The sequence below is a fragment of the Marinomonas pontica genome, assembly GCF_036322735.1.
Lineage (GTDB): Bacteria > Pseudomonadota > Gammaproteobacteria > Pseudomonadales > Marinomonadaceae > Marinomonas > Marinomonas pontica.
Map to the genome: position 1 here is coordinate 2431716 of NZ_AP027271.1, position 230686 is coordinate 2662401.

General features: G+C 44.9%; 219 protein-coding genes, 6 tRNA genes, 2 pseudogenes and 1 riboswitch (2 of these 228 only partly in view). Of the genes and pseudogenes, 78 read left to right on the plus strand and 149 right to left on the minus strand.

Going from position 1 to position 230686, the window contains the following annotated elements:
• Window positions 1-2579: the 5' portion of a cache domain-containing protein gene (locus AABA11_RS11405; protein ID WP_338268034.1), read on the minus strand. Its footprint begins 298 nt before the window's first position; the window shows 2579 of its 2877 coding nt (coding positions 1-2579); its start codon is at window positions 2577-2579; its stop codon lies off the left edge, out of view.
• 180 nt (window positions 2580-2759) lie between these two features.
• On the opposite strand from AABA11_RS11405, the gene AABA11_RS11410 reads away from it, so the two are divergent.
• From AABA11_RS11410 to AABA11_RS11480, 15 genes are all read left to right on the plus strand, one after another.
• Entirely contained in the window at window positions 2760-3542 is a 783-nt protein-coding gene (locus AABA11_RS11410) for an ABC transporter ATP-binding protein (RefSeq protein WP_072838382.1), read from the plus strand.
• The gene (locus AABA11_RS11415; protein ID WP_072838383.1) at window positions 3539-4252 is read left to right on the plus strand and encodes an ABC transporter ATP-binding protein; all 714 of its coding nucleotides are present in this window, start codon (window positions 3539-3541) and stop codon (window positions 4250-4252) included. Before AABA11_RS11410 ends, AABA11_RS11415 begins: the two co-directional genes overlap by 4 nt.
• 54 nt (window positions 4253-4306) lie before the next feature.
• Complete coding sequence (locus AABA11_RS11420) at window positions 4307-5509, plus strand: ABC transporter substrate-binding protein (RefSeq protein ID WP_338268041.1); 1203 nt, start codon at window positions 4307-4309, stop codon at window positions 5507-5509.
• Window positions 5510-5587: 78 nt separating this feature from the next.
• The gene (locus AABA11_RS11425; protein ID WP_338268044.1) at window positions 5588-6475 is read left to right on the plus strand and encodes a branched-chain amino acid ABC transporter permease; all 888 of its coding nucleotides are present in this window, start codon (window positions 5588-5590) and stop codon (window positions 6473-6475) included.
• Window positions 6476-6486: 11 nt separating this feature from the next.
• A complete protein-coding gene (locus AABA11_RS11430) occupies window positions 6487-7410 on the plus strand; it encodes a branched-chain amino acid ABC transporter permease (protein WP_338268047.1) in 924 nt (307 codons plus the stop codon).
• A gap of 23 nt (window positions 7411-7433) precedes the next feature.
• Window positions 7434-8282, plus strand: coding sequence for a 3-hydroxyacyl-CoA dehydrogenase NAD-binding domain-containing protein (locus AABA11_RS11435; RefSeq protein ID WP_338268049.1), 849 nt, complete (start codon window positions 7434-7436; stop codon window positions 8280-8282).
• Window position 8283: 1 nt separating this feature from the next.
• Complete coding sequence (locus AABA11_RS11440; RefSeq protein WP_338268052.1) at window positions 8284-9075, plus strand: enoyl-CoA hydratase/isomerase family protein; 792 nt, start codon at window positions 8284-8286, stop codon at window positions 9073-9075.
• Window positions 9076-9099: 24 nt separating this feature from the next.
• Entirely contained in the window at window positions 9100-10773 is a 1674-nt protein-coding gene (locus AABA11_RS11445; RefSeq protein WP_338268053.1) for an acyl-CoA synthetase, read from the plus strand.
• The gene (locus AABA11_RS11450; RefSeq protein ID WP_072838389.1) at window positions 10770-11558 is read left to right on the plus strand and encodes an electron transfer flavoprotein subunit beta/FixA family protein; all 789 of its coding nucleotides are present in this window, start codon (window positions 10770-10772) and stop codon (window positions 11556-11558) included. Before AABA11_RS11445 ends, AABA11_RS11450 begins: the two co-directional genes overlap by 4 nt.
• Window positions 11559-12494, plus strand: a complete 936-nt coding sequence (locus AABA11_RS11455) for an electron transfer flavoprotein subunit alpha/FixB family protein (RefSeq protein WP_338268054.1) — start codon at window positions 11559-11561, stop codon at window positions 12492-12494.
• 54 nt (window positions 12495-12548) lie between these two features.
• A complete protein-coding gene (locus tag AABA11_RS11460; RefSeq protein ID WP_338268056.1) occupies window positions 12549-14339 on the plus strand; it encodes an acyl-CoA dehydrogenase family protein in 1791 nt (596 codons plus the stop codon).
• 9 nt (window positions 14340-14348) lie between these two features.
• Window positions 14349-15989 (plus strand): electron transfer flavoprotein-ubiquinone oxidoreductase, encoded by a 1641-nt coding sequence (locus AABA11_RS11465; RefSeq protein WP_338268057.1) that lies wholly within the window; start codon window positions 14349-14351, stop codon window positions 15987-15989.
• A 38-nt stretch (window positions 15990-16027) separates the two neighbouring features.
• Window positions 16028-16495, plus strand: coding sequence for a PaaI family thioesterase (locus AABA11_RS11470; protein ID WP_338268059.1), 468 nt, complete (start codon window positions 16028-16030; stop codon window positions 16493-16495).
• Between the two features lie 431 nt (window positions 16496-16926).
• Window positions 16927-17274, plus strand: a complete 348-nt coding sequence (locus AABA11_RS11475) for a helix-turn-helix transcriptional regulator (RefSeq protein WP_338268060.1) — start codon at window positions 16927-16929, stop codon at window positions 17272-17274.
• A complete protein-coding gene (locus AABA11_RS11480) occupies window positions 17258-18511 on the plus strand; it encodes a type II toxin-antitoxin system HipA family toxin (protein WP_338268062.1) in 1254 nt (417 codons plus the stop codon). The genes AABA11_RS11475 and AABA11_RS11480 overlap by 17 nt, the downstream gene beginning before the upstream one ends.
• Window positions 18512-18561: 50 nt before the next feature.
• On the opposite strand, the gene AABA11_RS11485 is transcribed toward AABA11_RS11480, so the two are convergent.
• The 11 genes from AABA11_RS11485 to uvrB form a co-directional block, all read right to left on the minus strand.
• Complete coding sequence (locus AABA11_RS11485) at window positions 18562-19509, minus strand: IS30 family transposase (protein ID WP_114413812.1); 948 nt, start codon at window positions 19507-19509, stop codon at window positions 18562-18564.
• A gap of 304 nt (window positions 19510-19813) precedes the next feature.
• Window positions 19814-20257: a DUF411 domain-containing protein gene (locus AABA11_RS11490; RefSeq protein ID WP_338268063.1), complete on the minus strand. Its 444-nt coding sequence runs from the start codon at window positions 20255-20257 to the stop codon at window positions 19814-19816.
• An 84-nt stretch (window positions 20258-20341) separates the two neighbouring features.
• The gene (locus AABA11_RS11495; protein WP_024024989.1) at window positions 20342-21235 is read right to left on the minus strand and encodes a copper resistance D family protein; all 894 of its coding nucleotides are present in this window, start codon (window positions 21233-21235) and stop codon (window positions 20342-20344) included.
• Window positions 21236-21316: 81 nt separating this feature from the next.
• Complete coding sequence (locus AABA11_RS11500) at window positions 21317-21664, minus strand: copper resistance CopC family protein (RefSeq protein WP_067014165.1); 348 nt, start codon at window positions 21662-21664, stop codon at window positions 21317-21319.
• A 130-nt stretch (window positions 21665-21794) separates the two neighbouring features.
• Entirely contained in the window at window positions 21795-24914 is a 3120-nt protein-coding gene (locus AABA11_RS11505) for an efflux RND transporter permease subunit (protein ID WP_338268065.1), read from the minus strand.
• Window positions 24915-24923: 9 nt separating this feature from the next.
• Window positions 24924-26477: an efflux RND transporter periplasmic adaptor subunit gene (locus AABA11_RS11510; RefSeq protein ID WP_338268066.1), complete on the minus strand. Its 1554-nt coding sequence runs from the start codon at window positions 26475-26477 to the stop codon at window positions 24924-24926.
• Entirely contained in the window at window positions 26474-27847 is a 1374-nt protein-coding gene (locus tag AABA11_RS11515) for a TolC family protein (protein ID WP_338268069.1), read from the minus strand. The genes AABA11_RS11510 and AABA11_RS11515 overlap by 4 nt, the downstream gene beginning before the upstream one ends.
• 70 nt (window positions 27848-27917) lie before the next feature.
• Entirely contained in the window at window positions 27918-28337 is a 420-nt protein-coding gene (locus AABA11_RS11520; RefSeq protein ID WP_338268070.1) for a hypothetical protein, read from the minus strand.
• A gap of 223 nt (window positions 28338-28560) precedes the next feature.
• A tRNA-Val gene (locus tag AABA11_RS11525) sits at window positions 28561-28637 on the minus strand.
• 82 nt (window positions 28638-28719) lie between these two features.
• On the minus strand, window positions 28720-28908 hold the full coding sequence (locus AABA11_RS11530; RefSeq protein ID WP_265729552.1) for a hypothetical protein: 189 nt from the start codon (window positions 28906-28908) through the stop codon (window positions 28720-28722).
• 32 nt (window positions 28909-28940) lie between these two features.
• On the minus strand, window positions 28941-30968 hold the full coding sequence (uvrB, locus tag AABA11_RS11535) for an excinuclease ABC subunit UvrB (RefSeq protein ID WP_338268073.1): 2028 nt from the start codon (window positions 30966-30968) through the stop codon (window positions 28941-28943).
• A 247-nt stretch (window positions 30969-31215) separates the two neighbouring features.
• Between uvrB and AABA11_RS11540 the strand changes: the two genes are divergently transcribed.
• On the plus strand, window positions 31216-32943 hold the full coding sequence (locus AABA11_RS11540) for a SulP family inorganic anion transporter (protein ID WP_338268074.1): 1728 nt from the start codon (window positions 31216-31218) through the stop codon (window positions 32941-32943).
• Between the two features lie 31 nt (window positions 32944-32974).
• On the opposite strand, the gene AABA11_RS11545 is transcribed toward AABA11_RS11540, so the two are convergent.
• The 5 genes from AABA11_RS11545 to ihfB all read right to left on the minus strand — a co-directional run bounded on the left by AABA11_RS11545 (window position 32975) and on the right by ihfB (window position 36086).
• Window positions 32975-33286: a ComEA family DNA-binding protein gene (locus AABA11_RS11545; protein WP_338268075.1), complete on the minus strand. Its 312-nt coding sequence runs from the start codon at window positions 33284-33286 to the stop codon at window positions 32975-32977.
• Between the two features lie 147 nt (window positions 33287-33433).
• Window positions 33434-34141 carry an orotidine-5'-phosphate decarboxylase gene (gene pyrF / locus AABA11_RS11550; protein ID WP_265729548.1) on the minus strand — a complete coding sequence of 236 codons (708 nt, stop codon included), beginning with the start codon at window positions 34139-34141 and terminating at the stop codon, window positions 33434-33436.
• Window positions 34142-34198: 57 nt separating this feature from the next.
• Window positions 34199-35368 (minus strand): lipopolysaccharide assembly protein LapB, encoded by a 1170-nt coding sequence (lapB, locus tag AABA11_RS11555; RefSeq protein ID WP_338269678.1) that lies wholly within the window; start codon window positions 35366-35368, stop codon window positions 34199-34201.
• Window positions 35369-35382: 14 nt separating this feature from the next.
• The gene (locus AABA11_RS11560; RefSeq protein ID WP_265729547.1) at window positions 35383-35706 is read right to left on the minus strand and encodes a LapA family protein; all 324 of its coding nucleotides are present in this window, start codon (window positions 35704-35706) and stop codon (window positions 35383-35385) included.
• A gap of 74 nt (window positions 35707-35780) precedes the next feature.
• Window positions 35781-36086, minus strand: a complete 306-nt coding sequence (ihfB, locus tag AABA11_RS11565) for an integration host factor subunit beta (RefSeq protein WP_265729546.1) — start codon at window positions 36084-36086, stop codon at window positions 35781-35783.
• A gap of 208 nt (window positions 36087-36294) precedes the next feature.
• Between ihfB and ppa the strand changes: the two genes are divergently transcribed.
• A complete protein-coding gene (ppa, locus tag AABA11_RS11570) occupies window positions 36295-36825 on the plus strand; it encodes an inorganic diphosphatase (RefSeq protein ID WP_338268078.1) in 531 nt (176 codons plus the stop codon).
• Window positions 36826-36904: 79 nt separating this feature from the next.
• Here the strand turns inward: ppa and trxB are convergent, their stop codons facing one another.
• Both trxB and AABA11_RS11580 read right to left on the minus strand, forming a co-directional pair.
• Window positions 36905-37858 carry a thioredoxin-disulfide reductase gene (gene trxB / locus AABA11_RS11575; protein ID WP_338268079.1) on the minus strand — a complete coding sequence of 318 codons (954 nt, stop codon included), beginning with the start codon at window positions 37856-37858 and terminating at the stop codon, window positions 36905-36907.
• A 128-nt stretch (window positions 37859-37986) separates the two neighbouring features.
• Window positions 37987-38757: a HesA/MoeB/ThiF family protein gene (locus tag AABA11_RS11580; protein WP_338268082.1), complete on the minus strand. Its 771-nt coding sequence runs from the start codon at window positions 38755-38757 to the stop codon at window positions 37987-37989.
• 88 nt (window positions 38758-38845) lie between these two features.
• On the opposite strand from AABA11_RS11580, the gene AABA11_RS11585 reads away from it, so the two are divergent.
• Window positions 38846-40144, plus strand: a complete 1299-nt coding sequence (locus tag AABA11_RS11585; RefSeq protein WP_265729543.1) for an inosine/guanosine kinase — start codon at window positions 38846-38848, stop codon at window positions 40142-40144.
• Between the two features lie 109 nt (window positions 40145-40253).
• On the opposite strand, the gene AABA11_RS11590 is transcribed toward AABA11_RS11585, so the two are convergent.
• The 7 genes from AABA11_RS11590 to AABA11_RS11620 form a co-directional block, all read right to left on the minus strand.
• Window positions 40254-40763: a chemotaxis protein CheW gene (locus tag AABA11_RS11590; protein WP_265729542.1), complete on the minus strand. Its 510-nt coding sequence runs from the start codon at window positions 40761-40763 to the stop codon at window positions 40254-40256.
• 105 nt (window positions 40764-40868) lie between these two features.
• Window positions 40869-41738: a Tim44 domain-containing protein gene (locus AABA11_RS11595; protein WP_338268088.1), complete on the minus strand. Its 870-nt coding sequence runs from the start codon at window positions 41736-41738 to the stop codon at window positions 40869-40871.
• 11 nt (window positions 41739-41749) lie between these two features.
• Window positions 41750-42757 carry a tryptophan--tRNA ligase gene (locus tag AABA11_RS11600; RefSeq protein ID WP_338268090.1) on the minus strand — a complete coding sequence of 336 codons (1008 nt, stop codon included), beginning with the start codon at window positions 42755-42757 and terminating at the stop codon, window positions 41750-41752.
• A gap of 161 nt (window positions 42758-42918) precedes the next feature.
• Entirely contained in the window at window positions 42919-44853 is a 1935-nt protein-coding gene (recD, locus tag AABA11_RS11605; protein ID WP_338268093.1) for an exodeoxyribonuclease V subunit alpha, read from the minus strand.
• Complete coding sequence (gene recB / locus AABA11_RS11610; RefSeq protein WP_338268095.1) at window positions 44840-48517, minus strand: exodeoxyribonuclease V subunit beta; 3678 nt, start codon at window positions 48515-48517, stop codon at window positions 44840-44842. Before recB ends, recD begins: the two co-directional genes overlap by 14 nt.
• Window positions 48514-51885: an exodeoxyribonuclease V subunit gamma gene (recC, locus tag AABA11_RS11615; protein WP_338268096.1), complete on the minus strand. Its 3372-nt coding sequence runs from the start codon at window positions 51883-51885 to the stop codon at window positions 48514-48516. The genes recB and recC overlap by 4 nt, the downstream gene beginning before the upstream one ends.
• A 114-nt stretch (window positions 51886-51999) precedes the next feature.
• Window positions 52000-52075 (minus strand) — tRNA-Ala (locus tag AABA11_RS11620).
• 247 nt (window positions 52076-52322) lie between these two features.
• On the opposite strand from AABA11_RS11620, the gene AABA11_RS11625 reads away from it, so the two are divergent.
• Window positions 52323-53549 carry an EAL and HDOD domain-containing protein gene (locus AABA11_RS11625; protein ID WP_338268098.1) on the plus strand — a complete coding sequence of 409 codons (1227 nt, stop codon included), beginning with the start codon at window positions 52323-52325 and terminating at the stop codon, window positions 53547-53549.
• Between the two features lie 75 nt (window positions 53550-53624).
• Window positions 53625-53709 (plus strand) — tRNA-Leu (locus tag AABA11_RS11630).
• 59 nt (window positions 53710-53768) lie between these two features.
• Here AABA11_RS11630 and AABA11_RS11635 read toward each other — a convergent pair.
• Both AABA11_RS11635 and AABA11_RS11640 read right to left on the minus strand, forming a co-directional pair.
• Window positions 53769-54200 (minus strand): acyl-CoA thioesterase, encoded by a 432-nt coding sequence (locus tag AABA11_RS11635; RefSeq protein WP_338268099.1) that lies wholly within the window; start codon window positions 54198-54200, stop codon window positions 53769-53771.
• 104 nt (window positions 54201-54304) lie between these two features.
• Window positions 54305-54742, minus strand: coding sequence for a hypothetical protein (locus AABA11_RS11640; protein WP_338268102.1), 438 nt, complete (start codon window positions 54740-54742; stop codon window positions 54305-54307).
• Window positions 54743-54919: 177 nt separating this feature from the next.
• Between AABA11_RS11640 and AABA11_RS11645 the strand changes: the two genes are divergently transcribed.
• On the plus strand, window positions 54920-55117 hold the full coding sequence (locus AABA11_RS11645; RefSeq protein ID WP_265729533.1) for a CPXCG motif-containing cysteine-rich protein: 198 nt from the start codon (window positions 54920-54922) through the stop codon (window positions 55115-55117).
• Window positions 55118-55229: 112 nt separating this feature from the next.
• On the opposite strand, the gene AABA11_RS11650 is transcribed toward AABA11_RS11645, so the two are convergent.
• The 8 genes from AABA11_RS11650 to AABA11_RS11685 form a co-directional block, all read right to left on the minus strand.
• A tRNA-Leu gene (locus AABA11_RS11650) sits at window positions 55230-55316 on the minus strand.
• Window positions 55317-55327: 11 nt separating this feature from the next.
• A tRNA-Cys gene (locus AABA11_RS11655) sits at window positions 55328-55401 on the minus strand.
• 22 nt (window positions 55402-55423) lie between these two features.
• Window positions 55424-55498, minus strand: a tRNA-Gly gene (locus AABA11_RS11660).
• A gap of 96 nt (window positions 55499-55594) precedes the next feature.
• Window positions 55595-56155: a CDP-diacylglycerol--glycerol-3-phosphate 3-phosphatidyltransferase gene (gene pgsA / locus AABA11_RS11665; protein WP_265729532.1), complete on the minus strand. Its 561-nt coding sequence runs from the start codon at window positions 56153-56155 to the stop codon at window positions 55595-55597.
• 45 nt (window positions 56156-56200) lie between these two features.
• Window positions 56201-58024: an excinuclease ABC subunit UvrC gene (gene uvrC, locus AABA11_RS11670; protein ID WP_338268106.1), complete on the minus strand. Its 1824-nt coding sequence runs from the start codon at window positions 58022-58024 to the stop codon at window positions 56201-56203.
• Window positions 58025-58042: 18 nt separating this feature from the next.
• A complete protein-coding gene (locus tag AABA11_RS11675; protein ID WP_265729530.1) occupies window positions 58043-58684 on the minus strand; it encodes a response regulator in 642 nt (213 codons plus the stop codon).
• Window positions 58685-58804: 120 nt separating this feature from the next.
• Window positions 58805-59611 (minus strand): replication protein P, encoded by an 807-nt coding sequence (locus AABA11_RS11680; RefSeq protein WP_338268108.1) that lies wholly within the window; start codon window positions 59609-59611, stop codon window positions 58805-58807.
• Window positions 59520-60257 (minus strand): DnaT-like ssDNA-binding domain-containing protein, encoded by a 738-nt coding sequence (locus AABA11_RS11685; RefSeq protein ID WP_338268111.1) that lies wholly within the window; start codon window positions 60255-60257, stop codon window positions 59520-59522. The genes AABA11_RS11680 and AABA11_RS11685 overlap by 92 nt, the downstream gene beginning before the upstream one ends.
• 302 nt (window positions 60258-60559) lie before the next feature.
• Here AABA11_RS11685 and hpf point away from each other — a divergent pair, with 302 nt between their 5' ends.
• The 6 genes from hpf to AABA11_RS11715 all read left to right on the plus strand — a co-directional run bounded on the left by hpf (window position 60560) and on the right by AABA11_RS11715 (window position 63161).
• Window positions 60560-60877: a ribosome hibernation-promoting factor, HPF/YfiA family gene (gene hpf / locus AABA11_RS11690; protein WP_338268113.1), complete on the plus strand. Its 318-nt coding sequence runs from the start codon at window positions 60560-60562 to the stop codon at window positions 60875-60877.
• Between the two features lie 171 nt (window positions 60878-61048).
• Entirely contained in the window at window positions 61049-61702 is a 654-nt protein-coding gene (locus AABA11_RS11695; RefSeq protein WP_338268115.1) for a Bax inhibitor-1/YccA family protein, read from the plus strand.
• A 99-nt stretch (window positions 61703-61801) separates the two neighbouring features.
• On the plus strand, window positions 61802-62194 hold the full coding sequence (tusD, locus tag AABA11_RS11700) for a sulfurtransferase complex subunit TusD (protein WP_338268116.1): 393 nt from the start codon (window positions 61802-61804) through the stop codon (window positions 62192-62194).
• A gap of 3 nt (window positions 62195-62197) precedes the next feature.
• Window positions 62198-62545, plus strand: a complete 348-nt coding sequence (locus AABA11_RS11705; protein ID WP_265729524.1) for a DsrE family protein — start codon at window positions 62198-62200, stop codon at window positions 62543-62545.
• 2 nt (window positions 62546-62547) lie between these two features.
• A complete protein-coding gene (locus AABA11_RS11710; RefSeq protein WP_338268120.1) occupies window positions 62548-62835 on the plus strand; it encodes a DsrH/TusB family sulfur metabolism protein in 288 nt (95 codons plus the stop codon).
• 5 nt (window positions 62836-62840) lie between these two features.
• On the plus strand, window positions 62841-63161 hold the full coding sequence (locus AABA11_RS11715) for a TusE/DsrC/DsvC family sulfur relay protein (RefSeq protein ID WP_338268121.1): 321 nt from the start codon (window positions 62841-62843) through the stop codon (window positions 63159-63161).
• Window positions 63162-63287: 126 nt separating this feature from the next.
• Here the strand turns inward: AABA11_RS11715 and cobA are convergent, their stop codons facing one another.
• The 7 genes from cobA to AABA11_RS11750 all read right to left on the minus strand — a co-directional run bounded on the left by cobA (window position 63288) and on the right by AABA11_RS11750 (window position 71669).
• Window positions 63288-64055 carry a uroporphyrinogen-III C-methyltransferase gene (gene cobA, locus AABA11_RS11720; protein WP_338268122.1) on the minus strand — a complete coding sequence of 256 codons (768 nt, stop codon included), beginning with the start codon at window positions 64053-64055 and terminating at the stop codon, window positions 63288-63290.
• Window positions 64056-64096: 41 nt separating this feature from the next.
• Window positions 64097-65398, minus strand: coding sequence for a serine--tRNA ligase (serS, locus tag AABA11_RS11725; protein ID WP_338268124.1), 1302 nt, complete (start codon window positions 65396-65398; stop codon window positions 64097-64099).
• A 95-nt stretch (window positions 65399-65493) separates the two neighbouring features.
• On the minus strand, window positions 65494-65865 hold the full coding sequence (gene crcB, locus AABA11_RS11730; protein ID WP_338268126.1) for a fluoride efflux transporter CrcB: 372 nt from the start codon (window positions 65863-65865) through the stop codon (window positions 65494-65496).
• A gap of 27 nt (window positions 65866-65892) precedes the next feature.
• Entirely contained in the window at window positions 65893-67233 is a 1341-nt protein-coding gene (locus AABA11_RS11735; protein WP_338268129.1) for a replication-associated recombination protein A, read from the minus strand.
• Entirely contained in the window at window positions 67233-67862 is a 630-nt protein-coding gene (gene lolA / locus AABA11_RS11740) for an outer membrane lipoprotein periplasmic chaperone LolA (RefSeq protein WP_338268131.1), read from the minus strand. The genes AABA11_RS11735 and lolA overlap by 1 nt, the downstream gene beginning before the upstream one ends.
• 53 nt (window positions 67863-67915) lie before the next feature.
• The gene (locus tag AABA11_RS11745; protein ID WP_420915697.1) at window positions 67916-70633 is read right to left on the minus strand and encodes a DNA translocase FtsK; all 2718 of its coding nucleotides are present in this window, start codon (window positions 70631-70633) and stop codon (window positions 67916-67918) included.
• A 160-nt stretch (window positions 70634-70793) separates the two neighbouring features.
• Entirely contained in the window at window positions 70794-71669 is an 876-nt protein-coding gene (locus tag AABA11_RS11750; protein WP_338268134.1) for a hypothetical protein, read from the minus strand.
• A 538-nt stretch (window positions 71670-72207) separates the two neighbouring features.
• On the opposite strand from AABA11_RS11750, the gene aat reads away from it, so the two are divergent.
• Window positions 72208-72951, plus strand: a complete 744-nt coding sequence (gene aat, locus AABA11_RS11755) for a leucyl/phenylalanyl-tRNA--protein transferase (RefSeq protein WP_338268136.1) — start codon at window positions 72208-72210, stop codon at window positions 72949-72951.
• Window positions 72952-73177: 226 nt separating this feature from the next.
• Window positions 73178-73396, plus strand: a complete 219-nt coding sequence (infA, locus tag AABA11_RS11760; protein ID WP_012070936.1) for a translation initiation factor IF-1 — start codon at window positions 73178-73180, stop codon at window positions 73394-73396.
• Between the two features lie 187 nt (window positions 73397-73583).
• Here the strand turns inward: infA and clpA are convergent, their stop codons facing one another.
• Together clpA and clpS are read right to left on the minus strand one after the other, a co-directional pair.
• Window positions 73584-75839, minus strand: coding sequence for an ATP-dependent Clp protease ATP-binding subunit ClpA (gene clpA / locus AABA11_RS11765; protein WP_338268146.1), 2256 nt, complete (start codon window positions 75837-75839; stop codon window positions 73584-73586).
• Between the two features lie 20 nt (window positions 75840-75859).
• On the minus strand, window positions 75860-76210 hold the full coding sequence (clpS, locus tag AABA11_RS11770) for an ATP-dependent Clp protease adapter ClpS (protein ID WP_265728136.1): 351 nt from the start codon (window positions 76208-76210) through the stop codon (window positions 75860-75862).
• 311 nt (window positions 76211-76521) lie between these two features.
• Here clpS and AABA11_RS11775 point away from each other — a divergent pair, with 311 nt between their 5' ends.
• The 6 genes from AABA11_RS11775 to AABA11_RS11800 all read left to right on the plus strand — a co-directional run bounded on the left by AABA11_RS11775 (window position 76522) and on the right by AABA11_RS11800 (window position 82289).
• On the plus strand, window positions 76522-76776 hold the full coding sequence (locus tag AABA11_RS11775) for a cold shock domain-containing protein (protein WP_265728135.1): 255 nt from the start codon (window positions 76522-76524) through the stop codon (window positions 76774-76776).
• Window positions 76777-76899: 123 nt separating this feature from the next.
• Window positions 76900-77628, plus strand: coding sequence for a pseudouridine synthase (locus AABA11_RS11780; RefSeq protein ID WP_338268152.1), 729 nt, complete (start codon window positions 76900-76902; stop codon window positions 77626-77628).
• A complete protein-coding gene (locus tag AABA11_RS11785) occupies window positions 77564-77968 on the plus strand; it encodes an NUDIX domain-containing protein (protein WP_338268154.1) in 405 nt (134 codons plus the stop codon). Before AABA11_RS11780 ends, AABA11_RS11785 begins: the two co-directional genes overlap by 65 nt.
• Before the next feature lie 74 nt (window positions 77969-78042).
• A complete protein-coding gene (gene mnmA / locus AABA11_RS11790; RefSeq protein ID WP_338268156.1) occupies window positions 78043-79164 on the plus strand; it encodes a tRNA 2-thiouridine(34) synthase MnmA in 1122 nt (373 codons plus the stop codon).
• A 17-nt stretch (window positions 79165-79181) separates the two neighbouring features.
• Window positions 79182-79811: a high frequency lysogenization protein HflD gene (hflD, locus tag AABA11_RS11795; protein ID WP_338268158.1), complete on the plus strand. Its 630-nt coding sequence runs from the start codon at window positions 79182-79184 to the stop codon at window positions 79809-79811.
• A 255-nt stretch (window positions 79812-80066) separates the two neighbouring features.
• A complete protein-coding gene (locus AABA11_RS11800; RefSeq protein WP_338268160.1) occupies window positions 80067-82289 on the plus strand; it encodes an NADP-dependent isocitrate dehydrogenase in 2223 nt (740 codons plus the stop codon).
• A 150-nt stretch (window positions 82290-82439) separates the two neighbouring features.
• Here AABA11_RS11800 and AABA11_RS11805 read toward each other — a convergent pair whose 3' ends face one another.
• A complete protein-coding gene (locus AABA11_RS11805; protein ID WP_338268161.1) occupies window positions 82440-84041 on the minus strand; it encodes a methyl-accepting chemotaxis protein in 1602 nt (533 codons plus the stop codon).
• A 314-nt stretch (window positions 84042-84355) separates the two neighbouring features.
• Here AABA11_RS11805 and purB point away from each other — a divergent pair, with 314 nt between their 5' ends.
• The 3 genes from purB (at window position 84356) to AABA11_RS11820 (ending at window position 87489) form a co-directional block, all read left to right on the plus strand.
• The gene (purB, locus tag AABA11_RS11810) at window positions 84356-85729 is read left to right on the plus strand and encodes an adenylosuccinate lyase (protein WP_338268164.1); all 1374 of its coding nucleotides are present in this window, start codon (window positions 84356-84358) and stop codon (window positions 85727-85729) included.
• Between the two features lie 115 nt (window positions 85730-85844).
• The gene (locus tag AABA11_RS11815; RefSeq protein ID WP_338268166.1) at window positions 85845-87047 is read left to right on the plus strand and encodes a cupin domain-containing protein; all 1203 of its coding nucleotides are present in this window, start codon (window positions 85845-85847) and stop codon (window positions 87045-87047) included.
• A 25-nt stretch (window positions 87048-87072) separates the two neighbouring features.
• Complete coding sequence (locus AABA11_RS11820) at window positions 87073-87489, plus strand: GNAT family N-acetyltransferase (RefSeq protein ID WP_338268169.1); 417 nt, start codon at window positions 87073-87075, stop codon at window positions 87487-87489.
• Between the two features lie 90 nt (window positions 87490-87579).
• Here the strand turns inward: AABA11_RS11820 and AABA11_RS11825 are convergent, their stop codons facing one another.
• The gene (locus AABA11_RS11825; protein WP_265728125.1) at window positions 87580-88200 is read right to left on the minus strand and encodes a BamJ family beta-barrel-assembly machinery protein; all 621 of its coding nucleotides are present in this window, start codon (window positions 88198-88200) and stop codon (window positions 87580-87582) included.
• Between the two features lie 188 nt (window positions 88201-88388).
• Between AABA11_RS11825 and AABA11_RS11830 the strand changes: the two genes are divergently transcribed.
• The 3 genes from AABA11_RS11830 (at window position 88389) to AABA11_RS11840 (ending at window position 91214) form a co-directional block, all read left to right on the plus strand.
• Window positions 88389-88601 (plus strand): hypothetical protein, encoded by a 213-nt coding sequence (locus tag AABA11_RS11830; RefSeq protein ID WP_265728124.1) that lies wholly within the window; start codon window positions 88389-88391, stop codon window positions 88599-88601.
• A gap of 44 nt (window positions 88602-88645) precedes the next feature.
• Window positions 88646-89128 carry a universal stress protein gene (locus AABA11_RS11835; RefSeq protein ID WP_338268175.1) on the plus strand — a complete coding sequence of 161 codons (483 nt, stop codon included), beginning with the start codon at window positions 88646-88648 and terminating at the stop codon, window positions 89126-89128.
• An 88-nt stretch (window positions 89129-89216) separates the two neighbouring features.
• Window positions 89217-91214, plus strand: a complete 1998-nt coding sequence (locus AABA11_RS11840) for a DNA topoisomerase III (protein WP_338268178.1) — start codon at window positions 89217-89219, stop codon at window positions 91212-91214.
• A 15-nt stretch (window positions 91215-91229) separates the two neighbouring features.
• Here AABA11_RS11840 and AABA11_RS11845 read toward each other — a convergent pair whose 3' ends face one another.
• Entirely contained in the window at window positions 91230-91850 is a 621-nt protein-coding gene (locus AABA11_RS11845) for a LysE family translocator (protein ID WP_338268180.1), read from the minus strand.
• Window positions 91851-91978: 128 nt separating this feature from the next.
• Window positions 91979-92227, minus strand: coding sequence for a hypothetical protein (locus AABA11_RS11850; protein WP_338268183.1), 249 nt, complete (start codon window positions 92225-92227; stop codon window positions 91979-91981).
• Between the two features lie 173 nt (window positions 92228-92400).
• Between AABA11_RS11850 and AABA11_RS11855 the strand changes: the two are divergent.
• The 4 genes and pseudogenes from AABA11_RS11855 to AABA11_RS11870 all read left to right on the plus strand — a co-directional run.
• A pseudogene (locus AABA11_RS11855) lies at window positions 92401-93129 on the plus strand (IS30 family transposase); the annotation flags it as partial.
• A gap of 81 nt (window positions 93130-93210) precedes the next feature.
• A complete protein-coding gene (gene tnpB / locus AABA11_RS11860; protein WP_338264837.1) occupies window positions 93211-93573 on the plus strand; it encodes an IS66 family insertion sequence element accessory protein TnpB in 363 nt (120 codons plus the stop codon).
• 26 nt (window positions 93574-93599) lie between these two features.
• A complete protein-coding gene (tnpC, locus tag AABA11_RS11865; protein ID WP_338264682.1) occupies window positions 93600-95150 on the plus strand; it encodes an IS66 family transposase in 1551 nt (516 codons plus the stop codon).
• A 204-nt stretch (window positions 95151-95354) separates the two neighbouring features.
• Window positions 95355-95582, plus strand: a pseudogene (locus AABA11_RS11870) (IS30 family transposase); the annotation flags it as partial.
• Here AABA11_RS11870 and AABA11_RS11875 read toward each other — a convergent pair.
• The 5 genes from AABA11_RS11875 to exaC form a co-directional block, all read right to left on the minus strand.
• A complete protein-coding gene (locus AABA11_RS11875) occupies window positions 95557-96081 on the minus strand; it encodes a hypothetical protein (RefSeq protein ID WP_338268185.1) in 525 nt (174 codons plus the stop codon). The pseudogene AABA11_RS11870 and the gene AABA11_RS11875 sit on opposite strands and share 26 nt — an antisense overlap.
• An 88-nt stretch (window positions 96082-96169) precedes the next feature.
• Window positions 96170-96871: a hypothetical protein gene (locus tag AABA11_RS11880; RefSeq protein WP_338268187.1), complete on the minus strand. Its 702-nt coding sequence runs from the start codon at window positions 96869-96871 to the stop codon at window positions 96170-96172.
• Window positions 96872-97011: 140 nt separating this feature from the next.
• Entirely contained in the window at window positions 97012-98583 is a 1572-nt protein-coding gene (locus AABA11_RS11885) for an inorganic phosphate transporter (protein WP_338268189.1), read from the minus strand.
• A gap of 302 nt (window positions 98584-98885) precedes the next feature.
• Window positions 98886-100268 carry an L-serine ammonia-lyase gene (locus AABA11_RS11890; RefSeq protein ID WP_265728117.1) on the minus strand — a complete coding sequence of 461 codons (1383 nt, stop codon included), beginning with the start codon at window positions 100266-100268 and terminating at the stop codon, window positions 98886-98888.
• A gap of 289 nt (window positions 100269-100557) precedes the next feature.
• The gene (exaC, locus tag AABA11_RS11895; protein ID WP_338268192.1) at window positions 100558-102075 is read right to left on the minus strand and encodes an acetaldehyde dehydrogenase ExaC; all 1518 of its coding nucleotides are present in this window, start codon (window positions 102073-102075) and stop codon (window positions 100558-100560) included.
• 218 nt (window positions 102076-102293) lie between these two features.
• On the opposite strand from exaC, the gene AABA11_RS11900 reads away from it, so the two are divergent.
• Window positions 102294-103217: an AraC family transcriptional regulator gene (locus AABA11_RS11900; protein WP_265728115.1), complete on the plus strand. Its 924-nt coding sequence runs from the start codon at window positions 102294-102296 to the stop codon at window positions 103215-103217.
• A gap of 12 nt (window positions 103218-103229) precedes the next feature.
• Here the strand turns inward: AABA11_RS11900 and AABA11_RS11905 are convergent, their stop codons facing one another.
• On the minus strand, window positions 103230-104441 hold the full coding sequence (locus AABA11_RS11905; protein ID WP_338268196.1) for an MFS transporter: 1212 nt from the start codon (window positions 104439-104441) through the stop codon (window positions 103230-103232).
• Between the two features lie 236 nt (window positions 104442-104677).
• Between AABA11_RS11905 and AABA11_RS11910 the strand changes: the two genes are divergently transcribed.
• Window positions 104678-105889 (plus strand): MFS transporter, encoded by a 1212-nt coding sequence (locus tag AABA11_RS11910; protein WP_338268198.1) that lies wholly within the window; start codon window positions 104678-104680, stop codon window positions 105887-105889.
• 50 nt (window positions 105890-105939) lie between these two features.
• On the opposite strand, the gene AABA11_RS11915 is transcribed toward AABA11_RS11910, so the two are convergent.
• The 4 genes from AABA11_RS11915 to folM form a co-directional block, all read right to left on the minus strand.
• Window positions 105940-107115 carry an MFS transporter gene (locus tag AABA11_RS11915; RefSeq protein WP_338268201.1) on the minus strand — a complete coding sequence of 392 codons (1176 nt, stop codon included), beginning with the start codon at window positions 107113-107115 and terminating at the stop codon, window positions 105940-105942.
• A 66-nt stretch (window positions 107116-107181) separates the two neighbouring features.
• Window positions 107182-107457 carry a hypothetical protein gene (locus AABA11_RS11920; protein WP_338268204.1) on the minus strand — a complete coding sequence of 92 codons (276 nt, stop codon included), beginning with the start codon at window positions 107455-107457 and terminating at the stop codon, window positions 107182-107184.
• A gap of 133 nt (window positions 107458-107590) precedes the next feature.
• Window positions 107591-108274 carry a GTP cyclohydrolase I FolE gene (gene folE / locus AABA11_RS11925; protein ID WP_338268206.1) on the minus strand — a complete coding sequence of 228 codons (684 nt, stop codon included), beginning with the start codon at window positions 108272-108274 and terminating at the stop codon, window positions 107591-107593.
• 74 nt (window positions 108275-108348) lie between these two features.
• A complete protein-coding gene (gene folM, locus AABA11_RS11930; RefSeq protein ID WP_338268208.1) occupies window positions 108349-109071 on the minus strand; it encodes a dihydromonapterin reductase in 723 nt (240 codons plus the stop codon).
• A 226-nt stretch (window positions 109072-109297) separates the two neighbouring features.
• On the opposite strand from folM, the gene AABA11_RS11935 reads away from it, so the two are divergent.
• Window positions 109298-110221 carry a dienelactone hydrolase family protein gene (locus AABA11_RS11935; RefSeq protein ID WP_338268210.1) on the plus strand — a complete coding sequence of 308 codons (924 nt, stop codon included), beginning with the start codon at window positions 109298-109300 and terminating at the stop codon, window positions 110219-110221.
• A gap of 43 nt (window positions 110222-110264) precedes the next feature.
• Here the strand turns inward: AABA11_RS11935 and AABA11_RS11940 are convergent, their stop codons facing one another.
• The 9 genes from AABA11_RS11940 to AABA11_RS11980 form a co-directional block, all read right to left on the minus strand.
• Window positions 110265-111368, minus strand: coding sequence for an MJ1255/VC2487 family glycosyltransferase (locus tag AABA11_RS11940; RefSeq protein WP_338268213.1), 1104 nt, complete (start codon window positions 111366-111368; stop codon window positions 110265-110267).
• Window positions 111365-111880 (minus strand): phosphatase PAP2 family protein, encoded by a 516-nt coding sequence (locus AABA11_RS11945; RefSeq protein WP_338268215.1) that lies wholly within the window; start codon window positions 111878-111880, stop codon window positions 111365-111367. Before AABA11_RS11945 ends, AABA11_RS11940 begins: the two co-directional genes overlap by 4 nt.
• Before the next feature lie 224 nt (window positions 111881-112104).
• Window positions 112105-113082, minus strand: coding sequence for a phospholipase A (locus AABA11_RS11950; protein ID WP_338268216.1), 978 nt, complete (start codon window positions 113080-113082; stop codon window positions 112105-112107).
• 35 nt (window positions 113083-113117) lie between these two features.
• Entirely contained in the window at window positions 113118-113468 is a 351-nt protein-coding gene (locus AABA11_RS11955) for a 5-carboxymethyl-2-hydroxymuconate Delta-isomerase (RefSeq protein WP_265728104.1), read from the minus strand.
• A 57-nt stretch (window positions 113469-113525) separates the two neighbouring features.
• The gene (locus AABA11_RS11960) at window positions 113526-114461 is read right to left on the minus strand and encodes a 2-hydroxyacid dehydrogenase (protein WP_338268220.1); all 936 of its coding nucleotides are present in this window, start codon (window positions 114459-114461) and stop codon (window positions 113526-113528) included.
• The gene (locus AABA11_RS11965; RefSeq protein WP_338268223.1) at window positions 114458-114871 is read right to left on the minus strand and encodes a VOC family protein; all 414 of its coding nucleotides are present in this window, start codon (window positions 114869-114871) and stop codon (window positions 114458-114460) included. Before AABA11_RS11965 ends, AABA11_RS11960 begins: the two co-directional genes overlap by 4 nt.
• A gap of 122 nt (window positions 114872-114993) precedes the next feature.
• Complete coding sequence (locus AABA11_RS11970) at window positions 114994-116529, minus strand: FMN-binding glutamate synthase family protein (protein ID WP_420915698.1); 1536 nt, start codon at window positions 116527-116529, stop codon at window positions 114994-114996.
• Between the two features lie 96 nt (window positions 116530-116625).
• On the minus strand, window positions 116626-119016 hold the full coding sequence (locus AABA11_RS11975) for an EAL domain-containing protein (protein ID WP_338268225.1): 2391 nt from the start codon (window positions 119014-119016) through the stop codon (window positions 116626-116628).
• Between the two features lie 312 nt (window positions 119017-119328).
• Window positions 119329-121230: a PhoX family protein gene (locus AABA11_RS11980; RefSeq protein WP_338268228.1), complete on the minus strand. Its 1902-nt coding sequence runs from the start codon at window positions 121228-121230 to the stop codon at window positions 119329-119331.
• Window positions 121231-121485: 255 nt separating this feature from the next.
• On the opposite strand from AABA11_RS11980, the gene AABA11_RS11985 reads away from it, so the two are divergent.
• Window positions 121486-123123 (plus strand): methyl-accepting chemotaxis protein, encoded by a 1638-nt coding sequence (locus AABA11_RS11985; RefSeq protein WP_338268229.1) that lies wholly within the window; start codon window positions 121486-121488, stop codon window positions 123121-123123.
• 26 nt (window positions 123124-123149) lie between these two features.
• Here the strand turns inward: AABA11_RS11985 and AABA11_RS11990 are convergent, their stop codons facing one another.
• From AABA11_RS11990 to paeA, 3 genes are all read right to left on the minus strand, one after another.
• Complete coding sequence (locus AABA11_RS11990; RefSeq protein ID WP_338268231.1) at window positions 123150-123572, minus strand: MmcQ/YjbR family DNA-binding protein; 423 nt, start codon at window positions 123570-123572, stop codon at window positions 123150-123152.
• A gap of 106 nt (window positions 123573-123678) precedes the next feature.
• Window positions 123679-125262 (minus strand): ABC-F family ATPase, encoded by a 1584-nt coding sequence (locus tag AABA11_RS11995; RefSeq protein WP_338268233.1) that lies wholly within the window; start codon window positions 125260-125262, stop codon window positions 123679-123681.
• 237 nt (window positions 125263-125499) lie between these two features.
• The gene (gene paeA, locus AABA11_RS12000; RefSeq protein ID WP_338268235.1) at window positions 125500-126777 is read right to left on the minus strand and encodes a polyamine export protein PaeA; all 1278 of its coding nucleotides are present in this window, start codon (window positions 126775-126777) and stop codon (window positions 125500-125502) included.
• A 242-nt stretch (window positions 126778-127019) separates the two neighbouring features.
• Here paeA and AABA11_RS12005 point away from each other — a divergent pair, with 242 nt between their 5' ends.
• The gene (locus AABA11_RS12005; protein WP_137169322.1) at window positions 127020-127427 is read left to right on the plus strand and encodes a DUF2721 domain-containing protein; all 408 of its coding nucleotides are present in this window, start codon (window positions 127020-127022) and stop codon (window positions 127425-127427) included.
• Between the two features lie 7 nt (window positions 127428-127434).
• On the opposite strand, the gene AABA11_RS12010 is transcribed toward AABA11_RS12005, so the two are convergent.
• Complete coding sequence (locus AABA11_RS12010; protein ID WP_338268237.1) at window positions 127435-128451, minus strand: N-acetylmuramoyl-L-alanine amidase-like domain-containing protein; 1017 nt, start codon at window positions 128449-128451, stop codon at window positions 127435-127437.
• Window positions 128452-128529: 78 nt separating this feature from the next.
• On the opposite strand from AABA11_RS12010, the gene AABA11_RS12015 reads away from it, so the two are divergent.
• Window positions 128530-128796, plus strand: coding sequence for a hypothetical protein (locus AABA11_RS12015; RefSeq protein WP_265728093.1), 267 nt, complete (start codon window positions 128530-128532; stop codon window positions 128794-128796).
• Here the strand turns inward: AABA11_RS12015 and AABA11_RS12020 are convergent.
• The 5 genes from AABA11_RS12020 to AABA11_RS12040 all read right to left on the minus strand — a co-directional run bounded on the left by AABA11_RS12020 (window position 128755) and on the right by AABA11_RS12040 (window position 132333).
• A complete protein-coding gene (locus AABA11_RS12020) occupies window positions 128755-129117 on the minus strand; it encodes a thioredoxin family protein (protein WP_338268239.1) in 363 nt (120 codons plus the stop codon). The genes AABA11_RS12015 and AABA11_RS12020 overlap by 42 nt on opposite strands.
• A 27-nt stretch (window positions 129118-129144) precedes the next feature.
• Window positions 129145-129435: a YkgJ family cysteine cluster protein gene (locus AABA11_RS12025; RefSeq protein WP_265728091.1), complete on the minus strand. Its 291-nt coding sequence runs from the start codon at window positions 129433-129435 to the stop codon at window positions 129145-129147.
• A 105-nt stretch (window positions 129436-129540) separates the two neighbouring features.
• Entirely contained in the window at window positions 129541-130188 is a 648-nt protein-coding gene (gene trhA / locus AABA11_RS12030; protein WP_338268242.1) for a PAQR family membrane homeostasis protein TrhA, read from the minus strand.
• Between the two features lie 165 nt (window positions 130189-130353).
• A complete protein-coding gene (locus AABA11_RS12035; protein ID WP_338268245.1) occupies window positions 130354-131445 on the minus strand; it encodes an amidohydrolase family protein in 1092 nt (363 codons plus the stop codon).
• 123 nt (window positions 131446-131568) lie between these two features.
• Window positions 131569-132333: an undecaprenyl-diphosphate phosphatase gene (locus tag AABA11_RS12040; RefSeq protein WP_265728088.1), complete on the minus strand. Its 765-nt coding sequence runs from the start codon at window positions 132331-132333 to the stop codon at window positions 131569-131571.
• 179 nt (window positions 132334-132512) lie between these two features.
• Between AABA11_RS12040 and zntR the strand changes: the two genes are divergently transcribed.
• Entirely contained in the window at window positions 132513-132947 is a 435-nt protein-coding gene (gene zntR, locus AABA11_RS12045) for a Zn(2+)-responsive transcriptional regulator (protein WP_265728087.1), read from the plus strand.
• 29 nt (window positions 132948-132976) lie between these two features.
• Here zntR and AABA11_RS12050 read toward each other — a convergent pair whose 3' ends face one another.
• From AABA11_RS12050 to AABA11_RS12110, 13 genes are all read right to left on the minus strand, one after another.
• Window positions 132977-134116, minus strand: a complete 1140-nt coding sequence (locus AABA11_RS12050; protein WP_338268249.1) for a GGDEF domain-containing protein — start codon at window positions 134114-134116, stop codon at window positions 132977-132979.
• On the minus strand, window positions 134113-134673 hold the full coding sequence (locus AABA11_RS12055; protein ID WP_338268250.1) for a hypothetical protein: 561 nt from the start codon (window positions 134671-134673) through the stop codon (window positions 134113-134115). Before AABA11_RS12055 ends, AABA11_RS12050 begins: the two co-directional genes overlap by 4 nt.
• Before the next feature lie 158 nt (window positions 134674-134831).
• The gene (locus tag AABA11_RS12060) at window positions 134832-135608 is read right to left on the minus strand and encodes a cobalt-precorrin 5A hydrolase (RefSeq protein ID WP_338268253.1); all 777 of its coding nucleotides are present in this window, start codon (window positions 135606-135608) and stop codon (window positions 134832-134834) included.
• Window positions 135605-136345 (minus strand): precorrin-2 C(20)-methyltransferase, encoded by a 741-nt coding sequence (cobI, locus tag AABA11_RS12065; protein ID WP_338268255.1) that lies wholly within the window; start codon window positions 136343-136345, stop codon window positions 135605-135607. The genes AABA11_RS12060 and cobI overlap by 4 nt, the downstream gene beginning before the upstream one ends.
• Window positions 136342-137703, minus strand: coding sequence for a precorrin-6y C5,15-methyltransferase (decarboxylating) subunit CbiE (gene cbiE, locus AABA11_RS12070; protein ID WP_338268257.1), 1362 nt, complete (start codon window positions 137701-137703; stop codon window positions 136342-136344). Before cbiE ends, cobI begins: the two co-directional genes overlap by 4 nt.
• 276 nt (window positions 137704-137979) lie before the next feature.
• Window positions 137980-138645, minus strand: coding sequence for a precorrin-8X methylmutase (locus AABA11_RS12075; protein WP_338268258.1), 666 nt, complete (start codon window positions 138643-138645; stop codon window positions 137980-137982).
• The gene (locus AABA11_RS12080) at window positions 138642-139430 is read right to left on the minus strand and encodes a precorrin-6A/cobalt-precorrin-6A reductase (RefSeq protein WP_338268260.1); all 789 of its coding nucleotides are present in this window, start codon (window positions 139428-139430) and stop codon (window positions 138642-138644) included. Before AABA11_RS12080 ends, AABA11_RS12075 begins: the two co-directional genes overlap by 4 nt.
• Window positions 139427-140563 (minus strand): cobalt-precorrin-5B (C(1))-methyltransferase, encoded by a 1137-nt coding sequence (locus AABA11_RS12085; RefSeq protein WP_338268261.1) that lies wholly within the window; start codon window positions 140561-140563, stop codon window positions 139427-139429. The genes AABA11_RS12080 and AABA11_RS12085 overlap by 4 nt, the downstream gene beginning before the upstream one ends.
• 6 nt (window positions 140564-140569) lie before the next feature.
• On the minus strand, window positions 140570-141904 hold the full coding sequence (locus AABA11_RS12090; RefSeq protein ID WP_265728169.1) for a cobyrinic acid a,c-diamide synthase CobB: 1335 nt from the start codon (window positions 141902-141904) through the stop codon (window positions 140570-140572).
• A gap of 21 nt (window positions 141905-141925) precedes the next feature.
• On the minus strand, window positions 141926-143701 hold the full coding sequence (locus AABA11_RS12095) for an ATP-binding protein (protein WP_338268265.1): 1776 nt from the start codon (window positions 143699-143701) through the stop codon (window positions 141926-141928).
• 174 nt (window positions 143702-143875) lie between these two features.
• Window positions 143876-146572, minus strand: coding sequence for a PAS domain-containing hybrid sensor histidine kinase/response regulator (locus tag AABA11_RS12100; protein ID WP_338268266.1), 2697 nt, complete (start codon window positions 146570-146572; stop codon window positions 143876-143878).
• A gap of 49 nt (window positions 146573-146621) precedes the next feature.
• On the minus strand, window positions 146622-148406 hold the full coding sequence (locus tag AABA11_RS12105) for an EAL domain-containing response regulator (protein WP_338268269.1): 1785 nt from the start codon (window positions 148404-148406) through the stop codon (window positions 146622-146624).
• A 263-nt stretch (window positions 148407-148669) separates the two neighbouring features.
• Entirely contained in the window at window positions 148670-149275 is a 606-nt protein-coding gene (locus AABA11_RS12110) for a YitT family protein (RefSeq protein WP_265728165.1), read from the minus strand.
• A gap of 261 nt (window positions 149276-149536) precedes the next feature.
• On the opposite strand from AABA11_RS12110, the gene AABA11_RS12115 reads away from it, so the two are divergent.
• The 3 genes from AABA11_RS12115 (at window position 149537) to gloA2 (ending at window position 151898) form a co-directional block, all read left to right on the plus strand.
• Window positions 149537-150424, plus strand: a complete 888-nt coding sequence (locus AABA11_RS12115) for a LysR substrate-binding domain-containing protein (protein ID WP_338268272.1) — start codon at window positions 149537-149539, stop codon at window positions 150422-150424.
• A gap of 119 nt (window positions 150425-150543) precedes the next feature.
• Complete coding sequence (locus AABA11_RS12120; protein WP_265728162.1) at window positions 150544-151497, plus strand: LysR family transcriptional regulator; 954 nt, start codon at window positions 150544-150546, stop codon at window positions 151495-151497.
• 11 nt (window positions 151498-151508) lie between these two features.
• The gene (gloA2, locus tag AABA11_RS12125) at window positions 151509-151898 is read left to right on the plus strand and encodes an SMU1112c/YaeR family gloxylase I-like metalloprotein (protein ID WP_265728174.1); all 390 of its coding nucleotides are present in this window, start codon (window positions 151509-151511) and stop codon (window positions 151896-151898) included.
• Between the two features lie 54 nt (window positions 151899-151952).
• Here gloA2 and AABA11_RS12130 read toward each other — a convergent pair whose 3' ends face one another.
• A complete protein-coding gene (locus AABA11_RS12130; protein ID WP_265728161.1) occupies window positions 151953-152576 on the minus strand; it encodes a peroxiredoxin in 624 nt (207 codons plus the stop codon).
• Between the two features lie 89 nt (window positions 152577-152665).
• Window positions 152666-152995, minus strand: coding sequence for a Grx4 family monothiol glutaredoxin (gene grxD, locus AABA11_RS12135; protein ID WP_265728160.1), 330 nt, complete (start codon window positions 152993-152995; stop codon window positions 152666-152668).
• A 240-nt stretch (window positions 152996-153235) separates the two neighbouring features.
• On the opposite strand from grxD, the gene argF reads away from it, so the two are divergent.
• Together argF and AABA11_RS12145 are read left to right on the plus strand one after the other, a co-directional pair.
• Window positions 153236-154141 carry an ornithine carbamoyltransferase gene (argF, locus tag AABA11_RS12140; protein ID WP_338268277.1) on the plus strand — a complete coding sequence of 302 codons (906 nt, stop codon included), beginning with the start codon at window positions 153236-153238 and terminating at the stop codon, window positions 154139-154141.
• An 87-nt stretch (window positions 154142-154228) separates the two neighbouring features.
• Complete coding sequence (locus AABA11_RS12145) at window positions 154229-155155, plus strand: LysR family transcriptional regulator (protein WP_322783829.1); 927 nt, start codon at window positions 154229-154231, stop codon at window positions 155153-155155.
• 23 nt (window positions 155156-155178) lie between these two features.
• On the opposite strand, the gene AABA11_RS12150 is transcribed toward AABA11_RS12145, so the two are convergent.
• The 6 genes from AABA11_RS12150 to AABA11_RS12175 all read right to left on the minus strand — a co-directional run bounded on the left by AABA11_RS12150 (window position 155179) and on the right by AABA11_RS12175 (window position 160512).
• Window positions 155179-156696 (minus strand): ATP-binding protein, encoded by a 1518-nt coding sequence (locus AABA11_RS12150; protein WP_338268281.1) that lies wholly within the window; start codon window positions 156694-156696, stop codon window positions 155179-155181.
• Between the two features lie 4 nt (window positions 156697-156700).
• Window positions 156701-157420, minus strand: a complete 720-nt coding sequence (locus tag AABA11_RS12155) for a winged helix-turn-helix domain-containing protein (protein ID WP_338268284.1) — start codon at window positions 157418-157420, stop codon at window positions 156701-156703.
• A gap of 64 nt (window positions 157421-157484) precedes the next feature.
• Window positions 157485-157940, minus strand: coding sequence for a DUF1499 domain-containing protein (locus AABA11_RS12160; RefSeq protein ID WP_338268285.1), 456 nt, complete (start codon window positions 157938-157940; stop codon window positions 157485-157487).
• Window positions 157941-157969: 29 nt separating this feature from the next.
• Window positions 157970-158872, minus strand: coding sequence for a 23S rRNA pseudouridine(2605) synthase RluB (rluB, locus tag AABA11_RS12165; protein WP_265728155.1), 903 nt, complete (start codon window positions 158870-158872; stop codon window positions 157970-157972).
• A gap of 116 nt (window positions 158873-158988) precedes the next feature.
• Window positions 158989-159609 (minus strand): L-threonylcarbamoyladenylate synthase, encoded by a 621-nt coding sequence (locus AABA11_RS12170; protein WP_338268288.1) that lies wholly within the window; start codon window positions 159607-159609, stop codon window positions 158989-158991.
• Between the two features lie 51 nt (window positions 159610-159660).
• Entirely contained in the window at window positions 159661-160512 is an 852-nt protein-coding gene (locus AABA11_RS12175) for a PHP domain-containing protein (protein ID WP_265728154.1), read from the minus strand.
• Between the two features lie 151 nt (window positions 160513-160663).
• Here AABA11_RS12175 and AABA11_RS12180 point away from each other — a divergent pair, with 151 nt between their 5' ends.
• A complete protein-coding gene (locus AABA11_RS12180; RefSeq protein ID WP_338268290.1) occupies window positions 160664-161200 on the plus strand; it encodes a septation protein A in 537 nt (178 codons plus the stop codon).
• A gap of 2 nt (window positions 161201-161202) precedes the next feature.
• Entirely contained in the window at window positions 161203-161508 is a 306-nt protein-coding gene (locus tag AABA11_RS12185) for a YciI family protein (protein ID WP_338268291.1), read from the plus strand.
• Between the two features lie 47 nt (window positions 161509-161555).
• Here the strand turns inward: AABA11_RS12185 and AABA11_RS12190 are convergent, their stop codons facing one another.
• Window positions 161556-161837, minus strand: coding sequence for an Rdx family protein (locus AABA11_RS12190; RefSeq protein ID WP_338268293.1), 282 nt, complete (start codon window positions 161835-161837; stop codon window positions 161556-161558).
• Window positions 161838-161928: 91 nt separating this feature from the next.
• On the opposite strand from AABA11_RS12190, the gene AABA11_RS12195 reads away from it, so the two are divergent.
• Together AABA11_RS12195 and mnmC are read left to right on the plus strand one after the other, a co-directional pair.
• Window positions 161929-162480, plus strand: a complete 552-nt coding sequence (locus AABA11_RS12195; RefSeq protein ID WP_338268295.1) for a peptidylprolyl isomerase — start codon at window positions 161929-161931, stop codon at window positions 162478-162480.
• Window positions 162470-164467, plus strand: coding sequence for a bifunctional tRNA (5-methylaminomethyl-2-thiouridine)(34)-methyltransferase MnmC2/FAD-dependent 5-carboxymethylaminomethyl-2-thiouridine(34) oxidoreductase MnmC1 (gene mnmC / locus AABA11_RS12200; RefSeq protein WP_338268296.1), 1998 nt, complete (start codon window positions 162470-162472; stop codon window positions 164465-164467). Before AABA11_RS12195 ends, mnmC begins: the two co-directional genes overlap by 11 nt.
• A gap of 60 nt (window positions 164468-164527) precedes the next feature.
• Here mnmC and AABA11_RS12205 read toward each other — a convergent pair whose 3' ends face one another.
• Window positions 164528-164857, minus strand: coding sequence for a hypothetical protein (locus AABA11_RS12205; RefSeq protein ID WP_338268297.1), 330 nt, complete (start codon window positions 164855-164857; stop codon window positions 164528-164530).
• A gap of 117 nt (window positions 164858-164974) precedes the next feature.
• Here AABA11_RS12205 and cysE point away from each other — a divergent pair, with 117 nt between their 5' ends.
• Window positions 164975-165790: a serine O-acetyltransferase gene (cysE, locus tag AABA11_RS12210; RefSeq protein WP_265728172.1), complete on the plus strand. Its 816-nt coding sequence runs from the start codon at window positions 164975-164977 to the stop codon at window positions 165788-165790.
• Window positions 165791-165810: 20 nt separating this feature from the next.
• Here the strand turns inward: cysE and AABA11_RS12215 are convergent, their stop codons facing one another.
• From AABA11_RS12215 to ccmA, 12 genes are all read right to left on the minus strand, one after another.
• Window positions 165811-166047 (minus strand): YheU family protein, encoded by a 237-nt coding sequence (locus tag AABA11_RS12215; RefSeq protein ID WP_265728148.1) that lies wholly within the window; start codon window positions 166045-166047, stop codon window positions 165811-165813.
• Window positions 166048-168084 carry an NAD-dependent DNA ligase LigA gene (gene ligA / locus AABA11_RS12220; protein ID WP_338268301.1) on the minus strand — a complete coding sequence of 679 codons (2037 nt, stop codon included), beginning with the start codon at window positions 168082-168084 and terminating at the stop codon, window positions 166048-166050.
• Window positions 168085-168151: 67 nt separating this feature from the next.
• Window positions 168152-169180 (minus strand): cell division protein ZipA, encoded by a 1029-nt coding sequence (gene zipA, locus AABA11_RS12225; protein WP_265728146.1) that lies wholly within the window; start codon window positions 169178-169180, stop codon window positions 168152-168154.
• A gap of 65 nt (window positions 169181-169245) precedes the next feature.
• The gene (locus AABA11_RS12230) at window positions 169246-170436 is read right to left on the minus strand and encodes a tetratricopeptide repeat protein (protein ID WP_338268303.1); all 1191 of its coding nucleotides are present in this window, start codon (window positions 170434-170436) and stop codon (window positions 169246-169248) included.
• A complete protein-coding gene (locus AABA11_RS12235) occupies window positions 170433-170843 on the minus strand; it encodes a cytochrome c-type biogenesis protein (RefSeq protein WP_265728144.1) in 411 nt (136 codons plus the stop codon). The genes AABA11_RS12230 and AABA11_RS12235 overlap by 4 nt, the downstream gene beginning before the upstream one ends.
• Window positions 170840-171349, minus strand: coding sequence for a DsbE family thiol:disulfide interchange protein (locus tag AABA11_RS12240; RefSeq protein ID WP_338268306.1), 510 nt, complete (start codon window positions 171347-171349; stop codon window positions 170840-170842). The genes AABA11_RS12235 and AABA11_RS12240 overlap by 4 nt, the downstream gene beginning before the upstream one ends.
• A gap of 2 nt (window positions 171350-171351) precedes the next feature.
• Complete coding sequence (locus tag AABA11_RS12245) at window positions 171352-173289, minus strand: heme lyase CcmF/NrfE family subunit (protein WP_338268310.1); 1938 nt, start codon at window positions 173287-173289, stop codon at window positions 171352-171354.
• Window positions 173290-173301: 12 nt separating this feature from the next.
• On the minus strand, window positions 173302-173769 hold the full coding sequence (gene ccmE, locus AABA11_RS12250) for a cytochrome c maturation protein CcmE (protein ID WP_338268313.1): 468 nt from the start codon (window positions 173767-173769) through the stop codon (window positions 173302-173304).
• Complete coding sequence (gene ccmD, locus AABA11_RS12255) at window positions 173769-173945, minus strand: heme exporter protein CcmD (protein ID WP_265730184.1); 177 nt, start codon at window positions 173943-173945, stop codon at window positions 173769-173771. Before ccmD ends, ccmE begins: the two co-directional genes overlap by 1 nt.
• Window positions 173935-174681, minus strand: a complete 747-nt coding sequence (locus AABA11_RS12260; RefSeq protein WP_338268314.1) for a heme ABC transporter permease — start codon at window positions 174679-174681, stop codon at window positions 173935-173937. Before AABA11_RS12260 ends, ccmD begins: the two co-directional genes overlap by 11 nt.
• Window positions 174681-175343 (minus strand): heme exporter protein CcmB, encoded by a 663-nt coding sequence (gene ccmB / locus AABA11_RS12265; protein WP_265730183.1) that lies wholly within the window; start codon window positions 175341-175343, stop codon window positions 174681-174683. Before ccmB ends, AABA11_RS12260 begins: the two co-directional genes overlap by 1 nt.
• Window positions 175340-175936, minus strand: a complete 597-nt coding sequence (ccmA, locus tag AABA11_RS12270) for a cytochrome c biogenesis heme-transporting ATPase CcmA (RefSeq protein WP_338268317.1) — start codon at window positions 175934-175936, stop codon at window positions 175340-175342. The genes ccmB and ccmA overlap by 4 nt, the downstream gene beginning before the upstream one ends.
• A 131-nt stretch (window positions 175937-176067) precedes the next feature.
• On the opposite strand from ccmA, the gene fliK reads away from it, so the two are divergent.
• Both fliK and AABA11_RS12280 read left to right on the plus strand, forming a co-directional pair.
• Window positions 176068-177648 carry a flagellar hook-length control protein FliK gene (gene fliK, locus AABA11_RS12275; protein WP_338268318.1) on the plus strand — a complete coding sequence of 527 codons (1581 nt, stop codon included), beginning with the start codon at window positions 176068-176070 and terminating at the stop codon, window positions 177646-177648.
• Complete coding sequence (locus AABA11_RS12280) at window positions 177648-177896, plus strand: EscU/YscU/HrcU family type III secretion system export apparatus switch protein (RefSeq protein ID WP_265730180.1); 249 nt, start codon at window positions 177648-177650, stop codon at window positions 177894-177896. The genes fliK and AABA11_RS12280 overlap by 1 nt, the downstream gene beginning before the upstream one ends.
• On the opposite strand, the gene AABA11_RS12285 is transcribed toward AABA11_RS12280, so the two are convergent.
• From AABA11_RS12285 to AABA11_RS12325, 9 genes are all read right to left on the minus strand, one after another.
• On the minus strand, window positions 177887-178291 hold the full coding sequence (locus AABA11_RS12285; RefSeq protein WP_265730179.1) for a DUF2802 domain-containing protein: 405 nt from the start codon (window positions 178289-178291) through the stop codon (window positions 177887-177889). The two genes, AABA11_RS12280 and AABA11_RS12285, sit on opposite strands and share 10 nt — an antisense overlap.
• Window positions 178292-178310: 19 nt before the next feature.
• On the minus strand, window positions 178311-178802 hold the full coding sequence (locus AABA11_RS12290; protein WP_265730178.1) for a chemotaxis protein CheW: 492 nt from the start codon (window positions 178800-178802) through the stop codon (window positions 178311-178313).
• A 35-nt stretch (window positions 178803-178837) separates the two neighbouring features.
• Window positions 178838-179707, minus strand: a complete 870-nt coding sequence (locus tag AABA11_RS12295; RefSeq protein WP_338268324.1) for a chemotaxis protein CheW — start codon at window positions 179705-179707, stop codon at window positions 178838-178840.
• A gap of 9 nt (window positions 179708-179716) precedes the next feature.
• Entirely contained in the window at window positions 179717-180490 is a 774-nt protein-coding gene (locus tag AABA11_RS12300; RefSeq protein ID WP_265730176.1) for a ParA family protein, read from the minus strand.
• A gap of 69 nt (window positions 180491-180559) precedes the next feature.
• Window positions 180560-181339, minus strand: a complete 780-nt coding sequence (locus AABA11_RS12305; RefSeq protein ID WP_338268328.1) for an OmpA family protein — start codon at window positions 181337-181339, stop codon at window positions 180560-180562.
• Between the two features lie 28 nt (window positions 181340-181367).
• On the minus strand, window positions 181368-182105 hold the full coding sequence (locus tag AABA11_RS12310; RefSeq protein WP_338268329.1) for a flagellar motor protein: 738 nt from the start codon (window positions 182103-182105) through the stop codon (window positions 181368-181370).
• The gene (locus AABA11_RS12315; protein ID WP_338268332.1) at window positions 182105-183169 is read right to left on the minus strand and encodes a protein-glutamate methylesterase/protein-glutamine glutaminase; all 1065 of its coding nucleotides are present in this window, start codon (window positions 183167-183169) and stop codon (window positions 182105-182107) included. Before AABA11_RS12315 ends, AABA11_RS12310 begins: the two co-directional genes overlap by 1 nt.
• A 26-nt stretch (window positions 183170-183195) precedes the next feature.
• Window positions 183196-185454 (minus strand): chemotaxis protein CheA, encoded by a 2259-nt coding sequence (locus AABA11_RS12320; protein ID WP_338268334.1) that lies wholly within the window; start codon window positions 185452-185454, stop codon window positions 183196-183198.
• Between the two features lie 12 nt (window positions 185455-185466).
• The gene (locus AABA11_RS12325; RefSeq protein ID WP_338268337.1) at window positions 185467-186096 is read right to left on the minus strand and encodes a protein phosphatase CheZ; all 630 of its coding nucleotides are present in this window, start codon (window positions 186094-186096) and stop codon (window positions 185467-185469) included.
• A 180-nt stretch (window positions 186097-186276) separates the two neighbouring features.
• Here AABA11_RS12325 and AABA11_RS12330 point away from each other — a divergent pair, with 180 nt between their 5' ends.
• A complete protein-coding gene (locus tag AABA11_RS12330; protein WP_067038543.1) occupies window positions 186277-187248 on the plus strand; it encodes an IS5 family transposase in 972 nt (323 codons plus the stop codon).
• Between the two features lie 100 nt (window positions 187249-187348).
• Here AABA11_RS12330 and AABA11_RS12335 read toward each other — a convergent pair whose 3' ends face one another.
• The 7 genes from AABA11_RS12335 to bioB all read right to left on the minus strand — a co-directional run bounded on the left by AABA11_RS12335 (window position 187349) and on the right by bioB (window position 193056).
• Complete coding sequence (locus tag AABA11_RS12335) at window positions 187349-187909, minus strand: PAS domain-containing protein (RefSeq protein ID WP_338268340.1); 561 nt, start codon at window positions 187907-187909, stop codon at window positions 187349-187351.
• A complete protein-coding gene (locus AABA11_RS12340) occupies window positions 187909-188379 on the minus strand; it encodes a helix-turn-helix domain-containing protein (protein ID WP_265730150.1) in 471 nt (156 codons plus the stop codon). The genes AABA11_RS12335 and AABA11_RS12340 overlap by 1 nt, the downstream gene beginning before the upstream one ends.
• Before the next feature lie 108 nt (window positions 188380-188487).
• The gene (gene bioD / locus AABA11_RS12345; RefSeq protein WP_338268346.1) at window positions 188488-189165 is read right to left on the minus strand and encodes a dethiobiotin synthase; all 678 of its coding nucleotides are present in this window, start codon (window positions 189163-189165) and stop codon (window positions 188488-188490) included.
• Between the two features lie 20 nt (window positions 189166-189185).
• Window positions 189186-189986: a malonyl-ACP O-methyltransferase BioC gene (gene bioC, locus AABA11_RS12350; protein ID WP_338268349.1), complete on the minus strand. Its 801-nt coding sequence runs from the start codon at window positions 189984-189986 to the stop codon at window positions 189186-189188.
• Window positions 189970-190773 (minus strand): alpha/beta fold hydrolase, encoded by an 804-nt coding sequence (locus AABA11_RS12355; protein ID WP_338268350.1) that lies wholly within the window; start codon window positions 190771-190773, stop codon window positions 189970-189972. Before AABA11_RS12355 ends, bioC begins: the two co-directional genes overlap by 17 nt.
• A gap of 23 nt (window positions 190774-190796) precedes the next feature.
• On the minus strand, window positions 190797-191996 hold the full coding sequence (gene bioF, locus AABA11_RS12360) for an 8-amino-7-oxononanoate synthase (RefSeq protein WP_338268352.1): 1200 nt from the start codon (window positions 191994-191996) through the stop codon (window positions 190797-190799).
• Window positions 191980-193056, minus strand: a complete 1077-nt coding sequence (bioB, locus tag AABA11_RS12365) for a biotin synthase BioB (protein ID WP_338268355.1) — start codon at window positions 193054-193056, stop codon at window positions 191980-191982. Before bioB ends, bioF begins: the two co-directional genes overlap by 17 nt.
• A 38-nt stretch (window positions 193057-193094) precedes the next feature.
• Between bioB and AABA11_RS12370 the strand changes: the two genes are divergently transcribed.
• Window positions 193095-193847 carry a ComF family protein gene (locus AABA11_RS12370; protein ID WP_338268357.1) on the plus strand — a complete coding sequence of 251 codons (753 nt, stop codon included), beginning with the start codon at window positions 193095-193097 and terminating at the stop codon, window positions 193845-193847.
• Window positions 193848-193916: 69 nt separating this feature from the next.
• A complete protein-coding gene (gene bioA / locus AABA11_RS12375; RefSeq protein WP_338268360.1) occupies window positions 193917-195203 on the plus strand; it encodes an adenosylmethionine--8-amino-7-oxononanoate transaminase in 1287 nt (428 codons plus the stop codon).
• Window positions 195204-195318: 115 nt separating this feature from the next.
• Here bioA and AABA11_RS12380 read toward each other — a convergent pair whose 3' ends face one another.
• The 6 genes from AABA11_RS12380 to rpsF form a co-directional block, all read right to left on the minus strand.
• The gene (locus AABA11_RS12380; RefSeq protein WP_338268362.1) at window positions 195319-196872 is read right to left on the minus strand and encodes a methyl-accepting chemotaxis protein; all 1554 of its coding nucleotides are present in this window, start codon (window positions 196870-196872) and stop codon (window positions 195319-195321) included.
• Window positions 196873-196975: 103 nt separating this feature from the next.
• Window positions 196976-198352, minus strand: coding sequence for a replicative DNA helicase (dnaB, locus tag AABA11_RS12385; protein ID WP_265730141.1), 1377 nt, complete (start codon window positions 198350-198352; stop codon window positions 196976-196978).
• A 143-nt stretch (window positions 198353-198495) separates the two neighbouring features.
• Complete coding sequence (gene rplI / locus AABA11_RS12390; RefSeq protein WP_338268365.1) at window positions 198496-198939, minus strand: 50S ribosomal protein L9; 444 nt, start codon at window positions 198937-198939, stop codon at window positions 198496-198498.
• A 22-nt stretch (window positions 198940-198961) separates the two neighbouring features.
• Entirely contained in the window at window positions 198962-199822 is an 861-nt protein-coding gene (locus AABA11_RS12395; protein WP_338268367.1) for a hypothetical protein, read from the minus strand.
• Between the two features lie 21 nt (window positions 199823-199843).
• On the minus strand, window positions 199844-200074 hold the full coding sequence (gene rpsR, locus AABA11_RS12400; RefSeq protein WP_012071134.1) for a 30S ribosomal protein S18: 231 nt from the start codon (window positions 200072-200074) through the stop codon (window positions 199844-199846).
• A 23-nt stretch (window positions 200075-200097) separates the two neighbouring features.
• Window positions 200098-200499 carry a 30S ribosomal protein S6 gene (gene rpsF, locus AABA11_RS12405; protein WP_265730138.1) on the minus strand — a complete coding sequence of 134 codons (402 nt, stop codon included), beginning with the start codon at window positions 200497-200499 and terminating at the stop codon, window positions 200098-200100.
• A 353-nt stretch (window positions 200500-200852) separates the two neighbouring features.
• Between rpsF and AABA11_RS12410 the strand changes: the two genes are divergently transcribed.
• Both AABA11_RS12410 and AABA11_RS12415 read left to right on the plus strand, forming a co-directional pair.
• Window positions 200853-201749: a DMT family transporter gene (locus AABA11_RS12410; protein WP_338268376.1), complete on the plus strand. Its 897-nt coding sequence runs from the start codon at window positions 200853-200855 to the stop codon at window positions 201747-201749.
• 17 nt (window positions 201750-201766) lie between these two features.
• The gene (locus AABA11_RS12415; RefSeq protein WP_338268378.1) at window positions 201767-202654 is read left to right on the plus strand and encodes a DMT family transporter; all 888 of its coding nucleotides are present in this window, start codon (window positions 201767-201769) and stop codon (window positions 202652-202654) included.
• Between the two features lie 18 nt (window positions 202655-202672).
• Here the strand turns inward: AABA11_RS12415 and AABA11_RS12420 are convergent, their stop codons facing one another.
• The 7 genes from AABA11_RS12420 to hldE form a co-directional block, all read right to left on the minus strand.
• Window positions 202673-203539 carry a DMT family transporter gene (locus tag AABA11_RS12420; RefSeq protein ID WP_338268381.1) on the minus strand — a complete coding sequence of 289 codons (867 nt, stop codon included), beginning with the start codon at window positions 203537-203539 and terminating at the stop codon, window positions 202673-202675.
• A gap of 83 nt (window positions 203540-203622) precedes the next feature.
• Window positions 203623-204333, minus strand: a complete 711-nt coding sequence (locus AABA11_RS12425) for a thiamine ABC transporter ATP-binding protein (protein ID WP_338268382.1) — start codon at window positions 204331-204333, stop codon at window positions 203623-203625.
• Complete coding sequence (gene thiP, locus AABA11_RS12430; protein WP_338268385.1) at window positions 204320-205963, minus strand: thiamine/thiamine pyrophosphate ABC transporter permease; 1644 nt, start codon at window positions 205961-205963, stop codon at window positions 204320-204322. The genes AABA11_RS12425 and thiP overlap by 14 nt, the downstream gene beginning before the upstream one ends.
• Entirely contained in the window at window positions 205939-206952 is a 1014-nt protein-coding gene (thiB, locus tag AABA11_RS12435) for a thiamine ABC transporter substrate binding subunit (RefSeq protein WP_338268387.1), read from the minus strand. Before thiB ends, thiP begins: the two co-directional genes overlap by 25 nt.
• Window positions 206953-207030: 78 nt before the next feature.
• Window positions 207031-207150, minus strand: a riboswitch (TPP riboswitch).
• A gap of 22 nt (window positions 207151-207172) precedes the next feature.
• The gene (locus AABA11_RS12440; protein ID WP_338268390.1) at window positions 207173-208399 is read right to left on the minus strand and encodes a 3-deoxy-D-manno-octulosonic acid transferase; all 1227 of its coding nucleotides are present in this window, start codon (window positions 208397-208399) and stop codon (window positions 207173-207175) included.
• A 2-nt stretch (window positions 208400-208401) separates the two neighbouring features.
• On the minus strand, window positions 208402-210192 hold the full coding sequence (gene msbA / locus AABA11_RS12445) for a lipid A export permease/ATP-binding protein MsbA (RefSeq protein ID WP_338268392.1): 1791 nt from the start codon (window positions 210190-210192) through the stop codon (window positions 208402-208404).
• Complete coding sequence (hldE, locus tag AABA11_RS12450) at window positions 210193-211620, minus strand: bifunctional D-glycero-beta-D-manno-heptose-7-phosphate kinase/D-glycero-beta-D-manno-heptose 1-phosphate adenylyltransferase HldE (RefSeq protein WP_338268395.1); 1428 nt, start codon at window positions 211618-211620, stop codon at window positions 210193-210195. It abuts the gene before it with no gap.
• A 98-nt stretch (window positions 211621-211718) separates the two neighbouring features.
• On the opposite strand from hldE, the gene AABA11_RS12455 reads away from it, so the two are divergent.
• The 3 genes from AABA11_RS12455 (at window position 211719) to AABA11_RS12465 (ending at window position 214973) form a co-directional block, all read left to right on the plus strand.
• Entirely contained in the window at window positions 211719-212861 is a 1143-nt protein-coding gene (locus AABA11_RS12455) for an AGE family epimerase/isomerase (protein WP_338268397.1), read from the plus strand.
• A gap of 84 nt (window positions 212862-212945) precedes the next feature.
• Window positions 212946-213773 carry a glycosyltransferase family 2 protein gene (locus tag AABA11_RS12460; protein WP_338268400.1) on the plus strand — a complete coding sequence of 276 codons (828 nt, stop codon included), beginning with the start codon at window positions 212946-212948 and terminating at the stop codon, window positions 213771-213773.
• A 36-nt stretch (window positions 213774-213809) separates the two neighbouring features.
• Window positions 213810-214973: a capsular polysaccharide export protein, LipB/KpsS family gene (locus AABA11_RS12465; protein WP_338268403.1), complete on the plus strand. Its 1164-nt coding sequence runs from the start codon at window positions 213810-213812 to the stop codon at window positions 214971-214973.
• Between the two features lie 71 nt (window positions 214974-215044).
• On the opposite strand, the gene AABA11_RS12470 is transcribed toward AABA11_RS12465, so the two are convergent.
• Both AABA11_RS12470 and AABA11_RS12475 read right to left on the minus strand, forming a co-directional pair.
• Complete coding sequence (locus AABA11_RS12470; protein WP_338268405.1) at window positions 215045-216883, minus strand: DUF3413 domain-containing protein; 1839 nt, start codon at window positions 216881-216883, stop codon at window positions 215045-215047.
• A gap of 26 nt (window positions 216884-216909) precedes the next feature.
• Window positions 216910-218079, minus strand: coding sequence for a nucleotide sugar dehydrogenase (locus tag AABA11_RS12475; protein WP_265730123.1), 1170 nt, complete (start codon window positions 218077-218079; stop codon window positions 216910-216912).
• Between the two features lie 169 nt (window positions 218080-218248).
• Between AABA11_RS12475 and AABA11_RS12480 the strand changes: the two genes are divergently transcribed.
• Window positions 218249-218566 (plus strand): hypothetical protein, encoded by a 318-nt coding sequence (locus AABA11_RS12480; protein WP_265730122.1) that lies wholly within the window; start codon window positions 218249-218251, stop codon window positions 218564-218566.
• A gap of 60 nt (window positions 218567-218626) precedes the next feature.
• Here AABA11_RS12480 and AABA11_RS12485 read toward each other — a convergent pair whose 3' ends face one another.
• Window positions 218627-219466, minus strand: coding sequence for a sulfurtransferase (locus AABA11_RS12485; protein ID WP_338268409.1), 840 nt, complete (start codon window positions 219464-219466; stop codon window positions 218627-218629).
• Between the two features lie 121 nt (window positions 219467-219587).
• On the opposite strand from AABA11_RS12485, the gene AABA11_RS12490 reads away from it, so the two are divergent.
• The gene (locus AABA11_RS12490) at window positions 219588-220352 is read left to right on the plus strand and encodes a TlyA family RNA methyltransferase (protein ID WP_338268412.1); all 765 of its coding nucleotides are present in this window, start codon (window positions 219588-219590) and stop codon (window positions 220350-220352) included.
• Between the two features lie 11 nt (window positions 220353-220363).
• Here the strand turns inward: AABA11_RS12490 and AABA11_RS12495 are convergent, their stop codons facing one another.
• Both AABA11_RS12495 and lon read right to left on the minus strand, forming a co-directional pair.
• Window positions 220364-221743, minus strand: a complete 1380-nt coding sequence (locus AABA11_RS12495) for an MATE family efflux transporter (RefSeq protein ID WP_338268414.1) — start codon at window positions 221741-221743, stop codon at window positions 220364-220366.
• A 134-nt stretch (window positions 221744-221877) separates the two neighbouring features.
• The gene (lon, locus tag AABA11_RS12500) at window positions 221878-224316 is read right to left on the minus strand and encodes an endopeptidase La (protein ID WP_338268416.1); all 2439 of its coding nucleotides are present in this window, start codon (window positions 224314-224316) and stop codon (window positions 221878-221880) included.
• 277 nt (window positions 224317-224593) lie between these two features.
• On the opposite strand from lon, the gene upp reads away from it, so the two are divergent.
• Window positions 224594-225250 carry a uracil phosphoribosyltransferase gene (gene upp, locus AABA11_RS12505; RefSeq protein WP_265730118.1) on the plus strand — a complete coding sequence of 219 codons (657 nt, stop codon included), beginning with the start codon at window positions 224594-224596 and terminating at the stop codon, window positions 225248-225250.
• Window positions 225251-225351: 101 nt separating this feature from the next.
• On the opposite strand, the gene AABA11_RS12510 is transcribed toward upp, so the two are convergent.
• The 3 genes from AABA11_RS12510 to AABA11_RS12520 all read right to left on the minus strand — a co-directional run bounded on the left by AABA11_RS12510 (window position 225352) and on the right by AABA11_RS12520 (window position 228257).
• Window positions 225352-225969, minus strand: a complete 618-nt coding sequence (locus AABA11_RS12510; RefSeq protein WP_338268419.1) for a LysE family translocator — start codon at window positions 225967-225969, stop codon at window positions 225352-225354.
• Window positions 225970-225994: 25 nt separating this feature from the next.
• A complete protein-coding gene (locus AABA11_RS12515) occupies window positions 225995-226726 on the minus strand; it encodes a TetR/AcrR family transcriptional regulator (RefSeq protein WP_338268422.1) in 732 nt (243 codons plus the stop codon).
• A 376-nt stretch (window positions 226727-227102) separates the two neighbouring features.
• Window positions 227103-228257, minus strand: coding sequence for a GGDEF domain-containing protein (locus tag AABA11_RS12520; RefSeq protein ID WP_338268423.1), 1155 nt, complete (start codon window positions 228255-228257; stop codon window positions 227103-227105).
• A gap of 109 nt (window positions 228258-228366) precedes the next feature.
• Here AABA11_RS12520 and AABA11_RS12525 point away from each other — a divergent pair, with 109 nt between their 5' ends.
• The 3 genes from AABA11_RS12525 to AABA11_RS12535 form a co-directional block, all read left to right on the plus strand.
• The gene (locus AABA11_RS12525; protein WP_338268426.1) at window positions 228367-229338 is read left to right on the plus strand and encodes a glutathione S-transferase family protein; all 972 of its coding nucleotides are present in this window, start codon (window positions 228367-228369) and stop codon (window positions 229336-229338) included.
• 179 nt (window positions 229339-229517) lie between these two features.
• Window positions 229518-230375, plus strand: a complete 858-nt coding sequence (locus AABA11_RS12530) for a glucosaminidase domain-containing protein (protein ID WP_338268428.1) — start codon at window positions 229518-229520, stop codon at window positions 230373-230375.
• Between the two features lie 139 nt (window positions 230376-230514).
• Window positions 230515-230686, plus strand: partial view of a beta-ketoacyl synthase gene (locus AABA11_RS12535; RefSeq protein ID WP_338268431.1) — the 5' portion only. It continues 1745 nt past the right edge of the window; 172 of the gene's 1917 nt are visible here — the first part of the coding sequence; it begins with the start codon at window positions 230515-230517; its stop codon lies off the right edge, out of view.

A 230686-nucleotide genomic window follows, 5' to 3' on the forward strand; every position in this document is an offset into this window, starting at 1 on the left:
GCGTAGCCTAACCCCACCAGCTGCTGACGGACAACAGAGCGAACATCTTGGTTGTCTTCTATTAATAGAACCAGCGCGTCTTTACTTTCTTTTGACAAGCGTTTTGTAGTAGGCAAAATGCATAGAGAGCTGTTATTTATACCATCAGTCGCAGGTAATAAAATCTCAACACAGGCGCCAATATCGTCGTTATTCGCTACTCGCATATAACCTTTTGACTGTTTAACGAAACCAAACACCATGCTCAATCCAAGCCCAGAACCCGCACCAGATAATTTAGTGGTATAAAACGGTTCACAGGCTTTAACTAAGGCTTCCGGCGTAAAGCCCGTTCCACTGTCTTGTATCGTAAATAAAACATATTGCCCCGGTGAAATAGACTCATCAAAAGAATAATGAGTCGACAAGGTAGCGCCATTGACCTTATTAACGGCTAAGGTTAATCGTCCACCTTTTAACATGGCGTCGGCGGAGTTCAACATCAGATTTACCAATGCGTCTTCCATAAGGGCCGAATCAACATAAATAGCTGGGCAGTGATCTATAACTTGGGTTATCAAGACAATATTGTCTGGTAAAGGCGCGGAAATAAGTTCTACCACATCGCGAATAAGAGACTTAGGCTCAATATAACTAGGAGACAATGGCTGACGACGAGAAAAAGCCAATAAGCGCCGAGTTAAATCAGCACCACGACGAGTGGCTCTTATTGCTGGTACTAAGTGATAATTCCATTTTTGTGGAAACGTATCTTCAAGCTGTAATTCTAAAAGATTACCCAAAATGATGGTGAGTAAATTATTAAAATCATGGGCAAGACCACCCGATAGCTGCCCTACCGTTTTCATTTTACTGGCTTCAGCCAAGCGATTTTCAGTTTCGCGTTCTTTGGTAATATCAATCGATAATGTTAGCAAGCCCACTACCTTTTTATTATCATCATAAAAAGGCAATACCGTTCGTCGCGTTAAAATTGGTTTACCCTTGTCAATTAAAGGGTATTCATAAATAACGCGTTCACCTTGCAGCGCACGTTCAATATGTGGGCTTATTGCATCATACATTTCAGCGTTCACAACACTTGAAATAGGCTTACCAACAATACTGTCTTTGGTTTCGTTAAAAATTTCGAGGTATTCACGATTGGCAAACACAAAATGCAAATCGCTGTCTAAATAAGCGACTTGTGCTGGCAGGGCATTAAGAATGAGTCGCTGTCTTGCCTCAGCAGCCCGTAATTCAGATTGGGTTAATTCCAGTCTTTGCACAGCCCCTAACAGCTGTTGATTACTGTCTGATAAGCCTTGGGTCCGCTCTGCAACTCTAAGATTTAAGGTGGTAATATTATCCCGTAAACATGACACCATATAATCAAACGACTCAGCGAGCACGCCCAGTTCATCATTACGTTTAATGCCCGTTTTTGCCATCAAATCGCCTTTATTGATCTTTTGCGCTGTCAATGACAGCTTACGAATTGGCGAAGTAATCCATTTAGCAAATAAAAACGCCAGCAGCGCACCAACGAATAAACCCACAACGCCAATAGCCACAATACGCTGGCTCAATTGGATCGAGCTGAACATCAAATCATCAAAGTATACCGATGAACTGATGTACCAATCAAAACCAGACAAGTGTCGTGTAAGCGACAACTTTTCGTAATTGTAACGTCCTGGATCATCTGGACGATCCCATTTGTAATACAGCTCTTCACCAGTATCCGCCATCGCCATCAAATCTTTGTAAATCGGATGGCCTGTCACAGGGTTGAGCTGTGTTTTGAAGTTAATGCCATTGATATTAGCATTAGGGTGGAACAGCATGTTGCCGTTTGAGTCAAACACATACAAATAGCCGTTATTGGCAATATTAATGTCTTTTAGAACGTCAGCAATGTCTTTAATCGCTTTTTCTTTTTGTGCGGCGATCTCTTTTTCAAGGTCATCAATGTAAACACCAGCCCCAATAACAAAGCCCCATTGAGCCATGTTTTTAACAAAAGAGTATTTATCAATGATCTGCGTTTCGTTAAGCCGATTCCACTTATATTTGTAAAAGCCTTCGTTTTCTTTAAGCGCTAAATCCACCAACTTTGGAATGACAAGCTCGCCATCAACGTCAGTGTAAAGCGACAAATCAGAGTCATTAAAAAGTGGCGATGGATGGGCTAAAATTTTCGCATTGTAGTCTGTTATCCATACATACCCTTCAAAGCCAAACTTAAAATGACGCAGACTAAAAAAAATGTCCTGCCAAATTTCTTCTTCAGAACGTCCTTTCGCTCTGCCATTCACAACAGCACTTTCAATGTAGTTTTCAGTGAGTTCCACAATGGATTTTAAACGCTGCTCATGATGACTTAAGGTGCGATTAATGTAGGTATCGGAATTAAAGGAAATACTACTGGCTAAATCATAAACAACGTTTAACACCTGACGATTAGAATTGAGCTCTAATTTAAACACATTGTTTTTAATCAAAGGGACAGAAAAAAGGTAAATAGCACCGAAAATACTACTTATCAGCAGTATTAATAAGACAAACAGTCGAAGAGTAATAGCCGACATACGAAACATGATTTTCTTCTTTTTTTTATTAGAACCTAATCCTATCACAAACTTTCTTGGCGCCATCGGCTTGTTACATTTGGTTAGAATTGGAAAATAGTTTGGCAATATTTCTCATCTAGTATCAGTGCAAATATAAAAATAACAACACAAGCAGACCTGTCTGCTTATTTGCATAGAGTAAATACGATGTCTAAAACAGAAGCGGATTTTATCCTATCAACACAACACCTTAGCAAAGGCTTTAAAGGCTTTACCGCGGTAGATGATGTGAACCTCAATGTTTCTCGTGGTGATATCCATGCCTTGATTGGACCAAACGGAGCCGGTAAAACCACCGTTTTTAACTTACTGACGAAATTTCTTCCGCCCTCGTCTGGAAAAATTCTGTTCAATAATCAAGACATCACATCTCTGGATCCAGCAGCTATTGCACGCTTAGGCGTGATTCGTTCTTTTCAAATTTCCGCTGTTTTCCCTAATCTGTCTGTGCTGGAAAATGTGCGTGTTGCCTTGCAGCGTAAAGAAAAAAATAGCCTGCACTTTTGGACTTCTGAGCGTGTACTAAACAAGCTAAACGATAAAGCAATTGAGCTGCTTGCCTCTGTTGGCTTAGAAAGCTTTGCCTACAGCAAAACCACCGATTTATCGTATGGCCGAAAACGCGCACTGGAAATCGCCACAACATTGGCACTTGAACCAGAACTCATGCTGCTCGATGAACCAACTCAAGGCATGGGGCACGAAGACATTGACCTAGTCGCCGACTTAATTAAAAAAGTCTCTCAAAATCGCACTATTTTGATGGTAGAGCACAATTTACACGTAGTTTCTAAATTAGCTGACAAGATTACAGTACTGCAGCGCGGCGCGATTTTAACTGAAGGCGACTACGCTACCGTCTCCGCCAACCCTCAAGTTCGTGAAGCCTATATGGGCACAGAAACGGTTGATCAGGAGGTGTCCGCATGAGCCATAATTCTCGCGAAAAACTGCGCATTACCAATTTGCACGCCTATTACGACGAATCGCATATTCTGCACGGCATCGATTTGTCCGTAATGCAAGGCGAACTCGTCACCTTGTTAGGCCGTAACGGTTCAGGTCGATCTACTACCTTAAAAGCGATTATGAACATGGTAGGCAAACGCAGCGGTGAAATTGTTGTGAATGGCCAAAATACCATGACCATGCCTGCTCACAAAATTGCTCATCTTGGGCTGGGATTTTGTCCGGAAGAACGTGGCATTTTTGCCAGTTTAAGCGTCGAAGAAAATCTTTTGTTGCCACCACAAGTGCGATCTGATGCCATGAGTCTCGAAGAAATATATGCAATTTTTCCTAATCTTCATGAACGTCGCACCAGTCAAGGCACTCGCCTTTCGGGCGGCGAACAGCAAATGCTCGCATTAGCACGCATTTTACGCAGCGGCGCCAATATTCTTTTATTAGATGAAATCACCGAAGGCTTAGCACCAGTGATTGTGCAAAAACTCGCCGAGGTGCTAATGCTGCTTAAAAGCCGCGGCCTTACTATTTTATTGGTTGAGCAAAATTTTCGCTTTGCCGCCCCCATTGCTGACCGCCATTACATTATGGAACACGGTCATATCGTAGAAGAAATCTTAGCCGCCGAGCTAAGTTCAAAAAGCGACCTACTCAATACCTATCTAGGGGTGTAATCCCAGATAACACCAGAAGCACAATAAAAATAATCACACGCTTGGAGTATTAACATGCAATTACAGAAAAAAGTCTTATCCAACCTTATCACTGGCATCGTCGTTACGACCATCACAAGTACCGCGGCAGCAGCCACCGATGGCAAAATCAAAATTGGGGTACTGGCTGACATGGGAGGCACTTACGCCGACTTATGTGGCCCAGGCTGCGTTATTGCCACCCGTATGGCAATTGAAGACTTTGGTGGCAAAGCGTTAGGAAAAGACATTGAACTAGTTTCTGCCGACTCTCAACTTAAACCAGATATCGCCTCTTCCGTGGCGCGTAAATGGGTCGAAAACGAAGATGTTGATGTGATCGGCGGCTTAGTCTCTTCTGCTGTGACTGGCGCCGTAACACAAGTAACTAACAACAGTAAAAACATCACCTTGATCACAGGCTCTGCATCAAACGCCTTCACCACTAGCGCCTGCTCGCCCTACATCGCTCATTGGACTTACAACGTTGTAGCTTTAGCCAATGGCACCGTGAAGCAAATGGTCAACGAAGGCAAAAATAAATGGTTTTTTATTACGGCGGATTACGCCTTTGGGCATGCGCTGGAAGGCGTTTCTATGAAAGTCATTGAAGCAAACGGCGGCGAAACCGTCGGCACGGTTAGAGCGCCATTGGGCACCACCGACTTCTCTTCTTACGTACTGCAGGCTCAAGCGTCCGGCGCCAATGTTGTGGCACTGGCTAACGCTGGCAACGATACCGTTAACGCCCTAAACGCGGCGGCGGAATTTGGTTTAACCGATTACATGGACATTGCAGGCTTATTGGTCTTCACACCAAACGCCCAAGCCATGGACCCAGATACAGCCCAAGGTATGCGTTTAACCACCGGCTTTTACTGGGACATGGACGACCAAACTCGTGCTTGGAGTAAGCGTTTTGAGGCTTTACACGGTGCGATTCCTTCTATGGCACACGCCGGAGCTTACTCGGCCACTATGCATTACTTAAAAGCCGTAGACGCTGTTGGTACAGATGATTCTGATGCGGTCATGAAGCAAATGAAACTCACCAAGCCAGATGATTTTTTCGCTCGTAATGCAACATTACGAGCCGACGGTCGCATGGAGCATGACATGTTACTGGTCGAAATCAAAAAAGCGGCTGACCGTAAGAACAAAAACGACATTTATAACATTGTCGAAGTGATTCCTGGCAATAAAGCCTACAACCCGATGTTGCCAAGCTGCGCGTTCTAATCTTGGTAGTACTGAGGAAAGCCGGATCCGGCTTTCCTGATTTTCCACACGGTTTACATTCAAGGTAGTTGACACGTTATGGCAACTTTTCTCGGAATTAATTTTTTTGCGCTGTTTGGTCAACTCTTGATCGGACTGATTAACGGCTCTTTTTACGCTCTGCTCAGCCTCGGCTTAGCCATCATTTTTGGTCTTTTACGCATCATCAACTTCGCCCAAGGCGCCATGTACATGCTCGGCGCTTTTGTCGCCTTGTTGGGTTTTAAATACATGGGCATGAACTACTGGGTTGCTCTTTTAATCGTGCCAATTGTAGTAGGTGTGATTGGCGTATTAATCCAACGTTTTTTGATTCGCCCTATCGCTAATGAAGACCATTTGTACAGTCTGCTGCTGACGTTTGGTTTAGCCCTGATGATACAAGGTTTATTTACCCACTGGTTTGGCTCTTCGGGTCAATCTTATCCCGTACCCGATGCATTAAAAGGCGGGGTTCGCTTGCCATTTATGTATCTGCCTAATTATCGCGCTTGGATCATCGTTGTCTCAGTTCTGGTGTGCTTTTCAACTTGGTGGATGATCGAAAAAACCAAGCTCGGTGTGTATCTACGAGCTGGCACCGAGAACCCACAATTGCTGCAAGCCTTCGGTATTAACGTGCCTCTGATCGTGACGTTAACGTTTGGCTTTGGCGTGGGTCTAGCCGGCTTCGCTGGCGTCATGGCAGCCCCTGTGTATTCCGTTTCACCCGATATGGGGTCAAATATTTTGATCATTGTGTTTGCCATCGTGGTGATTGGTGGAATGGGGTCTATCGGTGGCGCTATTTTGACCGGACTAGGAATGGGCGTCGTAGAAGGCTTGACCAAGTACTTTTACCCAGAAGCGTCAGCTACCGTGATCTTTTTAGTCATGGTGATTGTGCTGTTGATCAAACCCTCTGGTCTATTTGGTAAAAACGCTTAGGAGTACTGTTTATGCGATCTCGTTTAGCTATTTTAGTTTTGTTGGGATTGGCACTTGCCGCTCCCTTGGTTATTTATCCGGTTTTTTTGGCCAAAGTTTTATGTTTTGCCCTTTTTGCCTGTGCGTTTAACTTGCTGTTAGGGTTTGCTGGTTTACTGTCTTTTGGGCATGCGGTTTTCCTTGGCACCGGCGGTTATGTTACTGGTTGGTTAATGATCAATAGCGGTTTAACACCAGAAATCGCCATCATCGCGGGCACCGTGGCTGGCGGTTTTCTTGGCGCTGTTTTTGGCAAATTAGCAGTGAAACGTGAAGGCATTTATTTTGCCATGGTGACATTAGCCTTGGCGCAATTGGTGTTTTTCTTATACCTGCAAACGCCCTTTACAGGCGGTGAAGATGGCCTACAAGGCGTACCACGCGGCAAGGCGTTTGGCCTAATTGACCTAGCAGATAACCAAACCATGTACTACTTCGTATTGGCTATTTTCTTAGCAGGATTCTGGCTAATCCATCGCACTGTGCATTCGCCTTTTGGGCAAATTATGAAAGCCATTCGTGAAAATGAAAGTCGAGCTACGTCACTGGGTTACGACGTAAATAAATACAAGTGGATTGCTTTTATTATTTCGGCGGCGCTGTCCGCGTTAGCCGGTTCAACGAAAACACTTGTATTCGAGTTGGCCTCTTTGACCGATGTGCATTGGCACATGTCAGGGGAAGTCATCTTGATGACGCTGGTTGGCGGCGTCGGAACCATCATCGGGCCATTAGTTGGTGCTGGCGTGGTAGTGAGTATGCAAAATTACCTCAGTGGTGGCGAGTTAGGTAACTACCTACACATCATTATGGGGGCCGTTTTCGTTGTCTGCGTACTCAGCTTTCGCAGCGGCATTGTCGGTCAATTTAATAAATTTCGTCGTAACAACTTTTAAGCTTTGGCTAAGGATTACACACCATGAGTATTCAAATCATTGGCGTTATTGGCGCTGGACAAATGGGACAGGGCATCGCACAAGTCATGGCCTGCGCGGGTTATCAAGTTCAGTTGGTCGATTCTTCTGCCTCTGCGTTAGACAAGGCGTTTGTTAGCATTCGTCACAGCATTGATAAGTTGACAAGCAGAGGCGTTCTCGACGCAGGCAACGACTATATTGCTTCTATTCAGTGTTCAACAGAGCTTACGTCGCTTGCCTCGGCGGATTTGGTTATTGAAGCTGCGACGGAATCGGAAAAAATAAAAATCGCTATTTTTCAAGAGTTGGCCACAGTTTGCCAGGACTCCACCCTTTTCGCCAGTAACACCTCGTCGTTATCGATTACCCGTTTGGCCGCCAGTATACCGAATCCAGAGCGTATGATTGGCATGCACTTTATGAACCCGGTGCCATTGATGAAACTGGTCGAAATCATTGACGGTTTGCAAACAGCCGACACTACTCGTGACGCCGTCATGGAGGTGGCAAAAAACGCTGGAAAAATAGCCATTGCAGTGAAAGACCGCGCAGGCTTTGTGCTAAATCGCATTCTATTACCGATGATCAATGAAGGCATTTTTGTGTTCGAAGAAGGCTGTGCGTCGGCGGAACAAATCGATCAGATTATGATGCTAGGCGCTGGCCATCCCATTGGCCCATTGGCGCTCGCAGACCTAATAGGCTTGGATACCTGCTTGAGCATCATGGACGTATTACATACCCAATTTGGCGACAGCAAATACCGAGCAGCGCCTCTTTTGCGCCAAATGGTAGATGCTGGGCAATTAGGAAAAAAAGGCGGCCAAGGGTTTTATCAATATGGAAACTAGCATGGCACCAACCTTTGACTGTCTTCTGCTGACGCAACCACAAGATGATGTTTGGCTAATCACCATTGATCGCCCAAAAGCATTAAACGCCTTAAACAAAGCACTGTTAACGTCATTAAGCCAAGCATTTCAATGGCTGGATGCACTGCCGACCACAAAAGTGATCCTGCTCACGGGTAACGGCGATAAAGCCTTTGTGGCGGGAGCTGATGTTGTGGCAATGCAAGCCATGACCGCTTTAGAAGCACGCGATTTTTCGCATTTAGGTATGGCTTTGATGCATCAAATAGAAGCCTGTTCTGCGCCTGTCATCGCCTTAGTAAATGGCTATTGTCTTGGCGGTGGTTGCGAGCTGGCATTGAGCTGCGACTATATTTTGGCCAGTGAAAACGCTGTATTTAGCCAGCCTGAAGTCTCGCTGGGCATTACGCCAGGCTTTGGCGGAACTCAGCGTTTAGCTCGATACATAGGCAAAGGCAACGCCATGCAGTGGATCCTAACGGGTGATCGCATTTCGGCTCAAGACGCGCTCAAACTGACTTTATGTCATCAAGTACTCAGCTCCTCTGAACTGTTGAAAGGCGGTCTAGCGCAAGCTGAGAAAATTGCCAAAAACGCACCTCAAGCAGTGCGTTTTGCAAAACAGCTGATCCATCAAGGCTTGAACCTGTCTCTGCACGACGGCTGTCAGCTTGAAACCGAACGCTTTGCGCTGAGTTTCACTACACAAGATCAAACCGAGGGAATGGCGGCTTTTGCTGAGCGTCGCCCTGCTCGCTTTTCACATCAATAACAACGACATTATGAGGTCAACAATATGAATAATACCGCCCTCGACACACATTTAAATAAAAACGTAGCGAATCACACGGCGCTAACGCCGATCTCTTTTTTAGAGCGCACCGCCACTATTTACCCTGATCGTATTGCCTCAATCAATGGTCCAATTAAACGCACTTGGCATGAAACTTATCAACGCTGTCGTCAGCTTGCCAGCGCACTACAGCGCAAAGGTATTCAAAAAGGCGACACCGTTTCTGTCATTGCGCCAAATATTTCGGAACATTTTGAAATGCATTTTGGCGTACCCATGGCGGGCGCTATTTTAAATTCCATTAATACTCGGCTCGATGCGCCTACCATTGCGTTTATCTTACAACACGCCAACAGCAAAATCGTTTTTGTGGATCGTGAATTTAGCGCCCTACTAAAAGACGCGTTAGCACTGATGCCACACCAACCCATGGTAATTGACATTGACGACAGCCAGTGGCTAGGCGGTGAACTAATTGGCACTTCAGACTATGAAGCTTTTTTAACGCAAGGCGACGAATTTTATGAATGCCCTATTCTCGAAGACGAATGGGATTCTATTACGCTCAATTACACGTCTGGCACCACAGGCGATCCAAAAGGCGTGGTGTATCACCACCGCGGCGCGTATTTAAACGCCATCAGTAACGCCATGTCGTGGGGTATGACTCAGCACCCGGTGTACTTGTGGATATTACCGATGTTTCACTGCAATGGTTGGTGTTTCCCTTGGGCGATAGCCGCCATGGCAGGCGTCAGTGTGAGCTTACGCCACGCCAAAGCAGAAGACGTATTTGACATCATCAAAAAAGAGAAAGTCGGCTATCTGTGTGCAGCACCCATTATTCTCAACATGCTCAACGCCGCCGACGACAGCGTCAAATCTGGCATCGAACACTCTGTCAATGTGATGACCGCAGGCGCAGCGCCACCCGCCGCTGTTATTCAGGCGATGGAAAGCATCGGTTTTAACATTACTCATGTGTACGGTTTAACCGAAACTTACGGGCCTTGCGTTTATTGTGCTTGGAAAGGCGAATGGGACGACCACAGCGCGGAGGAAAAAGCACGTCTAAAAGCTCGACAAGGCATCAAAGCGCCGATGCTAGAAGGCTTAATGGTCGCCGACCCAGACAGCTTAGAACCGGTGCCTCAAGACGGTAAGACCCTTGGTGAAATTTTCATGCGCGGCAATCTGGTAATGAAAGGTTACCTAAACAATCCCGCAACTACAGAAAAAGCCTTCGCAGGCGGTTGGTTCCATTCAGGGGATTTGGCCGTTTGGCACAGTGATGGCTACATCGAAATCAAGGATCGCTCAAAAGACATTATTATTTCGGGAGGCGAAAACATCTCCAGCATCGAAATTGAAGACACATTGTACCGCCACCCTATGGTTCAAGAAGCCGCCGTCGTCGCGAAATTAGACGACAAATGGGGCGAAACACCTTGTGCGTTTATCACCTTAAAAGACAGTACGCTTAAAAGTGCAAATAAAGTAAGCGAACAGGAGATTATTCAGTTCTGTCGTGAACATATGGCGCATTTCAAAGCACCAAAATACGTTGTTTTTGGCCCTTTACCCAAAACGTCCACAGGAAAAGTACAGAAGTTCTTACTCAGAGATCAAGCCAATGCGTTGTCCTTGGCAAACGTTAAGTTGGAGAACAACAAATGAACACTAATCACCTAAAGGCCATTGTCGCGATAAAGCGTGTTATCGATTACAACGTCAAAGTACGGGTTAAAGCAGACCTCAGCGATGTGGATTTAAGCAACACCAAAATGTCAATGAACCCCTTTTGCGAAATTGCTGTTGAAGAAGCTGTGCGCCTTAAAGAAGCTGGCATAGTGGACGACATTTTAGTGGTTTCAATAGGTCCTAAAAACTGCCAAGAACAAATCCGCAGCGCACTTGCTTTGGGCGCCGACCGTGGTTTACAGGTGGAGTGTGATGTCTCCGCCAGCCCTCTGGATGTCGCTAGAATTTTGCAAAAAATCCAGCAAGAAGAAGGCGCCGATATTTTTCTACTAGGCAAGCAGTCCATTGACACAGACAACAATCAAACCGGACAAATGCTTGCGGCCTTGCTCGACTGCCCGCAAGCCACCTGCGCGTCTCGTATTCAAATTGAACAAAATAAAGCCATAGTGACTCGCGAAGTTGACGGCGGCTTACTCACCGTTGAGATGCCCTTGCCCGTCGTAATCACCACAGACTTGCGTTTGAATGAGCCGCGTTTTGCGGCTTTACCTAAAATCATGCAAGCCAAGCGTAAACCCCTAGCGGTGAAAACCTTAGCCGATCTCGATATCAAGCTAACCACCGACATCGAGCTGATCTCAGTGAGTAGCCCAGCTCATCGCCAAGCCGGCATTATGCTGAACTCCGTTGACGAGCTGATTTCGACCTTGCGTAGCGATGCCCAAGTACAGATTCCCAAGCACGGTGAGGAAGCCTAAATGAAAACATTAATTATTGCAGAACATAACCAACACGCCTTAAAAGCCGCTACCTTGGTGACCCTAGGAGCAGCGCAACAACTCGGCCAACCGATCGATTTGCTTATTGCAGGCCATGAAATATCCGAACTCAGTCAAGACGCGGCGACCATTGCTGGTATCGACCGTGTTTTGACATGGGATCATGCTATGCTTGCCATCCCGTTTAGTGAAACATTGGCGCCAGTCATTGCAAATTTACGTTCGCAGTACAGCCATATTTTGTTAGCTTCTTCGTCGTTTGGCAAAGACCTCGCACCTAGAATTGCCGCGCTATGTGGTGTTAATGCGCTGTCTGATGTGATCGAAATCATCAGCCCCAACCAATACAAACGTCCGATTTACGCCGGTAACGCCATTGCCACAGTGAAAAATAGCGCTTCTTGCCAGATATTAACAATTCGTACCAGCGCGTTTTCAGCGCCAACCCATGAACCTACCGCGTCGCTTGCTCAAGTTCATGCTTTGTCCGTCGAACTCCCACATTCCCCAGTGCGCTTCGTCAAGCAAACGCTCAGTGAATCCAGTCGTCCTGAATTAAACAGCGCAGAGATCATAGTATCCGGTGGGCGTGCAGTTGGCTCAGAAGTAAACTTCTCCGTGATTTATGATTTAGCGGACAAGCTCGGCGCAGCCGTTGGCGCATCTAGAGCCGCGGTCGACGCAGGCTATATTGCTAACGACTTACAAGTCGGTCAGACCGGTCAAGTAGTGGCACCCTCTTTATACCTAGCGGTTGGCATTTCTGGCGCAATTCAGCATCTGGCCGGCATGAAGGACTCCAAGGTAATTGTGGCCATTAACAATGATCCTGAGGCACCGATTTTTTCTGTGGCCGATTACGGTCTCGTCGCCGACTTATTCGATGCGGTTCCCGCAATGACAGCACGTTTGTAGGCTCCAAATATTTTTCACGGAATAACAACTGTTTACTTTTTATCAAGGTGATTTATGAGCGTTTACATCGCACCACAGCAAGATACTATTTTTGTCCTCGATCAATTAGTGGAACTAGACAAACTCGCCGCACAATATGCATTAGACGACGTGTCTCTTGAACTCGCAGAGGTTATCGTACAAGAAGCGGGTAAACTGGCCACCGATGTGCTTTCACCACTTAATACCACAGGCGATAAACACGGCGCGGTTTTGGTCGATCAACAAGTACAGCAAAGCCCTGGCTACAAAGAAGCGTACCAGCAATACGTCGACAATGGCTGGGCAACTCTAACGGGGCCCACCGAATTTGGCGGCCAAGGTTTACCAAATGTGTTGGGTACGGCCATTAACGAGCTTTGGCACTCGGCAAACATGGCGTTTGCACTTTGCCCTATGTTGAGTCAAGGCGCGGTGGAAGCCTTAACCGCACACGGCAGCCCAGAACTGCAAAAACGCTACCTGCATAAACTCATTTCTGGTGAATGGACCGGCACCATGAATTTAACGGAGCCTAATGCCGGCTCTGATCTTGCTGCAATCGCCTGTAAAGCCAAACCAGAAGGCGATCATTATCGTATTCGCGGACAAAAGATCTACATCACCTGGGGTGATCACCAAATGACCAGCAATATCGTGCATTTAGTATTGGCACGCCTACCAGATGCTCCGGCAGGGGTAAAAGGTATTTCGTTGTTTGTGGTGCCGAAATATTTGTTGTCTGACGAAGGAGAACCAACTGAACTCAATGACGCACGCTGTATTTCTCTTGAGCACAAACTAGGCATTCACGCTAGCCCAACGTGCACCATGAGTTTTGGCGATAACGACGGCGCCATTGGCTATTTGATCGGTGAGCCAAACAAGGGGTTGAGCTACATGTTTACTATGATGAACCACGCTCGCCAGTCCGTTGGTTTACAGGGTTTGTCTATCTCTGAACGCGCCTACCAACAAGCGCGTCAATTTGCCAAAGATAGAACCCAAGGCACCACCAAGGAAGGCCAAAAAATCGCCATTATTGATTATCCCGATGTACGCCGCATGTTGATGGCGATGAAATCAGGTTGCGAAGCCATGCGCGCACTATCACTTTGTGCAGCGGCCGATATAGACAAACACCATCACGGCGACCTTGATGCCAAAGCGCGCGTAGAATTTTACACTCCTATCGTAAAAGGCTGGATGACCGAACTGTCCCAAGAACTCACCTCGCTGAACATTCAAATTCACGGTGGCATGGGCTTTGTTGAAGAAACAGGGGCGGCGCAGCACTTTCGTGATGCTCGCATTCTAACCATTTATGAAGGCACTACAGGGATTCAGGCGCTGGATTTAGTCGGTCGAAAAACCCTCAATGACGATGCGAACGCGCTAAAACAGCTACTGAACGAAGTGAGTAACACCGTATCACAGCTATCAACCAGTACGGATACAACCCTCAATCAAATAACTCCACGACTGAACCGAGCTCTACAAAAAGCCACAGCAGTAAAAGACTGGTTGCTAGCACAAGGCAAAGCAGATCGGCAGATGGCCGCCAACGTCAGCGTCGATTATTTAATGATGATGGGCTATTTATGTGGCGGCTGGTTAATGGCAAAAAGTGCCTTACGCGCTGTTGAACTAAGTGGACAAAATAACCTAAACAGTGAAGCAAACACTTACAGCGAAGATTTTTTAACGGCCAAACAAGGTACTGCGCACTTTTATGCAGAATACTATTTACCACGTGTGCACCAGCATGCTGACACTGTGTTAAGTGGTTTAAGCAGTACTTTCTCTCTTGATACTGACCAACTTTAAGGAGATAACATGGAACGCGACGTCATGTCATTTGATGTGGTCATTGTGGGCGCAGGAGCAGCGGGATTATCGGCTGCTTGCCGTTTAAAACAATTGGCACAAACACAGCAAACAGAGATCAGCGTTTGCGTGGTAGAAAAAGGCTCCGAAGTGGGCGCTCATATTGTGTCGGGCGCGGTGATTGATCCGAAAGCCCTCAACGAATTGTTTCCAGATTGGTACGACAGACAAGCGCCTTTGACCGTACCAGCGACAGAGGATCAAATACTGTGGCTGCGCAACTCAACTCAACATTGGACCATTCCAACCTGGTTAGCACCCAAAACCATGCATAATACTGGCAACTATATCGCCAGCCTAGGCAACCTATGCCGCTGGTTAGCTGATCAGGCTGAAGATTTGGGTGTGGAGATCTTTCCAGGTTTTCCCGCTGCCGAAGTTATCTATCACGAGAATGGCAGCGTCAGAGGTATTCTAACCGCAGATATGGGGTTAGACGCACAAAATACCCCCAAATCTGGCCACATGCCAGGCATGATATTAGAGGCCAAATTCACCCTTTTTTCCGAGGGTTGCCGTGGCCATCTTGGCAAAGCCTTAATCGAAAAATACGCACTGGATCAGAATAAAGACCCACAACATTACGCCATTGGCATTAAAGAATTATGGGATATTGACCCCGTCAAACATCAGCCTGGTTTGGTGATTCATGGCACGGGGTGGCCACTTCAAGGCGACACTAACGGCGGTTTCTTTCTTTATCACACAGACAATCATCAAATTGCGATGGGGCTCATTGTTGATCTTAACTACAGCAACCCTTGGGTAAGTCCATTTGATGAGTGCCAACAACTAAAGCATCATCCAGTGTTCGCCCAATATTTAGAAGGCGGCAAACGCGTCTCTTATGGCGCTCGCGCTATCGCCAAAGGCGGTTTTAACTCTTTGCCCAAAATGACTTTTCCCGGCGGACTGTTAATTGGTTGTGATGCAGGCACACTGAATGTATCTCGAATCAAGGGCACACATACCGCGATGAAATCGGGTATGCTCGCGGCCGAAGCCATTCTTGACGCTATGCAGAACCAACAAACCGAGGCGATAAGTTTTGAGTCTCACTTTCGCAATAGCTGGCTCTATGATGAACTGTTCCAATCCAAGAATTTCGGCCCAGCGTTACACAAGTTAGGGCCATTTTGGGGCGGTGCCTTTAATACTTTGGAGCAAAACCTTTTTCAGGGCCGTTTTCCTCTTAAGTTACACGACAAAAAAGCCGATCACTTACAGATTAAGCCTGCGGCGCATTGCCTTAAAATAAATTACCCAAAGCCAGATGGTTTACTGAGTTTTGATAAATTATCTTCTGTGTATTTGTCTAATACCAATCACGAAGAAGACCAGCCGTGCCATCTACATTTACATGATAATGCGCAGCCATATCGGGTTAATATTCCACTGCATAACGAGCCCGCTCAGCGTTTCTGCCCTGCCGGTGTTTATGAAGTTATCGAAGAAAGCGGCCAACCTCAGCTGCAAATCAACGCGCAAAATTGCGTGCACTGTAAAACTTGTGACATAAAAGACAGCGGCCAAAATATCCAGTGGTTACCACCAGAAGGCGGCGGCGGGCCAAACTACCCCAATATGTAGTATTACATTTTTTGAACACATCAGACGGGGACGACATCATGTCTAAACAGGCTTTTCAAGATTCCTATCCGGCAGAATTCAGCCATTGCTATGGCTGTGGTCGTGATAACCCTCACGGTTTGCAGTTAAAAAGTTATTGGCACTTATGCGCGGGCAAAGAACATACGATCGCGCATTTTACGCCTAAGCCTTACCATACTGGCGGCGTTCCTAATAACGCCTATGGAGGATTGATTGCTTCGTTACTGGATTGTCACGGTACAGCATCTGCGGCGGCCGCCGCTTATAAAGCACAGGGCCAAGACATGGGAACCGAACCTACTCTTCGCTTTGTCACAGCGTCGTTGTCAGTTGATTTTTTACGACCCACACCAATGGAAAACAAACTGACGATTCTAGGAGAAGTTATTCAATTGGAAGGTAGAAAAGCAACAGTAAAACTAAGCTTAAGCGCCAACGACCAGCTTTGTGCTACGGGCACCATGATAGCGGTAGCGTTGAAATAAAGAGCGAATTCAACGTTCAAGCGCGACACTCTTCTATGCAGCCTGAGTTAGCCTATTAAATACGACTTCAGGCTATTTATACCAGATATTTTCTTGGCCTCCACCCAAGCAAATTGAACATTGAGCCAAGATTGGTGAAATTATGAAAGTGTAGTGGCATAGACGAATAGTTTCGTAACTTACAATAATACTTCGAGATGCAAGTGATTATTCGATATCCAGAAAGCTCAGTATCAAACCACAAAAACACTAAGTTGTTAGACTCTGAGCACCCTTAAACAATCACTCTGCTGTCTAGGAAGTCCATAGACTAAAAAATGCTTCCCTATATTTCTGCACTTGTAAACGTAAAAGAAACTCTTAAGTTGTCTTACATCGAAATAGCAACTAATATGTTTCTATAAATTAAAAAGCAACTTATTAGTTTCCTTATGATGAATCTACTACAGCAAATCAAACATCGCCGTTTAACACTGAAACTCAAGCAGAATGACATGCTAATGCGTGTTGGCATTTCTAGACAGCAATACCAACGGCTTGAAGCAAAAGGCAACCCAAGACTCGATACGCTTGAACTGATTGCCAAGGGCCTAAATAGCGACGTCATGCTGATCCCAAAAGAAAAGCTGAATGCTGTTTTAGCGGTTCTTGAAAGTGATGGTAACTACACACCTTTACCGCACAAACAGCCTGATCATTCTGATGAACAAAAAAAACTATCGGATGATCCATGGAAAGGGTTATTAGAAGATGGGGACGAAGATGACAACGGAAATTAGTGTTCTTAAATTGACGTTACATGGCCATCTAGTGGGGTATTTGGCAGGGGCAAAGAATGGACGTAATGTTTTACATTTTGCTGAAAGCTTTCAATCTAATATAGCGCGCCCCACTTTTAGCTTAACCACCCATCAAAATTTTCCGCGTGCTGATAAAATGCTATCAGAGCCATGGGCGACAAACCAACGCCTGCACCCTATTTTGTCCAATCTATTGCCTGAAGGTTCTTTGCGAGAGCTGATCGCTCAAGGGCTCAAAACCCATGTAGATAATGAGTTTCATATTTTGTCTTATCTGGGCATGGATTTACCGGGCACATTAGTCGCTGAACCGATGGAGCCTGAAGATGTTCCTCTACATTTATTCTCATCTCATGGCCAAGTAAAAGCGGTTAAATTCGACAAACTCAGCCAAGAGAACAAGTTTTCCTTGGCAGGCGTTCAGATGAAGTTTTCCATGAAGGAAAAAGACGGTCGATACAATCTATCGAAAGACAATGTGCTTGGCGATTGGATTGTAAAAACACCCTCCACTAAACACAAAGAAGTGCCCGCCAATGAGTTTACTGCCATGACTCTCGCTTCTCTCATTGGCGTGGATATTCCTGAAATAAAATTGGTCGAGAGAGACCAATTAGACAACCTTCCTCAAATCAATCTTCCGGATGAAAAATTAGCTTTCGCCATAAAACGGTTTGATCGGCGTGACGACCAACGCATTCACATGGAAGACTTTGCTCAAGTTCTTGTGAAGTACCCACATGAAAAATACAGTTCTGGCAACTACGAACAAATAGCAAAAATCCTGTATCAGTTTTCTGGTAATGGTTTAAGTGATGTCCAGCAACTTGCTCGTCGTATACTCACCAACATCCTATTAGCAAACGGCGACGCCCATTTGAAAAACTGGAGCTTACTGTATACAGATCAAGTCACACCCAGACTTTCGCCTGCTTACGACATAGTCACCACCAATGTTTATATTGAAAACGAACAACACTTCGCTCTTAACCTTGCAAAGACGAAGGCTTGGTATGATGTCTCATATAAACACTTTGAAGATTGGGCAACTAAATCAGATATTCCATGGCGAGCGATCAAACCGCATCTGGACGATGCGATGGAAAAAGCCAGAAGCCTTTGGCCTGAGGCTTTAAAAAACCTACCGATGAATGAAGAGCACAAACAGCAGCTAAAAGCGCATTGGCAGAAACTTCATAAAGATTTTCGAGTTTAATACTGTATAGCAAAGTCCTGAATTCAAGTCCGAAGTGCGACACTTTCACTTCAAGCAACTAAGCACATTTCTTTAAACACTACGGCTGGTTGCTTGAACCCTAAACACTTCCTTGGACGATTATTTATTCGTCTCATTGCGAAGTGTATTCTCTCTTCTGTAACACGTCTTAAATCGGTACCTTTGGGCACATATTGCCTTAGGAGTCCGTTGCTATTTTCGTTTGCTCCACGTTCCCAAGAACTGTATGGATGAGCAAAATACACTGTCGTTTCTAATGCTTCGGCTATCTCAGCGTGATACGCGAACTCTCGACCATTATCTGCTGTGATCGTGTGAACATGATCTTTAAAAGGCAGCAATAGCTCTATGGTTGCTTGAGTCACATCTTTGGCTGATTTCGAATCCACTTTCTTTATAAGGTAAAAACGTGTCTTTCTTTCTAGCAAGGTGACAATTGAGCCTGAGCCGTGCTTACCTAAAACAGTGTCTATCTCCCAGTCTCCAAAGCGCTTTTTGGTATCAACAATCACAGGCCGATCATCAATGGATACCTTATTCTTGATCACTTCAGCTTTTGTTCTCTGGCCTTTCCGGTAGCGTTTTCTTCCTTGCCTCAAATGGCGGTAAAGTGTCCCTTTGTTTCTTTTGTCATCATGGATATATTGGTAAATCCATTGATGACTGACGGGAACACCGCAGTTTTTGAGTACGTTAGAGACTTGCTCAGGACTCCAGTCGATTTCAATTAAAATACGAATAAAATCAATTGTCTTTGATGATATGCGATATTTTGCCGCTGTCTTCCGCCTTATCAAACAGGCTCTTTGGGCTTTGTCAGGGCAATATTCTGTTACTTTTTTATTCCGCTTTAACTCACGGTAAATCGTAGCTCTATGACAATTCAGGATGAGTGCAATATTTGCCACTGATATTTCTTGCCCTAAAAGAGCGGAAATCTGGTATCTTTTGCCTTCGGTCAACTGCTGATAATTCATGTTGGTACTGCTTTATCTGTGGTAAGAAGAAGTGTATCAACTTCAGCAGTTGGCTTCTTCTACACCTGATTTGCAGTGTCGCACTTATTATCTGAATTTAGGGTCTAATAAATCCAGATTAATCATATTCTTTATAGACATATAGATAGGGATATATACCGAAGTATGAGAATTGAACGTCTATTGTACTTAGACATAAAAAGACCCCCAGTAATTGGATAGTCCAACTATTGGGGGTCACTTCATAGCTCGGCTTTTTCCTTTCAGCTTGATAACCTGTTGGATTTGATGGATTTATCGTTTATCAATATTGTTGATAAACTGTCATCGTTCCTTTTTGGCTAAACTGAATCACATTAAAATCTTTGTATTGCTGACCTTTTGCAGCCATGCCAGGAGAATACCTTGGCATTCCAGGCACAGCCAACCCTGATACATTTTCAGGTTTCTCAAGTATTAAACGTGCCACATCTTGTTCTGGCACATGCCCTTCAATTAAGTAACCGTCGATAACAGCGGTGTGACACGACTGTAGTTGCATGGGCATACCCGCATCTTTCTTTAAAGAGGACCAGTCTTCTGTGTGATGATAATTAACGGTATACCCCTCTGCCTCCATTAGCTCACCCCATTTAACACAACAACCACATGTCGGAGACTTGTAGAGATCTATTATAGGTTGTGCAAACACGCTAGCACTTACTAACGTTAAGATTGAAGTTGCAATAATTTTATTGAATACCTTCATATTTTCACCTCTTTCAAAATTAGCTATTTACTATTAATTTGGCTATCTGATACAGCCTTGAAGCATTCAGGAATAGAATTTCAATTAATGCATTGGAGGACCAACAAACGTCGTAAATATCGCCGTGACCACCAAAATAGAAGAAGCGATCATTTTTTCCATTAAAATAGATTTTTGAATAAGAAATGTATTACCGCGTTTCAGTATTAACGGCACAAGATGTAATTTATGGTATGCCGCCATCACCAGAATAACAACGACCAAAGCAAGTTTCACCAACAACCAGAAACCATAGTCTGACGAGAATAAGTCTTGCCATCCTGTCAGAACATAGCTCATCCATGCTCCACAGATAATCAAAATCAAAACAGCAACCGCTGCAAGTTCGCCAAAACGCTCTAAGATTCGATTAGATTCCTGGTGCGTGGATTTTCGCGCAACCAACCACAAAGGGAATAGCAACCCTAACCACCAAGCAGCAATCAAGATATGAGTAAAGAATATAATTTGATAATACCAAGCTTGCTCTGTCGCATGACCCGTGAATGAAAACGAATAAATCAAACTGGCTATGCCCAAGGAAGCGACCATTAATGCAAGGCGTGAAAATGGCCACAGACTGAAGGCACGATCCGACCCAAGGGTAAATGACGCTATGATCACCAAGCAATAACCAATCACATTAGCGATTAAGGTACTGCCCGCAGGCGAATCCCAATAGATAGAGACCATCATAGGGTCAAACATGAGCGATAGACCCTCTTCCATCGCCCCACCAACGAGGATAAAAAAATAAGCTATTGTCGCCACTAAACCAATCAACGCACCTCCTCGTACGTACCTTTTTATACTACTCAATAAAGCAGACTGATGACGCAACAAACAAAATGCAAATAGCCCACCTACAACGCTTGATATACCAAAATACAATAACCAACGTGTCAATAATTGCGCGATTTCCCAGTTCGTTAACATCATACAGCCCCTTTTTTATAAAATGAAAAGCCTAAAAGATATAATCTAATTAGCCAGTTGAACTAAACAGTTTAAATGTTCAAATTAATGCTGCATAAAACCATAAGAGCCTTTCATCATGTGTCCATCTTCGCCCATTGCTTTCCAATGAACTGTATAACTGTCCGGCGCCAACATTGGTAACATAGTTTGAAAATTTTTCGTTGTTGCACCGTCACGATTAAACCGAACCGACACGGGCTTACCTTTAGATCCTACTACCTTGAGACTTACAACTTTCATAGGGTTCTGGAAATTTAGCTCTACTCGTTCTGCTTGAGCCATTAGCATGGCACCGTCTTTGGGGTATGTCATTGTCATCATGCCGTGTGCATATACGTTTACAGCAGCTGTCATTGCGAATACAGAAAGCGCTAATTTGATTTTGTTCATACTATGATCCTTTAAAGTTTAATTGCTTTGAGCTTAATATTGGTTTGCACTGGCACAAAGAGGAGCCCACCTGTACCAGCATTTTGTGCGGCTCTGAAAAACCGCGTTTTACATCGATTGAAACAAACACTCATTTCAATGAAGATTTTTTCCATAGAAAATACACCGCAGGCAAAACTAATAACGTCAGTACGACCGCGCTCACCATACCGCCAACCATAGGTGCAGCGATTCGACTCATCACCTCCGATCCCGTTCCAGTACCATATAAAATTGGCAACAAGCCGATAATGATGGATACCGCCGTCATCATCACCGGACGAACTCGCATACCAGAGCCATGAAGCACCGCATGGTAAAGCGTGTCCGCGCGAGGTAAGACGCCTTTTTCAGCGCATTTTTTTTGTGTCTCTACCCAAGCTTGATTCAAATACATCAGCATAATGACGCCGATTTCCACGGCCACGCCAGCCAGCGCAATGAAGCCAACCCCCACTGCAACCGAGAAGTTGAAACCAGATAAATACATCAACCAGATACTACCCACCATAGCAAATGGCAAGGTGCCCATAATGATCGCCACCTCGGAGAAGTTACGGAAGTTGATATACAAGAGGACAATAATGATGGCCAATGTAAGCGGCACTACATAGGTCAGCTTTTCTTTTGCCCGTTGCATATACTCATATTGACCAGACCAATTTAATGAATAACCTGCTGGTAATTGCACTTGGTCTGCTACGATTTTTTGTGCGTTTTCGACATAACGGCCAATATCTACACCTTCAATGTCCACAAAGGTCCAACCGTTTAAACGCGCGTTTTCACTTTTTAATCCTGGCGGACCTTCTTCCACATAAACATCAGCAATATCCCCTAAAGCAATTCGTAAACCATTCGGAGTCACGATTGGCAAAAGGGCTAATTGCTCTGGTGAATCACGATATTCTTGTGGATAGCGAACATTAATGGGATAGCGCTCAAGCCCCTCAATAGTATTCGTGACATTCATGCCACCCACCGCCGAAGAGATAAGCTCTTGAACATCTTGAATGTTCAACCCATAACGCGATGCCTTCGCGCGATTAATGTCTATATTGACGTAACGACCACCGGCCACACGCTCAGAATAAACCGATGCCGTGCCTTCAACTGGTTTCAAGATTTTCTCTAGCTGCAAACCAATATCTTGAATCACTTTCAGATCAGGACCCGCAACCTTTATACCCACAGGGGTTTTGATGCCCGTTGCCAGCATGTCGATTCGTGTTTTGATCGGCATCACCCAAGCATTAGTAATGCCTGGGATCTTGACCAACTGATCCAGCTCTTGCTTGATCTTGTCGCTGGTCATGCCGTCTCGCCATTCAGAATGAGGCTTGAGTTGAATAAAGGTTTCTATCATGGTCAGCGGCGCGGGATCGGTCGCGGTTTCCGCACGACCAACCTTCCCAAAGACAGTTTTCACTTCTGGTAAGGTCGCAATCAGTTTATTGGTTTGCTGTAATACCTGACGTGCTTGTCCGATGGAGATCCCCGGATAGGCAGTTGGCATGTACATCAAATCACCTTCGTCTAGGTTAGGAATAAACTCACTGCCCAACTTATTTAACGGCCACATACCAATGGCAAATATAGCAATTGCCACCAAAATGGTGGTTTTCGGAAAACTCAACACGGCTTTCAGCGCTGGCATATACACCGCGATCAAAGCCCGATTAACGGGGTTTTTATGCTCAGGCAAGACTTTACCTCGCACAAAGTACCCCATCAAAACAGGTACCAGAGTGATGGCTAATGCCGCCGATGCGGCCATGGCATAGGTTTTGGTATAGGCCAACGGGCCAAACATCCGTCCTTCTTGGGATTCCAAGGTAAACACAGGCACGAAACTGACGGTGATAATAAGCAGACTAAAGAATAACGCGGGGCCGACTTCGGTAGCCGCGGCGGTCACAACCTGCCAACGGTTCTCCTTGGTCATTTCGACTTTTTCCATATGCTTATGGAGATTTTCTATCATCACGATTGCACCATCAATCATGGCGCCAATGGCAATCGCAATACCGCCAAGCGACATGATATTGGCATTAATACCCTGCAAATGCATGACGATGAAGGCGGTCAAAATACCGACAGGCAGACTGATGATGGCCACCAAAGAGGAACGCACATGAAAAAGAAACACCATACAAACCAACGCAACCACAAGGAACTCTTCCAGCAGTTTGGTCCATAAATTCTCCACGGCACGATCAATCAAACCAGAACGATCATAAACCGTCACCACCTCAACGCCTTTTGGCAAGCTAGATTTCAAGGTTTCCAATTTCGCTTTTACGCCTTCGATGGTTTTCTGTGCGTTTTCACCAAAACGCATCACCACCACGCCGCCGACAGTTTCGCCTTCACCATTGAGATCTGCTAACCCTCGACGCATTTGTGGGCCAATACCAACGTCTGCCACATCTTTGATCGTCAACGGTGTGCCACTTTCACTGACGCCAAGCGGAATCATTTCAATATCTTCGACGCTCTGTATATAACCAGACGCTCGAACCATGTATTCAGCTTCAGCCATTTCAATGACCGACGCGCCGACTTCCTGATTGCCGCGTTTTATAGCATTTTGAATGTGGCTCAATGGCATGTTTAACGCGCGCAATTTATCTGGATTCACACTTACCTGATATTGCTTCACCATGCCGCCAATGGGCGCCACTTCCGATACGCCAGGCACGGTTTGTAACTCATACTTCAAGAACCAGTCTTGCAGTGAACGCAATTGACTCAAGTCGTTTTGACCGGTTTTATCCACCAAGGCATACAAATACACCCAGCCGACGCCCGTTGCGTCTGGCCCCAATTGCGCCCTTGCGTTACTGGGCAAGGATGGCGCAACCTGACTTAAATACTCCAACACTCGGCTTCGCGCCCAGTACATATCGGTATCTTCATCAAAAATCACGTAGACATACGAATCCCCAAAGAACGAATAACCGCGCACTGTTTGAGCACCGGGCACAGACAACATCGCCGTGGTCAACGGGTACGTAACTTGATCTTCCACAACTTGTGGCGCTTGTCCTGGATAGCTGGTTTTAATGATAACTTGCACATCAGACAAGTCAGGAATGGCATCAACGGGAGTATTCTTTAACGAATACAAGCCAGCGCCCACTAAAATAAAAGTAGCCAATAACACCATGAATCGGTTGTTTATGGACCAACGAATGATCGCTTCAATCATGATATTCCCCTACTCCGTGTCAGCGTCAAAATAGTCAGTGACCATGAATTTCACACTGCTTTCCCGCGTAATCTCAAGCTGAATATCTCTACCAATTGGCAATTCATCCAGCGTCAACCAATCAGCTAACTCAAAGTCCATCGTCATCTTTGGCCATTTCCAATCAGTAATAGCATCATGATTCACATTCACCATCCGCGTTGTCGCATCAATACGATTAATGCGTGCGGCTACCCAAACATTGTTAGCAGGTTCTGCTACTGACATTTCATTGCCAGACATTGACGTGTTAGTCATTTCAGTGCCACTGGCAGGCATTGACGTCTGCTCACTGTCTATATTCATGCGTTTGAAATCCGAGCTTTTGCTGGATTCAGAGTCCAACAAAAACTGCGCCGATGTCACGACCTCATCACCCAACACCAAGCCATCTAAAATTTCCACGTAGTCATCGCCGAACGCGCCGGTTTCAACGGCAATCGATTTATAACGCCCTTCACCCAATGCCAGTACCACGCGGTTTTGCTCGCCGCCACGAATTAAAGCTTCTTTTGGAATCAAGCGTTTTTTACCTGGCTCGGTGGTTTCAATACGAACATGGGCAAACATATCTGGCTTCAGAAGTTGCTCGGGGTTATCTAAACGAATGCGAACACGCAAAGTGCGATTTTTGGCATTTAGAGTCGGATAAATAAAATCCACGTTACTGCTGAAAGTTTTCCCCGGTAGGAAATCCATAACAGCCTCAACCGGTTGCCCCACCGCGACAAGATGCGCTTGGCGCTCAAACACTTCGGCATCCAACCACACCTCACTCAAATCCGCGATCGACATCAAAGTTGTGCCTGGCTTAATATAGAAACCATCTTGAATTCCAAGGTTGTCAATAACGCCGCTTTGTGGCGCAAAAAATCGCACTGTTTGAGACACTTTGCGCTTTGTCTTTAACGCTTGGATAAAACTGCTCGACACTTGCAGAGCTTTTAGCCTTTCTTCACCCGCGTTGATCATGCGCTGGTCTTTGCGCGCTAACGCAAAGACAAATTCTTCCTGCGCATTCACTAAGGTTGGTGAATACAAATCGAACAAAGGCTGACCTTTTTCAACTGAATCACCATTGAATTTAATAAAGCTCTTTTCGATCCAACCTTCGACACGAGGGTGAATATGAACAATCTTGTCTTCGTTGTAAGCCAAATAGCCCACAGTACGAATGTCTGGTTTCAGCACGCCTTCAAACACTTTTTCTGTTCTCACACCAAGGTTATTAACCACTTCAGGCGAGATGCTTACAGTACCAGCGCCCTGATTATTGGAACCTTGGTCATCACCATAAAAAGGGATTAAATCCATTCCCATAGGAGATTGACCCGGCTTGTCACGACGGTAATTTGGGTCCATTGGCGCCACCCAATATAAAGGTGCTTTTTCATCTTTCGTGACTGATGCACCAGCATTCATTTCCCCGTTCATAGCATTAAATGCTTGAAGACCAAAGTGATAACCCGTAGCCGAAAGAACGCCACCTAGTACAAATACACCGATATACCCGATTACTTTCATTTGAGTTTCACCTCTTCACTTTGTGCCATTACATAATCCAATTCGGCTAAGCGCTTGAAGCGCTCGATACGAATATTTAATAATTCAATATGTGCATTTAATGTATCGATGCGCGCCTGAACCACATCCGAGAAAACACCATCATTGCTGGTATAAGCATTCAACATGGCTTGCGCACTTTCTCTGTAACTAGGAAGTAACTTGGTTTGATACAGACGAATTCGTTGATCTAGCAAGTTAATATCAGATGTCAGAACACGATATTTCGCCATGAGTTCATTCAGCACAAGCTGCTTTTCAGAAAGAAAAGACTCGACTTGTAAGGTCGCGGCTTTCACCTGAGCATCCTGTCGACTAGACGAAAAGATTGGCACGCTGACACTCACCGCAATCGACGCCAGATCGGCTCGATCTTTGCCGCTTAGATCATCGCCGCGATAACCGTAACCCAAGGTAACGCCCCATTCTGGTTTGTACTTTTGCTCGGCAATCGATTTATCTATCTGCGCGGTATTGGATTGAACATCGACAATGCGAACCAACGGATGCTGGCTCAGACGAGCCGCCAAGGAATTTGGTGGAAGAATACTAGACGGGGTTACCATAATGGGTTCACCCGTTGTTTTCAGAGTGATTGCTTGATCAGCTGTGTTCTGATCAACCATGGTCGGAAGAATATATTGGGACAATTTTTTCAGTGCATTTTCTTTCGCTTGACGAAGCTGAGTTAGACGATGATCTAACTTAATCAACTCCAGTTCAGAACGCACTAAATCTTGCTGTTTGGCTCGCCCGTACGCCGAGCTATAACTGCTTTCCACTACCTCATGAAGTTGTTCGAACAAGGTTCTATTTTGCTTCACGAGCTTGATGCTCTCTTCGTAACTGTATACCGTTAGCCAAAGATTCGATACCTCCATTGCTAACATCGCGCGACGATTATCTCGCATCAAGGGCATTTGATCGCCTTGCGCGGCGTACTTTTCCCCTGTTAAACGTAAGGTATCGCCAGCTGGAAACATCTGCGATACCGACACGTTAAATTGCGTCATCGCTTCTTGGTTAAAATCAAAGCTGTCGGTTGGCATATTCAATAAACCAACATTGATTTTTGGATCCGGCAACGCCGTCATACCTTGGCTTAAAGCGCGAATAGCATTCTCTTTCTGCTGGCTGGAAATCAACCAGTCATCTTGGGAGACGGCTTTTTCCACCGCTTGTTGCAGGCTTAATACTTCTGCGCTCGCAACAAGTGGCAGTAACGAAAATAGGAAAACGGAGGCAATACGATGCGTTTTACCGATTAAAAATCGACGGCAATAGACACTCTGTAATACATGACAGAATGCCAAAAAATTGTGTTTGGCCATTGGCTCGACTACTCATTTTTAAATTCATAAAATCTCAACGCGAATGAAAGCGATGAGTGAAACAGCGAATTTAAGAAATGACTATAGGGGGGAAGTAAGGCGTATTTGGATGGGTAGAAACGTAGAATTCAGACGACAGAGTCGTGTGAACAGAGGAAATATTGTCGGAATAAGAATGGTAACTGACCAGTAAGCCTGAAAAGCTACTACAATGATTGTCCATACAATTTTGGTGATTATGCTCTGATGTCAGACTGGAACATTCATCCGCCGAGGTTGAGGCACAAGAGTAAACTTCTTCAGAAGACATATGATGAACTGATAAATCAGACATGGTATGCGCTTCCATAGACATCATATTCGAGGAAGGCGACATCATACTGTTCGTTGCCATTGCCATCGAAAATAACGATAGCACAAACAGCAACAAACACACGAAACCGTGTTTTCTCGCTGATATGCTGATGTTATTTAAAACAAATGATGGCATTTATAAAACTCTCTGCTACTAATCAATAAACTATATGCAAGTAAAAAGCGTAAAGCAACTCAAACTTAAATTTTGATAATCATCATTTCAGGGAGGGGGTGCAGTGGAGAATCATTTTTTGGTAGCTATTTAGGCGGAAAGAAATAGAGCAAACTTTATAGTTTGCATATACAAAAAAGCCCCGACGCCGTGAATGATCACTAACTGTCGAGGCCTTATAATTTGGTAGGACTAAGCAGATTCGAACTGCTGACCTCATCCATGTCAAGGATGCGCTCTAACCAACTGAGCTATAGTCCTAAAAAGTGTTGGCTATTATACGCAGAGGTTTGGTTTTGACAAGCCCTCGTTGGTATTTTTTAAAGTCTTTGTTTTCACACCATTATTCGTTAACTGGAACGAGCAATTCATGGCCAATCACTTCGTCTATTAAACCATACGGCACTTTGTATTTTTTACCTTTAAACTTAACGAGCGCATAGTCATAGCACATTTCGATGACGGTGCAATTCACTATCACGCCGTTGTCGATAACGCGGACTATATTGTAATTCCGTAAAGTGATGGCCATTTTAGGCTCCTTTTTGTTTTTGAACCTAAGGCCTAGGACTCTCCAACGTCTTTTAATTTTTTCTGTAGTTGGCGAATCTGATCACGATAACCCGCCGCAAGTTCAAATTTCAGTTCTTCAGAAGCTTGAATCATTTCTTTTTGCAGTTGAATCATGGCTTTACGTACTTGTGCCACGTCTTCCATGCTTTCCACTTGGTAATCTTTGGCGGTCTCGGCGACTTTTTTCGCCTTGCTGCCACGCTTGCCAGCGCCTGGGTTGTACGCGCCTTCCATGATGTCTTCAACGGATTTGGTAATGCCTGTTGGCGTAATACCATGTTCTTCGTTGTAGGCTTTTTGTTTTTCACGGCGACGATCAGTTTCACTTATTGCACGCTCCATGGAACCGGTAATTCGGTCTGCGTATAAAATAGCTTTACCGTTTACGTTACGCGCCGCACGACCAATGGTCTGGATGAGGGATTTTTCAGACCGCAAAAAGCCTTCTTTGTCCGCATCGAGAATCGCAACCAAGCTCACTTCAGGAATGTCTAAACCTTCCCGTAATAAGTTGATCCCGACCAAGACATCAAACTCACCCAAGCGTAAATCACGAATGATCTCGACGCGCTCAACCGTATCAATATCGGAATGCAGATAGCGCACACGAATACCATGTTCACTCAAATAGTCACTCAAGTCTTCTGCCATACGCTTTGTCAGCGTTGTCACGAGCACACGTTCCCCAATGGGAACTCTCAGATTGATTTCTGACAATAAGTCATCCACTTGAGTGGCCACAGGTCGAACTTCTAGAATCGGATCGATCAAGCCTGTCGGACGGACGATTTGCTCCACTACCCAGTCTTGGTGCTCTTCTTCGTATTTACCCGGTGTGGCGGAAACGAAGATAGTTTGAGGCTTAATTTGTTCCCATTCTTCAAAGCGCATTGGACGATTATCAAGAGCCGAGGGCAAGCGGAAGCCATATTCCACTAAGTTCTCTTTACGAGACCGATCACCTTTATACATGGCGCCAATTTGCGACACAGTCACGTGAGATTCGTCGATCACCAACAATGCGTTAGGCGGCAGATAATCAAATAGCGTCGGCGGCGGTGAGCCTTCTTCACGACCGGACAAATAGCGAGAGTAGTTTTCAATCCCTGAGCAATAACCTAGCTCTTGCATCATTTCCAAATCGTATCGCGTTCTTTGATCAAGACGCTGCAATTCGACAAGTTTATTAAGGGATTTTAATTGCTCAAGTCGCTGGTCTAATTCCACCTTGATACGGTCAATTGCCCCTTCGATTGTTTCTCGTGGTGTGACGTAATGCGTCTTTGGGTATATGGTCACACGGGGCACTTTTCGCAATGTTTTATTGGTTAACGGATCAATCATCGATAAGTTTTCGACTTCATCATCAAACAATTCGATACGAATAGCCGTGTCTTCAGAGTCTGCAGGAAACACCTCTATAACGTCGCCGCGAACACGAAAATTACCGCGCTCCAATACCAAATCATTGCGGCTGTATTGCAGTTCAGCCAAACGACGCAGGACATCTCGTTGGTCTATTTTGTCACCGCGATCAAGGTGCAGCATCATTTTTAAATACGACTGAGGATCACCCAAACCGTATATCGCGGAGACGGTAGCAACAATAATAACGTCGTCGCGTTCCAGTAAGGCTTTGGTCGCAGACAACCGCATTTGCTCTATGTGTTCGTTGACCGAGGCGTCTTTTTCAATAAAGGTATCGGACGCAGCCACATAGGCTTCAGGTTGGTAATAGTCGTAGTAGGAAACAAAATACTCTACAGCGTTATGAGGGAAAAACTCTTTAAATTCGCCATATAACTGTGCTGCCAAGGTTTTGTTGTGCGCCATGACAATGGTTGGGCGTTTCACTTGCGAGATAACATTCGCAATGGTGTAGGTTTTACCCGACCCCGTCACCCCAAGCAGGGTTTGATGAGCCAAGCCAGCTTCCACCCCTCGAACCAATTTTTCAATGGCTTTAGGCTGGTCACCCGCAGGCGAATAAGATGAAACAACTTGAAACTCTTGCGACACAATTTTTTCCCTAGGCTTTACTATCGACCCCGTAGATTAACAAATTTTTTATTTAGCGTCTGATGTTTCCTCTCATATTCTTGCCCCATTGAGACAAAAAAAGACTCAAAAAAGAAAACACCCCAGATTCGACTTTACCAACCAAGTCACGCTATATAACATAAGGGGATATACTTATACCTAATAATTCAAAACGCTTATTTGTCTTTTAGGTGGCCTTTTTTCGTATCTATCCTGAGCATGCTTCATGAACAAGCTTGAAAAATACTTGCCAGCTTCGGCATGGATCAAAGAGTATTCACGATCTAAACTGCAAGCAGATACCATGGCCAGTTTTATCGCCACTATTCTGCTGATTCCACAGAGTATGGGGTATGCCTTATTAGCGGGGCTGCCTGCTGTCGTTGGTTTGTACGCGGGCATCATTCCTTCTATTTTATATTCTTTATTTGGCACCAGTCGCACTCTGGCTGTAGGGCCTGTCGCCGTTACCTCCATGATGACAGCCACTATTCTAGCGCCCTTTACAGTATCTAGCAGCGATCATTATGCCGCTATCGCTATCATGTTAGCGTTTTTATCCGGTGTTTTTTTGATACTGATGAGTCTGCTAAAAATGGGATTTTTGTCCAACTTATTAAGTCATCCGGTTATTTCTGGTTTTATCAGCGCTTCTGCTATTTTGATCGCCGTTGGGCAATTCAAACATTTAATTGGGGTACAAGCCCAAGGTAATAATCTTATTGAGTTGGGGCAAAGCATGATGCGGCATATTGAAGACATCAATATGCCGACTGTTATTTTAAGCATCATTTCCGTGCTTTCCTTAGTCCTTCTCAAACGCCACCTAACCACTACCCTAAGCAAGCTTGGATTATCGGAAAACACCGCCAATATGTTGGGTAAATCTGGGCCTGTCATCGTCGTGGTTGCTACTACCAGCTGCGTTGCTGCTTTTTCTTTAGACTCATTAGGCATCAAAATTGTCGGTAGTATTAACAACCATTTACCTACTATTCCTGTTGAATATTTCACGCTTGATACACTAATAGACCTGTTACCGGGCGCATTTTTAATCAGCATCGTTGGCTTTGTCGGCTCGGTTTCTGTTGCTCAGTCCTTTGCTGCAAAACGCAAGCAAAGCATCAACCCGAACCAAGAGCTTGTTGGGTTAGGATTAGCAAATTTAGGTGCCGCGTTTAGTGGTTCTTTTCCTGTGACAGGCGGATTCTCTCGCTCCGTGGTCAATGTCAGTGCTGGAGCAACAACGCCTATGACAGGAATATTAACAGGGCTACTCATGCTTTTTACGCTGCTGTTTTTAACGCCATTGTTTTATTACCTGCCCACTGCCGTGTTGGCAAGCTGCATTGTCACGTCAATCCTTCAACTAATTGATTTTAAGGACTTTACTCGGCTTTACCGATTTTCTAAACAAGAAGCATTGGGTCTGTTGGCCACATTTTTTGTGGTGCTGTTTATCAGCATGGAAACTGGCATCATTGTTGGTGTCTCGTTGTCATTGTTGTTCTTTCTATGGCACACCAGCCACCCACACATTGCCGTGGTTGGTCGACTGCCGGGGACAGAACATTTTCGTAACGTAAAACGCTTTGATGTGGAAACAACGCCTAATATTATGACAGTTCGTATTGATGAAAATTTGTTCTTTGCGAATGCCAGAGTACTGGAAGACTATGTCTTAACCCTCGTCTCTCAACACAAGAACACAAGACATTTAATTCTGATGTGTAACGCGGTAAACATGATTGACGCGAGTGCATTAGCGAGTTTAGAAGCCATTGATGACAGATTAAAATCCGCAGGGATTACATTGCATTTGTCAGAAATCAAAGGCCCCGTAATGGACAAATTGAAAGGCTCTAGCCTGATCGAGAACCTCAGCGGCAAGATATTCTTCACACAACATCAGGCAATAAACACGCTAACGGAACACCAAACCGAGCCTTCTTAGCTTGAGCTTGGTGCTCCTTAATAATTGCCGTTTACGGTGTTTGAGTAGCCTCTTCAACGACACGAATGAGCGCTTTGTTGCGAGTTAAAAGCCCCTCACCTATTCCTTTCACACTAGACAACTGATCGACACTTTCAAAACGGCCATTGGCTTCACGGTAGGCAACGATGGCTTCTGCTTTTTTCATACCCACACCAGACATCACAGCAGAAAACTGCGCCGCTGTAGCGGTATTAATGTCCAAGGGGGTCGCGGCAAACACGGAGAGCGGCATAAAAGCCAAAGAAACAACAAGAAGTGAACGAGCAATACAAACGCGAAAAATACGATTTACATTCGTCATAGAAACATCCTTTTTAAACTCTTTAAAAACGCAAAGACGGCATCATGCCAATAAAAAACCACTTTCCAAATCAACAATACAGTAGAAGTAGAAAGTGGTTTTAGAGTAAAAGCTTTTTTAACAAACTGCAACAGTCGACAGTGTGAATTAAACCGCCACACCCAACTCTGCATTTGCTTGAGTCAGCACAGCAATGGGATCTTGCGCTTGTGTAATGGGGCGACCTATTACCAGATAATGACTGCCTGCGGCCATGGCTTCAGCTGGTGTCATAATACGTTTTTGATCTCCCTGGTCCGAACCCGCAGGTCGAATTCCCGGAGTCACCAAGACAAAGTCTTTGCCCAAATCCGCAGACAACATACTGGACTCTTGAGCAGAACACACCACACCGTCCATACCGGAAGATTTAGCCAATGCAGCAAGACGCTTAACATGCTGCTCAGGCGTTGCGTCGATACCGATTTCAATAAGATCCGTTTGATCCATGCTGGTCAATACGGTAACGGCAATCAACAAGGTGTTGTGGTCCGTCAATTTTTGCAACGCATTCGCCGAGGCTTCCATCATCCGACGTCCACCTGAGGCATGAACATTCACCATCCACACGCCCGCTTTGGCCGCCACACTCACCGCATTTGCCACGGTATTGGGAATATCATGAAATTTTAAATCAAGAAATACATCAAAATCTAATTTATGCAGTTCATCCAAAATGGCAGGACCCGATGTGGTAAACAGCTCTTTACCGACTTTGACTCGACACTGTTTTGGGTCAAGTCGTTTCGCCATCTCAATGGATTGCGCCATGGTTGGGTAATCTAGGGCAACCACTATAGGGGATTGGCAGCTCATTCAGTGTCCTCTTTCTTCAGTTTCTATCAATAATATGTTCGTATTGGCTGGATGGAGTTATTCACCTTCCAAACCATGAATCGGCTTAACAACACCCCAATTTTTACAACTCGGGCACTGCCAATGTAATTGGTGACCAGGAAAGCCGCATTGACGGCATTGGTATTTGGGTTTGACTTGAACCAGTTGATCTATGAGTTCAAACAAAACCACTAAATGCTGCTGGTTATATCCTTGGGAATCGGCAAGTTGCAAACTGATCAACTCTTTAAATCCCTTTATAGTCGGATGCAATCTCAGCTGCTCAACCAGGAACATCTCCGCATAATCTTTATCGGTTTCCATATAATGCTGAACCAGCGCCATAATCAGAGCCGTTGACGGCTTTTTCTGGTTCTGTTCCTGCAAAAATTTGATATAACCGCCGCTCCCCCATATTTTTTGGTAACAGGCTTTTAACTGGGGGATGATAATGGAGATAAACTCTGGGTCTTGCTCTACCGCATGTTTCAATTCTTTAATAGCATCGCGGTAACGGCCTTGATGGTTCAACACATCAGCAGCACCAATACTGGCCCGTATACAGCTAGAATCGACGTCTAATGCCTGTTTGTAATGCTGAAAAGCCGATTTCCAATGCTCTTTTTTTTGCATTTCTTGCGCCATCTCACAATGAAAATGCGCTAGCCGCTTTATTTCTTTCTTACTCGGTGTTTCTTTAATCAACTCAGAGCCAATCTGAATCGCTTTATCCCAACTTTGTTCAAACTCATAAAGATCTACAAGCAACGCCAATATTTTCGGCTGAAATTCCGTTTTACGAGATGTCGAAGCCATGTTTAGCAACAAACGGCCAGCACGATCCAACAGACCTGCCGACATAAAATCACTTGCCAACTCCAGCTGCACCATACGCATTTCACGTTGTGATATTTCTGGACGAGCCAGTAAGCTTTGATGAATATTAATCGCCTTCTGAATTTCACCCTTTTTACGGAATAAATTGCCTAAGGTAAGGTGAATATCAAAGGTGTCAGAATTGACTTCTAATGAATCAACAAATGTGTCGATTGCTTCGGAGTGTTGGTCATTGAGTAAATGATTAAGACCACGAAAGTAGTCCGTTGGAATGCTTTTTTTGACTGATTTATTTTTTTTGGTCGGGCTTTTTCGGCCCATTGCCCAGCCAACAAAGAGGGCGACAAACAGAACCAAAAACAATCCCATTTCAGTCAACTCGATTACTCCTTCCCTACAGAAAGCTCTTTCGTAATAGAGGCTTTACGTAGTGCGTCGACTTCGTCACGGGCTTTTTCATATCGTCTCGTCAATACTCTGATCTGTCGTTCACTGCGCAAATACGCAACAGAACTTACCAAAAGAGCCACACAAGCCCCCACTGTAAAAGACAAGATAATATATAAGGCGACACTGAGTTCTGGCCCTTGCCAAAAGACAAGATCAAGAGGAATAAGTTGCGGATTACGGATGGCAAAAAACACACCAACGGCGAGAAAAAAAGTAACAAGAACGATGTAAATAACTCTCTTCAGCCATTTAAGCATAAAACAACCTACCAACATTAGAATGGCGATATTATGCCGTGATAGCTCAAGAATTTCGAGGCATAAGATGTAAATTAGTTAAGTTCATTAATCTCATCATCAGGCAAATTAACCAACTCACGCAACTCTTTACCTGGTTTAAAATGCGGCACGTATTTCGCACTTAGATCAACAGATTCACCTGTTTTAGGGTTTCTGCCAATTCTTGGCGCTCGATAATGCAGAGAAAAACTCCCAAAGCCTCTTATCTCAATGCGTTCACCATTCGCTAAAGAATCAGACATATGTTCTAGCATTGCCTTAATAGCTTGCTCTACATCTTTCACTGGCAAATGGGATTGCTGATCGATTAGCAGCTCTATCAGCTCAGATTTTGTCATTACTGTCCTCGCGACTATAATTTGATCACAGTGTAAGACTAGCTAAATTCAGAAAGAAAGCAATAAGTTAACGTATTTTAAGGCCGTTTTTACTTATTTTATTCCATGGAAATAGAGAATATTACGAATGGACTGCTTCCACAACTAGCATAGAAGCACTCTAGCTTTTATAATATCGCCAATATTTACCACATTGGAAGAAATTATAATGAGCTATCACAATATCCCTGCGGGCAAAGATGCGCCAAATGACATCAACGTAATCATCGAAATTCCAGCTCAAGCGAACCCAGTAAAATACGAAGTTGACCATGATATGGACGCGCTTGTTGTTGACCGTTTTATGACTGCGCCAATGTTTTACCCTGCTAACTACGGCTACGTAAACAACACGTTGGCAGACGATGGGGACCCAGTTGACGTATTGGTTATTACACCGTACCCAGTGGTTCCAGGTTCCGTCATTCGCTGCCGTCCTGTTGGCGTATTAAACATGTCTGACGAAGCTGGCATGGACGCAAAATTGGTTGCCGTTCCTCACGAAAAACTAAGCAAAGAATACGGTCACATCCAAGACGTGAACGACATTCCACAATTGCTACGTGATCAGATCGAACATTTCTTCGAAAACTACAAAACCCTTGAAAAAGGCAAGTGGGTAAAAGTAGAAGGTTGGGCGAACGCCGAAGAAGCGAAAAAAGCCATCGTTGAAGGTGTAGAAGCATACAACGCTCAGTAATTCGTTTATTCTAAACGCTTTATTGTAGGCATAAAAAAACCGATCCTGAGATCGGTTTTTTTGTTTAGAACCTTTGACCTTAGTCTTGAGAATCTAAGAAACGTTCTGCATCCAACGCAGCCATGCAACCCGTTCCAGCAGAAGTGATTGCTTGACGATAAATGTGATCAGACACATCACCCGCTGCAAACACGCCTTCGATGCTTGTTTGAGTCGCGTTTCCGTGTGAACCAGATTGAACTTTCAAATAGCCATCGTTCATCTCTAATTGACCTTGGAAAATGTCTGTATTTGGCTTGTGACCGATCGCCACAAACAACCCTGCAACTGCGATTTCTTTCATTTCGCCAGTTTGGTTGTTTTTAATTCGCACACCTGTCACACCAGCATCATCGCCCAACACTTCATCCAGTTCAGAATGCCATTCAATTTTTACATTGCCATTTTTGGCTTTTTCTAACAACTTATCAGACAGAATTTTTTCTGAGCGAAATTTATCTCGACGGTGAATGACGGTCACTGTTTTCGCGATGTTAGCAAGGTAAAGAGCTTCTTCAACAGCTGTGTTACCACCACCAATAACGGCTACATCTTGGTTACGGTAGAAAAAGCCATCACAAGTCGCACAAGCCGATACGCCCTGCCCCATGAATTTGGCTTCACTTTCCATACCAAGATATTGAGCACTGGCGCCAGTTGAAATAATCAAGGCATCACAAGTATAAACACCGCTGTCACCTTCCAAACGGAAAGGGCGGTTTTGCAAATCTACTTTATTTACGTGGTCAAAAATAATTTCCGTTTCAAAACGCTCAGCATGCTTACGCATACGCTCCATTAATTCTGGACCTTGCACGCCTTGATCATCACCTGGCCAGTTATCCACTTCGGTGGTTGTGGTCAACTGACCACCCATTTGCATGCCTGTAATCATCACAGGATTAAGGTTCGCGCGAGCGGCATAAACAGCGGCCGTATAACCAGCTGGGCCAGAACCTAAAATCATTAATTTCGCGTGTTTCACATCGCTCATGTCATTGCTCCTGTAAATGAATGCTTGCCCAACACCAAAAATGGCGGGCTAAAAATACTGTGGTGAATTCTAACGAAAATTCGCTGGAATACTTAGAGAAAAATATTAATTACTAAAATAGGGACTATCTATGAGTTTTCAAGCGTCCCATTGTTTTCAATTACGCAAGCTGAACACTCTGGGTCCTGAGTTAAACGCACTTCACGCCAACTTCCCTCAAAGCCGTCAAAAAGTCTCAAAACGCCATGTTTAACCCTTCCGCAACCACTTGCTAACTTGAGCGCCTCTAGCGCTTGATACACACCTAACAAGCCAACCACAGGCGCGACAATGCCGCTTTCATTGCAACTCAACTGATGATCAGATAAAGAAGGATACAAACACTCATAACAAGGGGTCGATTCTCGGCCATACAAAAAACTGACTAACTGCCCTTCCCAACGAATCGCAGCGGCACTGACTAACGGTTTTTTTCCTGTCATACAAGCACGATTAATCGCTTGCCTAGCCGTAAAATTGTCGGTGCAATCCAACACAACATCCGCGCGCTCCACTGCGTTTAACAGACACTCACCCGTTAAATTCTGCGCAATGGTTTCAACTTGGACGAGAGCGTTCTTACTCGCAATTTGCTTCGCTGCCGCATCAACTTTATTTACGCCGATCTGGTTTTCATCATACAGAACTTGGCGCGGCAAATTACTGCTTTCTAGTTGGTCGCCATCCGCCAAAATCAGCTGCCCCACTCCGGAAGTGGCCAAATACGTAGCCGCAATGTTTCCCAAACCTCCTAAACCAATCACCAAAATTTTTGCTTGTGAGAGGTTTAACTGTCCTTGAATATCGAAATTAGGCAATAACAACTGCCGACTGTAACGATCTAACTCTGCTTCGTTCATTTTCACCTTACTTTCTTGTTAGTTATCCTGCCCGACTGGTCAATTCTTTGCTAAACTCGCTACATTATCTTTATCCACGAGCATTACTATGAAGTTTCCCGGCAGACGCAAACTCAAACACTATTTTCCTGTATCTCAACCAAAGCCCGTTCTGCCGACATCGGAAGTTCGCCCCGATAAAGATACCTACATTGTTGGCTTGGATGAAACAATTGTCGATGTGGTTGCCAATGTCTCTGATCAATTTTTGGACACCTTCAACATCCAAAAAGGCTTATCGAATCTTGTCGATGCTGACACCGCTTCCGCTATTTATAGTGAGCTCACGGCACAAAACAGCATCTCAGACCATTTTGCTGGCGGCACCATTGGCAACACGATACACAACTACTCGGTACTGGCCGATGATAAATCTGTCTTGCTTGGCGTCATGTCGGCCAACATTACTTTAGGGTCACCAGCTTACCATTATATTTGCCATACCAGCAGCAAAGTCGATATGAATCACTTACAAGGCGTTCCCGGTGACATTGGTCGTGGCATTACTTTAATTACCCCAGATGGCGAACGCACTTTTGCTATCGCCCCAGGCGATATGGACGAGTTAGACGTTGATCACATCCCAGAAAACATCATAGCTGGCGGTGCAGCATTGGTCACTTGCGCGTACCCATTACGTCACCAAGGCAAACCCATCAAACAAGCCATGCTAAAAGCCTTGGAATATGCTCATCAGCATAACGTGCCAACGGTACTAACACTGGGTACAAAGCACCTTGTAGAAGACAACCGCGAAGAATTGCTCGAACTGATTAAAAACTACGTCAATGTTTTAGCAATGAATGAATTAGAAGCGGAAGCATTAACAGGCTTTTCAGATCCTCTGCAAGCCGCCAGTGCAATTTTAGACCATGTCGACATGGTCTTACTCACCGCCGGTCCAGATGGTATGTATTTGTGCGGTCATACTGATAACGACCTAAAACGCGAAACCACCAACCCAATTAAGTCTGGCAGCTTAGCCGATTTTAACCGCTGGGAATTCAGTCGCCCAATGTTGCGCAAAGCCTGTAAACAGCCAGTAAAGGTCTTTTCTCATATTGACCCTTATATGGGTGGGCCCGAAAAAATCCGCAATACCAACGGTGCTGGTGATGGCGCATTATCGGCTTTGCTGCATGATATTTCCGCCAATCACTTTCACAAAGAAGCGATTCCAAACTCCAGCAAACATTTAGCTTCGTTTCTTGCGTATTCTTCTTTTGCGCAAATCTGTAAATATTCCAATCGTGTGAGTTATGAAATACTGGCTCAAAATGCATCACGCTTATCGAAAGGATTGCCAGAGCGAGAAGACAGCTTAGAAGAAGCGTATTGGGAAAGATAATTATCAATAACGATTTATAAACAAATCGCAGACATAAAAAAACCATGCTCAACGGCATGGTTTATTTGAATTTGCTTTAAAAAATTGGCTTTGAAAACCGTTTTCGGGCTTAGTTCATCGCTTCTATGCCAAGCGCTTCATTACGCTCAAACATACGGTTCAGCTCAAGTAAAATAACCAATTCTTCTTCTTTCTGATAAACGCCTTGAATAAACATCAAAGCTTCATCATTACCAACACTAGGGCTTTGCTCAATCTCACCTTGATACAAGTAGAATACTTCTTGAACCGCATCAACCAACAAGCCAACTTGTTCACCGTCGTGTTCAATGATGATGATTCGAGTATCGTCTGTGATCGTACACTCAGGCAAACTAAAACGCACACGAGTGTCGACAACCGTCACGACATTACCACGTAAATTAACAATGCCTAATACATAAGATGGTGCACCAGGAACCGGAGCGATTTCGCTATATCGCAACACTTCTTTAATCTGCATGACGTTAATACCATAGGTCTCGTCAATCAGTTTAAATGTCAGGTATTGCAACAACTCACCTTTCTTCGTTTCCGACAAGGCGTTACCATTTTCTTTAATAGGCGCTAATTCAGACATGGCTCACATCCATATTCAATTTAATAAGAGTAATGTAGAACTCATCACAAGCTTTGTCTAGCTTAAACAATATGTGATGAGTCTACGAGCAAAGTTAAGTAACAATTAGTTGTCTTGTTGTATACCAACTATTGTCCAGTTTGCATTGGGCTCAGACATGTTCTTTTCCAAGTGCCAAATTTCATTGGTATCGGATGTCTGATCCCCCTCTTTAATCCAGCCAGAAAACTGCAAAGAAATGGAGGCAATAGAACCAATATATTCACCACGAACCAGTTCAACCATCAAGGAAATCACTTCGGTGCGAGGCTTGTCATCACCATGTGTTGCACGTTCTGCAACCAAGAGGTTGTAAAGTTCTGGGCTAACGTAATCCAAGATCTCATCAAAATTATTGTCATCCCATGCTTTTTGCAAAGCGATGTAATGATTTTTTGCTTCTGCGACAAAAGCTTGCTCGTTAAAACCAGGTGGTAGCTTAATCTCAGGCTCAGCACCAAACCCAGTCATACCGGACATTGGAGAAGGCTGAACGCTATCACGAGTTGATTCAGGCATTTCACGGAACATACCATTTGTGCCAGCTTGCTGAGCCGCTGCTGCAGCGCGACGTTTTGGCGCGATGAAGAACTTGTAAATCAAGAAGCCAATCACAGCAAATAACAAAATATCGCCGAAAGAAATGCCATCAAATGCACCGCTTCCTAGCAAGGCCGCAAAAATACCACCCGCCAACAAGCCACCCAACAGACCACCACCTAAACCACCAAGAAATCCCGGTTTTTTAGCGCCAGCGGCAGCATTAGTTGTGTTCGCAGTCGACGGCGTCGCACTTTTAGGTTTAGAAACAGAAAAGCTTTTACCAAAACTTTTGCCACCGCCAAACTTTGATTTTGCTTGTAAATCAGCGCTATAACCACCCGCGCCGATTGCCAAAACAAACGCCATGAACATGGCAAATACGGTTGTTCTCACAAAACTCTCCTTTATTTAAAATTAACCAAACCGACGGCACTGCGTAAGTCTGATATCATGCTACGTGCACGAGCTCGCGCTTTTTCAGCCCCAGCTTGCAGAATGTCTTCTACATGAGCAGGATTGGCCATCAACTCAAGATACTTTTCACGCGGCTCACTCAGTTGACCATTCACTAGAGCAAAAAGTTCCTTCTTCGCTTCACCCCATGCAATGCCGTCTGCAAAGTTCTGACGCATCTGCGCCGTTTGTTCAGGGGTAGCAAACGCCTTATAAATATCAAACACGGTAGAATCATCTGGGTCTTTCGCTTCACCAGGTTCTAACAAGTTTGTCTTGATCTTATTAATCCCTTTTTGCAGCTTTTTCTCAGTATCAAATAATGGAATGGTATTATTGTAACTCTTACTCATCTTACGGCCGTCTAGGCCTTTCAGAATAGAACCTTCTTCACCAACAACCGCTTCAGGTAAAACGAAGTGCTCACCAAATAAATGGTTAAAACGCCCCGCTATGTCGCGCGCCATTTCGATATGCTGAATCTGGTCACGGCCAACAGGGACTTTATGTGCGTTAAACGCCAAAATATCCGCTGCCATTAATACTGGGTAACAAAACAAGCCCATAGTAATACCAAAATCCGGATCTTGATCATTGGCAAGGTTTTCATCAACGGCGCCTTTGTAAGCATGAGCGCGGTTCATCAACCCCTTAGCAGTAACACAAGTCAGTAGCCAGTTTAATTCAGCAATTTCAGGAATGTCTGATTGACGGTAAAAAGTTGCTTTATCGGTATCTAAGCCACACGCTAGCCAGGTCGCCGCAATTTCTAAACGAGACTGTTTCACACGTTCAGGATCCTGACATTTGATCAACGCATGATAGTCCGCAAGGAAGAAGTAAGATTCCGTATTGTCTTGACGGCTTGCTTCGATCGCTGGACGAATTGCTCCCACATAATTACCTAAATGCGGAGTGCCTGTGGTGGTAACACCGGTTAAAACAATTTCTTTTGCCATTGTTGTTACTCTTTCCTACTAAACTGGATGTCTAAACTGTAAACGCCGCTTACCCTATCACAAAAAAACCATGGCAAGAATCGCACATTTCGATTATTTAGCCTGATGTTTTACAAGCTTTTTTGATGCGTTTCTCATTAGTGGAGGCGAATACATCAATATCAATCCCAAAGCGCGCTAACAAGCCCAGAATATCGCTGAATGCGTGTACTGGTTGCTGCCCGAATGAGTCCGCTCCCTCCCCACAAGGTGAACGATTTTTTCGCCCGAGTGATGCCTGTATAAAGCAACTCTTTGGTCAAGACTGGCGATGGCGTCAAAGGCAGCAACAAAGCAACTTGATCAAACTCAGAACCTTGGGATTTATGCACTGTCATTGCAAATACCACTTCAAATTCACTCAAACGACTCGGCAACAAGCCGGTAAAAGAGCCATCAGGCTGCATAAACCAGACACGAAGACGCTGAAATTCATCAGGCATACAAAGACCGATATCACCATTAAACAGCCCCAATGCCGCATCGTTTCGGGTTAGCATCACGGCTTTCCCTGGATACCAAACATGCGGGTCTTTTACTCGCCCACGCTGATAGAAGTATTGCTCTAGTTGCGCATTGATCTTCTCGACACCAAACTCGCCTTGGCGAACCGCAGTCAAAATCTGATAACGGGAAAACACCTCATAGAGCTTGGTAATGTCTAGATTCTGGCGCACCGCCTCCCAATAGTTATCGTAACCTTTAGCAAGAGTCGCAATATCAGCTTTAGTTTGCCCTTCTTCTGGTACTCGCCACTCTACATCGGCGTAATTAGATTGAAGACAACCCAATACCGCTTGGCTATCACCTGCGTTCATCGCTTTTGCCAAATGACCGATACCGCTATTCGCATCAAAGCGATAACTGGTGCGCAGCAATGTCAGCGCTCGACTTATTGGCGGTGCCGACGGATTACCAAACGGCGCCAGATTTTCCCCAGTAAGATGACTTAGTCGCTCAGCCCATTCTGGTTGAAAGTAAACCTCTTCGATGCCATAAGATAAATCCCCTAACACACTGCCCGCTTCTACCGAGGCGAGTTGATCTTTATCGCCTAATAAAATCAGTCGAGCATGAGGTGGCATGGCATCAATCAACTTCGCCATCATGGGCAAATCCACCATGGACACTTCGTCCACCAGCAACACATCCAGATGCAAAGGATTTTCTTTATTATGCTTAAATCGACTACGCCCAAAATCGCTACCCAATAAGCGATGTAAGGTGCTAGCTTGTTCAGGAATGGCACGTTTAATGTCATCGCTTAATGGCAAATCCGCTTTGGCCTTTGAGATAGACTCCGTCAATCGCGCCGCCGCTTTACCGGTTGGTGCGGCCAGCTCGATACGTAACAACTTACCTTCCGCAAATGATTGAGCCACCAGCAAGGCCAACAAGCGCGTCACAGTGGTTGTCTTGCCAGTTCCGGGACCACCGCTGATCACAGAGAAAGGCAAACTCGCCGCATTGGCAACCGCGACTTGTTGCCAATCCACTGTATCGGATTGGTTAGGGAATAGTTGCGCTAACAAATCTGCATTCACAGCATAAGGCGCAACAGAAAATTGACCTTTAAGATAATTCAGCACTTGTTGTTCATATTGAAAATAACGATACAAATACAAACGCGTGCCTGCCAATACCATAGGTCGTTCAGCTAAGCTTGTCGCAGAAGACACCAAGCGACTTGCTTGCAGAGATTCGCACCAAGCAGAAACGCTATTTACGCCGCTAGGATGTAATGCCGTTCGTAACTCGTCTAAATCAATACCTTCTGGCGGACGTTGCCAAATGGTCGCTAGATCGATACAAATATGCCCCGCACCAAGATACGCACTGCACAAAGCGCCAGCGATATAAACCGCGCTCTTATTGTCATCTGGATTGCTTTCTTTCGCATGTTGCGCCAGCTGCTCAATCCACTGGCAATCAATCGCTCTTAACACGCCCTTGGCTTGCCAAGCAGACAAACTGAATGACGTCGTAGCAGATGGACTTTCCTCAAGCGCTTTTTCATCAAGAGCGTCGAGCAAACCTAGCTGATTAGAAAAGTCCATATTGTACCGCCTCGTGATTTTCTGGCTTATCGCTTTCGCCACTAAACAGCTTGTCTAAAGCGGTAACATGCTCAAGACTTAAGCGGCTTTGGAAAACACCGTTTTTTTGTTCAGGCTGCATACCGCGGAGAAACAAATACACCACGCCACCCACGTGTTTTTCGTAATCGTAGTGTGGCAAACGCTGCTTTAACAAGCGATGCAACGCCAAGGTATAAAGCTGATATTGCAAATCGTATCTGTGCTCGGCAATGGCATGAACCAATTTCTCTGGTTCGTAATCAGCAAAGTCGTCGCCCAAATAGTTCGATTTATAATCCAACACGTAATAGCGCCCTTGGTATTCGAACAGCAAATCGATAAAGCCTTTTAGCATGCCTTTTAACGGACGATCCTGAATCATTGGCGCAACACGAGACACCTCATCGTGTTCGCGAGAAATACGATCCAATTGCAAAGCATTCATGCCAGTCACCGGAATAAAAAACTCCATCTCTTTTCGGCAAGCCGATGGCGACAAACTCCCTAAACTCATTCCCGCCATTAGCTCAGTATTCACTATGTCTGGCAGCCATTCGCTCAATACATCTTGCCATTCATCAAAACCCTGACGTTCATAAAAATCCGCCATTAACTTATGGTGACTGGTTTTTAATAAATCGTTAAAGCTCGGATTGCTCGATACATCATGAAGCGCTTTGCCTTCCAGTGTGTCATGCAAGAATGTCCCCGGCTTGGCGCCTTTGGGGAAAGTAAAGCGATTTTGCTCTGGCGCTTCTTGACTGTCTTTTACATCAACGTCTTCCGCCAATGGATCCAGCAAGCGTGTGGTTTCATCCAAGCCAGGCACACTTTCGTCGTGTTGCTCTTTGTCTTCTACCACCAGCGAGGAATAACTTCCCACCCACCAATCTCGTTCCACGCGTCCGGTAAAGGTTCTTGCATGAGGCTCGGTCAATTGCGCCTGATCCATCTTGAAGCGCGGCAAACGCGGTGGTTCCTCAGGCAATTCCAGCAAGCCCATTTGTCCATTTTGGTAGCGCTCACAAAGACGTTCGATACTTGGGTACAAGTCACCAGCTTCCAGCGGCTCGCCTTCGCTAATCAAAGCGCCAACGCCACTAAGGTGAACATCTGATACAGCGCCATGGGATTTATTCGCGCTTTTACCCACTTCCATCGAGCCAATAAAACACGCCTCTTTGGAACGCGTTAACGCCACATACGCCAAGCGAATTTCCGCTGCGTACAGTTCTTCTTTATGAAGCTCGGTTTGCGTTTCATCAGGATCAATAGCAATCCACAATTGTTGTTGCGCATCGTGATACAAAGCCGATTTTTCTTTATCTCGATATGGTGTAAACGCAAACGGCAAATACACGATGGGGTATTCCAAGCCCTTACTTTTGTGAATGGTGACAATTCGTACCAGTTCCGCATCGGTTTCAAGGCGAATCTTTTGCTCGTCACTGTTGCCATTCGGATTTTGAATCGCCAACCTGAGGTAACGTAACACCCCTTCTTTAGAATCTAACTCAAGAGATTTTTGCTGTAACTTTTCGGTTAAATGCAAAAAGTCGGTTAAGCGGCGTTCACCACCGGTATGACTTAGCATGTTCGCCGCTAAAGCCACGTCCTGCATAAACTCGCGCAACATGGGTAACAAGCCTTGTTTGTCCCAAATTTCTAGATAATCACGGAAAGCTTGCCCCCATTTTTCGTACACGACATCGTCGTGATTCAGCGTGTCCAAGTCTTCCAATGACCAATCGACCAAGCTGGTTGCCAAGGCGGAACGCAGCTTGCTTTCTTGCCCATTGGATAAAATCGCCGTCAACACGATCAGTAGTTCTCGCGCCTCAACGGTTTCAAACACGGAGCCTTTATCACTCAAGTACACGCTGGCAATACCGCGTTGGCGTAACGCGTCTTTTAGGGCATTGGCTTGGCTAAAGTTGGTTACCAACAAGGCAACGTCTTTTGGTCGCACGCCTTGGCCATCAATCAGCGCCGCGCCTTGCTGACCTTCCAGTAAGATTTCATGGAGATGCGCCGCGCAGGATTCCGCCATGGTTTGACGATACTCTTTCGACGAAACTGGCTCGTCACTGCGTTGATACAAAAACTGTAGTGCGGCTTGTGTTTGACCTTGTCGAGAAAAACCACCTTCAACACCACGGTCTTGTACTTCGACAAAGGGAATCCCTGTGACGCGAAAGGGTTCCGCTTGCGTAGTAAAAAGTCCATTAACAGACTGAATCATGGCCGCAGAAGAGCGATAATTGGTCGCCAAAGAGTACACAGCGTCTACCCGTTTTTTTGCTGCCAGATAGGTATAAATATCCGCACCACGAAAGGCATAAATTGCCTGTTTAGGGTCGCCGATCATGATCAAGCCAAGCGTATTTTGATCCACCGTCGCTGGCGCATAAATCGTCGAGAAAATCCGATATTGCACCGCATCGGTGTCTTGGAATTCATCGATCAAAGCAATGGGATAAAGGTGACGAATACGTTCCGCTAATTTACCTGCTTCGTCTTGCGTCAGCGCCACATCAAGGGAAGTAAGCAAATCGGTGAACGTCAGAGATTGTGTGCTGCGCTTCCAGCGTTTCATACGTTCTTGGGTTTGCTGCCACAACTGAGTCAGCAAGACTGCTTTTAATCGCCCCGCATCGGGAAAGCTTTCACGCAGCGCCTGCACCAAGCCAAAGAATTCGTGAGCAGGCAGGTCACCGCCTTTACTCAATCGGCTGGCATGTTCATTGGTGTCGAATTTCTCTAAACTCTTATCCAGTTCAAAACGCGTCGAGTTCGCCCATTGAGTCATGGCCTGAATGTCTTTCGACGGGTCTTTACGCCAAAAGTTGCGTTTAATGCCACTGCGCTCAAGGGCATCAATAATATCTTGCGACTGACTCAACCACATGGCGCGCACCGCCGCCATGGTTTCTTGTGCCTGACTTAACGCACTTTCCCAGTCGTAATCTGGTACAGCAATTTTGGCGTCAGGCTGATTATTCAGTAAATATAAGTCTTTCAACAAGGCGTCTGGATTCGACCAAATTGGCTGAATCAAAGCCGCTTTGGTGTCGTCCATTGGATAAAACACACTACGCCAAACGTCTTTCACTGCCATAGACAATGGCGCCAGCTCGTCGGTCTCAATGGTTTGTTGGAACAACATGCGGCTTTCAAACGCGTTCTGACTCAGCATGCGCTGACAAAAGCCATGAATGGTGAACACCGCCGCTTCGTCCATTTGCTTTTCGGCATACAGCAATTTTTCAATGGCACCAGCGCGTTGCTCCGCTGACATTTGCGCCATCCAATCCGCGAGAAATACATCGCCACTTTCGCCCTGCAATAAGGCTTTTCGCGCCACGCGTATGCGTCCACGAATACGGGCTTTTAGCTCGGCGGTGGCGGCTTCGGTAAAGGTCACCACCAAGATTTGGTCAACTGTCAGCGGTTTATCTAAATCTCCGCTCTCCCCAGATAAAGACGGCCCAGTTGGCACCAGCAAGCGCAAATACAAGTTGGCAATAGTGTAGGTTTTCCCCGTGCCTGCACTGGCTTCGATTAGACGTTTGCCAAACAATGGGAAGGTTAAGGCGTTGAGCTGCTCAGGAATGAGAGTTTGTGGCTCTGCGGAATGACTCATTCCATTACCTCCAAATGACGATGCATGGGCAACCAAATTTGCTCACACAAGGCGACAAATTGTTCCTTTTGGCGATTTAAATCAGGGAAATAACGCTGCCAATAAGCATCGTCCACTTCACTCCGAGTAAAAGCACTGCTGTTGTCTTGGTAAGGCTTCAATGCTTGCTCCCAAGCGATATCCGCGTCTTCTTGCGCTTTGCTCGAACAATAGCTTTTACACCAGGCGTCAGCACTTTTGGCCGGTAAGGCAATCGGCTGACACAAGCCTTGCTGCAATAACGCCAGCATAGTGTTGAGATAGTCTTGAGCATCCTTCGGCGGGATAACAATAAAACTGTGCTGTAGCAATTTACCCGTTTTGCTCAGATTAATAAGATGATGCTGCTTGGGCGTACCTTGCGCACACAAAGCCAAATGTTCAATCCACGCCTGCATTTTTTGATGGGCGGATAAATCGCCAATGCGATAAGACAAGCGTGTCGTCGCCGTCGGCAAATCCAACCAAGCTTGCAAAACAATACTGCCAAGGGCCAAGTTCACTTCAATCGGTTCACATTCTTCTAATGCATAACCTTGCAACACAGAAAAAAGCTGCTGACATTGACCGCGACTCTGCTGCAAAGACAATCGACCTAACGCGCCATAAGGCAACGCGCCCATTAGAGACAAACGTTCAATAAATTGATCTTCATCGCCTTTTAGCATGGCTTGCAACAAACCTTCGCGTAACTGATAACCTGCCAAGCCATCCAGTGCGAACGGCTCGTCTTCTTTCTCTTCCTCTTCTTGCAAGCTCAAATAGGCTTTTAATCGACGCTGGGTGAAGTAACGCGTCGGATGACCAATAAAGCGTGACAACTCATCAAGGGCAAGCTCTAACCTTGGCTGCTCTAAACCATCCAACGGTGAAAACTCGAAATGCTCATCATCCATAGGAACACTCAACAAAGCTGGCAACCATTGTTCGTCATAGCTGTACAAACGTTTATCAGATGCCTGCGAATTGACATCTAAAGACGGTTGAGACGAATAATACGCCGCGTTAAATGGCTGCAACGGATGTTCAAGAATCAGTTTTTCTAACAAGGCTTTCTGTGCCTCGTCTGGCGCTAATGCTTGATCGCCTTCAAACACACAACTTTGGCCGATGTATTCCAGCAATTCACTTACTAAGATAGACGGATTTTTCTCACTGTTGTCTTGAATACTGCGACCCACATAACTGATATAAAAACAATCTCGGGCAGACATTAGGGCTTCAAGGAACAAGTATTTATCGTCTTCTCGTCGGCTTCGGTCACCACTGCGATATTGCCCAACCATCAAGTCAAATCCCATCGGTGCAACACTGCGAGGGTAATCCCCTTCGTTTAAGCCCAATACACAAATCACTTTAAACGGCACAGACCGCATGGGCATCAAGGTACAAAAATTCACTCGACCTGCTAAGAAGCGCTGACCGCCTTGAGATTCTTGCAACAAAGGCGACAACAACTGGCGGATAACTTGCTGATCCAACGGGGCGTCAAAATGCGCTTGTTGCCATTGCAGGGTCAAGGCGTCAAGCTGCTTAGTCAGTAAGACCTGAAAGGCATCGTCATCTTTCAATAAGAAGAAACGCTCTGCCAAATAATACAGAGTCGAAATCCATTCTTTCGGCGCGAGGGATTTCATCAATTTCGATTGAGCATCATTAATAGCGACCAAAAACTCTGCGAGTTTACCGGCCACTGACGCTTCTAAGCCTTCCACATCACCGTAACTTAGCGTGCCTTCCCAAATATGGTCGTGACCCATGGCGTAACCCAGCAACATGCGACGCACGCCATTCAGCCAAGTATGGGATTCTTGTATTGGCAGATCATGTTGCTGCGCGGTTTTGCCATCTAGCCCCCAACGAATACCCACTTCTGTCGACCATTGGCGAATACGCTCTAATTCATCGGCGGTTAATTCAAAACGCGCCAACACCGCTGGGACTTCTAATACGCTGATCAATTCGGACAAGGTGAAACGACTTTCGCCTAAGCCAAGCAAATACAAATAGGCGTCAACAATTGGGTTTTCCATGCCGCCAGATTGGTCAATCAAGGCAAAGGGAATCTGCTTTGATCTTCCGAAAACAGCCTTAACAAACGGGCTGTAAGTATTCACATCGGGCAACATGACAATGACGTCTTTTGGCGTCAAACTCGGATCACTCTCGAACATTTGCAATAGCTGATCATGTAAGACTTCCACTTCACGCAATGGGCTGTGACAACGATGCACACGAATGCTTTGATCATCAGCAGTAATCGAATGGCGATACTCGGCATTGGTAATGCTGGCATCTCGCTCTTGTTTCGATCCATGATTTTCTAGGGTTAGCACATCTTGCTGAATCCATTGCAGCAAACCGCTCGATTGCTCACTCAGATAATCTTCAAAGACTTCCAATTCGTTGTCGGCCATTTCTTGGAGCTGAGCAATGTAGTCTCGACCTAGACGCCCCCAGCTTGCCAGTAGCGGATTGGCATCAAGATGCAAAGTATCAGTACTCAACCCTGGCTTAAGGGTTTGGCGTTTTATTTCTCGACCTAAGTAATGCTTGTCGACCACATCCCCCCAGTAAAAACGACAAGGGTTCTGCAAGAACAAATGCACATCAATCCAGCCAGCAGCGGCTAACACACGAAGAGATTCAAGGGTATTGGGTGGCAAAGAAGACACACCGAAAATAAAGATACGCTCTGGAACGCCAACAGGTCGCGCAGAGGATTGTGTCGTGTCATGCAAGGCTTCAATCAGATTGCCACGATGATAAAGCGAGGTTCCTTGCTGGCTGACATCGGCAACCAAATCACGCCAAAAAATGGCTTGCCAAGGTTGCTGCTCAAAGATCGCTTTCAGTTTAGAATCTTGTGCTTCGCCACCTTCCCAAGATTTGATCCAATCTGGGCGATACACCAGATATTGATCGTAAATATCGGCAATACTGCTGCATAACTGGAAACGACGAATTTGCGTGTCATCTTCTTCAAGATACCAGCTAAGCGCCTGAAACTCTGGCTCATTAAGGCGAGAATCCAACAAGCGCATTAAACGCCACACTAAGAAAGGCTTGTTAAATTCGCTTTGCGAAGGAATATCGTCCAAGGTTTGCGCAAAGGTTTGCCAAACAAAGGTAGAAGGCAGAGGAAACACCAAACCTGCGGCAATGGAATGCGACTCAGCCAAAAACATCTTCAGCCATTGCGCCATACCGGGGTTTTGCACCAAAATGGATTCATCATCAAAGGGGTTTTCTGGTGGTGAAACAGCTAAAATTTTGGCAAGTAACACGGCTAAATCCTCTAGACGGTTACCTGTATAAAGTTGAAACATGCACGAATCCTAGGCTTCAAAAAGGATCTTAATAAAAATACCATTAAGCCTAACCTTGGATGCAACAAAAAAGAAGAACTGAATGATTTAATTAAAGGAGAAAAGGAAGTTGATTGGTGGAGCCTAGCGGGATCGAACCGCTGACCTGTTCGCTGCCAGCGAACCGCTCTCCCAGCTGAGCTAAGGCCCCACAAAACGCTAAGCGTTGGTGGACTGAATGTCCTGAGAAGATCAAAGATTATTTGAACGCGATGAATTCTATGGATGCTTTTAACAGGTGTCAACCTTTTTGACAGGCTATGAATTATTTTTTCCCAATAATTAAAAAGCATTTCACCACATTCCTCGTTGCCATACTCCAGAGAGGTATGTTTTTATAACTGCCTGTTTTGAAGAAGCAAAACAACCACCAAAAAGGCAATTAAAAAGAGAAGTATATGATCGAATTTCCAACGGTCTTAGATGATCTAATGATGGCTCAGCAACCAATCTTGAAAAAATCAAAAGACATCTTTGGTTATGAGCTTTTATTCCGTGGAAAGGACGCCTTAAATGCCAATATTTCGGACGGAGAATCCGCGACCAGCCAAGTATTGGTAAACTTATGCATTGGCATAACCAAGCTAGAATCGCAACTAAGAAAGCCTTTTTTTGTCAATATGACAACCGATTTAATGCTGTCTGATGCCTTCTTCCCGATCGATCCAGATACCGTTTACATCGAAATCCTAGAAAGCCAACAGCTCACACCAGACTTCTTTGAGGCCTTAAAGAAATGGCGATCAGCAGGCTATCGCTTTGCCTTGGACGATTATCTGTTTGACGCAAATTACGAAGCTTTATTACCGTGGATTTCAATTGTTAAAATAGATGTATTAGCGACTCCGCCAGAAAACTTCCTGGTTCAAATCGCCGAACTAAAAGCCCGAGGCTTAATCCTGCTCGCCGAGAAAGTCGAAAACGTCGAGATGTTCGAACTCTGCAAAAAAATTGGCTTTGACTTATTTCAAGGGTATTTCTTGCAACGACCAGAACTGATCAAGGGCAAGAAAATAGACTCCGCGACTCATGGCGCGATTGAATTGGTTAATGCCCTACAAGACAAAGACATTAGCATCGAAGCCATTACCGAGCTGGTGGGTAAAAATCCAAAACTGTCCTATCAACTATTACGAATTTTAAACAGCCCAGTCTGTGGCGTGTCCAAAACCGTTGTATCTATTAAAGAAGCGGTTATATTTTTAGGTTTAGTTCAACTTAAAAAGTGGGCATTGCTCATCACGCTCACGTCTTCCACTAACCAGCCTAAAGCCCTGTTAAAAATACTCCTCACTCGGGGTCGTTGCTGCCAACTACTGGCGCAAAGCAACCAGTCAGATTTAGCCGACACAGCGTTTATGGTCGGACTTATGTCTGGCATTGACGCGGTATTCAACGTTGAGAAATCCGTCGTGCTGGAACAAATCGCCCTAGATAAACACTCTAGGGCTGCCATTATGAGCCAAACCGGAGAATTAGGCAGCTATTTAAGCCAAACACTCAATTGCGAAGAACAAAACTGGGATGATATCCAATCCATGACCCCACAAAAAAGAACAACCTTAAACAGAGCATTTTTAGACGCAATGTTATGGGCCGAGGAAGTCATGCTATCGATAAATTAAAAAAAACATTTATTTTTCACTTAAACGATTGACACTCATAGAAAAAAACATAAAATACGTTTCACCTTTTTCAAGGCCAGTGTGGTGGAATTGGTAGACACGACGGATTCAAAATCCGTTGCCTTCGGGTGTGGCGGTTCGAGTCCGCCTACTGGTACCAACATTAAAAAAGCGCTTACTTCGGTAAGCGCTTTTTTTTGCTCTCAATTTTCCTTTAGGTTAATGATCGTCAAATCCATGCAGCACATAATCTGGTAAATCTTCTTCTTTCGGAATCGGTGTCGACGCTCCAGTTTCATCAATTGCGACAAACTTAAACATACCTTCGGTTACTTTTTCACGCTGACCAATACGGCCACGTCGCACCCAAGCTTCCACAAGGATATTCATAGATGTACGACCAACGGATTCAACCCTGGTATACACCCCCAAAATGTCGCCAACTTTTACAGGACGGATAAAACTCATTCCATCCAAGGCTACCGTCACCACACGAGACTGCGCGCGCTGCCCTGCACAAATCCCTGCCGCGATATCCATTTGAGACACAACCCAACCACCAAAAATATCACCCGCAGGATTAGTATCCCCCGGCATCGCCACCGTCCTAGTCGTAAGACGACCTTTTGCCTTTTCTTCTAATCCCGACATACCACACTCTCACCCAGTTTCGATCATTTACTTAAAAATGCACAATTCAAAAAATAATATCACAAGGCCGCAAAAAACCTTATACAGTGCAGCATAAAATACCACTACTTTTCAGCTGACAACTCATAATGAATCGCCGTTCCCGTCACCTCTGCAGTTGGAAAAGAAAAGCTCGAACCAATTGATGTACCAACACCACCCGCACTGCTGACAGCAACTCCCACACCTGTGCCTAAACGCCGAAAAGACAACTGAGTCACACCATCCAATATCACGCCATTCGCACCAATCTTGGCAGCTTGCTCTTTCAACTCTTGAGTGGCTTTCTCTTTTCTCGACTCTTCCGTAAAACCACCATCACTGGACGCTCTCACCGTGCCAATCACGTCATAGTCAAACGCTGGCGCTTCTTCAAACACAGTCACCTGATCTACTTCAATCTCCGGCATCTGCTGCCCCGTCACGACGTGAGACCCAGTAGAACAGCCAAGCAACAGCACAGGTAACACCAATACAGACAAGCATTTAATAGAATTGATCATCACAGCACCTCACCTTAGAAGCTTAAATAATAACAGTCTTACACAAAGACCACGAAAGCAGATTGATAAAAGTATGAATATCCCACCAAAAGGCAAACCAATAAGCCCAGTCTCGTCTATGATCTAATCATAGAGGCCAAAAAAGCAAAGCAGCAAAAGAGAAGCAAGAGGCACACCATGAACGAAATCATCGAAAAAGACATTACTTGCCCATACTGCGGTGAGAGCATAGAAGTCATTATTGAAACTTTGGACGAAAGCCAAGAATACATAGAAGACTGCCAAGTCTGCTGCCGGCCGATCACCTTCAACATCGACACCGCTTTTGATGGATCTACCTCGGTATCGGTTCACTCAGAAAATGAGACGTTCTAAGAAGCACTAAAACAACATGGAGATATATAAAAAGAGAAAACTAAAAGGTGTTATAAATAAGTAAATCAGAAGGGATTTTATAAATTTCAGGCATAAAAAAAGGCACCATAAATGGTGCCCGGGACCGGAATCGAACCGGTACGCTCGTTAAAGCGCAAGATTTTAAGTCTTGTGTGTCTACCAATTTCACCACCCGGGCATATCTGATTTTGGAGGCCGGAGTCGGAATCGAACCGGCGTTCACGGAGTTGCAGTCCGCTGCATGACCACTCTGCCATCCGGCCTTCTATCAGATTATCTTTTGAATGGAGCGGGAAACGAGGCTCGAACTCGCGACCCCAACCTTGGCAAGGTTGTGCTCTACCACTGAGCTATTCCCGCGTCTCAAAAGACGGTGCCTATTCTATGTATTTGAGCTTTCACGTCAAGGAAAAAATCCAAATAAATAACTAACTTAGGCACTTTTTTCAAATCTGTTTAGTTTTTGTTCGACTCTTTGGACATGAGTTCTGGCCATGCGGCTTTTAGATAAATGTACATAGACCAAAGCGTTAATAAGGCCGCAGCAATTAATACCACCTCACCAATATGAGCCACCAGCGTGTCTGGACGGCTTCCTAGCAATATAAAAATCGCTAACATTTGCATGGTGGTTTTTAGCTTACCAATGTAGGACACAGCAACACTGGCTCGCTTACCCATTTCCGCCATCCATTCACGCAAGGCCGAAATAACGATCTCTCGCCCTACAATAACGGCACTGGCTAACGTCAACAACGGGTTGGCGTAACTCGCGACCAGCAAAACCAAAGCAATCGACACCATTAGCTTATCCGCCACAGGGTCAAAAAAAGCACCGAAGGCTGAGGTTTGATTTAACTTTCTTGCCAAATACCCATCCAACCAATCGGTGATAGCGGCCAAAGCAAAAATAACAGCACAAGTATGGTAACGCCCTTCCCATGGCAAATAGTAAATTACAACCAAAACAGGGATCATAAAAATCCGCACGGAAGTCAATATATTCGGTATGTTCATCTTATTCCTAATAATTACGCCAAGTGCACCAACACCCAGCCAAGCTTAACTTTTATGAAGGTAGAGATAAATTTCTTCGGCCTTTTTCGCACTAATGCCTTTCACTTTAGCAATGTTTTCCTGACTGGCCGACAGCAACTCTTGATAGCCACCAAAGGCCGTCAACAACTCTTTACGGCGATTCGGCCCAATCCCCGGTATGTCTTCCAATACTGAATGGCGACGTTTTTTATCTCGTCTACGTCTATGGCTTTTGACAGCAAAGCGATGCGCTTCATCCCGTATGTGCTGAATCAAATGCAACGCCGCAGAATCTGGTGGCAATACCACTTCGTCTTCTTTCGAACCAATGTACAAGGTTTCTAGACCCGGCTTACGAGTATCGCCTTTTGCGACCCCCAGTAAGAAAATATTCACCAACCCCAATTCTTTTAATACATTTTCCGCTTGCGTTAGCTGACCTTTACCACCGTCGATCAATAACACATCAGGCGCTTCTAACTCGCCACTTTTGACACGCTTATAACGACGCGTTAGGGCTTGTTTCATGGCACCATAGTCATCACCCGGTTCAACACCTTCGATGTTAAATGATCGATAGCGTTTTTTATCTGGTCCGTCTGGCCCGAATACCACACATGAAGCCACCGTTGCCTCACCACTGGAATGACTAATATCAAAACACTCCATGTGTTTAGGCGCTTCTGGAAAACCCAATAGTTTTTGCAGTGCTGTAATACGACTAAAATGATTGCGTTTATCAGACAAACGCGCCTGCAAACCCTGCTCCGCATTCAACTTTGCCAAATCCAGCCAACGAGCTCGCTGACCTCTGACATTGCTTAACACTTCTATTTTTTTCTGCGTGGTTTCAAAAATACCTGCCACCAGCGCATCACCGTCTTCTAGTTCATGACTAATGATAAGCGTCTTAGGTAACTCTTGAATACCACCCAGATAAAATTGCGCAATAAAAGACGATAATAACTCACCTTCACTGATTTCGATCGGCATTTTAGGGTAGTGACTTTTACTGCCAACGACTTTACCTTTGCGCACCATCATCACATGCACACACAAACCGCCGGGCTGAATAATAGACGCAAGCACATCAGCGTCTCCCGTTTGTCCGTATACATGCTGTTGTTCTTGAATGTGTTTCAGCTGAATAATTTGATCGCGTAATTCAGCGGCTCGCTCAAACTCCATGTCTGCGGCGGCCGCGCTCATTTGCGCAGTGATTTCAGCCGTCAGTTCTTGGTCTTTGCCTTGTAAAAACATGCGCGCGTGACGCACGTCCAAATCATATTGCTCGTCGCTGATCAGACCCACACAAGGCCCAGAGCAACGTTTAATCTGATACTGCAAACATGGGCGAGAACGATTCGAATAAGTGCTGTCTTCACACTGACGCACTTTAAACACCTTCTGCATGGTGTTTAAACTTTCTTTCACCGCACTGCCACTTGGAAAAGGGCCGTAAAGCGTTCCCTTATCCGTTTTATCGCCACGACGAAATAATAAGGCTGGGTGTGTGTGATTCGATAACAGAATATAAGGGTAAGATTTGTCGTCTCGTAGCAAGATATTGTACGGAGGACGATGTTGCTTTATCAGCGTTTGCTCCAAAAGCAGGGCTTCTGTTTCGCTTTTGGTTACCGCAATTTCTATGGTGTGAATACGACTTACCAAGGCCATGGTTTTAGTCGTCAATCCGGTGACGCGAAAGTAGCTCGCGACACGATTTTTAAGATTCTTTGCCTTACCCACATAAAGCAACTCGCCCTTCACGTCGTACATGCGGTAAACGCCCGGACGTGTCGTTAGGTTGCTAACAAAATGCTTTGGATCAAATTCTGAATGGCTCAAACAAACCTCGTTCTTCGCCTAACCCATACCAAGCACATTATAACGAATGGCCAAATGAATCAGCTCAACGTCACTATCAATACTTAATTTGGAAAAAATACGAGTACGATATGTACTCACTGTTTTAGGACTCACATTAAGCAACTCGGCGATTTCATTGGATTTTTTACAATCGATGATCATCTGAGCGACCTGCAACTCTCGATCGGACAACTGCCCTAGAGGCGAGCCTTCACCATCGATTGAAAATTTAGACAGCGCCATTCGCTGGGCAACGCTTTTAGAAATATAATGCTCACCTTTGGAGACAGCCTCTAATGCTTCTAAAATCTCTGAGGTTTTTGTCCCTTTTGTCAAATAACCTGATGCGCCAGCTTCAAGCAATTTCACTGGGTACAAATTGTCTTCTAACGCCGACAACGCGATGATTTTAATTCTAGGGAAGAGACGCTTAATTTCTTTTGTCGCTCCCAATCCACCAATGCCCGGCATATGGACATCCATCAACACAATATCCGGCTGCAGCGTCTTACTTTGCACTATCGCGTCTTCACCACAATGCACAACCCCAACCACATCCACGCCATTTACATCCTGTAAAACACGACTAATACCTTGGCTAACCACATCATGGTCGTCAACAATCAATACCTTTAACATAACAACCTCACCAAACTGTCCTATATATTGTGTCGACCTCACCTTAACAAGGTGAGGTCTCGCACACAGCATCCTGCTATTTACCAAATTATGTTATATAACAAACAGAAAGACACCCCATTATTCTGGCAAAGTGTCTTTGTAACCCATTTTTTGCAATGCTTGCTGACTCATTTCTCGATATCGAATACGCACACCCGTACCATGAGTCTTTTGAGTGTAATAAAGCAAAGGAACTATTTGCTCTTCTTCTACGCCTAACTCAGCCGCAATTCTGCTCGACAAGTCCTTTACGTTAAGCGTCTGCTTATCTTCGATCATAATAACCTTCGGAATCACCAAGCGTTCACCCGCAATAACGCGATCGACCACTTTTAAGTAGCTTTGCTCAAACAACGGCCAGCTAACTCGCTCTTCTTCCGATTTTAATTTGTACCAACCGGTGTCTGAACCTGCAAAAAACACCGCAGGATGACTCCATTTGTATTGCAAAGGATCCGTTCGACAAGCACAAGCTTCAAGATAGGCCGTACGCGGATCCGCTAAGCCATACGCTTTGTAGGCGGTATTAATCAATTTTAAAAAATCTGCAATGGTTGGCGGCCAAGCGTGAACTTCTTTGGTTCGCTCAACGGCGTAGGCTAGCAAAGGCTCTTGAAAGCCTTTCAGAGCAATCGCCCACTCACGTTTTGCTAATTTCACTTCATCTGTGGTGCTGTATGCCGAGGCAAATTTGTGCGTATAAATTGCTTTAAAACGAGCAAACAGCATATTTACTAAAACACGAGTTTGTTGCTCGGCCTCCGTCGGCCCCGACTCTCGCGCCGCACCATACTCACCAGTCTGTGTCGTGGATGTTGTTGAGGGCGTCGCTAACCTGTTCTCTAGAGGTTTTAGTAAATGTTGAACTGCCTGAGGTTCCTTCATATGAAGACCTATCCGATTGTTTGTATTGCCACTGACGTTTTACGTATTTAAAAAATTCGCTGTTCCAAGTTCTCACGTTTTTCCGCTGCTCTCTTATTCTGAGTAAGAACTCAGCCTGCAAAGACAACGCAAATTCACGGGCGATACCCGCTTGCCCTATTTGCTCTAATGTTGCCTCTTCAGGCTGCCACTGATCTGGCTGTCGAGCACGCTCTTTCTGTTCTAAATATAAATCGAAGTCCGTCACGCCGCGACGGTCATTCACAACCGGGGGCGAAAATGGCGCATCGTATTGTCGAGCAGGCTGTTTTGCAGGGTAACTTTTTGGCTGAGGGGTAAACTCTTCCGGTTTCTCCCGAGACGCTTTATGAAGACGATCCATCTTGCTCATTAATGAATCTTCTTTTGCCGTTATCTCTGGTGCAGGCGATACCGCTTGCGCCACTTTTTGAGAGGACGCCAATTGAATTTCGATCACTTCTTCCTGACGCTGAAAACTTAATAGCTGACTAATTTGCAAATTCGCCAATAAACGCATCAACATCGGCACTGTCCAGAACGGCAGCTGAGCACTCAGCCGGCTCATTTCCACACGCAATAGCGTTGAGTTAGCGAGGTACACCTGCTGCTTTAGAAAAGTAAGCAATACGGTTTCCTCTAAGCCTATCTGAGCCGCCATTGAAAATGATATCGGTAATGAATAGTCGTTATCCAACATAAATCTCGCTTCGCATAATTAGCACAACAGTTTATCAAAAGCCTTGCCCATAAGCACGACAACCTTCATGCAAAGCATTCATATTTGACAAGGCATCTAGGCAACTTTGACAGCATTCAAAAACCCACCTATGCTGAAACTACAGCAACATTGATTTCAATTTACCTGTCGTCTTTTTTAATTTGAACTCTGTTGTCTGCCCTGCGAACGTTACTCTGGAGGCAAGTAGTATGCACACTACCAAAATTTCTGGACACCATATCGACGTCACCCCAGCAATCAAAGACCATATTAATGAAAAGCTTGAAAAAGTATCCAAGCTGACAGACCAAATAACTTCCGTCAATGTCACCCTATTAAAAGACAGCAAATACCAAAAAGCAGAAGCCAGCCTGCATCTTCCTGGCAAAGATATTTTTGCGGCGGCGTCATCTGAAGACCGACTTTTTCACGCCATAGACGACATGGTTGACAAACTGGTACGACAAATAGACAAACATAAAACCAAACAAAGCAGCAGCGTCCACAAAACGTTGGAGCCCCATTAAACACCAAACTAAAAACACCAAACTAAACTGAGTCACAGTTTGACTAAAAAACACCGATGAATTCGGTGTTTTTTAGTATTTGGGGCTTAATACACAATCTCACTTGAAGTTTGGAACTTTCAGCCGCATATTAAGTCTATTGATAGTCTTAAACCCTAAAGGAGTTAACTCATGCGTTACACAGAAGCCCTTTCGACACATACGTCACAAGCGGCAAATAAAACGCTCCGCAATACTTACGGACTGTTGTCGCTTACCCTATTGTTCAGCGCCTTCACTGCGGGCTTGAGCATGGCTTTCAACTTACCCCATCCTGGTCTAATTATTACTCTAGTAGGCTTTTATGGTTTGCTTTTCCTAACACACAAATTTAAAAACAGCGCCGCTGGCATTCTTTGTGTATTTGCTTTGACTGGCTTCATGGGCATTACCCTTGGCCCCATCCTAAGCGCTTACATGAACATGGCAAACGGCGCGAGTTTGATCATGAGCACTCTAGGTATCACAGGTCTGTCATTCCTAGGCTTGTCTGCTTACGCATTGGTTTCAAAGAAAGACTTTAGTTTCCTTAATGGATTCATCACGGTTGGCTTCTTTGTACTTTTGTTCGCTGTAATTGCAGGAATCTTTGTCAAAATGCCTGCACTGCAAATCTTTATCTCTGCGGGTTTTGCACTTTTCTCTGCGGCAGTAATCTTGCTTCAAACCAGTGAAATCGTCCGCGGCGGTGAAACAAACTACATTATGGCGACCGTCAACTTGTATGTCTCACTGTACAATATGTTCCTAAGTGTATTATCACTTTTGGGTATGTCTCGCGACTAATCGCACCGTACCTCACTATAAAAGGCCGCTGACTGCGGCCTTTTTTGTGTGTAAACTTCACAAAATAACTTACAAAGTCCGTTCAAAGGTTAGATTGCAATGCAATACACGCTGCTCATCACAGGCTCACCTTATCAAAGCAAAGCCTGCCACTCTGCGCTTCGCTTTATAAAAGCCGCCGTCTCCAAATACCCAAATAGCATAAAAGGGGTGTTTTTTTATGAAGACGCTGTGCTTGTTGGCAGCCAAATAGCACAACCACCAAGAGACGAGATCAACCTCACTAAAGAATGGCAAGACATCGCTGAGCAGCAAAACATCCCTCTCTATTTGTGCATTGCCGCGGCCGTGAGACGCGGCATTGTTAACGAAAGTGAAAGCCGTCGTTATGCGCTGGAGCAACACACTTTGGCAAAAAACTTCCAGCTTGAAGGATTAGGAACACTTGTTGATCTAATGAACACCACCCATAAAATCATTCAGTTTAGGTAATCCATGAAACACACTCTCATTCACCTAAACGCCAGCCCTTATACAAGCTTAGCCTGCAAAGAAGGCTTAGACCTTGCCCTGGTTCTGGCCACGTTCGAGCAGCCTGTCGACTTATGCCTTTCTGGCGCGGCGGTAGCAATTTTGTCCGACAACCAACAGCCAACACCAGAACACGGTAAAAATCTACATAAGCTGTTAGCTGGTCTGGAGTTTTACGACATTGAAAACGTCTACATAGAAAAAGCCAACGCACAACTTGAATCCAATACAACTTGGCAGGGCGTGCAGCCGCTTGATGAAGTCGAGTGGCAAACGATGTTTTCACAATACCAACAGGTTTTCCGGTTTTAATTATGCGACTACACCAAATAAATCAACTCGATTACCCTGCAACACTCGAGGCAACGTGGCAAAACAGCGTGCAAGCTGGCGATCAAATACTACTTATTGAAGAAGGCTTTTTAAGAACCATTCAGCAGACTAGCGTGTTACAAACACTCATAAACGCGAAGCAAGCTGAGCTATATTATTTAAAAAGTGACGCAACAGCCTATGGCCTATCACCAAAGCTAGGCATCGCCCTCTCCGATGAAGAATGGGTCGAGTTAACCTTTAGCGCAGAATCAAACATTAGTTGGTAGTCGATATGACAGAAAGATCGTTAGTTTTAGACGAAGAAGGTTATTTGCTTAATCTGCAAAATTGGACACCAGAGCTTGCTAATCAATTGGCGCAAGAAGTTGACATTGAGTTAACGGACGCTCATTGGGAAATTATTCATTTATTACGAGAATTCTATCAAGAGTTCGAAGTTTCCCCTGCCATGCGCCCATTAGTCAAAGCGGTATCAAAAAAACTCGGCGCCGAAAAAGGTCGAAGCATATATTTAATGACGCTTTTTCCCGGTAGCCCGCCGAAATTGGCCGCCAAAATTGCAGGGCTTCCCAAGCCCGCAAATTGCTTATAAATCAGACCACAAACCATGTAGGTCGGCCTTTAGGTCGTCAAAAGCAGGATCACACCAAACCAGAACCTTTGACGCGCTAAAGCACGACCTACAACACCACCAAATGACATCCCACCACAACCACAACTAATACTTACCGTACCACTCTAATTTTTCCTGCAGCGTGACAACTTCACCAATAATCAATAAGGCAGGCGATTTGGCTTCGTTCACCACGGACACGTCATAAACATCTTGAATCGTGGAGGTAAAAACGCGCTGCTCCTTTGTCGTGCCTTTTTCAACAATAGCCACAGGCATAGACGGCTTCATACCAAAGCGAATCAAGGACTGACTAATATTTTTAAGGCCAGTTAAGCCCATGTAAATCACCAAGGTTTGTGCAGGATGAACCAACTCTTCCCAAGGCAATTCCGTCGTTCCGTCCTTCAAATGCCCCGTCAGAAAGCGCACAGATTGCGCGTAATCTCGGTGTGTTAACGGAATACCCGCGTACGCTGCGCACCCAGCGGCTGCAGTAACACCAGGAACGACCTCAAAAGGTACCCCCTCTTCAATAAGCTCTTCTAATTCTTCGCCCCCGCGACCGAATATAAATGGATCGCCCCCTTTCAGGCGCACCACCATAAGGCCTTCTTTTGCTTTGGCCGCGAGCAAACTGTTTATTTCTTCCTGTGGAAGGCTGTGCATAGACTTCGCCTTCCCTACGTACATTTTTTCTGCTGACTCAGGAATGAGCTCAATAATTTCTTTGCCAACCAAGCGATCGTATAAAACCACATCGGCCATTTTTAGCAAACGATGTGCCTTTAACGTCAACAACTCAGGATCACCTGGACCCGCGCCAATCAAATAGACCTTGCCCGTCATAATGTCAAATATCCACTCATACAAAAAAAGCCTCCTTTGAGGCTTTTTTATTAGAAAATGTAAGCTTACGCTTTTTTCAATACCGTCTTACCGCCCATATAAGGCACTAGGACATCAGGAACACGCACACTACCGTCTGCGTTTTGGTAGTTTTCAAGCACTGCCACCAATGTACGACCTACCGCCAACCCAGAACCATTCAAGGTATGTGCCAATTCTGGTCGGCCTGTTTCAGGATTACGCCAGCGAGCCTGCATACGACGAGCCTGGAAGTCCCACATATTTGAACAAGATGAGATTTCACGGTATTTGCCTTGGCCTGGTAGCCACACTTCAATATCGTAGGTCTTATGGGCAGAAAAGCCAAGATCACCGCCACACAAGATCACAGTTCGGTAAGGAAGCTCCAACTTCTTCAAAATAACTTCCGCATGACCAACAAGCTCTTCAAGCACTGCTTCAGAGCGGTCTGGACGACAAACATGCACTAGCTCAACTTTTTCAAACTGATGCTGACGAATCATGCCGCGAGTATCTCGTCCGTAGCTGCCTGCTTCACTGCGGAAACAAGGCGTATGAGCCACGAATTTTTTGTGCAAATCCGCGTCATTTAAAATCTCATCACGCACCAAATTTGTTACAGGCACTTCCGCTGTTGGGATTAAGTACAGGTCATTGTTACCGCTGTCTTTGTCCACTGGCACTTTGAACAAATCGGCTTCGAACTTAGGAAGCTGGCCTGTCCCTTTCAAAGAATGGGAGTTAACTAAATAAGGAACATACACTTCAGAATACCCATGTAAATCCACATGAGTATTAATCATAAACTGAGTTAATGCTCGGTGTAGACGAGCCAAATCAGAGTGCATCACAGCAAAGCGAGAGCCGGTAATTTTCACTGCCGCTTCAAAGTCCAACATGTCCATTTCTTCGCCAAGATCAACATGGTCTTTTGGCTCGAAATCAAACGCTTTAGGCGTTCCCCAACGACGAACTTCAACGTTATCGTCTTCTGACTTACCCTCAGGCACAGAAGCATGAGGCAAGTTTGGAATGCCTTCTAACAAGCTTTCTAGCTCTTCTTGAACTTGAGTCAACTGTGTTTTAGCCGCTTCAAGGTCATCACCCAGCGTTGCGGTTTGTGCTTTTAGCTCAGCCGCTTTGTCTTTGTCGCCAGACTTCATAGCCTGACCGATGTCTTTGGATACCGAATTTCGGGCTTGTTGCAACTGCTCAGTTTCTATTTGAATGGCTTTACGACGCTCTTCCAAGGAAGAAAAAGTCGCCACATCCAACTCATAGCCTTTCTTTTTAAGTTGAGCCGCAATGGCTTCTGGGTCAGCGCGTAATGCTTTAATGTCTAACATCGGTGCAACAATATCCTTCAAACAATGTATAAAAATAAATAAGGGCGTTTTCTGCCAGTCACTTGTACAGGTAATTCAACCAGCCGCAAAAAACATCAGAACAAACGGGTCACCGTCATACCGACTGCCAAACCTAATACCCCCAAAATGCAGCTCAATAATAAATAGCTTATGGCACTTAGCCAAGCCTGCATATTAATAAGCGCGACAATTTCTAACGAAAATGTCGAAAAAGTCGTAAATGCGCCCAAAAAACCCACCATAACCAAGGGGCGATAGGGTTCTAGTGATGGCATACGCTCACTAATCACGACGAACGCAACCCCCATTAATACGCAGCCCAGAACATTTATCAGCATCGTGGCAAATGGGAAATGGTGATGCCAATAGGAATTAATACACTTTGTCATGCCATAGCGACTTAGCGCGCCAAACGCGCCGCCCATAGCAATCATGAAATACATCATATTGTGTTCCTGTGGAGAAATAAGAAACTAGTCAGATAAAGGGTTGTAACGCTGCAACGGACTTTGATCATCCAAATCGGACAACCAAGCCAACTTATCATTAATTTTTTTCTCTAAGCCACGGTCTGTCGGCTCATAATAACGCATACTAGCCAACTCTTCTGGTAGGTAGTTTTCACCTGCGGCGTAGGCATGCGCTTCATTATGCGCATAGCGATACTCGTCGCCATGCCCCATACTTTTTGCTAGCGACGTTGGCGCATTGCGCAAATGCACTGGCACCTCATAACTTGGCTGCGCGGCCACATCCGTCATCGCCTGATTAAATGCCTTATAAACCGCATTACTTTTAGGCGCGCACGCCATATAAACAGCCGCTTGAGCAATCGCACGATTGCCCTCTCCTGGCCCAACTCGCTCAAAGACATCCCACGCGTTCAAGCCAATTTGCAACGCCCGCGGATCGGCATTGCCAATATCTTCTGAGGCAATCGCCAACAGACGACGCGCGATATACAAAGGGTCACACCCTCCGTCAAGCATTCTGGCCATCCAGTACAAAGCACCGTCTGGTGAAGAGCCACGAACCGACTTATGAAAGGCAGAAATCTGATCATAAAAAACATCGCCTTTACGATCAAAACGACGTACGCTGCCACCCAAAACATCTTCTAGTTGCTCCTGGGTTACCTTGCTATCGGGCTCTACCAAATCGGACAAAATCTCAAGGAAGTTCAGCCCTCGACGAATGTCACCATCTGCCGCTTGAGCCAATACAGACAAAAAATACTCGTCTATCTGAAAGCCATTATTCGTATCGTCAAGATTGAGCAGCGCTCGCTGCAACGCCAACATCACCTCGTCGGTGCTGGGTGTTTTTAGTCGGTACACCCGCGCTCTTGATAACAGGGCAGAATTCAATTCAAAGGCGGGATTCTCCGTCGTCGCACCAATGAATAAAAACGTACCATCTTCAATAAACGGCAAAAAAGCATCTTGTTGAGATTTATTAAAACGATGCACTTCATCAACGAATAAGACCGTCTGGACACCATTCATTTGGCGCAGATTTTTCGCCTGATCCACCGCCGCACGAATGTCTTTCACCCCCGACATAACCGCCGAAATCTCAATAAATTGCGCATCCAATGCATGAGACAACAACTGCGCAAACGTTGTTTTACCAACGCCAGGCGGCCCCCATAAGATGAAAGAGTGACAATGACCCGTTTCAACCATGCGTCTTAAAGGCTTTCCAGGGCCAACAAGATGTGACTGACCAATATAATCATCCAAACTCACAGGCCGCATTCTGGCCGCTAACGGCTGATACCCTCCTGTTGAGATGTCTGAAAACAGGTCTTTCATTACTGACCTTCTACAATAACATCGACATTGGCTGGCAAATCCAAGACAAAATTCTCTTTTGCCACGCCATCATGCGTTTCAACATTTTTAAATTCAATGACCGTGGTTTGGCCAAGCGCATCCACAATGCTCATTGCACTGATCACCTCGTCACGAAAAGACAAGGTCAAAGCTTGAAACAACTCTTGGTCTTCTTTTGGTTGCAAACGAAATTTCTCTTGCCCCAGTATCGCCACAGTATAGTGAGGTAAAACCTCGGCAGCGGGTCTGCCCAATAATGCCGCAGGAGAGTTGCCTATTGCGCCAGAAAGCGGCTTTTTGGTTGCCTGCTCTAAATCCACATCCCAGACAGTAATGTAGTTCCCGTCAGAAATAATGCGCTGTGAAAATGGTGTCACACTGTCCCAGACAAACTGATTGGGTTTCGCCAAAAGAAAAATTCCTTCACTGGCTTGAAGTTGCTTGCCTTTTTCATCGTAAGTCACCTGACGAAATTCGCCTTCAATATTGCGGTTCATTTCCAATAAACGCTCTATTGAATCCGAGGCGCTATCTTGAGCTTGCGCTGTCATTGCTTGAACACACACCATAAAACCAATAACCGCAACACCAACTATTTTTTTAACCAAAATACTTCTCCAAAAATACACAAACAAAGGCCTTAAAAATTTTACGCTAACCTTTACTCTGGAATTAAAATATCTCTTTGCCCATTGGTGCCCATTGGGCCAACCAATCCAGCCGCTTCCATGGCTTCTACGAGATTAGCCGCCCTGTTGTACCCTATTTTTAATCGGCGTTGTATAGAAGAGATAGAAGCTTTACGCGTTTCAATGACTATTTTCACCGCTTCGTCATAAAGTGCGTCTTTATCTTCGCTGTCATCACCTGACATTAAGTCTTCTGGATTCACCACAACATCGTTTATGTATTCTGGCTCCCCACGCTGCTTCCATTCTTCAACCACAGCGTGCACTTCATCATCGGAAACAAAAGCGCCATGAACCCTTATAGGAGTTGGCAAACCGGAAGGAAGGTACAACATATCCCCCATGCCCAATAACTGATCGGCTCCACCTTGATCAAGAATCGTCCTAGAGTCAATTTTAGAGGACACTTGAAACGCCATACGCGTGGGGATATTGGCTTTAATCAGACCGGTAATAACGTCCACCGATGGGCGCTGAGTCGCCAGAATCAAATGGATGCCCGCCGCTCGCGCCTTTTGTGCAATTCGAGCAATCAACTCTTCGACTTTTTTACCAACGATCATCATCATGTCAGCAAATTCGTCGACTATGATCACAATGTAAGGCAGTGGCTCTAGATGCGGAACCGTTCGAGCGACACCGTCTTCTGAAAACATCGCCATCTCAGGCTGCCACAGTGGATCCTCTATGGGTTTACCCGCATCCATCGCATCACGTACTTTTTTGTTGTAACCCGCAATGTTGCGCACACCGAGCTTCGACATCAACTTATATCGGCGCTCCATTTCATCTACCGACCAACGCAAACCGTTTGCCGCGTCTTTCATGTCTGTAATAACTGGCGTCAAAAGATGTGGAATGCCTTCATAAATCGACAATTCCAGCATTTTCGGGTCAACCATGATCATACGAACTTCGTCTGGCGTTGACTTCAATAACATGCTTAAAATCATCGCATTCACACCAACTGACTTACCAGAACCCGTTGTCCCCGCCACCAAGACATGGGGCATTTTAGCTAAGTCGACCACCACAGGCTCACCAGAAATATCATGGCCAAGAGACAAAGTTAGAGGGGATGAAGACCGATCATAGGCATCACAGTTTATGACCTCAGAAAAATACACCGTGTCCCGCACCTGATTGGGGATTTCAATGCCGATGGTGGATTTACCTGCAATGACTTCCACCACTCGCACACTCATAACGCTTAAAGAACGGGCAAGATCTTTTGCTAAATTCGTGATTCTGGATACTTTCACACCCGGTGCCGGCTGAATTTCAAAACGCGTGATAACTGGTCCTGGGTTTACCTCAACCACTTCGGCTTTTACCCCAAAGTCCTGCAAGCGTTGCTCAAGCAACTCTGATAAAGCCAACAACTCATCTTCTGAATAACCACCTTGCTTAGGTTTTGGCTTGGTGAGAACCGAGCGATCAGGCAAAGAGTAAACTTCTACTTTTTTATTACTCTCAGCTTCATCGGAATAAGGCCCAGAAAGAGAATCCAATTGCTTGGCTTCCGATAACGTTCGAAACGCTGGCTTATGAGCAGGAGGAATAACAAAAGCTGAATCCTCTTCAAACAACATGGCATCCGCTTGCTCTTTAGAAACAGTAGATGAAGGTACTTGGATCTGAGAAGGCTCTTGATCTGCAGCTGAATTTTCCGTCACTGGCGAGGCAGTATCCGCCGCAGCGGTTGGCTTGGGTTTTGGCGTATCCCAAGACTCTTCTATGTAAAGCGTATCACCAAAGTTTACCTCATCATCTAGAGACAGCTCATCCAGACCACCAAACTCAGGTTCTTCATGGACGCGATTCGACGATTCCTCCGTCACAGCATCTTTCGATGATCTGTCCTTTGATTTAGACAATAAAGACAAAAAGCCAAATCGAGACCTTTTACCTTCCTGCACATCCACATCATTGGAATCATCCAACTCAATACGGTCTGCCTCTTTCGTTTCAGCCGTGTCTTTTTTAGCTAAACGCCTTTTTCTGACGATGGCAGGTTCTTCAATAATATCGTCAACAGCCCCATCTAGATCCGCTTTTTTCTGATGTCTCAACTCTTGTCGAGCTGACCATTTTTGTCGAATATGCATAATCAACGCAAAAGCCTTTTCACCCAATCCATCCATCAGGCTTAACCAATGCAGTTGCGCCAACAAAGTAAAAGACAGCACAACCAAGGCGAGACTGACTAACGTCGCTCCGTCGTAGCCAATAAAGCCATATAACAAGACACCAAGACCGCGCCCTAAGATGCCGCCAGTGCCATATTGCAATGATGGTTCACCAACGGTATGCAAAAAACACAACACAGAGCCAAAAGATAAATACAAAATGCTGCCAATAGTACATAACAACGCATTATTAAGAGGCAACAGGGAATGTGGGTTACGCCATATAATAATGGCAACCCAAAAAAACAAAGGCGGTAAGGAATAAAACAAAGAACCAAAAAAGCCAGATGCTAAATCTGCGATAACAGCACCGATTGGCCCCATAGAGTTCTGAGTCGCTGCACCGCTACCAGAATAAAACCAACCCGCATCAGCTGGGTTGTAAGTATAGGTCGCCAACCCAAAAAAGAATAATAACAATAGGGCAGTAATAAACGCTGCCTGTTTGGCAAACATATCCCAAATTGGTGATCGTACCGACTCACTCATTTTTTCTGACAAAACACGCCTTCCTATCTTATGCCAAGCAAAACAAAATTGACTCCATATCACGGAGCGACAAGTTCGCTAAGCTTACCATAAAAAAAGCCAACCCAAAGGGTTGGCTTTCGCTTTAACTAAGAAAGACTACTTTTAAGAAAACACTTTTAAAAGTAAAGTCTTAGAAAGAAGCTTTAGCACCAATACGAGTCTCTTCTTTTAGATCATCACCAGAAAGAGCCGCTGCATAATAAGTGATATCACCAGCTGTATAGAAAGCAGCAACTTCAGTGTTGTTATCGTCTGTACCTGCAGCAGCCTCTAAGTCAGTTGAGTTCTGAATACCAAGAGTAAACGCATCAGATACTGCAAAAGTAACACCTACTGTAGTAACACCAATATCAGTATCAGTTGTACCAGTAGTTGTTGTACCACCAGCATATGAAGCTATAAATGTTGCTGGTCCAACTGGAACAGAAACACCTATTGCATAGTTAGACACTTCATCTTTAACTTTAGCAGAACTTTCACCAGCATAAGTACCAGCTGAAAGATCAAGAGAAGCCATGCCTAGATCTACGCTATAGTCTGCTGCAAAACCAACACCGTCTTGACCAGTTTTCATTTCTAGTGCAACAACCAAACCTGATCCAAGATCATAACGAACACCTAGATCAGTTTTAGAACCGTCACCGTATTCACCTTCAATTACTCGTGTTGCTTTCAAGTAAGCATCATCAGAGATAGACCCATCGAAGTCACCAAAAGATACAGCACCTTGAGTTACTGTTGCTTTAACAATAGTTGCTACATTCTCACGAAACTCAACAAGAGCCGCGACAACACCTGTATCAACATTTAAATTAAGCTCACCTTTGCTTCTCCAAGTATTGTTATTGGCAGCTGCGCCTGCAGCATCAGCATGGGTATCACCAAGTAAACGATACTCAAGACCAGCTTGACCAGAGATAACTGCCTCAGCTGCAAAAGTAGTTGTAGAAACAGCAACTGCAACAGCAGATACCGCAAACACAGAAGCAAGTTTAATCGCTTTCATTCAAGATTCCCCTTTATATTATATTATGTGGTCTTGTAGACCTTTTGACTGATTTTCGTCTAACCAAGAAACGTTGTTAAATCAACGACTCGTGTATCTTAAAACCGATCAGTTTCACTTTTGTGACAATTGCCAAAAAAGCAAATTATCTGTAGTTCCCAACACCGTATTCAATGATCTTTTCGAACTACCGTTTAGGACTGCATCGATTAAAACCAAGTTTTCTATTACTGGTCAAGCACTCCTTGCACTTTTTTTCTTTTTTTTTCATTTTACCCCCTTTTTTGAGTAAAAAACACTCAACCAGGACATCAAGGAACAAAAAAAATCGATTTTTCATGCACAATCTAACGAATTAAGCATAACATTGTGTCAACAAGTCGCAAGTCGAATACCTTTTCTTCCTTACTTTTCATATCGGTATACGGTTTTTTTTCTTTAATGTTTTCTGCAAAAATTTTCCGAGGATAGTTTTTCAGTCCAAAAAAACTATAATTAACGGACCATTTCGCGATCGCCTTAGGACAATCGACACACTATGCCTTCCCCAGCAAATAACGAGCCACATGAACTAATACTGCTCTCAGAGTCACCGTACGACACCCCTAACCCAGAAAAAGCATTACAAGACCCAGAAGGCTTGTCAGCGATTGGGGGAGATTTAAGCACAACCCGATTACTGCATCTCTACAGTAAAGGCTTTTTCCCATGGTTTAGTGATCCAGATCCTATTTTGTGGTGGCACCCAGAAGAAAGATGCGTTTTGTCACCAAACGATTTCCATACTGCTAAGTCTCTTAAAAAGGCCTTAAAGAAGCAAAGTTGGTGTTTTTCGGTGAATCAGGCGTTTGAATCTGTCATCGGGCATTGTTCAGCGCTGCGAGCCGACAAAGAAGGCACGTGGATTTCAGAGGACATTAAGAAGGCGTATACAAAATTAAACAAATTAGGCTACGCCCATTCAATAGAAGTCTGGCTAGACAATAAGCTGGTTGGCGGCTTTTATGGCGTGGCTATGGGAAATATGTTTTTTGGTGAATCTATGTTTTCGTTGGTGCCAAATGCATCAAAAATTGCGCTCAAAACTTTTTGCGACCTCAGTAAAAACAGCAACATCAAACTGATAGACTGCCAAGTGGAGTCAGACCACCTGTTAACACTTGGTGCGAAAAGCATCTCCCGCGCTCAATTCTGCGGCGCTTTAGAACAACTCATACCTAACATTAAAAAGAACGCTTACCTGATTAAGATGGGCAATAATCCAGAAAAACAGCCGATCTAGAATAAAAATAGACGCCTTAACCGTGCAACTAGGTTTGCCTTACGCTGCATTTTTAGGCAAAATACGCTCGATCAAAATTCAGACGTCGCTAAATACACAATCATCATTTAGATATTTAGCGCTCAATCGGCCAAGAAAAACCTCTTTTTTCTTCGTCTGCAGACCTTCACTGTTGCAGGTCGGCGTCTACTAAACAATAGTAAGTTAACACTATAGGACACACATTGTGGCAAAAGAAGAAGGCTTAGAAATGGAAGGCACTATCATTGATACGTTGCCTAACACCATGTTCCGCGTCGAATTAGAAAACGGGCATGTCGTGATTGCACATATCTCTGGTAAAATGCGTAAAAACTACATTCGTATTTTGACTGGCGACAAGGTAAAAGTTGAACTAACACCTTACGACCTTTCAAAAGGCCGTATTGTTTATCGAGCACGTTAATTTAAACAGCGTGATACACGCTATTTAAACGAATGACATAAAAAAACCGGACCCTGTCCGGTTTTTTTATGTCGCTAATACCTGTAGGTCGGCCTTTAGGCCGTCAAAAGACCGATAACACTAAGCCAAAAACCTTGACGCACTAAAGCACGACCCACAAGATCGACGGAGTTCGCTTTGTGACAGTTTAATGAACAACGGCCTCTTTAATCACCTCGAACTTAAGTTCATCGCTCTTTTCATCCAACGCCACTTTGACGTGTCCACCATCATGCAGGTCGCCAAATAAAATCTGGTCTGCAAGCGGTTTTTTAAGATGCTCCTGAATCACTCGAGCCATGGGGCGAGCCCCCATTTGACGATCATAGCCTTTATTCGCCAACCAGCCTCTCGCCGTATCCGACACTTCCAGTAGGACACCTTTAGGATCTAGCTGCGCCTGTAGTTCCACCAAGAACTTATCAACCACGTTAAAAATAATACGTTCATCCAGTTGCTGAAACTGAATCACAGCGTCTAAGCGGTTTCTAAACTCAGGCGTAAAGGTTCGATTAATCACCTCCATACCGTCGGTTGAGTTGTCCTGGCTAGAGAATCCAATTGAACGTCGAGCCAGTTCTTCCGCCCCAGCGTTGGATGTCATCACTAAGATCACATTACGGAAGTCCGCTTTGCGTCCGTTATTATCCGTCAAGGTACCATGATCCATCACTTGCAAAAGCAAGTTAAAGACTTCTGGGTGAGCTTTTTCTATTTCATCCAGCAGCACGACACTGTGTGGGTTTTTCGTCACAGCTTCGGTTAGCAAGCCGCCTTGATCAAAACCAACATACCCTGGTGGCGCACCAATCAATCGAGACACCGCATGACGCTCCATGTACTCAGACATATCAAAGCGAATCAACTCAAGCCCCAACTGTTTCGCAAGCTGCTTAGTGACTTCCGTCTTACCAACCCCTGTTGGGCCCGCCATGAGGAAAGAACCTATCGGTTTTTGTTCTGCCTTCAAACCAGCACGAGATAATTTAATCGCAGCAGACAAAGAATCAATGGCATTGTCTTGCCCGAACACCACCATTTTCAGGTTGCGCTCAAGATTAGACAGTACTTGTCTATCATCAGAGTTTACCGCCCTTACTGGCACTCGCGCTATTTTGGAAACGATATCTTCAATATCCGCGACCGTGATCACAGCTTTACGCTTATCTTCCGGCTGCAGCCGCTGAAACGCCCCAGCTTCATCCACAACGTCAATCGCCTTGTCTGGCATATGACGATCCGTTACATAACGCTGAGCAAGCTCTGCAGCAGCCAACAAAGCTGGCTCTTCGTATTTCACCTTATGATGTTCTTCAAACGCCCCAATGATGCCTTTCAGAATTTGATACGTATCGTCTACGCTTGGCTCATTGACATCGATTTTCTGGAAACGACGCGCCAAAGCGTGGTCTTTTTCAAACACACCGCGAAACTCTTGGAAAGTCGTTGAACCAATGCAACGCAAACCACCCGAGCTCAAGACGGGCTTAAGCAGATTAGAAGCATCCATAACGCCGCCTGATGCAGCGCCAGCCCCAATAATGGTATGAATTTCATCAATAAACAGTATCGCGTTTGGAAGCTTTTTCAGCTCACCAAGCAATTGCTTTAGACGCTTTTCAAAGTCACCACGGTATTTTGTGCCCGCCAACAAAGCGCCCAAATCTAACGAATAAACGACGCCATCCGCGATAACGTCTGGCACTTGACCGTCAACAATTCGCTTAGCCAAACCTTCAGCGATGGCCGTTTTACCTACACCCGATTCACCCACCAATAGAGGGTTATTTTTACGACGACGAGACAACGTTTGTATCACTCGCTCAACTTCGTATTCACGGCCAATCAGCTTGTCTATTTTCCCAGCTTTGGCTTCTTCATTAAGATTGGTGGCAAATTTTTGCAGTGGCGCGGTGGCAGTATCTTCTGCCTCATCCTCGTGATCCAAGTCTTGAGAGGATGCATCGCCTGTTTTGGAAATGCCGTGCGCGACGTAGTTAACAACATCAATACGCGCTACACCATGTCGTTTTAATAAGTAGACAGTCTGACTTTCTTGCTCACTAAAAATCGCCACCAGCACGTTCGCACCAGTTACTTCGCGCTTTCCAGAGGATTGCACATGAAAAACAGCACGCTGTAATACACGCTGAAACCCTAAAGTAGGTTGAACTTCACGCTCTTCATCGTCTTCAGGAATAAGAGGCGTTGTACTGTCTACAAACTCCTCGAGCTCTTTACTTAGGGTGTCCAAATTCACACCGCATGCTTTAAGGACGCTTGAAGCAGCGCCGTTTTCAATAAGAGCAAGTAGTAAATGCTCCACCGTCATGAATTCATGGCGCTTGTCTCGCGCCGCTTTGAAAGCCGTATTCAGGGTTTGTTCTAGTTCTTTATCTAACATTGCTATTCCCTCACTCTGAATCAGTCGACCTTTTGTAGGTCACACATTAAGGGGTGCTCATTTTGTTCCACGAACTGTTGTACCATTGCTACTTTCGTTTCAGCAATATCAAAGGGATAAATTCCACAAACGCCTTTCCCTTTCATATGTACTTCTAACATTACCTGATTAGCCTTCTCCCCATCCATAGAAAAAAACCTCTGTAACACAAATACGACAAAATCCATTGGCGTATAGTCATCATTAAACAGCACCACTTGATACATAGAAGGCGGTTTTAGTTCCGTTTCTTCCGGTGCAATCGCAATACTGGAATGCCCATGCTGTTCGTCATCTTCTGATACTAGTCTAATTTGTTGATCTACAATCATTCCACGCCTCTGAGGCTACAATTTTTCACGCAATCTGCCAGATAAGACACATTGCGGCGTATTTATATAACATTATGTACGTCTGCTAATGCAAAACAGATTACCACTTGGATTTTACAAATGCCAAAAGGGCTTCTACGCTCTTTATTGGGGTGAACAAATGTGCAATCAATGTTTATGAGTAAAATTCTAGCATTGATTCTTTAAAAACAATTTGCACCTATTTAGCAATCTACGCTATCCAGACTATATTTTACTTTAAACCGCCCGATACAGGGCAAACAATGTTCTGAGTGGATAAGGAGTGGCTCATGCATCATGGATCAGTGAAGTGGTTTAACAATGCGAAAGGATACGGATTTATTGTCTCTGAGGATTTTAATGAAGACTTATTTATTCATTATTCTGCTATTAATGTTGAAGGCTATAAAACCTTAAAAGCTGGGCAAGCCGTCACATTTGATGTGGAACCAGGCGAAAGAGGGTTACACGCAATTGAAATCAACCCCACCGTCTCAAATCAAGAGGATGCAACCGAAAACATTAAGAAAACTCAGCTCGCATAACCGCCAGCCACGTCGCTATCCAAGGACAAATTTGGTATCTTACTCTCTCAATTACGGGGAGTAAGATAAGCCAGCTCGGCTCTTTTTTTACTTCGTACCACATCAAAAACCTTTGCAGAACTCATGCCCTCAAATTTACTTCTCTTTAACAAGCCCTTTCGTGTACTCAGCCAGTTCTCTGCTGAAGGCGATAAAACCACTCTTGCTCAGTACATTAATGTCCCTGAGTTTTACCCCGCTGGAAGACTAGATTTTGATTCCGAAGGCCTTTTACTGCTAACGAATCAAGGCGCCTTACAACACATCATTGCCTCTCCAGATTTTAAGCTCCCCAAAACCTACTGGGTTCAGGTAGAGGGCGATATTTCTGATGAAGCATTAGCAAAACTAAGGCAAGGCGTTGAGTTAAAAGATGGTCTAACAAAACCCGCCCAAGCAGAACGTATGACAGAGCCCGAGGTATGGGATCGGGCACCCCCCGTTCGTTATAGAGAGGCCATTCCTACTAGCTGGCTGTCTCTGCAAATCCGCGAGGGTAAAAATCGACAAGTTCGCCGAATGACGGCCGCGGTTGGCTTTCCTACGTTGCGACTGATTCGCTATGCCATTGGACCCTATACTTTAGAAAATACAGCCATCGGCGAGTGGAACTACATAGAACCAACAGACACCCTACTTAAAGAGGTCACTCAGTTTGAAGAACAAAGAAAGAGAAAGGCTGCCTCACCTAACCGTCGCCGCCCTAGTGAGAAAGGTCAACAAAGACACCAAGGAAACAAAGTATCTCATGGTGAAGGAATGGCAAGACGGAAACCTAGTCCTAAACCAGCCAGCCGGCCACATCGAAAATAACGAAAGCGTTTTAGACGCGGTTGTTCGCGAAGCAAAAGAGGAGTCAGGCTGGCTAGTGAAACCTATCGGCCTGCTTGGCATGTACGCTTTCACCCCCTTCGAAGGCGCAGATACCTATCATCGCCTGTGCGTATTGTGCGAGGCCATGAACGAAACCCACGAACCGCTCGATGACGACATTGTTTCTAGCCATTGGTTAAGCTACGAAGACATCATGGCTCTCCCCCATCGCAGCCCATTAATTAAAACCTGTATTGAAGATTCATTTAATAACCCCATTATCCCTTTATCTTTTGTATCGGATCAATTTCTTCGGCCTGTGCCTAGATCAAGAAAGTGATACAATAACGGACATTTAATTTATCTGAGGCCCTGCCTCTTCGCGCGAATATAACAGTCGAGAAATCACAGCACATGAAAGAAAGTCCTATTGCGAATAACGCAAACAGCTCCAAAAAAGTCATTGTCGGTATGTCCGGCGGTGTCGACTCCTCTGTATCTGCACTTATCTTGATGCAACAGGGTTATCAGGTTGAAGGTCTTTTCATGAAAAACTGGGACGAAGACGATGGCACAGAATATTGTACTGCCAAAGACGACTTAGCCGATGCGCAAGCGGTATCCGATAAATTAGGCATCAAGCTGCACACGGCGAACTTCGCTGCAGAATACTGGGACAACGTTTTCGAACATTTTCTGGCCGAATACAAAGCGGGACGGACGCCAAACCCTGACATTTTGTGCAACAAAGAAATCAAATTTAAAGCCTTCTTAGAATACGCCATGGCGCTTAATGCCGATTACATCGCCACCGGCCACTACGTTCGTCGTGGTGAAAAAGACGGACAGCCTCTTCTTTTAAAAGGCTTGGATGGAAATAAAGACCAAAGCTATTTTTTATACGCCGTTGGCAAGGACGAAATCGCCAAAACACTGTTCCCTGTAGGTGAACTAGAAAAACCAGAAGTACGCCGTTTGGCCGAAGAGTTTGGTTTGGTCACTCACAATAAAAAAGACAGCACAGGTATTTGCTTCATCGGCGAACGTCGCTTCAAAGACTTTTTAGAGCAATATTTGCCTGCTCAACCAGGCGACATAGAAACACTACAAGGTGACAAAATTGCTCGCCACCATGGTTTGATGTACCACACTATTGGTCAGCGCCAAGGTTTAGGCATTGGCGGTCTCGCTAAATACTCAGACGATCCATGGTATGTAGTTGAAAAAGACCTAGAGCGCAATGTATTGATCGTGACGCAAGGCGGCCAACATGAATCCTTATTCAAAACTCACTTAATTGCTGACAATTTTGATTGGGTAGCGAGAGAAAAACCTGCTTTCCCACTGACGTGCAAAGCCAAATGCCGTTACCGCCAAGCGGATCAAGATTGCACTATTAATGAGCTGGCCGATGGTCGTGTTGAGGTTTCTTTTGTCGAACCACAAAGAGCCATCACACCAGGGCAGTCTGTTGTGTTTTACGTAGATGAAATATGCCTAGGTGGCGGTATCATCAACGTCGCCTTTAACAAGTAATGACTAAGAGAGAAAACGTGAGTAGCAGAGAAAAAGAGCAAACCATTGCCCTATCAGCTGTTTTCCAAGCCGCTGAGCTCGTGGCCGTCCTCGCTAAAACCGGGAAAGTTGACAATACTAGCTTACAGCCATTATTAGAGAGCCTTTTGATGGTGAATGCGGCCTCTACAGAAGATATTTACGGCGGCCAATGGGATTGTTCAAGCAACCTGGCACTGGGCAGACGAATTACCAGACAAGCATTAGGAAAAGAACGCAGCAGCGTTAACCCTGACACATTAAGATACGCTCTGAGTCTGATTCATCTAGAAAACAAGTTATCAAAAGCGCCAGAAATGCTGTCGTTGATTGGGCAGAAAATTGGGCAAATCGAGCAGAAAAAAGCGCATTATGACAGCGTTCTTCATGAAAACATGTTGGCGTCTATTTCTGGTATGTACCAAGACACCTTGAGCAAGCTATCTTTTCGCATTCAAGTTCACGGAGACAGCCGGTTTTTACAACAACCGCACGTCGCCAATCAAGTTCGGGCTATTTTAATGTCGGGGATTCGAGCCGCCATGTTATGGCGACAATTAGGTGGAAAACGCTGGCATTTGATTTTTAAACGCAAAGCATTATTGAATGCATTAGAGTCACGCAGTTAATACTTTAAAGGCCCAATATTGGGTCTTTTTTATGTTTAAAAATCACCAAAATCGGAACGCCAGCAATACAATAATTGAAATCAATTTCCACTATATCTGACAGCCAATATCTCTACCTTGGTTTTTTAGGTAGTATATCGTACAAATTTTTAACCTATGCGGGTTAACCTGTAAGAGCAGTTTTAAATTAGGGAATGGCGGCTAAAAGTCATCTTCGATTCAATAGGCTAATGCCTAAAATGTTAGGGGAATTACATGTCAACGAAACAAACCATTTACTATACATTTACTGATGAGGCACCAGCTCTGGCTACCGCGTCTCTACTTCCTATCTTTGGCGCATTCGCTAAAGAAGCAGACATCGAACTAAAACTGACAGACATTTCTTTGGCTAGTCGTGTTATTTCTGCTTTTTCAGATCGACTTCCAGCGGACAAACAAGCGGAAGACGGCTTAAAATTCCTAGGCGACCTAACAGCAAACCCAGAAGCAAACATTGTTAAGCTGCCAAACATCAGTGCATCTTTACCACAACTTAACGCTACAATTAAAGAGTTGAACGCGGAAGGTTACGGTCTACCTGAGTACCCAGAAAACCCACAAACTGACGAAGAAAAAGACGTACAAGCGCGTTACTCTAAAGTGCTTGGTAGTGCGGTAAACCCAGTTCTACGTCAGGGCAACTCTGACCGTCGTGCGCCAGCAGCGGTAAAAGGCTTCGCTCGCAAAAACCCTCATTCAATGGGCAAATGGAGCAAAACCTCTGTTTCTCACGTTGATTACATGCGTGATGGCGATTTCTACTCTTCTGAGCAGTCCGTAACAATGGATTCCGCTCAAACCGTTAATATTGAATTCGTAGGCAAAGACGGTTCTGTGGAAGTGAAAAAGTCACTTCCTCTTCTTGCTGGCGAAATCCTAGACAGCATGAACATCAGCTGCACAAAACTTCGCGCTTTCTTTGAAGCAACGTTACAAGAAGCGAAAGAAGACAACATTATGTGGTCTGTGCATTTAAAAGCCACCATGATGAAAGTGTCTCACCCAATCGTATTTGGTCACGCGGTCACGGTTTTCTATAAAGACGTATTCGAAAAATACGGCGAACTTTTCAAAGAAATCGGCGTAAACCCAAACAACGGCTTAGGCAGTGTTTACGATAAAATCAAAACGCTTCCTGAAGCAAAGCAAGAAGAAATCAAACAAGCGATTCAAGACGTTTACAAAACGCGTCCTGAGTTAGCCATGGTTGATTCAGACAAAGGCATCACCAACCTACACGTACCAAGCGACGTTATCGTTGATGCATCTATGCCTGCAATGATCCGTAACTCTGGCAAAATGTGGGGCCGTGACGGCAAGGCACACGATGCGAAAGCCGTTATTCCAGACAGCACTTACGCTCGCATCTACCAAGAAACCATCAACTTCTGTAAAACTAACGGCGCATTCAACCCTGTTACAATGGGCACAGTGCCAAACGTTGGCCTTATGGCACAGAAAGCAGAAGAGTACGGTTCTCACGACAAGACATACGAAATGAAGGCAGATGGTGTTATGCGCGTTGTAGACGCAAATGGCAACGTTCTAATGCAACACAATGTTGAGAAAGGCGACATCTGGCGCGCTTGCCAAACTAAAGATGCGGCCATTCGCGACTGGGTGAAATTAGGCGTTACTCGCGCTCGTCAGTCTGACACACCGGCTGTGTTCTGGTTAGAAGAAGCTCGTCCACACGACAACGGCCTTCGCAAAAAAGTTGAATTGTACCTAAAAGACCATGACACAACAGGTCTAGACATTCGCATCATGTCTTACAACGAAGCAATCCGTTTCTCTATGGAGCGCATTATTCGTGGTAAAGACACCATTTCTGTAACGGGCAATATTCTACGTGACTACTTGACTGACTTGTTCCCAATCTTAGAGTTGGGCACGTCTGCGAAAATGTTGTCTATCGTACCAATGCTGAATGGCGGCGGCATGTACGAGACGGGTGCGGGCGGCTCTGCTCCTAAGCACGTTCAACAGCTTATGGAAGAAAACTACCTTCGTTGGGACTCTCTAGGTGAATTCCTTGCTGTGGCCGTGTCTTTTGAAGAGCTTGGCATTAAGCACAGCAACGAGAAAGCGAAAATCCTTGCTAAGTGCCTAGATAAAGCAACAGGAAAGTTACTAGACACTAACAAGTCACCGTCTCGTAAAGTGGGTGAAATCGATAACCGTGGTAGCCATTTCTACCTAGCACTTTACTGGTCACAAGAGCTTGCAGCACAAACTGAAGATGCCGCATTAGCAGCGAAATTCGCACCACTAGCGGAACAACTTGCTGATAACGAAGATAAGATTGTTGCGGAACTGGCGGCAGTACAAGGTAAGCCTTCTGGTCTATCTGGTTACTACCACATGGATCTAAATGAAGTGGCTAAGATCATGCGTCCTAGTGCGACATTTAATACAGCATTAGCAACGCTTTAAGCTTATTGATTAAGTAAACAGCTATGAAAAAGCCCGAGTAACAGAGTTACTCGGGCTTTTCTTTGTCTATTCTGTAGAATCCGTTATGACTATTGGAGATACTCTAGTAATAGCCACCCTAAAAGACAGAACGAAGAACGAGCCTTAAAACTACACTTTAAAGCTTGAGATAAGATCAGACAACGCTTTCGATTGCCCTAATACTTGCTTAGCCGCCACATTTGACTGTTCAGCGTTAACACTGGTCAATTCCGCCTCATCGCGAATAGAGCGAATTCGCCCATCAATGTTTTCTGATGCCGCAGCTTGCTGCTCCATTGCCGATGCGATTTCAATCGCCATAGAGGAGATATTCCCCATAGAAGACGTAATCGTATACAAGGCGTCTTTTGCTTTTAATGACTGAGCAACACTTTGTTCAGCCTGCAGCTTACTTTCACCCATAACCAGCACGGCATCTTGAGAGCCTTTTTGCAATTGGGTAATCATCACCTGAATTTGTTCTGTGGAATCTTGAGTACGTTGCGCAAGCGTACGAACTTCATCAGCAACTACCGCAAATCCACGACCCTGCTCACCGGCACGCGCTGCTTCAATCGCTGCGTTTAATGCTAACAAATTGGTTTGATCCGCAATGCCACGAATCGAATCTAAAATACTACCGACATCCGTGGTTTCTTTTTCCAAGGCTTGCAGTACGCGGGATGCCTTTTCAACGCCTTCAGACAATTGCTGTATGGACACAACGCTGTTATTAACAACAGTTTCCACTTCTTTTGCGATACTGTCCGATTCCTTTGCCGCTTTCGCCGCCGCATCGGCACTGTCTGCTACATGACGAACCGTGGTTTGCATCTCTGCTACAACGCTGGCAATACCAGACGTTTCTTTTTGCAGCCCTTGCATGCCTGTTCGCGTTTTATTAGAAGCCACCAACATTTGCTCGCCCGCCACAGACAACTGAGTAGATTGTCCTTGCTGAGTAACCACCAGGTCCTGTATACCTTTAATAAAGACGTTAAAACTGTGCGCGACCGACGCCAATTCGTCTTTACCTTTGTCATCCAAGCGAACCGTTAAATCACGCGCACCAACAGAAATATTATGCAGTGACGATTCAAGCGAGTTCAGATCAGGAAGTATGCGGCGACGCAAAATCAAAATAACCCCAACAATCACCACACCAGAAAGTAAGCTGCTGATTAGCGATAAGAATTCTGAATCCTCTAACGCCGCAATCGATACCCGCTCACTTTCTGCAAATTGCGCAGTCAGTTCATCCGCAATTTTTTCCAGTGACTCAGCCAACTGAGCCGATTCTTCGTCCAGTCCACCAGGGCCCTTCATCAGGTTATTGCCGGCCTCAGTACCTTTTTGAATATAAGCGTACGCCATTTCACGGCCGACTTTGTTTACGTTATTTAATTTTTTTTCTAGCTCTAGTACACGGGCGCGATACGCTGGAATAATGTTTTCAAGCTCTTTTAAGCTTTGCATTGCGCTTTTCATGCTCGCATCGGCCTCAGGTAAAGCATCGTCTCCCCGAGTAGCGCCCATATCAGTCAAAAACTGCTGAACCTGTACAACATAGTAGCGAGCGTCTTTCATCGTTGACACCGCCTGAGATAACACAGCTTGGTGTCGGATGGCCTCTTTATTCTTATTCAAACTAAGTTGAGTAATGGCATAAAGAGAAGATAAAGCTATCAACACTATGGCAATAACCAAGTTCATTATTCGACTGATCTTCATTATAATTTTCCTAAGTAGTGATCAAAACAGCCCGCATTTAAAAAAAACACATGACCGTATTATTTATTTGCCGCATCATACAAGCGTGCAAAGAATAAGGCATCGACAAATAACAAAAATCCCGAGTCAGTAACAAAAAAACGTCTGCATTTACAAAAAGACACTAACTGTCTATTCCAACACAGCAAAAATGCGCATCAGCGGCGGAGAAAAGCCAAGCCGATCCATGCATATTTTCAGACTGGCGTAGCGGTAGAGTCCGCTTTTGCCTATAATAGCGGCTCCCTGAAAACCATGTTCGAGGCGTTATCTCAATGGAATTAACTAGCTTAAATGCAATTTCCCCTATCGACGGTCGTTACGGATCGAAAACAAACGTACTACGTCGCTCCGTGAGCGAGTATGGTTTGCTGCGTATGCGAGTCATAGTCGAAGTTCGCTGGCTACAGGCTCTTGCCAAACACCCACAAATCATCGAAGTTCCTGCATTGAGTAATGAAGCGAGTGCTCTGCTGGATCAGCTTGCTGAAAACTTCAGTGAAGCCGATGCACAAGCCATTAAAGACATTGAGAAAACCACGAACCACGATGTCAAAGCGGTTGAATATTTCATCAAGAACAAAATGGCAGACAATACAGAACTTGCTGCTATCTCTGAGTTTGTTCACTTTGCTTGTACATCAGAAGACATCAACAACCTATCTCATGCATTGATGTTGCGTGAAGCATTGGAAGAAGGCATTGTTCCAGAGCTTAAAAACGTTATCAAAGCCGTTCAAGATCTAGCCATCGAGCACGCCGAGCAATCTATGCTGTCTCGCACACACGGCCAAACCGCATCACCAACCACAGTTGGTAAAGAAATGGCCAACGTAGCAGCACGTCTTAGCCGTCAACTTAAGCAAATCGAAAACGTTGAATTTTTAGGCAAAATCAACGGTGCAGTGGGCAACTACAACGCTCACCTTTCTGCTTACCCAGATGTGGATTGGCAAGCACACGCTGAGGCGTTTGTTACGTCTTTAGGTTTGACATGGAACCCTTACACGACTCAAATCGAGCCACATGATTACATCGCTGAATTGTACGATGCGATTTGTCGCTTCAACACCATCTTGATCGATTTCGACCGCGATGTGTGGGGCTACATTTCCATGGGCTTCTTCAAGCAAAAAACCATTGCTGGCGAAATCGGCTCTTCGACCATGCCTCACAAAGTTAACCCAATCGACTTCGAAAACTCCGAAGGCAACTTGGGCATTGCAAACGCAATCATGGGTCACTTGAGCGCTAAATTGCCAATCTCTCGCTGGCAGCGCGACCTAACGGATTCCACGGTTCTTCGTAACCTTGGCGTTGGTTTGGCTCACAGCTTAATCGCTTACCAAGCAACTCTAAAAGGCATCAGCAAATTGGAAATCAATGCGCCTCGTCTTGAAGCAGACCTTAACAATGCATGGGAAGTATTGGCAGAACCAATTCAGACCGTCATGCGTCGTTACGGCATCGAATCTCCATACGAGAAGCTAAAAGAGCTAACGCGCGGCCGAGCTATCGACCAAGCAACGATCGAAGCCTTTGTTGATACGCTAGACATGCCTGAACAAGCCAAAGCTGAGCTAAAAAAGCTAACGCCTGCGACCTATATCGGTAATGCTGTGGCACAAGCAAAAGCGATCCGTAGCTAAAACAAACTCTGAATAAGCGTAATAAAAAGAGCCGATTTATCGGCTCTTTTTGCCTTTAAAACTACTAATCTTTAGCAATATCACTACTTTCTTTGTTCTTTTTAATGAGCGATTTATGACAGACCTAAATACACCGTTGGCTATTCTTGGTGGCATGACAGCCCAAATCTTTATCGACGAATATTGGCAAAAAAAGCCGCTATTGATTCGCGGTGGTCTTGTTGACTTCACTCTGCCATTGGAAGCCGATGAGCTTGCTGGCATGGCAATGGAAGGAGACATTGAATCTCGTATTGTGATCGAAAATGGGCTAAGACCATGGGAAATGCGCCAAGGGCCTTTTACCGAAGACACATTTGCCACCCTACCCGAGAAAGAATGGACCTTGTTAGTCCAAGCCGTTGATCATTGGGTACCAGAAATTCAAAACCTAAAAGAACAATTTGAGTTTCTACCCAGCTGGCGTTTAGACGATGTGATGGTCAGCTACGCAACCGAAGGTGGCAGCGTTGGCCCACATTATGACCAATACGATGTGTTTCTAGTGCAAGTATCTGGTAAACGCCGCTGGCAAGTACTCGCTCCAGACGAATACCAAGACTCAGCCATTCCAAACATTAAGCTGCACATTCTCGATAATTTTACCGTTAATCCAGACATGGACTGGGAAGTTGAAGCGGGCGACATTCTCTATTTACCCCCTAATTTTGCCCACAACGGCCGAGCACTCGATGACGAATGCATGACCTATTCCATCGGCTTTCGTGCGCCAAGCATGCAAGATGTCTTAACTGGCATCCGCGATAAAATTTGTGAAACAGACAATGTGAAAGATCGTTTTGCCGCGCCAGAAACCGCCAACCGTCAACACAGTGCGCACATCAGTAAAGATGACATTCAGTACTTACAAGATCAGTTTGCTCGCCTAGTGAATCAACCTGACCTCTTAGCAGAATGGCTGGGCGAGACCATGAGCGAAAGCAAATACCCTGAGTATCTTGCACCGCTCAACCAAGACGAACTTGACGAGGCGTTCACAAACGCAACACAAGGCCAAACCTTCCTTCGCCCAGGTGATGCGCGCATTTGTTATTATGTGCAACAAAGTGCTGACGATAACGCAAAAATTCGCGTATTTTGCAATGGCGAAAATCTGCTGGTTGATGCGGAGCTAACCGGTTTTGTTGAAGCCGTTTGCCATCAAATTGAATTCGATTTCTCTGGATTGGATTTGACACAAAACAGTGATCTAGAGCCTCTCGTGCGATTTTTAATTCGTCAGCAAGGGCTAATCGAGTTGGTCGCGTCAGAAGAATAAAAGGACAAAAAATGAAGGCATTCATATGAAGGTATTAACATCAGACTGGAACAGCAGTAAAGACCAGCTTAGTTTTGTGCGCAAGCAAGTCTTTATTCTTGAACTGGGCATTCCTGCAGAAGAAGAATGGGATGATCAAGATGAAGACGCGGTGCATTTTGTGTCTTTTGGCACCACCGCAGTCCCTACCGGAACCTGTCGATTATCGGAAGATGGCCAAATTAGCAAACTGGCCGTTTTACCCGCCTACCGCCACCAAGGGTACGGTGAAATGCTACTCATCCGTGCGATCAAAGTTGCGAGGGAAATGGGGTTCCGAAAAGTCTTTTTGAATGCCTTAGTCGATGTGCAAACCTTCTATGAAAAGCAGAACTTTTACACGGATGGAAAAGTCTTTTTAGGCGCGGGTAAATTACACATTCGCATGGAACGCGATATTTAAAGAAAGAAGACAATAAAAAACCGAGTCACTCAGGCAGAGTGACTCGGTTTATTGCGCTCAATGTTACGTTAGAGACTTTGGATTGTTTAATTAAACAATCGCAATCAACTCAACATCAAATTGCAACACAGAGAAAGGTTGAATCATCGCACCAGCGCCTTGAGCACCGTACGCCAACTCAGCAGGAATAGTAAGACGGTATTTTGCACCTTCTTTCATCAACTGTAGACCTTCAGTCCAACCAGCAATTACACCCGTTAAAGGGAACTCAATTGGCTCGCCACGAGCAATAGAGCTGTCAAATACTTGTCCGTCAATCAAACGACCTTCGTAATGAACTCGAACGGTGTTTTCGCGAACAGGAGTAGCGCCAGTACCTTCTTCCAGTACTTCAAACTGAAGACCACTTTGTGTCGTTTGCACACCTTCTTTTGCTTTGTTTGCCGCAAGAAAGTCTTCGCCTGCCTTTACGTTTTCTTCAGACGCAGCACGACCTTTTTCTTCCATTTTTTGCTGAAGCTCAGCAAAAGCTGCTTCTAGCTCTGCACCAGGGACGCGCATTTCAACGCCATTTAAAGCATCTTCGATCGCTGCAAAAAGGTGAGTCAAAGACAATTCACCTAGATCACTACCACGTAGTTGATCACCAATTTGACGACCAATGCCGTATGCAATTTTTGCTTCGTTAGAGTCGAACGACAGTTCTGACATGTTTACACTCTCTTATTCGGTTACTAAAAAATGGAAGGCACATCATAACATAGGCAAATCTTATGAGCTTGTTTTTCAAATCTCCCTTCCCTGTTACTGACATATGAAAATATATTAATCAGCACCATAGATTTATTAAATGATATTCATTATCATCTAAAGATTCCAACATCCTTCAGGAGGACGCTATGAAATCCAAAAGCTTTATCCCGTCTCCCAAGAGATACACAGATCCCAAAAAGCCAACCGATTATTGGGGAGTGTTGTTTATCAGTTTCATTTTAGTGTCGTCGATGAGCTGCTTTTTATTTGCGAATCACAGTGACAAAAACATTCACAAACTATCAGACACAGCGCAACCATTAAGCACAATGATCGTTGATCTAGATCAGAGCAGTTAAAGCGAAATGGAATATGCTATAGGAACATAAAAGAGGATCTTGCCATGTTACCTAAAATTAACACCATTGTTTATGCTTGCGATCTGGACAACCACACTCAATCAGCAATGGCACTTGTTATGAGCTTAGCAAAAACCAATGCTGCCAAAGTCATTCTAATGCACGCTATGGAGCCATTAAACGCTCAAGCATCGAACATGATTAACAACTACATCACGGAAGAAGTCAGAACGGCAATGCGCAAAGATGCCGTGGCGGAGATCAACGCGCGAGCGCAAAAAACGCTGTCTGAATTCATGGAAGCATACGCCAGTGAGCTTGATGATTTGAGCCAAGCGCCAGAGACAGTGATTGTCAATGGCGTGCCAGCTGAATCCATTCAGAAAGTAGCAAAAGAGCACAATGCCGACTTAATCGTTATGAATAGCCGAACCCACAGCCGATTAGGGCAGATGATTCTTGGCTCCACCGCAAATAAAGTCATCCATAGCAGCAGTATTCCTGTCTTAGTTGTACCTATTAAATAGAAGTTGCACTAATTAAATAGCGGTTTACGCTAGCCACTGTTGTTTCTCTTAGATACACTTACTGTATATATAAACAGTAAGTGTATCTATGATTCTCTATATTGCCGAAAAACCCAGCCTTGCTCGTGCCATTGCCGCAGCACTCCCCTCTCCTCAAAAGAAAGAAGAAGGTTGCATCTGGTTACCCAATGGAGACTGCATCAGCTGGTGCATAGGACACTTGCTTGAACAAGCCGAACCTCATCAATACAACTCAGCGTATAAAACCTGGAATCTAGACCACTTGCCGATTATCCCTGACGACTGGCAATGGCAGGAAAAAGCCAACACCAAAAGGCAACTTAGCATTCTCAAAAAACTCATCAAAAAAGCCACAACCTTGGTTCATGCCGGTGACCCGGATCGAGAAGGTCAATTGCTCGTTGATGAAGTACTGCATTACGCCAAGGTTCCCGCGCAGAAACTCAAAAACACTCAGCGACTTTTGGTCAATGACTTGACCCCCGCAGCGATTAAAAAGGCGCTCAATACTCTGCGCTCAAATACGGAATTTGCAGCCTTATCTCGTTCGGCACTGGGTCGCGCTCGGGCAGACTGGTTGTATGGTCTTAATCTCACTCGTGCTTATACCATTAAAGGCCGACAAGCGGGCTATCAGGGAGTGTTATCCATAGGTCGCGTGCAAACCCCCATATTGGGACTGGTTGCCATGCGTGACAAAGAACGAGAAAACTTTGTTCCTAAGAACTTTTATCAGGTATGGGCAAACATACAAACACCACAAGGTGAAAGTTTCCAAGCAAAATGGCTTCCAAGTGACGCATGTCGCCCTTATATGGACGAAGAAAATCGTGTACTGAGTCTACCGCTTGCACAAAATGTCGCCAATCGCATCAGCAATAAACCGGCCACAGTCATTGACGCGAACTACAAACAAAAAAAACAATCAGCACCCCTTCCATACAGCTTATCTGCATTGCAGATTGATGCAGCAAAGGCGTTTTCGCTCTCCGCACAGCAAGTGCTAGACACCTGTCAAACACTGTATGAACGCCACCAAATGATCACCTACCCAAGATCGGATTGTCGTTACTTACCCTCTCAACAGCACAAAGACGCACCAGCGATCATCGATGCGCTTGTTCGATCTGGTGGGGACATCCAGCAAGGAGCAAAGAACGCGGACGCTTCGCGAAAAAACAAAGCCTGGAATGACAAACAAGTAACCGCCCATCACGCGATCATCCCCACCACACAAGCCCATAAAGCCGCGTCTCTTTCCAAAACAGAAGCATTGGTGTTTAACCTGATCGCTCGTCAATATCTCATGCAGTTCTACCCAGATTACGACTATCTAGCGTCTTATATTAAAGTAGACATTGAAGGTGGGCTTTTCGAAGCAAAAGGAAATACGCCTATCGCACTAGGCTGGAAAGCATTACTGCCAAACAAAGGTAAGAACAAAGACACAGAAGATGAAAATCAGAACGAACTGCCAAAGCTGAACAAAAATGACGCTTTGTGGTGTGACCAAGGTCAAGTACAAGAAAAAATCACTACGCCTCCCGCGGCTTTCACAGACGCCACGTTACTGGCCGCCATGACTGGCATTAGTCGATTCGTCACCGACAAAGACATCAAGGCAATCCTCAAAGAAACGGATGGTCTTGGCACTGAAGCAACACGAGCCAGCATTATTGAACTGCTGTTCAAACGTGGTTTTTTAATAAGACAAGGCAAACAAATTCACGCCAGTCAGACTGGCCGAGCTTTTATTGACTGCTTGCCAGAACAGCTCGTCACACCAGACATGACTGCGAAATGGGAAGCCGCATTGAATGGCATTAGCCTTGGTGAAGCAAGCTACCAAGAGTTCATGACACAATTAGAAAGCAATTTAAATCACCTATTAACAGCGTCGCGTGATATGCCCATATCAGCATTACAAAATTTACCCGCGCCCACTAAAAACCCATTCGCAAAACGTAAAACGTCATCTCCTAAGAAAACACCAAGGACACGAAAAACAACGACTTCTACAACACCGTCGTCACATAAAAAAAGACGCTCAAAAGCGCCTTCTTAGCAACACAACCACGACTTAACCTGTTGCGAGCCAGACGCCAACCCCAATCATCAACGTGCCAGCAATACGGTTCATGATTCGAACATTTCCGCTTTTCATTAGAATCGATTTTAATGTTCTGCCGCCAGCAGCGTAAATAAGCAAGCAGCTTAACTCAAGCGTCAAAATAATCGAAATCAAGACAATCAATTGCGACGTTAATGGCTGATTCGCGTCTAAAAAAGGAGGCAATAAGGCCACAAAAAAAGCCCACCCTTTAGGGTTAGCAATCGCAGTGACAAAACCTTGAGACATTAAATCCAACCGAGAAGCCGGTTTAGCCCCTTCCGAGTCCATTTTAATCGCCATTTTGCCTTTCGATAGCCACATTTGTAGGCCAACAAACGCCAAATACGCCCCACCTATGTATTTCAACACCATAAAGACATTGGGATAATTTAACAACAAGGCCGCCACACCAATAGCCGATAAAATCGCCACTGTCGCCACGCCCACTAACTCCCCCAACATCATCCATAAAGCTCGTTTAACGCCAATGGTCATGCCTAAGGTCATCGCCAACGTCATGCACATGCCTGGGGTAATAGACACAAAAAAGAACGTCGGAATAAAAGCCGATAAAAGTGCCAAATTCACAGAGAGATCCTTATCAAAAATGAAGTAGTACGATGGGCAAAATTCTCATGGCGGGGCGTAACTAGCAAGCCACAAAGTGCAAAAATAATGAATAATCTATAAATTAACTAACAAGAGTGGGCAAATAATTAAAAGCGTTTTTTAGTCTGAAAAGTAGAGTCTTCGATGAACTTACTCCACTCGTCATCCAACTCTCCTTCCTCTTGGCTGTCCATACTTCGGCTTATTTCTTCTTCGGCTTTTTGCAAAGCAAGATCGTCTTCAATTTCTTGAAGTAAATCTTTTAATTTAAGGATAGTAGATTGTGCTTCAATGGACTCCTTAACCGGTGTCAGCTGCGACAGCGCCTCTTTGTACATTTCAACGGCGGTCTCCATTTGACCACTTAAAAACGCTTTACGAGCAAGATACGAATGATAATCCGCATTAATTTTATAATGGTAAAAGTCCTAAATTCAGATAATAAGTGCGACACTGCAAATCAGGTGTAGAAGAAGCCAACTGCTGAAGTTGATACACTTCTTCTTACCACAGATAAAGCAGTACCAACATGAATTATCAGCAGTTGACCGAAGGCAAAAGATACCAGATTTCCGCTCTTTTAGGGCAAGAAATATCAGTGGCAAATATTGCACTCATCCTGAATTGTCATAGAGCTACGATTTACCGTGAGTTAAAGCGGAATAAAAAAGTAACAGAATATTGCCCTGACAAAGCCCAAAGAGCCTGTTTGATAAGGCGGAAGACAGCGGCAAAATATCGCATATCATCAAAGACAATTGATTTTATTCGTATTTTAATTGAAATCGACTGGAGTCCTGAGCAAGTCTCTAACGTACTCAAAAACTGCGGTGTTCCCGTCAGTCATCAATGGATTTACCAATATATCCATGATGACAAAAGAAACAAAGGGACACTTTACCGCCATTTGAGGCAAGGAAGAAAACGCTACCGGAAAGGCCAGAGAACAAAAGCTGAAGTGATCAAGAATAAGGTATCCATTGATGATCGGCCTGTGATTGTTGATACCAAAAAGCGCTTTGGAGACTGGGAGATAGACACTGTTTTAGGTAAGCACGGCTCAGGCTCAATTGTCACCTTGCTAGAAAGAAAGACACGTTTTTACCTTATAAAGAAAGTGGATTCGAAATCAGCCAAAGATGTGACTCAAGCAACCATAGAGCTATTGCTGCCTTTTAAAGATCATGTTCACACGATCACAGCAGATAATGGTCGAGAGTTCGCGTATCACGCTGAGATAGCCGAAGCATTAGAAACGTAAGCGTCCGGCAAACCACACATTTTAATTATCTTCAAACACCTTAAAATCTGTTGTCTTTTAAATCAGAGCAACAGACTCATGTTTACCGCGTCTTCCCAGCTTAACGTTACTCTCATTTGTGGACCAACCGATATGCGTAAGGCCATTGATGGACTTTGCAATATTGTCGCCTACGATCTTAAAAAAGAACCTTGTAGTGAGCACATTTTTGTCTTTTGTGGGCGAGCTCGTGACAAGATTAAAATATTGCAATGGTCTAATAATGGTTTTTGGTTGCATTACAAACGATTGGAAAAAGGCTCTTTCCAATGGCCTGGCATTGAGGATGAACATTTATCGCGGCACATATCCCATCGACAACTTAATTGGTTGTTGGATGGTTTGCCTCTTCACTCTCAAGAGGCTCATCCGCATTTAACCTATCGATATCATGACGAATAACCCATTAGGTTGGTATAATCCAACCCATGAAAATGCTTCCAGAAAACTTACCCAATGACGTTGAGTCACTCAAGGCTATCTTGCTTGAGCAAGCTCGGCTGTTGGGTGAAAAAGACTCGCAGCTTGCACAGTGGCAATCGAAATACACGTTCATTTTAGAGCAGTGGCGTTTGGCGCAGCAAAAGCAGTTTGGCAAAAGCTCGGAAACCTCACCTGGGCAAGGTGAGTTGTTTGATGAAATGGCGGCCGAATCTGATGTCATCGACACGGAGACTGAAACGCAGACCGTCTCTTACACTCGCTCGAAACCTAAGCGTCAGCCCCTGCCAAAGGATTTACCTCGCGAAACGGTTGTACTGGATATCGCTGAGTCAGACAAAGTCTGCTCATGTTGCCAAGGTGCACTTCATCGCATAGGTGAAGACCGTTCTGAAAAGCTTGATTTTATCCCGGCTCAACTCAAGGTCATCGAAACGGTTCGCCCTAAATACGCGTGCCGTGAGTGTGAGAAAACAGGCACCCAGAATGCGATTAAGCAAGCGGTTGTGCCACCGAGCATTATCCCCAAAGGCATCGCGACCCCTAGTCTGCTGAGTCAGATTATCACGGGCAAATTCCAATACAGCTTACCACTCTATCGACAAGAAACCTTATTTAAGCAATACGGTATCGAGTTGAGCCGACGAACCATGTCAGATTGGATGAAAAAATGTGCCGATGCCTTAGAGAAGCTTTATGAACGGCTGCATCAAGAATTACTGAAACAGTCCGTTATCCAAGCGGATGAAACCACCCTCAATGTGATCAAAGAAGCTCGTTCGAAATGTTACATGTGGGTGTATTGCACAGGCAAAGATGCCCCAGACAAACGCAATCCGATCCCGAATATCGTCCTATACGATTACCAACCGACACGAAGTGGGCAATGCGCCGTCGACTTTTTACAAGGCTTCGATGGCTATCTTAATGTCGATGGCTACCAAGCGTACGAATCGACCCAAGCCAAGCTGGCTGGTTGCTGGGCACATGCACGTCGTAAGTTTATTGAAGCGGAAAAAGGCATGCCGAAAGGCAAGTCAGGAAAAGCAACGATGGCGATCAATCACATCAAAAAGCTGTACGCTATCGAGACGTTGGCCCAACAGGCTGACAATGCAGAAGCCGCCTTTAAAATCCGTCAGGAGCAAGCGCCCGAAGTCTTAGCGAACTACAAAGCCTGGCTTGAAAAATCGGCTCAACAAGTGCCACCGAAATCCTTATTGAGCAAAGCGATCCAATACAATCTCAATCAATGGGACAAACTGAGCGTTTACTTGACCGATTATCGTATCAACATCGATAACAACCGAGCGGAGCGCGCCATCAAGCCCTTCGTGATTGGACGCAAAAACTGGTTGTTCTCCAATACGGGGAATGGTGCAAAATCCAGTGCAACGCTTTACAGCATAATAGAAACAGCCAAAGCCAATGGGCTTATCCCTTATGATTACTTAGTAAGATTGTTTGAAGAGCTGCCGAGAAGAAAAGAAAACGATGACATGGAAGAATTATTGCCGTGGAATATCAAGCTGACTTAAGATTGAGAATAAAGATAAAAATCTTCCCGCTGCATCCATGCAGCCTTGAATCTTCCTGAAAAGAGACAGAGCCTCCGTCCTGGAGGCATAGGTAAATCCATTTACCCTCTGTCAAATCTTAAATTATTACAATCACGTGTCAGATACAAGTTTTATGGCAATAAAAAATTAACGCGGCCTATGTGTGGTTTACCGCACGCTTACTTAGAAACGACAGTGTATTTTGCTCATCCATATAGTTCTTGGGAACGTGGAGCAAACGAAAATAGCAACGGACTCCTAAGGCAATATGTGCCCAAAGGTACCGATTTAAGACGTGTTACAGAAGAGAGAATACACTTCGCAATGAGACGAATAAATAATCGTCCAAGGAAGTGTTTAGGGTTCAAGCAACCAGCCGTAGTGTTTAAAGAAATGTGCTTAGTTGCTTGAAGTGAAAGTGTCGCACTTCGGACTTGAATTCAGGGTTAAGCAGCTTGCTGTATCGGTGCACCACATCAGGGTCGATGGTTTTTTCTTTTTGCGATGCGATCAGGAAAGATTTGAAGGATTCGAATAAGCGTCTAATCTCAATAATCATCAGCTCATCATTCATCGGCTTTGCGCGACGTTTTTGTTTACTTTCTTGAAACTCAGCCATTTCTTCAAGCAGATGCTCTCGACGGCGAGTTAAGGTGATATCGGGTTGTAACACAAGAAGTTGATCGTAAATGGCAATCATTCTAGAGAACAACCAAAGCTTCATATCCTTAGGCTGATACTGTGGAGGCATTTCATCAAGATAACGACGTACTTGGCGCAATTGATTGTTGAGCGTCGCCACTTTTCGCAACTTCTCCAATCTCGCCTGCTCTTTTAGTTGCAAAAATATCGCGAAGGCAATAAATCCACCAATAACAAGCAACAGTACAGTAATGGTAACAGCAGTCATATGATACGTTGTTTACCTTAATATTGTTTATGGCTAAATAAGATGCCGCCAATCAATCAACAAGTGAACTAGACTTTGTGATTCCGCATTATTTCGATTCCAGTTCTGCTTTGTTCTTTTTAGCGAATAGAAGATTCTCTACATCCTGTATCATATTCTGTAAACGTACTTTCTCTCTTTTAGAGCTATTTACTGAACCGTTTCTCTCCATTACCGATAGCGCTGTCCTGTATTTTTCCAAAGCCCTATTTTTTTTATCGTTCTCCAGGTCATATCGAGCCTGTCGAACCAATAAATCTCGATACGCTAAATCATGAGCGTAGCGAATTAATACCACATGGTGTCGAATTAAGGCTCGACTAACACCAAAACTGTCAGAGATATTTCGCGCCTCTCTCACCATAGACTGAAGCGCGTTATGTATTTGCTCTAATTCTGCTTGGCTTCCCACACGATCCTTATTTAAAGTGTGATTCCCTAACTTGAGATCGGTCAACCAGCGAATTAAATCCTCTTGCTTCTCTACAATATCGGATTGGTAACCGACTTTCTTGAGTGGAGCAATGCAAAAAAGCAAATACTCTATCAAAAATATTCTTGTGTCCTTCGTTAAATATCGATCAGAGACCATTTCCAACGAAAACAGCAGACGTTCGCTACGGCCGGATAAATTAGAGAGAACTTTTTCTTTTAGCTCTTTCTGCCTTTTCTGCCAACGAAAAAAAGAGGGAAGAGAACACAAAAAAACCAAGAGTAAAATGGTAACAACGACCAACATGCTTACATTCATTGCTTACCCAATTACCTAAACCGCGACATTATCTAATTTTTGAACAACTGACCGTATTTTATATAACACAGCACAAGTATTGAAAACAAAAAAAAGACCAGTAATACTGATCTTTTTTTATTTCTATGTCTATTTGCTCATTAAGAGAGAGAGAAACCAAGCAACATATAGAAGAGTGCAGCAGAAAGCAAAGCAGAAGCCGGAACGGTAATGACCCATGCCGCTGCAATTCGCAATAGTGCAGAACGCTTCACTAATTCTTTCTTCGTTGCTTTTTTCAAGCCCTTACGTTCTGCTGATGAAATAGGCGAAGAAGCCTGAGCCGCTTTTAATTCTTTTAGAATTTCACGTTTCTCTTCAACATCTGCCATTTTAAAGCGCTTAACAAACTCTTGAGTTTGCTGGCCGTTATGACCTGCTGATTCAGAGTGAGAAATAATAGACGCCAATTTTTTCTCGTAAGATTGCTTCAAATATTCACGCAAGAAACCCACACCGAAAATACCACCAACTGCAATGTGAGTAGAGCTAACTGGCAAGCCAAGCTGAGATGCAACAATCACCGTAATGGCCGCGGCCATCGCAACACAGAAGGCGCGAGTCTTATCAAGCTCAGTAATTTCTGAACCTACAGTCTTGATCAGTTTAGGACCAAACAGAGCAAGACCCACCGCAATGCCAATACCGCCTACCATCATAATCCATAGTGGAATAGAGGCTTTGCTAGAAACCGCGCCAGTCATTAATGCATCATTAATAGCCGCTAAAGGCCCAATAGCATTGGCTACGTCGTTTGCGCCATGAGCAAAGCTCAACAATGCTGCAGACACAATCAGCGGAAGAGTAAATAAGCTATTTACCGCATCTTTGTCATTTTTCAAGGACGCTGACGCTTTATCAACGATCGGACGAACGAAGAAATACACAGTCAAAGCAATAGCAAATGCAATCAGTGCCGCCGTGATGAAATCAAACTTCCAAAGGTGCTTCAATCCTTTAAGGATAAGATAGGTTGAAAACGCCCAAACCATAAAACCAACGAGCAAAGGCACGACCTTTGTCGCCGCTTCGATCATATCATTCTTGTAAGTGATAGAGCGTTTAATGTACATCAAGAATAACGCAGCAATTACACCACCTAATACAGGAGAAATTACCCAGCTCGCTACGATAGCGATTAGCTTATCCCAGTTCGCAATATCCCAACCACCAGCGGCAATGCCAGCACCTAAGACACCACCAACAATAGAATGCGTTGTGGAAACAGGCGCACCTAGGTAAGTGGCCAAATTCAGCCAAATAGCGCCCGCCAACAGCGCCGCCATCATGACCCAGATAAAGGTTTCAGCCTCACCTATAGAGTTAGGATTAATAATGCCGTTTTTAATGGTTCCAACGACATTACCACCCGCAATCAAAGCGCCAGCCGCTTCAAAAACAGCAGCAATTAATATGGCCCCAGTCATGGAAAGTGCTTTCGAACCTACCGCAGGGCCCACGTTATTGGCAACATCGTTCGCACCGATATTAATAGCCATGTAGGCACCTATCGCGGCAGCAATCGCCAAAATAGAAAGATTTGACACTCCGACGCCATTTGATGAAGCGTAGAAGCCTGCCAACAAAACAAATGCCAGTGCAATTAATACACGAACAAACTCATGACCACTCAACAAAGTGGATTCTTCTTTCGGGTTATTTGTAAGATCCATACGGGCTCTTCTTTCTGTCGTTAATCTTTGCCAAACCACTATTCACTCAAGACGCACTTGAGTTTACAGTGACATGCTTATCCCAGCATCCGAACTTCATCTGGCACTCAATTCATCCCGTTACATTTTTATTAAATGTAAATTCCGCGCCATTCTACACTGGGAGTCTGCAGATAAAAACCCCAAAAGTTTTGCGTAGAATATGACTCGTAAAAACAAAAATAAGCGCCAATAAAGGCGCTTATGACAAAGATACTACAGAAATATGACCGTTTTATTACAGCTTGTTTTATTTAAAATAACTAACATTCAATCACGTTGACAGCCAAACCACCGCGCGATGTTTCTTTGTATTTATCATTCATGTCTCTGCCTGTGTCGCGCATGGTGCGAATTACCTTATCAAGAGACACATAGTGCGTTCCGTCACCACGTAACGCCATACTGGCAGAGTTGATGGCTTTAATAGACGCCATAGCATTTCGCTCGATACAGGGAACTTGCACTAGGCCACCAATTGGATCACACGTTAATCCCAAATTGTGCTCCATACCTATTTCTGCCGCGTTTTCAATTTGTTCGGGGGAACCGCCCGTCGCCGCCGCTAACCCCGCCGCCGCCATCGCGCAAGCCGAACCAACCTCTCCCTGACAACCCACTTCAGCGCCTGAAATTGACGCATTCTCCTTAAATAATAGACCAATTGCCGCCGCTGTTAGAAAAAAATCAATCACCCCTTCCTCACAAGAACGAGGGCAAAATTCCCAATAATAATGAAGTACAGCAGGAATAATTCCTGCGGCACCATTGGTTGGCGCGGTCACAACTCGCCCACCCGCCGCATTTTCTTCATTCACCGCCAATGCGTATAGATTCACCCAATCCATCGCCCCCAAAGACGGTGTGATCATATCCATTCGAGTCTTGCTGGTTAAATCTCTGTGCAAACTTGCGGCTCTGCGCTTCACTTTTAAACCACCAGGTAAAATCCCTTCGTTACGGATACCATGCTGAACACACGATTTCATAACAGACCAAATAGACAAAATACCTTGTTTAATTTCTTCTTCCGTTCTCCAGTGACGCTCATTTTCTAACATGATTTGAGCGATGCTTTTGTCTTCAGATCGGCAAAGCTTAATAAGCGCTTCTGCACTATGAAAAACATGAGGCAGCTCAGTAGTGTCCTCTACTAACGCAACATTCCCCTGCTCATCTTCCTGAACAATAAAACCACCGCCAACAGAGTAAAAAGTGGCCTGATGTAACGTTTTTCCATCTTCATCAAACGCCACTAGCACCATGCCATTCGCATGAAAATCCAATCGATCAATGCGGTGATAAATAAGGTCTGTCGCCACATTTATAGTAATGGGGTGTTGCGCTAGCAAATTGAGCTGTGAGGATGACTCAATACGCTCGACGCGCTCATTAACGCCGCTAGGATCAATCAAATCCGGCAGTTCGCCTTCTAAGCCCATCAGCACAGCCGTGCCCGTACCATGCCCTTTGCCCGTTGCGCCCAACGACCCATAAAGGTCTATTTTTAATCGATGCACTTTGGATATTAACTGGTGCTCTTTTAACTGATGAGCAAATTGATTCGCTGCAACCATTGGGCCAACGGTATGAGAACTGGAAGGACCGATACCCACTTTAAAAAGGTCAAATAAACTGATTGCCATCGCTTTTTCCTCTGCCGACGCTTACTTAGGTTACGGCGTAAAAATTGTAGAACACGAGATCACTTCCCGCTGAAATTATCACTTATGAGATAAAGTTTCCAATCGGAAACTTGGTTTTTTTAGCAATACAGGAAGGCTGTTAGGAAATAGGCAATTTTTTGACGCTTCAAGGCTACTGGTTTACCCGCTGAACTTTCATTCCATTAGAAAACAAAAAAGCCAGTTCAAAAATGAACTGGCTTTTGATGAACAATACTATCTAGCTTATAAACGCCAAATGCGTTTCGAATTAAAAGAAGCCCAAAGGATTCACATCGTAGCTGACCAACATATTTTTCGTTTGCTGGTAATGCTCAAGTGCAACCTTGTGCGTTTCACGGCCAACACCCGATTTCTTGTAGCCACCAAACGCAGAGTGAGCTGGATACTGGTGATAGCAATTCATCCACACTCGACCCGCTTCTAGGTTACGCCCCATGCGATAAGCAAGGTTAGTATCACGAGTCCAGACTCCGGCACCCAAGCCAAACTCACTGTCATTGGCAATGGCCAGCGCTTCCGCTTCGTCTTTGAACGTCGTCACACTCACAACGGGACCAAAAATTTCTTCTTGGAAAATACGCATCTCGTTGGAACCTTTAAATAAGGTCGGCTGAACATAGAAGCCTTTGTCCAAGCCATCAATCGACTCTACACCGCCGCCAATCAATAGCTCAGCACCTTCTTCTTTACCAATATCAATGTAGCTTAAAATCTTATCGAATTGCTGTTTGGACGCCTGCGCCCCCACTTGCACATCGGTATCCAAAGGATTACCGCGTTTGATGGTCTTAGTACGTTCAATGACCAACTTCATAAAGTCGTCGTAGATGGACTCATGAACCAACGCACGAGAAGGACAAGTACATACTTCGCCTTGGTTAAAGAACGCCAGCACCAACCCTTCAACGCATTTACTAATAAACGCTTCTTCGTGTTGCATCACATCTGCAAAGTAAATGTTTGGAGATTTGCCGCCCAACTCAACAGTAGATGGAATGATATTTTCCGCCGCACATTTCAAGATATGTGAACCCACAGGAGTAGATCCCGTAAAGGCGATTTTTGCGATACGCTTACTGGTTGCAAGAGCTTCACCGGCTTCTTTACCATAGCCATTAACAATGTTTAGTACGCCAGGTGGCAATAAATCTTGGATGACTTTAACCAGCTCTAGAATAGACGCAGGCGTTTGTTCTGCAGGTTTTAGCACCACACAGTTGCCCGCTGCAAGCGCAGGAGCCAGCTTCCAAGCCGCCATCAGGATTGGGAAGTTCCAAGGAATAATTTGCCCAACCACGCCTAACGGTTCATGAAAATGATACGCCACAGTATGCTCGTCTAGTTCCGCCGTGCTGCCTTCCTGCGCTCGTAAGCAGCCAGCAAAATAACGAAAATGATCCGCTGCTAAAGGAATATCGGCGTTTAACGTTTCACGAACGGCTTTGCCGTTATCCCATGTTTCGGCCACAGCAAGCGCTTCTAGATTTTGCTCGATACGATCCGCAATTTTTAACAAGATATTAGAACGATTTGTCACCGATGTTTTGCCCCAAGCAGCACGCGCAGCATGAGCAGCGTCCAGAGCAAGATTGATGTCTTCTTCAGTAGAGCGAGGGATACGACAAAACGCTTCGCCATTAACAGGACTGATATTGTCAAAGTATTGACCTTTCACTGGTGCGACCCATTCGCCACCAATAAAGTTGCCATACTCAGCTTCAAAAGAAATAAGGCTGCCGTTAGTACCAGGTTGAGCATAGATCATAAAATCATCTCCGTTATTGTTGTTTTTATTTCAGGTTTTTACCTTGTCTATTACTGTAGAAACAATAAATCCGAAAAACTTGCCTGTGAGTCCATGAAACTTGTCTCGCTATCCATTTCTGATTGGCTATTTTTCATTGACCCATGGACAAGCAAGAGTGATGATAAGAGCGAAGCAACACTGCCACGCCATATCATTAAAATAAAAGAGGTGGGTAAATGAGTCGTTCTATCTCGACAGAAAAAACCTTATTGAGACACAAACGCGCGCCGATACAATTGGTCGAAAACCGCGTGTGTTTTGCAGGGCCACACTCAGAACTGAGTATTTACGATACTTATGAGCAAGCACAAAAAGTCAGCCTGAAAGCCGATTCGTTACTGTACTGCGGCATGGTTACAGGCGCGAAAGTCATGCACACCAAAGACCACGACAACATCCCTTTTCTGCCACATGAATCTTTCATTTTAGCGCCTGAAGAAGAAGTCTTTATCGATTTTCCAGAAGCACAGCACCACAGCCCCACTACCTGTTTGACCATTGCAATATCCAAAGAAAGAGTCGCGCAAATTTGCGATCGGATGAATGACATCATGGTGACCTCTTTGCCATCAGGCAGCACGCTCGACCCTAATCAACATCTGCACACCTTACATACGCAAGCGACTCAACAAGTGATCGATCGTCTCACCAGTGATTTTTTGCGCAATGATCCAGACAGAGATTTATTAGTCGATTTTGGTGTGAGTGAACTGGTCACACGCATTCTTAGGCACCATGGCAGAGACGCATTGTTACGATTCACCCAACGATCCCCCGATGCCAATGGCTTAACCTGTGTCATCCAATGGATTGAACAAAACCTTGCCCAACCACTAGACATTAACTTCCTAGCCAAAACAGCTTGCATGAGTCGCAGTCGATTTTATGAAAGCTTCAAACGTCAACTCGGTTGTACACCATTAGAATACCAACACCAACGCAGAATGAGTCGGGCTTACCAACGCTTGCAAGAAAAGTGTTCCGTCACAGAAGTGAGTTATGAACTTGGCTATTTAAGCCTGAGCCACTTTAGTCGACGCTTTCACCAACATTTTGGTATTTCACCACGACAGGCTGCTCACACTAAGCTGAATTCATAACTCATCAGCGCATTAAAAAACGTGTTTCAATTTGGTTTTACAATAAATAAAAACCAATAACATCAAGAGCAACGCTGCCATCAATGCGAAGAATGGAACCAACTGACCAAGTTGATAAAGCGATGCCAAAATAACTGGGCCCAACGCCGCACCAAGCCCTTGCATAGAGGCGTTCATACTGGCCAAACGACTTTGCTGATCGTCTTTTACCAATAAAGTTTGAGCGGTCACAATACCAGGAAACAAAAATCCAAAGCCCGCACCAAATAACCCCATCGCCAGTAACACACCAACGTACGAATCCAGATAAATAAATGCCAACTGCGCCAACACACCAAGTCCCACGCCCGAAAACATTAACGTCACCACGCCAAGCTGAAACCTTGGTACCAGAATCATTTGCACCAAAATACTGAAGCAAGACATGGTCATCATTGCAAAGCCCAACTGATGAGTCGTTTGCGCAACATCCAACTGGAATCTATCTTGAATCAAAAAACTCATGATTTGTTGTACACCAGTCATCGCCAATATAGACAACGAAGACATGCACAAAAAGGGCATTACAGGTTGAACTAACCAATTGATCGCTGGCGGCTTTTCAAACTGACGCACATGCTTCGCATCCTTAACAAAAAACACCACTAACAAAGCGGCACAACCCGCCAAAAAACCAATGATATAAAACGGTGCTGTTAGCCCCAAACTACTCAACAAAGACGCAAACGCAGGTCCCAATATCATCCCGATACTGAACGATGCACCAATCATTGCAATCGTTGAACTACGGTGCTTAATATCAGTATGTGCAATAAGATACGTTTGGATTGATGGCAAAACACCAGCAATCCCCAGAGAAAACACAATGCGCAAGGCAAAAACCCAATAATAGGTCTGCTCTGCGGACAAGTGCTTCGCCAGCGCCTCTTGCAATACAAAACCGGTCAACGCGATCGTCAAGGCATAACTGCTCATACCAATAATCACGGAGCGAACGCGGCCAATGCGATTAATAATGCCGCCCCACAAAAACGCAGCAACCACAAAGGTCGCTGCCCCTGCAGTGATCAGCGTACTAATACGAACATCCGCTAAACCGATCTCGCGGCCAATGGGCGGTAATGACGTAAATATAAACGATTGCCCAATGCCTACAGCCATGAGACAAGACAGCAGCAACCAGCGAGATAATCGCTCGTTGGAGGAAGAGTTGGAGAGAGTCAATGTGTATCCTTTTTTTCTATAAAATAGCGGTTCAATCCGCGAATAAAGCGGATCTATTTAAGCAAACTAAGGGTAAAAGTTTGCCCATTTCAAAGGGCTATTTATCATCCTGATAAGCAGACAGCCAAATTACCATATTCTTTGCATGATTTCTGTTTCAATTTCATCGAGCACACACTTAAAAAGCACGTAAAATAGATCAATCTCCTCAAAACGTAAAATAAGTGAACAACACCATGCCACCTCTGTTTAAGCACCCTAATTTCGTCCATTTTTGGATTGGTCAAATAGCGTCTTCCTTTGCCTTTCAAATGCTCAGCGTTGGTATAGGCTGGCAAATGTACGACTTAACCAATAGCGCCATGGCGCTTGGATTAGTCGGACTTTTTCAGTTTCTTCCACAGTTATTACTGACCTTGGTGGTAGGACATGTCGCCGACCGCTACAACCGTCGACTGATCTGTGTGTGCACTCGATTTACCATGGCCATGACGGTTGGTATTTTGGCCTATGGAAACATTACATCGAGTATTTCCGCCAATATGATCTACCTATGCGCGGCATTGCTTGGCACCGCACGGGCATTTGAAATGCCAGCAAACCAAGCCATTCTGCCTAATTTAGTCCCCACTGAACTACTTTCTAGAGCCATCAGCGCCATAGCTTCAGCCAGAGAAATTTCTGTTATTGCGGGACCCGCCCTAGGCGGTCTAATCTATCTTTTGGGCCCCACAACGCTATACGTTTCGAGCATGAGTTGCTTTTTCGTGTCATGCATCATCATGTTCTTTTTGCATTACAACTTTACGGTGAAAAGCAAAGCACCGATCGACATGTCACACTTATTAGGTGGACTGAAGTTTATACGCGGCAACAAGGTCATACTAGGCTCAGTGTCATTGGATATGTTTGCCGTACTTTTAGGCGGAGCTACCGCCTTATTACCGATTGTGGCCAAAGACATTCTTCACACAGAAGCGTGGGGCTTGGGTTTGCTCCGTTGTGCCCCTGCGGTGGGCGCACTCCTCATGTCAATTTATTTGGCCCGCCGCCCTTTAACTCACAGCGTTGGGAAAATCATGTTTGCAGCCGTGGCTGTGTTCGGTGTGGCAACGATTCTGTTTGGGTTATCCGAAAACCTTATCCTATCCATGGTTGCCTTAGTGCTACTCGGCTCATCGGACATGATTAGCGTGGTCATTCGTTCAACGCTGGTACAATTAGAAACACCGGATGATATGCGTGGACGAGTCAGTGCGGCCAACTCTGTTTTTATTGGCAGTTCCAATCAATTAGGGGAATTTGAGTCGGGGGTAACCGCGGCGTGGTTCGGTGTGGTTCCCGCTATTATTATTGGTGGTGTTGGTACCATTGCCGTTGTCGGTATCTGGATGTACTTGTTTCCCTCTTTAGTAAAACGCAACACCTTAGAAAACGAAGCCTCTTAACCTAACGGCTTAGCAGGCTCCATAACAAGCACACTCAGATCATTCTAGGGTTATGAACCCCGCTTTAGAATGATCTGAAACAACCCAAACAACAACAGTGCATACACCAAAAATGTCACGCTCAGATAGGTCAGACCAAACTCGCCGCCAATCAAACCGCTCAAAAAAGGCAAGCTCATGGCTCCAATAACCGCGGCACTCATTTGAAAACCAATGGCGTGAATCGCGTATTTTTTTCCAACTCGCGCCACTGTTTGGGAAATCATGCAGGGGAATATAGGTGCAGCACAAAAACCCATCAACAACAGCCCAACATAGCTCGTATATGGCGTCATGTTGATCGAAAATAATACCGTGCCAACAGCCACACCCGCTAAGCACAGCCGCAACAATTGATCGACAAGAAAGCGCTCAACCAAAAGACCAAAAATAGCGCGCCCAAACGCCAATGCCCCCCAGTAAACCGCCACCCAAGTTCCGGCGCTGGCCAAGGAAATACCACGAGATTCAGTCATAATAGTAAAGGCCCATTGCCCAACACCGACTTCCACACCAGAATACAAAAAGAAAAAAGCAATTTGATAGCGAATAACTGGATTCTTCAATGCTTGAGCTTGAGTCACTGTCGCTAGGTCATCCGGCGAAGGCTCTGCTTTTTTAGGAGCGTGTTTATCACTTTCCCATAGATGCCGACTAAACAAAAACACCACCGACATAGTGAACAAAATCACCGCTAGTACTGCGTACCCTAACCGCCAATTCTGCGAAAAGCTCACCAATACCGCCGTAACAATAATAGGTCCTGTGGTAGCCCCAACGCCAAATGCGGCATGCAACCAATTCATGTGACGTGTCGAAAAGTGTTCCGCTGCATAGGCATTCATTCCGGCATCAATAGCCCCCGACCCCATTCCTATGACCAAAGAAAACGCCATAAAAATAAGAAAAGCCGGGCTAAAATAAAAGCCAAATAAACCGATGCTAACCAACAAGCTGCTTACTATCAGTAACCAGCCAACACCAAAACGCTGAATAAGATACCCAACCGAAAAGCTCGATATCAAATAGCCAACACCACCAGCAGCAATCACCAGACCCAACCATCCCATTGGAACGGAAAACTCGACTCGCACAAATGGCCAGTTAATCCCATGAGCTGCGTCTGGCAACCCTAAACTGATAAAGCCCAAATAAGCAATAAACAACAACACGCCGGACGTACGCATTTTCTATATCCTTATTGAAATTTTGCTTATTTGAACGTATCTAACTCATAAATAAAATCTTTAAATCTACTTAAACCACTTACGTTTTTCTTTTTCGATGGTCTTCCACTTCCAGTTTGGTGACTCTCCTTTCCAAACATACATCCCTATCAATGCAAGAGTACACACGCTGACCCAACCAACCCACGTCAATACGTCCACTTTTGGGTCTACCCAGAAGCTGACCAAAGCAATGCTTAACAAATAAGCCACAATAACGCCCCAGCCTTGCCATGAAGTTGGCTTCCCCCATCCCCAGCCATTTTCTTTGGCTGGAAACCACGCTGCTTTTTTATCTGTCATAATCACACCCACACATCAAATTGGCTTTATTTCCATAACACAGTGCCTGAATCTAAGGCATAAAAAAAGAGCCTTGTTTCGGCTCTTTCCATTCACATCTTACGACCAACCCTACACGACCAAGTATGACAATTTAACGGGCAAGAAATTCGCCGCGTGTTTTGTCGCTGCGTTTGAACAATCCACCCAACGCAGTCGTTTGAGTAGATGAGCTGGCATCCATGACACCACGGGCTTTCACGCAGTAATGTACCGCATTGATGCTAACGGCAACATTGTCGGTTTCCAACAACGTTTGTAGTGTCACTAAAATTTGCTGAGTTAGACGCTCTTGTACTTGTGGGCGCTGAGCAAAAAATCGCACAATACGGTTTATCTTAGACAAACCAATGATCTTATTCTTTGGCAAGTACGCCACTTTTGCTAAGCCATCAATGGTCACAAAATGATGTTCGCAAGTACTGGTAAAGCTGATATCACTCACCTTAACCATTTCATCGACTTGCATTTTGTTTTCGATCACAGTGATTTTAGGAAACAAACTGTAATCCAAACCGGAAAAAATTTCTTTCACGTACATTTTAGCGATGCGGTGTGGGGTTTCGGCCAAACTGTCATCCGTCAAATCCAGACCGAGCGTTGTTACTACATCTTCAAATGCATTTTTAATGCGCTGGTATTTTTCTTCGCCGGTTAAACCGTTATCAATCATCGGCGTTTCAAGGCCGCTTTTGACTAAAGCATCACGTACTTTTATGGCCTCGGTAGACAACACAAGGCTATTTACATTAGTTAGTTCAGCTGTATTCGCTTTCATATCTTTGTCCTAAGTTTCTTAACCCTGTCTCATGACATGGAGGCATTCAAAATAAAGAAGTCTCACTTGGCAATTCACACCAAATGTCGGCCTCCATCAAGTGACAAGGTTCGACCTGTCATGTAGTGACTGTCTAATATGTACTGTACGGCTAGTACGGCTTCTTGCTCGCCCGGCTCTTTGCGAAGCAACGATTTATTCAACGCTTTTTTTCGATATTCATCGTCATCATGTTGGTTAAAAATCAACAGAGATGGCGCGATGGCGTTGACTTTAATCCGTGGCGCAAAACGTTTTGCAAATGAAAGTGTTAAATTCGCTAAACCGGCCTTACTTGCCGCGTAAGCAATGTGTTTATCACTGCCTTTTTCCGCCACATAATCCGTCATGTGAATAATGTCTGCTTGTCCATCATGCTCAGCGCCCGCACATAATAATGCTTCGAAGGCAAGATTTATACGATAAGGCGCAAATACATGCACTTGCCACATTTTTTCCATTAACAACGACGTATCTTCACCCTCTTCCTCTGAGTCCCACTCAGACGCATTGTGAACAATGCCACCCAAAGCAGAATAATCATTTCGTATTTGGCTAATAAAAGCCTCTACGCCCGCAGCGGTTGAAAAGTCTGCTTGTATGCAAGCGATTCCCTGCGCTTCAAGTTGCGTAATTTCATCGCGCATTCGACGATAAGTAATTATCACCTGATACCCTTCAGCAAGAAGCGCTTTGGCACAAGCAAGCCCCAAACGTTGCGCGCCACCAGTAATAATAATCGGCATTTTACGCATCATTAATATCCGTTCCTACAAAGTTTTATCTACTAAACACATGAAACCAGACTATTGATAAAGAGTTATATTTTATCTTTGCTAATCTTAATACGCATTCGTCTGAAAAAAAGATCAATAAATGTCATCTCGATGCTTTTTTTCTGCGTATTCATTGAACCACTTTACCTGATTAAGTTCTAAACAATGCGTTACATACCGAGATAACAACCAGAGAGAAGGAATTGTAATGACTTTATCGACTGAAAAATCGACCGCTAGACCATTATCCACGAACCGTATTCCGCAAGAAGCCTTTGACTGGTATGACGAATACGCACACGGTGACATAGACCGTCGTACGTTTTTATCTCGCCTTGGAACACTCAGCGTCACAGGGTTAACACTTTCTGTTGTTGCTGGCGCACTCACCCCAAACTATGCGCTTGCAGAACAAGTCTCTTTTAATGACCCAGACATTACCGCGACTTACGTCGAATACGACGCGCCCCATGGACACGGTAAAGCACGAGGTTATTTGGTTATCCCGAAAAACGTCACCCCAAACAACAAAGCGGCCACAGTGCTTGTGGCTCATGAAAACAGAGGCCTTAACCCCTACATTGAAGATGTGGCTCGTCGCCTAGCCAAAGCAGGGTTCATTGCGTTTGCTCCAGACGCGTTATTCCCTTTGGGTGGTTATCCAGGCAATGACGACGAAGGTCGTGCCATGCAAAAGACATTAGATGGCAATAAAATCGAAGGTGACTTTATGGACGCGGCAACCTTGCTTAAAAACCATGAATTAAGCACCGGAAAAGTCGGTATGGTTGGATTTTGCTACGGTGGCTACTTGACCAATGCGTTGGCCGCGGCCATGCCAGATACCATTCACGCAGGCGCGCCCTTCTACGGCACCCCAGCCAAATCCAATATCGACAACATAAAAGCGCCGTTACAGCTGCATTTTGCCGAACTTGATAAACGCGTGAACGACACTTGGCCAGAATACGAAAAAGTATTGAAAGCGAACAAAGTCGATTACACAGCCTATGTGTATGCCAAAGCAAATCACGGCTTTCACAATGACTCAACCGCTCGCTACGATGAAAAGAATGCTGAACTGGCTTGGGATAGAACTGTTGCCTTTTTCAAGAAGACACTGAACGCCTAACCGTCCAGCCTGAAACTAAGAAAACAAAACGTTACGGCCAACATTAGGCCGTAACGTTTTTAATATTGGTAGGCAGTCTAGACGCAGACTTATCCAACGCTAAAGTAAAATCAATTCCACGAACGTTCGGTGTTTGCTTCCATAACGACTCGCACAAATCCTCGACACTCACATCATTCCCAGACTGCAACCACGCCACAACAGCACGAGCAACATTAGGATACGATATCTGTACCACTCGACTTGTTTCTAGCCAGTCTTGAATAATATCCGAGCTCAACACATCGCTTGTTTTCGCCACGCCCAACATCTCTAACGCGATCGCATTGGAATGCTGTTCGATCTGGCCTTTCAATGGTTTTGCTAAAATACGACGCCCTAATTGCAACGCTTCAGAATTCAATTCAAAACCGGCATTGCACAATACCGATTCACACTCACTCAAGTTCTTCTGAAACAAATCACGGCCAAATGGAAACACCTCCACATTACCGTAAACACCTGGTTCAATGTCCTTACAATGCAATTTAAAACGGTAATTCGGCACGCCTTCTAACCACTCTAACACCGCTTCACTGTTTTCGAAGGGCAAATAGACCAACACCTGCTCAGGGTCAGCGATATTCGTTAAGGGTTGCGCATGAATAAGCGGCGGTAAAATCGGGTGCCCAAAGTGGTGCCAATGCGCACCCAGCTGTGTGGTTGCAGGCGCAAAATTCGACATAATAAACTGCGCAATGGCATTCTTTTTATACCGTGGAATATCATATTTGAATGCATACTGATGCCCAAACCCCACACATGTAACGCCTTGGCGTTTGGCTGCCCAGGCGACAATAGGTTCAAAATCGGCCATCACCAAATCGTAACCGCGGGTATCCAGACTGCAAATGTCTCGGTATAACTTATAAAAATTGGCACTGCGGCACGTAGCGTATAAATCCAGTTTGCCATCTCGAGCGACAAAGCTTAGCCCTTGAAACGTTCGATAATCCCCAAACACAGCCATGTCGAAATAGTCTTCGGGTGGACGTCCAGAAAAAACGAAATCCACCTCGACACCTGCTGCGTGCATTTCAGCCGCCATGGCTCTCGCTCGCGTAATGTGTCCATTGCCCGTTCCTTGAACGCCATACAGTATTTTCATACCAACACTCCTATTGCCAACGCAGCACACGCGCTGCCTAACAAGGCACCAATCACCGTATCCGTCGGAAAATGTACGCCCAGAAAAACACGAGACAAGCCCACATTTGCGGCCCAGAAATACAGCATAATGTTCATGCTTGGAAACCATTCGGACAAACAATAGGCCATAAAAAATGCCCCTGACGTGTGCCCAGAGGGAAAGGAAAATTGATCAGATGGGATGATAAAACTGCTGAAATTATCCAGCGCATCGGCAGGACGATTTCGCTTGAAACCTTTTTTCAATACAAGATACACAAGGCGCTCGAGTAGAAACCCCACCACCATGACAAGCACCAGCACTTTGTAACCGGTGAACCAAAACAACAAAGCCGCCGCCACATACAACGGCCCATCAGCCGAAAATGAAACAGCGCGCCCAATTCGCGTTAACAAGACTCGATGTTTTCGAGCCATACACCAAGAAAAAGTCTGTACATCCACCGCGTGGATATTTTGAAGTATGTTCATACTTATCACCTCACTGGTTTTATCTTACTTTCAACATAGACCAGTAAAATGTCCGTTCCGTGGCACTGAGATGACAACTTAATGACAGACCATCTCTCACTATTTCTTGAGTTTAAATAGCGCTTTGGTGAGTTTAAAAAGAACAAAAAAAATACCCCGACACATGCGGGGTATTTTTTATGAAGTACTACGAGGTTATTTCATGCCGGTTTTTACTGGCAGAACTACAACCAGTTTGTCAGCATTATGCCAATCCCCAAAGACTGAGTTTGGTGGTTGTAATCTAATAAGGATTGCCCGTAACCATTAAAGTATTGAACATAGCCACGCGTTTTGCCCCACAGAGGAAACGTAAACCCGACCTGAACCGCACCTCTATTTCCTGACGACTTCAGATTGTTTCGAAGCATAATATCCACTGTGTAATCATCAATGACGTGAATCAGGTTGAATTCACCATAACCGTAATAGTCTTCAATATTAGGATTGTCATCGACCTTAGCGCTTTCAGGAATTCGATACCAAGGTTTAAATGAAAATGCCGTGTCGCCATGCTCAAACATGAAATCCACATAAAACCGATTCCATGAACGCGACAAATCACCCGATTGGCCATTCGATTGGTGATTAAAGCCATACGATACGTAGTTCGGTTTAATGCCTAAAAAGCCGTTTTTGGGTTTGGTAACAATAAAGGCTTCTGGCTCATGATTGGTATCACGAAATGGAGCGGAAATCGTGCCATTGTAGGCCTGCCAATAAGCTTGCTGCGTGTAGGCGAACCACAAACTGCTGTTTCGTCCCACCACATCATAGGCGACCGGAAACTTCACACTTAGCTGGAACTTAAACTCCACAGAGTCTAAAGTCTCGGAATCCGCCTGATCACCCAAGAAGGCGCGATCATTTGGATTAGACGTGTAGGCTATAGGCAAAAAATAGTTTGGCTTATGCGGCGTCAGCACAAACGGATTGCTCACTGTGGCCGTTTCTCGATTTTCTCGCTGTTGAAAAAGCCCATTTGCCTCTTTGGCGCGCTGGGCAATTGACTCAGGAACGTCAGGCTCTTCTGGCGAATACGGCGTGTCCAAATCTTCTGGTAACACCGTCGTACTCAAAGATGGCTCAGCATCACCAGTCAATTCGACTTGTGCCCACAAAAAACTTGGAACGAGTAATAACGAGCACACAATGCTTTTCATTGATATTTATCCTGGCCGGCAAGACGCGATGCCTTTTATTGAGACAAAACGACCTTTTTCACATAGGTATCGCTTTCCATTTCACACACTTCAACTGAAAAGCTAACATCCTTTAATGAAAATTGTGTTAATGCTTCTAGCACCAAATGAGAAAGCTGTTTTCTTTGCTCTAACGATCGACCAGATAGCATGCGGAGAATAACGTGCACAAACGCATCTTCCTTGCCAGCCGTCAAAAAGCTTTTGTAGGGGAAGCTGCGCAGTTTAATGTCTTCTACAGAAAAGAGTGTCGAGGCTATACACGCTTCTTTTACGGCTTCTAATAAATCCGCTGGGGGAACTTCTTGTTCTAAATTTTGACTGTATTCTACGATACAATGCGGCATATTCAGGCTCCATTTTTTAGATTTATTGGATGATTTTTTAAACACGAATCTGTTCTATTAGTAACCCAATATCGGATCCACTAACATCGGCATTTCTGCCGTCAATCGGTAATTTTCTATGTTCTTCGCCACGATAGCACTCGCGCTTTCAGGGTGTGTGGGAGCAGAAATATGCGGAAGCACACTCACCGATGGATGTGACCAATAGGGATGATCCTTGGGCAAAGGCTCATGCATAAAAACATCCAATACCGCGTGCGATAGCGCAGCGCGATCAAGTTGTAATAACAACGCATCATCGTCAATGATGGCCCCTCTGGCAAAGTTAATAAGACTCGACCCGACAGGCAAATGCGACAACGTCTCACGGTTTAACAACCCTTTTGTCTCTGGGGTTAACGGCAATAAGCAGACAATGATATCACTTTGGCTTAATAATGAGACCAATCCTTCGTCGCCACACCAGCACTCAACCCCTTCGATGTGTTTCTGATGGCGACTCCAACCCGCCACAGTAAAACCATTTTCAACCAATCGACTCGCACTGACGCGCCCAAGTTCACCTAATCCTAGGATCCCTATTCGTCGCTCCTTAGGAAGTACCATTGGCAACGGACTCCACTGATGCTGAGCTTGCTGCTTGGCATACGTTGGCATGTCCCTGTGCAAAAACAATGTCCAAGCCAATACGGCTTCTGACATAGTGCGAGCAAGATTGGGGTCAATCAACCTTACAATAGAAAAATGAGGCGAAGACAACTCATTCACCATACGTTCAACCCCAGCCCACACACTGTGAACCCATTTCAAAGCAGGCAAGGCCATTAAATCCTGAGGGTCAGGATTCGCCACAATGGCAATATCACACTGTTGTTTTTGTTCAGGAGTTAGATCGGAAAAAGGCACAATATGTTCTGATGGCATCGCTTTTGAAAGCGACTCAATCCAAACGGCCTGCTCCGTCGCGCTGCTTCGACTCACAAAAGGAATCATTTCGCATACACCTGCGCCAGATCTTTAAACCCTTTTAACTCAATAGCATTGCCACTCGGGTCTTTAAAGAACAATGTCCACTGTTCCCCTGGCAAGCCTTCGAATCGAACGCTCGGCTCAAGATCAAAGGCAACATTCGCTACGGTTAAGCGTTTGGCGACTTTTTGCCATTCTTCCAAAGCCAAAATCAAACCGAAATGCGGCATAGGCACAAGATGCTCACCCACTCGACCTGTATTTTTTGTGGGACTTGGTTCACCAAGATGCAACGACAATTGATGTCCGTAAAAGTCAAAGTCAATCCAAGTGTCCGTGCTTCTGCCTTCAGTACATCCCAAAACATTCGTGTAGAAATCACGCGTTTCTGCAAGTGAAGTAACATGAAAAGCATAGTGAAACAAAGCCGACATACGCGCCTCTAATGAAAAAAGTGGAAGCTAAAAAATACAGCACACAGAGTAAAAGTAAATATCGCCCCTTTCAATAGGGCGATATAGTTAGCATTAGACAAAGAAATGGCCAATCAAACCCATTATTGCAGGCGCTCTTCCGTGGTAATCGCTTTATCCTGAAATCCTGTCATTTTAATGTATTCGGGCCTTACATTGGGTATAGGATTCGCTTGCGAAAATAGTTGAGATCGACTTTGGTTTTCTATGATGCGAACATGAGATCGAGTCAATTCTCTCGGCTCTTTTACACCGCACGAATGCGCAATCATCCCTATCCCATGCAACAGCTCAGCGGCGTAGTTCGCTACTCGCTCTGACTTTTCTGTCGCTACCAGACCCCGTTGCAGTTCAGGGTTGTGGGTCGTAATACCCGTTGGACAGGTGTTTTTGTTACACTGTAATGCTTGAATACAACCCAGTGAAAATAAAAAACCTCTGGCCGTCACCACAAAGTCAGCACCAGCGCTCAATGCCCACGCCGCTTTACCCGGAACAATCAGCTTACCAGACGCAATAATTTTGATGTAACGACGCAAACCATAAGAAGTGATGATGTTCACCACCGTCGGCAAGCTTTCACGCAAATGCATACCAACATAGTCCATCAAGGGTTGAGGCGCCGCCCCCGTTCCACCATCAGAACTGTCAATCGTGATAAAATCCGGGCAGTAATCGATGCCTTTTTTGTGTATCAACTCACACAAGGTTTCGAAAAAACTCAGATCCCCTACCACCATTTTAAAGCCAACAGGTTTAGAGGTAACCTGACGAACACGATAAACCATGTTTAACAAATCATCGATCGATTTAATGTCAGTATGGCCGTTAGGGCTAATAGAATCTTGTCCAACAGGAATCCCCCGAGTGTGCGCTATCTCTTCCGTTACCTTTGTGCCCGGCAGCATCCCCCCCTTGCCTGGTTTCGCACCTTGGCTCATTTTAATTTCGAACATGCGAACGTTTTGGTGTTCAGCAAGATTCAGCAATTTGGCGTCGTCTAATTGGCCTTCGTGATTACGAACTCCGTATTTCGCGGTGCCTATTTGAAAAACCAGATCGCATCCACCCTCTAAGTGATAAGGAGACAATCCGCCTTCTCCTGTGTTCATCCAAATACCCGCTTTACGGGCTCCCTTGGACAGCGCTTGTACCGCAGGTTTCGATAATGCACCAAAGCTCATGCCTGAAATATTCACCACAGAACGTGTTCTGTAAGGCGTTTTGGCCGTAAATTCACCGATGCAAATTTCTTTCGGTTGGGCAGCGTCTTCATCTAACGTAGGAAAAGCACAGTTTAAAAAGAAGATATCACCAGGGGTTTCGAGGGAACGCGTTGATCCAAACGCAATCGTCGTGTCGACCTTCTTTGCAGCACGATAGGCCCAAGAACGCTCTGCGCGATCAAACGGCCGTTCCTCTCGATCCATTGCGAAAAAGTATTGGCGAAAAAACTCACCCAGATGCTCAAACAGATAACGAAAACGACCTACCACTGGGTAGTTTCGTCTTATGGTATGAGCCGTTTGATGCGTATCCACCCAATACATAACGGCAACGGCGACCACCGCGACAAACAGCAAAAAAACGAACAGCAACGCACCCCAATGAATGGTCAATGTCGCTAATGAAGACAGAAAATCTATAGCTTGCCCTTAACGTTAAATATAAATTTGTTCAGTAATACTACGCTACAAAACGGCAGTCTATGAGGTTCAATCGTGAACAAACTCAGCAATAAACTCTTTGGGTGGCAAAGGATGGCCAAAATAGTAGCCCTGATAATAAAAGCAGTCTATTTCTCGCAATCTATCGTAATGAGACAGTGTTTCAACCCCTTCTGCCAAGACACTTATTTTCAGTGCCTTTGCCATAGCAATAACCGCATGTACGATGGCCTCATCACTCTTATCTGTAAGTAAATCACGGACAAAAGATTGGTCGATTTTCAATCGATCTATGGGCAAGGATTTTAAATATTTCAAAGAGGAATAACCTGTGCCGAAGTCGTCTATTGAAAGGTGAATGCCCATGGCTTTAATGGCATTCATTTTTTCTAGGGAGGAAGTAAGATCATTGAGCAGCATGTTTTCCGTAATTTCCAGATCAACACAACGGGCTGGCACATCATGTTTCTCCAGCTGAGTTTTCAGCATCGGCAAAAAGCTTGCTTGTTGAAACTGAATAGGACTGACGTTAATCGACATTCGCCATGAAAGATCCCACTTGCCTTCTTTCAACCAAATCGCCACTTGAGACAAGGCTTCGTTCAGTACCCAATGCCCGATCTCTACAATCAGGCCAATTTCTTCCGCCACCGGGATAAAGGTAGCTGGCGAGATAAAACCTTTTTGCTCGTCTTTCCAACGAATCAGCGCCTCTGCACCGATTAACTGATTTTTATCGTTCGTTTGTGGCTGATAATACAATTCAAACAATTTGAACTCTGTCGCGTGGTGAAGGGCTTTTTCCATTTCAAGACGCGCATCAGACACCGCTTGCATTTCTGGCTTATACAACGCAAACGTATTTCGCCCAGATTCTTTCGCTCGGTATAGCGCTGTATCTGCTTGTTTCAAGATTGCTTCGACTGAGCCTTCTTGGCCATTAAAAATCGTAGCGCCTAGGCTTGCGGTAATGTGCACTTCATGATGACCGGCGGTTTTCACCTGTTGGCAGGCGTACATGACACTTTCAGCAAACCCATTAATGGCTCGTTCTACAGGTTCTTTATTATTACCAATATGCGTCAGTAAAAAGGCAAATTCGTCTCCGCCCATTCTGGCAAAAACCACATTATCTTCAACCAGAGAAGACAACTGTTTCGCGACACATTTTAATAATAAATCCCCCACATTGTGGCCAAGCGAATCATTGATGGTTTTAAAGCGATCAAGATCCATAAATACCACGGCCGAATAATGTGAATGCTGCACCTTACTCTTTAATGTATCGCCCAATTTATTGGCCAAATATTGTCGGTTAGGCAACCCTGTCACGGTATCGTAATAGGCCAGACGATGAATGTGCGCTTCGGTTTCTTTTCGTTCAGACACATCCCGGATCAGTAAAAGTGTTTCTATTTTGTCTTGTACTCGGTATTTCGCCAGCCGTATTTCAACAGGCAATTCGATGCCTTGTATACGATAAGTGGTCTCAACCGTTACGGGTTCATTTAATTTCAACCCGATTAAAACCTCATAAAACACCGGCCACGACGAGGCAGTATGCAAGGTTTCCAAAGAACGCGATTGCAACATGTCACTGCGATTTTTTAACATGCGTTCTGCAGCGGTGTTCATCAAGGAGATCTGGTTGTTTTCATCCAGCAACAAAATACCATCGGCAGCGTGCTCTATCATGGCCTTAGTGTGACTGTCACTGCGTTCAAGATCACTTAACGCCGTGTTGAGTTTTTTCCATAAGGATGAAAACGTCGAATGTAAATTCCCCAATTCATCAGACTGGTGATAACGATGAAACGACTTAGGAAGAGGAATGTCCTGATTATGGCCAACGGTCGATAACGACTCAGTTAAACGCTTAAGAGGGTAAGTAACCAAATAGTAAAATACGAGGGAGATTAACGAAGCGAGTAAAAGGTCTTTAAATACGTTATAGATCAGAATGGAAAGCTGCTCTTTGAAAATTTTATCGAGCAAATACCGTTTTTCTGGCCAGACCAATAAATGCCCGGCATCGAAAACAGGGCTCTCTAAATGCAACGCACGGTCGTAGGTTTGTAAGTCAGATAAAAAATATTCGGCAATTTTACTCGATAACGCGAAATTACGCTGCCCTGCACTGGCTTCGACAAACAGTTCCCCAGATTCATCTCGAACCTCTAGGTGCGCAATCGTCGGATTAAACAGTAAACTGTCGATTTGCTGTTGTGCAAAAGACACATCCAAGCGAAACACCGCTTCGGACAGAGGCTTTTCAACAACGGCCAATAGCTCTTCGAAATCTTGATTGATTTGTGTTTTTTGATTTTGAATGCCATCAACAAATTGAATGCCACTGGTAACCAAACTTAAAACAATCGCGAGTGCTAAGGTTAAAACTGCCTGCTTAATAAAAAGTGACTTAGAAAGTACAACACCCATTCTGACTCGCTTACATTTTCATGTTCATGACCGCACCTAGTACAGCGCCTAAAACCTATAATCACAAAAGAGAGAGTAAATATCCATATTCATCATCAGGTAATGGCCTAATTCCTTGCTTTTAATATGCACATTTCTAAGACTGACATTTTCTTCCCTACGACACAAGAACCTATAAAAACATCTTATAAATATTGTGACCTATATCATGCTAATTGTGACCTGTATCAGGTTATTTACCGCCATAAAAAAAGCCAGCATAACAAATATGCTGGCTTTATAATCCATAAAATATTCTTATAAAGCAAAAACTTAGCCGATGACTGCACCGTCTTCGCGTGATATAGCAATCACACTAGAGCGAGGCACTGAGTTACCGCCATTTGGCCAGTGTGAGTTACCACCTTCACCTGGATGCTGTACACCAATAAACATGGTTGTGCGTGCCGCATTCCATGTCGCTCCGGTGATTTCAGATTCTTTAGGCCCCACAAGGAAACGACGAATTTCGCCTGTTTCAGGGTCACCCACTAGCATCTGGTTATTGCCCTGGCCTTGGAAACCTTTTTCATTCGAATAGTTGCCGTCTGTTTGAATCCACAATAAACCTTTGGAATCGAACTTTAAGCCATCCGGTGAATTAAACATATTGTCTTGGTTAACGTTCTTAGAGCCTGCATTGGCATCATCGTACACAGCTGGATTACCCGCCAATACGAACAAGTCCCACTTAAACTCGTTATGAGTATGATCCGAGTCCATTGGCGTCCAACGAACGATCTGGCCAAAGTTGTTTTTCACTCGTGGGTTTGGACCGCTAGCCGGTGTCGCATCGCCACCCGCATTTGGTTTAACGCCGCGGTTTTTGTTGTTTGTTAGGGAGCAATACACTTCCGCTTTGTGAGGATGAGCCGCGACCCATTCAGGGCGATCCATCGTTGTTGCTCCCACTTTAGAAGCCGCCATTCGAGTATGAATGGAAATTTCAGCGTCTGTCATGCCGGTTGTTTTTGGTGTCAAAGCCAACCACTCACCACGGTTGTTATCGTGGAATTTAGCAACGTACAAAGTACCTTCTTCTAACAAGTCACGGTTATTGCCGCCAGCTAAATATTTGTTTTTGGAAACAAAGCGGTATAAAAATTCACCACGCTCGTCATCACCAAGGTACACAACAACATGACCGTTTGCAGCAATGGTTAACTCCGCGTTTTCATGTTTAAAACGGCCAAGTGCGGTGCGTTTCTTAGGACGAGACGTTGGATCAAGTGGGTCGATTTCCACAACATAACCAAAGCGGTTTGGCTCATTTGGCTCTTTTACCAAATCAAAGCGCGCGTCTGCCATCGCCCAATTATAGCGACCTTCTGTACTCATACCATAACGCTTAAATGCTTCTGGCATTTTGTAATTTTTATCATTGGCTGTGAAGTAACCGTTAAAGTTCTCTTCACAAGTCAAATACGTACCCCATGGAGTTTGTCCATTACCACAGTTGTTCCACGTTCCTTTTGCCACCAAGCCTTTCGGGTCTTCGGAAGTCTGCATCCACTTATGACCACGAGCAGGCCCCGTGATATCCATTTCCGTATCCGCTGTGATGCGACGATTGTAAGGAGAATCTTGAACAATCCCCCATTTACCACCGCGTTGTGCCACTTCAATGATTGACACACCGTGAGCCGCTTTATTTTTGCGAACATCGTCCGCGTTAGCAGGCATACCATCAGCGCGGTTAGCGTGAAGTGTCTTTTCATTGGTGTATTCATTGTTGATGGCCATGATTTGTTTGCCATCTTTCGAGAAAAACGCCATGCCGTCATTGTGATCGCCAAACGCCAACTCTTGAGAAGCACCAGTCCCGCCCGTTGCTGCATCAAAAGCAGGAGCATTACTGAACAGAGGATCGCCCCATGAAGCCAACACTTCCCACTTATAACCCTCAGGCACTGTGATGGTATCAAGCGCATTGGCCTTAACCATGCTGAAAGCAAGACGAGATTCTTCAGCGCTCGCTGCCATCGCTTTCCCTGCCGCCAATGTGGTCGAGCCCATCACAAATGCCCCGGCTCCCACAGCAACACCACCGCCTAAAAAGCCACGGCGAGAGACCATTTTATTGGCCACTTCTTCAAACTCGACCACTTCTGGCGCCGGACGAACCAATTCATCTAGCTCATCAAAACCCAATTGCTTGTTGTTATTAATATTCATCACACTGCCCTATTCAATAATATTAAGTATCAATATCGACCCACTTAGGTCGCTTGTTTATTCGCCTAACAAATACCTAACTCCTTTGACTGGTAAGGAGACTGAGTAAGAAAGTAGCGATAAAACATGACACGAAAATGACAGATACAAGACATTGTGCTTATATTAAAAGGCTCGTACAAAAAAAATGCGCTCATCAAAACGAAATAGCTCCCCACAGGCCATCATAAAAACAGCAATAATAAGGGTGACGTTATGATTAATTCTCTACGAAACATACCTATCCGTCTGCGTTTAACCAGCTTGGTCGTCTTCTTTTCATTGGGATTGGTTCTCGTTGTTTATCTTTCTCTAACGGTAAACAAACAATCATTACTCGATGAAAAATACGCCCAAACAAAACATGTGGTGGAAACCGCAACCGGTGTTTTTCAGTATTTCCACCAATTGGAACAAACAGGTCAAATCAACCGCTCAGATGCGCAGCGTTACGCCATGGAAACCATTAAAAATACTCGCTATGCTGGGTCTGAATATTTTTGGATCAATGACTACAATGCCCACATGGTAATGCACTCCGTCAACTCCGCCTTGGATGGCAAAGACCTATCGAACTTAGAGGATCCCAATGGCAAAAAACTGTTTTCAGAATTCGTTAAAGTCGTCAAAGCTCAAAACGCGGGGTTTGTTGATTACCTCTGGCCAAAACCTGGGAACGAAACGCCGGTTGAAAAAATTTCTTACGTCCAAGGTTTTGCGCCTTGGGGGTGGATTATTGGCTCTGGCATTTATCTAGACGATGTAAACAGCCAATTCCAGAAAGAGGTCGCGCGCCTTGGCCTAATCAGCGCAGGCATTATTCTCATCGCCCTATTCTTATCCATCCTAATTGTTCGATCTATTTTACAACCTATCGGACAAATTCAGGCTGTTCTGCACAATATTTCGGAAGGTGATGGCGACTTAAAAACACGCCTACCAGAATCTGGAAAAGACCAATTAACGCAAATTGCCAAATCGTATAACACCTTTGTCGATCGTCTTTCTAAGACTCTTACAAAAGCAGTGTCACTCAACCAAGAAGTTGAACACAAAAGCCTAGAGTTAAAATCAGTTGCTGCAAAAACAAAAGCCATTACCCAACAACGTGAAGGTATGTTTGCGCAGATGGCTGATACCATTACCGAAGTAGACAGCTTTAAAAATGAAGTGATCGACAGCACACAATCCACCTTGGCGTCTGCGCAATCTACAGTCGAAAAAACTCAAACAGGGCAAAGCTCTATCCTTCAAACAGTGCAATCGCTTGAAAAATTATCCCATGAATTGGAATCCGGTCTGCAAACCGTTGTTCAGCTTGCCGAACAGTCTCAGACCATCGGCTCTGTCTTGGATGTCATCAGCGCCATTGCAGAACAAACGAATCTATTGGCATTGAATGCCGCGATTGAAGCCGCCAGAGCGGGAGAACAAGGCCGCGGCTTTGCCGTGGTTGCCGATGAAGTGCGTGGCCTAGCAAGTCGAACTCAGGCCTCCACGGATGAAATACAAAACATGATTAGCAAACTGCAAAGTGGTGCAAAAGAAGCAGAAGCTCGTATCACTGCAAGCCATCAACAGTCACAAAAAACCACCGAAGAGATCAACCTAACCACACAATATTTGCAAGACATTGCCGCCTCTGTCGACGATATTAACCGAGCAAGCCACACCGTCATTCAAAGTGTGAATATGCAAAGTGACGCCGTGCAGAAACTCAATCAATTAAACATCAACGTTTCTGAACTTTCCGCCAAAGCCGGAGAGCAAGTTCAGCAAAATAATGTCACCAGTGAATCACTGGCCGAAACAGCCAAAGAAACCAAAGAAGTCATGTCTATCTTCAAGCTGTGAAACAGTCATCCCCAGCAACCAACACTCTATAATCCAGACTGTTGGTTGCTTTGGTTTTGATCAAGAGTTCCCGCGTATAAGGCAGGCTTTCCATGTCGAACTTCCAACCCTTCCCGAATGGATTTCTTTAAGCCTTTCACAACCAAACCATACGAATGGTCTATTTGTCGTTGGATTTCACCTGCTGGCAAGTCCCCCTGCAGAACAACCGAATTCCAATGGCGCTTATTCATATGGTAAGCAGGAATCACTTCAGGAAAAATGTCACGCAGCTCTATCGCATGCCCCGGATCACATTTGAGATTCAGCAATGGCGTGCCTTGCTTTTTTATCAATAGCGCAAACATTTTGCCCTGCACTTTAAACACCGCCGTGTAATCATCAAACGGGTAATGCTCTTCTGCTTCTGGCTTCGATAGCAGATACTGCTTTAATGTATTATGGTCCATCAAATGCTCCTTGTATGACAACAAACCCAGACAGTATTAAACGAAAAAGCCACTTACAGCGCATGTCAGTAAGTGGCTTTACAATGCGTATCATACGCGAGGAAAATTAGCCTTGATGAGCAAGATACTCATCATAAGTGCCTTGGAAATCAACGACTTTCTGCCCCTTGATTTCGATAACACGGTTCGCCAAAGAAGACACAAAGGCTCGGTCATGGCTAACAAAGATCAATGTACCATCAAACTCCAACAAAGCGTTGTTTAAGGCTTCGATGGCTTCCATATCCATGTGGTTCGTTGGCTCATCCATGACGAGAACGTTCAAATCCATCATCATCAGCTTGCCAAACAGCAAACGGTTTTTCTCACCACCGGAACACACTTTTACCTTTTTGTTGAAATCATCGGCCGTAAACAACAAACGTCCCAACATAGCTCGCACTTTTAAGTCGTCGTGCTTAGCGGTACGCCATTTCGACATCCAATCAAACAAGGTCAAGTCGCAATCGAAGTCTTCTGTGCTGTCTTGTGGGCAATAGCCGATAACCGCGTTTTCAGCCCACTTGATCTCACCCTGTTTCGCGTTCAATTCATTCATCAAACAACGCAAAAAAGTCGTCTTACCGGCGCCGTTTTCACCAATGATCGCCAAACGAGAGCCCGCTTCTAAAATCATATTGCCGCCAGAAAACAACAACTCATCATAGCCGTGGCCTAGGTCTTCTAGAATCAGAGCGTGACGATGAAGCTTTTTGTCTTGTTTAAACATCAAAGACGGCGTCATACGGCTAGATTGTTTTACTTCTGATAATTCGATCTTTTCTAATTTTTTAGCGCGAGAGCTGGCTTGCTTAGCCTTAGATGCGTTAGCCGAGAAACGATTAACGAACGCTTGAAGGTCGTCCATCTCAGCACTTTTCTTCGCATTTTCAGTCAATAACTGTTCGCGAATCAAAGACGACGCCTCCATGAAATATTCGTAGTTACCTGGATAAATACGCAACTCACCAAAATCGATGTCTGCCATGTGTGTACACACAGAGTTCAAAAAGTGACGGTCGTGAGAAATGATAATCATGGTGCATTTGCGTTGATTCAACACACCCGCCAACCAGTTAATGGTGTGAATGTCCAAGTTGTTGGTTGGTTCGTCCAACAACAAAATGTCTGGGTTAGCGAAAAGCGCTTGGGCTAACAAAACGCGGAGCTTCCAACCCGGTGCAACTTGGCTCATTAAACCAAAATGAAACTCTTCTGCGATGCCCGCTTCCAGCAAAATGTCACCTGCGCGACTTTCCGCACTGTAACCATCCATTTCGGCAAATTCTGCTTCAAGCTCACCAGCGCGCATACCGTCTTCTTCGCTCATCTCTGGCTTAGCGTAAATTGCATCACGCTCTTGCTTGACCTTCCACAGCGCCACATCGCCCATGATCACAGCATCAACCACCGTGTATTCTTCAAACGCGAACTGATCTTGGCTTAAAGTACCGACTTTTTCACCCGGTGTAATAGAGACGTTTCCTGAGGTGGGTGTCAGAGCACCACTCAGAATTTTCATGAAGGTGGATTTACCACATCCATTCGCGCCAATTAAACCGTAACGATTGCCGTTACCAAATTTTGCTGAGATATTTTCAAACAATGGCGTTGCGCCAAACTGCATGGTGATATTAGCCGTGGAAATCAAAAGTAAGCCCTGAAAAAAAGAATGGAAAGCCGTTTACGTCTGCCACTGGATTAGCGTACAAAATATAAACACAAAGGTGGGCGAATATAGTGATTTAATGGCCAAAAGTCGAGGATTAAGCAATATTTTTTGGCGGTGTGATTCACGTGGTAAGGTTTTACGATTTTATTACGCCAATTGGTGCCGCTCTGTGACTTCTGCGCGGCACCTTAGTAAAGGCGTCATTGCTTAGCAATGCTATTTCAATTTCGTAACCAGCAGCTGTTCAACCCTTACACCTTCTAAGTCCAGCACTTCAAACTTGTACCCTTCGTGAACAAAAAAGTCCGTCCGTTTGGGTAATCGTTTTAAACTGTAGGTAATAAAACCACCAATGGTTTCGTATTGGATTCGATCAGGGAATTCCTCAATATCCAGACTGCGCATGACATCATTGATTGGCGTTAATCCTTCTACCAACCATGAGTTGGCATCGCGTTGTACGATTTGCTCCTCATCATGTGGCGTGAGTAACCCCCCCATAAAGCCGCCTAGCAAATCTTTCACTGTGACAATACCGACAATAGTAGCGTATTCATTCACGATCACGGCAAAGGCTTGAGGCGCCATTCGGAACGCATTTAGAGCTTCGGACAACGTCAGCGTCTCAGGTAAATAGAAAACTTCTTTATCCACTTTATCTGGGCGAATCTGAGCTGGCTCGCCTTTTAATACCAAGCGTAATATTTCTTTGGAATCTATGATGCCTTCTATTTTGTCTAGGCTGCCGTTACACACCAAAAAGTCATTATGCGGGTGGTCGATAATTTTTTGACTGATCTCTTCACTGCTTTCATCAACATCAAAATAAATAATCTGGTCTCTCGGCGTCATCGCACTGGCAATATTGCGCGTTTCCAGCTCAAACACACTGCCAATAATTTGGTATTCCTGGCTTTGCAAACTGCCATCTTCTGCGCCAGCGTCCATCATGGCAACAATGTCTTCAGTAGTCACAATCTCTTCGCGTTCTATCGGCACATTAAATAAACGCAAAATCGTATTGGTGATGCCGTTAAATAAGAAAACCACCGGTGTTAACAAAAATGTCACCCATAACATGGGCGTCACCATGCGTATCGCAACGGCTTCTGGCATGATGATCGCCAAACGTTTTGGCAATAAATCAGCAAATAAAATAAACAAAGACGTAAGGCTTAGGAAAGACAAAACAAAACTGATTTGATCCAACAATGGCCCAGAATAAACGAACTCAACAACCTTCTTAATATAGGGCGTTAATGTTTGCTCACCAATAATACCGCCTAATATCGCAATCGCGTTTAACGCAATTTGAATCATGGCAAAAAAGGCACCGGGTTTCTGTTGTAATTTCAAGACCGCCAAGGCTTTCACATCGCCTTCATCCGCCAAAACACGCAACTTGATTTTTCTAGCCGCAGCCATGCTTATTTCAGACATAGCAAACAAAGCACCGGCAATAATTAATAAGCCAATACTGAAAAAATCATTCATTTTTATCTCACTCTATACCGATAGACGGAACGAAAATATAGCCGCATTATAGAAGGAAGTTGGGGGGATACAACGCTTATTTTCTATACTTTCAGAACCGCAAGAGACAGTACAAAAAAGCGCACAGTAAGCGTAATATAAAGAGACTAAATAGTGTTAGAACCCTTTTGTTTCATTCATTTCAAGCGCTTTGCATCGTGCAATAAGCACCGCTGTCGAACACAGGTTTAAGAAGGCCATACATGATCATTACGTTAACCACTCCCGCTATGCTCTTTCCCGCTGTTTCTTTATTGCTGCTGGCTTACACCAATCGGTTTGTCACTCTTGCGTCCATTATCCGTAACTTCGACCCGAAGCTTGAAGACGCGAATATCACGGAACAAATTACCAATTTACGCAAACGCATTTATTTGATCCGACGAATGCAAGAAGCAGGCGTGATCAGCTTTTTCTTATGCGTCCTATCGATGATGGCAATTTATCTGGAGTACCAGCAAATCGGCAGTTACATTTTTGGTGCTAGCCTAGTTTGCCTGATGTATTCGCTCTACTTGTCAGTTCGGGAAATTACCATTTCATGTGATGCCCTTGAATTGCACCTTCAACATTTCAGCACCAATTTCAAACAACGAAATCGCAAAAAATAGTCGGGCCTTAATGTCGTAACACGTGAACGTTAAAGCCTTTTAACGACGAAGCAGGAGAATACTGCGCAAAATACTCAGCAAAGTTTTCATCAATGACTTTTTTGTATCGTTGACTGGCGTGTCGTAGAAATAAAACTCCCTCTTTTCGAATAGCAAGCGCCTGATGAGACACATTCATATTTGTCCCAATATAGTCTTTTAATGCCCAATTGGGTCGCACCATACTGATCACACTGCCAGAGGGAATACGGTCTAATAACGCCATATTAGGCTGATTATCCTCTCCATCATACAAGGCGGTCAGCGGCACATAAGGCAAAAAAGCAGGCTCAGCGCGAAACACATCACCTTCAGAATGCAATTGCTCTAACAATATTTGACACGAATCAGACAGGTCACTGTCGCAATGAATCACGTCGCTGCCCAGATGTTGATACCAAGCTGATTTGTCGATCACTGCCTTTGCCACTGCAGCTCGACCCTTTGCCACTTCGGGCGTGATATCCATAAGCTTGTCTTGGTTATTTCGAAACCAATCCACACTCGGAAAATGATTGCGTGAGACAAAATCCACGTGCCCATTCTGATAACGTATTTGTTGTAAGTTGGATTCAAATTCAGCCGAAGACACCGACAATGCGCCAGCCAGAATCGTTTCTACATACGTCGTACAGTCAAATACATCAAAACGGCTCAATGGGTCTTTATCGTATTTTGCCAGCTGTCCCTCTCCGACACGGCCACCAACATACTCAGCCCCCATTAATGCATAACTCAATGCGTCTATTTTATGGGTCATCGCCGCAGAAGCGGGTGCCATATCGTATCTACTTGTATCAATAACGTCATAGAAACGCGCTCTGTTTACAGCATCCAAGTTTGCGGCATTCAAATTTGCGGTATCCAATACCGTGTCCGCCACGACAGGCGATAGAAAAATCACCAGCACGCTCGCCACAAAGCACCTAAACGGCCAATTTTTCATCCAATCCCCTGACACGATAAAACCATCATTTTGAAACATAAAAAAACAAACATTGATTAAAAAACGACCACACAACTATGCTAGTATTCACAGACAGACTAAAACGAAGGTCATCCAATGCAAATCAACAATTCGTCATTTCTCTATGGTCAGCAAGGCTTTCAACGCAGCCAAGACAGACTAGACCAAGCCAGTCAAAAAGTGGCCGATGCCTCCAAACAAACACTAGGCTCGGATCAAACGAAGGATTCGGGCTTATATGGTTCCCCCATTCAAGACGGTTTAATCGAAGCCAAAAGCAGCGAGCTGGATGCGAAAGCCAATGCAAAAGTCATTGAGGCATCAGATAAAACCATTGGTCGACTCATTGATATCAGTGTGTAACAAAGCCTGAACGTCTTCTCTGGACGTAAAACGCACCACGCGACACACTTCCACACCATCGTTCAGCAAAATTAACGTAGGCCAAAGCTTCACGCCATATTGGCGCCCCAGCCGTTTCCCCTTACCATCAAACACCTTGATATGAGCCAAAGTAGGATTGTCCTTCATAACGTCTTCAAGTGCATTTCGTGACGCCTGACAATGCCCACACCAAGGGGCACCAAACTCCAAAATCACGCGCCCCTTAAGCGCACCAATCTCTTCTTGAGTTGGCGCTTTTTCCGAATATTCGGGATTAAACCCAAGTGTGATAGCGTTCATCGCATCCCTCATTCATAAAGCGTTCTGCTATTCAACAACATTAAAGACGTCTCGACATTCATCTGATCCCATTTCAAACTCTCGACAAATCCATGGACGATTCTCGTAAATGGTGCAAAGAAATGTGTCTCTGTCTACCGCTGAACACCAACCATCGTCTAATCTCAGCATGGTCTCGCCACCCCATTCATCAACCGAAATATGCTTATCAGGCACCCCAGTATCACTGATGATCATCACTTCCATACGACAACAACATGCTTGGCAATTGGCGCACGTAACGTCAATATCGGATACATTCTTCAAAGAGATAGTCATAAAACCACAACGCTAATAAGGTGAGAAAGGCGTTTTTGCCAGTTAAGCGCACGCAGTCGGAAATATACACCCGATCTATTTAAGAAGATACGCAGCGCAAACGCGCTAAGCCCCATAATAAAAAATCGCAAAATAATGACAAACCGTGCCGCCCACAACGAACAAATGCCAAACCAAATGCCCATATCGCAACCGTGAGTCCAGTACAAAAAACACCACGCCCAGCGTGTAAAGCACACCGCCAAGCACTAAAAGAAGCAAGCCCATTGGCTCCATCAATGAAATAAGCGGCTTGATTGCAACAATAATAAGCCAACCTAACACCACATACAGAGTGGTAGAAATAGCAGGATGCGACGCCTTACCAAAAGCTTTAAGGCACACACCAATACAGGCCAGCACCCAAACCGACACCAGCAAAGACCATCCCCATGCGCCCTGTAACACGCCCAACATAAAAGGCGTATAGGTTCCGGCAATCAATAAATACACCGCAGAATGATCAATAACTCGAAACACATACTTTACCCTTCCTTTTGGCATAGCGTGGTAAAGCGTCGAGGCCAAATACAGCAAAATCATCGTGGCGGAGAAAATACTCACTCCCACGATAAAACTTACATCAGCGTAATCGATGGCACTTAAAATAAGAAAAGGCGTTCCCACAATCGCCGCCACTAGTCCCAAGCCATGACTGAGACTATTGGCGATTTCTTCGCCTAACGACTGGTGACGACTGGACGCATCAGACATCCGATTCTCCATACTTTTGCTCCTACTGTTCAGTGGACATACAAAAGCATGGAACATATGGACAGAATTCACAACGTAAGAGAATGGATAAACAATGGAAGCCGTGCCGCATTAACGGCACAAAAGCCGACAACAGACTACTAGCAACAGATGACTGGCAACAGATTACTGACAAACCGCCGGAGCTTGATAATCGAGAGCCAGTAAGCGGAAATAGTTTTCCCCTAACGCAATATTACGAAAAGCCGAATCGTCCAAATACTGCAAAATGCGGCTTGTCGCCTCCAACTCAGATTGATACACCTTAAAGCTGTTGTCTCGAAACGCCACAAAGTCAGATCCAGGAAGAATCCGCGTTGAATACTGGTTAAGAAACCGAACATATAAATCCCGATTGCCGGATTTACTGAAGTAATAGTCTTCTAAAATTCGCCACGAAATGTCCAACATCAAATGAGGATATTGATCCAACAAACGGGATAAAATCGCAATGTGCTCCGTCGCCTTCAAATTGGTTTGCTCATAAGAGATCCCCATATGAGCCCACACCATTTTATTGTTTGGATACAACGCCAAAGCCTGCTCCATTAAGGGCAAATAGAGAGTGGCATTGGCATTGTTACCAATGTCCGAATGAATGGTGATTGGGTAATCTCTGGCTCTCAACTCCGCCATAAACCCCGCCCATTGTTCGATATCCTGCGGTGTCGCCGCTTGATGGCGGTTATAAAATTGCGCTTGTTTAACCAGATTCACTTCTCCCATCCAGTGAAACATCCCCGGATATTCCTTTTCATACAGCTTCATGAGCGCCACAGTGGGTTCCGGATTAGACAAATCCGTAAAGGTCATCGACAGAGTGAGATGAAGATCATCAGGTTTAAATTCCACCATGTTCGCGGCATTGACAAAATCATTGCGCGTTGTGGGTGACACGGGAGTGCCAGGGCAGGTTAAGTAATTAGAACAAGAAGAATTGGCCGGTAACATTTGCCCAATGCCGTACACATTGGCAAAACGAACTGAGGTGCGCGACAAATATTCATTCACCTCATTAAACGGAATGGCACGTCCGTCAAAGGGTCGATAATGAAGGTGTGTATCAACAACAGGGGTGTAGGGTTCTAACTCACGATCGTAACAAGCCGAAGCGCCTTTAAAGGAATCCAACGAACGATGAACGGGCGCATTGTCCGAAGAAGCACAGCCACTGATAAGCACAGACACCAATGTGGCGATTGGAAAAAAACGACGCATTATCCACATTCCCTATAAATCGACATCAACACAAGAAAGGACATTACAAAACATCCTTTCTTGTCTGTAAAGCCTTAAAACCTCGGCTCCCTGTCAAACAACACCTTGATTTTCTTGTAACGATTAAGCGAAAAACAGCAACAACGCGCCAAAGATAATGCGATACCAGCCAAAAGCCACAAAGGTGAATTTCTCCAAAAACACCATAAACAATTTCATCACCACAAACGCACTGAGGAAAGCCACCACAAAGCCAATAATCAAAGGCATCAGCTGCTCACCTGCGAATTCTTTATAACTTGAAAGCAAATCGTAACCAGACGCCGCGACCATCACCGGCAAGGCCAATAAAAACGAAAATTCCGCGCTCACTTTACGACTAACCCCAACTAGCAACGCCCCGATAATCGTTGAACCTGCTCGACTGGTGCCTGGAATTAGCGCAAATATTTGAGCGAAACCAATCCATAACGTCTGCTTCATTGTCAGCGATTCCAACGAGTCCACACTCGCCGTTTTGTCTTTTAACCAGCGTTCTGTCAGTAAAAAAATCACCCCGCCCACAATGAACATCGTCGCCACAATGGGCACAGAGAACATGGCCTTGATTTCATGGCGGAATAAAAAACCTACAATAGCGACAGGCAAAAAGGCCACAAAAACCTGACTCCACAAACGCACATGCTTAAACGTAAAACGCTCTTTGTAGTTGGCAATCACCGCTAATATTGCCGCCAATTGAATAATCACTTCAAAGGCTTTATTCCCTTCGGTTTGCTCCATGCCAAGCCATTGACTCACCACAATCATATGCCCTGTAGAAGAAATAGGCAGAAATTCCGTCGCCCCTTCAACCAACCCCAGAATGACACTATGAAATACATCCATTCCTAATTCACCTTTTACCAATCAACAAAAAATTATCCAATCACTATATTCTGCGCGCTAATATAAACCATCGACCATGAAAGAAATATAAAACCGTTAAATAACAAGACAAATACACAACCATTGACCTTGGAGTTAAGTCTAAGGTGTATAGTTGTCATAAAAGAAAAGGAGACAGTATGTATCGAATTGGCGAGCTCGCAAAAGCATGTAACATCAACCATGACACCCTTCGCTTTTATGAAAAAAACGCACTACTCACACCGTCTAGCCGATCCGAATCTGGCTATCGTCTTTACACAGAGAAAGACAAAGACATACTTGAGTTTATTCTTCGGGCAAAAAACGTCGGTTTCACGCTGTCCGAAATAAAAGAGCTGCTGTCTATTGAAGTGGATAAGGCCAACAACGCCTGTGCTGATGTAAAAACACTGGTCGATACAAAGTTGCAAACAGTAGAAAACAAATTAGCCGAATTGATCCGCTTTCAAGCGTCGCTCAAACGGCTATCCGACGCCTGTTGCGGGGGTGAAGAAAGCGCCGAACATTGCACCATTTTAGAAGCACTGGAATCTGACACGAATGCCGTTCGTCACGAACACCATCATGATTAAACCGAGAAAACAGCGAAAACTCAAAAAGCCTAATGCACAATCGCATTGTCGTGCAGAACCAGCCTATTTCGACCCTGTTTTTTGGCGAGATAAAGTGCCTGATCGGCGTATTGATAGATTTGACTAAACGTCGTCTGACGCTCGCCTTCGTGATAGTAAAGGCCAATACTCAGCGTAATATGAATCATAACGCTGTTATTTACCTTTAATTTTGCTTCTTCAACGGCCACTCGAATCTCTTCACACAACGTCATGACTTGCTGCTGACTAAGATTCAAAAAAAGTACGCAAAACTCTTCGCCACCGATACGCGCCACTAGATTTGGCTCCACAATATGGTGATTCAAAATATCGGCTATGTGCTTAAGTACTTCGTCTCCAGCGGGATGACCATATAAGTCGTTGATCTTTTTGAACAAATCCAAATCAATAATCGCAAAACCAATTTGAGCTGGACGCCACCCTATAATGGCTTGCGCTTTTTCAGAAATATAACGTCGATTTGGCAATTGCGTTAAATGGTCCAGATTGTTTTGTATCGTTAGTTCTTCTTTGTGAAAATAAAGACGTGTTAACGTGGCAAGCAAGGCAGAACCTACAATAAATACCGCGCTTATCAACCCCCAAATAAGCAATAGCAACTGATCTTTTCGTCGCCGCTCAATATCCGAAGCAGCTTGAATAATATGATGAAGCTCAGAATACGATACCGCCATGTCTAACTCGATTTTCGTCAGCTGAGTAATCAGTAACGACCTATTTTCAGAGTCTTGATTTGACCTTTGGATGCGTTTGATCATATCGGGCAACGCTGCGCCCACGGCACTCAACTTCGTCAGATAAGGCTCATAAACTCTTGAGTCAATGACACTTGCCCGTACCTTTCTATCAATGATGGGAATACGATATTGAATGCGAATTTTGGCTTTTTCCAGTTCCTGAATGTCAAAAAATGGACTGTCCGCTTTCAAATACGATAAAGACCGTTTGAGGACATGAACATCCTCTTGCGCCTGCATCACATCTACAACAAGCGCAGTAAAATTAGACCCTAGCAATTGCTTAGATTGCTGCTGAAAATACAGCGCAGCCCAAACACAAAGCCCTAAAAAAACAGCAAATATTAGCCATATTCGAGTCCGAATTTGCTTCGCTGTCAGCATTTTCATTGCGCAACGATGTCATTAATCGCCCAAATCCAGAACGTTTTCGATTCCGCAAGGTGGGAAGGCAAGTCGGCATCAGACGGAATAATTAACATCAACGGCCCCAAATCACTGGCGGATACAGGCAGCCCATTAAGTCGGGTTACCAAAAGGTATTGTTTACGTTCGCGACCTTCCTTGGGAAGAAACACTTCATAGCCATCTAATGCCAGCAAGCGTAAACGAAGCGCATCATCGAGTTGGTATTTTTTCAAGAAATCGTTCAGCCAAACTCCGGCAAATTTTCCTTTAGGACCATCAAAGTGCGTCATGTCATCGGTCTCAAACAAATCAAGAGACTCGATATCAGACATAGACAAAGACACTACTCGATCCGAATCACTGACCGTGAGTATGGGTGTGGTATCAATAGATGGAGTGATGTCGCTGGCATGAACGCTCACGGCTTGAGTTTGAAAAGAGAATAAACAGCCAACAACAAAACATAACCAGCCCCTGAAAGCGGCCAAATCCGCGTGGCGACGACTTATTCTTAAAACACCAGTTAATACATTTATCATAATGAAGGTTCCAATAGAGGAAACGCTAAAAATAGGGAGATCTTCAAAAATTTATTATACTGAACGTCCCGTATATATCGGTCAAATTTATACAATTACTTACATTTTCCACCTAGAACGCTCACAACCTTATCGCTTTGTCTGTGTTTCTTACCAGCTTATCGAGATTGATACGATCTCGCCACCGCACAGGTCGCTTTGGCGTTTTTGATTTTATTTAACATAAGCTCAGGTTCTTTGCCGGTTTCCATTTGAGCCGCTAACAGCGCGGCAGATTCCGCAACGCCGTAGACGCCGACGGTGCTAAAGATGTAGTCGGATTTTGTGCTAAGAAGCAATTCCATCGGCGCAAGTTCTTTCGCACTGTAGGTGTTAAAGTCCCAATGGTATTTGTCTGCGAGAGCGATGAGGTTGGTTTCATCGGCTTTGATGTCGATGCTGTTTAAAGAGTGGATTTGGTTTGGCGTTAAGCCTTTTTGCGCTAGAGCTTCAAGCATCAGGCTTTCGATAAATTCCAGCGGACAGTTGCGTTCGCAGCCCATTCCCAAAGTATAGATAGGATTCAAGTAAGGCTTCGCGGTGGTCATCACCAACTGTGCGCCAAGGGATGCTGCCACTTGTGCGCCCCACTCGTTTGCACCGCCTTCATGACCAGATAAAAGCGGAATGACAAACTTGCCATCTTCGTCCAATACCAAGACTGGCGGGTCTTGATATTTGTCTTGCAGCACCGGCGCGAGCGTTCGCATGACGATGCCAGTGGCACAAATAAACACCAGCCAATCACCGTTTTTAAACCCCGTTTGAACAAACTCGGCGAAAGGTTTTGGCTTGTAATCAACGACCGCATCCGGCCAATTATTTTGTACGCCTTTAGACAAGAGTTTTTGCGCGAGACTTTCACCTGCTGGCGTTAATGCGATAAAGCGTATCACCGAGTGCCTCGCTCGCTTCTAGTCACCACAAACAAGGAGAAATACGGCCCTGCTTTGTCTTCCAAGGTGGATACATCGCGCACGATACGTTCGTTGTCACGGCCAATGTATTCAAGATATTTGGCATCTTGCATACGATTGGTTTTGCGCAACGCCATCAAGATGCGAGGACGCGCACGTCCTGCTTTCATAATAACCACACTGTCGTGTTGTTCTAGCGCAGTATCAATTTGTTGGGCAGTATGACGACCGCTCACCACCGCAAAGGATTCTTTTAACACGGTTAACGGATGATTCAAGGCAGACGATGCCGCGTTGATGGATGACACGCCCGGCACCACTTGGCATGGAAAATCGCCTTCTAGGCGCTCTAATAAATACGCGAAAGAGCCAAAAAACAACGGGTCGCCTTCACACAAGAAGACCACGTCTTTGCCTTGCGATAACTCATTGGCAATGGCTTTTGCGCCATTGTCGTACGCTTCATTCGCCAACGAACGATCCGTCGACATCGGCATGACAATGGCTATTTCATTTTGCGCATGAGTCACGCCAGCGAAGGCTTCGCTGGCGATGGTTTTCGCTTGAGAACTCCCTTCGTCGTTGGCAAGGTAACTCACCACACTGGCACGCTGAATTAAACGTAAGGCTTTTAAAGTGATCAATTCTGGATCACCGGGGCCAACGCCCACACCAATGAATCGGCCTGTTTTTTGTGATGTTTCCGAGGCACTCATTGTGCGCTTTCCTTATGATTTGTATTGATGGCCGATGTTGTGGCCGTATATTTTCGAAAATGATAAAGCGTCACGGGCAGACTAGGACGAAATAAACGCTGCCCCGCCAATCGCTCGCCTTTGGTAATGGACACCTGCAAACTCTGCTCGTCGGCGTCTTGTGCTTGGTCACGCTGTTGGGCGAACTGCATGACCTGATATTTTGTCTCTTCGGTAACAGCGCTGACCATCAAGCTGCCATCATCGGGCAATAGCTCCCAAACTTGCGTCATCAAGGCATTCAATTCACCATCACTGCCGCCAATGAAGGCTTTGTTCGGCCTGCCATGTTGTGCGTTGTTGTCAGTAAAAAAATTGCCAGCAAGCAAATCCACCAGCACGTCCGGCGCTCGCCCTGCGACAATCGATAAATTCTGCATCACACCAAATCGATCTTGGTTGGCCGCCAAACAGGCCAAGCGGTCAGGATGATGTTCAATGGCAATAATTTGACTACGAGGATGCCAATAGGCCATTTCTACACTCACACCACCGCAACCCGCGCCAATGTCCCACACTGTGTCGCCTTGCTGAATGTCCATGTAAGACAAAATTGCCAAACGCACTTCTCGCTTGGTAATCATGCCTTTTCCATCGCCTTTATCTGTCACAAAAGACGTATCAGGAATGCCAACACTGCTGGGATAAAGTGAGGCTTGTTGGCTGGTTTTCACCACAATCACATTGAGTGGATCACATTCGAGTTCAGTGTCTATCAAAGAATTTGCGACAAACGTACGGACTTTTTCTTGTTCATAACCCAAGGCTTCACATACGGTTATCTCGCTTTGATCCAACCCTGCTTTAACACATTCTTCGGCAATGTGTTTCGGCTGACTGTATTGATCGGTCAGTAACACCAAGGTTTTATTCGACTGCAAATAACGACGTAAAGACACCAAAGGCCGACCATGCAAACTCACCACTTGCACGTCTTGCAAGGAAAGACCAAGACGATGACAAGCTACTTGAATACTGGACACATTCGGATAGAACTGCAGCGACTCAAGCGAAAAAGTGCGCATCAACCAAGCGCCAATACCGTAATACAGCGGATCACCAGAGGCCAACACCACCACCTGCTTCGTCCCTTCGGATTGCCAATTGGCAAAGGCTTCTTTCAACGTGCTGAGTTTGGGCAGATCTTCACGACGAGCCAGATGAGCACAGTGTGTGATGGTGTCATGCTGACGCGGAGCGCCTAAAACAACATCATGCGCCGACAAGCTCGACAAAACCGCTTGCGCCGCATCATCCAAATGCGCCGCTTGATTAACGCCTAAACCGATAACATGGATTGGCATTTGTGTGTGTTTCATAAACCTATTTCCATTCAATATCCCCGTACCAAGGGACGAGGTATCAGTGCTTCATTAGACATCGCAGCCTGCTCCTCCCCCTGCTAAGGGGGAGGTTGGGAGGGGGTCCAAAAAGTTAACAACCCCATCCTAACCTTCCCCTTGAGGATAAGGGGAAGGAACAAAAAAGTGTTTAACTCCTCCCCCTGCTAAGGGGGAGGCTGGGAGGGGGTCCAAAAAGTTAACAACCCCATCCTAACCTTCCCCTTGAAGATAAGGGGAAGGAACAAAAAAACATTAATAATACTCGCCTAGATTGCAGCGCAACAATGCATTACAGCTGGCCGATGTCACGGCGCTGCCGCCCATTCGTCCGAGCAAGGTAATGCATTCGATACCAAGCTTTTCATGAGCTTGCCAAAGCGCGTCTTTCGACTCCGCTGCGCCGACAAAACCCACCGGCATACCGATGATCAAAGCGGGTTTTGGCGCGCCTTGTTCTATCATTTCCAATAAACGAAACAAGGCGGTGGGCGCATTACCAATTAATACTACACTGCCAGCAAGATCTTGTTGCCATAAACTCAGTGCCGCCATAGAGCGAGTTTCGCCTTTGCTTTTCGCCAATTCTGCTGTGCGCGCATCGTTCAAAAAGCACAAGGGGTCCTGAGTGATCATGCGTTTGGTCACCCCTTGCTTGACCATTTCCACATCGCACAAAATCGCGCCATTATTGGCTAACGCCTCGCGGCCTGCTTGAGTTGCATTGGCACTAAAGCGCACTTGCTCGGCCACGTCAGGCAAGCCAAGGCTGTGCACTACGCGCATAACGACTTGCTGCTGGTCTTGGCTCAAGCCAGACAAATCAGTTAGCTCGCGGATTTGTCGAAAACTGTCATTCTCAATAGCTTGAGGGTTATTTTCGTATTGATAGTTGTATTGAACGTCGTCTGAAGAAGTCACTGTTGGTTGTCTTTTTGTTGATGTTTAATGTGAGTAGAAGCCTTGCCCCAAGCGGCCAAACAAGCTTGCAAGCAGTCTTCCGTGTCACTAAATTCACGTTCGGCTTCTGGCAAAATCGGCCGAGCATGCAATAAAACGGGAATAGATAATTCTCTGGCGGCTTCAAGCTTGGAATAGGTGGCCGAACCGCCGCTGTTCTTACTAACGATAACATCAATGCCGTGATCCACTAACAATTGGCGCTCGTCCTCTAAAGCAAAAGGGCCAATGGCTTTTATCCAATCGATGTTATCTGGCAGATCAAACTTAGGCTCAAACGCCGTTCGCCACACAATGCGTTCAACGCTTGGTAATTGCAGAACACGTTTGAGCAAGGCTTCGCTCATTTGCCCAGCGCTTAATAAGGGCACTCGAAAGTCATCAAGCTGCACCAGTAAATCGGTTTCATCTTGATAAAATTTCCAGCGATCGGCCTCTTCTTGTTTCCAAGCGGGGCGATGAAAACGCCAACAGGGAATGCCAACATCTTTAGCCGCCGTGACGGCTTTGCTGCTCATGGTTTGCGCATAAGGATGGGTCACATCCAAAATCGCGCCGATATTATTGTCTTTTAAGTACTGAGCCAACCCGCCAAATTGGGTAAATCCCCCCACCACCAGCTGGCAATCGACTTTGGGCACGCGTACCAACCCCGCCAAGCTGTAGATGACGCTTACATTCTCTCTATGTAACGAGTCGGCCAAACGGCGAGCGTCAGCGGTGCCACCCAATAATAAAACCTTCATGACTCGTCTCGCTGTGTTAAATCAGCATCCAAGGCTTTACCAACAAATTGGCCTTTGCGATCAATCGCCCAGACTTCTAACTCGATGTGAGCGGGAATGTACTGTCGTGCAAAATCTAAGGCTTGCTGACAGATGGCATTGGCAAGCGGTAATCCTGCTGACATAGCAAAAGACAAGGCTTCCACACTGGTATTGGCGCATGTCATGCGCTCTTGCAAGTCATCATCAGCACCCAAACTGGCGGCAAGTTGTGCCAAGGCAGCAAGATCGATGCTGGATGCACGACTGTTTAGATCCATATGATGCTGGGCCAGCTTACTGATCTTACCAAAGCCTCCGCAAATACTTAACTTAGTCAGCTGAACAGGTGCGGTGGATTCCACTTTTTTAATGTGCTTTAACACAGCACCCACAAAGTCACCCATTTCGATCAACGCCATATCATCGAGCTGATAATGACTTTTTATAGCGTCTTCACTGGCATTGCCTGTGGTAGCGGCAATGTGGGTGATTGAATTAGCACGTGCCACATCGATGCCCTGATGAATAGACGCAATGTAAGCAGCACAAGAAAACGGACGCACAATGCCTGTGGTGCCGAGAATCGATAAGCCCCCCAAAATTCCCAAACGTGGATTCATGGTTTTTTGTGCAATTTGCTCACCGTTGATCACGCCGACAGACACATCGAAACCACCATGATATTGATAGGTTTGCGCAAAACCTTCCAAATGCTCGGTCATCATTTTACGCGGCACTGGATTAATTGCTGGTTCGCCAACATCAAGCAGCAAGCCCGTGCGTGTCACAGTGCCCACGCCTTGCGCCGCATGAAAGCGTACGCCCTGCTCTGGGGATAATCTCAGCTCGACAAATAAGGTTGCTCCGTGGGTCGCGTCTGGGTCGTCTCCCGCGTCTTTAATCGTCGCGGTTTTGATGCCGCCGTCGACTGCTTGATACTCGATAATTGGCAGATCAACCACTTTGCCTTTGGGCAAGGTGACGCTGACGCTTGCATCTTGTTGTTGGGCAAAAAGTGCCTGAGCCGCCGCCACACAGCAAGCCGTCGCGCAGGTTCCGGTGGTTAAACCAGTACGCAGTGGCGCGGTCGATTCAGCACTTTCAGGCCACATAATCCGCTAGCCCTGCTGACCGGCTAAAAAGATCTTAGCAGTAACGTCTAAATTGGAAGGGAAAAACAAATGCAAATAACTGGCGGTTAAGCCTTTCTGCTGATAAATCGCCTCGCCCGGTGCTGGGTGTCGCTGACGACGACCATAACCAACCGGTTCCGGCGTATTGGCGCTGCGCGATCTGTGATGAGCATGGCCGCGAATTTCACCTTGTGGAATCACCGCTGTTTGCATACCTTGGCAACCGCGTTTGCCGCGCATCGCGCCTTGGCCAGCTAAAATCCCCAACATCGGATAACACTGATTATCCAAATCGGTTAGATCCTCCAAGCTATAAAGCATGCCGCCGCATTCCGCCAAAATCCCTTTTCCCGAATGGAAAAAAGCCTTGATGGCTTGGCGCATTGAAAGGTTTTCAGAGAGCACTTTGGAGTGCAATTCAGGATAACCACCCGGCAGCCAAAGAGCATCAGCATCGGGTAAAGCTTGATCATGCAAGGGCGAGAAAAACACCACCTCTGCGCCTAAACTTTTCAACGCAATTAGGTTCGCATCATAGATAAAACTGAACGCAGCATCTCTAGCCACCGCAATGGTTTTCCCCTGCAAGCTTTGCTCGATGACTTGATTGTCATCTACTTGCTTAGTAGCATAAAAAGGCACGGCATTAGGTAATGCCAACAAGCCAGTGTCTTGCGTTTCTTTCAGCCATTCCACAGCGGCTTCAAAGCGCACTTCGAGCTCGTCTTTTACTTCGTCTGCTTGCACCAAACCTAAGTGACGCTCTGGCAAGGTAATTTCTTCATCACGCTTTAAGGTGGCGAGCAAAGGTAAGTTTGCAGGTAATGCATCGCGGATCAATTCCGCATGGCGTTCGCTGCCACAACGGTTGGCAATCAGTCCTGCCACTTGCACGTCATCGCGGAAATTCGCCAAGCCAGTCGCGACCGCCGCAGCGGTTTGCGCCATGCCTTTAACGTCCATAACAATCGCCATGGGAATACCAAAACGAGCCGCAAGGTCTGCACTGGAAGGTTCGCCATCAAACATGCCCATGGCACCTTCCACCAAGATCAAATCCGCTACTTGAGCGGCTTGATAAAGCATGTCTTGGCAATACTCTTCGCCCGCCATCCAAATATCCAGTTGCTCGACGGGTTGTTTAGACGCTTGCGCTAAAATCTGCGGGTCAAGGTAATCGGGACCCGTTTTAAACACGCGAACCACTTTTCCCTGATTGGTAAAGTAACGCGCCAGCGCCGCCGTAATGGTGGTTTTGCCCTGATTCGACGCAGGTGCTGTCAAAAATAATGCAGGACAATGAACAACAGAAGAGGTCATAAAGCCATCTCTAAAATGTGTCTAAATAGTCGGTAAAAAAGAGCTCAATAGAACGTATTGTGCGCCCAAATGCTGTGCAATATCTTGGCCTCGACCACGCTTGACTGGCGCGTTTTCAGTATCGATTAATACAGTATTACCCAGCAAAACAAGGTCAGATACGTCGGCTTGGGTTCGGCCATCCGTTAGTATATAGGTTTGGCTGAGTAAGCTCTTGTTGGTTTTGTGCTGTTGTGCCAAGTACTGGCTGGCGTTTTCGATTGCAACACGAAATGGCGTACCGCCACCCGCGCCTAAATCGTCCAATAAATCAGAGATTTCTTTGGGAGCGCGCACTTTAGGCAAAATAGACGACACGCCCTCTTGCCCAAAGCCTAAAATAGCAATCTGTTCTCGAGCCAAATAAGCACGCTGTGCAATGTCTAAAATCACGCCTTTGGCATGGGCAAACACACCTTGACTCAAGGTTGATGCCGATGTGTCTAATAACACCAAATGCAAAACAGATTGACCGGTCTTAGCGGGCTTAGGCGTCAGGTTTTTCGGTGGCCATTCTTGCGGCTGGCTGACAATGCTTCTAAACCAGTCAATTCCATCTGCGGAAGGAAGGTCAACAGATTGCGCGACATCGGGACGATAACCGCCCAGCTGCTTGCCTTTATGCTTTCCCGGCGCTACCTCGCCAATAAATGACTGAGCGGCGCAGCGCTCTCTCTGTGAACCGTGAACAACCACATTGATGGGCGCGCTGCTCGCAAGCGTTTGAGGCGACATACTGCCCCATTCCCCCGAACCATTTTGCTCATTTGGCTCACCGTCTGGTGATAAATCAATTTGAGGCTGATTACTGCTATTGGGTGATAACGAACGAGAATCGTCAGGTCGACGAGACGGCGGCGGACTGGATGCTGAAGGCTGAGAGTTAACTTGGCGTCTATGAGCCAACACCAACTCTTCGACGGCTTGAACATCGTCCAAAGAGACATTTTTTGCACCGCGCCAAGCGGCATGGGTCATGGCGGCTCGAATCCAAACAATATCACCACGCACACCATCAACATTTGCTAGCTGACAGCGGCTTGCCACTTCTAAACGCAATTCATCAGAGCAACGCACTTGCGCTAAAACTTGTCTTGCCAAGCGAATGCTGTTTTTCAAATTACGCTGTTTGTACCTAAAGGCATCACAAAATGCTTGAGCGTCTTGGTCGTATTCATCGCGGAGACGCACAATCTGTACACGCTCTTCAAGGCTGTATTGATTAACCAATTCCACCATCAGGCCAAAGCGGTCTTTTAGCTGTGGACGCAACTCGCCTTCATCGGGGTTCATGGTGCCCACCAACAAAAAACGCGCCGCGTGTTCATGACTGAGTCCATCACGCTCAACACGATTGACGCCACTGGCGGACACATCCAAGAGTTGATCCACTAAATGGTCGGCAAGCAAATTCACTTCATCGACATACAAGACGCCACCATGGGCTTTGCTCAATAAACCGGGTTTAAAAGCAACCTGTTTGTCTTGCAGAACTTGCTCTAAATCCAATGCACCAAGCAAACGATCTTCACTGGTGCCAAGTGGCAGCGTTGCAAAAGGAACGGCTTCTTCTCCCTGTAAAGCGGGCATCACGCCAGACAATCCTCGCGCCAAGGTAGACTTTGCCGATCCACGCGGGCCACTTATCAAAACACCGCCGATTTGTGGATTAACGGCACACAAAATCAACGCCAGCTTTAGCGCATCTTGCCCCGCTACCGCGGTAAAAGGAAAGTCACTAGAGGCGAAATGGGTCATTGGGCTACCTGTTGCGGTTTAGTGTGTATTAGCGAAAAAGTAAAAGGCTCTATTGTAGGCGCTTTTCTTATAACTTGTCTTGTTCGACAGTATCTATGAGGCGATTTTATGTCAAACCTAAAGCACTCAGGAAGCCTTGAGCAATCCGCATATGAACAGAATGCTCAGGTGTGTTTATGCTTTGTCCTCATATTGGGCAATCAAAGACTCCACCAATCCGAGATCGAATTGTTCAATCGCGGATTGCAGTGTTCTTTTGTAGGTCGCAGGGAGGTACCGACTCAAAGAGTGGAATGCTTGTTCAGTGGCTTGAACGTCACCGCTTTGGGCTGCTGACAATAATGGCAGCCAATCGTCCCGCGTTAAATCGCACTCCGTACTCATATCATCATTTAGGGAAGAAACGGTTAAGTCGTCCGTGTTAGAGGTTCTTTTTGATTCTGGTGCAGGCACGAAATACACATCCAAGTGCGTCACCAAGGATTTATAAATTTCTTTAATTTGATAAGGTTTTGCGATGACCTGCCAAAAGCCTTCATCCAATAACGCTTGCTGTTCATGCACTAACGTTGACGCTGTGACCGCGATCACCGGTATTTGATGGTTCTTATCTTCTCTTTGAATCGTTTTTAATAGATCAATGCCGCTTTTTTTAGGCATTCGAATATCCGTCATTATCAAATCCGGTGGATTCGTCCTAAAAATCTCAATGGCTTGCTCGCCGTCTTCCGCTTCTAAAATCTGGCAACCGGCTTTTTCTAACAAAGACACAAGAATATCTCTAGACCAGGCGTCGTCTTCTGCCACCAATACACGTATGGGATTGTTCAACCTCATACTGAGGATCGCGTCTTCATTGTCCACATTGATTGCCTGGCGATCACCCGCTTTGAGCAAGGGCAAATCCACCGTTATTTGAGTACCAATGCCATCGCTGCTTTTCACAGATAAAGAACCTTCCATGAGTTTTACCAAGGCTGTCGATAAAGACAAACCAAGTCCGGTTCCTCCTGAAATTTCTCCCGCTTTACCTTGCATGAAGGGCGTAAATAAATGCTCCATTAACTCAGACTCAATCCCTGGCCCGGTGTCTTCTATAATAATATGAATTCGATTATCAACCAGTTGAGCCGTTACTTTCACATAGCCTTGAGAGGTAAATTTCACGGCATTGCCCAGTAGGTTAGTCAGTATTTGCTGAAACTTAACTGGGTCAATCATGACCATTTGCCCATCGTCAATATGGCATTCAACGATTAAGGTTAAGCCTTTTTGTTGCGCTTCGCCCTGAAACAGCTTACCTATTTGACTGACTTCTCGGCATAAATCGGTTTTTTGTTCGTGCAACACAAGCCGTCCCGATTCTATTCGAGCGATGTCGAGAATATCGTTAATCAACCCCAACAATCGATTGCCTGCACTGGCAATGGACAAAAACCGTGTTCTCGACATTCCCGTTAGCTGGTTGTCCTCACTGATGAGTTGAGCGTAGCCAATAATCGCGTTCAGTGGGGTACGAATTTCATGGCTCATATTGGCCAAGAAATGACTTTTTGCTTGGTTAGCCTGCTCAGCGGCTTCTTTCGCTTGCTCTAGTTGGAGAGAGACATTTTTTTGATCGGTAATGTCACTCATAATATTCCCTAAAGACGTAGACTTTCCTTCGTCGTCTCGCAATAGAAAGAACGTCTCATGGGTTGCAAACAGGCGACCATTTAAGCTTCTGGCTTGCAATTCTCCTTCCCAGACACCTTGCTCTTTCACATAAGGAATGACAGTAGATTTAATGAATTTTTGACTCACTTCAGGGTAAAAATCCAAGTAGTTCAAATCCGCTAAGGACGCGTCGTTTTCTTCACCTGAGACGCTCAGCAGTTGCCGTATTTTTTTATTTAGATACGTTATATCACCCTCTAAAGTCGCCATCACAAAGCCCTGTGCCGAATTGTCAGCAAAGCTTTTAAACAGCTTCAACTCATTGAATAAACGGTGACGTTCTGTGATGTTTCGAGCGATGCCAAGAGTGCCACGAAAGTTTATGGAAGGTTCAATGACGGGCACACGGTATACCTCAAACAAGCATGGCTCACTGCCATCTTTAGGGTATCCCCACGTTTGCTCATGCAGCGTAACGCCTGCTTCTAACGCATGTTTGTCTTGGTTAAAGTAATAACCCCCTTTTCTATCGAGGTTTAAGTCTAGGTCATTCTTGCCTTGAATCTCCTCAACGGACAAAGAGTTAAAATCCAAAAATGCCTGATTGCAATCCAAATAACGTCCAGCCTCATCTTTTGACCAGACAATGTCAGGAATATTGTTCAGCAAAGAAGACAAAGTCAGCTCTCGACGGCGGGCTTCTTCTCGCGCCACAATCAGTTCATTTTCGGTTTCAACAATATGACCAATGTCTTCAAAAATGCCAGCCACACTGTAAACACGTTTACGGGCATCGCGCCGTACCACGCTGCCGCGCATTTCGACCCAATGCGCTTCCTGAAGGTGATTTTTGATTTTGAGACGAATCGATCTGGGAGCAAGATTAACCTCATCCTCCAGTAAAACAGCCTTCCAGCGCTCAAAGGTGATGCGATCTTCTGGTGACAAAAAGGCCAGCCAGTCTTTTAGAGATTTGGGTGTTTTTTTCTCTTCGAACCCAAGTTGCATAAAGAATTCTGTGGAGGCATACAAACGCCCCGTTTCAGGGTACCACTCCCAAACACCCGCATTGGTGGCCAAAATGGCTCTTGAATAGCGTCGCTGCAACAGTTTGAAACGGATTAAAAAAGCGAGTTGTAATACGACCAAGACAAACGCCGTAACGCAAAACAAAAAGACCAATATTTTGAGAATCAGCGGGAGTTGAATATCCATGTTAAAAATCCCTCGGCAATTGGCCTAACACCTAAGTTGACCTTTAGACTTACAATTTTTCAGGCTTATGGAAAAAGTAGCCTTGCCCCCACTCCACACCAAGCAATTTGAGCTTATCCACAATAGATTGGTTCTCAACAAACTCTGCAACAACTGGCTTATCTAACATTTTGGCCAGCTTCACAATCGAATCCACCATGCCATAGTGAAGCTCATTGAGGTGCATATCCTTGATGAACATACCGTCAATTTTGATCAAATCGAAAGGCAAATCCATCAGGTAAGCGAAAGAGGAAAAACCTGTACCAAAGTCGTCCAATGCGATCGTACAACCCGATTGATGCAATAACGCCATAAAACGACGGGTGTCTGTGAAATTGTTTAACGCTTCGGTTTCCGTAATTTCAAAGCAGAACTTAGCGCCATCGAGCTGAAAATGCGCGAGCTGCTCCACAATAAACTCTGCAAAATTGGCTTGTCTCACCGACAACGCCGACACATTTAACGCCACCTGATCAACCGAGTCCCAAAGCGCTTTATTTTCCGCCATTTTTTGCATCGTGTGATGAATCACCCAGCGGTCAATTTTTGAAACGATACCAAAACGCTCGGCCGCTCGAATGAAGTCGTTCGGAAAAATTAAATTGCCCGTTTCTTCATCCGTAAGCCGAACCAATATTTCGATTTTTTTCTTCGGTTCATCTTTTATTAATGAAAACACTTGCTGGAAATGCACTTGAAACAGGTCTTTTTCAAGGCCATCAATAATACGCAGTCCCCAGTTTAAATTGCCACGATGCTCCTCGTACGCTAAGTCTTGGGCATTTTTAATAATACGCGAATGGACACCCGCTTTTTTGCTGGTGTAGCACACTTCATCCGCCAGCATCACAACTTGCTCAAACGACACCATATCAAGGGTAATTGGCATGGCCACTTGTGTTACCGTCATTCGAAACTGCCGTTCGTCCCACACAAAAGAAAAGTCTTGAATGGCTTTTTGCAACAAACGGAAAAAAGACTCTACCGCTTGGCTCCCACCTTGGCTGATAACAATGGCAAATTTATCACCACTTAAACGAGCACAAAAATCTCGTTGCGGGTTTGCCAAACCGCCCATTAACACCGCCAGCTGATGCAACAACTCATCCCCTGCAATACAGCCACAGGAATCATTAATCAAACGAAACTCGTTGATATCAATCAAAACAAAATAGGGAGTGTGCTCAGATGTATTCGATTGTATGCCAGAAATAAGATAGGAAACGTGTTCATCAAGTGCGTCACGGTTGTATAGCTGCGTCACAAAATCATGCTGAGCCAAATACTTCAGTCTATCTTGCATGTAACGTCGCTCATTCACTTCTTTGCGAAGATTTCGATTTAAAAGATTTAGGTCGGCGGTGCGCTCGCGTACTTTTTCTTCTAATTGAGACGTCAGTTCACGAAGCTCATGCACTAGCTGAAACTTTTCCAACTGATGCTGTACTCGAGCTCGTACTTCTTCTATTCGGATCGGTTTACTAATGTAATCGTTGCCGCCAACCTCAAATCCACGACTAATATCATCGGCCAATGCCGTTACAAAAATAACCGGCACGTCTTTATGTTGCGGGTGCATACGGATCCGGCGACAAGTCTCGAATCCATCAATCCCCCCCATCATGACATCCAATAAGATCAAGCAAGGCTGGGTTCGCTCTAACAGCTCCAACGCACGTTCACCAGAATTTGCCACAGCAATTTGGCAATCCAATGCATCCATAACTTCCTGTAAAACGCGTAAATTCTCTGGTACATCATCGACAATTAACACTGTTGGGAACTGCTTCATACCTAGTTATGCCTTTTCTATGATTTCACAATTACTTGTAGAAAGTAATTTAAACGCCATAATCGAACAAATTTTAAGTAATATTCCTGAATATTAACCCCGTTCTAGGCAAAATATCCATCTAAGTTATGCAGATAAAAAAATGAAATGTAAACGACTCTTTTAAATAAAGTAACAGAATTTGATCTTAGCTATATGACAAGAAAGGGGAAGTCACAAACTGGACACAAAAGAAAAAGCACCTGAAAGGCACTTTTCTCATATCAACTGACTTTGGCGTCCACCAACGCCACTTGCGCCCACTTTGGCGGTCGATGATAACGACCAACAACTGAACTCAATAATAGAAACGCCACCAACGAATACCCCAACTGACTTAAATCTAAGAAAATCAGAGCCGCAATCAATACTGCAATATCAGCAATGAGCGTCGTTTTACTGGCATGAATGGAAAAATGGCGCTCTAAATACACCGCCAATATGTTTAATCCACCTAAAGACGCGTTATGACGAAACAAAATAATGAGACCAAATCCTACCAACAAGCCACCTAACGCGCCGGATAATCCGGGATGAATAGACAGCACAACATAATGCTTCATCAGTTCCGACAAAATGGACAACAAGCTCACACTCGCAAACGTTCGAAACGTAAAGTCCCGACCAAGGGTGCACCAAGCTAATAGATAAAATGGGATATTCAACAAAAAGAACAACGCCCCAAAGGACAAGTCAGTCAGTCTTAACAAAATCATACTGACCCCAGCGGTGCCACTAATCAGCAAACCCGCAGAATTTAAAATGTGTATTCCTAAAGCAACAAGCAGACAGCCCTCAGCAATAGAGAGCCAACGATGGGTGATTTTCATAGTGGAATCCTTAAGGTCGTCGTATTAACTTTTGGTTAATCACAGAGGCTTGTAGATCGCTTCTTGTGGAAGCAGATAACACAGACCGCATTTAATTAAGTAAACTCAGCAGAGAGTTACTCAGTAAAATTTCTGCATATTTCATACCATTATTAAAAAATACACAATTGGTTACGCGGATTTATTTACGCCCTTGATCAATTATCACCCCCACCAACATAACACTACTCTTCGCCATAAAAACAACGCTACAATAGCCTCATGAGAATAACACTTAGACAATTACAGATATTTGAAGCCGTGGTTCATACTGGATCTGTGACGGCAGCGGCCGAAATGGTGTCTATCAGCCAACCCGCCGCCAGCCAAGCACTCAGAGAACTCGAAGCCTTACTCGGACGTCCTCTTTTTCGTCGTCATGGTAAGCGTTTACAAATTACCCCCCAAGCAAGACATTTACTGCCCCAAGCCCGTGCGGTTCTGAGCCAAATTGAACAAATTGAAAGCATGGGGAATGAGGACGAGCTCAGCGGTTCTCTTCATTTAGCGGCCAGCGTCAGTGTGGGCAACTACCTGCTCCCCAAACAGATGTCTCTCTTTAAGCGACAACATCCGAACATTCGCTTCAATTTGGACATAGGGAACACTCAAAGTGTTATTCAACAACTGTTAACTGGCAAAGCCGAAGTGGGCTTTATTGAAGGCTATTGCCAGCACGCCGAGCTAATGACACAAGTATGGTTAAAAGATGAGCTGGTGGTTTTTGGCTCCGCTGAAGAAGAACGCTCAGACATTTTATCATGGGAAGATTTGGAGCAAGCCAGTTGGGTTATGCGCGAATCTGGGTCAGGCACACGCAACATACTCGAACAAGCCACTGCAGCGCACATCCCACAGCTCAATGTTGTGCTTTCCCTTGCGCATATGGAAGCGGTAAAACAAGCGGTTATACATCAAATGGGATTGGGCTGTTTATCTAGAATGGCCATTTCTCAAGAATTGAACTCTGGGCTGATTCGTCTGTATCAAACCCCATTGGCATTAAATAGAAACCTATTGATTGTCACACCTAAAAATACCGCCCTGACTCAAAATGCCCAGCGTTTTATCGATCTGTGTTGCGCTGTGCCCATTTTATCGAACATCTAGTTCTTGCTGTTAGCAAATGGCCAAAAACGCCCCTAAATTTGTGCAAACTATTGTTGTAGTTTGCACAAAGGGCAATACAATCGATTCACTATATAATCCATGCGAACGCCATAAAAAATATGAATATTAATAAAATCGATCTTAATCTTCTTATTTACCTCGATGTACTGCTAAGAGAATGCAACGTCACGCGCTCTGCAAGCAAACTGAATATTACCCAACCCGCGATGAGCAACGGGTTAAAGCGATTAAGAGATTTGCTTAATGACCCACTGTTAGTGCGCACCAGTGAAGGCATGAAACCCACTGAGAAAGCATTACGCTTACAACCGATTGTCCGAAAAGTGCTTTTGGAGCTAGAAGAAGCATTGCAGCCAGAAGCCGACTTTAACGAAAGCACCAGTACGCGTGTGTTTCGTATTATGGCGAGTGATTATGCAGCTTCCACGGTCATTCCCAGGTTATTAAATCGATTAAGGGAATTTGCCCCCGGCATCACCTTAGACATCATGACTCCCAGCGACGTCACCTTTCACGACGTGGAGGCAGGAAAAATCGATATGGCGATTAATCGCTTTGAAGAGCTTCCGCAGTCCTTTCACCAAAAGAGCGTTTGGTTTGACACTTTTGTATGCATGATGAGTTCTAAAAACCCAGTGAAAGACCATTTTGATATTGATGCCTACTTACAAGCTCAACATATTTGGGTAAGCAAAACGGGCTTTGGTGTCGGTGTTGGAATGGACCCCACAGACGTACAAAAATTAGGTTGGGTAGATGAAGCCCTACAAACACTCGGACACAAACGCAGCATCCGAGTATTCACACGCAGCTACCATACCGCCATGCACCTTGCCCTTGAACAAGATCTTATAGCGACCTTGCCAAAAAAAGTGGCTATGGTAAACAAAAAGAACCCAGATCTCGTCATTCTTGATCCGCCATTCGATATCCCAAAAATTGAACTGAAAATGATTTGGAGCCCATTACTGCATCACGACGCCAGCCATATTTGGTTTAGACGACAAGTCATCGATGTGGCAAATGAATTAAAAGCGCAAACAAAACAATAAGAGCCGCTATGATGTTGAAGGTATCTCATATCCACCATATCGCAATAATCTGTTCTGATTATCAGCGCTCTAAAACGTTCTACAGTGAGACGCTTGGTTTTCGTATCATTGCGGAAACTTATCGAGAAAGTCGCGAGTCTTATAAATTAGACTTGGCGATCAACGCAAACCAGCAAATTGAACTATTTTCATTTCCGGCACCACCAGAAAGACCATCGCGACCGGAAGCGCAAGGTTTAAGACATTTGGCCTTTGCGGTAGATGATTTGGACGATTGCGTAGCGCATCTAAATCGTCAGGGGGTTGCCACAGAAACAATAAGAATGGATGAATTAACAGGCAAGCGTTTTACCTTTTTTGCCGACCCCGATGGTTTGCCGCTGGAACTGTATGAGAGCTAAAAAAAACGCCCACTACTCAGTAGTGGGCGTTTTTATGGCTATAAAACACATGTCTTATAGAGATTTAGCACTTTCAGAAAGGTAAGCCGCAACACCTTCTGGAGATGTCGTCATGCCTTTATCACCTTTGTTCCAGCCTGCTGGACAAACTTGACCATGCTCTTCGAAAAATTGTAGCGCATCAACGATACGAACCAATTCATCCATGTTACGGCCAATAGGCTCGTCATTCACGACCTGTGAGCGAACAACACCTTTTTGGTCAATAACAAAAGATGCACGCATCGCAACACCTGCAGGGTAATAAGACTCGCCACCTTCAGACTCGATACCGTAAGCTTTTGCAATAGCGTGATCCATGTCCGCTGCCAGTGTGTATTCAACAGCACCGATACCGCCTTGATCAACAGGCGTATTACGCCACGCATTGTGAGTGAAGTGAGAATCGATAGACACACCGATAACCTCTACACCCATTTCACGGAATTTGTCCATGCGGTGAGACATGGCAATGATTTCAGAAGGACATACGAACGTGAAATCCAAAGGGTAGAAAAATACAATGGCGTATTTTCCTTTAATCGTTTCAGCTAAGTTAAAAGAATCAACAATTTGGCCATCAGCCAAAACCGCAGGAACTGTAAAATCAGGTGCTTTTTTACCCACTAAAATAGACATATCTAAGATCTCCTTTTTACGTCTTATATGGTTAACAAACTTACACTTAGTCGTTAAAAGCGACCGACCTGAGTCGATCGTTTTTTCACTTATTCTTCAGAAGAGCCAACCGCTTCTTTGATCAAGGCTTGCAATTCACCGTTACCTGCCATTTCGACGATGATGTCACATCCGCCGACTAACTCGCCTTTTACCCAAAGCTGAGGGAATGTTGGCCAGTTAGCGTATTTTGGTAACTCAGCGCGAATATCTGGGTTCTCCAAAATGTTCACAAAAGCAAAACGCTCACCACACGCCATAAGCGCCTGAACTGCCTGAGATGAAAAACCACACTGTGGAGCGCGTGGGTTGCCTTTCATATAAAGCAGAATATCGTTACTGCTAATTTGCTCTTTAATTGTTTCGATTGTATTACTCATGCTAAAACCTCACCCGGTAACTGTCTTTTCGTATGACGAAGATATCTTTAATGTCTAAACGCAAACCAAGACGATTAAATTCACTAAACTTGCACCAGTTTATGGGGTCTAGTGGTGTATTTACAACCCCAAAAAACGGCTTTCGGTTACACTTTCCCATGTTAAATGTCCTTTACTCACTTACCTGAGTGTATTAAATTGGTCGATTCCCTTTTCAGCACACAATTAAGGAGCTATAGCGTGTCGCCTAGACATTTTCTTACTCTGAAGGATCTTTCTTCTGACGAGTTAAAACAATTACTATTTCGAGCCTCTGAGCTTAAGAAAATTCATCATGAAGGCACCCTATTTCAACCGCTGAAAAATCGAGTTTTGGCGATGATATTTGAAAAATCATCCACCCGAACACGCGTCTCTTTTGAAGCTGGCATGGCTCAATTTGGCGGTCACGCCCTATTTCTTTCGTCTCGCGACACCCAACTTGGGCGCGGTGAACCCGTAGAAGACAGTGCTCGTGTTATATCGAGCATGGTAGATGCCGTCATGATCAGAACATTCGATCATAAAACCGTTGAGACCTTTGCCAAATACTCCTCTGTGCCGGTTATAAATGCGCTAACAGATGATTATCACCCATGCCAGCTGTTGGCAGACATGCAAACCTACCAAGAACATCGTGGCTCAATCGAAGGCAAAAAAGTGGTCTGGGTTGGCGATGGCAATAACATGTGTAATTCATACATCAACGCCGCCGCCTTGTTGGACTTTCAACTGGTTGTGGCTTGCCCAGTCGGCTATGAACCTAACGCTGAGCTTGTTGCAGAACACAGCGACCGAGTCACTGTACTTCATAGTGCTCACGATGCGGCCACCAACGCAGACTTAATCGTCACTGATGTATTTGCCTCAATGGGTCAAGAAGACGAACAAGAACAACGCTTGAAAGACTTTGATGGCTTCCAGGTCAACAGTGCACTGATGGCAAAAGCCAACCCAGATGCATTATTTATGCATTGCCTGCCAGCTCATCGCGGAGAAGAAGTGAGCGCGGATGTGATTGATCATCCTGAAAGTGTTGTTTGGGATGAAGCAGAAAATCGTCTACACGCACAAAAAGCGCTACTTGAATTTTTATTGTGTCGCTAAGACAATACCAAGGCTCGCATGAATTCCATTCTGCGGGCTTTTTTTATACCTTATAGTCTGAAAAAAACTCACTTACAGCGAATCATTATGAGTATCATTGAAGTTAGGCATTTAAAAACCCTCGCTGCTCTACGAGAAACTGGCAGCTTAGTCGAGGCCGCAGAACGTGTCCATTTAACTCAGTCGGCCCTATCTCATCAGCTGAAAGATTTAGAAGAAAAACTCGGTTGCCCCCTATTTATTCGTAAAACCAAGCCTGTTCGCTTCACGAGCGCGGGTTTACGCTTACTGCAACTAGCAGACGATGTATTACTGTCTTTTCGCTCAGCACAACGAGACATTCAACGATTTGCAGAAGGAGAAAGCGGCCGACTCCACATCGCGATTGAATGCCACAGTTGTTACGAATGGCTTATGCCAACGATTGATCACTTCCGTGAACATTGGCCGGATGTAGAACTCGATTTATCGACAGCCTTTGGCTTTATGCCGTTGCCAGCTCTAGCGCGTGGAGATTTAGACTTGGTGGTCACGTCCGACCCACAAGACATTCCAAACATAGAGTACATCCCCTTATTTCAATACGAATCCCAGGTTGCTGTTTCTCGTCACCATGAACTGGCCAAAAAGGAATTTTTGAGCCCCGAAGATTTCGAGAAAGAAACGCTGATCACCTATCCTGTTGAAACCGAGCGCTTAGACATATTCAAGCACTTCTTGAACCCAGCGAACATTTCGCCCGCAAAAATACGTCACAGTGAATTAACCCTGATGATGATGCAATTGGTCGCCAGTGGCCGAGGAATATGCTGTTTGCCAAATTGGGCGCTTACTGAATACATCAACAGACAATACATCATTACTAAATCACTGGGAGAAGAGGGACTTTGGTGTAAGCTGTACATCGCGATACGCAAAGACCAACGCGAAAACGCCTACATGGAAGATTTGATCTCTACCGCATCAAAAACGTGCTTCAAAAACCTCAAAGGTATTTTGGCGCCAGACCTATAGACACACGCCACCTTTTTACAGCATCAAGACACCGTGTTCTGATGCTGGTTGCGAGACCATATTAAACTGAACTTCGCGCCACCGGATTCGCTTGCATCAATCAAAACCGCTCCGCCATGCCAAAACGCAATACGCTGAACAATCGCTAATCCTAGTCCATAGCCACCTGAAGCCCGAGTTCGACTATTATCCAATCGCTGAAAGGGTATAAACACCTTGTCGCGATCTTCAAAGGCAATTCCTGGACCATCGTCTTCAATGTCTAATTGCCAACGTTCAGCGTCACACGAAAACGTGATCACAATAGTACTGGATGCGTATTTAGCGGCATTAAGAATAAGGTTTTGCAAAGCTCGGCTTAAATGATGCTCATCCGCCAAAACAAGATCATCATCTGATATTTTCACTTCGACTTGTAAGTGCTGCAGCAATAGATGGTTATGCTGAAGAATGCCCTCCACTAATTGAGAAATAGACAACTCTTTGAAGTTAAGTTCTAACGAACCGCCCTCCAGTTTCCCGTAAGTTAGCACTTCATCAACCAAGGTGTTTAGTTCTTCCACATCGCCTTCTAATGCCTCAATGGTTTTCCCTACACTGTCGTCAACTTCGTCCTTCATCACCTCAAGGCCAAACCTCAGTCGTGCGATCGGAGTGCGTAATTCATGAGAGATAGCGTTAATCATCTCTCGCTGAACTTTTAATAAACGCTGAATATGAGACGACATAGAATCAAATGAATAAGCCAACTCTTTCAATGTACCACTACTGTCGTCAGGAATGCCTTTTGGAAGCCCACTGCGACCACGGGCAATTTGACGAGTAATGCTTTCAAAGGTTTTGCGTTTAAAGTCCAATGAAATAAGCTCTCGCCAAATCAGCATCAACATCACAGCAATACCAACACCCACCACAGTGACCACAATCAAGGTAAGGGAAACATTATTGTCGTATGCGACGGATAATAAAACAGGCTTATTGGCTTCTTTGTCTTTCCAAATAAAACCATACTGACTGTAAACACCATTAACAGAAGCAACGCCAGTTAAAGGCGCTGTGGCAGAAGCAGAAACCTCTTCCATCAAAAGACAGGGAAAGCTTTCCAGCAAGGCCATTTTATCGTTATAACTTAGTTGATCGGTCAATAAAAATTGACTCAACAAAGACTCAAGCTTAAACAAAGAGCTTACTTGATCAACACGACCAACCAGAACAGGCGCATCAGAATCACCAAGCGCGATCTGATAGCTGTTTTCAGGAATTTTTAGCCATTTTTTATCTAATATCAAAGATGAGATGGTCGAGACAGGAAGTGGAGTGCTGGATTTCACACTCCATTGAAACTGGGATTCTGCAATGTCCTGACGGACACCTAAAAGCAACAATGAGGAACTAATTTCAGCGTCGATACACAACAATTGTTCGACTCTTGATGCGCCAAAGCGAATTTGGGTAAATTCCATGACGATATAACAACACGCAACAATAACGACACCTCCTAAAATAAGGTGTCGATACAACCGCCACATTTCAGCTCGCATGCTATTACACTTCTTTTACGAACAAGTAGCCTTTACTGCGAATCGTTTTGATACGACGCGGATGAATTGGGTCATCGCCAATTTTTGAACGAATACGAGAAATACGAACATCAACAGAACGATCTTGCCTATCGTATTCAATACCTCGCAACTCGCCGAAAATTTCCTCTCGACTAAGAATACGTCCCGCATTGCTTGCCAACAACCACAGTAGATCAAATTCAGCGCTCGTAAGTTCCACTTCTTCTTCAAGAAGCCACGCTTCGCGGCGGGAATTGTCGATGGTTAGAGGACCAAAAGTAAGATCTTGCTCTTCTTTTGCAAGAGCTGCACTGGTGTCAACATCTTGGGTACTGCGACGCAACAAAGATTGAACGCGTGCTAACAGAACTCTGGGCTTGGCTGGTTTTGAGACATAATCATCAGCACCAATTTCCAATCCTAAAATCTGATCGACATCATCACTTCTCGCCGTCAGCATTAAAATAGGCCCTTTGTAGTCGTTTCGGACGCTTCGACAAACCGTAAAGCCATCTGCTCCCGGCAACATGAGATCCAAAATAACCAATGCAGGCTGCTCTGCAACAATACGTGAAATGGCTTTGCGTCCATCTGGTTCAATGCCAACATTGAAACCATTTTTTTGCAAATATTCCTGAGTAAGCAACGCTAATCGTTCATCGTCTTCAACAATTAAAATGGTTTTGTTGTCATCAATACTCATGGGCAATCCTCGTCCTGTTATTATCGTTTTAGATTTAATGACTTATAAATCAACACGTCCGAAATCAATCTACTAAAAGATCTTGAATTTGTCTAACTCTCTCGCGGTTAACACCGAGATCAGAATATCCAACACGGGAAGCCGAACGAATATGCACTACGCTGTCTGCATCAGGAAGGTAAAACTCGACATCATCTACGTAACCAACTATCGGGCTTTTTACCTCAAAATGCACGTACCCTAGTGAACTACTTATGATACGAGCACGCCCATTTTTCAGCATGTAGGACTCAAGTTTTAATTGGGTGCTTTTCCGACTGTCGGTATAAACAATCGGTTCAGCATAATGAAGGACATCATCCTCTAACGCTTGGGTTGAAACACAGTTTGGTGAAGATGGACAAGGCTTTAATAGTCCATCCGTTAGGCCCAAACCTTCTGGCAACGTATTACTGATACTGACATAAATACAGAATCCAATAACCAAAGCAACAACTAATCCAATTATCCAGCGAACCATGCTTCTAAGACTCCCAAGCGATTTTTATCTTAACGGAACGATCTTTTTCCTGGCTTTTTCGGTTTGAACTCAGGCTTATCATTGCTCTGCCAATCAAACCCTTTAGGCGGAGCGCGACGAGCACCACCCGCTGTCGCCTTATTTTTATGACGTTTTAATTCCAATTTTTCTTGTTGTGTTTTCGGTGTCAATTCTGACAGTTTCAAATCCACCATAGCACACAACGAATTCACGTCCGTTTCTTCCATTTCAACCCAACGACCTACCTTCGCTTTAGAAGGCAAGAAAACAGGACCAAAACGAACTCGTTTCAAGCGGTTAACTTTCACCCCTTGAGACTCCCAAAGACGTCGAACCTCACGGTTACGACCTTCCATTAGGCAAACATAAAACCAGCGGTTGATACCTTCACCACCACCGTCAACAATGTCGGTAAACTTCGCAACACCATCGTCTAGAATGACCCCTTTTTTCAACGTCGCAAGGTTTTCTTCGGTAACCTCACCCATGACACGAACAAGGTACTCGCGGTCAATTTCTGTTGAAGGATGCATCAATCGATTCGCCAATTCACCATCCGTTGTGAAAAGCAGCAGACCCGATGTATTAATATCCAAACGCCCTACCGCAATCCAACGCTCTCCGCGTAATTTTGGTAGTTTATCAAACACAGTAGGTCGACCCTCTGGGTCCTTACGAGTACAGACTTCGCCTTCAGGTTTGTTGTAAATAATAACGCGGCGGTTTTCACCCGCTTCAGTCGCCACAATAGAATAACCATCTATTGTAATGGTATCTTTCACGCTAACGCGATCGCCCAATGTCGCCACTTCGCCATTGACCAACACTCGGCCTTCGCGGATGCGATTTTCCATCTCACGGCGTGACCCTTGACCTGCTCTCGCTAATACTTTTTGTAACTTCTCGTCCATTACGAACCTCTTAGAGGGAATGCTTCTCAGCAACCCAGTTTTGAAAAATTTTAATTAACACTTCTATGCATTATAAGCCACACGGCGTGAACCTGGACAGCTGAATATACAACATTTTACGCAAACGGTGATGGATCACCCGCCCCAACACGTACCACTTCGATACTGTCGGCATCCATTTTCACGACTGTCGTCGGCTGCATCCCACAAAAACCACCATCAATGACCAAATCTAGAGCATGTTCTAATGTATCGCGAATGTCATATGGGTCCGTCATCGGGTCTGTTTCTCCTGGTAAAATGAGAGAAACACTCATGATTGGTTCACCTAACTCTTCCAACAAAGCAGAGACAATGTGATTGTTAGGGATACGAATACCGATGGTTTTTCGTTTAGGGTGGAGTAATCGCCTTGGCACTTCTGAGGTCGCACTAAAAATAAACGTATAAGGCCCAGGCGTATTATTTTTCAGCAATCGATATAAGTGGTTGTCAAAACGAGCATAAGTCGAGATCTCTGACAAATCTCGGCACACCAAGGTAAAGTTGTGCTTATCATCCAAACGGCGGATTGCTCTAATGCGATCCAGCGCATTCTTATCTCCTAGGTGACAACCAAGGGAGTAACCACAATCCGTCGGATACGCAATAACGCCACCATTACGAATGACTTCAGCCGCTTGTTTTACCAAACGTGCTTGTGGGTTTTCTGGGTGTATCTGAAAAAATTGACTCAATCTGCTCTCCACAAAAATATAAAAAAGAATAACCCAATCACCATCAACGAGTTATGCCCAAGACTGCCAAACCAAATCCACTTCACTTTCGTGAATCTGAGTAAACTTGCCGACCTGCATCCAAGGACCAAACGGCCCGTGATAATCACTGCCAACAGACGCTTTTAATCCAAATTCTTGTGACAATCTTTCTAACAGTCGAACGCTATCAGGGCGCTCATTACCCGAAACCACTTCCAGTCCGGTTCCACCCCATTTTTTAAAATCGCCTAATAAGCGTTTCAGCTTTGTGACGGTTAATGGGTAGCGTTTAGGGTGCGCTAGCACCAACTCCATATTCTGGTCTGCCAAAGAAGTTAGCACTGACTCAAGTTCGGGCCATACATCACGCAATTGCCCCAATCTTTTATTACCTAAATACCGGTCAAACGCCTTATTAGCGTCTTTAACAAAGCCCTTCTCTACCAGTAAACTGGCAAAATGTGGACGGCCTAACTGACTTTCGCCTGCCAACGTGACAGCGTCATCAAATAAATCAGGAAGCCCTTGTTTCACCAATAAGTCAGCAATGCGCCTTGCACGGTCTAATCTGATCGCCTGATTACCACGGACAATAGCCTGAAGCGCTTCGTTATCTTGCGAAAAATTCAATGCCACCATGTGCAATGGAATCCCATTCCATTGTGTCGATAGTTCCACACCATTCACAAAACTCAGCCCTTGCTCGGCCGCTCTTGAACTCGCTTCAGCAATACCATCCAGCGTGTCATGATCTGTTAGTGAAAATAACGTAACACCTTGCTCCACCGCTAAATCCACAAGATCAGCGGGTGAAAAATGGCCGTCTGAGCGAGTAGAATGGGTGTGTAAATCGACTTTTCTGTAACTCGCAGTTTCAGGCATAGATAGACTGTTCTTTAAAAGGAATGATGGTTATCATAAAGAGAAAGTACGAATGACAGGCTTTTATTTACATGTCGGGGCAAGAGGACTTGTTCACACCTTCCCTTTACCAGCATACATACATTCTAGTATACATACACTGGGTTTTTATATGAAAATACTATTTGACTTCCTTCCTATCATTATCTTCTTTGTTGTTTATAAAATGACAGGGGATATTGTACTCGCCACGGCCATTTTGATCCCTGCGACCATTATTCAAGTCGGCTACACATGGTTTAAAAACAGAACCGTTGAAAAAATGCATCTCGCGTCTTTAGCGTTGGTTATTTTACTTGGCGGAGCCACTGTTCTGATGGGCAATGGCGATTTTATTAAATGGAAACCCACCATAGTAAATGGACTGTTTGCCATCGTCTTCTTTGGCAGCCAGTTCATTGGTGAGAAAAATATCATTCAGCGCATGATGGGGGACAAACTCGAATTGCCCTTCAAAGTGTGGCGCACATTAAACCTTGCATGGGTTGGCTTTTTTATTGTTTCAGGGGTCACCAACCTCTACGTTGCATTCACCTTCAGTGAAGAAATATGGGTCGATTTCAAGCTATTTGGCTTGCTAGGCATGACCGTAATTTTCATCATCCTTCAGGGTATTTACCTGTCATCGCATTTACAAAATAAGGAATAACAATGCTGTACTCTATCGTTGGTCAAGATGTAGCAAACAGTTTAAACGCTCGTCAACAAGCTCGCCCAGGGCATTTGGCTCGCTTAGAAGCCCTTCAACATGAAGGCCGATTGGTTTTGGCAGGTCCAAACCCAGCAATTGACACGGACAACCCAGGTGACGCAGGCTTTACTGGCAGTGTCGTAGTCGCTGAGTTTGCCAGCCTTGAGGACGCAAAAGCCTGGGCAGATGCAGACCCTTATGTGGACGCCGGCGTATATGAAAACGTAACGGTTAAACCCTTTAAGCAAGTTTTCCCGAACGCCTAGAAACACTCTCTACCTTCTCCCCCAACCAAGGGGGAGATTGGAAGACGTTATTTTTTAACATCCGAATGACCAAGATCTCTCTGTGGATCAATCACGTCCCTCATTCTTTGCTTTAATACTTTCGCCTCTGGAAATCCATCTTCTTCTTTGCGGCACCAGACCTCCTGGCCATTTACCCTTATTTTAAAAATACCGCCCTGAGTCGGCAGCAAGGTAACGCTTTTTATATCGTCATCAAACGTCGTTAATAGCTCTTGAGCCAGCCAAGCGGCACGCAACATCCAACGACATAGGGTACAATATTCGATTTCTACGGCAGCAGTTCGCATTTGCTTTCTCTCCGATTAATTCATAAGACGTCTTGGAACGTCGTGTAACAAACAATATTATTCAACATTACACACCATTAGGAAGCCCAATATGATTAAGTCTTTCATTACCAGTCTAGCCCTACTTGCCTTTTGTTCACAGGTAAATGCAACAGAAGTAGACATTGTAACCAATCAAGGCACCATTCGCGTCGATTTAAACGACTCTGCCGCGCCAAAAACAGTCGCCAATTTCCTACGATATGCGGACGAAGGTTTCTACGACAACACCATTTTTCACCGTGTCATTCGAGGTTTCATGGTACAAGGTGGCGGCTTCACTAAAGACCTAGAGCGCAAAAGCACACATAAAGCCGTCGCATATGAAGGCGAGAATGGGTTAGCCAATAACCGAGGCACACTGGCCATGGCGCGCACACAGGATCCAAACAGTGCGACCTCTCAATTTTTCATTAACCAAGTAGACAATGTATTCTTAAATCACGGTGCTAGTGGTGGCGCAGGCTACACAGTGTTTGGTCATGTCATTTCTGGTATGGATGTGGTTGACGCTATTGCCGCAGTAACAACGTCAAACGTAGGTCCCTACCAAAATGTGCCAACCACGCCGGTTACGATCAAGAGCGTTTCACGTGTTAACTAGCTATCAATTAGAAACACCCGGACTGAGTTGGGGAAAAGACGGCGCACCTCATTCAAACCAATTCGATGATGTTTACTTCGACAAAGAGTCTGGGCTAGAAGAAACGCGCCATGTATTTTTAAAGAACAACCAACTGTTTGACCGTTGGGTTTCCATGCCCAACAGGGCGTTTGTGATTGCCGAAACAGGCTTTGGCACTGGGCTGAATTTCCTTTGCACATGGCAAGCGTTTCTTAACGAAGCTCCGTCCGACAAACAGCTGCACTTTATTTCTGTTGAAAAATACCCTTTAAGCAAGCAAACGCTCGCTGCGGCCTTAAAAATGTGGCCGTCGTTACAGCATTTTAGTCAACAACTCATCGACGCCTACCCCGTTGTGTGTCATGGCTTTCATCGCATAGAGCTAGAACAAGGACGCATTCAGCTATTGTTGTGGTTTGGTGAAGCAGAAGACGGATTTGAAGCGTTAGATGCCGATGTCGATGCTTGGTTTCTTGACGGTTTTGCTCCTAGTAAAAACCCAGAAATGTGGTCAGACAATCTTTTCAAACACATTCATCGACTGAGCCACCAAGGCACAACATTCTCGACGTTTACCGCCGCCGGTATTGTCCGCAGAGGGCTGAAAAACGTCGGTTTTGATGTTAGAAAAGTAAAAGGGTTCGGTCAAAAAAGAGAAATGTCCGTTGGCGAATTAAATCAGAATGTCGCCCCACTGACTGAGCGCATGTCACAAGGGCAATCTTGGTTTAACCTTCGACAAAACACCCACTCAAATGTCAGTAATGTCCTTGTAGTGGGTGCAGGACTAGCAGGTGCCAATACCGCCTTCGCACTGGCCAATCAGGGTATTAAAGTGACAGTCTGGGAAAAAGGCAGTCATATTGCCTGTGGCGCATCGGGCAACCCTCAAGGAATGCTGTACCCAAAGCTGGCATCACAAGATACGCCGGTTAACCGCTTTTACCTATCAGCCTACTTGCGTGCTGCAGACCTGTACTCAAGGCTCGATAAAAACAACGAATTCTGGGATCAATGTGGGCTAATACAAATACCCAAAAACGATAAAGAAGCCGGACGTTTTGAAAAGTTATTACGAGACAAACTTTATCCAGACAGCATTCTACAAGCATCAAAAGACAGAAAAGGAAGCCTATTTTTACCTTTATCTGGTTGGGTTGTATTAACGTCACTTTGTGAAAAGTTGCTGTCTCATAACAACATTACCGTAAACCTCAATAACCCTTTAGAAGCGCTTACACCGGTTAAAGACAATGGAAAAACGGTTGGCTGGAACGCCGTATCAAAAGGCGAGGAAGTGCATTTTTCACACGTTGTACTCTGCACGGCCAACGACACCAAAGCACTCAATATAACGCCCCACACACCCGACTACCCCATTCGTGGTCAAGTGTCGTATATCACGATGGATAATGCGAAAAAGGCCTGTCAACGCATTGGAGAACCAACCGACAAGCTGCACTTCCAAAAAGTATTGTGTGAGTTTGGTTATGTATCGCCATCGATAAATGGATTACTGCATTTTGGTTCTACTTACGATCTAAAAGATCAAGATGACCAAGTAAGGGAAGAGGGGCATAAACGTAACCTAGCTATTTTGGAAAGCTTGCTGATATTGCCAAAAGACACGTTTAAGACTGAAGATTGCGGTGGACGCGTGTCATTCCGTTGTGCGGTTCCTGACTATACGCCAATTGTAGGACCCGTTCAGACAGAAAGAGTGTATCAGGAGGCTTACGCCGCATTGCAAAAAAATGCGAAATGGAAGTCGAACGAAACAGCAGAACCCATTCAACAGCTCTATTTAAATATCGGTCATGGCTCAAGAGGGTTAATATCCACGCCATTAAGTGGCCAATATATTGCCAGTTTGATTCTGGGTACACCTTCCCCTTTAGAACAGACCGTAAGCCACAAATTGCACCCAAGTCGCTTTGTGATTCGAGACCTAAAGCGCAGTCAATAAAGGCCAGCTTACTGCATTGAAGCCGCGTAAATCGTTTCAATGCAGTTTTCTTACCGTGCTTTATGATTCAAACAAAGCGCAAGCACTTGGAATCAATTCAACAAAACGGTTAGACGTTTGAGGCCGGAAAACATAATGATTCAACTCTGGAAGCAAACCGCGTAACTGATCACTCAATTGCAATAAACTGGGATTGATAGGCTCATAAGGATACACATGATCCTGAAGGCTGAGTTTGTGTAGCTCATCAAGCTCGTCTTGTAAAATGCCCTTCATTGCAAAAAAACGGTCTTTTTGATTAATATCATTCGTTTCCCAATACGCATCGGAAAACGCTTCATTCAATTCATAAAAAATATGCAACGCATCAGCAACGTTCTTCTTAGACATGTTATCTCCATCTTTCTTAGGCAATATTACTATTACCCCTTGTATTGTTTAACCCTAACCCTATAACCTACATTCTAAACATGAATCAATATAGGTGAATACCCCTTGAGTACTACAATGCATCATGCCGTGACTTCTGACAATCTCTGGCAGTCTTTGCAAGCAGAAGCGGAAAAGCTTGCACAAGACGAACCTATTTTAGCCAGTTACTTCAATACTACTATTTTACGTCATGAATCATTGTGTTCGGCATTAAGTTTTTTACTTGCCAGCAAACTCGACAGCATCTCGATCCCTGCAATGGTATTACGCGAGGTGTTTGAAGAAGCCATGGCAGACACCCACTCTGGCATTGTCAGACAAATCGAGCAAGATATTTTAGCGATAAAAGAGCGTGACGCGGCATGTGACACCTTCACCACGCCACTGCTCTTCTTTAAAGGTTTTCATGCACTGCAAACGTATCGCGTTGCAAATTGGCTATGGAAGAACAATCGCAAGAGCCTAGCCCTCTACTTACAAGGTCAAATGTCGATGGTGTTCAGTGTCGACATTCACCCAGCCGCCACGATTGGTTGTGGCGTCATGTTAGACCATGCAACAGGGCTTGTTGTCGGCGAAACCTGTGTCATTGAAGACAATGTATCAATCTTACAGTCCGTCACACTGGGTGGTACTGGGAAAGAGCATGGCGATCGTCATCCTAAGATACGCTCAGGTGTTCTTATTGGGGCAGGCGCCAAAATTCTAGGAAATATTGAAGTGGGAGTCGGCGCAAAAATTGGTGCTGGTAGCGTGGTGCTCGAAGCCGTTGAACACCACACCACGGTGGCTGGCGTTCCGGCAAAAGTAGTAGGACGAAACACCGAAGAAGAACCGGCGCTTATCATGGATCACAACATCAATCACTGTTTACGTGATTGCGCGAAGTAATCACTCCTAGCCATTACACCTTACAAAAGGTCGTAATGGCTAAGCGCTTCTTTTAGTACCATTTTGATGGTTTCACTCTCAGTATCGAATAACAGTACCGCTTCGCCTTTTCGCAAAAATCGCAACGCTTGTTCCCGCTTCTGCGCGACAGACAAATCATAGTCGCCATAATCCGTACCATCCCGAGACACAATGTCATCTAAAATCGCTTCTAATGTCTCAGCAGCCAGAGAGTCGTAAGGAATCAACGTGTCCACTTAAATTGCTCCATACTGAGTAAGTAAATCGATTACTCCAGTCTCATCTATGACAGGCACATTGAGTGATTGTGCTTTTGCGAGTTTCGAACCAGCCTTTTCACCCGCCACCAAACAATCGGTTTTGGCCGAAACCGAACCGCTCACTTTTGCACCTAGCGCTTGAAGCTTGTCTTTGACCTGATCACGGCTGAACTGACTTAACGAACCGGTTACCACATAGGTTTTGCCAGAAAGAGGCAAGTCATCCGCAGACACGGACTGTTTTGTCTCCCAGAGAACACCGGCGTTTAATAAGCCAAGAATGGTGTCCCTATTCAGTTCTTGCTCAAAAAACAGCCGCACATGCTGCGCCACAACCGGCCCCACATCTTCCACTTCGACCAAAGCCTCTTGGTCTGCCGCCATAAGAGCGTCCAACTCTGTAAAGTAGCTGGTTAGTGCGCGCGCCGTTGCCTCTCCCACTTCACGAATACCCAACGCATAAATAAATCGATTAAATTGTGTGCTTTTAGCCGTTTCAATAGACGCTAGCAGCTTCTCGACAGATTTTTGTCCCATCCGCTCCATGGCAAGCAAAGCGTCTTTCTTCTCATGCAAGGTGAAGATATCAACTGGGGTTTTCACCAATTCATTATCCACTAATTGTTCTATCAATTTATCGCCAAGACCATCAATGTCCATGGCCTTTCGAGAAACAAAATGCTTTAGAGATTCCTTCAGCTGCGCACCGCAGACCAAGCCGCCCGTACAACGAATAATGGCCTCGCCTTCGACTTGTTCTAAATCAGACCCACAAACAGGGCACGCCTCAGGAAACACCACGTCGGTTGCGTCTTCGGGGCGTTTATCTAGCACAACTTGCACCACTTTAGGAATCACGTCCCCCGCACGATGAACAATCACATAGTCGTTTATTTTCACACCTAAACGGTCAATTTCATCTTTGTTGTGCAAAGTCGCATTCGACACTGTCACCCCGCCGACAAACACAGGCTCTAAGCGTGCTACAGGTGTTATGGCGCCAGTACGACCAACCTGAAAGTCTACGCCCGTTATCCGTGTCATTTCTTCCTGCGCAGGAAATTTTCTTGCGATGGCCCAACGCGGCGCACGCGCAATAAAGCCCAATTGATTCTGCAACGCGATACGATCCACTTTGTACACGATGCCATCGATGTCATAAGACAAATCGGCACGCTTTTCATTTAGCATTTCGTAATAATCAATACAGCCTTGCGCCCCTTCGGCTTTTGCCATTAGGTCATTGGTTCGAAACCCCCACTCACTCAATTGCAGCAGACCTTCGTAATGACTCTCTGGCTGCTCCCATTCTTCGACATAACCAATAGAATACGCACACATAACAAGGGGACGTTTGGCCGTTATTTTTGGATCAAGCTGACGTAAGCTGCCTGCGGCCGCATTTCTAGGATTAACAAAGGTTTTTTCACCTTGCTCAGCCGCCAATGCGTTCAGTTTTTCAAACCCTTCCTTTGGCATATAAATTTCACCGCGCACTTCTAATACGGCAGGTGGTGTTTCAGTTCGAAGCTTTAACGGTACGGAATAAATCGTTTTGATATTCGAGGTAATGTCCTCACCCGACAATCCATCGCCGCGGGTAACACCGCGAATTAAACGACCATTTTCGTATCGAAGACTGATCGCTAAGCCATCCAGCTTAGGCTCACAACAATACGTAACCTGCTCAGCATGAATCAGTTTTCGAATACGCTGATCAAAATCAGACAAGGACTCGTTATCAAAAGCATTGTCCAGTGACAACATGGGAACCGTATGAGGCACGTTGGCAAAACCACTGTCCGGTTTTTCACCGACTCGTTGAGTGGGTGAATCTTCTTGAATCCACTCAGGGTGTTCTGCTTCTATATCTTGAAGTTGACGATAATCACGATCGTACACAGCATCAGGAACAAGGGGATCGTCTTTCACATGATAGGCATAGCTGTAGTCATTAAGTTGCTGAATTAAATCCAGCATTTGCTGATGCGTCATGTTTGTTGCTTGGCTCATAGGTAAACTCTAAAACGTGAAATATTCTATCCAAAACAATTAAGGCCCCTTGGGGCCTTGATTCATCTTATTGTTTGTTACGCATCAACCGACGACGCTCAAAGTCGCGTATTCGTTGACGGCAATGGGCTATCGTTTGGTCGCTCATTGGGGTGCGGCCTTCATCGCGTAATTCTCCCCCCAAATTACGAACCAAGGTCTGAGCTGTCTCAAGCATAAAATCGAACGCTTTCATGCTGTTTTTGGGGCCTGGTAACCCCATAAAGAAGCTCACACCTGGGCAATCACTTTCACCCATCGTATCCAAATCAAAGGTGCCCGGTTCAATGGCATTCGCCATACTAAACTGCACTCGACCGCGATCAAAACCGTCTTCATGTCGGTGGAAAATATCCATTTCGCCGTATCGCATACCACAATTCAAAATCAATTGAAGCAGCTCCATTCCAGAAAAGCTTTCATTCTCTGGAGCGAAAATATTGATCACAATCACTTCTTCAATTTCAGCAATGTCACCTTCGTCCTGATCGTCTTTATCGATGTCTTCTATCACACCATTCGGTGTAACTTGACCAATATCGACTTCGGAATAGTTACGCTCGTAATCTTCTTCTGCATGTTCAGCATATTGATTGGCAGAATCGGCCACGAAGTCCAGATCCAACTCATCCTGCTCATAAAAGCCATCATCAGAATAGTTTTGCTCCGACACGGCCGAATCACCGAAATCACGTTCCGGCACTAACGTGGCCAATTCATCAAGGTACATTTCTTCGCCACGATGCAATTCCGGGCCAGAGTCTACCTTATGCGGAACATCCGTAAGAGGAAGCTTCACTGTCTTTCGAGCATTTTCGAACGCGTTGGTAATCGGGTCTTGTGGCGAACTTGCTCGGTCACTCATGGCCACTTTACTGTAACCAACAGGAGGCCCTTGTCGAACGAGTCCCTCATCGGATTCGTCCTCTTCCGTAAAGCGCTCATCGGCTTGAGTAAACTCTTGCCCTTTTTTATATCGACGAAATCCATCTATGAGAATAACGACAATAATGACGACCCCAATCAAGATCAGCCATTCACGTAAGCTAAATTCCATTGCATATTCCGAATTGCATCAATTAATGTTGACAGTATTATCAAACGAAGCGCCTTAGGATTCAATTACAAGGCTACGTTGATTGCGAAAATCTCTTTACGATTCACTAATAAATTCCGTTTCATACCAATAATTTGGCCTTTTGTCAGATCATTGTCATTCACATTGGCCAACTTAACAATCAGATCAACACGTTTTGCTTGCGCTAAACTGATCGTCGGCATCAGTGAATCAAGGTTTGTGAGCAAGATCGGCTGACCTAAATCTTCGGGAAACACTCGCTGGATCGCCACAGGCATTTTTTGTCCATCGACTACAGCATAGACCAATAACACGTCATCCGGTTGCCAAGTAAGTTTACGGTCATCCCACACCACTTTTACCGCGATTTGATCAGTAATAATAGGCGCAACGTCTTGATAATCAATCTCTCCCATTTTACGAGCTTGAGAAATGGCAGACAGCAACGCCAGTCGCTCGGCGGAATGGTTGCTGTAGCGAATGGCCTCTTGCCACGCCAACACTGCCCCCAGATAGTTTTGTTTGGCAAACTCAGCCACACCTTTTAAATCTAATGCGGTGGCTTGAGTTGGGTCGACTCGCAAAATGGCGTCTACAACTTCTGACATTTTTTGCGTAGCGTGGTTGTCATTCGCATAAAAAATGGCTTGAGCGTATTCCACCAGTAGATTTACTCGGTTCTCCGCATCAATAGGAAGCTCTTCCAAGGCTTTTTCAAACGCCAAAGTGGCTTCTTTATAGCGTTTTGAGCTGACATAATCCGTGGCTAAATAATACCAGTCTTCTACTCGATCATAGCGTTCACTGCGATACCTTAGAAAATGTGTGATTTTGCCAGGAGTCAGACGCTGGTGTTGCAAATCTTGTGTAAAAATAACTTCCTTTGAATAACCCATCCACTGATACAGGCTCACGCTGCCTAAAATGGCCAGTGACATTCCACCTAGCAGCACCCAACGAGCAAAACCAATGTCCGAACGGATACGACGAGATTCAGAGATAGGCGCTTTCGCTTCCTCATCAACATCACGCAGAAGCTGATTCGATTCCACAAGGGTTAAGCGACCACACTCCACCTCTTCCGCGATTTCCTGTCGACGAACGGTGGCAAAAGTTTGCTTTTCTTGCTCGCTCTTTTGGTTAGAAAAATGCGTTGATCGAAACGACAGAGACGCAAACAGAAACACCACACTCAACACCAATATGCTGAGCATTACCCCATAGGCAAAGATCACGAAGCGCGCCCTCGTCGTTTACGATTCATCATGATCACCAGAGTAAACGCACACGCGCCAAGTCCAAGCAAAATAAACGGGCCATACCAAAGCAAAAACGTCCCGGTAGAATGTTGCGGACGATATAAAACAAAAGTTCCATAGCGTGCCACCATATAATCCACCACTTCTTGATCTGTCTTACCTTGCTCAATCATTCGATAAACCAATTCTCGAAGATCAACAGCAATCCCAGCGCCAGAGTCCGCCAAGTTTTGGTTCTGGCATTTAGGGCAGCGCAATTCTTCGACCAAACTTTGATAACGCGCTTTATTGAGAGGTGAACTAAACGTCATTTGCTCCTCAGCCAAAAGAGGAAAAGCACACAACCATGCCACAAAAAGAACAACACACTTCACGATGGTCATTTCATATAACCTCTGATTTCAGGCCAATTTTGCGCATTAATCACGCCTTGGTGTCGATATTGCACGATACCATCACGACTCACCACAAACGTTTCTGGAGCGCCAGTTACCCCCAGATCCACCCCCAAAAAGCCCATTTCATCCATTAATACCAACGCATAAGGGTTACCTTTTTCCTGTAACCATTGCTCCGCCTGTGCCTTTTGATCTTTGTAATCTACCCCGACAACCGTCACACCAGATGCCGCCAGTTCCATTAGAAAGGGGTGTTCTACATGACAAGCTGGGCACCATGTTCCCCAAAAATTAAGCAAATACGGGCCGCTCGGTAAATCGTGTTTGGTCACAACACGATCATCTTGCAAAGACAGCAAACTAAAATCTGGCACCGCTTTGCCAACTAATGCTGAAGGCATGTATTGAGCATCTTTGCCCAATTGCAAATAAAAAACACCACCCAATACCAACATCATCAACAGCGGGAAAAACAATACTATTTTACGCATCACTAAACACCTGCCCGTTTTCGGTAGCGTTTGTCCACGGCTGCCAACAAACCACCCACCACCATTAACAACCCTCCCAACCATATCCAACGCACAAACGACTTCACATAAATACGAACGCCCCATGCAGATTGATCAAGCTGTTCTCCTAACGACAGGTATAAATCACGTGTAAACCCAGCGTCCAGCGCCGCTTCGGTCATGACTTGCTGGCGAGTCGAAAAGAAGCGTTTTTCAGGATGAAGTGTCACAACTTTTACCCCCGCTTTATACACCGTAAACCAGCCTCGACTTGCAACATAGTTCGGGCCTGCTATTTGCTCCATTCGATCAAATTGAAACTCATAACCGGCCACATTGGCGCGCTCTCCAGGAGCCAATCGCAACATAGATTCATGACTATTCACACTGACTAACACAACCCCCACCAACGTCACAGCCATACCAAGATGCGCCAGTAACATAGCGTAATAACTGCGGGGCAATAATCGAGCCCGAGGAATGATGCCCTTTGTCCCAGCAGACACCTTGCTATACCAATCAGCGAAAGATAAAAACACAACCCAAAGCGCCACTCCCAAGCTCAACCAAGCCATCCCCTCAAAGTCATAGCAATAGACCAGCAGACCAGAGCTGATAACCGACAAACTGGCTGCAACGGCGCAACGGATTGCCAGCACCCGAAACGACGTATGATGCCACTTTGACAAAGACCCAATGGCCATAAAGATAATCAACAACAAGGCAATAGGAGTAAACACGGTATTAAAGTACGGAGCACCGACCGATATTTTCCCCAAACCAAATGCATCAAAAATCAATGGGTATAACGTGCCCAACAAGACAGTTAACGTTAAAACCGTCAACAAAATATTATTCAGCAACAACCACGCTTCTCGCCCTGTTGCGCCAAATGACACGCTAGATCGCACCTCTGCGGCACGCACCGCATACAACAATAAACTGCCGCCAACCAGAATCAATAATAATGCAAGAATAAACGCCCCTCGCGTAGGGTCCGCCGCAAAAGAATGCACCGACGTTAAAATGCCAGAACGCACTAAAAATGCCCCCAACAACGACAGGCTAAAGGTAAAAATAGCCAACAATACAGTCCAACTTTTAAAGACACCGCGCTTTTCTGTAACCGCAAGCGAATGCAATAACGCCGTTCCGGCTAACCAAGGCATAAACGACGCATTTTCAACAGGGTCCCAAAACCACCAACCTCCCCAACCTAATTCGTAGTAGGCCCACCAGCTACCAAGCGTTATGCCCAGCGTCAAAAATGCCCATGAAACGGCTGTCCAAGGCCTCGCCCAACGCGCCCATGAAGCATTCAGATTCCCCGTAATCAAAGCCGCTACCGCAAAAGCAAATGCCACAGAAAACCCAACATAGCCCATATACAACACAGGCGGATGAACAATCAAACCAACGTCCTGCAATAACGGATTCAAATCCCCGCCGTCCATAGGAACATCGGGCAAGAGGCGCACGAAAGGCGAAGAGGTAAACAGTAAAAAAGACAAAAAGCCAACCGTCACGGCGCCCAATACAGAAAGAACAATAGGACCAATATCCTCTGGTAACGTACGTATTTTCAATGCGACGGCAGAGCACCATCCCGATAAGATCAGCACCCATAACAACAAAGAGCCTTCATGACCGCCCCATAACGCACTAAATTTATACCAAACAGGCAATTGGCTATTGGAGTTCTGGCTAACGTACAGCACGGAAAAATCATCGCGTAAGAATGCCAAACTCAATGAAAGAAAACTGATGGCAATCAATGCCGACATAACAAACGTCAGCGGACGAGCCGTTGCGAGCAACAGACGATTTTCCTTCCAGTAACCAAGCAATGGCATAACAGCCAAAGACAAAGCAAAGAACAATGACAATATCAGTGAAAACTGACCAATTTCAGGAAACATATAAATGCCAAATTAATAATTAGACGGGGCTGTATTTGCCTTTACAGCAGGCAGCGGACGCGCATTTTTTAGTGCATCAGAGATCTCTGGTGGCATGTATTTCTCATCATGCTTAGCCAGTACTTGAGAAGCTATAAATACACCTTGATTATTCAATTTTCCTTGCGCGACAACCCCCTGCCCTTCGCGAAACAAATCGGGCAAAATACCGCGGTATTCTATCGTGACCTCGTGTTGAAAATCTGTGACATCAAACGACACCGCCAATGTCTTTGCATCACGGACAAGGCTTCCTTTCACTACCATGCCTCCTGCGCGAATATTCGCATGACGCGGCGCGTCTCCCAAGGCAATCTGCGATGGCGAATAAAACAAGTTAATATTTTGCTGAAGGGCGTACAAAACCAACCCCACCACCGCGCTTAAAATCAACACAATGGCAGCGATCATCACAACACGCTTCTTTCTAACTGGATGCATTAGCGAGTGTCTTTCCTCATAAAACGTTGATGTAATGTTTTGCGAATGTCCCGGCGCTGAAACATAGTATGAGAGACCAATCCGACGAGTATGCCTATGCTCACGCCATAAGCCGTCCACACATAAAAGCCGTGCTTACCCATCGCCATAAAATCCATTAGATTATCAAAGGCCATCGCCCAATACCTCTTGCCTTACCCATGCCGAACGCTTCTCTCGCCACAAGATCTCAGACTGCATCCGCCATAACAATAACCCGGCCACGACACCATAAAACCCGATAACCGACACCAACAATGGCAACCACATTTCGACAGGCATCGAAGGTTTTTCGGTGACCGTAAAAGTTGGGCCTTGATGCAACGTGTTCCACCAAATAACGGAATATTTGATAATGGGTAAATTAATTAACCCCACCACTCCCATCACTGCGGCGGCCTTGTTCGCCAACGTCACATCATCTAACGCATTCTGTAATGCGATGATGCCCATATACAGTAAAAACAACACCAATACCGATGTTAGCCTCGCGTCCCAAACCCACCATGTCCCCCATGTTGTCTTTCCCCAAATAGACCCAGACAATAATGCAATCAAAGACATCGCCGCCCCCAAAGGAGCCAGTGATTTAATAAAAATAGGGGCTATTTTCATTTGCCAGACAAGAAAAACAAAACCAGCGATACCCAGCCCTAGATAACAAGATTGCGCCAACATCGCCGCAGGAACATGGATATAAATGATTCGAAAACTGTTGCCTTGTTGGTAGTCTTCTGGCGCAAAAGCCAAGCCCCATACCAACCCAACAAGAAGGCAAAAAACGCCAAAACAAAAGACGGGCAGCGCCCAAGATTTAGACCAATGAAAAAACCACTTTGGCGACCCTAATTTATGAAACCATGTCCAATTCATTAATTCACACTCGCTTTCACGGCAACGGCCGTCATAAAGGGCGATATCACCAAAGACAATAAAGACATGGCCAACAACATCGCCAAAAAACCAAAATACGGTGCCCCTTCTTGTGAGGCCCTTATCGCCGACACGGCAAAAATAATCACCGGAAGATAGAAAGGCAATATCAATAGCATCACCAGCATTGCGCCTTGCCTCAACGATACCGTTAAGGCTGCTCCAATGGCGCCTATCAAAAATAAGCTTGGGGTTCCAAGCACGACCGTCATGATCAACACCCAAAAGCTGCCACTAGGCAAATACAACATCTGCGACAACAGCGGCATCACCATCAACAGAGGCATCACCACGCCAGCCCATTGAACGATCAGTTTAAGTAACACCAACAGTGGTAAATACAACCCACTAACCAGCCATTGTTCTAGCGAACCATCGCGATAATCTTCTTTAAAAATACCTTCTATGACCATCAAGATCGACAGGACAGCAGCACACCAGAGAATACCGCCTGACGCTGGAGCCAAAAACTCAGGCGCAGGGTCAATACCTAGCGGAAACAAAGACACAACGATAATGAAAAATAACACAGCATTAAAAACATCGTGTTTACGGCGCCATAAGACACAAAATTCCGTCATCAAAAAAGAAAAATACGTCATACTAACCACGAAACTTCACGAGCATTTAGAGACAGCACTTCTTGATGAGTGGTGAACAACACCAAACCACCAGCGGAAACGTGCTGTTTGATACGTAACTCCAATAGCGCAACCGCATTGACATCCAAAGTAGCAAAAGGCTCATCCAACAACCAAAGTACTTTGTTTTCTACCCACAAACGAGAAAGAGCAACTCGCTGTTTCTGCCCCGCAGATAATGCCTTAACTTGGGTATCTGCGTAGTCTATGAGCCCCAATTGAGTCAACACTGTTTGCAGGGTTTCTGGCAAGACAGATGGGCAATAATGGCGAATATGTTCACTCACCGTAAGCAAATTCTTTATCCCTAACGAATGCCCAAGATACAGCATATCTTGTTGAAGCGGCCGTCGATCATGTGTGACATCATGACCTAAGTAATGTATCTCACCTTTTAATGGAGACATGACGCCAGCGATCACTTTGAGCAAAGAGCTTTTACCGGCGCCATTTACACCCAAAATACGAATCGCCTCACCCGCCACAAGTTGAACGGATAATCCCGCACACAAATCCCTCTCGTCCCGCTCGATCCAAAGGTCTGATATTGTCAAAGTAGCAACAGCTTGCAAAAGATTTACCCAAGTCGGTCGATATAAAGATCACAGTGTGTTTATTTAGCTACACTGAAGCCCGAACATTATATGAGAATATTTCCAAAATAACGAACCAGCAGGCAAACGGCATGATCTCTGACATTCAGTCTACGCTCAACAGAACATCAGGCAATCAGAGTGCCAATACCACCAGCAGCCGCATCCCAAATTACACGGGGACGATCGCCAAGCTCAGCAGCGAAATAAAGCTAATAGAGAGCCTAAGCGTCATTAAGTTCCAAGGCAGCGAGGCAATTCACTTTCAGGGCAAGCCTGCGCAAATTTTGCATGCAACCAGTGCACAGCAGCCCTTTACCATAATCAATACAGGACAAGCGCTTGATATCAGCACAATCAAGACCGCTCAACTTAATAAAACTGACCCTCTTCAACCCAGCTTAACGATTCCGGTTGAGAGCCAAACCAATAAAGTGGGTAATACGCCACAAACAAGGATCAATCAAAACACTGATTTAACGCTCGCATCACGTGTCGTTCATTTAACCGTTACGTCAACGCCTGCTGGTATGACATCTACCACAATACCTGCAACGGCCATGCCTTCTAATCCATTAGCCAGCCTTCCACCACCCTCTATTGCGCCATCTCCCCCTTCTCATCCCCTCTCCTCGTCACAAGCCCCCCAACCTTCTGGGTCTTTGACAACGAGCTTACCCGCTCAGCCGAGCAACGCCACAGCCAGCGTAGCGACACCACAACAAGTGACCGTTACAGATGGCACATCAGAGTTCCCCATTCTGAGCCAAACGCCACTCAAAAAAGGCGATACACTTCGTGTGCTGGTAGACGCAAGCAATAACATGCAAGTGCTGCCGACCAAGATCACCACAACATCCGTATCACCGCATGTTGAAGCGCTCAAACAAAGCTTACCAAAGCAACTCTCGCTTGGAGATATGACCCAACTCGTCAAACAACTTCAAACGCTGAGCGAATCGTCACCATCGACCTTGCCACCTCAAACCCAACAAGCGCTGAAGCAATTAATGCAAAATATCCCTAACTTGGCAGCATTAACCACATCGCCAGACGCCATGAAACAAGCAATGCAAACCAGCGGCGTGTTTACTGAAACTCTGCTGGTCAATGACAGCAAAACTCTTATTCCTGCCGACCTGAAACTTAACCTAACTAGACTAAAAGAAACTCAAGACAACGTCAGTACGGGACGGTTCGCAAGCATACCAACCGAGCAAATAGCCAATGCCATAGAGCGCATTACGACCAACCAGCTGCGTCATTTTTCAGACCCAAACCAGATATCAACAATAACGTACCCGCTGCACATTGAACTCCCAATAAAACAGGGGCAGTCGCTCAATTTTGTGCAAATAGCCATTGATAAAGACGCCAGTACACAAGAACAAACAAAACAAGACCGCCGCTGGCTGGTAAAGCTAAAATTTGACTTTGAAGAAACGGGTCGATTTGATGCGCGAGTCAGCATACAGGCAAACAAAGTCGGCATTCTATTTGCGGCTGAAGACCCAGAAACAGTTCAGAAACTACAGAAAAACATGTCTGCACTAAAGCAGCAGTTAAAAGACAAAGATATTGAGGTAGAAAGGTTAGATGCCTTTCAAACGAAACTGGAAAAAGACACTATAAATGTGACGAAAAGCCAATCTTTGATTGACGTGAGGACCTAATGCAAAAAGCAGTAGCGCTGAAATACGACTACACCGCAGCACCAACAGTGACAGCAAAAGGCAGCGGTTTGCTCGCAGAGAAAATAATGGCCGTAGCAAAAGACAACGATGTCCTGCTTCACCAAAGCCCAGAACTAGTAGAGATGCTCAGCACCTTAGAATTGGGGGAAGAAATACCCGAGTCGTTATATTTAGCCGTTGCAGAAATTATCGCCTTCGCTCACCAAATAAAAGACCATCAGTGGTAATCGGAGTTTCTTCGTGATTCCTGTTTCAACAAGCTAATTAATTCTGCTTCGGCGCGAATCAAGCCGCATTTAGAGACTAAATCATCAATGGTTGCGCCCATTTCAAGCAACTCCATCGCACGATTATAAGAGACCCCACCTTCTTTAGATAAGATCTCAGATTGTTTTTCAACGGCAAGATTCAATTTTTTCTCAATCGCCACCAAACGACGCCCCATTCCAATAGAACCGGAAGCAAGCACTTGCACCTGCTTCTTTTGGCTTGACTCTGCCTCAGCGTGTTCACGCTTCAGTAAAGCCAATCGTTTCGATAATCTAAAGGCCCACACTACCACCGCGATCAAAATCACGAACTGCAGCATTAATAGGAGGTTAAATAACCATTGAGATTCCATCTAGTACAGCTACCTTAAATTACATCGATCCTACTTCAGACCATTCATCTTCGGATAACAACTTATCCAAATCCACAAGAATCAATAAGATATCATTTTTATGGCAAACACCTTGAATAAATTTTGAAGATTCATCGTTACCAACATTTGGGGACGGCTCAATTTCTGACTGACGCAGATACACCACTTCAGACACCGCATCGACCAAAATCCCAATCACATGACCTTCTACTTCCAAAATCATGATACGGGTGGCATCCGTAATATCACCTGAAGGCAAACCAAAGCGCTGACAAGTGTCGATCACAGTAACGACCGTACCACGTAAATGAATAATACCTAATACAAAATTAGGCGCACCAGGCACAGGGGCAATTTCAGAGTAACGCAGTACTTCTTTAACTTGCATAACATTAACACCATAGATTTCATTCTCTAGACGGAACGTTACCCACTGCAACATTGGATCTTCTGACTGATTTGCGCTTTTTAACGCGATGCTAGTTGCCATTATTCATCTCCAAAGATCAAAAATGATCATTTCAATTATTTGAGCGCGTTTTTAAACCCATTCTTTGGGTCATCCAACAATTCTATAAAACCCTGTACATCCAGTATGGCACACATATGATCAATTACTGTACCCGCTAACCAAGGACGTTTGCTGCGATCACTTCGCCATTTTACTTGCGAAGGCTCTAAAGTAATCGCTTCTGCTACACGCTCACACGCTACGCCCCAATCAGAGCGATCCAACTGAATGACAAACTTAAAGTTCTCTTTCAAAACGCCTTTATAGTGATTCGGCATAACCCACAACGCCGTGTCCACAGTTCGAAGGTTAAACTCACCGACATTTGCCACCCCCATAAACCACTCAGGCTGACCAAATATAGAGGTTAGTTTGTCACTTCCACTCTGGAAAATACCACCTAATTCAACCAGCGGCACAGCCATTTTCAAACCACCGACATAAAACAGCAGACATTCAAAGCGTCCTGTAGCCCAAGGCAAAGGGTCCGTCTTCGCCACTCGACTCGTTTTTTCTGGCTCTGGCTCTGGCTCTGGCTCTGGCTCTGGCTCTGGCTCTGGCTCTGGCTCTGGCTCTGGCTCAATAGTATTTAACACTTCATTTTCTAACGGCCACTCTATTTCTTCACTTGAAATGGCCTCTTCAAAATCTTTAAAAGACGCATCTAACGAAGTGAGATCATCTTCACTCAACTCAGAATCCGTATCAGGCGTTACGTCAGCCGCCTCTGAGTCGACATCATTTACATCTGCCGTTTCTGAAATGGGGTTCTCACTTTCAGAAAGCGGTATCGTTGTTGCTTCTTGCAGCAGATCATCAAGGTAGCGCTGTAAAGCCACCTGAGGTCCGATCAAATCCTGCTCTTTGCTTTTTGTTTCTTTCATAAACTATTACTATCCCGCTGGGTTCAGCAAAGAATCCATCAGACTTGCATATGCCTTAATTCCTCGGGCATTTGGATCCAATGCGGAAGGAGCAATGCCTGCGGTACTGGCATCTCGTAATTTGGTATCGACTGGAATGACCGAATGCCAAACCAATTCCTCGTAAGTATCTTTTAAATTGCGCAAGCTTTTATTCGAGGCTTGCGTTCGTCTGTCGAAGAGCGTTGGTACAATCACGAAAGGAACAGGACGCTTTCTGGCACGATTAATCATCGTCAGAGTCCTCACCATGCGCTCTAACCCTTTGATCGCCAAAAATTCTGTTTGTACCGGTATCACAAGTTGCTGACAAGCCGCTAACGCATTAATCATCAATACACCCAGCACAGGTGGGCTGTCTATTAAGACGTAGTCGTAATCATCCCAAAGAATCGCCAATGTTTTTGAAACAACCAATCCCATGCCACCTTGCGATTGAGCATGACGCTCTAATGTTGCTAATGCGGTAGAAGCAGGCAATAAAGACAAATTGGGATGTCCTGTTTCTAAAATCAAGGACGCGGGTAGATCTTCAGGAATTTTTCCTGTTGTCTGGAAAAGGCTATAGGCACTTTTTTCAATAGAGTCAGGATCAAAACGAAAGTAGCTCGTCAATGAACCATGCGGATCAAGGTCGATCATTAACACTCGATTTCCAGCATCAGCTAATAAGCCTGCTAAAGAAACTACTGTCGTCGTTTTGCCAACGCCGCCTTTTTGATTCGCCACTGCCCAAATGTGCACTCTGACTCCCCTGATACCCTATGCTGTTATTTTGCTTACGAATTCCTTGCAATCATATACAGTAATACGCTATTGAAACAAGTAATCATGTAGATTATCAGCACCACGCTTACTAATTCGCAAAATTACCCGACGATTTTGCTGGCGGGCATAGTCATTCGTATTTCTAACTTTGGGGTGCTCTCCAGAAAAGCCCATAGGAGCAATCATCTTTGGATCCACGCCTCGGTACACCAACTCATCCACAACAGACGAAGATCGCAGGCTAGACAAATGCCAATTAGATACCAAACGTCTCGAATTAACAGGCGTATCGTCCGTATTGCCTTCCACCAAAATAACCGAAGGGTGTGCTTTTAAAATATTTGCCACCAAAATGAGCAAAGCAACCGCTTCATTGGTTAACTCATATTCGCCCTGACCAAACAACAGTCCAGATTTAAGTTCTAAGCTGACCCAGTCAGCCGACTCAGTTACCGATATTTGACCTGTTGCGTGCAAACCGGAAAACTGGTTTTCAACCACTTGGCTTAATAAGGAATAAACGGCAGAAGATTTTTCTTCTTCGATTGTTGGCGGAGTAGCAGGAATTGGTTTTGCTTCAACGACTTCTGTGTCTTTTGGTTCACCAACAATTGGCTCCCCAATATTAATCGGTTTGATGGATTTTTGAACCGCTTCAAATACACCATGAAGGGTTTCTTTTAGTCGTTGCTCGTCACCGGAGTTTTTAAGCGAGAGGGAATAAAGGGCAACAAAAAAAGCAAATAGAAGAGTAATAAAATCGGCGTAGGAAAGAATCCATCGATCTCGACCTTGCACACCCGAAGAAGATGGCTTAGCTGCCATCCTTCGACGCTTGGAGGTCTTAGGAGCATCACTCATAGGTATTGAGCTCAAGCTCTAATCGATACGGGTGTTTGCCAGTTGCTATGCCACAAATCCCATCCGTAAGTAACTGATGGTAAAGTAGCTCTTTATCAACATAGCCTGTCAGTTTCTTAGTAATGGGGAAGATAACAAGGTTCGCAAAGCCCTGACCGTACAATGTAGAAACAAATGCAACCGCGATTCCATGCCCTAATGCTTCTGGGCTATCTAAGTTAGCCATCGCCTGAATCAACCCCAGAACAGAGCCCATTATCCCTAAAGTGGGTGCATAACCACCGATTGACTCTATAAATGTAACACTTTTCATGCGTTTATCATGTATTCTTACCGCATCATCATGCAGTCGGTCCGCTAATAATTCAGGATCCGTTCCGTCAATTGCCATTTGTAAGGCTCGACTGGAAAAATGACTACCCAGCACTTCGACGTCCGATTCCAATGCCAGTAAAGAAAGGCGTCTTGCTTTGTGTGCAAGATTATTCAATGACGCTCTTGTTGAATGAAAGTCGTAAACAGGCGGGAAGAGACTCCACTTGATTAACACCAAAGCACGAATTGCTTCCTGAATGCTGCTTTGAATTAAAGTCGCTCCAATGCTTCCAACTATGACGATGATAGCTGAAGGCAAATTAAGGAGGAGGATGACCTCTCCACCTCCTAACCAATTAGCAAGTAATACTGAACTAAAAGCAATGATTAAGCCCGCTAACGTCACAAAATCCACTAACTAACCTCACGCGCAATACGCTCACCAATATGGTCGAGGTCAATAATTTCATCCGCTAAGTTGGCTTTTTCGACGGCCATCGGCATGCCATAGATTACGCATGACTCTTCGCTCTGAATCCAAACTTTAGAGCCCGAGTTCTTCAACATGCGAGCTCCTTCTCGTCCATCCACACCCATACCAGTCATAACAACAGAAAGCACCTTGCCTGGATAACACTTAGACGCAGACCCAAAAGTCACATCCACAGAAGGCTTATAATTTAAACGCTCATCGCCATCAAGAATACGAACACAGCCCCCATTACGCGGATCAATCATCATCTGCTTACCACCTGGTGCCAACAAAGCAACACCCGCTTGCAAACGATCACCATCTTGAGCTTCTTTGACTGTAATCTGACAAATATTGTTTAAACGTTCTGCGAAAGCCCCCGTAAATGCCGCTGGCATATGCTGAACCAGCACCAACGGAGCAGAGAAATCTTTAGGCAATTTGCTTAATACAGCCTGTAGTGCCATCGGCCCCCCCGTAGAAGTACCAATAGCCACAAGACTGACGCGTTTTCTCATACGGGGAATAATGACCCCACGCTCGGTAACAATAGGCTTTGGTGCTTCTCGAGGTGCAAGAGCTGGAACAGGGCGTCTGTCTCCAGCAAAACGAGTTCTTGCTACCGCCAACACTCGATCAACTAGTGCGCGTTTAACAACCGCCGAATCACGAGAAATATCCTCGAAGTTTTTCGGCATAAAATCAACAGCACCTGCTTCAAGAGCATCCAGTGTTACTTTAGCTCCCTCATGAGTTAATGAGGAAAACATAAGCACAGGCGTCGGCTTTAGCTTCATTATATTGGATACAGCAGCAATGCCATCTAAGACTGGCATCTCATAATCCATGGTCACAACATCGGGTGATAAAGACTGAACTTTATCTATTGCTTCTCGTCCGTCATTTGCAGTACCAACAACGGTTAGTCTAGGATCTGCTTCAAATATTTCGACTAAACGACGTCGAAAAAAACCAGAATCATCAACAACCAGCACCTTAACAGGCATATCACATCCCCTAAATGAAAAGCGTCCTACCTAGATGCGTAACGTTTCAGCATACTAGGCACATCCAGAATCAATGCAATACGACCATCACCAGTTATTGTTGCACCAGCCATACCGGCAGTACCTTGCAACATTTTACCTAATGGTTTTATAACCACTTCTTCTTGACCAACCAATTGATCGACAACAAACCCAACTTCACTCATGCCCACCTGAACGACCACAACATGTGCTTCTGTTGGCAAATCACCTTTCGCATTACCTTTGACCAACCAGCTCTTAAGATGGAAAATCGGTAGAGTTTTACCTCTAATCACAACAACTTGCTGGCCATCAACCACGTTGGTTTTTTTCAAATTAAGGTGAAAAATTTCATTTACGCTGACCAATGGAAAAGCAAATGCCTGATCAGACAAAGTCACCATAAGAGTCGGCATAATCGCCAACGTTAACGGCACTTTAATAATAAAGCGTGATCCTTGGCCTAACACTGACTTGATCTGCAAAGTGCCGTTTAGTTGTGAAATTTTCGTTTTAACAACGTCCATCCCCACACCACGACCAGACACATCAGTAATCTCAACTTTGGTTGAGAAACCAGGCGCAAAGATTAAATTAAATGCTTCTTCGTCGGACAAACGCTCAGCAGCATCCGTATCCATCAAGCCTTTTTCGACCGCTTTTCTGCGCAAAACATCGGGATCCATACCTGCACCATCGTCTTCGATGGACAACAAAATATGATCGCCTTCTTGTTCAGCAGAAAGGACGACATGCCCTACTCTTGGTTTGCCTTTTGCCTCACGAACATCTGGAGATTCAACACCGTGATCGACGGAATTTCTCACCAAGTGAACGAGTGGGTCAGCAAGCGCCTCAACCAAGTTTTTATCTAGATCCGTTTCTTCCCCACGAAGCTCAAGGTTCACTTCTTTTTTCAAGTTACGAGCCAAATCTCGGACAACCCGTGGGAACTTACCAAATACTTTCTTAATTGGCTGCATACGGGTTTTCATGACAGCGTTTTGCAAGTCACCCGTAACGACATCTAGGTTTGATACCGCTTTGCCCATTGACTCATCTTCACTTTGAAGGCCAAGACGAACCAACCGATTTCGCACCAATACCAATTCGCCAACCATGTTCATGATGTCGTCTAATCGCTTAGTATCAACACGAACTGTTGCTTCTTGAGTAACAGGCGCATTCGCTGTTTTTTCTTTTGCATGCTCAGGCTCTGGAGCCGGAGCTGCTGGTTTCGAAGCAGGCTTTGGAGATTCTTTAGGTTTCGGTGCTGCCGCTTTTGGCTTAGACGCAGGTGCAGGCTCTTCGACTTTTTTGGCTTTTTCCTTACTTTGCAAACTGTCTAATAAGGATTCAAATTCATCTTCTGTAATAAGATCAGACTCAGCACCGGCCGTAGATGCTTCTGGCTGCGATGTTTTTTCATCCGTCCTATCTTCTGATGAAGCCTTTTTGCTTGGGTCAACTTCACCGTGAAGCTGATCCAGTAGAGCTTCAAATTCATCTTCTGTAATTTCATCAGAAGCCACATCGGATGCTGAACTCTCTTCCTGCTTGTCATTTACTCCAGGGGCACTGTTCCCATGCAATTGATCTAGCAGTGCGTCGAACTCATCTTCTGTTATTTCATCGTCTGATTTAGGTGCATCGTGAGCCTCTGATGCGGTGTTGCTTTTTGCATCGACTGCGTCTGCAGGCGCATCGCCAAGGGCATCAAGCAACGACTCAAATTCATCATCTGAAATATCTACAGAATCATCAGCATTGTCAGTTGTTGAAGCATCAACATCTTCTTCGACCTCTACTTCTGCTTCATCCTCGTCAGCCGTGTCTTCTGCATCGTCATTTTGCTCTGCCAGTTCTTCTGCTGTTGGCGCTTTAGCATACGCACTCAAGGCGGCAATCAACTCTGGCGAAGCACGTTCTGGTTCACCCCCAGCTCGTACTGTATCGAACATCTCGTTCACCGCATCCAGTGCTTGCAACACGATGTCCATTAGATCTGAGTCTATTTTACGCTGTCCGTTTCTTAAAATATCAAAAACGTTCTCTGCGTAATGGCAGCAATCAACCAATGCAGTTAATTGCAAAAACCCAGCCCCACCTTTTACAGTGTGAAAACCACGAAAGATGGCGTTAAGCAAAGGCTTATCATCTGGGTTTTGTTCTAAATCTACTAACTGTTCGGAAAGCTGCTCAAGAATTTCACCAGCTTCTACCAAAAAATCTTGTAGAATCTCTTCATCGACCTCGAAACTCATCCTCAGCTCCTTCTAGAAACCAAGACTTGATAGCAAGTCGTCTACTTCGTCTTGACTATTCAGTACTTCAGGGTTGTTTTGTTTATTAATAGCTGGGCCATGTCCACGAGTGTCATCGTGTTCAGACTCGTTCTCTTTATGTTCAATTCCGGAGATACTATCAACGCGTCCAGCAACAGCAACGAGATGCACAAGTTTTTCTTCCACATCTCGAATTAAATCATTCACTCTAGCGATAACTTGACCTGTTAGGTCTTGATAACCTTGCTCTAGAAGAATTGTGTTGAGGTTTGAATGCAAGGTGGTGGCACTGTCATCAGCATACGATAAGAAAACATCAATACGCTTGTATAAATCTCTAAATTCTTGTGGCGTTAAATCCCGTTGAATTAGGCGACTCCAGTCTTTACGAAGCTCTCTTGCCTGACTTTGTAATTCACTGGCAACAGGAACACTACTATCAACCATGTCCATGGTTTTATTAGCAGCTGCACTAGTTGTCTCAATAACATAATTCAACCGATCAGATGCATCAGTAATTTTTGTGGTAGATTCGTTACCACCTTCACCGACAACCAAATCCATTGAATCAATTTGAAAATCACGAATAGCATCATGCAAACTTCGGGTTAAAAAACCCACCTCGTTATAGAAGCTATTATGACGCGCTTCGCTCAGTTCTTGAATCTTCTTAATCGCACCACTAAAGTCACCGACTTCAATGTAATTTAAAAGCTCTACAGCGCCATCTTTAAGGAAACTGCGATTAAGTCCCCAATATGAGACAATGCCGATCTGACCATTACCTCAAGACCGAATGACATGAATCAGCTTTCCTTCGCCGATACCGAATTTACCAGCAAACGCCGCAAGACTCGCAAAGAGCTCTTCCTTGGTCGGATGAATGAGCTGATTCCATGGCTACAGCTCGAAGCTCAGATTGAGCCGTTTTACCCAAAAGCTGGCAATGGTCGGCGTCCATACCCTCTCGCTACCATGCTGCGCATTCACTTTATGCAGAACTGGTACAACATGAGTGATCCAGCGATGGAAGATGCCCTTTACGAGATCACCTCTATGCGGCTGTTTGCTGGCCTATCATTAGAAGGTGCGATCCCAGACCACACGACCATCATGAATTTCCGTCACCTGCTTGAGAAGCATAAGCTGGGTCGTAAACTCTTCAAAGAAGTAAACAAATGGCTGTCTGATTCTGGCACCTACTTTAAAGAAGGGACAATCGTTGATGCGACGATTATTGAGGCAGCAAGTTCCACCAAAAATAAATCTAATGCACGCGATCCCGAAATGCACCAAACGCAAAAGGGAAAACAATGGTTCTTTGGCATGAAAGCTCACATCGGTGTTGATGCAAAGCGTGGGTTAGTTCACAGCTTCACCACGACGCCTGCCAATGATCACGATTTAAACCAGTTGACGGAACTTCTTCATGGCAATGAGTCATTTGTATCGGCGGACTCTGGCTACCGTGGCGTAGAAAAGCGCACAGAAACAAAAGATAAGAATGTCGATTGGTTAGTAGCTGAGATGCCCAGCAAGATACGTGCTTGGAAAAAGCACCCCCGCCTCAACAAGCAGCTGATCCGAACGGAATACTTAAAGGCGAGTATCCGAGCGAAAGTCGAGCACCCGTTTAGAATACTGAAATGCCAGTTTGGGTTCCGCAAAGTCGTCTACAAAGGCCTGTCTAAAAATGACAACAAACTCGCCGTGCTGTTTGCACTTGGAAATTTGTTACGAGTAGATCAGATGATACGTTCTGCACGGGGTTAATCCGTCCAAATAACGGTTGTAAGGTGCTTGAAGTACCTTACAAGTGGGTTAAGTGGTGATTAAATGTCGCTTCTGAGGAAATACTGTCACAAGCTGAATGTCAGCTAAAAATTGTCTTACTTGTTCGTATGTTCCCTAACGCCGCTACCATTTTCCCCATATTCGACAGGCGCTCATGATGGCTCAATTTTTTCTGCAATAAATAGGCTTCCGTTAAATCCACCAAAATAACCAACTGTCCCGGCACATTCCCCAATGAAGCAGTTTCAACACGAACACGACGCCCCGTCACCATACTCACATCGTGTCCATCGTCTTTTTGAGGACGAAAGCTCAACGGAACAATGGCTCCCCAAGATTGACCAACCAAAGGCACATTGAATAAGCGGTCAGCGACAGGGTTAGCCATGACAACCACCCCTTCTTCATTTAATAACAACACTCCGACCGGCATCGACTCGAAAAGCTGCTGAAACTGCAACACCAACACTCGATTTTTATCTTGCTCTTGGCGCTTATCTTGCTCAGATTTTTCCAGCTGATCGTATAATCGAGTGACTTCTTGCTGCAGGTCTAAGTACGATTTGGCTAACGCATCAGACGACTCAGAAAACGTCTTAAATGCGGCTTTCAACTCCGCAATTTCTTCATCTTTTGTCACTAAAACTCCGATTTATCAATATTATAGCGACGCATTTTTTCAATCAGCGTGGTTCGTTGTATCTGTAAGTTTTGCGCGGCTTTTGAAACCACACCCTGAGTAGACACTAAAGCTTGGCGGATGAGAAGTGCTTCTAAATGACGAACGTGTAAATTTAAATTCACCCCAGAAGCCTGAGGAAATGTGTGCAGCTGTTTGATTTCTTTTAATATCGAAGAAAGCGATTGCGATCGCCAAGGAAGGGGGCAAAACCAGACATTAAAATCACCGACAATATCCATGCCCGAACGCAAAGAAATGATTGGAATCATTTCATCCAATTCAAACGACTCTATTGCTTTGCCCAACACAACAAAATCAGGCAAAGAAATCGAAGTCAATGATGCACTATGTTCAATACCAATAAACGTCAAAATGCTGGAAACGCTTGCCGCTTCTTCATCATCCAACCCACATAACCAAGCCTTCACAACGCCACCTCAACCTCAAAAATAACCAATATTCACCATTACGTTATTATAATGCGTTGATATCCTTCACTTTCAAGAGCAGCACGCCATTTATACGTTAATATAAGACTATAACGCTGAAAGCAATTCATCAAATTGAGATTGAGCCTCCTCACCGCTGTCACACCATGACAAGGTGGTTAACAAAGGCGCAGGAAGCATAGCCGACAAGGTTGCCACATTTTCCTCAAAAAAAGGCATTTTTTCTGGTCCGGTATTCGCTACCCAGCCAGCTAAGATCAAACCATCGCGCGCAATCGCCTCCGCCGTTAACACAGCGTGATTCAAACAGCCCAATTTCATGTTTACAACCAGAATGACAGGAAACCCCAAAGACTTAGCCACATCCGACAACATTTCTCTATCATTTAACGGCACTCGCCAGCCACCAGCACCTTCAACCAATGCCAACTCATGAGGCATTAATAATGCCCCTTTAATATAGCCTTCTAAACGAGAAGCCGTGACCAACCTTCCTTCTTGAATCGCTGCAATGTGCGGAGCAACAGCCGCTTCTAACACCACTGGATTTACCTGCTCATAAGGTAAAGAGACGCTGCTCGCCGCTTGAATTAACAAGGCATCATCATTTCGTAATTTTCCTTCAATAGAAACAGCCCCTGCCGCGATGGGCTTAATCCCTAACGATTTCAACCCTGCGCGCTTCGCCGCATTCAATAATCCAACGGTGACATAAGTTTTACCGGCATCGGTATCTGTGCCAGTAACAAAAAAACGTTTTTTCACTGATTACTCCGGAGTATCCATCATTTTTGAGCAACAACAAAAGCAACCTGATAACTAAGGGGAATACCTAAATCAGTCTTTTGTTTTGAATATTCGTGTAAGAAACACTTCCACACGCTAGGTGACATTGTACTTGGCGAATCTGACGTAATCAGGCTTGCACCGACTTTTTTTAGAGAATCAATTGCCTCTTCTGCAGAAGCGAACCACATAGGCACACGCGACAATTCGGCGCTAGAAATACGCCAACCTGAGGCAGACACGCACTCCAACAACGCTGCAATAGATATATATTGATGAACATGCTCTTTATCGTCCAAGGCACTCCATGCTTGGCGAATTTCAGGCATGGAATCTTGCGATAATGTTGAAAAAATCACATAGCCACCCGGTTTAGTGACACGGTAAAGTTCCTCGAACAGAGCCTCCGGCGCCAAACACCACTGAATGGCAAGACTCGAAAACACCACATCGCACGAGGAGGACTGAAATGGCAACTGCTCAGCATCAGCACACACAAATTGAATATTTTCCAAAGAAGAGGAGCGCGTTCTGGCAACAGACAACATCTGTGCAGAAAGATCTAAAGCGACACAGGATGTTGGCTGAAACACACTAGATAGCGACGCCAATGCTTGCCCAGTTCCCGTACCAAGGTCTACTACCACATCGGCAGGTTGCGTAGGCAACAATGACAGCAAGCGCTCTAAAACAATGCGCTGAAATTCTGCATAGGAGTCGTAAGATTGTGAAGCACGGTCGAAACGTCTAGCCAGCTGTTTTTTATAGCCAAACGCAGGCAAATCATGGGGTATTAGCATCAATAAAGCTTTCTATCTGCTGCACACAAGCGTCTTCATCTTCAATGAAAGACTGGTGCGCACAATGGGGTAAAACAACGCATTGTTGTAAAGGATTTACATCAGTTTGTTGCGTGACAGTTTCAGCAGAAACCAACCTATCCTTACCGCCCAATAGGTGCAAATTGGGCAGATCCAAAAGCGACCATTCACGACGAACATCAAGCGATTTAAGAAGACGCAACCCACCCACTAATGCTGAGCGGTTTAACGTATTGATGGGTAAGAATGACTGCAATTGCTTAATAAGAGCCCTCTCATTTTTCGCGCCTTTCGCCTGAAGCATTACAAAACGCTGAAGCCCTTGCTCTGGTGACGTGTCGACTAAAGATGAAAAAGCCTCGAAGTCATCAACCGACATACCATTTGGCCAGTTTTCTCGCTGAATAAAGCTTGGGGAAGCCGACAAAGTCACTAGACCTAACACCTGGCTTGAACGACGCGCCGCAACATAAACCGACACCATGCCACCCAAAGACCAACCAATCCACCATGCGTCTGCAGGTGCAACGTCGATCAATTGCTCAGACAACGCATCAATGTCGTAATTCGGCCCAATGCGAGAACGAGAGATCCACTGTTCATCGAGAGAGACGCCCGGCAAATTTGCCATTACTACATAAAAACGCTGACTCAATCGTAAAGCAAAAGCACGCATCACTTCTTTTGGCATTGCCCAGCCGGATACCAAAAAAATGGCTTGGTCAGACGGATTTCCAAAAGCTTCGGTTTCTATACGTGCTCGCATGCTGTCCCTCTATTACTGTGAATTTAACGTGTTGCGTTTGAAAGTTTCGCAGTCAAAACTTTTTCGAGTGAATCGCATAATAACACTAAATCCGCATCAGAGTGGGCAGCACTTAATGTAATTCTCAAGCGCGCACTGCCCGCAGGTACGGTCGGAGGACGAATCGCAGTACACCAGATTCCAAGAGCCTTTAATTGCTCACTCAGACGAATGGCCGATTTGCTATCACCAATAACAATAGGTTGAATGGCGGTATTCGAAGGCATCAACGCCACTGGCAGGGACTTGACTCGTTGCCTGAAATACGCGACGTGCTCAGCCAGTCGCGCTCTGCGCTCTTCACCTTCATCCGACTGAATAATCTGTAAGGAAGCCGACGTCGCTCCTGCCATTGCGGGTGACATAGCGGTAGTATAAACATAAGGACGCGCAAATTGCGTAAGATAATCCGCAAAGTCGTGAGACGTAGCCACAAAAGCCCCAGCGGTTCCAAACGCTTTACCAAATGTCCCTACTAAAATGGGCATCGTCTGCGCATTCAAACCGGCTAGCGACATACAGCCTCGACCAGCGTCACCCAAACACCCAAGCCCATGAGCATCATCCACCATCAACATCCAATCATGGCGAGCGGCCAAAGCAGACAAGTCAGCAAGAGGCGCCACATCACCATCCATGCTGAACACACCATCCGTCACCAATAACCCGGAATCACTCGACTTAGAAAGCAGTTTTTCAGCACTTTTTACATCCCCATGCAAATAACGGCGTAACGGTGCTTGCGCCAATAACGCACCATCAATCAACGAAGCGTGATTGAGCTTATCTTGCACAACAGGGCGATGCTTACCAGTCAGCGCTGAAATCACGCCGAGGTTTGCCATATAACCAGTACTAAACAGCATGACTCGCTCATAACCAAGCCAGTCAGCTAGCGCCTCTTCCAGCATTTGGTGGGGCGTTAAATGCCCACACACCAAATGCGAAGAACCGCCACCCACACCATAAACTTGCGCGGTATCATTCATCGCAGCAATCAGTTTAGGGTGATTGGCCAACCCAAGGTAATCGTTCGAACAAAAAGCCGTAAAATTTTGGGAGTGGATCTGGGTATGAGGTACTTGAGCACTATTAAGCGTCATTGTTTGACGCACTAAATCGTGCTGGCGACGCTCATCCAGCGCCGCCAATACCCAATCAGGCGTATTAAACGCTGGCTTCATAAAACAACTTAGACTCTTCTTGTTTTATCGCTTGTGCAGCAATGGCTTCCGCCACGGCTTCATCCGAGTGCTCTTCTCGCTTTTCAGGATTAATACCCAAATTCGCAAATAAAGCCATGTCTTTGTCCGCTTCTGGGTTACCTGTTGTTAGCAGCTTTTCCCCATAGAATATTGAGTTCGCGCCCGCCATGAAGCACAAAGCTTGCGTTTGCTCATTCATACCCTGACGGCCTGCCGATAATCGCACATGAGATTTAGGCATCAATATACGCGCCACCGCAATCGTTCGAATGAACTCAAACGTATCAAGATCCTCCACATTCTCCAGCGGAGTTCCCTCTACTTTGACCAACATATTGATTGGCACACTTTCCGGATGTGGTGTCATTTGAGAAAGTTGACGCAGCAGACCCACTCGGTCTTTTTGCTCTTCGCCCATTCCCATAATACCGCCGCAACAAAGCTTGATCCCAGAATCACGAACACGGGAAAGCGTATCTAAACGGTCTTGATAAGAACGTGTGGTAATGATGCTGTCGTAGAACTCTGCAGACGTATCCAAATTGTGATTGTAATAATCCAATCCCACATCCGACAAACGTTTCGCTTGTTCATCATTTAAAGTACCCAGCGTCACACACGACTCCAGACCTAGGGATTTCACCCCTTTAATCATTTCCAATACATATGGAAAGTCTTTTTCAGAAGGATGCTTCCACGCCGCTCCCATACAAAAACGGCTCGCGCCTTTTTCTTTGGCCAAAGCCGCTTCTTCAAGCACCTTTTCCACTTCCATTAACTTTTCTTTTTCAAGTTCCGTATTATAGTGACCACTCTGTGGACAATATTTGCAGTCTTCAGGGCAAGCGCCTGTTTTTATCGACAACAACGTACTAACTTGCACTTCATTTGGTGCAAAATTTTCTCTATGGACGGTCTGAGCACGAAACATTAAATCCATAAAAGGCAAATCAAAAAGCGCTTTTATTTCGGTTTGAGTCCAATCAAAGCGCGGCTGAGCGGCACTGATTGGTGTGTTTTGAGACATACTTAGAGACATGACACCCTCGATCCAATAGATTTGATGGAGCAATACTAATGGACTGGAAAAAACTGTCAACTAGAAAAATACGCTTGGTTTACAAGTGTTTATTTTTAAATCGATGCTACCTTTGCCATGCCAGTAGTCCGCACACGCTCTGTCATTACTGCCAAAAAGGCCTCCCTAACAACAATAGACATTGCTGCCAATGCAAGCGCCCCACACATTCCCCCAATATTTTATGTGGACAATGTCAGACATCAGCGCCTGCGTACCATACCTGCATCGCGCCGTATCGGTTTGAAGGCATCATCAAAACACTCATTCACAGCATCAAATTCAATCAAGGCAACCATTACATTCGACCACTTACTGATTTGCTCGGTGAGCATGTAATAGCGTCATACAACACCGGAAACTGGCCAGACCAAATCATTTACGTACCAAGCCATGCGAGTCGAATCAAAGAACGTGGCTTTTGCCAAACCCAAAAAATGGCGCACCTATTAGTCAAAAAGCTCCAACAGCAAGCCAACATTCAATGCCCAACTCTACCAAAGAACAACCCACTCAAAAAAAGCAAAAACACTCAAGCCCAGCACACATTGAGCCGAAAGGAACGTCTGCGAAACCCACAAAACAGCTATTATATCGATGGCGCTATTGCCAAACATGTCGCACTCTTTGACGACATCATGACAACTGGGAGCACGATTGAAAGCTGCACAAAACAACTGCTTGATGCCGGCGCTGAACGCGTTGATATTTGGCTAATAGCCCGAACGCCCGACAAAGAGCAGCAAGGATAAAAATCCAGCGGCCTAGCCATCTTCTTAACCATTGTTTAGTATGCTGCCAACAAAACAATGGTTAAGATCATGAAAACACAACAAGAGTACCTAGACTTAGACAAGCAATTACTGTGGCACCCTTACACATCCATGAGCCACCCAAGCCCTCACTTTCTGGTCGAAAAAGCCGCTCAGTGTGAAATAACACTAAGCAACGGAAAAACACTGGTAGATGGCATGTCCTCATGGTGGAGCGTGATTCATGGCTACAACCACCCAACCATAAACGCCGCTATTCAAGAGCAACTGTCGCAATTTTCTCATGTCATGTTTGGTGGATTGACACACAAACCTGCGATCGAACTTGCCGAAAAACTCATCGCAATGACACCCCGCGATTTGCAGCGCGTTTTCTTTTCCGACTCTGGCTCAGTATCCGTAGAAGTTGCCCTAAAAATGGCAATCCAGTACTGGAATACCCAAGGCAAACCTAATAAACAATTTTTTGTCACCCCCAAAAGCGGCTACCACGGAGACACCTTTGCAGCCATGTCCGTGTGCGATCCAGAAAACGGAATGCATAATTTATTTACCGGAGCGCTGACCCGACAGCACTTCGTTTCGCCGCCGCCAACAGGGATTCATGATCCCGTTAAGCGTGAATATTTAGAAGAAATTCGCCACACATTTCAAACACACCATCAACACATAGCGGGGTTTATCATAGAGCCCGTTGTGCAAAACGCTGGCGGCATGCGTTTCTACAATCCAGCTTATCTTGATCACATTAGAACGCTGTGTGATGAATTCGATATCTTGCTAATTTTTGATGAAATTGCCACAGGCTTTGGCCGCACAGGCAAACCTTTCGCAACCGACCACACCAACATTTGCCCCGACATTATGTGTGTTGGCAAAGCATTGACCGGCGGTTATATGACTCTTGCCGCCACATTAACCAACGACAAAGTCGCACTGGGCATCAGCCAAGAAGGCGGCGTGTTTATGCATGGCCCAACATTTATGGGTAATCCACTCGCTTGTGCTGCCGCTAATGCCAGCTTGTCCTTATTGAATCAATACGACATTGTCGAACACATTTCCCAACTCGAAACATGGATGAAAGAAGCGCTGTCGCCTTGCGAACAATTAAAGCAAGTTAAGGAAGTTCGATGTCTTGGTGCCATCGGAGTTGTTGAACTCAATAACTCCGTAAGTTTGCATAAAATACAGCCCAAATTCGTTGAACTTGGCGTTTGGATTCGCCCATTTGGAAAACTTATTTACCTCATGCCACCTTACATCATTACTCAAAAGCAAATTAACAAGCTGGCCGAGGCCATTTACAAAGTAGCCAGTGAAGAAGCCATTTAACACCATCCAGACAAAAAAGCGCCTTGAGTGCGTGTCACTCAAGGCGCTTTTTTGTTTAACAATCACTTAACCAGCGAACATTCACTTAACCAGTGAGCATTCCACCTCTAAAAGACTACTGTTTCATGCGCTCTGCAAGGTTACCTTGCTCATAAGCCTCTTCTTCAATGTGGCTAATATTGATTACGATATTTTCCGCCCTTTCGATGCTATTAATGCTCAACGCATCGACTTCTTGCATCTTATCATTCAGGTCACGAGCCACACTGGCCTGCTCTTCTGAAGAGACATTAATTTGCGCTGTCATGGCCACTACTTGCTTGATCGCCATTTCAATATCGCTCATTTTTTGAGCCACTTTATTCACACTATCCACACCTTCTTGAGCGACTGCCGTGCCTTTGTCGATGGTGTTGGTAACATCCAGTGTGTTTTTCTTCAATTCTTCCGTCATGCTATGGATACTTTGCGTCGCGTTTTGGGTACGAATCGCCAACGCACGCACTTCATCCGCCACGACAGCAAAGCCTCGTCCGGCCTCTCCTGCACGAGCAGATTCAATGGCTGCATTCAATGCCAGCAAATTGGTTTGCTCTGCAATACCACTAATGGAACTTACCACTTCATTAATGCTGTCACTGCGCTCCGCCAATATCGCAACCACTTTTTTTGCATCAGATATGTCTTGATACACTTGGCGCATTGTCTCACCCGTTTGCTGAGCCAACAGACGACTCTCGCGAGACACACCTCCTACCGACTCCGTTGCCTCCACGGCCACATGAACGTGTTCCGCCACATGAGTCACGCTGGACAATAACTGAGAACTTGCTGCGACCACTTCCTGAAAAGTATTTCGCTGCTTATTAAAGTTAGCCAAATTGGTGGTCACACTGGCTTTGGCCTCTGATGCACGCTGACGCAATTGCCCAGCGCCCTCTTTCAAACGATATCGAAACGTATTTCCAGCGGCTTCTTGGTGAATCTTAGCAAATTTAATCGCTGCTTTTGTCCCGACCGTTTTACAGTACAAGTATTGACCGATAGGATTCTGAGATTCGGCGGATAAACCAGACACCACAGAGGCCAAAGACTGTCGTTGATGATTAGAAAGCAACACACCCAGTAACGCTAAGATAGGACCAATCACTTGCAATGCCAACACATTCGACAACAAACACGCCACAGCAAGCAGTACAAAACATGCCATTAAAGGCCAAGAAGCGTTCGCCAAATGCGCCGTTGTTTTTGTGACTGCAGGCACCAAACCTTTACCCGCATTAATGCGGTCATAGACAGACTGAGCGTGTTGAATTTCATCGCGTGTCGCTTTACGACGAACCGATTCATACCCAATAACGTTACTGCCATCCAATAATGGGCTTACATGAGCACTCACCCAATAATGATCGCCATTCGCACAACGGTTTTTCACCAAGCCCATCCAGCTTTTACCCTGCTTGAGATTAGCCCACATATCCGCAAACACGGCTGGCGGCACATCAGGGTGACGGATCACGTTATGAGGCGCGCCAATCAAAGCGTCACGCTCATAACCTGCTACCTCACAGAAAACATCATTAACAAACGTAATACGTCCTTTAACATCCGTACTGGAAACCAAAACATAGCTTTCAGGAAAGTCATTCTCTTTATTTGTTACTGGCATTTTTCGCATAAAATAGCTCTCGACCCATTCGTTTATTTCGCCACCTATGATCTGCGTGGCTTCTTATTATGTATAAAGACAATCAAAATACACCAGTATTGGCCTATTCGTCATCAAAATCTCGGTAGGCATCCGGCGCTAAATCCTCAAAACGCGTGTATTTGCCCACAAACGCTAAGCGACAAGTACCAATGGGGCCGTTACGCTGCTTACCGATGATGATCTCGGCAATCCCCTTATGCGGCGTATCTTCATGATAAACTTCATCACGATAGACAAACGAAATCACATCCGCATCCTGCTCGATCGCTCCAGATTCACGCAAGTCAGAGTTTACAGGGCGCTTATTTGGTCGATTCTCCAAACTCCGGTTCAACTGTGACAATGCCACCATAGGGCACTCCATTTCTTTGGCGATGGCTTTTAGCGATCGAGATATTTCAGAAATTTCGTTGGTTCGCCCCTCGGTGAAACCAGGAATCTGCATCAATTGAAGGTAATCGACCATGATTAATGCCACCCCACCGTGTTCACGTGCAATACGACGAACACGCGAACGCATTTCTGTCGGGCTGATACCGCCAGTATCATCGATAAACAGCTTGCGATCTTTGAGCATTTTGACGGCTGACATTAACTTGTCCCAATCCTCTTGAATCAACTGACCTGAGCGCATACGCGTTTGATCGATACGGCCAAGAGAAGACAGCATACGCATCATAAGCGACTCCGCTGGCATCTCCAGACTGAATACAATCACTGGCTTTTCACTGATCATGGCGGCATTTTCCACCAAGTTCATCGCAAACGTTGTTTTACCCATAGAAGGACGACCGGCCACGATAACCAAATCCGAAGGCTGTAAACCCGCCGTCATGGCATCAAGATCGGTAAAGCCAGTACTCAGCCCCGTTATCGCACCTTCTTGATGATACAGTTCATCGATTTTATCTACGGTAGCACTTAGAATATCAGCGGCAATGCGTGGCCCACCTTTTTTGTCTCCACCCTCTGCAATCTGAAATATTTTTCGTTCGGCTTCATCCAACACTTCGGCAGCCGTCATTCCTTCAGGGTGAAACGCTCTAGCCGAAATATCGTTTGTGGTTGAAATCAAACGACGCAGAATAGATCGCTCACGAACAATGTCTGCGTATGCGGCAATATTTGATGCGCTTGGAGTCGCTTCTGCCACTTCAATCAAATAAGCCATTCCACCAATGGACTCTAAATCGCCTCGTTTATCTAATCGCTCCCCTATAGTCACCACGTCAATAGGTTCTGACTCATCAGCCAAACGAGCAATTACAGTAAAAATTGCCTTATGCTCTGGTCGATAAAAGTCATCGGCAATCACAAGCTCAGAGACTTTCTCCCAAGCTTGCGGATCCAGCATTAAGCCGCCAACAACAGAACGTTCAGCCTCAATGGAATACGGTGGTAATTTAATAGAAGCGACTTCAGAATCATTTAGTTGCACGCAAAATACCCATACAAAAACAGAAAAAATAGTGGAGGATTAGCTTAGCACGCCCGAAAAAAAAGGGCATCTTGCAATAGCAAGATACCCTTCTCTTATTTGAGAAAGACTTACGACTTTCTCAAGCAATTTGTCGAAACAAATTACTCAGCGATTACAGCCAAAGTAACAGTTACAACCACTTCAGAATGAAGTTGGATGTCTACTTCGAAAGAACCAGTGTGACGAATTGCGCCTTCAGGAAGACGAATTTCCGCTTTCTCTACCGCTACTTCAGCAGAAATAGCGTCAGCGATGTCACGAGTACCGATAGAACCGAAAAGCTTACCTTCATCACCAGCGTTTGCCGCGATAGTGAAAGTTTTGCCTTCTAGTGTCAACGCACGAGCTTCAGCCGCCGCTTTACGTTCAGCCGCTTTCGCTTCAAGTTCAACACGACGCTCTTCAAAGCTAGCCAAGTTAGCTTTAGTCGCCATTACCGCTTTTTTGTTCGGAATCAAAAAGTTACGAGCATAGCCTGGTTTAACAACTGCAACGTCACCAATACCGCCTAGCTTGTTTACTTTGTCGAGTAGAATAACTTCCATCTCGATCACCTCTAATTAATCATTAGCTATCACTTGAGTTGGACGCCTTACCTTGGATTCTGGAACGGATATCTACAAAACTGTCGATCACACAAAGTGCCACCAAAATATTTGCAAAATACACATTCAAAACAAAAAATCCCACAAGATAAAATGCGATCAGTCCAACAACCCCAATTTCTTTCTTTGCTAAAACACCATGTACTAGAGCAAGCCCCGGCAACACTAAAGCAGGTATAGCGGCTTGAGAAAGAACAATAAAGGATCCGCCTAAGCTCTCTCCTATAAGAATCATTCCACCCAATACCAGACTAAATGCGATTGGCAATCTTAGCTGATGAAACTCCGCACGTAAGCCGCCCGGATTGTAGAGCCCTGCCTGCCACTTCCTCGCCAAAAACAAAGAAATAACCGCAATTACCACTTGGAAAATGGATATAGCCATTACCGCCTGGTTAAAAATCATGCTTTGATCAGGAACATCAACCCCTTCCGAAGACAAGACCCTCTGAACCAGCGAAACCGCCAAATTCAAAACATCCGCCATCAAAACGGGTTGGAGCAATGTACTGACTACCGCCAAAAAGCTGCCAGCCAATAACACCCAACTCCACGACATCGTTGACCTAAGCAAATAGCTCAACAACATCACATCAACCAACACCATGAGTGCCGTTGCATCTCCTTGAATTACCCACAAAACTAATGCTGGTAGGCAACCCCAGGCCAATACAGGTATTCCTTCTTTTACACCTTTACGAAGCACCACCAATCCAAGGATTGCGGCCGCTAGCCAAAACATCATGGGAATGAGGCCAAACACCATTACACCAATAATGGCATTAAGGCGTTTATTCATTACCCATTTAGCTAAACCACCCATAAAAAGCGCTTCTTCAGCCTATTAATTAAAGTGGCTGTCAGTGTAAGGAAGAATAGCAATGTAGCGAGCGCGTTTGATTGCAGTCGCTAGCTGACGCTGGTAACGAGCCTTAGTGCCAGTAATACGGCTAGGTACGATTTTACCAGTTTCAGTGATGTAACCTTTCAGTGTGTCTAGATCTTTGTAATCGATCTCTTTAACGCCTTCTGCTGTAAAACGGCAGAACTTACGACGACGGAAAAAACGAGCCATGAGTGTCTCCTAATAAAAATAAATTAATCTTCAGATTCTTCAGATACTTCGTCAGCATCGTTGTTACGCTCTTCACGCTGAGGAGCAGAACGACGATCTTCACGACCTTCAGAAGCTTTAATAGGAGATACGTCAGTTACCGCATCTTTACGACGAATCACCAAGTTACGGATGATCGCATCGTTGTAGCGGAACGTGTCGTTTAATTCAGACAAAACACTGTCAGAACACTCAATGTTCATAAGAACATAGTGTGCTTTGTGAATTTTGTTAATTGGGTAAGCAAGTTGACGACGGCCCCAATCTTCTAGACGGTGAACTTTACCACCATCTTCAGTGATTAGGTTAGTGTAACGCTCAACCATTGCTGGTACTTGCTCGCTTTGATCTGGGTGAACCAGAAAGACGATTTCATAATGACGCATTTAAGCTCCTTATGGGTTCTTAGTCTCCACGCTTCCCCTGTTAAAAAGCTGTGAGACAAGGAGTATTGATTTACAGGGACGCGCATTATATAGCACGACTGGATAATAAGTAAACGAAATCAACCAAAGTAATGCCTTGCCCGCCAAATTAGAGACAAATCATGCCAAAAAAGGCGATCCCCGATTTAAGTTGTTTTACAGCCTCGAATGAAGGCAATAGAATCGCTTACTTTATTGGCGGTGCGCTATTTACCACCAGCATAGCTTCTATTTAAATATTTCTGTTTAAAGCAAAGAAGACAATCAAAGCATAGAAATGCTCCCTTACCCTCTGGACATATGGAATCCAATCAATGAATGCACAGTCTGATAACACCAAAGCTATTTTTTATGGGCTAGGGGCCGTCTTACTCTGGTCTACGGTTGCCACCGCGTTTTCACTGTCACTAAAGCACTTTTCACCAACCCAATTGCTTTTGGTCGCGAACCTCGTGTCACTGGTGTTTTTAATCTGTCTTATTGTTTTAAAGGGTGAAACCAAACAACTCATTCAGCTTGCCAAACAATCATGGAAATCGTCCCTGTTTTTTGGTGCTATCAACCCTTTTTTATACTATTTAATTTTGCTCCAAGCGTACGACACACTTCCAGCCCAAGAAGCTCAAGTGATTAACTATACATGGGCTATTACTTTGAGTTTTATGGCTGTCCCCATCCTTAAGCAACGCCTTAAAACCGCTGACTACATTGCCGCAGCCGCCTGCTACTTTGGCGTGCTTTACATAGCAACACGCGGACAAATAGGTGCGTTAGAATTTTCAAATGCGTCGGGCGTCGCCTTTGCATTGTTGAGCACCATCATTTGGGCAATGTATTGGCTTTTAAACACCAAAGACACACGCCCAAGCTTAATTGGCCTCACGCTGAATTTTCTCTTTGCTTTGCCTATTATCCTTGTTTACGCCGCCGCCACGGGAGAATTAACACATTGGGACAATGCTGGACTGTGGGGCGCCGTCTATATTGGCTTTTTTGAAATGGGATTGAGTTTTGTTCTATGGAATAAAGCATTGAAACTTACGTCCAACGCCAGCCAGGTGGCCAATTTAATTTTCTTATCGCCATTGCTTTCTATTATTTGGCTCTCGCAGTTCGCTGGCGAACCGATTCTATCGTCTACACTGATTGGCTTAGCTTGCATACTTATTGGTTTGTTTGTGCAAAACTGGTCTAAAAGAAAAATAAAATAAGACAACAAGGACATTTCATGCCAGCGTTTATCTATTTATTACTGCCTATCCTCTTCTGGTCAGGCAACTACATTCTAGGACGTTTAACCGTCTCCCATGGAATAGACCCTTTCTCCATTTCTTTTCTGCGTTGGAGCCTTGCCTGCCTCATCATTTTACCTTTTGCCTACAAAAAGCTCTGGTTAGAACGCAATATCATTGCAAAAAATTGGCCGTTACTCGTTTTGTTCGGCTGGCTTGGTATTTGCAACTACAATTTATTTTTATACATAGGCCTTACATCCACCACAGTCACAAACGCAGTTTTGCTTAACTCCATTATGCCCGTCATGATCCTCATTACGGCACGCCTATTACTAGGAAGCAAAACATCATGGCTGCAAAATACCGGAATCCTAATCTCCACCTTGGGAGCCATAATCATTGTTAGCCGAGGAAGTTTGGACACATTTTTGCATCTCACTATTTCAAAAGGAGACCTGTGGATCATCACGGCGGCAGTGAGTTGGGCTATTTATTCCGTCCTTATTATCAAACGCCCGAAAGACATGTCGCTGATTGGATTCTTTGCCTGTACCGCGTTAATCGGCACATTATTTCAAGCCCCTCTTTTCTTCCTGTTCGGAAGCAGTTCGCTTGTCGATTTTACGGTAACAGACTGGTTAGCCATTGTGTACATGGGCATATTTGCTTCAATCGGTGCCTTTTTATGCTGGAATATTGGCATTCAAAAACTCGGTGCGGCTACCGCAGGACACTTTATTCACCTACTGCCTGTTTTTAGCATCACTTTGTCCGTAATATTTCTAGGAGAAAGCCTACTGAGTTTTCATTTCGTTGGCATTACCCTGATTTTTTCAGGCATATTTGTAGCGACCATACTTAATAAAAAAACAGCTAAATAAAAAGCATCTACAAAACACTTAACCTCGATTACGCGCCATTCGGGTACTGATTAGAATACTTGAAAAAATACACAGCATTCCCAGAATGGCGAAGACATCCGGCACATGCCCCCAGACAGCCCACCCCCAAAAACCACTGAACACAACACCCACATAACTTACCGGCGACACCACACTGGCTGGGGCATAGGTGTACGCCAAATTATACAGATACATCCCCACATACAAAGTCGCCGTTACTACACCAACCCATGGCCAGACATCCATAGGCAATCGTAAAGAATCTCCTTGCAAAAACACCAAGGGAAGAGAAAGAAGCGTCGACACAAAAAAATACACAAACAACGTCTCTTGACCAGACACTTGCTGCGATAACATGCGCGTTGTCACCATCGACAACGCCAAACCGACAGCAGAAACAAAACCAACAAGATGCCAAGGATTTAAATGCGCAGGGGTCGGCTGAATCACAAACGCCACTCCTACAAAGCCTACTATTAAAGGCAACCAACGCGCCTTTGGAATCCGTACACGATGCAATATCAGCACCACAAAAGGCACACACAAAGGAGCACAAGTGCGCAACAATGACGCCTCAACTAAAGGAATATGGTTCAAGGACCAGTAATAAAACAGAAAACCAACAAAGCCACCGAAGCTGCGTAGAAAATGGATTTTCCAAACAGATAGTGGCCGCTTCTGCCAGCGCCCACGCATTTGAGGAAGCAGAATCAAAGCGCAAAACACGCTCTGCCAAAAAACCAACGTAGAGACCGCAATCATAGTTTGAGCTTGCTTGGCAGCCAGCGCTGTTAATGACATAACAAACGCATAAGCGATTGTCATGACAATCCCTTTTTTTACTAACTCATTATCGTCTGACACACAGCGCTCTTTAAGTACAAAGTTGGGAAGATAAAGTGACCGTTATATCAACGCCCACCATTCAAGTGATATGTAACGCAATATCAAGGGTTTGTCGAACGATTAGAAGCGCCAAGATAATGCGAAAAAAGCGGATGAGCCACATCCTGAGATAAAACGGACACGGACTCATGGGCCGCGACTCGACCATGCTCTATGAGCAAAACTCGCCCGCCAACCAAACTCGCTTCTTGCGGCAAATGCGACACCAATAAGGTAGTCAATCCCAACTCTAACGTTACATCATTCACCAGATACAACATCTCTTCACGTAAAGCGGGATCCAACGCACTAAATGGCTCATCCAATAGCAAAATAGGCTTCCTACGAACCAACACTCGAGCAATCGCCACACGCTGAGCTTGTCCTCCGGACAGTGCCTGTGGAAATCGATCAGCCTTATCAGCAAGCTGCGTTTTCTCTAATGCCCAAAGCACCTTGTCTTTTTGATCGGCCGTCAACGCTAAAGAAGGCGATAAGCCAATGGCGACATTGTCAAAGACGGTCAACTGAGGAAACAAATTATCGCTCTGAAACAAGGTTGAAATGGGTCTCTCATAAGCTGGCAACGACAACAATGATTCTTCATGAAACCGCAATTCCCCACGGCCATCTAAAAAACCACCCAGTAAATGCAACAGCGTACTTTTTCCTTCGCCACTGCCACCAAGCAACGTGGTGATCCCTTTCGAAATCTCCACACAATAGTGTGCGTGAAAGTTTTCCCAGTCATATTGCAGGTTAATTTCTAGCATTCAACGCTCCTTTTGCTTTCCGGCCACCAATAAAAAAGGATGAAGAAAAAAACAGAGCCAAACAAAGCAAGATCAATACGACAGCCACACAGGCTCCCTCTTCCAGTTGATACGAGCCGATTAATTGAAACAAATACAAGGGCAACGACACCAAGCCCTGACTACCAAACAAGGCAATCACCCCCATGTCTCCAAGGGAAAGCAATAATGCATAACCAAACGCCTGTGCAATACTTGGGCGCAGCAAAGGCCATTCCAGACGCCATCGAGACCCCGCACGGACACCTAGACTTAAATACAAATTTCTAAAACGGCGCTCTTGTTGGTACATCATTGGCATAAGAGCACGCAATACAAACGGCAACGCCATCACCGCATTGACCCAAACCACCACCCAGTAACTGGATCCTAACCCCCAACCAAGATCGCGCAAAAACAAAAACAAACCAGTGGCGATCACTAAACCTGGCACCATTAAAATCATGTTTCCTAGATGTTCGAGTTTGTTAGGCAATATAGACAGGTATTGTCTCGCCATACAGAACCGTGCCAGCACGCCAAAGCTCACACCAAGAAAAAGACTCACCATAGCGGCCGGAATGGCTATTTGTAATGACACAAAAACGGCATTCCACAATGCTTTTGATTGCAGCGCTTGAAGAAAAATAGGCGAAAACATCGGATCAAAAATGGCCAAAAAAGGAGGAATCACCAAAACAAACGCACACAGCAATGCAATAGCATCCCCGATTTTTGACAAAAATGAGTCTTTTAACGCATAACTTTTTATCGACAATAAGCTCATATCTTGTCGATTAACCGGCGCAAGTCGATACACAATAACCGCAAATAAAGTACATATCAGCACCTGCAACAGCGCCAAAAAGCTGGCTTTATTTAAATCAAATTCAAACCTCAGCGCCTGATAAATAGCCACTTCCAGCGTACTAAATTTGGGTCCACCCCCCAGGCTCAATACCACCGCAAAACTCGAAAAACACAACATAAAAATAAGCACAAACGCGCCTGGCAAAACCTTCTTAAGATAATGCCACTCAATCAAACGAAACGCATTCCAACGGGAAAAACCCAACTGTGAAGCTTGGCGCCACTGGCCTGCAGGTATCAAATCATAACCCTGCATCAACAGTCGTACCGCCAATGGCATATTAAAAAACACATGCGCCAACAGTATACCCAGCAAGCCATACAGAGGGATTTGGACACCAAATAGACTGCTTAGCCAACCGCTTCGGCCGTATACCACCACCAAGCCCAAAATCGCCACAATGGTTGGCACTACCATAGAGACGGAAAATAGCTGCAATAACAAAGATCGCCCATAGAACTGGCGGTGTATTAGGCAAGACGCAACTGGAATGGCAATAAGCAAGCTAATTCCGCTGCTTAGTAATGCTTGCCACAGAGAGAAACGTACAACTCGCCACAGATAGGGTTGCTGCATGTAGCCAAGCCAAGAATGTAATTCACTATAACGCAAAAGAGCCGCCAAGCTGGCAGCTCCCATTATCAGGAAAAAGCCAACACCCAATAGCGCTGGCCACAACCCTTTTACTGCTCGAAAAGAAAGCAACTTAACGACTATTATCGAGTTGTAGCATTTAGCCACTCGTCGACCCAAGCTTTACGATGTGTTGCTACGTCTTTTGCTGGCAAGACAAGGTTCTTTGTTGGCTTTAAAGCACCATCAAATGCGGCCGGTAATTTTTCATCTAGTTTCACGACGGGCAACATCCAATTGCCCGTTGCCACCGTTGATTGGAAACCTGGCTGTAAAATAAACTGCATAAACTGTTTCGCTAAAGCTGGATGGGGTGCATCTTTCATCATTGCCGCCACTTCAATTTGCGGGTAAAGGCCTTCACTGGCCATTGCAGCCTTATACTTGTTATCCCCTTCCGCCACAATGTGATACGCAGGTGACGTCGTGTAACTCAATACCACATCCGCCTCGCCTTTCAAAAACAAGCCGTAGGCATCAGACCAACCTTTAGTAACGGTTACCGTATGTGAAGCCAGCCGCTCCCAGGCATCGGCCGCGTTATCCCCATAAACAGATTTCATCCATAACAACAAACCCAGCCCAGGTGTACTGGTACGAGGATCCTGATAAATAACACGTAAATTTTGATTGTCCACCACCTCTTTCAAGCTAGCTGGCGGATTTTTCAGTTTCTCAGAGTTGTAAATAAAGGCAAAGTGACCTTGGTCGAATGGCACAAAGACTTTATCCGTCCACCCACCCGAAATCGTCACGGCAGACGTATCAACAGCATGATCCACTAATAAGCCCGTTTGCTTTGCTGCTTCCATCAGGTTGAGATCTAACCCTAGAAGCACATCCGCTTGTGACGATTTGCCTTCTAATTGCGCGCGAGACAAAATACCAACAGAAGAATCCAGTGCGACAAAATTCAATTCGCACTCACACTCTTGTTCAAAGTTTGCTTTAATCTTAGGGCCCGGCCCCCAGTCGGAAGCAAAGGAATCATAGGTATACACATTAAGGGTGTTAGTCGCTAAAACAGCAGGCGAAAAAATAACGCCAAGCGCCATAACAGCCGCAGGCAAGGAAGAGGGTAACGAAAGTAGTTTCAAAGTGTCGCTCCTAAAATAAGTGAGCGGCGTACAGGGGAAATGGCAAGCAGTGTATTTTGAGCTAGATTTTTTTAGCCGTTCAACTTGCTATCTCGATTCCTACGCCAGCATGATCTGGATCAGGTTCGGTGGGTTAGCAGAAAATCCGCTTCTCAGCCCTAGCATTGAGTCAATGCCAAAACACCCCATGAGATAATGAGCGTCTATTGTAAGGAGTCGTTTAACGGAAGTCTATTTCGGCAAGCACCCTTGTGACAGCACCTTGGTTTTTTTCTGCAAAACGCAGTGCCGTCTGACCCAACCTAAAGCGTTGAGAAGACTGTCCCGCCAAATCCACTACTACTTTTTCAAGCTGCGCTTCATCTTGACAACGAATGGCACCATTGACTTGCAATAACTGATCGGTAATATCCGTAAAATTAAACGTGTACGGCCCCACTAGAATGGCTTTACCTAGCAAAGCCGGTTCAATCGGGTTATGCCCACCTCGTTTTATCAAACTCCCTCCCACGAAAGCAAGATCAGATGCTTGATAATAATTCATTAACTCCCCCATTGAGTCACCTATGATGACATCAGACTCAGACCACTGATCCAGCGGCACCTGACTTCGAAGCGCAACCCTATCGAATGATTGCATAGCCAAGGTTTTTACGGCATCAAAACGCTCTGGGTGACGAGGCACCAGTATCAATAGCGCCTCAGGGTACTTTTTCATGAGTTCAGCATGAGTACGTAAGAGCATTTCATCTTCGCCTTGATGAGTACTTGCACCCACCCAAACAAAACGAGATCCAAGCTGACGACGCCAATTCGACTCAAGAACACCTGGTGGCACGACAAGATCAAATTTAATACTGCCTGTCACCATAACTTTTTTTGCACCTAACGCTTCAAAGCGAACAGCGTCTGCTTGCGCATGAGCTAAGAAACAATCGGGCAATGCGAACAGCGAACGAGAAATAGTCGAAAACTTTTGATACCGTAGAAAAGATCGCTCACTCAAACGCGCATTCACCACATCCACTCGTAAACCTCGACGCTTTGCCTGCTGTAACAAATTAGGCCAAAGTTCAGTCTCGACAACCAGAAGATGCTTACAGGACAGTGCGTTTAGCGCTCTTTTAACACTGAAACGCCAGTCCATTGGCAAATAGCGGTGTTGGGCAAATGGAAAGGTTTTCGCCACTTGCTCAGCGCCCGTTGGAGTCATAGTCGTTATCAACAACCGATGAGAGGGATATTTCTCTTGCCATTGCGACACCAATGGCCGCACAGCCAATACCTCACCAACAGACGCACAATGAATCCACAAATCCGCGTCAACGGTGGGCCATAAACCAAATGCTTCTTTCGCCCGATAATTCGCATAATCTTTTTTAAAACGCCGGACTTTTAACAAAATCAACGGCGTTAATAGCGCGAATAGAATACGATAAAGCCACATAACTACGCGGACGTCTCACTAAACTGCTGATTATGAAGTTGTGCATAAGCCCCATTCATCGCCAACAATTCACTGTGAGAGCCTTGCTCAATGATCTCGCCATGATCCACAACGGCGATAATATCTGCGTTTTCAATGGTTGATAGTCGATGCGCAATAGCAATGGTCGTTCGATTAACCATTAAATTTTCCAGTGCTGTTTGAATAGCGCGCTCTGACTCGGTGTCCAACGCGGATGTCGCTTCATCCAAAATCAAAATGGGTGAATTTTTCAGTATTGCTCGAGCAATAGCGATACGCTGACGCTGACCGCCAGAAAGCAATACGCCGTTTTCACCAACCATGGTATCTAAGCCATGATCAAGTTCCTGAATGAATCCCCAGGCATTGGCGGCTTGTGCCGCGGCTACCACATCATCATCACTCACACCATTTAGGCCGCCATAAGCGATATTGTCGCGAATCGTTCCGTTAAACAGCACCACTTGCTGATTCACCAAAGCGATGTTGGAGCGTAGTTCCGTCAACTTATAATCGGCAAGTGAAACGCCATCAATCTTAATGTCGCCTTCACCAAAGTCATAGAATCGAGGAATCAAATTCGCCATCGTGGACTTCCCACTGCCAGAACGACCAACCAAAGCCAGCGTTTTCCCAGCAGGCAAATTCAATGTTATGTTCTTCAACGCTGGCTTATCAGCACCTGGATATTGAAAAGACATGGATTGCCATTCTATATCGCCTTTTAAACGGTCAATAGAAATCCCGCCTTTATCGACCTCTTCCTGCATATCTAGAAACTCAAAGATACTATAAGAAGCCGCTATCCCTTTTTGCAAAATACTGTTCACATCCGTCAACTGGCGAATGGGCTTACCCAGCATGCCAGCCGCTGTAATAAAGGCAATAAAGTCCCCAGACGTCATGTTCGAGCTAATTGAAGGACTCAAGGCAAACCAAATCAAAATGGCCATTGCCGTTGCGAGAATAAATTGCACAATGGGCACGTTTAGCGCTTTGGTTTTTTCCATTTTCAACTGTGAGCGTCTATTTTCAGCGGCCGCTTTGTGAAAACGCTCTATTTCATATTGACTTCCACCAAATATTTTAACGACCTCATGGCCTTTAATCGCTTCAGAAGCCACGTCAGTCACCCCACCCATCGCATTCTGAATGCGAGCGCTTAATCGACGAAAACGCTTAGAAGCATAAGAAACCACCAAACCAATTAAGGGAACCACTAATAAAAATAATAGCGTTAATCGCCAATTCATGTAGATCATATAACCTAACAAACCAACAACAGTCATACCTTCACGCAACAAAATTCGAATAGCTTGCGTAATAGAGCCAATAACCTGCTCTGTGTTGTATGTTAACTTCGCCAACAAGCGACCTGTAGGAGTCGAGTGGTAATAACTAGAAGGCAATAACACTAGCTTATTGAACATATTGGTTCGTAAATCAAACACAACATTGTTCGCCACTTGAGCCATAAAATAGCTACCAAGAAACGTCCCGATCCCCCGCAAAATGAAAATACCTAAAATAGCAGCAGGAATAACCAATCGACTTTCGGTGATTTTTCCTTCGGATACCACATCCACCATATGCTTCAATAATGCAGCTAATGCTGGCTCCATTGCTGCGTAGATAACGTAGCCGATAATACTTAACAGCAAATATCCCCATGATGGGCGAACATACGTCAGCAAACGAAAATAGGTTTGCATCCCGGTCGCAGGTTCTTTAATAGAGGACGTCTCTTTTTCAACACTGTCATTTTTTTGCATTTACAAATTCGCTTTTTTAATAATAGCTGTAGTCGAATAGCCATCAACAAAAGTTAAGACCTTCACCTCCCCGCCATGGGCTAGGACATGATCGGCACCAACTATGGTATTAATCGTGTAATCCCCACCCTTAACCAATACATCAGGCGTTAAATATTCAATTATTTCTTTCGGCGTATCTTCATCAAACCATGTCACCCAATCAATAGCACCAACACCTTCAAGAACGGACATGCGATGAACCAAATCATTAATGGGGCGCTTTTCACCCTTTAAGCGCTTTACCGATGCGTCTGTGTTTACAGCAACAATTAGCCGATCTCCAAGTCCTTTTGCTTGCTTCATATAAGCAATATGACCTGGATGAATAATATCAAAGCACCCGTTAGTGAAAACCACTCGCTCCCCATTCATTTGAGCCAGCTTCACCTGCTCTAGCAGCTCGGAAGGCGACAACACACCGAAATTTGTTGAATGAGAACGCTGATACATAATCGCCGCTAATTGATCAGCCGTTATAAAAGCCGTTCCGAGTTTTCCTACCACAAAGCCAGCCGCCTGATTAGCGTATTCAACCGCATCCGTGAACCGCTTACTCGTCACAAACACAGCGGTTAATACAGCGATGACCGTATCTCCTGCCCCTGTCACGTCATAGACTTCTTTGGCGGATGTAGCAAGAGAAAAGGGGGATTTACTGCTCTCAAATAATACAAGTCCATCTTCACCACGAGTAACTAATAAAGCCTCCCAACCAAATTGCTGCCTAAGGAGCTCGCCCTTTTGCTGCACATCGGCATCTGACGCACACTGACCAACAATGGTTTCGAATTCAACAAAATTAGGCTTTACCAGTGTTGCACCCTGATAAATTGAAAAGTCCTCTCCTTTTGGGTCAACAAAGCTTGGAATATTGGCCTCATTCGCATACTTAATTAACGTCTGAACATCATTCAGACAACCTTTATTGTAATCAGAAAAGATGACGGCATCAGCATCAGGGAGAACGCTCTCAACCATATTAGCCACAGCTTCATTCTGAGTTAAACTGTACTCATGCTCTTCAAAATCTAAACGAATCAATTGCTGATGGCGACTCATTACACGCAATTTGGTAATTGTTGGTAAAGAGGCAGAACGAACAAAATGACAAGTAACGCCGCTTGCCTCAAGGCTGTGTTCTAGTACTTTGGCATTATCGTCTTCACCAACCACACCAATCAAAGTTACTGTCACGCCAAGCTTAGCCAACCCTAATGCGACGTTAGCGGCACCGCCGGGGCGATCTTCTATGTTCGATACTTTCACTACTTGAACAGGCGCCTCAGGAGAGATACGGGAGGTACCACCATGCCAGTAACGATCCAGCATCACATCCCCAACGACGAGAATATGTTTATCATTAAAATTCAAATATGAAGAGTTCATAGCCACATAATAATCGATTTTTGAAAGCCGCCATCTTATCATACTCCTCAGTCAAGTTGGACATACTCAATATCACATGAAATAAGGCTATTTACCGTATGCTGGAATCAACCATTCCCATCTGCCACTCGTTTGTTTTTCAAAAGCTGCTTAAAAACTGGGCTGCGCATGGCATTAACAAGGATTTTGGTTTCAGCTACGAAAGCATGACTCATGATTGGTCGAATAACCCTGTCGGGCGAATTCGCCTACTCACACAGTGCAGACAGCTATACACATTCAGTCATGCCTGCCAAATTCAGCCATCTGACGAACTGCGTGAAAGACTCAAGCCTCTTTTTCGTTTCATAATCACCCGCTACTTTGTAAACGAACGCTGGATCTTTTCTTTAAACGATGACCTCTCGACAAAAGACAGACAATCTGACGCTTACGCCATCGCCTTTGTCTTGTTGTCTTTTAGCCATTATTACAAGATAACACAGGACGATAGAGCCTTATCTTACATGAAGAAAACCCACCGCTTTCTGCACGAAAAAATGCAATCTGAAGCAGGTGGATTTTACGAAACCTACCCGGTTGACGACACACAAATTCGCCGCCAAAACCCGCACATGCATTTATTAGAAGGCTATATTGCTGCTTACGAAGCTACGCAGGATGATGAATACAAAAAGACCATCCACTCTCTACTGTCGTTAGCGCTAGAACACTTTTACGACAAAAAAACAAACACTCTACGTGAATTTTTTACTGTCGATTGGAAGCTTGACCCACAAATAGGAAATCAAGTTGAACCCGGCCATCACTTTGAATGGGTATGGTTACTCTATGAAGCAAATAAAATCATACCAAACACGGATCATACGGATTTAGCGCAACAGCTATGGTTAACCGCCACCAGATACGGACTCGCCAAGAATGGCGGCATTTACAATCAAATAGACGCAGAGACTTATCTTCCAATTGACACCGAAAAGCGTATTTGGCCGATCACCGAATATTTAAAAGCCATCACGGTAATGCCCATTGGCAAAGAGGAAAAGGTCGATCGCTTAGAAAAAGCAATCGATTTCATTCAACAGCACTATCTATTACCAGATGGCCGCTGGAATGAATACCTTGATGAAGACAATACACCTAAGACATTCCCTCTTCCTGGAACCAGCAGCTATCATATTTTTCTCGGGCTAACGGAGGTGTTAAGATGGTCAGAACACAATAACTCTCATACAATTTAATATCATTGCCACGGCAAATACTCGAACACGACTCTGTTCAGTAACGGTATCCAGCAAGACTTAAAACGTCAATTAGGCCCAAAAATGAAAACCAGTATCGTCTTTACAACTTACAACTCTCCTGCTTGGCTAGAAAAAGTCCTTTGGGGATTTTTTGAGCAAACAGCCAAAGACTTTGAAATCGTCATTGCTGATGATGGATCACGTGAAGACACACGAGAGCTCATTGATCGAATGAAAAAAGAAACCACTATCCCAATAAAACACGTCTGGCAAGAAGACGATGGGTTTCAAAAATGTCGAATCCTAAACAAAGCCATTCTTGCATCCGAAGGGGAATACCTGATTTTCACCGACGGCGACTGCATCCCTAGAAAAGACTTTATTGAACAACATCTAAGACTGTCAGAGCGAAATACCTATTTGTCCGGAGGCTATTTCAAGCTCCCTATGGACATAAGCAAAGCCATAACAAGGGAAGATATTGTTAGCCAAAAAGCCTTTGATGTAAGTTGGTTAGTTAGTATGGGACTTAAGAAAACGCACAAAACAATGAAGCTGACAGCCCGCGGAGCTTGGGCCGATTTTCTGAACAAGATAAGCCCTGCTCGACCAACTTGGAATGGGCACAGCGCTTCCTGCTACAAAGAGCACATTTTAGCCGTAAACGGTTTTGAAGAAACAATGCAATATGGTGGTCAAGATTGTGAGTTTGGTGATCGACTCGTTAATTACGGCCTAAAAGCAAAGCGTATTAGATACTCTGCTGTGTGTATTCACTTAGACCATAAGCGTGGATACATCACCCCTGAGATGCTAGCAAATAGCAGATCGATCAGAGAAGACACCAAAAAGAACAAAGTAATCAAAGCAAGGGTAGGTATAGATAAACATTTGAGAAACCACTCCTAAACACAATTCAATATTAACAACAAAGAAAAGTTTAAAATGGATCATTTATTTATTACCCGAAAAAATGTACATGCTCGGTACTACAAAAGGCTAATTGGAAAATTAGACCTTAAGTGTTACCTTTATGTCATGGGAAAACCAAAAATAAATTCTTTGTGGCACTTAAAAACCGCCTTTAAAAAAAATCTTGATAGCGTCATTGAAAAGCAAGTAATAAGAAAAAAAGCTCAAAGTACAATCTGGCACTTCAAGCTAATAGAAAAAGCCTATTCGTTTATTGTAAAAGTTCAAGAAAAGCTAAGGTTTGCAAAGTACATAGCTGTTTTAAAAGAATACAAACCTAACAGTGTTATCGTATGGAACGGCAAAAAGCTACCTAACATAACCGTTGTACTAGCCGCCAAACACTTAAACATAGACGTTTTTTATTTTGAAAATGGCTTACTTCCACACACTACAACTTTAGACCCTACAGGCGTAAATGCATCTTCTTCGCTGAATAAAACACCCGAGTTTTACCTCAAATTTGACCCAGAAAACAAGTTGTCATTTTCACCTCCAGAACTATCTCAAAGAGGAAACCATAAAAAGCGACAAACCTTTAAAAATACAGAACTACCTAAGAATTATATTTTTGTCGCATTCCAGGTACCCCACGATACTCAAATAGCAAGCCATTCACCTTGGATTAGCTCAATGGAAATGCTATATGACGAAGTAATAAAATCGACTAAACCGCTTAATGATCCATCTTTAAAAATAGTTTTTAAAGAACATCCCACTTGGCACAAACACTATAATCATTTGTATGATAAAAATGATAATGCGGTATTTGCAAATGGAAATCTAACTTCAGAACTAATAGAGCATTCTAAGGCTGTAATAACGATTAACTCCACAGTAGGTTTAGAAGCCTTATTACTAAACAAAAAGGTGATAACGCTTGGGGAGGCTTGCTATAACATTGAAGACCTTGTGCTTCATGCGAGTAACTCGAATGAGCTGACATCTTGTTTGAAGAAAATAAATGAAGGCTGGACATTCAACCAAACTCTCAGAGATAAATTTTTCACTTATCTGAAGTATATTTATTGTATACCTGGAAATAGAAGCAAAGCTGAGGAAGAACACGTTCTTGCTATCAAAAACAGGCTTAATGGCAGCGATACATTTTCTTTAACACGTAATAAAGAGAGCTAAAATAAGATCAAACCAATTAAAATATATCGCCAAAACTAGTGTTTTGGCGTCTTAATCCCTAGTATCAGCTTCTACTTTTTCTTAAACCGACTTAAATGTTCTAAAACATCTTTTAAATAATGAAAGTTTGGCTCTTCATCAATTGCGCGATTCGTTAAATCTAAATGCTGGTACTGACCACTGGCCCCAACTTCCAGAATGCTATCTTTAGTAATCATGGCATAAGCAGAATAGCTCGAACTGATCAGCCAATCTCTACTTCGTGCATTCGACTCAAACAAATCCTGACCAGTGGAATAATCACCAGTAGGAACATCCCCCCCCCCTAGATAATGTTTAATCAGTGTTGGGGCAACATCTTCATGCGTCGATACATTTCCAGTCGCCATAAAGTGTTCAGTCGTCATTTTAGGCGCAATTATCGCGAACGGTACGTGAGTCTGGGCAGGGGTGAAGTTGCTATTATGCCCCCAATAATTCAGCTTATTATCATTAAACTCTTGCCCGTGATCACCTGTGATGACGACCACTGTATTATCTAGCTCCCCAGACATTTTAATAGCATCAAGCACCTTCTTCGATAAGCTATCAACAAAATGCACACTCGTTTTGTAGCGATTTAGGAAAGGAACAGGATCCGTATCATTATTAAGTGCAAGGTAATTTACATCACTAAGCATTGGTTCATATCGCTCTTTGTAGTCGACAGGGAAGTCATAACCATGAGGAGCATCATAAAAAAGAAAAGAGAAAGTGGGCCTTGATGCGTCTCTACTCTCATACCACTTCAACCAATCTTCAGTCAGATCACTGTCTCTTTCTGATGGAGAGCTACCTTCAGACCTCAGCCTCAAGTCTTGAATTTTAGAAAAAACAGTACGATTAAACTCCGGGTCCATCAAAGAAGCCGATGCAAATGCACCAATTTGATAATTCAACTCCTGCAACCTGTCCATGAATACTGGTGAGCGACCATTACTAAGCATATTCTGCCAATACGTACCAGGCATACCATAAAACAGCCCAAATATTCCGGTCCTGGTAGAATTGCCAGTAGACATATGATGGTCATAAACAACGCCATTTTGCGCAAACGACCACAGATTTGGCGTATTATCAGCATTAAATGTGTCGTACCTCCATGAATCTATCACTAAAAAAATAATGTCTACTGGTTTATAAACATCAGAATATTTAAGCTCAGATAGTGGATAATGCAAATCACTACTTACTTTAATAGACATTGCTCTTTGTTTCGCAATTGCCTCCTCATCTACCCATCCATATTTTTGCATTAAACTATTAGAAGTGGCGGGATGAAATACAGGCAAATAATTTTTAACAATCATTATTGGCTGATACGCATTTGCAGCAGCCCAGATATGAATAAAATTAGAGGTTAGGAAAGAAAAAACAAAAAGAGTAACCAAGCCTTTTTTTCTATATTTTTTCCCCCTTTTTATTCGACCACTCAAATATAATACAAGCAAAGTCTCTATCAAAAACACACCAACAAAAGATAAGACACTGACAAGCCAAGTCATCATTGAAAAATCAACAACATCTCCGGACAAAACCAGCTTTAAAACCACTTCATTGATATGAAATCGATACTGTGAGAATACAAAAGTATCAACAACCAGAGTAGATAGAGCCAACGTTGCTAAAAGGCTAAGGCCTATAAAGTAAACAGGCCTAGGCAAAAATGTAATAACAAACCCGATCAATCCAATCAATCCACCTAAAAGAGCGAGATGACTAATCAGGCTAGAAATGATAAAGACTGGACCTAAAACCCCACTTGGGAATTCAGGCATAAAATAAAAATATCGGGTAGAAATACCAATAGAAAGAAAAATATTTACAATCAAAAAATCTGAGTAGACAGATAGCTTATTTTTATAATTCATTTGCTAACCTTAAAAACTTGAAAGGATTAAGAATCCACACCAAACAAATCACGTGTGTACACCTTCGACTCAACATCTAAAACATCGTCCGTCATTCTGTTCGCGACAATGACGTCTGATATTTTTTTAAATTCATCAAGATTCTTAATCACTTTCGAGTTGAAGAAAAGATCCTCGGAGAGAGCTGGTTCATACACAACCACTTCGACACCCTTGGCTTTGATGCGCTTCATCACCCCCTGAATAGCGGAGGCTCTAAAGTTATCCGACCCGACTTTCATCACAAGGCGGAAAATACCCACAACTTTGGGATTGTTTTTCAAAATCGATTCTGCAACAAAGTCTTTACGGGTAGCATTAGCGTCAACAATGGCACGTACTAAGTTATTTGGAACCTTATCGTAGTTTGCTAGCAGCTGTTTGGTATCTTTAGGTAAGCAGTAGCCACCATAGCCAAAAGAGGGGTTGTTATAATGATTACCAATGCGTGGGTCTAGTCCCACTCCTTCGATAATTTGACGACTGTTCAGGTGATGGGATTCAGCATAACTGTCCAACTCATTAAAAAACGCAACTCGCATCGCGAGATAGGTATTCGCAAACAGTTTGATTGCTTCCGCCTCAGTAGAGCCTGTTAATAGCACATCAATATTCGTTTTCTCCGCCCCCTGCACCAATAAATCAGCAAACACTTGAGCACGATCAGAAACCTCGCCCACAATAATGCGAGACGGGTATAAATTGTCGTGCAGGGCTTTGCCTTCACGTAAAAATTCAGGTGAAAATAAAAGATTATTCGTTGAAAAGCGCTCGCTTGCTGACTGAGTAAAGCCAACCGGAACGGTCGATTTCACGATCATCACCGCATTAGGGTTGATGCGAATAACATCTTGAATAACGGATTCTACATGGCTGGTATTGAAATAATTGGTCTGCGGATCGTAATCGGTAGGCGTTGCAATGATAACAAAATCCGCACCAACGTAGGCCTCTTCTTTGTCCAAGGTAGCAACAAAATCAAGCTCTTCTTCGGCGAGATAACGCTCGATATCATGATCTTCAATAGGCGACTGCTTGTTATTTAGCATCGTCACTTTGGCAGCAACAATATCCAGCGCAACAACGTGATTGTGCTTAGCCAATAACAAAGCGTTTGAAATACCAACGTACCCGGTTCCAGCTACCGCGATTTTCATTCAGTCTTGTCCTTTATTTTAAAGATAGATATCGAATTCAAAAGACGCTATTTTACAGCTTGCATCATAATTAAAAATGCCTAATCGTGCTTTTTTTATGAATTGCATTAAGAAAGACAGCAAACAGTGAACACCTCAGCTAATCTTAATAAAAAACAAGGAGTTCCATATGAAATTTGAATTGGTCGATCGTCAAGGCTACATCCCTGATCTGAACTATGGCACCTCAGGCCAAGAACTTTCCTGCTTTATTCCCAGCGACTACCCTTTCCAACAAGTCAGCTATAACAATGGCGAAGGCCAGGCAATCATCGACAAACACACGTGGCATTTTTTCTTCACACAAGAAGGAATAGGCATTCAACTAATTGATGGCATTGTGTCTTCAAAAGAGGCAGAACACTTACTCCTCGCCATTAAATCGCATATATGGGGAGACTCTCATCAACAAGTACAAATATTCATAGCAGGCTCAACCCCCAAATAGCAGCTTGGCAACCGTTACAATTAGCCCCTAATATTATCAACAGGGGCTAATTTAACGACACTAAGACTCGGCCATCGCACGCATCATTCGCTTCGACCACTGACTCCATGATCCTACATAGACTCGTTTCGCTTCAATCCCCGCATAATTTAGCGCCAATACATTATGGCAAGCGGTTATACCAGAGCCGCAGTAATACACATACGCATCACCTTCCTCTGTCAGCCAGTCTTGCCACTCAACATGCAATTGCTCGGCCGGTTTAAAGCTTCCATCCGCATCAAGGTTGTCTAAAAATGGGCGATTAATCGCTCCTGGTATATGGCCGGCGATCGGGTCTATGTTCTCGTTTTCACCGTTAAAACGATCTGACGCTCGAGCGTCCACCAATTGAAATTGATTGGTCTCAAAATTTTCAACAACAACTTGCTCACTGATCGCCCAAGGAAACGAAACCTCTATTTTATCTTGCGTTGCCACTCCCACATTCGGCTCAGTCGACACATCCTTGCCTTCGCGCACCCAAGCAGGAAAACCACCATCCAACACGCGTACGTTGATCGACTGCTGGCACAGCATCCACCATGCGCGCGCTGCAATCGCGCCACCCATATCATCATACACAATCACTTGAGTGTCAGAATTGATTCCCCAAGTCTGTAACTGGCGAGCAAAAATCGCTTCATCAGGCAATGGATGACGCCCTGTCACCTCCGTTTCCACTGCAGCCAGTTCATGGTGAACATCCACAAAAATGGCCCCAGGAATGTGGCCAATATTGTATTCAGACTTACCTTTGGCGTGATCTGTTAAATAAAATCGACAATCTAAAACAACCACATTCGAAAGCCCAAGCAATGCGGCCAGTTCGTTTGTATTTATTAGCGTTTTTAATAGCACAGGCTTTCCTCAGACAATCATTAAGAATAATAAAATAGGCGCACTCTGTTTCGTTAAAATCTACTTTGATTATTCAATTTTTGCTAACATCCGCGACAATTACTTCATTGCCGAGTTTCTTATGTTACGTATTGACCTAATCCTCACAGAGCAAGGCCTAGCCAAATCACGCTCTCAAGCTCAAACCTTTATCAGTGAAGGGCGCGTCAGCTACAAACAAGATCAGCAATGGATAACCGTCACCAAACCGAGCCTGAAACTGTCACCAGACACAGAACTCCACGTTGAGATAAGTGACACAGACAAATATGTCTCTCGTGGCGCGCTGAAACTTGAAGGCGCTTTAGACTACACCAAGCTCGACATTCGTGGTTTTCATGTACTAGATATCGGCCAATCTACCGGAGGCTTTAGCGATTGCGTCCTTCAACATGGCGCTGCTCACGTGGTAGGCGTAGAAGTCGGACATGGCCAACTGGACCCTCGCTTACGAAACAACCCAAACATCACCTGTTTAGAAGGTATAAATGCTCGTCACCTTTGCGCCGAAGACCTGCATCAACACCTACCAAAAAGCGGCTTTGACCTCGCGGTTATGGATGTGTCGTTTATTTCACAGACTAAAATATTGCCCCAACTCCCCAATTTACTCAGGGATACTGGGCATTTAATCACACTCGTTAAGCCGCAGTTTGAAGTGGGAAAAGAGTTTATTGGCAAGGGAGGTATAGTCAAAGACAAGCAACGCATCGAAACGCTGTCCAAGGACATGCAAGCGTTTGTGAAAACGTTAGGATTTGAAGTGAAGTGTTATATAGACAGCCCAATAAAGGGCGGTGATGGCAATCAAGAGTTTTTGCTTTGGGCAATCAAACAACAAGCTTAAGCGATCACAACCTAAATAATTTCATCATATTGATGGAGGCTATTTGGCAAAATATCGCGTGCCTCCTTCTCTTCCAGTTCATGAATGTAATTTCGTGCCATATAAAAGCCCAAACTACCGAAAATAACCGAGCCCACAGCCTGACCAAACAAGATCCCTTCCGCCCCCATAAAAAGGGAGAAAAAAGTAATCAATGGCCAGGTTCCCAGCGTCGCACGTCCAAAGTTCAACAACGTACTATTTAATGGCTTACCTAAATTGTTAAACACCGCGATCGCAATAAACAAAAGGCTCTGAAAGAAAAAGCTGAACGACACAAAAGTCGCGAAAAAACGAATCAAATCCGCACTGCCTTGCGTGGCATGAAAGACATCCACCAACCAGTCTTGAATTTGATACAGGAAAAAACACAATATCAAACAATAACCCAGAGCATAGACCACAGCGCTACTGATCGCGCTGTACATCCTATCAAAGCGCCCGGCGCCATAATTTTGCCCTAATATTGGCCCAACGGCCCCAGACAAAGCAAAAATACCACCAAACACAACCGGTATTACACGACCAATCACGGCCACCGCCGCAACGGCATCATCACCAAAAGAAGAAGTATGCTCCATGACAATCGCATTCGCTAATGGAGACGACATATTCGTTAGCATTGCCGGAACCGCAATGACAGAAATCGATTTAGCGTCTTCAAAAAAATCCATCAGGTCAAACTCACCCAACATTTTATGAATATGCACAACGCCATAATAAGACACTGCGACCATGGAAAATCGCGCAATCAAAGAAGCAATGGCCGCACCTTGCACGCCCAACCCGAAAGCAAAAATAAAAATAGGATCCAAAACCGCATTAACCAAACCACCCACCATGGTGGCGTACATTGCGCGACGAGCATCTCCCAACGCGCGCATGATCCCAGAGCCGATCATACCAATCATCACCGCAGGCATGCCCACTACCAAGATCTGTAAATACCCAGTCGCCAAATCCAGCGTTCTACCCGTTGCCCCGATATATAAGAGGATATGAGGAATATTTGGCCACAAAAACCACACCACCGCCGTGGAAAAAAACACACCAAACGCCAAGACATTGACGGCTCGGCGCTTCGCTAATTCAATTTGCCCTTCACCCACCGCCCGCGACACTAACGCCGTGGCCGCAATCGATACCGCAATACTTAGCGATATCGTAAAAAACATTATTGTACTTGCAAACCCAACAGCAGCAACCGCTTCTTTCTCGCCCAACATAGACAGAAAAAGCATATCGACCAGATCGACCAAAAACATACACATTAGGCCAAACGCCCCGGTAGCAGACATGCTAACGACATGTTTGAACGTGGAACCTTGTGTCAGTTTTGCCGGAGCAGGCATTCTTATCCCCTAAAAGTGTCGCATTTGCGCAAAAAACATAAAAAAACCAGACACATTGCTGTGGTCTGGTTTTTCATTTTCTCATGTATGGCGTTGCGAGAAAACGCTTACTTTACGCCTGGGTCATAGACGCATCAGTGAAGATGATTATTTCCTCGATTAAAGACGATTTTTTCCACATCTGTGAAGCGTTCTGCGAAATGCACGGTCATGCCCTCTTTCACTGATTCTGGCAATTCTTCAAAGTCACGACGGTTAGGCTCCGGCAAAATAACTTCACTAATTTTACTGCGCTTCGCGGCAATGATTTTCTCACGAATACCACCAACAGCAAGCACTTGCCCTGTCAAAGTCAGCTCACCGGTCATCGCCAAACCTCGACGAACCGGTTCGCCTTTGGCCAAAGACAGCAATGCCGTCGCCATAGAAATACCCGCACTTGGTCCGTCTTTAGGTGTTGCCCCTTCTGGCACATGCAAATGCACCAAACTTTTATCGAAAAACTCTGGAGCCTTTTGATAACTCTTCGTATGTGAAAAAACATAAGAATACGCGATCTCTGCAGACTCTTTCATCACATCACCCAACTTACCCGTCAGCTTCAAGCCGCGAGTCAACTCATGCACTTTATTGGCTTCAATTGGCAAGGTCGCCCCACCCATTGATGTCCATGCCAAACCTGTCACCACACCAACGCCCTGCAATGTTTTCTCAGGTCGGAAATACGGCATGCCCAATAAGGTTTCGACGTCTTTCACGCCAACATTGATGTGCTCTTTTTCGCCAGTCATTAACTCAACAACACTCTTGCGCAAGACTTTTTGCAATAGTTTATCCAATCCACGAACGCCCGCTTCCCGAGCATAATGTTCGATGATATGTCGCAACGCCGCATCAGTAATATTCAGCTGCTTCTTCAACAGCTTATTTTTCTTGAGTAATTTAGGCCATAAATGCTGCTTAGCAATCGCTAATTTTTCATCGCCGATGTAACCGGATAGGCGAATCACATCCATACGATCCAATAAAGGTGATGGTATTGTGTCCAGCTGATTGGCCGTACAAATAAACAGCGCCTTAGACAAATCGATACGCATGTCCAAATAATGGTCTAAAAACTCAACATTTTGTTCTGGGTCAAGCGCTTCCAGTAACGACGACGCTGGATCGCCTTGGAAAGATGAGCCAATTTTATCGATTTCATCCAGCATGATAACTGGATTTTCAACTTCCACGTCTTTTAAAGCCTGCACAAATTTACCCGGTAAAGCTCCGATATAAGTGCGACGATGACCTTTTATTTCCGCTTCGTCACGCATACCACCCAGGCTAAAACGGTAGAATTTACGGTTTAGAGATTCAGCAATGGATTTACCAATCGACGTTTTACCCACACCAGGCGGCCCGACCAAAAGCAAAATGCTGCCTCCCATTTCGCCACGGTGCGCCCCCAATGCCAAAAACTCAACAATCCGATCTTTAATATCACCAAGACCGGCATGGTGTGATTCCAAAACATCACGTGCCAGTTTTATGTCTAGATTGTCTTTTGAATGCACGCCCCAAGGTAAAGCCGTCGCCCAATCCAAATAATTACGAGTAACGCCGTATTCAGGAGAACCGGTTTCTAAAATACTCAGTTTATGCAGCTCTTCATGGATCTTATTTTCCACCGCTTTTGGCAAGGTTTTCCCTGACAGCCTTGCTTCGAATGTCTCCACATCGGAAGTGCGATCATCTTTGGAAATCCCCAACTCTTTTTGGATGATTTTTAACTGTTCTTTAAGAAAGAAATCACGTTGATGCTTGCTAATTTTGTCGTTAACTTCTGCACTGATTTCATTTTGTAATCGCGCAATTTCCAACTCTTTTCTAAGAAGCGTCAATGCCAAGTTCATCCGAGCATGAATAGGAATTGTCGCTAATACATCGTAAAGCTCCTCGGCATCGGCAGAGGTGATAGACGCTGCGAAATCCGCCAACAGCCCAGACTCATTAAAGGAAAAACGCCCCAGATACTGTTTTAAATCTTCACTAAATAACGGGTTTAAACGAATCAACTGTTTGATGGCATCCAATATTGCGATCGAATAAGCCTTTGACTCATCGTCGTTGGATTTCACATCATTGATATAGCGAACTCGTGCCAAATAAGGCGCGTCTTCGCTCAACCACTCAACCACTTCAAAACGCTTTACGCCCTGAGCCAAAAACGTCAATTTATCGTTCTGTTTTTCAGCTTTATGTACTCTCGCAACACAGCCAATAGAACGAAACTCATCAACAGAAGGGGCTTTTTTCGCTTTTTTATCCGCGTAAACCAATCCAACAGCCGCCTGTGGGTGCTCTGCAATTCTTTCTAAGGTGTCTTCCCACTGATCCGCATCCACCATGACTGGCTGCACTTGTGCAGGGAAAAAAGGGCGACTCGAAATCGGTAAAATAAACAAAGTGTCAGGCAACACATCATCAGGCAATGCCAAGCCTTTAGGGTCACTGATCACAACCTCGTCATCTTCTTCCATGATTTCATGCTCAGTTTGCTCATCTAAGTATTGTTCGTCATTACTCATAATCAACATCTCAAAAATCGGTATATTTATTAAAACAGCACAAGCTAAAAAATGAATGCTGTTAATGGAACGGAATACTCTCTATGTAATGACGATCTGAACGAAAACAACACTCTGTTTTGTTTTCCCAAATACTTACTCACTTTAAAGGCAAAACTTAACCTAGTAGACAGGATTAGTTATTTGGTCAATTCCGACTTAGTGCTATTATAAGACGCATCATTAAGACACAAACGCTTAGTTCATATCCCCGTAGAGTTTAAAAAAGGAAAGGCCAATGACTCGTGACGAACTCCTAACCGCTTACCAAGACATCCATGTGGTAAAGCACCCTTTCGTAAAACATAAGCTGACCAGCCTTCGAGACAAAAACACCAGCACACGTGAATTTAGAATGTTGGTTGAAGAGCTTGGTACTCTCATTGGTTATGAAGCCACACAAGATCTAGAAACCGTTGACGTTGAAATTGAAACACCTCTAGAAAAAGCCATGTGCCCCGTCCTAAAAGGCAAAAAACTGTGTATCGTTACCATCATGAGAGCAGGTAACGGACTGGCCGAAGGCGTCTTAAAACTGTCTCCTAGCGCCCGAGTTGGTCATGTTGGTCTATACCGCGACCCAGAAACAAAGCAACCGGTTGAATACTATTTGAAAATGCCTCACTCAGTAGAGGAGCGGACCATTATTGTCGTCGATCCAATGCTAGCCACGGGGAACTCCGCCATCATGGCCATAGAAAAGATGAAAGAAATGGGCGCAACAGACATTCGTTTCATTTGCCTATTCGCCGCACCTGAAGGCATCCAAGCGTTTAAAGAAGCGCATCCAGACGTTGCTATGTATATTGGCTCGATTGACCGTGGTCTAGACGACCATGCGTATATTCGTCCAGGCGTAGGTGATGCTGGCGACCGTATTTACGGTACTCGCTGATCCTCCTCTTCAAAAGCTCACAACAAAAAACGCCCTACTGTTTCAGCAGGGCGTTTTTTGTCGTTTCGTTAACACTGCAAAAATACAAACAGCTCTATTTTCTAGCTTTTTAACGCTAAAAAAGCCCCCGCACTGGCCATAATGCCACCAGCTGTTTTGTTTAACGATTTCATAGAACGTTCCGACTTCATCAATCGTCTTGCTTGAGAAGCCCCAATGGAAATAATAGTCAAACCAAGAAACAACGCAATGAACGCTAGAAAAGACGCCAAAATGATGTCAGCACCACTCAATACGGTCAAATCCATAAAGGTCGGTAAAAAAGCCACATAGAACAAAATGACTTTGGGGTTGGAAGCTGAAATCATAAAGCCCTGGATAAAGCTGGCTATTTCACCTTTCGAGCCACCTTCACTTTCAAGTGACGAGTCTGCAACGGGAGAAAACCACATTTTCCACCCCAAATACATCAGATAAGCAGCACCAGCATATCGAATGACCAAAAACGCGGTTTCCCATGTTGACGCAATCGCCGCCAAGCCATAACACGCCATCACTAAGTAAATGATGTCACTCAACACCATGCCCAAGCTCAAAGACACGCACGCTCGCACACCTTTTGTCATACTTCGTGCCAATATGGCAAACACACCAGGACCAGGTGTAATGCTAAAAATAAAAATGGCGAGAAAAAACGTAATTCCACTTTCTAATGTCATAACCAGCCCTCATGCCTTCTATGAATTACCCAACCACGCCGCAACCTGCGAGAACCATTCGCGTGATGAATTGCTTTGCCTCATCATAATCGCTTTCTTCTAGCTCGTCTTTTTGCAGCATAATTTTTACTTGCGCGTCAAAGTCTGCGTACGTTTGCGTCATAGCCCAAATACTAATAAACAGATGCTCAGTGGAAACTGGCTGAATAAGCCCCTCTTCCACCCACTGTTGTATTGTCGATTTTTCGCGACTCAGCTCCGTCACAAAGTAGCGTCTAAGATACTCGAGAACGAACGCTTCTTCACCAATTAATGCCATAGCAAAAATCTTAGAAGCATTTTTATTTGCTCTAGACTGGTCTACCTTCTCACTAATGTATCGTGTCAGATTCTGTTTTGGCCCTTCTGACACCGTAAACTCACTAACAGAATCCAACCATAACCTTAGAATTCGTTCCAACACCGCTTCAAGAAGGTCTTTCTTAGAGCGATAATAATAATGCACATTCGCCTTCGGCAATCCTGCTTCGTCGGCAATCATCTGAGTCGTGGTCTTTGCCAACCCTTGTCGCGCAAACACGCGTTCTGAGGTTTCAAGAATAAGAGCTTGATTTTGCGCTCTGATGTGCGCTTTTAACTGATCTTTTGGTCGTTTAACGTCGGACAAAGGTTTAGCCTCGCTGATCGAATATTTACTAAAAGGGGAAAACGTCAATGCCGACTTACCATCCTGAACGGCACAACAAAAGAATAACATTCTTTGTAATTGCCACGAAGGTATAAGCAAAATTTGCATAAAAAAAGGGAGCCGAAGCTCCCCATTTCCCCTCGCAGCAGAGACGTTCGTGACTATAGGCATTCGTCACTAGGCTAACTGCTACACCACGTTGGCGCTGTGATTAAGATACCAAATACACATTGGCTATCTCAATGTTCTTAATGGACGGTGTCACCCATCACAAGCCACTGGATTCAGTGACTCAAAACCGCGTCTATCGATCAACCTCATCGAAATGGTCTGCCAATAAACACGGCTTTATAAAAAAGTATGACACTGATTATAGACAGCTGTAATCACAGTGCAATAGATCAAAGCAAAAAAACTTGACCGATCGATCAATTAATTTGAAATTTTACACATTCTTGGGCTGCAAAGACTTAGAAACGCGATTTCGGCCTTTTTTCTTCGACTGATATAATGCTTCATCGGCTCTTTTAAGGACCGAATCCGGAGACTCCGCGAGCGCCGCAAAAGCAACACCAATACTCACCGTTACATTCACATCCACATCCCGCTTCTTTTTGGGATCAAACACTTCAACCAAGGTTTCCTCAATACTTTCACGAACCAGTTCCAATGCTTTTTCCGACTCAGCAAGATGCTTCCCTCGAAACACCACTGTAAATTCTTCACCGCCATATCGAAAGGCGCGCCCCGGATAAGCAAACAGTTTCAATTGGGATGCCACCGTTTTCAGCACCTTATCCCCCATATCATGGCCGTAGGTATCATTAAATTTCTTAAAATGATCCACATCCACCATGGCAATAGCGTACTGATTAGGCAAACCAACCAACTGTTCATTTAATGCCCGCCGACCTGGCAATCGGGTCATATCATCCAGATAAGCCATACGATGGCTTTCCATCAATAAAAACCAAATCCACAACAAAAATTGAGCAGACAACAATGCATCAAATTGGGTATCAGAGGACACAAAATGGCTGATGATTAACAAGCAAATAATGCTGATCAACCCACTCGCCCTGAACGTATCGCCGCTCAGCCACCAAGCAGCACCTATGGCTGTGGTACTTAGACACAATACACACCAAAGCAAAACAGTAGACCAGGTGAACGAACTGTGAAAAAAGGCATAATCCAAAAACGAAAATGAGACCCAGCGGCGTTCAATGGCATAACACCAACAAACCAACATAACGACGAACAAAATACGATTGACCGCAAAACGATTAAAAAAGCCGCGCTCGGGAATAAAACCCAGTAAAGCAATACAAAAGCATGAGACCACTAAATACGCTGTCAACGAGGCGTCTTGATCAGAGTCACCATACAATTTAGGGATCAATAACAGCAACACTAGAATCAGCACTCGGCCTTTATTGAAGTGCCAAGCCAATAAAATAGCGACGCCAGCCAAAATAAGAGGAAGTAACGGTAAAATACTAAACCAGAGCGGTGGCAGCAGCCCCACATACAAACTAGCATAAACACTAACAAGTAAAATGCAGCACGGAACCAACAGTGAACCTAAACGTTCAGACATAAAAAAATAAAACCCATCGAATCATTCGATTAAATACGATCAATATATTGCCCCGAAAACGATTCAATTTCATTAATAATAGTAGGAAATCTAATTTGAGGAAAAAACGATGGGATTACTGATAGATGGCCAATGGGCAGACCAGTGGTACGACACTAAAGCCAGCCAAGGCAAGTTCATTCGCAGCGAGTCCGCTTTTCGCAACTGGATCTACCCTGAAGGCGAATACGACGCACACAACCCAACACACTTTCCGGCACAAACAGGTCGTTATCACTTATACGTTTCCCTTGCCTGCCCATGGGCTCACAGGGCACTGATTTTTATCAAGCTCAAACAGCTAGAAGACATTATCAGCATCAGTTGCGTACACCCAGACATGCTTGAAAATGGCTGGGAATTCAAACAAGACCCAGACTTTATTGACCCCAACATTCACATAGAAGACCCACTGCATCAATTTGATTATGCGCATCAACTTTATACAAAAGCCAACCCAGATTACAGCGGCAGAGTCACGGTCCCCATTTTATGGGATAAAGAGCGCAGCACCATTGTTTCTAACGAGTCATCGGAAATTATTCGTATATTTAATCGCGCTTTCAATGACATCACCCATAACACGCTGAACTTTTACCCTGCCGAAAAAGCGGATCAAATAGATCAAATTAATGACCGCATTTACAACACCCTGAACAATGGCGTGTATAAATGTGGTTTTGCTACGACCCAACAAGCCTACGAAGAAGCGCTCGTTCCACTTTTTGATACGCTCGACTTTTTGGAAGAACAACTATCCACCAATAGCTATCTAGTTGGTGAAGAACAAACCGAAGCCGATTGGAGGCTATTCACCACACTGATTCGCTTTGATGCCGTTTACTTCGGGCATTTTAAATGCAATATGAAACGCATTTTGGATTACCCCAAACTCAATGCGTATTTAAAACGCTTGTACCATTGGCCGAACATTGCAAGCACAGTCAACTTACAACACATAAAACGCCACTATTATTTTAGCCACAAAAACATCAACCCAACGCAAGTGGTTCCCATTGGACCTGCGAGCCTTTTTGTCTGACGTCTTTACAACAAGAAGAGGAATTAAGGCAAATTAAAGAAGCCTAAGCTAAAGTCTATTAAAGTTGAGCCTTTTTAAGGATAATAGGCTCACTTTCGTATCGACTTCTTTTCCTTGGAAGCATTATCTGAATAGATAATCATAACGAGGATATAAACGTTTGAGACTTGTGGTTACTTATGAACAAAAAAATTCTTTGGATCGTTTCTTTTGCCCTCTTGTTCATATTGTGGATAAAAGCAGGTCCATTCAAAAGCCCTTCAGAAGACGCCTCCTCTGATGACAGAGTGACAGAATTAAATGAAGATTCTGGAGAAGCCACGCCGGACGAAAAAAGCTACTTTAAGTCACATCCAGTAAAAACAAAGAGCCCTGATTTCTCGGCTATAACCGATATTAAAGAACGTAAAAAAGCGTTTTTTGAGTTTTTAACCCCATTTGTTAACGAAAAAAACACCCTGATTTTAAAAGATCGTGAACGTTTAACGGCTTTACTCAACAGCAATAAGAAGCTGTCTACGAAAAACAAAAAGTGGGTCAGCACACTTCGCCAAAACCACAAACTTGAAAAACTGGACAACTACACAAAAGACGACTTAATCGCTTTATTGAACCGACTTGATATCATTCCGGCTTCGCTGGTACTGGCTCAAGCGGCCAATGAATCGGCTTGGGGAACCTCACGCTTTGCCACCAAAGGTAACAACTTTTTTGGTCAATGGTGCTTTAGAAAAGGCTGCGGCCTGGTCCCTGAATCTCGAAACGAAGATGCCGATCATGAAGTACGAAAGTTTAATGATGCCCGAGAATCTGTGTTTGCCTATATCGACAACTTAAACACCAACGGCGCCTACAAAAAACTCCGAGCAGCGCGCGCACAATTGAGAAAAGACAAAGAAGTGATTACCGGTCTTGCCTTGGTTCATGGATTGGAACATTACTCGCAACGAGGTCAAGCCTACGTTGACGAGATAGAAGGTCTGATTAACTACAATAAACTTTGGCGGTTCAACCGCACGCAATCAAAGCCTGAGTAAAAGTAGCGCTTTCCCTATTCTTTTTTGTCTAAATTTCAATGTATTGTTGCGAAATTACCTTAATGCGGGGTGGCTAAGCGCCACCCCCTTCATTACAATACCGTAATATTTTACCCACTCACCAAACGAGGAAATTCAATTGGCCCGTTTACCTGTTATTGTTGGCTTTGGCGGAATCAATTCGGCTGGTCGTACCTCATCACATCAAGCATATCGTCGAATTGTTTTTGATCTTCTGCCGAGTTCACTTCAGCAGGATGTATTACTCGATCTTGCCACTATCACTAACATGGCAGAGCATAAAAACGGCC

Excerpts from the sequence above, each read along its gene's own strand:
- AABA11_RS11410 (WP_072838382.1), top strand. The coding sequence starts at position 2,760 with ATGTCTAAAACAGAAGCGGATTTTATCCTATCAACACAACACCTTAGC.
- AABA11_RS11415 (WP_072838383.1), top strand. The coding sequence starts at position 3,539 with ATGAGCCATAATTCTCGCGAAAAACTGCGCATTACCAATTTGCACGCC.
- AABA11_RS11420 (WP_338268041.1), top strand. The coding sequence starts at position 4,307 with ATGCAATTACAGAAAAAAGTCTTATCCAACCTTATCACTGGCATCGTC.
- AABA11_RS11425 (WP_338268044.1), top strand. The coding sequence starts at position 5,588 with ATGGCAACTTTTCTCGGAATTAATTTTTTTGCGCTGTTTGGTCAACTC.
- AABA11_RS11430 (WP_338268047.1), top strand. The coding sequence starts at position 6,487 with ATGCGATCTCGTTTAGCTATTTTAGTTTTGTTGGGATTGGCACTTGCC.
- AABA11_RS11435 (WP_338268049.1), top strand. The coding sequence starts at position 7,434 with ATGAGTATTCAAATCATTGGCGTTATTGGCGCTGGACAAATGGGACAG.
- AABA11_RS11440 (WP_338268052.1), top strand. The coding sequence starts at position 8,284 with ATGGCACCAACCTTTGACTGTCTTCTGCTGACGCAACCACAAGATGAT.
- AABA11_RS11445 (WP_338268053.1), top strand. The coding sequence starts at position 9,100 with ATGAATAATACCGCCCTCGACACACATTTAAATAAAAACGTAGCGAAT.
- AABA11_RS11450 (WP_072838389.1), top strand. The coding sequence starts at position 10,770 with ATGAACACTAATCACCTAAAGGCCATTGTCGCGATAAAGCGTGTTATC.
- AABA11_RS11455 (WP_338268054.1), top strand. The coding sequence starts at position 11,559 with ATGAAAACATTAATTATTGCAGAACATAACCAACACGCCTTAAAAGCC.
- AABA11_RS11460 (WP_338268056.1), top strand. The coding sequence starts at position 12,549 with ATGAGCGTTTACATCGCACCACAGCAAGATACTATTTTTGTCCTCGAT.
- AABA11_RS11465 (WP_338268057.1), top strand. The coding sequence starts at position 14,349 with ATGGAACGCGACGTCATGTCATTTGATGTGGTCATTGTGGGCGCAGGA.
- AABA11_RS11470 (WP_338268059.1), top strand. The coding sequence starts at position 16,028 with ATGTCTAAACAGGCTTTTCAAGATTCCTATCCGGCAGAATTCAGCCAT.
- AABA11_RS11475 (WP_338268060.1), top strand. The coding sequence starts at position 16,927 with ATGATGAATCTACTACAGCAAATCAAACATCGCCGTTTAACACTGAAA.
- AABA11_RS11480 (WP_338268062.1), top strand. The coding sequence starts at position 17,258 with ATGACAACGGAAATTAGTGTTCTTAAATTGACGTTACATGGCCATCTA.
- AABA11_RS11485 (WP_114413812.1), bottom strand. The coding sequence starts at position 19,509 with ATGAATTATCAGCAGTTGACCGAAGGCAAAAGATACCAGATTTCCGCT.
- AABA11_RS11490 (WP_338268063.1), bottom strand. The coding sequence starts at position 20,257 with ATGAAGGTATTCAATAAAATTATTGCAACTTCAATCTTAACGTTAGTA.
- AABA11_RS11495 (WP_024024989.1), bottom strand. The coding sequence starts at position 21,235 with ATGATGTTAACGAACTGGGAAATCGCGCAATTATTGACACGTTGGTTA.
- AABA11_RS11500 (WP_067014165.1), bottom strand. The coding sequence starts at position 21,664 with ATGAACAAAATCAAATTAGCGCTTTCTGTATTCGCAATGACAGCTGCT.
- AABA11_RS11505 (WP_338268065.1), bottom strand. The coding sequence starts at position 24,914 with ATGATTGAAGCGATCATTCGTTGGTCCATAAACAACCGATTCATGGTG.
- AABA11_RS11510 (WP_338268066.1), bottom strand. The coding sequence starts at position 26,477 with ATGAAAGTAATCGGGTATATCGGTGTATTTGTACTAGGTGGCGTTCTT.
- AABA11_RS11515 (WP_338268069.1), bottom strand. The coding sequence starts at position 27,847 with ATGGCCAAACACAATTTTTTGGCATTCTGTCATGTATTACAGAGTGTC.
- AABA11_RS11520 (WP_338268070.1), bottom strand. The coding sequence starts at position 28,337 with ATGCCATCATTTGTTTTAAATAACATCAGCATATCAGCGAGAAAACAC.
- AABA11_RS11530 (WP_265729552.1), bottom strand. The coding sequence starts at position 28,908 with ATGGCCATCACTTTACGGAATTACAATATAGTCCGCGTTATCGACAAC.
- AABA11_RS11540 (WP_338268074.1), top strand. The coding sequence starts at position 31,216 with ATGAACAAGCTTGAAAAATACTTGCCAGCTTCGGCATGGATCAAAGAG.
- AABA11_RS11545 (WP_338268075.1), bottom strand. The coding sequence starts at position 33,286 with ATGACGAATGTAAATCGTATTTTTCGCGTTTGTATTGCTCGTTCACTT.
- pyrF (WP_265729548.1), bottom strand. The coding sequence starts at position 34,141 with ATGAGCTGCCAATCCCCTATAGTGGTTGCCCTAGATTACCCAACCATG.
- lapB (WP_338269678.1), bottom strand. The coding sequence starts at position 35,368 with ATGGGATTGTTTTTGGTTCTGTTTGTCGCCCTCTTTGTTGGCTGGGCA.
- AABA11_RS11560 (WP_265729547.1), bottom strand. The coding sequence starts at position 35,706 with ATGCTTAAATGGCTGAAGAGAGTTATTTACATCGTTCTTGTTACTTTT.
- ihfB (WP_265729546.1), bottom strand. The coding sequence starts at position 36,086 with ATGACAAAATCTGAGCTGATAGAGCTGCTAATCGATCAGCAATCCCAT.
- ppa (WP_338268078.1), top strand. The coding sequence starts at position 36,295 with ATGAGCTATCACAATATCCCTGCGGGCAAAGATGCGCCAAATGACATC.
- trxB (WP_338268079.1), bottom strand. The coding sequence starts at position 37,858 with ATGAGCGATGTGAAACACGCGAAATTAATGATTTTAGGTTCTGGCCCA.
- AABA11_RS11580 (WP_338268082.1), bottom strand. The coding sequence starts at position 38,757 with ATGAACGAAGCAGAGTTAGATCGTTACAGTCGGCAGTTGTTATTGCCT.
- AABA11_RS11585 (WP_265729543.1), top strand. The coding sequence starts at position 38,846 with ATGAAGTTTCCCGGCAGACGCAAACTCAAACACTATTTTCCTGTATCT.
- AABA11_RS11590 (WP_265729542.1), bottom strand. The coding sequence starts at position 40,763 with ATGTCTGAATTAGCGCCTATTAAAGAAAATGGTAACGCCTTGTCGGAA.
- AABA11_RS11600 (WP_338268090.1), bottom strand. The coding sequence starts at position 42,757 with ATGGCAAAAGAAATTGTTTTAACCGGTGTTACCACCACAGGCACTCCG.
- recD (WP_338268093.1), bottom strand. The coding sequence starts at position 44,853 with ATGGACTTTTCTAATCAGCTAGGTTTGCTCGACGCTCTTGATGAAAAA.
- recB (WP_338268095.1), bottom strand. The coding sequence starts at position 48,517 with ATGAGTCATTCCGCAGAGCCACAAACTCTCATTCCTGAGCAGCTCAAC.
- recC (WP_338268096.1), bottom strand. The coding sequence starts at position 51,885 with ATGTTTCAACTTTATACAGGTAACCGTCTAGAGGATTTAGCCGTGTTA.
- AABA11_RS11625 (WP_338268098.1), top strand. The coding sequence starts at position 52,323 with ATGATCGAATTTCCAACGGTCTTAGATGATCTAATGATGGCTCAGCAA.
- AABA11_RS11635 (WP_338268099.1), bottom strand. The coding sequence starts at position 54,200 with ATGTCGGGATTAGAAGAAAAGGCAAAAGGTCGTCTTACGACTAGGACG.
- AABA11_RS11640 (WP_338268102.1), bottom strand. The coding sequence starts at position 54,742 with ATGATCAATTCTATTAAATGCTTGTCTGTATTGGTGTTACCTGTGCTG.
- AABA11_RS11645 (WP_265729533.1), top strand. The coding sequence starts at position 54,920 with ATGAACGAAATCATCGAAAAAGACATTACTTGCCCATACTGCGGTGAG.
- pgsA (WP_265729532.1), bottom strand. The coding sequence starts at position 56,155 with ATGAACATACCGAATATATTGACTTCCGTGCGGATTTTTATGATCCCT.
- AABA11_RS11675 (WP_265729530.1), bottom strand. The coding sequence starts at position 58,684 with ATGTTAAAGGTATTGATTGTTGACGACCATGATGTGGTTAGCCAAGGT.
- AABA11_RS11680 (WP_338268108.1), bottom strand. The coding sequence starts at position 59,611 with ATGAAGGAACCTCAGGCAGTTCAACATTTACTAAAACCTCTAGAGAAC.
- hpf (WP_338268113.1), top strand. The coding sequence starts at position 60,560 with ATGCACACTACCAAAATTTCTGGACACCATATCGACGTCACCCCAGCA.
- AABA11_RS11695 (WP_338268115.1), top strand. The coding sequence starts at position 61,049 with ATGCGTTACACAGAAGCCCTTTCGACACATACGTCACAAGCGGCAAAT.
- tusD (WP_338268116.1), top strand. The coding sequence starts at position 61,802 with ATGCAATACACGCTGCTCATCACAGGCTCACCTTATCAAAGCAAAGCC.
- AABA11_RS11705 (WP_265729524.1), top strand. The coding sequence starts at position 62,198 with ATGAAACACACTCTCATTCACCTAAACGCCAGCCCTTATACAAGCTTA.
- AABA11_RS11710 (WP_338268120.1), top strand. The coding sequence starts at position 62,548 with ATGCGACTACACCAAATAAATCAACTCGATTACCCTGCAACACTCGAG.
- AABA11_RS11715 (WP_338268121.1), top strand. The coding sequence starts at position 62,841 with ATGACAGAAAGATCGTTAGTTTTAGACGAAGAAGGTTATTTGCTTAAT.
- serS (WP_338268124.1), bottom strand. The coding sequence starts at position 65,398 with ATGTTAGACATTAAAGCATTACGCGCTGACCCAGAAGCCATTGCGGCT.
- crcB (WP_338268126.1), bottom strand. The coding sequence starts at position 65,865 with ATGATGTATTTCATGATTGCTATGGGCGGCGCGTTTGGCGCGCTAAGT.
- AABA11_RS11735 (WP_338268129.1), bottom strand. The coding sequence starts at position 67,233 with ATGAAAGACCTGTTTTCAGACATCTCAACAGGAGGGTATCAGCCGTTA.
- AABA11_RS11750 (WP_338268134.1), bottom strand. The coding sequence starts at position 71,669 with ATGAAAGCGATTAAACTTGCTTCTGTGTTTGCGGTATCTGCTGTTGCA.
- aat (WP_338268136.1), top strand. The coding sequence starts at position 72,208 with ATGCCTTCCCCAGCAAATAACGAGCCACATGAACTAATACTGCTCTCA.
- clpA (WP_338268146.1), bottom strand. The coding sequence starts at position 75,839 with ATGTTAGATAAAGAACTAGAACAAACCCTGAATACGGCTTTCAAAGCG.
- clpS (WP_265728136.1), bottom strand. The coding sequence starts at position 76,210 with ATGATTGTAGATCAACAAATTAGACTAGTATCAGAAGATGACGAACAG.
- AABA11_RS11775 (WP_265728135.1), top strand. The coding sequence starts at position 76,522 with ATGCATCATGGATCAGTGAAGTGGTTTAACAATGCGAAAGGATACGGA.
- AABA11_RS11780 (WP_338268152.1), top strand. The coding sequence starts at position 76,900 with ATGCCCTCAAATTTACTTCTCTTTAACAAGCCCTTTCGTGTACTCAGC.
- AABA11_RS11785 (WP_338268154.1), top strand. The coding sequence starts at position 77,564 with ATGGTGAAGGAATGGCAAGACGGAAACCTAGTCCTAAACCAGCCAGCC.
- mnmA (WP_338268156.1), top strand. The coding sequence starts at position 78,043 with ATGAAAGAAAGTCCTATTGCGAATAACGCAAACAGCTCCAAAAAAGTC.
- AABA11_RS11800 (WP_338268160.1), top strand. The coding sequence starts at position 80,067 with ATGTCAACGAAACAAACCATTTACTATACATTTACTGATGAGGCACCA.
- AABA11_RS11805 (WP_338268161.1), bottom strand. The coding sequence starts at position 84,041 with ATGAAGATCAGTCGAATAATGAACTTGGTTATTGCCATAGTGTTGATA.
- purB (WP_338268164.1), top strand. The coding sequence starts at position 84,356 with ATGGAATTAACTAGCTTAAATGCAATTTCCCCTATCGACGGTCGTTAC.
- AABA11_RS11815 (WP_338268166.1), top strand. The coding sequence starts at position 85,845 with ATGACAGACCTAAATACACCGTTGGCTATTCTTGGTGGCATGACAGCC.
- AABA11_RS11820 (WP_338268169.1), top strand. The coding sequence starts at position 87,073 with ATGAAGGTATTAACATCAGACTGGAACAGCAGTAAAGACCAGCTTAGT.
- AABA11_RS11825 (WP_265728125.1), bottom strand. The coding sequence starts at position 88,200 with ATGTCAGAACTGTCGTTCGACTCTAACGAAGCAAAAATTGCATACGGC.
- AABA11_RS11830 (WP_265728124.1), top strand. The coding sequence starts at position 88,389 with ATGAAATCCAAAAGCTTTATCCCGTCTCCCAAGAGATACACAGATCCC.
- AABA11_RS11835 (WP_338268175.1), top strand. The coding sequence starts at position 88,646 with ATGTTACCTAAAATTAACACCATTGTTTATGCTTGCGATCTGGACAAC.
- AABA11_RS11840 (WP_338268178.1), top strand. The coding sequence starts at position 89,217 with ATGATTCTCTATATTGCCGAAAAACCCAGCCTTGCTCGTGCCATTGCC.
- AABA11_RS11850 (WP_338268183.1), bottom strand. The coding sequence starts at position 92,227 with ATGGAGACCGCCGTTGAAATGTACAAAGAGGCGCTGTCGCAGCTGACA.
- tnpB (WP_338264837.1), top strand. The coding sequence starts at position 93,211 with ATGTTTACCGCGTCTTCCCAGCTTAACGTTACTCTCATTTGTGGACCA.
- tnpC (WP_338264682.1), top strand. The coding sequence starts at position 93,600 with ATGAAAATGCTTCCAGAAAACTTACCCAATGACGTTGAGTCACTCAAG.
- AABA11_RS11875 (WP_338268185.1), bottom strand. The coding sequence starts at position 96,081 with ATGACTGCTGTTACCATTACTGTACTGTTGCTTGTTATTGGTGGATTT.
- AABA11_RS11880 (WP_338268187.1), bottom strand. The coding sequence starts at position 96,871 with ATGAATGTAAGCATGTTGGTCGTTGTTACCATTTTACTCTTGGTTTTT.
- AABA11_RS11885 (WP_338268189.1), bottom strand. The coding sequence starts at position 98,583 with ATGGATCTTACAAATAACCCGAAAGAAGAATCCACTTTGTTGAGTGGT.
- AABA11_RS11890 (WP_265728117.1), bottom strand. The coding sequence starts at position 100,268 with ATGGCAATCAGTTTATTTGACCTTTTTAAAGTGGGTATCGGTCCTTCC.
- exaC (WP_338268192.1), bottom strand. The coding sequence starts at position 102,075 with ATGATCTATGCTCAACCTGGTACTAACGGCAGCCTTATTTCTTTTGAA.
- AABA11_RS11900 (WP_265728115.1), top strand. The coding sequence starts at position 102,294 with ATGAGTCGTTCTATCTCGACAGAAAAAACCTTATTGAGACACAAACGC.
- AABA11_RS11910 (WP_338268198.1), top strand. The coding sequence starts at position 104,678 with ATGCCACCTCTGTTTAAGCACCCTAATTTCGTCCATTTTTGGATTGGT.
- AABA11_RS11915 (WP_338268201.1), bottom strand. The coding sequence starts at position 107,115 with ATGCGTACGTCCGGCGTGTTGTTGTTTATTGCTTATTTGGGCTTTATC.
- AABA11_RS11920 (WP_338268204.1), bottom strand. The coding sequence starts at position 107,457 with ATGACAGATAAAAAAGCAGCGTGGTTTCCAGCCAAAGAAAATGGCTGG.
- folE (WP_338268206.1), bottom strand. The coding sequence starts at position 108,274 with ATGAAAGCGAATACAGCTGAACTAACTAATGTAAATAGCCTTGTGTTG.
- folM (WP_338268208.1), bottom strand. The coding sequence starts at position 109,071 with ATGATGCGTAAAATGCCGATTATTATTACTGGTGGCGCGCAACGTTTG.
- AABA11_RS11935 (WP_338268210.1), top strand. The coding sequence starts at position 109,298 with ATGACTTTATCGACTGAAAAATCGACCGCTAGACCATTATCCACGAAC.
- AABA11_RS11940 (WP_338268213.1), bottom strand. The coding sequence starts at position 111,368 with ATGAAAATACTGTATGGCGTTCAAGGAACGGGCAATGGACACATTACG.
- AABA11_RS11945 (WP_338268215.1), bottom strand. The coding sequence starts at position 111,880 with ATGAACATACTTCAAAATATCCACGCGGTGGATGTACAGACTTTTTCT.
- AABA11_RS11950 (WP_338268216.1), bottom strand. The coding sequence starts at position 113,082 with ATGAAAAGCATTGTGTGCTCGTTATTACTCGTTCCAAGTTTTTTGTGG.
- AABA11_RS11955 (WP_265728104.1), bottom strand. The coding sequence starts at position 113,468 with ATGCCGCATTGTATCGTAGAATACAGTCAAAATTTAGAACAAGAAGTT.
- AABA11_RS11960 (WP_338268220.1), bottom strand. The coding sequence starts at position 114,461 with ATGATTCCTTTTGTGAGTCGAAGCAGCGCGACGGAGCAGGCCGTTTGG.
- AABA11_RS11965 (WP_338268223.1), bottom strand. The coding sequence starts at position 114,871 with ATGTCGGCTTTGTTTCACTATGCTTTTCATGTTACTTCACTTGCAGAA.
- AABA11_RS11975 (WP_338268225.1), bottom strand. The coding sequence starts at position 119,016 with ATGGGTGTTGTACTTTCTAAGTCACTTTTTATTAAGCAGGCAGTTTTA.
- AABA11_RS11980 (WP_338268228.1), bottom strand. The coding sequence starts at position 121,230 with ATGAATATTAATAACAACAAGCAATTGGGTTTTGATGAGCTAGATGAA.
- AABA11_RS11985 (WP_338268229.1), top strand. The coding sequence starts at position 121,486 with ATGATTAATTCTCTACGAAACATACCTATCCGTCTGCGTTTAACCAGC.
- AABA11_RS11990 (WP_338268231.1), bottom strand. The coding sequence starts at position 123,572 with ATGGACCATAATACATTAAAGCAGTATCTGCTATCGAAGCCAGAAGCA.
- paeA (WP_338268235.1), bottom strand. The coding sequence starts at position 126,777 with ATGAATGATTTTTTCAGTATTGGCTTATTAATTATTGCCGGTGCTTTG.
- AABA11_RS12005 (WP_137169322.1), top strand. The coding sequence starts at position 127,020 with ATGATCATTACGTTAACCACTCCCGCTATGCTCTTTCCCGCTGTTTCT.
- AABA11_RS12010 (WP_338268237.1), bottom strand. The coding sequence starts at position 128,451 with ATGTTTCAAAATGATGGTTTTATCGTGTCAGGGGATTGGATGAAAAAT.
- AABA11_RS12015 (WP_265728093.1), top strand. The coding sequence starts at position 128,530 with ATGCAAATCAACAATTCGTCATTTCTCTATGGTCAGCAAGGCTTTCAA.
- AABA11_RS12020 (WP_338268239.1), bottom strand. The coding sequence starts at position 129,117 with ATGAACGCTATCACACTTGGGTTTAATCCCGAATATTCGGAAAAAGCG.
- AABA11_RS12025 (WP_265728091.1), bottom strand. The coding sequence starts at position 129,435 with ATGACTATCTCTTTGAAGAATGTATCCGATATTGACGTTACGTGCGCC.
- trhA (WP_338268242.1), bottom strand. The coding sequence starts at position 130,188 with ATGTCTGATGCGTCCAGTCGTCACCAGTCGTTAGGCGAAGAAATCGCC.
- AABA11_RS12035 (WP_338268245.1), bottom strand. The coding sequence starts at position 131,445 with ATGCGTCGTTTTTTTCCAATCGCCACATTGGTGTCTGTGCTTATCAGT.
- AABA11_RS12040 (WP_265728088.1), bottom strand. The coding sequence starts at position 132,333 with ATGGATGTATTTCATAGTGTCATTCTGGGGTTGGTTGAAGGGGCGACG.
- zntR (WP_265728087.1), top strand. The coding sequence starts at position 132,513 with ATGTATCGAATTGGCGAGCTCGCAAAAGCATGTAACATCAACCATGAC.
- AABA11_RS12050 (WP_338268249.1), bottom strand. The coding sequence starts at position 134,116 with ATGAAAATGCTGACAGCGAAGCAAATTCGGACTCGAATATGGCTAATA.
- AABA11_RS12055 (WP_338268250.1), bottom strand. The coding sequence starts at position 134,673 with ATGATAAATGTATTAACTGGTGTTTTAAGAATAAGTCGTCGCCACGCG.
- cobI (WP_338268255.1), bottom strand. The coding sequence starts at position 136,345 with ATGAGTGCCTCGGAAACATCACAAAAAACAGGCCGATTCATTGGTGTG.
- cbiE (WP_338268257.1), bottom strand. The coding sequence starts at position 137,703 with ATGAAACACACACAAATGCCAATCCATGTTATCGGTTTAGGCGTTAAT.
- AABA11_RS12080 (WP_338268260.1), bottom strand. The coding sequence starts at position 139,430 with ATGAAGGTTTTATTATTGGGTGGCACCGCTGACGCTCGCCGTTTGGCC.
- AABA11_RS12085 (WP_338268261.1), bottom strand. The coding sequence starts at position 140,563 with ATGTGGCCTGAAAGTGCTGAATCGACCGCGCCACTGCGTACTGGTTTA.
- AABA11_RS12090 (WP_265728169.1), bottom strand. The coding sequence starts at position 141,904 with ATGACCTCTTCTGTTGTTCATTGTCCTGCATTATTTTTGACAGCACCT.
- AABA11_RS12095 (WP_338268265.1), bottom strand. The coding sequence starts at position 143,701 with ATGACCCATTTCGCCTCTAGTGACTTTCCTTTTACCGCGGTAGCGGGG.
- AABA11_RS12100 (WP_338268266.1), bottom strand. The coding sequence starts at position 146,572 with ATGGATATTCAACTCCCGCTGATTCTCAAAATATTGGTCTTTTTGTTT.
- AABA11_RS12105 (WP_338268269.1), bottom strand. The coding sequence starts at position 148,406 with ATGAAGCAGTTCCCAACAGTGTTAATTGTCGATGATGTACCAGAGAAT.
- AABA11_RS12110 (WP_265728165.1), bottom strand. The coding sequence starts at position 149,275 with ATGAAAATCACCCATCGTTGGCTCTCTATTGCTGAGGGCTGTCTGCTT.
- AABA11_RS12115 (WP_338268272.1), top strand. The coding sequence starts at position 149,537 with ATGAGAATAACACTTAGACAATTACAGATATTTGAAGCCGTGGTTCAT.
- AABA11_RS12120 (WP_265728162.1), top strand. The coding sequence starts at position 150,544 with ATGAATATTAATAAAATCGATCTTAATCTTCTTATTTACCTCGATGTA.
- gloA2 (WP_265728174.1), top strand. The coding sequence starts at position 151,509 with ATGTTGAAGGTATCTCATATCCACCATATCGCAATAATCTGTTCTGAT.
- AABA11_RS12130 (WP_265728161.1), bottom strand. The coding sequence starts at position 152,576 with ATGTCTATTTTAGTGGGTAAAAAAGCACCTGATTTTACAGTTCCTGCG.
- grxD (WP_265728160.1), bottom strand. The coding sequence starts at position 152,995 with ATGAGTAATACAATCGAAACAATTAAAGAGCAAATTAGCAGTAACGAT.
- AABA11_RS12145 (WP_322783829.1), top strand. The coding sequence starts at position 154,229 with ATGAGTATCATTGAAGTTAGGCATTTAAAAACCCTCGCTGCTCTACGA.
- AABA11_RS12150 (WP_338268281.1), bottom strand. The coding sequence starts at position 156,696 with ATGCGAGCTGAAATGTGGCGGTTGTATCGACACCTTATTTTAGGAGGT.
- AABA11_RS12155 (WP_338268284.1), bottom strand. The coding sequence starts at position 157,420 with ATGAGTATTGATGACAACAAAACCATTTTAATTGTTGAAGACGATGAA.
- AABA11_RS12160 (WP_338268285.1), bottom strand. The coding sequence starts at position 157,940 with ATGGTTCGCTGGATAATTGGATTAGTTGTTGCTTTGGTTATTGGATTC.
- rluB (WP_265728155.1), bottom strand. The coding sequence starts at position 158,872 with ATGGACGAGAAGTTACAAAAAGTATTAGCGAGAGCAGGTCAAGGGTCA.
- AABA11_RS12175 (WP_265728154.1), bottom strand. The coding sequence starts at position 160,512 with ATGCCTGAAACTGCGAGTTACAGAAAAGTCGATTTACACACCCATTCT.
- AABA11_RS12180 (WP_338268290.1), top strand. The coding sequence starts at position 160,664 with ATGAAAATACTATTTGACTTCCTTCCTATCATTATCTTCTTTGTTGTT.
- AABA11_RS12185 (WP_338268291.1), top strand. The coding sequence starts at position 161,203 with ATGCTGTACTCTATCGTTGGTCAAGATGTAGCAAACAGTTTAAACGCT.
- AABA11_RS12190 (WP_338268293.1), bottom strand. The coding sequence starts at position 161,837 with ATGCGAACTGCTGCCGTAGAAATCGAATATTGTACCCTATGTCGTTGG.
- AABA11_RS12195 (WP_338268295.1), top strand. The coding sequence starts at position 161,929 with ATGATTAAGTCTTTCATTACCAGTCTAGCCCTACTTGCCTTTTGTTCA.
- AABA11_RS12205 (WP_338268297.1), bottom strand. The coding sequence starts at position 164,857 with ATGTCTAAGAAGAACGTTGCTGATGCGTTGCATATTTTTTATGAATTG.
- cysE (WP_265728172.1), top strand. The coding sequence starts at position 164,975 with ATGCATCATGCCGTGACTTCTGACAATCTCTGGCAGTCTTTGCAAGCA.
- ligA (WP_338268301.1), bottom strand. The coding sequence starts at position 168,084 with ATGAGCCAAGCAACAAACATGACGCATCAGCAAATGCTGGATTTAATT.
- zipA (WP_265728146.1), bottom strand. The coding sequence starts at position 169,180 with ATGGAATTTAGCTTACGTGAATGGCTGATCTTGATTGGGGTCGTCATT.
- AABA11_RS12235 (WP_265728144.1), bottom strand. The coding sequence starts at position 170,843 with ATGACCATCGTGAAGTGTGTTGTTCTTTTTGTGGCATGGTTGTGTGCT.
- AABA11_RS12240 (WP_338268306.1), bottom strand. The coding sequence starts at position 171,349 with ATGCGTAAAATAGTATTGTTTTTCCCGCTGTTGATGATGTTGGTATTG.
- AABA11_RS12245 (WP_338268310.1), bottom strand. The coding sequence starts at position 173,289 with ATGTTTCCTGAAATTGGTCAGTTTTCACTGATATTGTCATTGTTCTTT.
- ccmE (WP_338268313.1), bottom strand. The coding sequence starts at position 173,769 with ATGCATCCAGTTAGAAAGAAGCGTGTTGTGATGATCGCTGCCATTGTG.
- ccmD (WP_265730184.1), bottom strand. The coding sequence starts at position 173,945 with ATGGCCTTTGATAATCTAATGGATTTTATGGCGATGGGTAAGCACGGC.
- AABA11_RS12260 (WP_338268314.1), bottom strand. The coding sequence starts at position 174,681 with ATGAATTGGACATGGTTTCATAAATTAGGGTCGCCAAAGTGGTTTTTT.
- ccmB (WP_265730183.1), bottom strand. The coding sequence starts at position 175,343 with ATGACGTATTTTTCTTTTTTGATGACGGAATTTTGTGTCTTATGGCGC.
- fliK (WP_338268318.1), top strand. The coding sequence starts at position 176,068 with ATGATCTCTGACATTCAGTCTACGCTCAACAGAACATCAGGCAATCAG.
- AABA11_RS12280 (WP_265730180.1), top strand. The coding sequence starts at position 177,648 with ATGCAAAAAGCAGTAGCGCTGAAATACGACTACACCGCAGCACCAACA.
- AABA11_RS12285 (WP_265730179.1), bottom strand. The coding sequence starts at position 178,291 with ATGGAATCTCAATGGTTATTTAACCTCCTATTAATGCTGCAGTTCGTG.
- AABA11_RS12290 (WP_265730178.1), bottom strand. The coding sequence starts at position 178,802 with ATGGCAACTAGCATCGCGTTAAAAAGCGCAAATCAGTCAGAAGATCCA.
- AABA11_RS12295 (WP_338268324.1), bottom strand. The coding sequence starts at position 179,707 with ATGAAAGAAACAAAAAGCAAAGAGCAGGATTTGATCGGACCTCAGGTG.
- AABA11_RS12305 (WP_338268328.1), bottom strand. The coding sequence starts at position 181,339 with ATGGCAGCTAAGCCATCTTCTTCGGGTGTGCAAGGTCGAGATCGATGG.
- AABA11_RS12315 (WP_338268332.1), bottom strand. The coding sequence starts at position 183,169 with ATGCCTGTTAAGGTGCTGGTTGTTGATGATTCTGGTTTTTTTCGACGT.
- AABA11_RS12320 (WP_338268334.1), bottom strand. The coding sequence starts at position 185,454 with ATGAGTTTCGAGGTCGATGAAGAGATTCTACAAGATTTTTTGGTAGAA.
- AABA11_RS12330 (WP_067038543.1), top strand. The coding sequence starts at position 186,277 with ATGAATCAGCTTTCCTTCGCCGATACCGAATTTACCAGCAAACGCCGC.
- bioC (WP_338268349.1), bottom strand. The coding sequence starts at position 189,986 with ATGCTAATACCCCATGATTTGCCTGCGTTTGGCTATAAAAAACAGCTG.
- AABA11_RS12355 (WP_338268350.1), bottom strand. The coding sequence starts at position 190,773 with ATGCGAGCACGTATAGAAACCGAAGCTTTTGGAAATCCGTCTGACCAA.
- bioF (WP_338268352.1), bottom strand. The coding sequence starts at position 191,996 with ATGAAGCCAGCGTTTAATACGCCTGATTGGGTATTGGCGGCGCTGGAT.
- bioB (WP_338268355.1), bottom strand. The coding sequence starts at position 193,056 with ATGTCTCTAAGTATGTCTCAAAACACACCAATCAGTGCCGCTCAGCCG.
- AABA11_RS12370 (WP_338268357.1), top strand. The coding sequence starts at position 193,095 with ATGGACTGGAAAAAACTGTCAACTAGAAAAATACGCTTGGTTTACAAG.
- bioA (WP_338268360.1), top strand. The coding sequence starts at position 193,917 with ATGAAAACACAACAAGAGTACCTAGACTTAGACAAGCAATTACTGTGG.
- AABA11_RS12380 (WP_338268362.1), bottom strand. The coding sequence starts at position 196,872 with ATGCCAGTAACAAATAAAGAGAATGACTTTCCTGAAAGCTATGTTTTG.
- rplI (WP_338268365.1), bottom strand. The coding sequence starts at position 198,939 with ATGGAAGTTATTCTACTCGACAAAGTAAACAAGCTAGGCGGTATTGGT.
- AABA11_RS12395 (WP_338268367.1), bottom strand. The coding sequence starts at position 199,822 with ATGGGTGGTTTAGCTAAATGGGTAATGAATAAACGCCTTAATGCCATT.
- rpsR (WP_012071134.1), bottom strand. The coding sequence starts at position 200,074 with ATGGCTCGTTTTTTCCGTCGTCGTAAGTTCTGCCGTTTTACAGCAGAA.
- rpsF (WP_265730138.1), bottom strand. The coding sequence starts at position 200,499 with ATGCGTCATTATGAAATCGTCTTTCTGGTTCACCCAGATCAAAGCGAG.
- AABA11_RS12410 (WP_338268376.1), top strand. The coding sequence starts at position 200,853 with ATGAATGCACAGTCTGATAACACCAAAGCTATTTTTTATGGGCTAGGG.
- AABA11_RS12415 (WP_338268378.1), top strand. The coding sequence starts at position 201,767 with ATGCCAGCGTTTATCTATTTATTACTGCCTATCCTCTTCTGGTCAGGC.
- AABA11_RS12425 (WP_338268382.1), bottom strand. The coding sequence starts at position 204,333 with ATGCTAGAAATTAACCTGCAATATGACTGGGAAAACTTTCACGCACAC.
- AABA11_RS12440 (WP_338268390.1), bottom strand. The coding sequence starts at position 208,399 with ATGTGGCTTTATCGTATTCTATTCGCGCTATTAACGCCGTTGATTTTG.
- msbA (WP_338268392.1), bottom strand. The coding sequence starts at position 210,192 with ATGCAAAAAAATGACAGTGTTGAAAAAGAGACGTCCTCTATTAAAGAA.
- hldE (WP_338268395.1), bottom strand. The coding sequence starts at position 211,620 with ATGAACTCTTCATATTTGAATTTTAATGATAAACATATTCTCGTCGTT.
- AABA11_RS12455 (WP_338268397.1), top strand. The coding sequence starts at position 211,719 with ATGCTGGAATCAACCATTCCCATCTGCCACTCGTTTGTTTTTCAAAAG.
- AABA11_RS12460 (WP_338268400.1), top strand. The coding sequence starts at position 212,946 with ATGAAAACCAGTATCGTCTTTACAACTTACAACTCTCCTGCTTGGCTA.
- AABA11_RS12465 (WP_338268403.1), top strand. The coding sequence starts at position 213,810 with ATGGATCATTTATTTATTACCCGAAAAAATGTACATGCTCGGTACTAC.
- AABA11_RS12470 (WP_338268405.1), bottom strand. The coding sequence starts at position 216,883 with ATGAATTATAAAAATAAGCTATCTGTCTACTCAGATTTTTTGATTGTA.
- AABA11_RS12475 (WP_265730123.1), bottom strand. The coding sequence starts at position 218,079 with ATGAAAATCGCGGTAGCTGGAACCGGGTACGTTGGTATTTCAAACGCT.
- AABA11_RS12480 (WP_265730122.1), top strand. The coding sequence starts at position 218,249 with ATGAAATTTGAATTGGTCGATCGTCAAGGCTACATCCCTGATCTGAAC.
- AABA11_RS12490 (WP_338268412.1), top strand. The coding sequence starts at position 219,588 with ATGTTACGTATTGACCTAATCCTCACAGAGCAAGGCCTAGCCAAATCA.
- AABA11_RS12495 (WP_338268414.1), bottom strand. The coding sequence starts at position 221,743 with ATGCCTGCTCCGGCAAAACTGACACAAGGTTCCACGTTCAAACATGTC.
- lon (WP_338268416.1), bottom strand. The coding sequence starts at position 224,316 with ATGAGTAATGACGAACAATACTTAGATGAGCAAACTGAGCATGAAATC.
- upp (WP_265730118.1), top strand. The coding sequence starts at position 224,594 with ATGACTCGTGACGAACTCCTAACCGCTTACCAAGACATCCATGTGGTA.
- AABA11_RS12510 (WP_338268419.1), bottom strand. The coding sequence starts at position 225,969 with ATGACATTAGAAAGTGGAATTACGTTTTTTCTCGCCATTTTTATTTTT.
- AABA11_RS12515 (WP_338268422.1), bottom strand. The coding sequence starts at position 226,726 with ATGTTATTCTTTTGTTGTGCCGTTCAGGATGGTAAGTCGGCATTGACG.
- AABA11_RS12520 (WP_338268423.1), bottom strand. The coding sequence starts at position 228,257 with ATGTCTGAACGTTTAGGTTCACTGTTGGTTCCGTGCTGCATTTTACTT.
- AABA11_RS12525 (WP_338268426.1), top strand. The coding sequence starts at position 228,367 with ATGGGATTACTGATAGATGGCCAATGGGCAGACCAGTGGTACGACACT.
- AABA11_RS12530 (WP_338268428.1), top strand. The coding sequence starts at position 229,518 with ATGAACAAAAAAATTCTTTGGATCGTTTCTTTTGCCCTCTTGTTCATA.